This window comes from Pseudomonas oryzagri (assembly GCF_020831405.1).
Lineage (GTDB): Bacteria > Pseudomonadota > Gammaproteobacteria > Pseudomonadales > Pseudomonadaceae > Geopseudomonas > Geopseudomonas oryzagri.
This window is the reverse complement of sequence record NZ_JAJHPU010000042.1, coordinates 1-227,068: the sequence shown is the minus strand read 5'-3', so window position 1 is coordinate 227,068 and position 227,068 is coordinate 1. Positions and strand designations below refer to the sequence as shown.

At 67.6% G+C, this 227,068-nt stretch carries 194 protein-coding genes (1 of these 194 cut by a window edge); 90 read left to right on the top strand and 104 right to left on the bottom strand.

Annotated features, from left to right (window positions below; all coding sequences use genetic code 11):
• Together xdhB and xdhA are read right to left on the bottom strand one after the other, a co-directional pair.
• On the bottom strand, positions 1-1,822 hold the 5' portion of the coding sequence (xdhB, locus tag LMJ29_RS16050) for a xanthine dehydrogenase molybdopterin binding subunit (protein WP_229606531.1). It extends 524 nt beyond the left edge of the window; 1,822 of the gene's 2,346 nt are visible here — the first part of the coding sequence; it begins with the start codon at positions 1,820-1,822; the stop codon falls past the left edge of the window.
• On the bottom strand, positions 1,815-3,269 hold the full coding sequence (gene xdhA, locus LMJ29_RS16045; RefSeq protein ID WP_229606530.1) for a xanthine dehydrogenase small subunit: 1,455 nt from the start codon (positions 3,267-3,269) through the stop codon (positions 1,815-1,817). The genes xdhB and xdhA overlap by 8 nt, the downstream gene beginning before the upstream one ends.
• A 454-nt stretch (positions 3,270-3,723) precedes the next feature.
• Here xdhA and LMJ29_RS16040 point away from each other — a divergent pair, with 454 nt between their 5' ends.
• Positions 3,724-5,331 carry a diguanylate cyclase domain-containing protein gene (locus tag LMJ29_RS16040; protein WP_229606529.1) on the top strand — a complete coding sequence of 536 codons (1,608 nt, stop codon included), beginning with the start codon at positions 3,724-3,726 and terminating at the stop codon, positions 5,329-5,331.
• A gap of 660 nt (positions 5,332-5,991) precedes the next feature.
• On the top strand, positions 5,992-7,410 hold the full coding sequence (locus tag LMJ29_RS16035; protein ID WP_229606528.1) for an amino acid permease: 1,419 nt from the start codon (positions 5,992-5,994) through the stop codon (positions 7,408-7,410).
• Positions 7,411-8,535: 1,125 nt separating this feature from the next.
• Here the strand turns inward: LMJ29_RS16035 and LMJ29_RS16030 are convergent.
• Entirely contained in the window at positions 8,536-9,732 is a 1,197-nt protein-coding gene (locus tag LMJ29_RS16030; RefSeq protein WP_229606527.1) for an amino acid aminotransferase, read from the bottom strand.
• Between the two features lie 280 nt (positions 9,733-10,012).
• Between LMJ29_RS16030 and LMJ29_RS16025 the strand changes: the two genes are divergently transcribed.
• A complete protein-coding gene (locus LMJ29_RS16025; protein WP_229606526.1) occupies positions 10,013-11,572 on the top strand; it encodes a sigma-54-dependent transcriptional regulator in 1,560 nt (519 codons plus the stop codon).
• 42 nt (positions 11,573-11,614) lie between these two features.
• Here the strand turns inward: LMJ29_RS16025 and LMJ29_RS16020 are convergent, their stop codons facing one another.
• Together LMJ29_RS16020 and amaB are read right to left on the bottom strand one after the other, a co-directional pair.
• Entirely contained in the window at positions 11,615-12,388 is a 774-nt protein-coding gene (locus LMJ29_RS16020; RefSeq protein ID WP_229606525.1) for a bestrophin-like domain, read from the bottom strand.
• 262 nt (positions 12,389-12,650) lie between these two features.
• Complete coding sequence (gene amaB, locus LMJ29_RS16015) at positions 12,651-14,141, bottom strand: L-piperidine-6-carboxylate dehydrogenase (protein WP_319942228.1); 1,491 nt, start codon at positions 14,139-14,141, stop codon at positions 12,651-12,653.
• Positions 14,142-14,276: 135 nt separating this feature from the next.
• Between amaB and LMJ29_RS16010 the strand changes: the two genes are divergently transcribed.
• The 8 genes from LMJ29_RS16010 (at position 14,277) to LMJ29_RS15975 (ending at position 22,485) form a co-directional block, all read left to right on the top strand.
• Positions 14,277-15,167 (top strand): LysR family transcriptional regulator, encoded by an 891-nt coding sequence (locus LMJ29_RS16010; protein WP_229606524.1) that lies wholly within the window; start codon positions 14,277-14,279, stop codon positions 15,165-15,167.
• Positions 15,168-15,548: 381 nt separating this feature from the next.
• The gene (locus tag LMJ29_RS16005; protein ID WP_229606523.1) at positions 15,549-16,799 is read left to right on the top strand and encodes a 2-aminoadipate transaminase; all 1,251 of its coding nucleotides are present in this window, start codon (positions 15,549-15,551) and stop codon (positions 16,797-16,799) included.
• Positions 16,800-17,075: 276 nt separating this feature from the next.
• Positions 17,076-18,464, top strand: a complete 1,389-nt coding sequence (gene hglS, locus LMJ29_RS16000) for a 2-oxoadipate dioxygenase/decarboxylase HglS (protein WP_229606522.1) — start codon at positions 17,076-17,078, stop codon at positions 18,462-18,464.
• A 300-nt stretch (positions 18,465-18,764) separates the two neighbouring features.
• Complete coding sequence (locus LMJ29_RS15995) at positions 18,765-19,538, top strand: ABC transporter ATP-binding protein (protein WP_229606521.1); 774 nt, start codon at positions 18,765-18,767, stop codon at positions 19,536-19,538.
• A gap of 14 nt (positions 19,539-19,552) precedes the next feature.
• Positions 19,553-20,308: an ABC transporter substrate-binding protein gene (locus LMJ29_RS15990; RefSeq protein ID WP_229606520.1), complete on the top strand. Its 756-nt coding sequence runs from the start codon at positions 19,553-19,555 to the stop codon at positions 20,306-20,308.
• A gap of 51 nt (positions 20,309-20,359) precedes the next feature.
• Complete coding sequence (locus LMJ29_RS15985) at positions 20,360-21,055, top strand: ABC transporter permease (RefSeq protein ID WP_229606519.1); 696 nt, start codon at positions 20,360-20,362, stop codon at positions 21,053-21,055.
• Positions 21,052-21,741 (top strand): ABC transporter permease, encoded by a 690-nt coding sequence (locus LMJ29_RS15980; RefSeq protein WP_229606518.1) that lies wholly within the window; start codon positions 21,052-21,054, stop codon positions 21,739-21,741. The genes LMJ29_RS15985 and LMJ29_RS15980 overlap by 4 nt, the downstream gene beginning before the upstream one ends.
• 282 nt (positions 21,742-22,023) lie before the next feature.
• Positions 22,024-22,485 carry an Lrp/AsnC family transcriptional regulator gene (locus tag LMJ29_RS15975; protein ID WP_229606517.1) on the top strand — a complete coding sequence of 154 codons (462 nt, stop codon included), beginning with the start codon at positions 22,024-22,026 and terminating at the stop codon, positions 22,483-22,485.
• A gap of 27 nt (positions 22,486-22,512) precedes the next feature.
• Here LMJ29_RS15975 and LMJ29_RS15970 read toward each other — a convergent pair whose 3' ends face one another.
• Complete coding sequence (locus LMJ29_RS15970) at positions 22,513-23,649, bottom strand: glycerate kinase (protein ID WP_229606516.1); 1,137 nt, start codon at positions 23,647-23,649, stop codon at positions 22,513-22,515.
• 215 nt (positions 23,650-23,864) lie between these two features.
• Positions 23,865-24,806: a DMT family transporter gene (locus LMJ29_RS15965; protein WP_229606515.1), complete on the bottom strand. Its 942-nt coding sequence runs from the start codon at positions 24,804-24,806 to the stop codon at positions 23,865-23,867.
• A 99-nt stretch (positions 24,807-24,905) separates the two neighbouring features.
• On the opposite strand from LMJ29_RS15965, the gene LMJ29_RS15960 reads away from it, so the two are divergent.
• Entirely contained in the window at positions 24,906-25,790 is an 885-nt protein-coding gene (locus LMJ29_RS15960) for a LysR family transcriptional regulator (RefSeq protein WP_229606514.1), read from the top strand.
• 118 nt (positions 25,791-25,908) lie between these two features.
• Here the strand turns inward: LMJ29_RS15960 and LMJ29_RS15955 are convergent, their stop codons facing one another.
• The 5 genes from LMJ29_RS15955 to LMJ29_RS15935 form a co-directional block, all read right to left on the bottom strand.
• A complete protein-coding gene (locus LMJ29_RS15955; protein WP_229606513.1) occupies positions 25,909-26,466 on the bottom strand; it encodes a DUF922 domain-containing protein in 558 nt (185 codons plus the stop codon).
• A gap of 256 nt (positions 26,467-26,722) precedes the next feature.
• Positions 26,723-27,505 (bottom strand): enoyl-ACP reductase FabI, encoded by a 783-nt coding sequence (gene fabI / locus LMJ29_RS15950; protein WP_229606512.1) that lies wholly within the window; start codon positions 27,503-27,505, stop codon positions 26,723-26,725.
• Between the two features lie 19 nt (positions 27,506-27,524).
• Positions 27,525-28,703 (bottom strand): acetate/propionate family kinase, encoded by a 1,179-nt coding sequence (locus LMJ29_RS15945; RefSeq protein ID WP_229606511.1) that lies wholly within the window; start codon positions 28,701-28,703, stop codon positions 27,525-27,527.
• A gap of 4 nt (positions 28,704-28,707) precedes the next feature.
• On the bottom strand, positions 28,708-29,661 hold the full coding sequence (locus LMJ29_RS15940; RefSeq protein WP_229606510.1) for a phosphate acetyltransferase: 954 nt from the start codon (positions 29,659-29,661) through the stop codon (positions 28,708-28,710).
• Positions 29,645-32,014 carry a DUF3141 domain-containing protein gene (locus LMJ29_RS15935; RefSeq protein WP_229606509.1) on the bottom strand — a complete coding sequence of 790 codons (2,370 nt, stop codon included), beginning with the start codon at positions 32,012-32,014 and terminating at the stop codon, positions 29,645-29,647. The genes LMJ29_RS15940 and LMJ29_RS15935 overlap by 17 nt, the downstream gene beginning before the upstream one ends.
• 269 nt (positions 32,015-32,283) lie before the next feature.
• Between LMJ29_RS15935 and LMJ29_RS15930 the strand changes: the two genes are divergently transcribed.
• Positions 32,284-32,463 carry a hypothetical protein gene (locus tag LMJ29_RS15930; protein ID WP_229606508.1) on the top strand — a complete coding sequence of 60 codons (180 nt, stop codon included), beginning with the start codon at positions 32,284-32,286 and terminating at the stop codon, positions 32,461-32,463.
• Positions 32,464-32,920: 457 nt separating this feature from the next.
• On the opposite strand, the gene LMJ29_RS15925 is transcribed toward LMJ29_RS15930, so the two are convergent.
• From LMJ29_RS15925 to LMJ29_RS15905, 5 genes are all read right to left on the bottom strand, one after another.
• A complete protein-coding gene (locus tag LMJ29_RS15925) occupies positions 32,921-34,603 on the bottom strand; it encodes a thiamine pyrophosphate-binding protein (protein WP_229606507.1) in 1,683 nt (560 codons plus the stop codon).
• A gap of 55 nt (positions 34,604-34,658) precedes the next feature.
• Complete coding sequence (alr, locus tag LMJ29_RS15920; RefSeq protein WP_229606506.1) at positions 34,659-35,906, bottom strand: alanine racemase; 1,248 nt, start codon at positions 35,904-35,906, stop codon at positions 34,659-34,661.
• A 148-nt stretch (positions 35,907-36,054) separates the two neighbouring features.
• Complete coding sequence (locus tag LMJ29_RS15915; protein ID WP_229606505.1) at positions 36,055-37,152, bottom strand: saccharopine dehydrogenase family protein; 1,098 nt, start codon at positions 37,150-37,152, stop codon at positions 36,055-36,057.
• Positions 37,153-37,473: 321 nt separating this feature from the next.
• Positions 37,474-37,827 (bottom strand): YkgJ family cysteine cluster protein, encoded by a 354-nt coding sequence (locus LMJ29_RS15910; RefSeq protein ID WP_229606504.1) that lies wholly within the window; start codon positions 37,825-37,827, stop codon positions 37,474-37,476.
• A 77-nt stretch (positions 37,828-37,904) separates the two neighbouring features.
• A complete protein-coding gene (locus LMJ29_RS15905; protein WP_229606503.1) occupies positions 37,905-38,288 on the bottom strand; it encodes a VOC family protein in 384 nt (127 codons plus the stop codon).
• 227 nt (positions 38,289-38,515) lie between these two features.
• On the opposite strand from LMJ29_RS15905, the gene LMJ29_RS15900 reads away from it, so the two are divergent.
• From LMJ29_RS15900 to katG, 4 genes are all read left to right on the top strand, one after another.
• Positions 38,516-39,181: an ABC transporter ATP-binding protein gene (locus LMJ29_RS15900; RefSeq protein WP_229606502.1), complete on the top strand. Its 666-nt coding sequence runs from the start codon at positions 38,516-38,518 to the stop codon at positions 39,179-39,181.
• The gene (locus LMJ29_RS15895; protein ID WP_229606501.1) at positions 39,181-41,658 is read left to right on the top strand and encodes an FtsX-like permease family protein; all 2,478 of its coding nucleotides are present in this window, start codon (positions 39,181-39,183) and stop codon (positions 41,656-41,658) included. Before LMJ29_RS15900 ends, LMJ29_RS15895 begins: the two co-directional genes overlap by 1 nt.
• Positions 41,648-42,718 carry a lipocalin-like domain-containing protein gene (locus LMJ29_RS15890; RefSeq protein ID WP_229606500.1) on the top strand — a complete coding sequence of 357 codons (1,071 nt, stop codon included), beginning with the start codon at positions 41,648-41,650 and terminating at the stop codon, positions 42,716-42,718. Before LMJ29_RS15895 ends, LMJ29_RS15890 begins: the two co-directional genes overlap by 11 nt.
• 220 nt (positions 42,719-42,938) lie before the next feature.
• Positions 42,939-45,152: a catalase/peroxidase HPI gene (gene katG, locus LMJ29_RS15885; protein ID WP_229606499.1), complete on the top strand. Its 2,214-nt coding sequence runs from the start codon at positions 42,939-42,941 to the stop codon at positions 45,150-45,152.
• Positions 45,153-45,416: 264 nt separating this feature from the next.
• Here katG and LMJ29_RS15880 read toward each other — a convergent pair whose 3' ends face one another.
• On the bottom strand, positions 45,417-49,007 hold the full coding sequence (locus tag LMJ29_RS15880; protein ID WP_229606498.1) for an indolepyruvate ferredoxin oxidoreductase family protein: 3,591 nt from the start codon (positions 49,005-49,007) through the stop codon (positions 45,417-45,419).
• Positions 49,008-49,144: 137 nt separating this feature from the next.
• Here LMJ29_RS15880 and LMJ29_RS15875 point away from each other — a divergent pair, with 137 nt between their 5' ends.
• Complete coding sequence (locus tag LMJ29_RS15875) at positions 49,145-49,600, top strand: Lrp/AsnC family transcriptional regulator (RefSeq protein ID WP_229606497.1); 456 nt, start codon at positions 49,145-49,147, stop codon at positions 49,598-49,600.
• A 12-nt stretch (positions 49,601-49,612) separates the two neighbouring features.
• On the opposite strand, the gene LMJ29_RS15870 is transcribed toward LMJ29_RS15875, so the two are convergent.
• Positions 49,613-50,761 (bottom strand): hypothetical protein, encoded by a 1,149-nt coding sequence (locus LMJ29_RS15870; protein WP_229606496.1) that lies wholly within the window; start codon positions 50,759-50,761, stop codon positions 49,613-49,615.
• A gap of 305 nt (positions 50,762-51,066) precedes the next feature.
• The gene (locus tag LMJ29_RS15865; protein ID WP_229606495.1) at positions 51,067-51,771 is read right to left on the bottom strand and encodes an OmpA family protein; all 705 of its coding nucleotides are present in this window, start codon (positions 51,769-51,771) and stop codon (positions 51,067-51,069) included.
• 292 nt (positions 51,772-52,063) lie between these two features.
• Between LMJ29_RS15865 and LMJ29_RS15860 the strand changes: the two genes are divergently transcribed.
• The gene (locus LMJ29_RS15860; protein WP_229606494.1) at positions 52,064-53,008 is read left to right on the top strand and encodes a pirin family protein; all 945 of its coding nucleotides are present in this window, start codon (positions 52,064-52,066) and stop codon (positions 53,006-53,008) included.
• A 10-nt stretch (positions 53,009-53,018) separates the two neighbouring features.
• On the opposite strand, the gene LMJ29_RS15855 is transcribed toward LMJ29_RS15860, so the two are convergent.
• From LMJ29_RS15855 to LMJ29_RS15845, 3 genes are all read right to left on the bottom strand, one after another.
• Complete coding sequence (locus tag LMJ29_RS15855; RefSeq protein WP_229606493.1) at positions 53,019-54,197, bottom strand: acetyl-CoA C-acetyltransferase; 1,179 nt, start codon at positions 54,195-54,197, stop codon at positions 53,019-53,021.
• A gap of 145 nt (positions 54,198-54,342) precedes the next feature.
• On the bottom strand, positions 54,343-55,002 hold the full coding sequence (locus LMJ29_RS15850) for a CoA transferase subunit B (protein ID WP_229606492.1): 660 nt from the start codon (positions 55,000-55,002) through the stop codon (positions 54,343-54,345).
• A gap of 69 nt (positions 55,003-55,071) precedes the next feature.
• Entirely contained in the window at positions 55,072-55,770 is a 699-nt protein-coding gene (locus LMJ29_RS15845) for a CoA transferase subunit A (protein WP_229606491.1), read from the bottom strand.
• 249 nt (positions 55,771-56,019) lie between these two features.
• On the opposite strand from LMJ29_RS15845, the gene LMJ29_RS15840 reads away from it, so the two are divergent.
• Positions 56,020-56,931 (top strand): LysR family transcriptional regulator, encoded by a 912-nt coding sequence (locus LMJ29_RS15840; RefSeq protein ID WP_229606490.1) that lies wholly within the window; start codon positions 56,020-56,022, stop codon positions 56,929-56,931.
• 355 nt (positions 56,932-57,286) lie between these two features.
• Here the strand turns inward: LMJ29_RS15840 and fahA are convergent, their stop codons facing one another.
• The 3 genes from fahA to LMJ29_RS15825 form a co-directional block, all read right to left on the bottom strand.
• On the bottom strand, positions 57,287-58,591 hold the full coding sequence (fahA, locus tag LMJ29_RS15835) for a fumarylacetoacetase (protein ID WP_229606489.1): 1,305 nt from the start codon (positions 58,589-58,591) through the stop codon (positions 57,287-57,289).
• Between the two features lie 3 nt (positions 58,592-58,594).
• Positions 58,595-59,899 carry a homogentisate 1,2-dioxygenase gene (gene hmgA / locus LMJ29_RS15830; protein WP_229606636.1) on the bottom strand — a complete coding sequence of 435 codons (1,305 nt, stop codon included), beginning with the start codon at positions 59,897-59,899 and terminating at the stop codon, positions 58,595-58,597.
• A 227-nt stretch (positions 59,900-60,126) separates the two neighbouring features.
• Positions 60,127-60,678: a VOC family protein gene (locus tag LMJ29_RS15825; RefSeq protein ID WP_229606488.1), complete on the bottom strand. Its 552-nt coding sequence runs from the start codon at positions 60,676-60,678 to the stop codon at positions 60,127-60,129.
• Between the two features lie 165 nt (positions 60,679-60,843).
• On the opposite strand from LMJ29_RS15825, the gene LMJ29_RS15820 reads away from it, so the two are divergent.
• The 3 genes from LMJ29_RS15820 (at position 60,844) to chrA (ending at position 64,008) form a co-directional block, all read left to right on the top strand.
• Positions 60,844-61,620 (top strand): IclR family transcriptional regulator, encoded by a 777-nt coding sequence (locus LMJ29_RS15820; protein ID WP_229606487.1) that lies wholly within the window; start codon positions 60,844-60,846, stop codon positions 61,618-61,620.
• Between the two features lie 88 nt (positions 61,621-61,708).
• Entirely contained in the window at positions 61,709-62,647 is a 939-nt protein-coding gene (locus LMJ29_RS15815; RefSeq protein ID WP_229606486.1) for a chromate resistance protein ChrB domain-containing protein, read from the top strand.
• Complete coding sequence (chrA, locus tag LMJ29_RS15810; RefSeq protein WP_229606485.1) at positions 62,644-64,008, top strand: chromate efflux transporter; 1,365 nt, start codon at positions 62,644-62,646, stop codon at positions 64,006-64,008. The genes LMJ29_RS15815 and chrA overlap by 4 nt, the downstream gene beginning before the upstream one ends.
• 136 nt (positions 64,009-64,144) lie before the next feature.
• Here chrA and hppD read toward each other — a convergent pair whose 3' ends face one another.
• From hppD to LMJ29_RS15755, 11 genes are all read right to left on the bottom strand, one after another.
• Positions 64,145-65,221, bottom strand: a complete 1,077-nt coding sequence (hppD, locus tag LMJ29_RS15805; protein WP_229606484.1) for a 4-hydroxyphenylpyruvate dioxygenase — start codon at positions 65,219-65,221, stop codon at positions 64,145-64,147.
• 152 nt (positions 65,222-65,373) lie between these two features.
• Positions 65,374-66,006, bottom strand: coding sequence for a maleylacetoacetate isomerase (maiA, locus tag LMJ29_RS15800; RefSeq protein WP_229606483.1), 633 nt, complete (start codon positions 66,004-66,006; stop codon positions 65,374-65,376).
• 109 nt (positions 66,007-66,115) lie between these two features.
• Positions 66,116-67,402, bottom strand: coding sequence for an OprD family porin (locus LMJ29_RS15795; protein ID WP_229606482.1), 1,287 nt, complete (start codon positions 67,400-67,402; stop codon positions 66,116-66,118).
• A 96-nt stretch (positions 67,403-67,498) separates the two neighbouring features.
• The gene (locus LMJ29_RS15790) at positions 67,499-68,821 is read right to left on the bottom strand and encodes an MFS transporter (RefSeq protein ID WP_229606481.1); all 1,323 of its coding nucleotides are present in this window, start codon (positions 68,819-68,821) and stop codon (positions 67,499-67,501) included.
• A gap of 103 nt (positions 68,822-68,924) precedes the next feature.
• On the bottom strand, positions 68,925-69,449 hold the full coding sequence (locus LMJ29_RS15785) for a gamma carbonic anhydrase family protein (protein ID WP_229606480.1): 525 nt from the start codon (positions 69,447-69,449) through the stop codon (positions 68,925-68,927).
• 56 nt (positions 69,450-69,505) lie between these two features.
• The gene (locus LMJ29_RS15780; RefSeq protein ID WP_229606479.1) at positions 69,506-70,690 is read right to left on the bottom strand and encodes a CaiB/BaiF CoA transferase family protein; all 1,185 of its coding nucleotides are present in this window, start codon (positions 70,688-70,690) and stop codon (positions 69,506-69,508) included.
• A 17-nt stretch (positions 70,691-70,707) separates the two neighbouring features.
• On the bottom strand, positions 70,708-71,652 hold the full coding sequence (locus tag LMJ29_RS15775; RefSeq protein ID WP_229606478.1) for a hydroxymethylglutaryl-CoA lyase: 945 nt from the start codon (positions 71,650-71,652) through the stop codon (positions 70,708-70,710).
• Positions 71,653-71,766: 114 nt separating this feature from the next.
• Positions 71,767-72,678, bottom strand: a complete 912-nt coding sequence (locus tag LMJ29_RS15770; RefSeq protein ID WP_229606477.1) for a LysR substrate-binding domain-containing protein — start codon at positions 72,676-72,678, stop codon at positions 71,767-71,769.
• Between the two features lie 124 nt (positions 72,679-72,802).
• The gene (locus tag LMJ29_RS15765; RefSeq protein ID WP_229606476.1) at positions 72,803-73,609 is read right to left on the bottom strand and encodes an ABC transporter permease; all 807 of its coding nucleotides are present in this window, start codon (positions 73,607-73,609) and stop codon (positions 72,803-72,805) included.
• Positions 73,599-74,540, bottom strand: coding sequence for an ABC transporter permease (locus tag LMJ29_RS15760; RefSeq protein WP_229606475.1), 942 nt, complete (start codon positions 74,538-74,540; stop codon positions 73,599-73,601). Before LMJ29_RS15760 ends, LMJ29_RS15765 begins: the two co-directional genes overlap by 11 nt.
• Before the next feature lies 1 nt (position 74,541).
• Complete coding sequence (locus tag LMJ29_RS15755) at positions 74,542-75,573, bottom strand: ABC transporter ATP-binding protein (RefSeq protein ID WP_229606474.1); 1,032 nt, start codon at positions 75,571-75,573, stop codon at positions 74,542-74,544.
• Positions 75,574-76,137: 564 nt separating this feature from the next.
• Between LMJ29_RS15755 and galU the strand changes: the two genes are divergently transcribed.
• Complete coding sequence (gene galU / locus LMJ29_RS15750) at positions 76,138-76,977, top strand: UTP--glucose-1-phosphate uridylyltransferase GalU (protein WP_229606473.1); 840 nt, start codon at positions 76,138-76,140, stop codon at positions 76,975-76,977.
• A 202-nt stretch (positions 76,978-77,179) separates the two neighbouring features.
• On the opposite strand, the gene LMJ29_RS15745 is transcribed toward galU, so the two are convergent.
• The 3 genes from LMJ29_RS15745 to LMJ29_RS15735 all read right to left on the bottom strand — a co-directional run bounded on the left by LMJ29_RS15745 (position 77,180) and on the right by LMJ29_RS15735 (position 81,783).
• Positions 77,180-77,602 carry a VOC family protein gene (locus tag LMJ29_RS15745; RefSeq protein WP_229606472.1) on the bottom strand — a complete coding sequence of 141 codons (423 nt, stop codon included), beginning with the start codon at positions 77,600-77,602 and terminating at the stop codon, positions 77,180-77,182.
• Positions 77,603-77,878: 276 nt separating this feature from the next.
• On the bottom strand, positions 77,879-80,401 hold the full coding sequence (locus tag LMJ29_RS15740) for a non-ribosomal peptide synthetase (protein WP_229606471.1): 2,523 nt from the start codon (positions 80,399-80,401) through the stop codon (positions 77,879-77,881).
• A 1,151-nt stretch (positions 80,402-81,552) separates the two neighbouring features.
• Positions 81,553-81,783, bottom strand: coding sequence for a hypothetical protein (locus LMJ29_RS15735; RefSeq protein ID WP_229606470.1), 231 nt, complete (start codon positions 81,781-81,783; stop codon positions 81,553-81,555).
• Positions 81,784-81,935: 152 nt separating this feature from the next.
• Here LMJ29_RS15735 and gorA point away from each other — a divergent pair, with 152 nt between their 5' ends.
• Positions 81,936-83,294 (top strand): glutathione-disulfide reductase, encoded by a 1,359-nt coding sequence (gene gorA, locus LMJ29_RS15730; protein WP_229606469.1) that lies wholly within the window; start codon positions 81,936-81,938, stop codon positions 83,292-83,294.
• 61 nt (positions 83,295-83,355) lie between these two features.
• Here gorA and LMJ29_RS15725 read toward each other — a convergent pair whose 3' ends face one another.
• Entirely contained in the window at positions 83,356-83,862 is a 507-nt protein-coding gene (locus LMJ29_RS15725; RefSeq protein WP_229606468.1) for a copper chaperone PCu(A)C, read from the bottom strand.
• 342 nt (positions 83,863-84,204) lie between these two features.
• Here LMJ29_RS15725 and folE point away from each other — a divergent pair, with 342 nt between their 5' ends.
• Genes folE through LMJ29_RS15710 form a run of 3 tightly spaced genes read left to right on the top strand, consistent with a single transcriptional unit; the run spans position 84,205 to position 85,825 of the window.
• A complete protein-coding gene (gene folE / locus LMJ29_RS15720) occupies positions 84,205-84,765 on the top strand; it encodes a GTP cyclohydrolase I FolE (RefSeq protein WP_229606467.1) in 561 nt (186 codons plus the stop codon).
• Position 84,766: 1 nt separating this feature from the next.
• Complete coding sequence (locus tag LMJ29_RS15715) at positions 84,767-85,288, top strand: chalcone isomerase family protein (RefSeq protein ID WP_229606466.1); 522 nt, start codon at positions 84,767-84,769, stop codon at positions 85,286-85,288.
• 9 nt (positions 85,289-85,297) lie between these two features.
• Entirely contained in the window at positions 85,298-85,825 is a 528-nt protein-coding gene (locus LMJ29_RS15710) for a DUF3833 domain-containing protein (protein WP_229606465.1), read from the top strand.
• 120 nt (positions 85,826-85,945) lie between these two features.
• Here the strand turns inward: LMJ29_RS15710 and LMJ29_RS15705 are convergent, their stop codons facing one another.
• The 11 genes from LMJ29_RS15705 to LMJ29_RS15655 all read right to left on the bottom strand — a co-directional run bounded on the left by LMJ29_RS15705 (position 85,946) and on the right by LMJ29_RS15655 (position 95,254).
• Complete coding sequence (locus LMJ29_RS15705) at positions 85,946-86,443, bottom strand: DUF2878 domain-containing protein (RefSeq protein WP_229606464.1); 498 nt, start codon at positions 86,441-86,443, stop codon at positions 85,946-85,948.
• A 1-nt stretch (position 86,444) separates the two neighbouring features.
• Complete coding sequence (locus LMJ29_RS15700; RefSeq protein WP_229606463.1) at positions 86,445-87,719, bottom strand: SAM-dependent methyltransferase; 1,275 nt, start codon at positions 87,717-87,719, stop codon at positions 86,445-86,447.
• Positions 87,706-88,497, bottom strand: a complete 792-nt coding sequence (locus LMJ29_RS15695) for a DUF1365 domain-containing protein (protein ID WP_229606462.1) — start codon at positions 88,495-88,497, stop codon at positions 87,706-87,708. The genes LMJ29_RS15700 and LMJ29_RS15695 overlap by 14 nt, the downstream gene beginning before the upstream one ends.
• A complete protein-coding gene (locus LMJ29_RS15690) occupies positions 88,494-89,741 on the bottom strand; it encodes an NAD(P)/FAD-dependent oxidoreductase (RefSeq protein ID WP_229606461.1) in 1,248 nt (415 codons plus the stop codon). Before LMJ29_RS15690 ends, LMJ29_RS15695 begins: the two co-directional genes overlap by 4 nt.
• On the bottom strand, positions 89,738-90,499 hold the full coding sequence (locus LMJ29_RS15685) for an SDR family NAD(P)-dependent oxidoreductase (RefSeq protein WP_229606460.1): 762 nt from the start codon (positions 90,497-90,499) through the stop codon (positions 89,738-89,740). Before LMJ29_RS15685 ends, LMJ29_RS15690 begins: the two co-directional genes overlap by 4 nt.
• Positions 90,496-90,921 carry a nuclear transport factor 2 family protein gene (locus LMJ29_RS15680; protein WP_229606459.1) on the bottom strand — a complete coding sequence of 142 codons (426 nt, stop codon included), beginning with the start codon at positions 90,919-90,921 and terminating at the stop codon, positions 90,496-90,498. Before LMJ29_RS15680 ends, LMJ29_RS15685 begins: the two co-directional genes overlap by 4 nt.
• Positions 90,914-92,365 carry a deoxyribodipyrimidine photo-lyase gene (gene phrB / locus LMJ29_RS15675; protein WP_229606458.1) on the bottom strand — a complete coding sequence of 484 codons (1,452 nt, stop codon included), beginning with the start codon at positions 92,363-92,365 and terminating at the stop codon, positions 90,914-90,916. Before phrB ends, LMJ29_RS15680 begins: the two co-directional genes overlap by 8 nt.
• Positions 92,340-93,296 carry a MerR family transcriptional regulator gene (locus LMJ29_RS15670; protein WP_229606457.1) on the bottom strand — a complete coding sequence of 319 codons (957 nt, stop codon included), beginning with the start codon at positions 93,294-93,296 and terminating at the stop codon, positions 92,340-92,342. Before LMJ29_RS15670 ends, phrB begins: the two co-directional genes overlap by 26 nt.
• A gap of 2 nt (positions 93,297-93,298) precedes the next feature.
• Positions 93,299-94,258, bottom strand: a complete 960-nt coding sequence (locus LMJ29_RS15665; protein WP_229606456.1) for a YbgA family protein — start codon at positions 94,256-94,258, stop codon at positions 93,299-93,301.
• A gap of 121 nt (positions 94,259-94,379) precedes the next feature.
• Positions 94,380-94,631: a TIGR02450 family Trp-rich protein gene (locus LMJ29_RS15660; protein WP_229606455.1), complete on the bottom strand. Its 252-nt coding sequence runs from the start codon at positions 94,629-94,631 to the stop codon at positions 94,380-94,382.
• 170 nt (positions 94,632-94,801) lie between these two features.
• Complete coding sequence (locus LMJ29_RS15655; RefSeq protein ID WP_229606454.1) at positions 94,802-95,254, bottom strand: PAS domain-containing protein; 453 nt, start codon at positions 95,252-95,254, stop codon at positions 94,802-94,804.
• 169 nt (positions 95,255-95,423) lie between these two features.
• Between LMJ29_RS15655 and LMJ29_RS15650 the strand changes: the two genes are divergently transcribed.
• Positions 95,424-96,368 (top strand): MerR family transcriptional regulator, encoded by a 945-nt coding sequence (locus LMJ29_RS15650; protein WP_229606453.1) that lies wholly within the window; start codon positions 95,424-95,426, stop codon positions 96,366-96,368.
• A gap of 12 nt (positions 96,369-96,380) precedes the next feature.
• Here LMJ29_RS15650 and LMJ29_RS15645 read toward each other — a convergent pair whose 3' ends face one another.
• A complete protein-coding gene (locus LMJ29_RS15645; RefSeq protein ID WP_229606452.1) occupies positions 96,381-97,358 on the bottom strand; it encodes a site-specific integrase in 978 nt (325 codons plus the stop codon).
• Positions 97,359-97,911: 553 nt separating this feature from the next.
• Here LMJ29_RS15645 and LMJ29_RS15640 point away from each other — a divergent pair.
• Positions 97,912-98,376 (top strand): hemerythrin domain-containing protein, encoded by a 465-nt coding sequence (locus LMJ29_RS15640; protein ID WP_229606451.1) that lies wholly within the window; start codon positions 97,912-97,914, stop codon positions 98,374-98,376.
• Positions 98,377-98,533: 157 nt separating this feature from the next.
• Here LMJ29_RS15640 and LMJ29_RS15635 read toward each other — a convergent pair whose 3' ends face one another.
• Genes LMJ29_RS15635 through LMJ29_RS15625 form a run of 3 tightly spaced genes read right to left on the bottom strand, consistent with a single transcriptional unit; the run spans position 98,534 to position 100,007 of the window.
• Positions 98,534-98,977 (bottom strand): DUF421 domain-containing protein, encoded by a 444-nt coding sequence (locus LMJ29_RS15635; protein WP_229606450.1) that lies wholly within the window; start codon positions 98,975-98,977, stop codon positions 98,534-98,536.
• Between the two features lie 9 nt (positions 98,978-98,986).
• Positions 98,987-99,493, bottom strand: a complete 507-nt coding sequence (locus LMJ29_RS15630; protein WP_229606449.1) for a hypothetical protein — start codon at positions 99,491-99,493, stop codon at positions 98,987-98,989.
• A 10-nt stretch (positions 99,494-99,503) separates the two neighbouring features.
• Positions 99,504-100,007, bottom strand: a complete 504-nt coding sequence (locus LMJ29_RS15625) for a CinA family protein (protein WP_229606448.1) — start codon at positions 100,005-100,007, stop codon at positions 99,504-99,506.
• A gap of 178 nt (positions 100,008-100,185) precedes the next feature.
• Here LMJ29_RS15625 and LMJ29_RS15620 point away from each other — a divergent pair, with 178 nt between their 5' ends.
• Entirely contained in the window at positions 100,186-100,419 is a 234-nt protein-coding gene (locus tag LMJ29_RS15620; RefSeq protein ID WP_229606447.1) for a PLD nuclease N-terminal domain-containing protein, read from the top strand.
• A 214-nt stretch (positions 100,420-100,633) separates the two neighbouring features.
• Here the strand turns inward: LMJ29_RS15620 and LMJ29_RS15615 are convergent, their stop codons facing one another.
• From LMJ29_RS15615 to LMJ29_RS15605, 3 genes are all read right to left on the bottom strand, one after another.
• Positions 100,634-102,577, bottom strand: coding sequence for a DEAD/DEAH box helicase (locus LMJ29_RS15615; RefSeq protein ID WP_229606635.1), 1,944 nt, complete (start codon positions 102,575-102,577; stop codon positions 100,634-100,636).
• A 26-nt stretch (positions 102,578-102,603) separates the two neighbouring features.
• Positions 102,604-103,692 (bottom strand): DNA-binding protein, encoded by a 1,089-nt coding sequence (locus tag LMJ29_RS15610; RefSeq protein WP_229606446.1) that lies wholly within the window; start codon positions 103,690-103,692, stop codon positions 102,604-102,606.
• 341 nt (positions 103,693-104,033) lie between these two features.
• Positions 104,034-104,951, bottom strand: a complete 918-nt coding sequence (locus LMJ29_RS15605; protein WP_229606445.1) for a LysR family transcriptional regulator — start codon at positions 104,949-104,951, stop codon at positions 104,034-104,036.
• Between the two features lie 101 nt (positions 104,952-105,052).
• Between LMJ29_RS15605 and LMJ29_RS15600 the strand changes: the two genes are divergently transcribed.
• Together LMJ29_RS15600 and LMJ29_RS15595 are read left to right on the top strand one after the other, a co-directional pair.
• Positions 105,053-105,973, top strand: coding sequence for a carbon-nitrogen hydrolase family protein (locus tag LMJ29_RS15600; RefSeq protein WP_229606444.1), 921 nt, complete (start codon positions 105,053-105,055; stop codon positions 105,971-105,973).
• Positions 105,974-106,117: 144 nt separating this feature from the next.
• Positions 106,118-107,038 carry a LysR family transcriptional regulator gene (locus LMJ29_RS15595; RefSeq protein WP_229606443.1) on the top strand — a complete coding sequence of 307 codons (921 nt, stop codon included), beginning with the start codon at positions 106,118-106,120 and terminating at the stop codon, positions 107,036-107,038.
• 117 nt (positions 107,039-107,155) lie between these two features.
• Here the strand turns inward: LMJ29_RS15595 and LMJ29_RS15590 are convergent, their stop codons facing one another.
• From LMJ29_RS15590 to ccoG, 12 genes are all read right to left on the bottom strand, one after another.
• Positions 107,156-109,285, bottom strand: coding sequence for a TonB-dependent receptor (locus LMJ29_RS15590; RefSeq protein WP_229606442.1), 2,130 nt, complete (start codon positions 109,283-109,285; stop codon positions 107,156-107,158).
• Between the two features lie 250 nt (positions 109,286-109,535).
• Positions 109,536-110,720 (bottom strand): type III PLP-dependent enzyme, encoded by a 1,185-nt coding sequence (locus LMJ29_RS15585; protein ID WP_229606441.1) that lies wholly within the window; start codon positions 110,718-110,720, stop codon positions 109,536-109,538.
• Positions 110,717-112,540 carry an IucA/IucC family protein gene (locus tag LMJ29_RS15580; protein WP_229606440.1) on the bottom strand — a complete coding sequence of 608 codons (1,824 nt, stop codon included), beginning with the start codon at positions 112,538-112,540 and terminating at the stop codon, positions 110,717-110,719. Before LMJ29_RS15580 ends, LMJ29_RS15585 begins: the two co-directional genes overlap by 4 nt.
• Complete coding sequence (locus tag LMJ29_RS15575; protein ID WP_229606439.1) at positions 112,537-113,682, bottom strand: MFS transporter; 1,146 nt, start codon at positions 113,680-113,682, stop codon at positions 112,537-112,539. Before LMJ29_RS15575 ends, LMJ29_RS15580 begins: the two co-directional genes overlap by 4 nt.
• Positions 113,667-115,469: an IucA/IucC family protein gene (locus LMJ29_RS15570; RefSeq protein ID WP_229606438.1), complete on the bottom strand. Its 1,803-nt coding sequence runs from the start codon at positions 115,467-115,469 to the stop codon at positions 113,667-113,669. The genes LMJ29_RS15575 and LMJ29_RS15570 overlap by 16 nt, the downstream gene beginning before the upstream one ends.
• A complete protein-coding gene (locus tag LMJ29_RS15565) occupies positions 115,466-116,665 on the bottom strand; it encodes an ATP-grasp domain-containing protein (RefSeq protein WP_229606437.1) in 1,200 nt (399 codons plus the stop codon). Before LMJ29_RS15565 ends, LMJ29_RS15570 begins: the two co-directional genes overlap by 4 nt.
• Positions 116,666-116,767: 102 nt before the next feature.
• Entirely contained in the window at positions 116,768-117,538 is a 771-nt protein-coding gene (locus tag LMJ29_RS15560) for an HpcH/HpaI aldolase family protein (protein ID WP_229606436.1), read from the bottom strand.
• Positions 117,539-117,984: 446 nt separating this feature from the next.
• Positions 117,985-118,194, bottom strand: a complete 210-nt coding sequence (locus LMJ29_RS15555; RefSeq protein WP_229606435.1) for a hypothetical protein — start codon at positions 118,192-118,194, stop codon at positions 117,985-117,987.
• 87 nt (positions 118,195-118,281) lie between these two features.
• Positions 118,282-118,515: a cbb3-type cytochrome c oxidase subunit 3 gene (locus LMJ29_RS15550; protein ID WP_229606434.1), complete on the bottom strand. Its 234-nt coding sequence runs from the start codon at positions 118,513-118,515 to the stop codon at positions 118,282-118,284.
• Between the two features lie 51 nt (positions 118,516-118,566).
• A complete protein-coding gene (ccoN, locus tag LMJ29_RS15545) occupies positions 118,567-119,994 on the bottom strand; it encodes a cytochrome-c oxidase, cbb3-type subunit I (protein WP_229606433.1) in 1,428 nt (475 codons plus the stop codon).
• A 118-nt stretch (positions 119,995-120,112) separates the two neighbouring features.
• The gene (mapR, locus tag LMJ29_RS15540) at positions 120,113-121,522 is read right to left on the bottom strand and encodes a GntR family transcriptional regulator MpaR (RefSeq protein WP_229606634.1); all 1,410 of its coding nucleotides are present in this window, start codon (positions 121,520-121,522) and stop codon (positions 120,113-120,115) included.
• Positions 121,523-121,746: 224 nt separating this feature from the next.
• Positions 121,747-123,159, bottom strand: a complete 1,413-nt coding sequence (gene ccoG / locus LMJ29_RS15535; protein WP_229606432.1) for a cytochrome c oxidase accessory protein CcoG — start codon at positions 123,157-123,159, stop codon at positions 121,747-121,749.
• 305 nt (positions 123,160-123,464) lie between these two features.
• On the opposite strand from ccoG, the gene LMJ29_RS15530 reads away from it, so the two are divergent.
• The 5 genes from LMJ29_RS15530 (at position 123,465) to LMJ29_RS15510 (ending at position 127,803) form a co-directional block, all read left to right on the top strand.
• Positions 123,465-124,391, top strand: coding sequence for a D-2-hydroxyacid dehydrogenase (locus LMJ29_RS15530; protein ID WP_229606431.1), 927 nt, complete (start codon positions 123,465-123,467; stop codon positions 124,389-124,391).
• 153 nt (positions 124,392-124,544) lie between these two features.
• On the top strand, positions 124,545-126,215 hold the full coding sequence (locus LMJ29_RS15525; RefSeq protein ID WP_229606430.1) for a nitrite/sulfite reductase: 1,671 nt from the start codon (positions 124,545-124,547) through the stop codon (positions 126,213-126,215).
• Positions 126,212-126,742 carry a DUF934 domain-containing protein gene (locus LMJ29_RS15520; RefSeq protein WP_229606429.1) on the top strand — a complete coding sequence of 177 codons (531 nt, stop codon included), beginning with the start codon at positions 126,212-126,214 and terminating at the stop codon, positions 126,740-126,742. The genes LMJ29_RS15525 and LMJ29_RS15520 overlap by 4 nt, the downstream gene beginning before the upstream one ends.
• A 3-nt stretch (positions 126,743-126,745) precedes the next feature.
• The gene (locus tag LMJ29_RS15515; protein ID WP_229606428.1) at positions 126,746-127,108 is read left to right on the top strand and encodes a CidA/LrgA family protein; all 363 of its coding nucleotides are present in this window, start codon (positions 126,746-126,748) and stop codon (positions 127,106-127,108) included.
• Positions 127,105-127,803, top strand: coding sequence for an LrgB family protein (locus LMJ29_RS15510; RefSeq protein WP_229606427.1), 699 nt, complete (start codon positions 127,105-127,107; stop codon positions 127,801-127,803). Before LMJ29_RS15515 ends, LMJ29_RS15510 begins: the two co-directional genes overlap by 4 nt.
• A gap of 75 nt (positions 127,804-127,878) precedes the next feature.
• Here LMJ29_RS15510 and LMJ29_RS15505 read toward each other — a convergent pair whose 3' ends face one another.
• Positions 127,879-129,318 carry a methylenetetrahydrofolate reductase C-terminal domain-containing protein gene (locus LMJ29_RS15505; RefSeq protein ID WP_229606426.1) on the bottom strand — a complete coding sequence of 480 codons (1,440 nt, stop codon included), beginning with the start codon at positions 129,316-129,318 and terminating at the stop codon, positions 127,879-127,881.
• Positions 129,319-129,489: 171 nt separating this feature from the next.
• Positions 129,490-130,389: a LysR substrate-binding domain-containing protein gene (locus LMJ29_RS15500; protein WP_229606425.1), complete on the bottom strand. Its 900-nt coding sequence runs from the start codon at positions 130,387-130,389 to the stop codon at positions 129,490-129,492.
• Between the two features lie 105 nt (positions 130,390-130,494).
• Here LMJ29_RS15500 and LMJ29_RS15495 point away from each other — a divergent pair, with 105 nt between their 5' ends.
• The 8 genes from LMJ29_RS15495 (at position 130,495) to LMJ29_RS15460 (ending at position 140,389) form a co-directional block, all read left to right on the top strand.
• The gene (locus LMJ29_RS15495; protein ID WP_229606424.1) at positions 130,495-131,004 is read left to right on the top strand and encodes an SRPBCC family protein; all 510 of its coding nucleotides are present in this window, start codon (positions 130,495-130,497) and stop codon (positions 131,002-131,004) included.
• A gap of 107 nt (positions 131,005-131,111) precedes the next feature.
• Positions 131,112-132,002, top strand: coding sequence for a LysR substrate-binding domain-containing protein (locus tag LMJ29_RS15490; RefSeq protein WP_229606423.1), 891 nt, complete (start codon positions 131,112-131,114; stop codon positions 132,000-132,002).
• 150 nt (positions 132,003-132,152) lie between these two features.
• A complete protein-coding gene (acnA, locus tag LMJ29_RS15485; protein ID WP_377655597.1) occupies positions 132,153-134,804 on the top strand; it encodes an aconitate hydratase AcnA in 2,652 nt (883 codons plus the stop codon).
• Positions 134,805-135,047: 243 nt separating this feature from the next.
• Positions 135,048-136,100 carry a lactonase family protein gene (locus LMJ29_RS15480; RefSeq protein ID WP_229606633.1) on the top strand — a complete coding sequence of 351 codons (1,053 nt, stop codon included), beginning with the start codon at positions 135,048-135,050 and terminating at the stop codon, positions 136,098-136,100.
• Positions 136,101-136,156: 56 nt separating this feature from the next.
• Positions 136,157-137,482: an MFS transporter gene (locus tag LMJ29_RS15475; RefSeq protein ID WP_229606421.1), complete on the top strand. Its 1,326-nt coding sequence runs from the start codon at positions 136,157-136,159 to the stop codon at positions 137,480-137,482.
• A gap of 150 nt (positions 137,483-137,632) precedes the next feature.
• Positions 137,633-138,886, top strand: coding sequence for an OprD family porin (locus tag LMJ29_RS15470; RefSeq protein WP_229606420.1), 1,254 nt, complete (start codon positions 137,633-137,635; stop codon positions 138,884-138,886).
• Between the two features lie 21 nt (positions 138,887-138,907).
• On the top strand, positions 138,908-139,642 hold the full coding sequence (locus LMJ29_RS15465) for a transporter substrate-binding domain-containing protein (RefSeq protein ID WP_229606419.1): 735 nt from the start codon (positions 138,908-138,910) through the stop codon (positions 139,640-139,642).
• 303 nt (positions 139,643-139,945) lie between these two features.
• Positions 139,946-140,389 carry a MarR family winged helix-turn-helix transcriptional regulator gene (locus LMJ29_RS15460; RefSeq protein ID WP_229606418.1) on the top strand — a complete coding sequence of 148 codons (444 nt, stop codon included), beginning with the start codon at positions 139,946-139,948 and terminating at the stop codon, positions 140,387-140,389.
• Positions 140,390-140,398: 9 nt separating this feature from the next.
• Here LMJ29_RS15460 and LMJ29_RS15455 read toward each other — a convergent pair whose 3' ends face one another.
• The 5 genes from LMJ29_RS15455 to galB all read right to left on the bottom strand — a co-directional run bounded on the left by LMJ29_RS15455 (position 140,399) and on the right by galB (position 144,930).
• Complete coding sequence (locus tag LMJ29_RS15455) at positions 140,399-141,427, bottom strand: zinc-binding dehydrogenase (RefSeq protein ID WP_229606417.1); 1,029 nt, start codon at positions 141,425-141,427, stop codon at positions 140,399-140,401.
• A complete protein-coding gene (locus LMJ29_RS15450) occupies positions 141,424-142,164 on the bottom strand; it encodes a siderophore-interacting protein (RefSeq protein ID WP_229606416.1) in 741 nt (246 codons plus the stop codon). Before LMJ29_RS15450 ends, LMJ29_RS15455 begins: the two co-directional genes overlap by 4 nt.
• 230 nt (positions 142,165-142,394) lie before the next feature.
• Positions 142,395-143,477, bottom strand: coding sequence for a 4-oxalomesaconate tautomerase (locus LMJ29_RS15445; RefSeq protein WP_229606415.1), 1,083 nt, complete (start codon positions 143,475-143,477; stop codon positions 142,395-142,397).
• Between the two features lie 2 nt (positions 143,478-143,479).
• Positions 143,480-144,196: a 4-carboxy-4-hydroxy-2-oxoadipate aldolase/oxaloacetate decarboxylase gene (locus tag LMJ29_RS15440; protein WP_229606414.1), complete on the bottom strand. Its 717-nt coding sequence runs from the start codon at positions 144,194-144,196 to the stop codon at positions 143,480-143,482.
• The gene (galB, locus tag LMJ29_RS15435) at positions 144,193-144,930 is read right to left on the bottom strand and encodes a 4-oxalmesaconate hydratase (protein ID WP_229606413.1); all 738 of its coding nucleotides are present in this window, start codon (positions 144,928-144,930) and stop codon (positions 144,193-144,195) included. The genes LMJ29_RS15440 and galB overlap by 4 nt, the downstream gene beginning before the upstream one ends.
• Positions 144,931-145,091: 161 nt before the next feature.
• On the opposite strand from galB, the gene LMJ29_RS15430 reads away from it, so the two are divergent.
• From LMJ29_RS15430 to LMJ29_RS15415, 4 genes are all read left to right on the top strand, one after another.
• Entirely contained in the window at positions 145,092-146,294 is a 1,203-nt protein-coding gene (locus tag LMJ29_RS15430; protein ID WP_229606412.1) for a LysR family transcriptional regulator, read from the top strand.
• A 277-nt stretch (positions 146,295-146,571) separates the two neighbouring features.
• Positions 146,572-147,030 carry a hypothetical protein gene (locus LMJ29_RS15425; protein ID WP_229606411.1) on the top strand — a complete coding sequence of 153 codons (459 nt, stop codon included), beginning with the start codon at positions 146,572-146,574 and terminating at the stop codon, positions 147,028-147,030.
• Between the two features lie 100 nt (positions 147,031-147,130).
• Positions 147,131-147,883 (top strand): HNH endonuclease, encoded by a 753-nt coding sequence (locus LMJ29_RS15420; protein WP_229606410.1) that lies wholly within the window; start codon positions 147,131-147,133, stop codon positions 147,881-147,883.
• An 838-nt stretch (positions 147,884-148,721) separates the two neighbouring features.
• Positions 148,722-149,180 carry a hypothetical protein gene (locus LMJ29_RS15415; protein ID WP_229606409.1) on the top strand — a complete coding sequence of 153 codons (459 nt, stop codon included), beginning with the start codon at positions 148,722-148,724 and terminating at the stop codon, positions 149,178-149,180.
• A 186-nt stretch (positions 149,181-149,366) separates the two neighbouring features.
• On the opposite strand, the gene LMJ29_RS15410 is transcribed toward LMJ29_RS15415, so the two are convergent.
• The 4 genes from LMJ29_RS15410 to LMJ29_RS15395 all read right to left on the bottom strand — a co-directional run bounded on the left by LMJ29_RS15410 (position 149,367) and on the right by LMJ29_RS15395 (position 154,456).
• Positions 149,367-150,623: an OprD family porin gene (locus tag LMJ29_RS15410; protein ID WP_229606408.1), complete on the bottom strand. Its 1,257-nt coding sequence runs from the start codon at positions 150,621-150,623 to the stop codon at positions 149,367-149,369.
• A gap of 122 nt (positions 150,624-150,745) precedes the next feature.
• Complete coding sequence (locus LMJ29_RS15405; RefSeq protein WP_229606407.1) at positions 150,746-152,023, bottom strand: gallate dioxygenase; 1,278 nt, start codon at positions 152,021-152,023, stop codon at positions 150,746-150,748.
• Between the two features lie 25 nt (positions 152,024-152,048).
• Positions 152,049-153,389 (bottom strand): MFS transporter, encoded by a 1,341-nt coding sequence (locus LMJ29_RS15400; protein WP_229606406.1) that lies wholly within the window; start codon positions 153,387-153,389, stop codon positions 152,049-152,051.
• A 377-nt stretch (positions 153,390-153,766) separates the two neighbouring features.
• A complete protein-coding gene (locus LMJ29_RS15395) occupies positions 153,767-154,456 on the bottom strand; it encodes a hypothetical protein (RefSeq protein ID WP_229606405.1) in 690 nt (229 codons plus the stop codon).
• A gap of 284 nt (positions 154,457-154,740) precedes the next feature.
• Between LMJ29_RS15395 and LMJ29_RS15390 the strand changes: the two genes are divergently transcribed.
• Positions 154,741-154,902: a hypothetical protein gene (locus LMJ29_RS15390; RefSeq protein ID WP_229606404.1), complete on the top strand. Its 162-nt coding sequence runs from the start codon at positions 154,741-154,743 to the stop codon at positions 154,900-154,902.
• 154 nt (positions 154,903-155,056) lie between these two features.
• On the opposite strand, the gene LMJ29_RS15385 is transcribed toward LMJ29_RS15390, so the two are convergent.
• The 6 genes from LMJ29_RS15385 to LMJ29_RS15360 all read right to left on the bottom strand — a co-directional run bounded on the left by LMJ29_RS15385 (position 155,057) and on the right by LMJ29_RS15360 (position 161,409).
• Positions 155,057-156,382, bottom strand: a complete 1,326-nt coding sequence (locus LMJ29_RS15385; RefSeq protein ID WP_229606403.1) for a spinster family MFS transporter — start codon at positions 156,380-156,382, stop codon at positions 155,057-155,059.
• A 169-nt stretch (positions 156,383-156,551) separates the two neighbouring features.
• Positions 156,552-157,583: a 4-hydroxy-2-oxovalerate aldolase gene (gene dmpG / locus LMJ29_RS15380; RefSeq protein WP_229606402.1), complete on the bottom strand. Its 1,032-nt coding sequence runs from the start codon at positions 157,581-157,583 to the stop codon at positions 156,552-156,554.
• Between the two features lie 10 nt (positions 157,584-157,593).
• Complete coding sequence (locus LMJ29_RS15375) at positions 157,594-158,514, bottom strand: acetaldehyde dehydrogenase (acetylating) (RefSeq protein ID WP_229606401.1); 921 nt, start codon at positions 158,512-158,514, stop codon at positions 157,594-157,596.
• Between the two features lie 25 nt (positions 158,515-158,539).
• Positions 158,540-159,331, bottom strand: a complete 792-nt coding sequence (locus LMJ29_RS15370) for a fumarylacetoacetate hydrolase family protein (protein ID WP_229606400.1) — start codon at positions 159,329-159,331, stop codon at positions 158,540-158,542.
• A 195-nt stretch (positions 159,332-159,526) separates the two neighbouring features.
• On the bottom strand, positions 159,527-160,300 hold the full coding sequence (locus LMJ29_RS15365) for a glucose 1-dehydrogenase (RefSeq protein WP_229606399.1): 774 nt from the start codon (positions 160,298-160,300) through the stop codon (positions 159,527-159,529).
• Between the two features lie 128 nt (positions 160,301-160,428).
• Positions 160,429-161,409: a flavin reductase family protein gene (locus tag LMJ29_RS15360; RefSeq protein WP_229606398.1), complete on the bottom strand. Its 981-nt coding sequence runs from the start codon at positions 161,407-161,409 to the stop codon at positions 160,429-160,431.
• 159 nt (positions 161,410-161,568) lie between these two features.
• On the opposite strand from LMJ29_RS15360, the gene LMJ29_RS15355 reads away from it, so the two are divergent.
• The 3 genes from LMJ29_RS15355 to LMJ29_RS15345 all read left to right on the top strand — a co-directional run bounded on the left by LMJ29_RS15355 (position 161,569) and on the right by LMJ29_RS15345 (position 164,331).
• Complete coding sequence (locus tag LMJ29_RS15355; protein WP_229606397.1) at positions 161,569-163,002, top strand: aldehyde dehydrogenase family protein; 1,434 nt, start codon at positions 161,569-161,571, stop codon at positions 163,000-163,002.
• A gap of 412 nt (positions 163,003-163,414) precedes the next feature.
• Positions 163,415-163,684, top strand: a complete 270-nt coding sequence (locus tag LMJ29_RS15350) for a hypothetical protein (protein WP_229606396.1) — start codon at positions 163,415-163,417, stop codon at positions 163,682-163,684.
• Positions 163,685-163,689: 5 nt separating this feature from the next.
• Complete coding sequence (locus LMJ29_RS15345) at positions 163,690-164,331, top strand: GIY-YIG nuclease family protein (protein ID WP_229606395.1); 642 nt, start codon at positions 163,690-163,692, stop codon at positions 164,329-164,331.
• Positions 164,332-164,608: 277 nt separating this feature from the next.
• On the opposite strand, the gene LMJ29_RS15340 is transcribed toward LMJ29_RS15345, so the two are convergent.
• From LMJ29_RS15340 to LMJ29_RS15330, 3 genes are all read right to left on the bottom strand, one after another.
• Positions 164,609-164,812: a hypothetical protein gene (locus LMJ29_RS15340; RefSeq protein ID WP_229606394.1), complete on the bottom strand. Its 204-nt coding sequence runs from the start codon at positions 164,810-164,812 to the stop codon at positions 164,609-164,611.
• A 216-nt stretch (positions 164,813-165,028) separates the two neighbouring features.
• Positions 165,029-165,760, bottom strand: a complete 732-nt coding sequence (locus tag LMJ29_RS15335) for a TrmH family RNA methyltransferase (protein WP_229606393.1) — start codon at positions 165,758-165,760, stop codon at positions 165,029-165,031.
• Positions 165,761-165,771: 11 nt separating this feature from the next.
• Entirely contained in the window at positions 165,772-167,394 is a 1,623-nt protein-coding gene (locus LMJ29_RS15330) for an NAD(P)/FAD-dependent oxidoreductase (RefSeq protein WP_229606392.1), read from the bottom strand.
• A 219-nt stretch (positions 167,395-167,613) separates the two neighbouring features.
• Here LMJ29_RS15330 and rlmE point away from each other — a divergent pair, with 219 nt between their 5' ends.
• From rlmE to LMJ29_RS15295, 7 genes are all read left to right on the top strand, one after another.
• Positions 167,614-168,234: a 23S rRNA (uridine(2552)-2'-O)-methyltransferase RlmE gene (gene rlmE / locus LMJ29_RS15325; protein ID WP_229606391.1), complete on the top strand. Its 621-nt coding sequence runs from the start codon at positions 167,614-167,616 to the stop codon at positions 168,232-168,234.
• A 270-nt stretch (positions 168,235-168,504) separates the two neighbouring features.
• Positions 168,505-169,692, top strand: a complete 1,188-nt coding sequence (locus tag LMJ29_RS15320; RefSeq protein WP_229606390.1) for an acyl-CoA dehydrogenase family protein — start codon at positions 168,505-168,507, stop codon at positions 169,690-169,692.
• A 33-nt stretch (positions 169,693-169,725) separates the two neighbouring features.
• Positions 169,726-171,432 carry an FAD-dependent oxidoreductase gene (locus LMJ29_RS15315; protein ID WP_229606389.1) on the top strand — a complete coding sequence of 569 codons (1,707 nt, stop codon included), beginning with the start codon at positions 169,726-169,728 and terminating at the stop codon, positions 171,430-171,432.
• 11 nt (positions 171,433-171,443) lie between these two features.
• The gene (locus tag LMJ29_RS15310; protein ID WP_229606388.1) at positions 171,444-173,147 is read left to right on the top strand and encodes an FAD-binding protein; all 1,704 of its coding nucleotides are present in this window, start codon (positions 171,444-171,446) and stop codon (positions 173,145-173,147) included.
• An 18-nt stretch (positions 173,148-173,165) separates the two neighbouring features.
• The gene (locus tag LMJ29_RS15305; RefSeq protein WP_229606387.1) at positions 173,166-173,924 is read left to right on the top strand and encodes an SDR family oxidoreductase; all 759 of its coding nucleotides are present in this window, start codon (positions 173,166-173,168) and stop codon (positions 173,922-173,924) included.
• Positions 173,925-173,926: 2 nt separating this feature from the next.
• Positions 173,927-174,955 (top strand): ferredoxin--NADP reductase, encoded by a 1,029-nt coding sequence (locus tag LMJ29_RS15300; protein WP_229606386.1) that lies wholly within the window; start codon positions 173,927-173,929, stop codon positions 174,953-174,955.
• A gap of 16 nt (positions 174,956-174,971) precedes the next feature.
• A complete protein-coding gene (locus LMJ29_RS15295) occupies positions 174,972-176,573 on the top strand; it encodes a FadD3 family acyl-CoA ligase (RefSeq protein WP_229606385.1) in 1,602 nt (533 codons plus the stop codon).
• A gap of 126 nt (positions 176,574-176,699) precedes the next feature.
• On the opposite strand, the gene LMJ29_RS15290 is transcribed toward LMJ29_RS15295, so the two are convergent.
• Entirely contained in the window at positions 176,700-178,223 is a 1,524-nt protein-coding gene (locus LMJ29_RS15290) for a hypothetical protein (RefSeq protein ID WP_229606384.1), read from the bottom strand.
• Between the two features lie 174 nt (positions 178,224-178,397).
• On the bottom strand, positions 178,398-179,348 hold the full coding sequence (locus tag LMJ29_RS15285) for a DMT family transporter (RefSeq protein ID WP_229606383.1): 951 nt from the start codon (positions 179,346-179,348) through the stop codon (positions 178,398-178,400).
• A gap of 87 nt (positions 179,349-179,435) precedes the next feature.
• Between LMJ29_RS15285 and LMJ29_RS15280 the strand changes: the two genes are divergently transcribed.
• The gene (locus LMJ29_RS15280) at positions 179,436-180,305 is read left to right on the top strand and encodes a LysR family transcriptional regulator (RefSeq protein WP_229606382.1); all 870 of its coding nucleotides are present in this window, start codon (positions 179,436-179,438) and stop codon (positions 180,303-180,305) included.
• Positions 180,306-180,610: 305 nt separating this feature from the next.
• On the opposite strand, the gene LMJ29_RS15275 is transcribed toward LMJ29_RS15280, so the two are convergent.
• The 6 genes from LMJ29_RS15275 to LMJ29_RS15250 form a co-directional block, all read right to left on the bottom strand.
• Positions 180,611-180,952: a DUF2790 domain-containing protein gene (locus tag LMJ29_RS15275; RefSeq protein WP_229606381.1), complete on the bottom strand. Its 342-nt coding sequence runs from the start codon at positions 180,950-180,952 to the stop codon at positions 180,611-180,613.
• A 359-nt stretch (positions 180,953-181,311) separates the two neighbouring features.
• The gene (locus LMJ29_RS15270) at positions 181,312-181,605 is read right to left on the bottom strand and encodes a hypothetical protein (RefSeq protein ID WP_229606380.1); all 294 of its coding nucleotides are present in this window, start codon (positions 181,603-181,605) and stop codon (positions 181,312-181,314) included.
• 218 nt (positions 181,606-181,823) lie between these two features.
• Entirely contained in the window at positions 181,824-183,089 is a 1,266-nt protein-coding gene (locus tag LMJ29_RS15265) for an AI-2E family transporter (RefSeq protein WP_229606379.1), read from the bottom strand.
• A 208-nt stretch (positions 183,090-183,297) separates the two neighbouring features.
• Positions 183,298-183,858, bottom strand: coding sequence for a lipid-binding SYLF domain-containing protein (locus LMJ29_RS15260; protein WP_229606378.1), 561 nt, complete (start codon positions 183,856-183,858; stop codon positions 183,298-183,300).
• Positions 183,859-183,961: 103 nt separating this feature from the next.
• Positions 183,962-184,108, bottom strand: a complete 147-nt coding sequence (locus LMJ29_RS15255; protein ID WP_229606377.1) for a lmo0937 family membrane protein — start codon at positions 184,106-184,108, stop codon at positions 183,962-183,964.
• Positions 184,109-184,410: 302 nt separating this feature from the next.
• Entirely contained in the window at positions 184,411-184,569 is a 159-nt protein-coding gene (locus LMJ29_RS15250; protein WP_229606376.1) for a DUF3309 family protein, read from the bottom strand.
• A gap of 482 nt (positions 184,570-185,051) precedes the next feature.
• Between LMJ29_RS15250 and LMJ29_RS15245 the strand changes: the two genes are divergently transcribed.
• From LMJ29_RS15245 to LMJ29_RS15190, 12 genes are all read left to right on the top strand, one after another.
• The gene (locus LMJ29_RS15245) at positions 185,052-186,905 is read left to right on the top strand and encodes a DUF262 domain-containing protein (protein ID WP_229606375.1); all 1,854 of its coding nucleotides are present in this window, start codon (positions 185,052-185,054) and stop codon (positions 186,903-186,905) included.
• Between the two features lie 331 nt (positions 186,906-187,236).
• The gene (locus tag LMJ29_RS15240) at positions 187,237-188,604 is read left to right on the top strand and encodes a TRM11 family methyltransferase (RefSeq protein ID WP_229606374.1); all 1,368 of its coding nucleotides are present in this window, start codon (positions 187,237-187,239) and stop codon (positions 188,602-188,604) included.
• Between the two features lie 6 nt (positions 188,605-188,610).
• Complete coding sequence (locus tag LMJ29_RS15235) at positions 188,611-189,570, top strand: phosphoribosyltransferase-like protein (protein WP_229606373.1); 960 nt, start codon at positions 188,611-188,613, stop codon at positions 189,568-189,570.
• Positions 189,571-189,582: 12 nt separating this feature from the next.
• Complete coding sequence (locus LMJ29_RS15230) at positions 189,583-191,592, top strand: ORC-CDC6 family AAA ATPase (protein WP_229606372.1); 2,010 nt, start codon at positions 189,583-189,585, stop codon at positions 191,590-191,592.
• Positions 191,589-192,548, top strand: coding sequence for a hypothetical protein (locus LMJ29_RS15225; RefSeq protein WP_229606371.1), 960 nt, complete (start codon positions 191,589-191,591; stop codon positions 192,546-192,548). Before LMJ29_RS15230 ends, LMJ29_RS15225 begins: the two co-directional genes overlap by 4 nt.
• A gap of 517 nt (positions 192,549-193,065) precedes the next feature.
• Positions 193,066-194,265 (top strand): acyl-CoA dehydrogenase family protein, encoded by a 1,200-nt coding sequence (locus tag LMJ29_RS15220; protein WP_229606370.1) that lies wholly within the window; start codon positions 193,066-193,068, stop codon positions 194,263-194,265.
• Between the two features lie 17 nt (positions 194,266-194,282).
• The gene (locus LMJ29_RS15215) at positions 194,283-195,359 is read left to right on the top strand and encodes a Rieske 2Fe-2S domain-containing protein (RefSeq protein ID WP_229606369.1); all 1,077 of its coding nucleotides are present in this window, start codon (positions 194,283-194,285) and stop codon (positions 195,357-195,359) included.
• 154 nt (positions 195,360-195,513) lie between these two features.
• Positions 195,514-196,416: a VOC family protein gene (locus tag LMJ29_RS15210; RefSeq protein WP_229606368.1), complete on the top strand. Its 903-nt coding sequence runs from the start codon at positions 195,514-195,516 to the stop codon at positions 196,414-196,416.
• Between the two features lie 325 nt (positions 196,417-196,741).
• Entirely contained in the window at positions 196,742-198,391 is a 1,650-nt protein-coding gene (locus LMJ29_RS15205; RefSeq protein ID WP_229606367.1) for a DUF1302 domain-containing protein, read from the top strand.
• Positions 198,392-198,411: 20 nt separating this feature from the next.
• Positions 198,412-199,785, top strand: a complete 1,374-nt coding sequence (locus tag LMJ29_RS15200; RefSeq protein WP_229606366.1) for a DUF1329 domain-containing protein — start codon at positions 198,412-198,414, stop codon at positions 199,783-199,785.
• Positions 199,785-200,948 carry a helix-turn-helix transcriptional regulator gene (locus LMJ29_RS15195; RefSeq protein ID WP_229606365.1) on the top strand — a complete coding sequence of 388 codons (1,164 nt, stop codon included), beginning with the start codon at positions 199,785-199,787 and terminating at the stop codon, positions 200,946-200,948. The genes LMJ29_RS15200 and LMJ29_RS15195 overlap by 1 nt, the downstream gene beginning before the upstream one ends.
• Before the next feature lie 135 nt (positions 200,949-201,083).
• Positions 201,084-202,529, top strand: coding sequence for a SulP family inorganic anion transporter (locus LMJ29_RS15190; RefSeq protein WP_229606364.1), 1,446 nt, complete (start codon positions 201,084-201,086; stop codon positions 202,527-202,529).
• A 136-nt stretch (positions 202,530-202,665) separates the two neighbouring features.
• On the opposite strand, the gene LMJ29_RS15185 is transcribed toward LMJ29_RS15190, so the two are convergent.
• Positions 202,666-203,790 carry a nickel/cobalt efflux protein RcnA gene (locus LMJ29_RS15185; protein WP_229606363.1) on the bottom strand — a complete coding sequence of 375 codons (1,125 nt, stop codon included), beginning with the start codon at positions 203,788-203,790 and terminating at the stop codon, positions 202,666-202,668.
• Between the two features lie 100 nt (positions 203,791-203,890).
• Between LMJ29_RS15185 and LMJ29_RS15180 the strand changes: the two genes are divergently transcribed.
• The 4 genes from LMJ29_RS15180 to LMJ29_RS15165 all read left to right on the top strand — a co-directional run bounded on the left by LMJ29_RS15180 (position 203,891) and on the right by LMJ29_RS15165 (position 206,278).
• Positions 203,891-204,160 carry a metal/formaldehyde-sensitive transcriptional repressor gene (locus tag LMJ29_RS15180; RefSeq protein ID WP_229606362.1) on the top strand — a complete coding sequence of 90 codons (270 nt, stop codon included), beginning with the start codon at positions 203,891-203,893 and terminating at the stop codon, positions 204,158-204,160.
• A 154-nt stretch (positions 204,161-204,314) separates the two neighbouring features.
• Positions 204,315-205,115 carry an AraC family transcriptional regulator gene (locus LMJ29_RS15175; RefSeq protein WP_229606361.1) on the top strand — a complete coding sequence of 267 codons (801 nt, stop codon included), beginning with the start codon at positions 204,315-204,317 and terminating at the stop codon, positions 205,113-205,115.
• A gap of 135 nt (positions 205,116-205,250) precedes the next feature.
• Entirely contained in the window at positions 205,251-205,970 is a 720-nt protein-coding gene (locus LMJ29_RS15170) for an AzlC family ABC transporter permease (protein ID WP_229606360.1), read from the top strand.
• On the top strand, positions 205,967-206,278 hold the full coding sequence (locus LMJ29_RS15165) for a hypothetical protein (RefSeq protein WP_229606359.1): 312 nt from the start codon (positions 205,967-205,969) through the stop codon (positions 206,276-206,278). The genes LMJ29_RS15170 and LMJ29_RS15165 overlap by 4 nt, the downstream gene beginning before the upstream one ends.
• Before the next feature lie 9 nt (positions 206,279-206,287).
• On the opposite strand, the gene LMJ29_RS15160 is transcribed toward LMJ29_RS15165, so the two are convergent.
• The 4 genes from LMJ29_RS15160 to LMJ29_RS15145 all read right to left on the bottom strand — a co-directional run bounded on the left by LMJ29_RS15160 (position 206,288) and on the right by LMJ29_RS15145 (position 212,166).
• Positions 206,288-207,430, bottom strand: coding sequence for a Fic family protein (locus LMJ29_RS15160; RefSeq protein WP_229606358.1), 1,143 nt, complete (start codon positions 207,428-207,430; stop codon positions 206,288-206,290).
• Positions 207,431-207,964: 534 nt separating this feature from the next.
• Positions 207,965-209,281, bottom strand: coding sequence for an FMN-binding glutamate synthase family protein (locus tag LMJ29_RS15155; RefSeq protein ID WP_229606357.1), 1,317 nt, complete (start codon positions 209,279-209,281; stop codon positions 207,965-207,967).
• 12 nt (positions 209,282-209,293) lie between these two features.
• On the bottom strand, positions 209,294-211,006 hold the full coding sequence (locus tag LMJ29_RS15150) for a c-type cytochrome (protein WP_229606356.1): 1,713 nt from the start codon (positions 211,004-211,006) through the stop codon (positions 209,294-209,296).
• Between the two features lie 374 nt (positions 211,007-211,380).
• Complete coding sequence (locus tag LMJ29_RS15145) at positions 211,381-212,166, bottom strand: enoyl-CoA hydratase (RefSeq protein ID WP_229606355.1); 786 nt, start codon at positions 212,164-212,166, stop codon at positions 211,381-211,383.
• Positions 212,167-212,305: 139 nt separating this feature from the next.
• Between LMJ29_RS15145 and LMJ29_RS15140 the strand changes: the two genes are divergently transcribed.
• The 12 genes from LMJ29_RS15140 to LMJ29_RS15085 all read left to right on the top strand — a co-directional run bounded on the left by LMJ29_RS15140 (position 212,306) and on the right by LMJ29_RS15085 (position 226,607).
• A complete protein-coding gene (locus LMJ29_RS15140; RefSeq protein WP_229606354.1) occupies positions 212,306-213,088 on the top strand; it encodes an SDR family oxidoreductase in 783 nt (260 codons plus the stop codon).
• A 74-nt stretch (positions 213,089-213,162) separates the two neighbouring features.
• Positions 213,163-214,122, top strand: a complete 960-nt coding sequence (locus LMJ29_RS15135; RefSeq protein WP_377655666.1) for a bifunctional MaoC family dehydratase N-terminal/OB-fold nucleic acid binding domain-containing protein — start codon at positions 213,163-213,165, stop codon at positions 214,120-214,122.
• Positions 214,123-214,132: 10 nt separating this feature from the next.
• Positions 214,133-215,266: an acyl-CoA dehydrogenase family protein gene (locus LMJ29_RS15130; RefSeq protein WP_229606352.1), complete on the top strand. Its 1,134-nt coding sequence runs from the start codon at positions 214,133-214,135 to the stop codon at positions 215,264-215,266.
• Positions 215,238-215,657, top strand: a complete 420-nt coding sequence (locus tag LMJ29_RS15125) for a MaoC family dehydratase (RefSeq protein ID WP_229606351.1) — start codon at positions 215,238-215,240, stop codon at positions 215,655-215,657. The genes LMJ29_RS15130 and LMJ29_RS15125 overlap by 29 nt, the downstream gene beginning before the upstream one ends.
• A 19-nt stretch (positions 215,658-215,676) precedes the next feature.
• Positions 215,677-216,852 carry a lipid-transfer protein gene (locus LMJ29_RS15120; protein ID WP_229606350.1) on the top strand — a complete coding sequence of 392 codons (1,176 nt, stop codon included), beginning with the start codon at positions 215,677-215,679 and terminating at the stop codon, positions 216,850-216,852.
• A 10-nt stretch (positions 216,853-216,862) separates the two neighbouring features.
• Entirely contained in the window at positions 216,863-218,029 is a 1,167-nt protein-coding gene (locus tag LMJ29_RS15115; protein ID WP_229606349.1) for an acyl-CoA dehydrogenase family protein, read from the top strand.
• Between the two features lie 209 nt (positions 218,030-218,238).
• Positions 218,239-219,429: an acyl-CoA dehydrogenase family protein gene (locus tag LMJ29_RS15110; protein WP_229606348.1), complete on the top strand. Its 1,191-nt coding sequence runs from the start codon at positions 218,239-218,241 to the stop codon at positions 219,427-219,429.
• Between the two features lie 10 nt (positions 219,430-219,439).
• Positions 219,440-220,594: an acyl-CoA dehydrogenase family protein gene (locus tag LMJ29_RS15105; protein ID WP_229606347.1), complete on the top strand. Its 1,155-nt coding sequence runs from the start codon at positions 219,440-219,442 to the stop codon at positions 220,592-220,594.
• Positions 220,595-220,609: 15 nt separating this feature from the next.
• A complete protein-coding gene (locus LMJ29_RS15100; protein WP_229606346.1) occupies positions 220,610-222,298 on the top strand; it encodes a class I adenylate-forming enzyme family protein in 1,689 nt (562 codons plus the stop codon).
• Between the two features lie 220 nt (positions 222,299-222,518).
• Positions 222,519-223,895, top strand: a complete 1,377-nt coding sequence (locus LMJ29_RS15095) for a DUF1329 domain-containing protein (protein ID WP_264758923.1) — start codon at positions 222,519-222,521, stop codon at positions 223,893-223,895.
• 141 nt (positions 223,896-224,036) lie between these two features.
• Positions 224,037-224,828: an SDR family NAD(P)-dependent oxidoreductase gene (locus tag LMJ29_RS15090; RefSeq protein WP_229606344.1), complete on the top strand. Its 792-nt coding sequence runs from the start codon at positions 224,037-224,039 to the stop codon at positions 224,826-224,828.
• A 195-nt stretch (positions 224,829-225,023) separates the two neighbouring features.
• On the top strand, positions 225,024-226,607 hold the full coding sequence (locus LMJ29_RS15085; protein ID WP_229606343.1) for an amidase: 1,584 nt from the start codon (positions 225,024-225,026) through the stop codon (positions 226,605-226,607).
• The last annotated feature ends 461 nt before the right edge of the window (positions 226,608-227,068 follow it).

Sequence of the window (227,068 nt, the reverse complement as noted above, 5' to 3'; positions counted from 1 at the left end):
GGATCTTCGGCGTGCGGTAGTAGCCGGTGGCCGACAGCGACACCTGGCCCAGGTGGGCGGCTTCGGCCAGCTCGGCGAAGCCGATGTCCTGCTCGCCGATGCGCACCCGGCCGGCGGCGAACTCGATGGCCTCCTCGGGCACCTGCCAGTGCCTTGCGGCGAACTCCACCAGGCGCTGGCGGATGGTCAGCGCCGCGGCCTGGGCGGCCTTGCCGTTGAGGTCGGCGCCGCTGGAGGCGGCGGTGGGCGAGGTGTTGGGCACCTTGGCGGTGTTGGTGGCGCTGATCTGGATGCGCTCGATCTCGACCTGGAACACCTCGGCGACCACCTGGGCGACCTTGGTGTTGAGACCCTGGCCCATCTCGGTGCCGCCGTGGTTGAGGTGCAGGCTGCCGTCGGTATAGACGTGCAGCAGCGCGCCGGCCTGGTTGAGGAAGCTGGAGGTGAAGCTGATGCCGAACTTCACCGGGGTCAGCGCCAAGCCCTTCTTCAGCACCGGGCTGGCGGCGTTGAAGGCGCGGATCGCGCTGCGGCGCCCGGCGTACTCGCAGCTCGCCTCCAGTTCGGCGGTCAATTCGGCGAGCAGGTTGTGCTCGACGGTCTGGTGGTAGTGGGTGACGTTGCGCGCGTCGCCGCCATAGTAGTTGCGCTTGCGCACCGCCAGCGGGTCGAGGCCCAGGTGGCGGGCGATGCGCTCCATGATCTCCTCGATGATCAGCATCCCTTGCGGGCCGCCGAAGCCGCGAAAGGCGGTGTTGGAGGCTCGGTTGGTCCTGCAGCGATGGCCGGTGACATGCGCATCGCCGAGGTAGTAGGCGTTGTCGGCGTGGAACATGGCGCGGTCGACGATGGCGTTGGACAGGTCCGGCGAGTAGCCGCAGTCAGCGGCAAGTTCGAGGCGGACGCCGTGCAGGCGGCCGTCGCCGTCGAAGCCGACGTCGTAGTCGTAGAGGAACGGATGGCGCTTGCCGGTCATCAGCATGTCTTCGCGGCGCGGCAGGCGCATCTTGGTCGGTCGGCCGGTGAGCCGGGCGATCACCGCGCACAGGCAGGCCGGGCCGGCGGCCTGGGTCTCCTTGCCGCCGAAGCCGCCGCCCATGCGCCGGGTGTCGACCTCGACCTTGTGCATCGCCACGCCGAGCACCCCGGCGACCAGTTTCTGGATCTCGGTGGGGTTCTGCGTCGAGCTGTAGACCAGCATGCCGCCGTCCTCGCCGGGCAGCACCGCGCACACCTGGGTTTCCAGGTAGAAGTGCTCCTGGCCGCCGCAACGCAGCCGGCCGCTCAGGCGGTGCGGCGCATTGGCCAGCGCCGCCTCGGCGTCGCCACGCTGCTGGCGATGGCTGGGGGTGACGAACTGCTGGCGGCGCAGGGCCTCCTCGACGTCCAGCAGCGGTTCCAGATCCTCGTAGTCGATGACCGCCAGGGCGGCCGCCTCGCGCGCCGCGTCCAGGCTGTCGGCGGCCACCGCCAGTACCGGCTGGCCCACGTACTGGACCACGCCTTCGGCGAGCAGCGGATCGCCCGGCAGCACCGGACCGATGTCCAGCTCGCCGGGCACGTCGGCGCTGGTGATGACGATGGCCACGCCGGGCACCGAATAGCAGGGCGTGGTGTCGATGCGCAGGATGCGTGCGTGCGGGCGGTCGGCGAGGCGCGCATAGACGTGCAGCTGGTTGGGGAACTCCAGGCGGTCGTCGACGTACTGCGCCGCGCCGGTGACGTGGCGGGTCGCGCTCTCGTGCGGCACGCGCTGGCCGACGCCGGTCTGCAGGGCGGAGCGGAATTCGCCTGGCGGGCTGAAGTCGCGGGGGTCAGACATGGTCGGTCACCCGGGTCGGCAGGTCGGGCTGGCTCAGTTCGAGCCAGGTCTTGCGCAGCAGGTTCTGCGCCACGCGCAGGCGGTAGGCGCGGCTGGCGCGCAGGTCGTCGAGCGGCGAAAAGTCCTGCTCCAGCGCGCTCGCGGCGCGCTCCACGGCGCTTTCGGCCCACGGACGACCGATCAGCGCCTGCTCGCACTGGCTGGCGCGTTTGGGAATGGCCGCCATGCCGCCGAAGGCGATGCGCGCCTCGCGTACCAGGCCGCCGTCGAGGTGCAGGTGGACGGCGGCGCACACCGCGGAGATGTCGTCGTCCAGGCGCTTGGTCACCTTGAAGGCGCGGAAGTGGTGGCCCGGCTGCGGGCGCGGCACCAGGATGCGCTCGATGAACTCGCCGGGTTGCAGCGCGGTGACCCGGTAGTCGAGGAAGAAGTCCTCCAGCGGCAGCAGGCGCTGGCGGGCGCCCTGGCGCAGCAGCAGGCTGGCGCCGAGGGCGAGCAGCAGGGGGGCGCCGTCGCCGATCGGCGAGGCGTTGCCGAGGTTGCCGCCCAGCGTCGCCTGGTTGCGGATCTGCGTGGCGGCGAAGCGGGCGAGCAGGGCGCCGAAGTCCGGGTAGTCGGCGGCCAGCACAGGCGCGCAGTCGGTCAGCGGCACCGCTGCGCCGATATCGAGGGTGGCCTCTTCGATCCGCATGGTCTGCAGCTCCGCGACCTGGCCGAGCTGGATCAGCAGCGGCAGGCGGCGGTGCTGCTGGGTGATCTCCAGCGCCAGGTCGGTGCCGCCGGCCAGCAGCCGCGCCTGCGGGTTGGCGGCGTACAGGTCGGCCAGTTCGGCGAGGTCGCGCGGCAGCAGGCAGCGCGCGGCGCCGTCGTCCAGCTGCGGCGCATCCTGCGCGGCGATGGCCGCGAGCTGGGCGAGGATTTCCGTTTCGCGGGCGGCGAACGAGTCCGCCTGCGCCTGGCCGAGCGCCTGCTCGGCGGCGGCGAGGATCGGCCGGTAGCCGGTGCAGCGGCACAGATTGCCGGAGAGCGCCGCGCAGGCTTCTTCGCGGTCGAAGCCGGCGGCGTTTTTGGACAGGGCGAACAGCGACATGACGAAGCCCGGCGTGCAGAAGCCGCACTGCGAGCCGTGGCAGTCGACCATCGCCTGCTGCACCGAGTGCAGGTGGTCGCCCTGCTGCAGGTCCTCGACGGTCAGCAGCTGCTTGCCGTGCAGGCTGGAAAGCAGGGCGATGCAGGCGTTGATGGCGCGATAGCGCAGGCGCTCGGCGCCGGTTTCGTCCACCAGGCGCTCGCCGACCACCACGGTGCAGGCGCCGCAGTCGCCCGAGGCGCAGCCTTCCTTGCTGCCGGTGCGCCCGCGCCGCTCGCGCAGCCAGCGCAGCACGGTGAGGTTCGGGTCGAGCCGCTCGATGCGGCACGGCTCGCGGTTGAGCAGGAACTGGATCAAGCACGCCTCCCCAGGCTCTTGTCATGGCCGGGCGGGATGTCCCGGCGGGAATGGGCCTTTTCCCTACTTTCGCTCGAAGTTGGTTGTCTGTCAGGTATTTGCTGCGTGCGGCGCCTGATAAATGATCGCAGGCCTGCTGGCGGGCGAAGGAGCAGCTGCTGCCGGAATCGCGCGCATTGGCATGGCAGCGGGGCTTCGAGACGGTCGGATGTCACCCGCCACGACCAGCGCCGCGAGAATCAGGGGTCGGCGGGCTGGGCCGGCGCCGAGACCGCGACACTTCGTCCTTGTTGAATAGGGAGGAAAACCATAATAATTTTCTGAAAATAGGAATTGCGACACAGTAAGTCGCAGGAATAAGCCCGACCGCCTGCCTCGACAGGAAGCCATGGCCAGCTGCGACCCGACCAGGGTCGTCGCTTGAGCGTCATCGGGATGCAACGCGGGGCTGTGTATGGCGTTTGAACCAAGAAGCTATAGGGTCAGGCTGCTGCTGGTGGGGGCCCTCGGGGCTCTGGTGGCGTTTTCCGCCTACCGCTACGGCATGGATATGGAGCGCAAGCTGCGGGCGAGCGAGTTCGAGCGGCTGACCCACGTCCAGTCCCAGCATGTGCAGCGCCTGCTCGAGCATTCCACCCAACTGCTGCGGGCCTATCGCGGTTTCTTCCTGGCCAGCGGCACGGTCGACCGCCAGCAGTTCGAGCGCTTTTCCCGCGAGGTACTGGGCAACTATCCCGAGGCGTTCGCCATCCACTGGGCTCCGCGGGTCGCCGAGCCCGACCGCGCCCGCTTCGAGCGCGACATCGCCGCCTTCCAGGCGAAGCCGCTGGGCATCTTCGACGCCCACGCCCCTACCGGTAACCAGTTGCGGGCGCCGCCGCGCGGGGTGTACTACCCGATCCGCTATTCCGAGCCACTGGAGCGCAACCGCGGGGTCATCGGCCTGGATACCCTCGAGCGGCCCTACAGCCAGGACGTCACCCGCGCCGCGGCGCAGGTCGGCGACCAGCGGATCACCTCGGTGTTCCCGCTGATCCAGGACCCGGACGGCCCGCTGGCAGTGGCGGTCTACCAGCCGGTCTACCGGATGGACGCGCCGCTGGTCACCACCGTGCAGCGCTGGGAAGCGCTCGACGGCTACCTGATCCTGCTGCTGCGCCCCAGCCTGCTGCTCGGCGAGATGTCCTTCGGCGACGCCCGCGTCGACGCGCGGCTCTACGAGATGCAGGGGGAAACGGCGGTGCCCATCTACCCGCGCGACGCCAGCCTGCAGCCGCCGTCCGCGGGTATCGTCCAGCACGTCCTCGAGGTCCCCGGGCGCAAGTGGGTCGTCGAGTTCGTCGTCGAGCAGCCGGGCGGCGGTCCGGCCACCAGTATCCAGCCGTTGTTGCTGATGCTCTCGCTGCTGTCGTTCACCGCCATGCTGCTGTTCTACCTGGCGCGCTCCCAGCGCAGTGCCGTGGCCCTGAGGAGGGCCAACGGCGAGCTGGTCGTGCGCCAGAAGGAGCTCGACGGCTTGGCCCACTACGATGCCCTGACCGGACTGCCCAACCGGCTGCTGCTGCGCGAGCGGATGAGGCTGGCGCTGGCCGGCCGGCACCGCCTGGGCGGCCAGCTGGCGGTCTGCGTCATCGACCTGGACGGCTTCAAGTACGTCAACGACCACTTCGGCCACCAGGCCGGCGACCAGGTGCTGCGGGTGGTGGCGCGGCGCATCCTGGCGTTGTTGCGTTCGAGCGATACGGTGGCGCGCCTCGGCGGCGACGAGTTCGTGGTGCTGCTGGTCGGCACCGACGGCAAGACCGGCCTGGAGGAGGTGACGGGGCGGCTGGTCCAGGGCATCGGCCAACCGATCGAGCTGAACGCTGGCGGTCAGATAGTCGCCGTGTCCGCCAGCATCGGCGTCGCCCTGGCCGACGGGACCAGCAGCGTCGACAGCCTGATCCGCGAGGCGGATAGCGCCATGTACGACGCCAAGGCCGCCGGCAAGGGCTGTTACCGGATCTTCGGCCAGGGCCAGGGCCAGGCGCAGAAGCCGGTCGCGGAGCGTCTGCCGGAGTAGGGCGGCTTGCCGCCTTGCCTCTGCCCGAAGCCCGTCGCTGGATGGCGCCGGGAGCTGCCGTCCTTCCCCCGCAGCCGCCGGCGTGCGCCGATTCGCTGCCCTGCGGCCATTCGCGCGTAACAAAAACGTTACGGGCCGGGCGCGGGAATCCCGCCTATCCGTGCCTCATGGCGCCCTGTAACGAAAACCTGCCACTTGTAGCTGTCGCGGAGGGCGCCAGCTGCCGCCGCGATGGCTTGTCCCCGCGCGGCGTACAGGGTGATATGCCTCCCACCCAGGCCCCTTGGCCATACAAAAACAAAGTGGAGGCGCCATGCACGCGCTCACCCTGATCCAGCAACACCCCCTCATCCCGGGCGACGATTTCCCCTTCGTCGCCTTCTGCGCAGGGCGCACGGGCGACTCCCCACCCCGTCGCGCCACCACTTCCGGGCGCATCGCCCCCTGACTCTCCCCACACCAGGCCGCGTGCCGATTGTGACCCCGAGGCGTCGAAGCGCATCTCGAAGGGTTCGAGCACGGCCGATTCCGAGGTCGACCCGGAGGTGCAGCCCAATCCGTCGTGATCCGAACCTGAGGTGTATCCGCCTTGCCCATGCCGCCGCGCTATCCGCGAAGCGGTTCCATTTGTCACAGACAACAAAACAAAGGTGACGCAAGATGAGTGACAGCCTGCACTCCGGCGAACTCAAGCGCGGTCTGAAGAACCGCCACATCCAGCTGATCGCCCTCGGTGGCGCCATCGGCACCGGCCTGTTCCTCGGCTCCGCCGGGGTGATGCAGTCGGCCGGCCCCTCGATGATCCTCGGCTACGCCATCGCCGGCTTCATCGCCTTCCTGATCATGCGCCAGCTCGGCGAGATGATCGTCCACGAGCCGGTCGCCGGTTCCTTCAGCCACTTCGCCCACAAGTACTGGGGCGGTTTCGCCGGCTTCCTGTCGGGCTGGAACTGCTGGGTGCTGTACATCCTGGTCGGCATGGCGGAACTCACCGCGGTTGGCAAGTACATCAACTTCTGGTGGCCGGACGTGCCGACCTGGGCCACCGCCGCGGTGTTCTTCCTGGTGGTCAACGCCATCAACCTGACCAACGTGAAGCTGTTCGGCGAGGCCGAGTTCTGGTTCGCGATGATCAAGGTGGTGGCGATCATCGGCATGATCGTCCTCGGCTGCTACCTGCTGTTCAGCGGCGCCGGCGGCGAGCAGGCCACCGTGGCCAACCTGTGGAGCCATGGCGGCTTCTTCCCCAACGGCGTGAGTGGCCTGGTGATGGCGATGGCCTTCATCATGTTCTCCTTCGGCGGCCTGGAAATGCTCGGCTTCACCGCGGCCGAGGCGGAGAACCCCAAGCAGGTGATCCCCAAGGCGATCAACCAGGTGATCTACCGCATCCTGATCTTCTATGTCGGCGCGCTGGTCATCCTGCTCTCGCTGAGCCCGTGGGACGCCCTGCTGGCGAGCATCAACAGCGCCGGCGACCCGTACAGCGGCAGCCCGTTCGTGAAGATCTTCGCGCTGATCGGCAGCGACGCCGCCGCCCACCTGCTGAACTTCGTGGTGCTGACCGCCGCGCTGTCGGTGTACAACAGCGGCACCTACTGCAACGGCCGCATGCTGCTGGGCCTGGCCGAGCAGGGCGATGCGCCCAAGGCGCTGGCCAAGGTGGACAAGCGTGGCGTGCCGGTGCGTGCCCTGCTGGTCTCCGCGCTGGTGACCTTCCTCGCCGTGGTGGTCAACTACGTGGTTCCGCAGAACGCCCTGGAGCTGCTGATGTCGTTGGTGGTCGCCGCCCTGGTGATCAACTGGGCGATGATCAGCTACTCGCACCTGAAGTTCCGCCAGCAGATGAATCGCGACGGCGTGACCAGCAGCTTCCGCGCCCTGTGGTCGCCGCTGAGCAACTACCTGTGCCTGGCCTTCGTGCTGTTCATCCTCGGCGTGATGGTGCTGATCCCGGGCATCCAGGTGTCGGTCTACGCCATCCCGGTGTGGCTGCTGGTGATGTGGGGCTGCTACCGCCTCAAGCTGTCCAGCCAGGCTGCCGAGGCGCGCAGCGCCGCCGGCTACACCGCAGGCTGATAGGCCAGCGTGCCGGGTCCGCCCCGGCAGATATCGAGAAACCCGGCTTCGGCCGGGTTTTTTCGTTTTTGCGTCGGGTGTTTCTATTGGCGGCCAGCCGGGATATTGCACCGATTTCCCGGCTGCGCTGTTGGAGGGCTGGGAGAGGCCGAAGGGCGGGGTATCGGGGGAGGGCTGGAAGGGGCGGCGGTGCGTAACCGCGCACGATGCTGTTACCGCGCCAGCCGGGCGTAACGGCCGCTGGGGCGCCCGGTAACGGAAAAATGCCTTTTGCGCCGCTTCGTGCCGTGGTGTATATCAGTAAGTCATTGAATTAAAAGGAATTTTAAAAGTTGGCACGCCACCTGCTATATCTAGCGCACAACAAAAACAAGAACACTGCATCACAGAATAAAAACAAGACGTAACGACTCCAACACAACAAAAACAACAGGGTGGAGGCGCAGCAAACCGATTCTTTTGGAGAGGAGTTGCCCGACTGCGGCATCCCCGACCGGACCGAGAACCATAAAACTGCCTCGAGGCAGCGGCCAGCACCGGTTGAACCCGTCAGGGTAGCGGCAATATCAGCGTCCAAAGGAATCCGTTTGTTCTTGATGTCCCGTCCTGGGACTGCCACCGGGCCTCAGGCCCGGACAGGCTGCCAACAAGAACAACAGGCCTGTCAGCACAACAAGAACAACAAAACGAGCACGACCGATTCGAAGGGGGAGCCAATGGCTCCCCCTTGTGCTTTCTGGCCTCCGGCATTCCGGTGGCCGTCATATCGGCATCGGCGCTCCGATGGCCAGCGCTCGGCTTTCCCGCATTCACCACCCTGCGCCCCGGGCGCGCACAGGCCGCTGCGGCTTGCCCCTCCTGTCGATCCGCGTCGATTCTCCCTCTCTCTATTTGAGCCCTCCTTGGCCCTGTGGAGCTCGTCGTGGCCATAGTGCCGGGCAGGCGGTGTCCGGGTCTTTCCCGCTGCGCCTGCGGGTTGTCTGGAAACGACGGCAGCCGGGCGGGCAGCCGGGTTCCGGTGCTGGCCTGGCGAGATGGGATGGGAAGTGCGTTGGGAAGTGCGTGGGGACGGCGCGGTGGCGCCGAGGGGAAGGCGGGGCGCCGGCTGGCGCCCCGCGGGGAGGGTCAGTCGCAGACCCGGGCGATGGCGGCGGCCAGGTCGCCGAGGCGGCGGTCGGTGAGGCCGGCGATATTGGCGCGGCCGCGGCCGACCATGTACACGCTGGACTCCTCGCGCAGGCGACGCACCTGCTCGATGGAGAGGCCGGTATAGGAGAACATGCCGCGCTGGCGGGCGATGTGGGCGAAGCGTTCGGCGAGTCCGAACGGTTGCAGGGCCTCGACCAGACCGTGGCGCAGCTGCAGGATGCGCACGCGCATCTGCTCCAGCTCCGTCAGCCACTGGGCGCGCAGGGTAGCGTCGCCGAGCACGGTGGCGACCACCGCGGCGCCGTGCGAGGGCGGCGTCGACCACAGGTTGCGGGCCAGCGAGGACAGCTGGCTGCGCACGTCGAGCAGCTTGTCGTGGCTGTCGGCGCAGACGATCAGCGCGCCGGTGCGTTCGCGGTACAGGCCGAAGTTCTTCGAGCAGGAGCTGGTGACCAGCAGCTCGGGCAGCTCGGCGGCGAACAGGCGTACCGCCCAGGCGTCCTCGTCGAGGCCGTCGCCGAAGCCCTGGTAGGCGCAGTCGATCAGCGGCAGCAGCTCGCGGCGGCGGACGATCTCCAGCACCTTGCGCCAGTCGTCCTGGCCCAGGTCGAAGCCGGTCGGGTTGTGGCAGCAGGCGTGCAGCAGCACCACGTCGCCAACCGGAATCTTCTCCAGGGCGGCGAGCATGGCGTCGACGTCGAGGCGGTTGTCGGCGCCGACGTAGGGGTAGTGTTCAACCGCGAGGCCGGCCTCGGCGAAGATGCTCTCGTGGATCGGCCAGGTCGGATCGCTCAGCCAGATGCCGCGACCGGGCAGGCAGTGGCTGAGGAAGTCGGCGGCCAGACGCAGGGCGCCGGTGCCGCCGGGGGTCTGGGTGGCGCCGGCACGCTGGCCGGCGAGCAGCGGCGAGTCGTTGCCGAGCACCAGCGCCAGCAGCTGCTGGCCGAACTCGGGGTCGCCGTGGCCGTTGCTGTAGATCTTGGTGGTCTCGCTGGACACCAGGCGCTGCTCGGCCTGCTTCACCGCCTGCATGATCGGCGTGTGGCCGGCGTCGTCCTTGTAGACGCCGACGCCCAGGTCGAGGCGGGCCGGGTTGGGATCGCGGCGGTAGGCCTCCATCAGGCCGAGAATCGGATCATCGGGCACGCGGGCGACGGATTGGAAATGACGCATTGACGTTCCTCTGCACGGGCGGCCGGCGCCGGGCGCGGCCGGTTCTTGGAGTTATGGAGCGTCATGGATACCGCAGTCCGGAGCGGACCGGGGCGGAACTCGCCGCCTCCCGTGCCGGCGTGGCGAGCGAATTCGTAAGAATTTCGTTACGAATGGCGCTTTTTAGGCTGTTTCATGCAGCTTGCCGGGCTTTTTTTGCGCTCTCCTGTCACATATTCTTGACGACAGAATGCGCCTGCGGCGCTCCCGACCCGACGACAAACACAATACGGGCTTCCCAATGCGCCTCAAGGTCCTTTGCCAGAACCGCGTCGGCATCCTGCGCGACATCCTCAACCTGCTGGTCGACTACGGCGTCAACGTCGCCCGCGGCGAGGTGGGCGGCGAGCAGGGCAACGCCATCTTTCTGCTCTGCCCCAACCTGATCAACCTGCAGTTCCAGTCGCTGCGGCCCAAGCTGGAAACCATTTCCGGCGTATTCAATGTGCAGCGCGTCGGCCTGATGCCCAGCGAGCGGCGCGCCCTGGAGCTCAACGCGCTGCTCGGCGCCCTGGAGTTCCCGGTGCTGTCGGTGGACATGGCCGGGCAGATCGTCGCCGCCAACCGCGCCGCCGCCCAGCTGCTCGGCGTGCGCGTCGACGAGGTGCCGGGCATCGCCCTGTCGCGCTACGCCGAGGACTTCGACCTGCCGGCGCTGGTACGCGCCAGCAAGGCGCGCATCAATGGCCTGCGGGTCAAGGTCAAGGGCGACGTGTTCCTCGCCGACATCGCCCCGTTGCAGTCCGAGGGCGAGGAGAGCGAGGCGCTGGCCGGGGCGGTGCTCACCCTGCAGCGCGCCGATCGCATCGGCGAGCACATCTACAACGTGCGCCGTCAGGAGCTGCGCGGCTTCGACAGCATCTTCCAGAGTTCCAAGGTGCTCGCCGCGGTGGTACGCGAGGCGCGGCGCATGGCGCCGCTGGATGCGCCGCTGTTGATCGAGGGCGAGACCGGTACCGGCAAGGAGCTGCTGGCGCGCGCCTGCCACCTGGCCAGCCCGCGCGGCAAGGCGCCGTTCATGGCGCTCAACTGTGCCGGCCTGCCGGAGTCGATGGCCGAGACCGAGCTGTTCGGCTACGGTCCCGGCGCCTTCGAGGGCGCCCGCCCGGACGGCAAGCTGGGCCTGCTGGAACTCACCGCCGGCGGCACCCTGTTCCTCGACGGCGTCGGCGAGATGAGTCCGCGCCTGCAGGGTAAGCTGCTGCGCTTCCTGCAGGACGGCGGCTTCCGCCGGGTGGGCAGCGACGAGGAGGTCTACCTCGACGTGCGGGTGATCTGCTCGACCCAGCAGGACCTCTCCGAGCTGTGCGCGCGCGGCGAGTTCCGCCGCGACCTTTACCACCGCCTAAACGTGCTGTCGCTGCACATTCCGCCGCTGCGCGAGTGCCTGGACGGCCTCGACGCGCTGGCCGCGCACTTCATCGACCAGGCCAGCCGGCAGATCGGCTGCCCGCTGCCGCAGCTCGCCCCGCGCGCCCTGGAGCGCCTGCGCCACTATCAATGGCCGGGCAACGTACGCCAGCTGGAGAATGTGCTGTTCCAGGCGGTGTCGCTGTCCGACGGCAAGCTGGTCAAGCCCGAGCACATCCGCCTGCCCGACTACGACGCCGCGCAGCCGCTGGGGGCCTTCAGCCTGGACGGCGGCCTCGACGATATCGTCGGCCGCTTCGAGAAGGCGGTGCTGGAAAGCCTGTACCGCGACCATCCGAGCAGCCGCCTGCTCGGCAAGCGCCTGGGGGTGTCGCACACCACCATCGCCAACAAGCTGCGCCAGTACGGCGTCGGCGCGGAGAAGGGCTAGGCCGGGGGCGGCATTCTCGGCGTCAGCGCCGGAGCCGGGAACTCACTGCATGCTTTCCAGCAGCTCGACCAGCAGCAGATCCGCGCTATCGACGCGGATGAAGCCCAGGCGCGGGAACTCGATGTCGATGATCACGAACACGGTCGCCGAGATCACCAGGGAAAACGCGACGACATGCGGCCAGTGCCGGCGCCTGCTTTTCGCCATGCTGGTGCCGGCCAGGAAGGCGGTCGCCAGGCCAAGGGCGAAGATCATGGCGTAGATGATCGTCGGTGGGTGGAAACGGGACGCCGCCAGGCGGGTGGTGGTGATGTCGATCATTTCGTTGAGGGCGGACAGCACCAGCGTATAGACCGCCGGATTGGCCGTGCGCTGCGCCCCGGCCAGCGCCTGCCGCCAGATTTGCGTCTGCAGTTCCAGGCTGTGCCGGTACTCGGCCATGGCCGCCTCCAGACCCTGGTCGATGTTGCGGTAGGTGGCGAGGCGCGACTCCACGTAACTGCGGAACAATGGGCGCAGGCTGGCCTGGGTTTCCGCTGGCAGGAGGTCGACGCGCAGATAGGCGGTGCCGATGGCGTTGGCTTCGGTGACAATCATTTCGCGGCGGTGATCGAAGCGCGAGGCGGCGCCCGAGAAAATGAACGCCAGCAACAGGCCGAACAGGCCATACACCGCGGCATCCAGCGCGCCCACGCCGGCGTCGCCTTCCTCGTCGGCGCGCTTGTCGATCCGCAGCGCGGTGCGCCGGCCGAGCGTCATGGCGCAGGGCATGCCGATCAGCAGTGCCGCGGCCAGGTAGAACGCGAGTTCGGGCATGTTTCCCCCCGGTGTCGCAGCCTTGCGGATGGGGGACCAGGCTGCTCCTGAAGGAAGTATAGGCAGGCTTTTTTAGTCCTCGCGGGGCTAACTCATTCGCCACTGCGGCCCTTTCAGGCGAATGAATTCGTCCCTGCGGGAGGGACAGCCGGGAGGTGGGCTTGAGGTGGTTGCGCTGATGATTTCTGGCTGTGGAACGCAGGGACGGCATCGCCGCGCCATGCGGGGACCATGGCGCGGCGATGCCGGTTACAACCCGTTATTAGTCGAACACGATGCCCTGGGCGAGCGGCAGCTCGCGCGAGTAGTTCACGGTGTTGGTCTGCCGGCGCATGTAGGCCTTCCAGGAATCGGAGCCCGACTCGCGACCGCCGCCGGTTTCCTTCTCGCCACCGAAGGCGCCGCCGATCTCCGCGCCGCTCGGGCCGATGTTCACGTTGGCGATGCCGCAGTCGCTGCCGGCCGCGCTCTGGAAGGCTTCCGCCTCCCGCACGTCGGTGGTGAAGATGCACGAGGACAGGCCCTGCGGCACCTCGTTGTTCAGGCGCAGCGCCTCATCGAAGTCGCGGTAGCTGAGTACGTAGAGGATCGGTGCGAAGGTTTCGTGGCGCACCACCTCGCTCTGCGCCGGCATCTCCACCAGCGCCGGGGCGACGTAGTAGGCGTTCGGGTACTGCTCGGCTAGCTGGCGCTCGCCGCCGAACACCTGGCCGCCCTCGTCGCGCGCTCTGACCAGCGCGTTCTGCATGGCCTCGAAGGCCTGCCGGTCGATCAGCGGGCCGACCAGGTTGCCCTGCAGCGGGTTGCCGATACGCACCTTGGCGTAAGCGGCCTTCAGGCGCGCGACGATCTCGTCCTTGACCGACTCGTGGGCGATGAGGCGGCGCAGGGTGGTGCAGCGCTGGCCGGCGGTGCCGACGGCGCTGAACAGGATGGCGCGCACCGCCATGTCCAGATCGGCGCTGGGGGTGAGGATCATCGCGTTGTTGCCGCCCAGTTCGAGGATGCAGCGGCCGAAGCGCGCGGCGACACGCGGGGCGACCTCGCGGCCCATGCGGGTGCTGCCGGTGGCGCTGACCAGCACCACGCGCGGGTCGGCCACCAGCGCTTCGCCGGCGTCGCGGTCGCCGACGATCAGCTGGCTGAGGCCGGCCGGGGCGTCGCCGAAGGCCTTCAGCGCCTTGTCGAACAGCGCCTGGCAGGCGAGGGCGGTCAGCGGAGTCTTCTCCGACGGCTTCCACAGCACGGCGTTGCCGCACACCAGCGCCAGGGTGGCGTTCCACGCCCATACGGCGACCGGGAAGTTGAAGGCGCTGATCACGCCGACCACGCCCAGCGGGTGCCAGGACTCGCGCATATGGTGGCCGGGACGCTCGGAGGCGATGGTCAGGCCGTACAGCTGGCGCGACAGGCCGACGGCGAAGTCGCAGATGTCGATCATTTCCTGCACTTCGCCCAGGCCTTCCTGGGTGATCTTGCCGGCTTCCCAGGACACCAGCTCGGCCAGATCGGCCTTGTGCTCGCGCAGCACCTCGCCGAACAGGCGCACCAGCTCGCCGCGGCGCGGCGCCGGCACGCTGCGCCAGGTCTCGAAGGCGGCCTGGGCGGCGGCGATCTTCGCCGGCACGCTGCCGGCCGGCTCGAGCGTCACGGCACCGATGCGGCTGCCGTCGATGGGGCTGTGGATGACGTGGCTGCCCTGGTTGGCGGCCTCGGCGCTGACGCCCAGGCGGCTGAGAAGATGCTCGACCATGTGTGTCTCCTGTCGCAGGATTGTTGGAATTTGGCCTCCCGGTCAGTATCGATCCGCTTCTTGCGGGCTCACAAGCGAGCGTTTTTCGTCTTATCATTCCTTAAATTCATGGTTTGCCCCTTCGCCGAGAGTTTCATGTCCAAACGTCTGATGCCGTCCATGACCGCGCTGCAGTGCTTCGAAGCGGTCGCGCGCCACCTGAGCTTCACCCGCGCCGCCGAGGAGCTGCACCTGACGCAGAGCGCGGTGAGCAAGCAGGTCGCCCAGCTCGAGGACATGCTCCAGCACCTGCTGTTTCGCCGCATCCGCCGCCGCCTGCAGCTCACCCCGGCCGGCGAGCTGTACCTGGCCGAGGTCGACAAGATCCTCAACCAGGTGGCGATGTCCACCAACTACATCCTTTCCTACGGCGGCAACACCGAGGTGCTCAAGGTGGCCACCCAGCCGACCTTCGGCGCGCGCTGGCTGATCCCCCACCTCAAGGGTTTCGGCAAGGCCAACCCGAACATCCACCTCGACCTGCACAACGTGCTGGAGCCGTTCGACCTGCTGCAGGGCAAGGCCGACGTGGTGTTCTTCTACGGCCAGGGCACCTGGCCGGGCGCCGAGTGCATCGAGCTGTTCGGCGAGGCGATGGTGCCGGTGTGCGCGCCGGACCTGTTCGCCGACGGCATCGTCAGCGCCGAACAGCTCGGCGAGCAGGTGCTGATGCAGTGCGTGTCGCGCCCGGAGGCGTGGCACGACTGGTTCGAGAGCCTCGGCCTGCAAACCAGCCACAGCTACCACGGCCCGCGCTTCGAGACCTTCTACATGTGCATCCGCGCCGCCCAGGCCGGCTGCGGCGTCGCCTTGGTGCCGCGCTTCCTGGTCGAGGACGAACTCACCGACGGCAAGCTGGTGGTCGCCTGGAACCACGAGCTGCCGAGCGGTGGCAAGCACTTCATGGCCTACGCCGAGCACGCCGCCGAGGTGCCGAAGATCCGCGCCTTCGTTAAGTGGATTCGCGGGCAGGTCGACGCGGGGTAGGGTGGCCGCCCGCCCTACCGTATCGAGGGGGTAGGGTGGACAACTCGCGCAGCGATTGTCCGCCGCCGGCCACGGGGACTGGTGGACAAGGGGACCCCGGCGTGACTCTCAGGGCAACCGAATGAAGCCGATTTTCCGGTCTGTAGGGGCGAATTCATTCGCCTTGACGGGATATGTGGGCGAATGAATTCGCCCCTACAGCGATTGTCCACCGTCGGCCGCGAGGGCTGGTGGACAAGGCTGCGCCGCTGTCCACCCTACGAGTAATTCCCCGCTTGCAGGAAAAAAAGGAATGGCACGGCGATTTTTTTTCGTTTGCCGCCCGCCGGCCCTTGCCGATTTCATGGTGCGCACCCTGAATCCTTCGCGGAGTAGCGCGCCATGTCAGCGACCCACGTCAGCCAATCCCTTGCCATCGTCCACCCGATCAGCCTCAGCCACGGTCGCAACGCCGAGGTCTGGGACACCGCCGGCAAGCGCTACATCGACTTCGTCGGCGGCATCGGCGTGCTCAACCTCGGCCACTGCCACCCGCGCATCGTCGAAGCGGTACGCGAGCAGGCCGGGCGGCTGACCCACTCGGCGTTCAACGCCATTCCCCATGATGGCTACGGCCAGTTGCTGGAGGCGCTGGCGCGCTTCGTACCGGTGTCCTATCACCTCTCCGGGATGCTCACCAACAGCGGCGCCGAGGCCACCGAGAACGCCCTGAAGGTGGTCCGCGCCGCCACCGGGCGCAGCGCGGTGATCGCCTTCGACGGCGGCTTCCACGGCCGTACCCTGGCTGCGCTCAACCTCAACGGCAAGGTTGCCCCCTACAAGCAGAAGGTCGGCGCGCTACCCGGCCCGGTCTACCACCTGCCGTACCCCAGCGTCGATAACGGCGTCAGCGTGGAGACCGCGCGCGCCGCCATGGAACGCCTGTTCAGCGTGGAGATCGACGTCGCCGAAGTCGGCTGCGTGATCCTCGAGGCGGTGCAGGGCGAGGGCGGCTTCCAGGCCCTCGACGCGGGGTTTGCCCAGTACCTGCGGCGCTTCTGCGACGAGCACGGCATCGTCCTGATCGTCGACGAGATCCAATCCGGCTTCGGCCGCACCGGCCAGCGCTTCGCCTTCTCGCGCTTAGGGATAGAGCCGGACCTGCTGCTGCTCGGCAAGAGCATCGCCGGCGGCCTGCCGCTCGGCGCGCTGGTCGGTCGCGCGCAGTTGCTCGACGCGCTGCCCAAGGGCGGCCTCGGCGGCACCTACTCGGGCAACCCGCTGGCCTGCGCGGCGGCGCTGGCCACCCTGGAGCTGATGAGCGACGCCAACCTGGCGACCTGGGGCGAGCGCCAGGAGCAGTGCATCCTGCGCCACTTCCGCGCCTGGCAGGACAGCGAGCTGGCTCCGACACTGGCGCGCCTGACTGGCGTCGGCGCCATGCGCGGCATCGAGCTGCGCAGCGCCGACGGCGGCCCAGGCAGCGAGCGCCTCGCCCGCCTGCTGGCCAACGCCCGCGAGGCCGGTCTGCTGCTGATGCCCAGCGGCAAGTACCGCCACATTGTCCGCCTGCTGGCGCCGCTGACCGCCGAGGAGGCAATCCTCGAGGAAGGCATGGAGATCTTCCGCCGCACCCTGCAGGCGAGCCTCTAAGCCCGCACCTTGCCTATCGGCCACCGCGGCGCCGATCCGCGCGCGGCGCGACGGTCTGGGCGAATGGCTACGGATTCCAGTGCGGAATGAATTCAAGAAAATTGGTCGTTTGAGCGGAGGATCAGTCCTCAACAGAATGATCTCGTCGGGTGCGCCATGCGCACCGCAAGTCCAGCGGCTGCCTTGGCCGTTGCCGTCTCCAGCCAAGCGCCATACGCGTCAGGGGAGTACCGGCGATGCGCTAGGCGCGCAGCAGATCCTCAGGAGTGCAGTGCGATGAACCAGAATGCCTTTGTCAGCCCGGACGCGATCCGCGCGCGTTTCTCCCTGGCCATGTCCGCCATGTACCAGAGCGAGGTGCCGCTGTACGGCGAGCTGCTCGATCTGGTCGGTCGGGTCAACCGCGAGGTACTGGCCGCCGATCCCGACGTGGCCGAAACGCTTCGCGCGAACGGTGAGCTGCAACGCCTGGCCGAGGAGCGCCACGGCGCCATCCGCCTGGGCAGCGCCGACGAGCTGGCGACCATGGCGCGGCTGTTCGCGGTGATGGGCATGCAGCCGGTGGCCTACTACGACCTGGCCTGCGCCGGCGTGCCGGTGCACGCCACCGCGTTTCGCGCAATCGACGAGGCTTCTCTCGCGCACAGCCCGTTCCGCGTGTTCACCTCGCTGCTGCGCCTTGAGCTGATCGACGACCCGGCGCTGCGCGCGCAGGCGGCGCAGATCCTCGCCGGCCGGCAGATCTTCACCCGCCAGGCGCTGCTGCTGATCGAGCAGTGCGAGCGCGCCGGCGGGCTGAGCGAGGAGCAGGCCGGCCTGTTCATCCGCGAGGCGTTGCAGACCTTCCGCTGGCAGCGCCAGGCGCGGGTCAGCGCCGCGGTCTATCAGCAGCTGCATGAGCAGCACCGGCTGATCGCCGACGTGGTGGCCTTCCCCAATCCGCACATCAACCACCTGACTCCCTGCACCCTGGATATCGACGCGGTGCAGGCGGCGATGCCGGCGCGCGGCATGGCGGCCAAGGAGCTGGTGGAAGGCCCGCCGGCGCGGCGCTGCCCGATCCTGCTGCGGCAGACCAGCTTCAAGGCGCTCGACGAGGCGGTGCAATTCGCCTGCGGCACGCCGGGCTCGCACAGCGCGCGCTTCGGCGAGATCGAACAGCGCGGCGCCGCGCTGACCGCCCGCGGCCGCGCGCTCTACGACCGCCTGCTCGCCGCCACCCGCGAGCGCTGCCAGGACGTACCGGCGGCGGACTACCAAGAGGCCTACGCCGAGGCACTGGCCGCCTGCTTCGCCGACTTCCCGGACGACTACGACCAGCTGCGCCGCGAGGATCTGGTGTTCGGCCGCTACCGGGTCACCGGGGAGGGCCACGCCGCGCAGCGTGAAGGCCGCCTGGCCGGGGACCGCGAGGCGCTGCTCAAGGCTGGCCAACTGCACTGGGAGCCGCAGCGCTACGAGGACTTCCTGCCGGTCAGCGCGGCGGGCATCTTCCAGTCCAACCTGGGCGGCAACACCCGCGCCGCCTACGACCAGAGCGCCAACCGCGCCGAGTTCGAGCGTGCCCTCGGCCGCCCGGTACTCGACGAGCTGGTGCTCTATGCGCAGGTGCAGAATGTCTCGCTGGAGGCCTGTGCGCGGGAGTTGGGTTTGCCGCTGGTATAAGCATCATCGCTCGCCATTCGCTGCGTCGTGGCATGACGTCGCCTCTAGCCTGGCCGCGCCGGTAGCGCAATCACCGGCCCGCTCGCGCCTTCCTCATCGCCGTGTTCCCCGCTCCCCGGTCGCTCCGTGCGCCGGGGATTTTTTCGTTCCGGGAGTGCCAAAGTTCAGTAGTTTTCGGAATGAAAAGCGTCGTTCTTTTCGTTTGAGCGGCGTGCGCGGAGTTGCTTTCATCGGAGCAACCAAAGCCATCGCGCCGGTCATCAGCGCCGGACGCGAGACAAGAACAACAAAGGTGTAGCCATGCAAGCATCCGCCCCCGCCCTGGAAATCCGCGACCTGCACAAGCGCTACGGCGATCTGGAGGTGCTCAAGGGCGTCTCGCTGACCGCCTGCGACGGCGACGTGATTTCCATCCTCGGCTCCTCCGGCTCCGGCAAGTCCACCTTCCTGCGCTGCATCAACCTCTTGGAAAACCCCTGCAAGGGCGAGATCCACGTCGCCGGCGAGCAGCTCAAGCTGAAGACCGCCCGCGAAGGGCATCTGGTCGCCGCCGATCCCAAGCAGATCAATCGCCTGCGCAGCGAGCTGGGCTTCGTGTTCCAGAACTTCAACCTGTGGCCGCACATGAGCATCCTCGACAACGTGATCGAGGCGCCGCGCCGCGTGCTCGGCCTGTCGAAGGCCGAGGCCGTCGAGCGCGCCGAGGCGCTGCTCGCCAAGGTCGGCATCGCCGCCAAGCGCCACTGCTACCCGAGCCAGCTGTCCGGCGGCCAGCAGCAGCGCGCCGCCATCGCCCGCACCCTGTGCATGGAACCCAAGGTCATCCTGTTCGACGAGCCGACCTCGGCCCTCGATCCGGAGATGGTCCAGGAAGTGCTCAACGTGATCCGCGCGCTGGCCGAGGAGGGCCGCACCATGCTGCTGGTCACCCACGAGATGAAGTTCGCCCGCCAGGTTTCCAGCGAGGTGGTGTTCCTCCACCAGGGGCGCGTCGAGGAGCAGGGCACCCCGCAGCAGGTTTTCGACAACCCGCAGTCCGCGCGTTGCCAGCAGTTCATGTCCAGCAATCACTGATCGGAGCGCTACCCATGAATAACTACAAGAAAGTGCTGCTCGTCGCCGCCGGCGTTCTCGGCCTGCTCGGCCAGGCGGTCGCCGCCGACAAGCTCAAGGTCGGTACCGAAGGCGCCTATCCGCCCTTCAACCTGGTCGACGCCCGCGGCAACGTCGGCGGCTTCGACGTGGAGATCGCCGAGGCGCTGTGCGCGAAGATGCAGGCCGAGTGCGAAGTGGTCACCTCCGACTGGGACGGCATCATTCCGGCGCTGAATGCGCGCAAATTCGACTTCATCGCCGCTTCCATGTCGATCACCGACGAGCGCAAGCAGGCGGTGGCCTTCACCGATCCGTACTACACCAACAAGCTGCAGTTCATCGCGCCCAAGTCGGCGGCCTTCAAGACCGACGAGAGCAGCCTGAAGGGCAAGGTGATCGGTGCGCAGCGCGCCACTATCGCCGGCACCTGGCTGGAGGACCACCTCGGCGACGTGGTCGAGGTGAAGCTCTACGACACCCAGGAAAACGCCTATCTCGATCTGGCCGCCGGCCGCGTCGACGGTGTGCTGGCCGATAAGCTGGTCAACTGGGAATGGCTGAAGAGCGAGCCGGGCAAGGACTTCGAGTTCAAGGGCGAGCCGGTGTACGACAACGACCGCATCGGCATCGCCCTGCGCAAGGACGATGCCGAGCTGCGCGGCAAGCTCAACGAGGCCCTCAAGGCCATCGTCGCCGACGGCACCTACCAGCGCATCAACGACAAGTACTTCCCGTTCAGCATCTACTGACGGACGGCGCCCGGCTGCGGCCGGGCGCACCTGCGGGCGAGAGGGACTCCTATGATTTTCGATTTGCACGGTTTCGGGCCCGCCCTGCTGGCGGGCACCTGGATCACCATCAAGCTGGCGCTGTGCTCGCTGGCCGTAGGCCTGGTGCTGGGCCTGGCCGGCGCGCTGGCCAAGACCTCCAAATACGGCGCGCTGCAGTGGCTCGGCTCGGGCTACTCGACCCTGGTGCGCGGCGTGCCCGAGCTGCTCTGGGTGCTGCTGATCTACTTCGGCAGCGTCAACCTGATGCGCGCGCTGGCCGACGCCCTCGGCATGCAGAGCCTGGAACTCAGCCCGTTCGCCGCCGGTGTGCTGGCGCTCGGTCTGTGCTTCGGCGCCTACGCCACCGAGGTATTTCGCGGCGCCATCCTGGCGATTCCCAGGGGCCAGTGCGAGGCCGGCCAGGCGCTCGGCCTGCGCCCCTTCGCCATCCTCTGGCGGCTGATCCTGCCGCAGATGTGGCGCATTGCCCTGCCGGGACTCGGCAACCTGTTCATGATCCTGATGAAGGACACTGCGCTGATCTCGGTGATCGGTCTGGAGGAGATCATGCGCCACTCGCAGATCGCGGTGACCGCCAGCAAGCAGCCGTTCACCTTCTACCTGATCGCCGCCTGCATCTACCTGAGCCTGACCATCGTCGCCATGAGCAGCCTGGCGCTGCTGGAGAAGCGCGCCGCGCGTGGTTTCCGGAGGGCCTACGCATGAACTGGGAACTGATGATCAAGTGGACGCCGCGCCTGCTCGAAGGCGCCTGGCTGACCCTGGAACTGGTGGGCATCGCCGTGCTGGCCGGTCTGCTGCTGGCCATCCCGCTGGGGCTGGCGCGCAGCTCGCGGCACGCCTGGGTGCGCGCGCTGCCCTACGGCTACATCTTCTTCTTCCGCGGCACGCCGCTGCTGGTACAGCTGTTCCTGGTCTACTACGGCATGGCGCAGTTCGAGGCGATTCGTCAGAGCGCGCTGTGGCCGGTACTGCGCGATCCCTACTGGTGCGCGGTGATCACCATGACCCTGCACACCGCAGCCTATATCGCCGAGATCCTGCGCGGCGCCATCCAGGCCATCCCGCCGGGCGAGATCGAGGCGGCACGCGCGTTGGGCATGTCGCGCTGGCAGACCCTACTGCACATCGTCATGCCACGCGCCGCGCGCATCGCCCTGCCGGCCTACAGCAACGAGGTGATCCTGATGCTCAAGGCCAGCGCGCTGGCCAGCACCATCACCCTGCTGGAACTGACCGGCATGTCGCGCACCATCATTGCCCGCACCTACCAGCCGGTGGAGATCTTCCTGATGGCCGGGGTGTTCTACCTGGTCGCGTCCTACCTGCTGGTGCGCCTGTTCCGCCTGCTGGAGCAGCGCCTGCGGGTGGAGCTGTGCCAGGGGCGCTGAGTTGAGTGTGTGGTGCTTGGCATCGTCAGCCTCGAGCCGGCGCGATGCCCTTGCCCGGTCGCCGCGAGGCGGCCGGGTTTTTCTGCCTGGCAGGGGCCGGCGCGCAGGGCGGTCCGCCCACGCGGCGGTCGTCCTGTGGGGGCGAATTTATTCGCCAAGATGCCTCGCAAAGGCGAATAAATTCGCCCCTACAGTGGATTGCCATGACCGCGACCCCGGCGACCGCAAGCCGGCCGGGCCGTTTGTTAAGATGCTTTCCTTCCCATTTCCGATGATGTATCGATGGCCGAACTCACCAATATCCACCTCGACGATATCGATCGTCAGCTGATCGCCGCCCTGCAGGTCGACGCGCGCGAGAGCGCCGCGATGCTCGCCCGCCGGCTCGGCATCGCACGCACCACGGTGATCTCGCGCATCGCCCGCCTGGAGAAGAGCAAGGTCATCACCGGCTACGGCGTGCGGCTCGGCCAGCGCGTGCTGGAGGGCGGGCTGCAGGCCTACGTCGGCATCACCCTGCAGCCGCGCTCGGGCAAGGAAGTGCTGCGCCGGCTGAGCAACATGCCCGAGGTGCAGCAGCTGTGCACGGTGAGCGGCGAGTTCGACTTCGTCGCCTGGCTGCGCGCCGACACCCCCGAGCAGCTCGACCAGCTGCTCGACGACATCTGCGCCGTGGAGGGGGTGGAGAAGACCACCACCTCGATCATCCTGTCCTGCAAGATCGACCGCGGCGGGCGCCTGTAGCTCCGCCGTTCGCTGTTCGCGCCGTATTCAGCCCTTCGCCAGCTGCCAGAGCCGGGCGATGTCGGCCGCGCGCTGGTGCAGCAGGTAGGGGGCGTCGGCAATGGCGTTGGCCAGGCTGACCGGCCCCGGCACCACGCTGAAGGCGACGTCGATGCCATGGGCGTAGAGCCTCTGGTAGCCCTCGCCGAGCATGCCGGCCAAGGCCACCACCGGCACGCCGTGGCGCTTGGCGATGGCCGCCACGCCCAGCGGTGTCTTGCCGTGCAGGGTCTGGATGTCGAGCCGCCCCTCGCCGGTAATCACCAGATCGGCGCCCGCTATCGCCTCCTCCAGACCGCCGAGTTCGGCGACCAGTTCGATGCCGGGCCGGAAGGTCGCGCCAAGGATGCTGCGCGCCGCGAAGCCGATGCCGCCGGCCGCGCCACAGCCGGGCAGGTCGCGGTCGTCGCGGCCCAGGGTTTGCGCGCAGACGTCGGCGAAGCGGGCGAGGGCGGCGTCGAGCTGGAGCACCTGCGCGGCGCTGGCGCCCTTCTGCGGGCCGAACACATGGGAGGCGCCGCGCGACCCGCACAGCGGATTGTCGACGTCGCAGGCCACTTCGAAGTCGACCGCCTGCAGGCGCGGATCTAGGCCGGAAAGATCGATGCGCGCCAGTTGCGCCAGCGCCGCGCCGCCGGGCGCCAAGGGGCGGCCCTGGGCATCCTCGAAGCGCGCACCCAAGGCGCGCAGCATGCCGCAGCCGGCGTCGTTGGTGGCGCTGCCGCCAAAGCCGAGGATGATGCGCGTGGCGCCGGCATCCAGCGCGGCGCGGATCAGCTCGCCGGTGCCATGGGTACAGGCGACCAGCACATCGCGGTAGATCTCCGGCACCAGATGCAGGCCGCTGGCGGCGGCCATCTCGATTACCGCGCTGTGGCTTTCCTCGATCCAGCCCCAGCCGGCCGCCACCGGCTCGCCGAGTGGGTCGCGCACGATGGTCTCGCGATACTCGCCACCGGTCGCGGCGATCAGCGCGGTCAGCGTGCCTTCGCCGCCGTCGGCCATCGGCCGGCACAGCAGCTCGGCCTCTGGCCACACCTCGCGCAGTCCGCCGGCGATGGCCGCGGCCACCTGGGTGGCGGACAGGCTTTCCTTGAACGAATCGGGAGCGATGACGACTTTCATGGCGGGCCTCTCTCGAACGACGGATGCGCACGGGCGTTGTCTCATTCTGACTGCCTGGCGCCGCGCGCGCATCGCCGAAACGACCAAAGCGGCCGTTGCCCTGCGCACGCAGACGCAGCAGTTGTGCGATCCATGCCGCGGTGCGGTGATCATCCCAGAGTAGCCCGACAGCCCTTGGGGGCCGGCTGCTGCTCGGGGCCGCGCACTTCAGGCGGTCATTGCGCCGGTTTCGCCGCCGCTTGCCGGGAGGGCTTGAGGCGGGTTACGCCCAGCAGCACCAGCCCCAGGCCGATCAGCTGATAGAAGGATATCGGCTCGTGCAGCACGGCCCAGGAGGCGGCGATGGTCAGCACCGGGCCCAGGTTGCCGATGGCGGCGGTGTGCGCGGCGCCCAGACGCTGAATGGCCAGCGCCATCCAGTAGATCGGCAGGGCCGTGGAGAACATCGCCATGAGCGCGGCGTACAGCCAGATCGAGCCGGGCAGGCTGGTCAGTTGCGCCGCATTGCCGGTCGCCCCGTAGTGCGCCAGCACCAGCAGCGAGGAGGCCCCGCCGGCGAGCCCGGCCAGACGCATGGAGCCCAGACGCTTCACCATGACGCCCGTGCCGCAGTAGTAGAGGGCGTAGGTAACTGCGCTGGCGAACACCCAGGCCGCGCCCTGGACGACCTGCGCGCCGCCACCCTCGATGCCGAGGTCGGACACGAAGGCGATGCCCAGGCCGAGATAGCACACCCCCATGGCCAGCAACGTGCGCCGGCTCGGCCGCTCCCGCGAGGCTATTGCCTGGAACAGCAGGACCAGGGTCGGATAGCAGAACAGGATCAGCCGCTCCAGCCCGGCGCTGATGTACGCCAGGCCGTAGAAGTCGAACAGGCTGGAGAGGTAATAGCCGAACATGCCGAGCAGCAGGATGCGCAGCAGGTCCGCGCCGCCGAGAGGCGCATCCCCCTCGCCGCGACTCAGCCACAGCAGCCAGACGAACAGGGGCAGGGCGAGCCCCATGCGCAGCGCCAGCAGGGTGACGGCATCGACCGGGCCGGCCGCGTAGGCGAGCTTGACGAAGATGGCTTTGAGACTGAAACCGGCCGCGGCGAGCACCGCGTAGAAGCGACCGTCGCTCAGGCAGCGCTGATAGAGAAGGGGAAGGGCGTTCATGGGAGTCCGGTCGAGTGCGTGGAGTCCTTATTCTGAAGAGAACACCTGTGCGCTAGAATCGCATTTTCTCGAATGGAGCCTTCTCCAAAGGAGAAAGCCATGCACTTCGATATCACCGACCTCCGCCTGCTTGCCGCCATTGCGGCCACCGGCAGCCTGAGCAAGGCGGCCGCCAGCTTTCCGGTGGCGGTTTCCGCGGCCAGCACCCGGCTGCGGCTGTTCGAGCAGCGCTGCGGCCTGAGCCTGTTCACCCGCAAGGCCGACGGCATGACCCTCACGCCAGCGGGCCGGCTGGTGCTGGAAAGAGCCCGCGGTGTGCTCAATGCGGCGGAGCAGCTCAAGCAGACGCTGCGCGAGCTGGCCGGGGAGGACCGCATCGTCCTGCGGCTGTCCGCCACGACGGTGGCGAACAGCACCTTCCTGCCGTCCGCGCTTGGCCCCTTCCTGGCCGACTACCCGGAGATAGACCTGCAACTGGTGGAGCAGAAGAGCAGCGAGGTCCTGCAGGCCGTGCAGTCGGGCGAGTGCGACATCGGCGTGTACGACGGCAATCTGCCGACCGGCGGCCTGATCTCGCTGCCCTTTCGCAACGACAAGCTGGTCCTCCTGGTGCCCCGGCGCCACCCGCTGGCCGGGCGCCCGCTGACCCACCTGCGCGACGCCCTCGGTCACCCTTTCGTCTGCCTGCCCGTGGAAAGGGCGATGCAGCGCTTCATCGAGGACATGGCCATGAAGTACGTCATGCCGCTGAAGATCAGGGTGCGCGCTCCAAGTTTCGATGCGATCGCTCAGCTGGTGGCACAGCGTGTCGGCATTGCAATGCTTCCCGAGGCGGCCGCGTGGCGTTTCGTCCAGGAGCTGCCGGTCGACATCGTGGTTCTCGAGGATGCCTGGGCGACCCGCGAGCTGCGCCTCTGCATCCAGGGGTGGGAGACGCTGTCGCCGCACGCCCGCCAGTTGGTCACCTTTCTGTCCAGCCACTGAATGGACCGCCTGGCTCCCATCCGCCCGGTGACCTGGCGTTCGGACGACCCCGGCAGGGCGAGGGGGCAAAGCAGTATCGGGGCCATGGGCGCCGAAGTTTGACCGAGCGGACAGGCCACTAACGAATCCGGGTATCCAGCCATGCCCCCTGCGTGCGGCCGTGGTCGGTGACGATGTCCAGCTGGCGGTCGCGCTCGTCCAGCATGCGGATGTACGCCTCGATGGCGGCGCGCACGCGAGGGCGCGCCTCATGGCATGGCCCGCTGAGCTGCATGCCGGCCAGCCAGCGCTGCGTGGCTTTGGCCGACTCCTTGCCGCTTTGCACGTGCTGGTACTCGTGCGCCCGCAGCGCCGTGAGGTAGCGCAGCCATTCGGCCACCACCGCCCGGGTGCGGGTGCCGGGCACCAGCCGGGGGAGGGTGACCACGGCGTCGACCTTCACGGCAGCATTGCGCAGGACACAGCCGGTCCGCGCCGGGACCAGCCGGTAGGTCGTCTGGTAGGTCACCTGCGTGTTGCCACCGAAGGCGCTCTGTCCATTGCGCACCGGGGTTCGCTCGGCGATGGAGCGGTGGATGTCGTCGATGGTCCGTCCGTACACCAGGTAGTACTGCTCGCGAACCGTCGAGGTGACCGGCTGCGCAGCCTGGGCCAGTGGAGCCAATGTCAGCAACAACAGGAGCCAATGCACCAGTCCTCCCCGCCGTCCCGTGCGATCCGTGCGGCGGCGCCGGTCTGTTTCCGGGTTCATCTGCAAGAGGATAGTGCGCCGGGCGCCGTCGGTAATGCTGGCACCGGCTTTCGGGCGACGTCCGGCCGAAGTCGGGATACACGGTCGTCGCAGTGCGCGAGGTCGTGGGGCGTTCGTTGCTTCATCCGCGAAAGCGGACGCCCAGCGGGCGCCGGCTTTCCCGGCAGGCGGCCTGCGCCGCTCAGCCCATGATGTTCACCCCGCCGTCCACGTACAGCGTTTCGCCGGACAGCCGCCGCGCGTAGGGGGTGGCCAGCCAGGCGCAGGTGAAGCCGACGTCCATGATGTCCACCAGTTCGCCCAGCGGCGCGCGCTGCGCCGCCTCGTTGAGCAGCAGGTCGAAGTCCTTGAGGCCGGAGGCGGCGCGGGTCTTCAGCGGTCCGGGGGAGATGGCGTGAACGCGGATGCCCTTGGGGCCGAGCTCGTAGGCCAGATAACGGCAGGAGGCCTCCAGCGCGGCCTTCACCGGGCCCATCAGGTTGTAGTTGGGCACCACCTTGTTGGCGCCGTAGTAGCTCATCGCGAACATCGTGCCGCCGTTGTGCATCAGCGGCACCGCCAAGCGCGCCATGCGCACGAAGGAGTGGCAGGAGATGTCCATGGCCAGGCCGAAGCCCTCTGCCGAGGAGTCGAGCAGGCCGCCCTGCAGGTCCTCCTTGGGCGCCCAGGCGATGGAGTGGACGAGGATGTCCAGTCGCCCCCATTGCCGTTCGATCTCGGCGAACACCGCTTCCAGCTGGCCGGGTTGGGTGACGTCCAGCGGCATGAAGATCGGTGCGTTCAGCTCGCGGGCCAGCGGCTCGACGTAGCTGCGCGCCTTGTCGTTGGCATAGGTGATGGCCACCTCGGCGCCCAGTTCGGCGAACGCCTTGGCGCAGCCGTAGGCGATCGAGTGCTCGTTGGCCACGCCGACCACCAGGGCTTTGGCGCCCTTGAGGGGCGGGCGGGGGATTTCCAGAGTCATGTCCTTATTCCTTTGGTTTTCAGGTGGGCGAAAGCGTCCGCCGGGTATGGCGGGCGATCATCAGTTCTTCGTCGGTGGGGATCACCCAGACCGAAACCGCGCTGCCGGGCGTGCTGATCCGCGGCCCGCCCGCGGCATTGGCGGCGGGGTCGAGTTCGACGCCCAGCCAGGCGGCGGCGCGGCAGACCCGCTCGCGGATCGGCAGCGCATGCTCGCCGATGCCGGCGGTGAATACCAGCGCGTCCAGCCCGCCGAGCGCCGCGGCCAGCGAGCCGATCTCGCGGCCGATGCGGTAGACGAACAATTCCACCGCCAGGACGGCGCGCGGCGAATCGCTGGCCAGCAGCTCGCGCATGTCGCTGGAGAGGCCCGACACGCCGAGCAGGCCGGATTCCTTGTAGAGCAGGCGCTCGATGGCGCGGGCGTCCATCTGCAGCTCGTCGAGCAGGTAGAGGATCACCCCCGGATCGAGGCTGCCGCAGCGGGTGCCCATCGGCAGGCCGTCCAGTGCGGTGAAGCCTGTGGTGCCGGCCACGCTGCGCCCGCCGTCCATGGCGCACAGGCTGGCGCCGTTGCCGAGGTGGGCGACCACCACCCGACCACGCGCCGCCACGGGGTCCAGCTGCGGCAGCACGCTGGCGATGTACTCGTAGGACAGGCCGTGGAAGCCGTAGCGGCGCACGCCGCGCGCGGTGATGGCGGTCGGCAGGGCGAACAGCTGGGCCAGCTCCGGCTGCCGGCGATGGAAGGCAGTGTCGAAGCACGCGACCTGCGGCAGTTGCGGCGCCCGCTCGGCGATGGCGCGGATCGCCGCCAGGTTGTGCGGCTGGTGCAGCGGCGCCAGCGGGCTGAAGCGGGCCAGGCGGTCGAGGGTGGCGGCGTCCACCCGCACCGGCGCGGAGAACTCTTCGCCGCCGTGCACCACCCGATGGCCCACGGCGACCAGCTCGAAGCGCTTGTGCAGGCTGCGCAGGAACTCGACCAGATGCAGGGCCGCGCCGCTCTGCTCGAGCGGCTCGTTCCAGCGCTGTTCGGCGAGCAGAGTGCCCTGCTCGTCGCGGGCGATGAAGTGCGGCGTGCCGCGGATGTCCTCTATCTGGCCGTGCAGGCGCAGTTCCGGATCGCCCGCACCGTCGGCGTACAGGGAGAACTTGAGGCTGGACGAGCCGGCGTTGAGGACGAGGATGACCTTCTCCATCGGCTCACCCCGCTGCCCCGGCGTTCTTATCGTACGCGGCCCGGACCACCAGGGTCGCCACGGCGCAGGAGGCCAGGCGGGTGGTCAGCGAGTCGGCGCGGCTGGTCAGGATGATCGGCACCCGCGCGCCCAGCACGATGCCGGCGGCATCGGCGCCGGCGAGGAAGGTCAGGCTCTTGGCCAGCATGTTGCCGGCCTCCAGGTCCGGCACCACCAGCACGTTGGCGCGGCCGGCCACCGGCGAGTCGATCTTCTTGATCCGCGCCGCCTCGGGGTCGATGGCGTTGTCCAGGGCCAGCGGGCCGTCGAGGATGGCGCCGGTGATCTGCCCGCGGTCGGCCATCTTGCACAGCGCGGCGGCCTCCACCGTGGAGGGCACCGCGGGGTTGATGGTTTCCATCGCCGAGAGGATCGCCACCCGCACGTCGCGGTCCTCCTCGCCGATCAGCAGGGCGTGGGCCAGGTCGATGGCGTTCTGCACGATATCGCGCTTCTCGGCCAGGTTCGGCGCGATGTTCACCGCGGCGTCGCTGATGATCAGCGCCTGGGGATGCTCCGGGACATCCATCACGAAGCAGTGGCTGACCCGCCGCGCGGTGCGCAGGCCGGTTTCCCGACGGACTACCGCGCCCATCAGCTCGTCGGTGTGCAGGCTGCCCTTCATCAACGCCTCGGCCTTGGCCTGGCGCACCAGCTCCACGGCGCGGGCGGCGGCGGTTTCGCTGTCCGCCGCTTCCTCGATCGGCAGGCCGCCGATGTCGATCCCGTGGCGGGCGGCCAGCGCTTCGAGGGTCTGCCGCGGGCCGACCAGGATCGGCGCGATCAGGCCATGGCGCGCGGCATCCACCACGCCCTGCAGGGAACTCTGGTCGCAGGGCCAGGCCACCGCCGTGGGAGTCGGCGGCAGGCTGGCGCACAGCTCGATCAGCCGCTGATATTTTTCATGCCTGGCGGTCATGGTGATGCTCCGTCTTCGCTGCGTTGCTCCACCCCTTGGCGCGGCGGCTGGCGGCGCGCTGGCGGGGCGCGGGCTTGCCACCCAGTACGCCACGCAGGCGCTCCAGCATGGCGAGCTGTTCGGCGCTCGGCCCGGTCTGCTGGACGCGCGGGTCCTGCAGCAGACGGCCGAACAGTCCCAGCAGCCGCTCGCGGTCGGCGGGATCGGCGAGCAACTCGGGCAGGGTGGCGATGGCCTGCTCGCGCTCGTAGTGGACGACGATGTCCTGTACGCCACGGACGCGCCGCCAGTCCTCGAGCGCCAGCTGGGGCAGCAGGTCGGCATAGTCGGTGGCGATTTCGTGGCGGGTGACCAGCAGCGACAGCGGCAGATCGTCGCCGCGTTCGAGCAGGGCCGCCACCCGCGCGAAGGCCTCGCTGTAGCCGCCTTCGCCGATGGCGGCGAGCGCTTCCTTGACCAGAGGCAGCTCGCGCGGCTCTGTCGATCCGGCTTGCTGCTGCGTTTGCGCGCGGTCGGCCAGGTACAGGGCGAGCCCGCTGCCGTAGATCTGGAAGAACAGCGCTTCGCCGCTGGCGTCGCGCAGCGCCCGGTAGTAGTCGAGGGCGGCGCTGATCGTCGCCGCGCCGAACCTTTCCAGGCGCCAGGGCAGGCTGTCGGTCTCCGGCTTGGCCCGCTGCGCCTTGATGGCGGCGGCGGTCGGCCCCAGCCACCACAGCCAGGGATTGCGGTCGGAGCATCCCCAGTGCTGTACGCGCAGCGGATGCAACTCGCGCAGCAGTTCGGCGGAGAAGTCGTTGCTCAGCGCGCGCACCCACGGCTGGACGAACATCTCGTAGGCGCGCTGGTTGAACTCGGACAGTGCAGCCACCGCCTCGAAGGGCTTTTCGTCGGCGCGCTGGAAGCGGTTGAGGCGCGCGACCACCTCTTCCAGGCGTTTTTCATGGAATTCCACCTCGTATTCGATGCCGTCGTCGCTGCGCCGCTCGATGATCTCCATGCCGTACAGGCCCGGCGGCAGCAGCTCGATGTGCTGCAGCACCGAGACGATCTGCGTGTGTTCGCGGCGCGCCACCTTGCCGGACACGAAGATGCCCAGGTGGCCGATGTCCTCGTGCAGCAGGCCGACGATCACCTGGCCGCGCGCCTTGATCTCGTCGGTGCTGGCGTAGACGTCGGCGACCCAGTTGAAGGCCTGTTGCGGCGGGGTGATGTTGTCGCCCAGCGAGGCGAACAGCACGATCGGCGCGCGGATCTCCCGCAGGTCGAAGGGCGCGCCGCCGGAGTCGCCGGTTTCGCCCGACCACAGGCGGTTGCCGACGAACAGGTTGCGGGTGATCCACTCGATCTCCTCGCGGTTCATCAGGAAGTAGCCGCCCCACCAGCGCTCGAACTCCAGGAAGCGCGGCGGCTCGCTGTCGACGTGCGAGTACAGGTGGTAGTACTTGTCCCAGAAGGTGTTGGCGGGATTGAGGTTCTCGAAGTTCTGCACCAGCCAGGCGCCGTCGAACACTCCGTTGCCCAGGTCGGCGGCGAACGAGGCCGGCCAGGTGCCGCCGAGCAGACCGCCGGAATAGCGCATCGGGTTGTCGCCTTCGCCTTCCTGCCAGGCGCCGCCCCAGTAGGACATGGGCGCGCCGTTGATCACCACCGGGCCGGCCACCTCGGGCGCCGTGGCGGTGACCATCATCGCCGCCCAGCCGCCCTGGCAGTTGCCCACCACCACCGGCTTGTGGCTGTCCGGGTGCAGCTCGCGCACCTGGCGCAGGAACTGCTGCTCGGCGGCGCACACGTCGAGCAGGGTCTGCCCCGGTTCGGGATGGGGGAAGAACACCACGAAGTACACCGGATGGCCGGCGCGCAGGGCGACGCCGACCTGCGAGTCGTCCTTGAATCCGCCGATGCCCGGGCCGTGCCCGGCGCGCGGATCGATGATCAGGTAGGGGCGGCGCTTGGGATCGACCTTGACCCCGGCCGGCGGCACGATGCGCAGCAGTGCGTAGTTGACCGGACGCTCGAAGCTGCGCCCGTCGAGCACCGTCTCGTAGTCGAAGTGCAACAGCGGCGGCTGGCCCTGCTGCACGTGCTCCAGGTAGTCGTTGCCGCGCTGGCGCAGGGTGTCCCAGAACAGGATGCTGCGCTCGGCGACGTCCATCCCGTAGCGAAACCACGCGGTGCACAACTCCCAGGGATTGCCTGTCCTTGCGGCCGGAGCGGCCAGCTCCGCCTGGAACGCCTCGTTCATCCGTGTCTTGAGATTCTCCTGGGCGATGGCCCTGCGCTTGCTGAAAACCTTGCCGGTCTTGGCGGCGATCTCCTGGCTGCGTCCGAGTCTCGTGGCGATGTCCCGATCCATATCCCTGCCCTGTGGTGTGGGTTCGAAAACTGAAGCCTAGACGCTCTCCCGGCATGGGCTAGGCCACTGGTCGGCAAGGTCCGATGCAGAGCGCTTGTGGCATCGGAGGGGAACGCAAAGGGAAGCCTTCCGCCCACGCGCAGGAAATCGCGGCGCAGTGGCGTGGTGGCATGTGTTTTTTGGCTTTTTCGGTGGTCCTATGGTTAGGCGTTGCAGTTTGTATTGGCTGTACGCTTCTTTAACCACAATCGGATGGGAGTCGACAGATCATGCCCTACAAAACGATTAGCGACCTTCCAGAGGCGCAGGTGAAGAAATATACCTCACACCAGAAAAAGGCCTTTCTAGAGGCGTTCAATAGCGCATACGACCAGTACGATCACGATGAGAGCAAGGCTTTCGCGGTAGCTCATCACGCTGCTCAGCAGGCGAGCAAGAAGGCTAAGTAGCCGTGATTATTCCCAGATCGGATTAGCCAAGGTTTCAGGTCGATAACCAAGGAATATTGGCGGCCAAGGCTCGTTTTCAATGGCGTTCAGCGCACAGGCTTGGGTCCGATCCCGAGAAGTGAATTTTTAACTTGGTTCGCTATGCGCTTGGCGAAGTTCAATGCTTTTTTGTTATATGGATTAAAGGGGACCTCTTCAAAACCAAAGAATTAAGGGGAAGTTCTGTAGCTTTTCAGGCGACCTCGTTCCCTCAGTTCGGTACGTCCTGATTATTCAGTGGTTAATTCTATTCAATATCGCTATTAGGTAATTCGGGTAGAAGAATTGCGCGGCATCGATTATTTCAAGGGAGGCCTTGTTTAGCCGCAGGAGTCGCCTGCTCCTGAAGTTCGCTATCCGTGAAAACCGATTTCCCACTGTGAAAAAACGGGCGGCCCCAGGGCCGCCCGTTCTGCTCTCAGCTTCCCCGCAACGCCTGTTCGCGAATCTGGTCGAGGCTTTGCCGCGGGGTCAGGGCCTGCGGGTCGACGCGGATTTCCAGCAGCGCCGCCTTGCCGGCTGCGCAGGCGCGAGTGAAGGCGCCGGGGAAGTCGGCGGTGTGCTCGACCACCTCGGCGTACAGGCCGTAGGCGCGCGCCAGGGCGGCGAAGTCCGGGTTGTGCAGCTCGGTGCCGCTGACCCGGCCGGGGTAGTGGCGCTCCTGGTGCATGCGGATGGTGCCGTACATGCCGTTGTTGACCACGATGAAGATTGCCCGCGCGTCGTGCTGCACGGCGGTGGCCAGCTCCTGGCCGTTCATCATGAAGCAGCCGTCGCCGGCGAAGCCGATCACCGTGCGCTCGGGCGCCGCCAGCGCGGCGGCCACCGCCGCCGGTACGCCGTAGCCCATCGAGCCGTTGGTGGGCGCCAGCTGGGTGCGGAAGGCGGGGTACTGGTAGAAGCGGTGCAGCCACACCGCGTAGTTGCCGGCGCCGTTGCAGAGGATGCTGTCCTCGGGCAGGTGCTCGCGCAGCCAGGCCATGACCTCGCCCATCTGCACCGGGCCGGGCGAAGGCGGGCAGTCGAGGTTGGCGCGGTAGTGCTGGTTGAGGCGGGCGATCCAGTCAGCGTGGCGCTGCGGCTCCACGGCGGGCAGCGCGGCGGCCTGGGCGGCGAAGGCGGCCGGGCTGCTGGCGATGGCCAGCGCCGGCTGGTAGACGCGGCCGAGCTCTTCCAGCCCGGCGTGCACATGGATCAGCGTCTGCCGCGGGGTGGGGATGTCGAGCAGGCTGTAGCCGCTGCTGCTCACCTCGCCGAGACGGCTGCCGACCACCAGCAGCAGGTCGGCCTGCTGCACCGCCTCGCGCAGCTCGACGCTGGCGGCCAGGCCCAGGTCGCCGGCGTACTGCAGGTGGCGGTTGTCGAACAGGTCCTGGCGGCGGAACGACAGGGCCACCGGCAGGCGCTGGCGCTCGGCGAAGGCGCGCATGTCGGCCACCGCCGGGGCGTTCCAGCCGCCGCCGCCGAGCACCAGCAGCGGGCGGCGGGCCTGTGCCAGCAACGTCTGCATGGCCTGCAGCTGGGCCGGCGCCGGATGGCTGTCGATGCGCCGGCTGGGCAGGGCGTCCGCGACCTCGACCACGTCGGTGAGCATATCCTCGGGTAGCACCACCACCACCGGGCCGGGTCGACCGCTGATGGCGCGCTGGAAGGCCTGGGCGAGCAGTTCCGGCAGGCGGCGGGCGTCGTCGATCTGCACCACCGCCTTGGCCAGCGGGGCGAACATCTGCCGGTAGTCGACCTCCTGGAAGGCCTCGCGGCCCAGCTGGTCGCGCGCCACCTGGCCGATGAACAGCAACATCGGCGTGGAGTCTTGGAAGGCGGTGTGCACGCCGACCGAGGCGTTGGTGGCGCCGGGGCCGCGGGTGACGAAGCAGATGCCCGGCTGGCCGGTCAGCTTGGCGTGCGCCTCGGCCATGTAGGCGGCGCCGCCCTCCTGGCGGCACACCACCAGGTCGATGCGCTCGCGGGCGTCGTGCAGGGCGTCGAGCACCGCCAGGTAGCTTTCGCCGGGCACGCAGAAGGCGCGCTGCACGCCGTTGAGCAGCAGGGCATCGACCAGGATCTGGCCGCCGGTGCGGGGTTTGATAACGGAATTCACAGGTCACTCCTTCACAAACGAAACGGGCGCCGGTGAGGCGCCCGCGAGTGGGTGGTTACTGCGCCGCCGTTTCCGGCTTGAGGAATTTCGGGTTGGAGTTGCCCCACACCGTGTAGAGGTCGGCGAGCAGGGCGCCGTTGAACTCCTCCAGTTCGGCCTGGGCGATTTCCGCCTCGCCCTGCTTGCCGAACAGCACCACCTCGGCGCCGGGGTGCACGTCGGGGATCTCGGTGACGTCGACCATCAGGGTGTTCATCGACACCTTGCCGACCACCGGCGCGCGATGGCCGTTGATCAGCACCGCGGCCTTGTTGGTGAACAGGCGGCGGTAGCCGTCCGAGTAGCCCACCGAGATGTTGGCCAGCCGCGAATCGCGGGTGAGGGTGTAGGTGCCGTCGTAGCCGACCTTGTTGCCGGCCGGGTACTCGTTGACCGAGGCGACCCGCGACTTGAAGTTCATCACCCGCCGGTACTCGGTGTGGCTGGGCACGGTGTCGCCGTACAGGGCGCCGCCCGGACGGACCATGTCCAGATGCGCCTCCGGCACCTCCAGGGTGGTGAAGGAGTTGGCGCAGTGCAGCAGCAGCTTGCTGCGGTCCAGCTTGGCGTGCTCGATCACCCAGGCGGACTCCTCCTTGAACGTCTCCAGCCCCTTGAGCACTTCGGCGCGGTCCTCGACCGGGAAGTGGGTCATGATCCCGGCGACCTGCAGGCCCGGCATATGGACGATGTCGACGGCGGCCAGCTTGCCTTCGGCGGTGTGCATCTCCAGGCCGTTGCGGCTCATGCCGGCGGAGTTGAGGCCCAGGTGGATGCGTACGGTCTTGTGCTCGGTCTGCGCCAATTGGGAGACCTTCTCGGCGAACTCCAGGTCGCCGACCAGCTCCTCCATGTCGTACTGCAGGGCGTTCTGCACTTCGCCCAGGGTGGCGGTGCGCACGCGCATCAGCCGGCCCGTGAAGCCGTTTTCGCGGGCGATGCGCGCTTCTTCGTTGCTGGCGACGCCGATGCAGGGAATGCCGCTGGCGATCACCGAGGGCATCAAGAGGTCCATGCCGTGGCCGTAGGCGTCGGCCTTCATCACCGCGCAGATCTGCGTCTTGGCGCCGACCTGCTTCTGCAGCGTGGCGATGTTGTGCTCGAAGGCGAGCTTGTCGATTTCGATCCAGGCGTTGGCGGACTGCGCCGTGGCACTGGCGGCATCGGCGGCGTCGCCGGCGTTGATCAGGGTGGGAGCGGCCTGGCCGTGGCCGGCCAGCAGGGCGAGGGTCACCGCGGCGGCGAGGGTGCTGCGCTTGAACATCCTTGAATCTCCTTGGCGTTGTTCTTGTAGGAGCGGCACGTGCTGGGAGGGAGCAGGGGACGCCGGGCGCCGCCTGCGGGTAAAGCGATGGAAGGGGACGAGGTCGCCTGCCCGCGAATGCGGGCAGGCGCTCAGGCGCGCAGCCCGATCAGGCCGCTTCGCGGGCCTCGGCGGCGGTTTCCTCGTAGGCCTTGCCGAAGCGGTTGGCGAGGAAGTCGTCGAGGGCCACCTGCTCCTGGCTGATGAAGCCGGATTGTGGCAGGCGCTTGGCGCGGAACAGGTCCAGCGCGGCGCAGATGCCGGCGGCGGTGGTGATCTGGATGGCGCTGGTCAGGCGGCCGCCGCGCACGTCGGCGAAGATCTTGCGGCTGAACACTTCCTGCACCAGCTTGCCGTCCTTGAGGCCATTGACGGTGACGAACACCAGCACCACGTCCTGCATGGTGCTCGGCACGGCGCCGCGCAGGATGTCCTTGAGCTTGTCCTGGTTGCCGGCCAGGCGCAGGTCCTCGAGGAGGAATTTCATCAGGTCGCGGTGGCCCGGGTAGCGCACGGTCTTGTAGTCCAGGGTCTCGACCTTGCCGCTCAGCGTGTCGCACAGGGTGCCCAGGCCGCCGGAGGTGTTGAAGGCCTCGTACTCGACGCCGTCGAGGGAGAAGTGCTCCAGGCCTTCCAGCGGCTGAACCAGTTGCAGGCGGCCGTTGCGGATCGCCTCGCACGGATGGCAGTACTCGTTGACCAGGCCGTCGACGCTCCAGGTCAGGTTGTACTTCAGCGAGTTGGTGGGGAATTCCGGCAGCGCGCCGACGCGCATCTTCACTTCGCGCACGCTGTCGAAGCGGGCGGCCAGCGAGTGGGCGGCGATGCCGATGAAACCGGGGGCCAGGCCGCACTGCGGCATGAACGCGGTCTTGCTGTCCTTGGCCAGCTCCATGATGGTCTTGGTGGCGTGCACGTCTTCGGTCAGGTCGAAGTAGTGGGTGCCGGTGTTCTTGGCCGCCTTGGCCACGCCGATGGCCATGTGGTACGGCAGGGCGTTGAGTACGGCGTCCTGGCCGGCCATGGCCTTCTCCAGGGCGGCGCTGTCGGCCGAGTCCAGCTCCAGGGTGGCGATACCCAGTTCGGCGATGGCGCTCAGGGAATTGCGATCGCGATCGGCCACTACCACCTTGTAGTCGCCGGTGTTGGTCAGCAGTTGAGCGATGGTGTAGCCGATGTGGCCGGCGCCAAGCAGGAGTACGTTCATTGTTGTTGTCTCCGGGTTACTGGTTTGGACGGGAGCCAGTCTAGGAGGGGCGTCTGTTCGTCGATAAGACATGAAGTGCAGCATTTCGATGAGTCGATGGGATGATTCGACGAACCGGACGAGCAATGTGACGTAACGACCCGGAGTGGACGATTTTCCCTGCGTCGAGGGGCGACTGCGCCGGGGCGGAGGCGGATTGCCTGCGGGCGCTCGAGATCGCCGGCGACCGGGACGGCGATCATGGGGCGGCGATATGGGATGGCGCCGAAGGGGAGCGAGCGCGGCGCTGCGCGCGTCGACTCCGGGCCCGTTGCGGACCCGCTAGACCAGTACCTGGCGGGTGGTGGCGATCAGTTCATGCACCAGCTGTTCGACGTGAGGCTCCGTCGGCACCTCGGGCCCGCGCCCGCGCGGGCAGGGCAGGCTCGCCGTGGTGCCGAACAGACGACAGATCAGCGGGCGCTGGTCGTACACCTCGCAGCCCTGCGGGCCAAGGTGCACGCAGTTCCACTCGGCCAGCGCCGCGTCATGCTCGGCGTCGCTTTTCACCGGCAGCCGCGACATTTCCTCGGACGAGGCGGTGACCGGCCCGCAGCAGTCGTGGCAGCCGGGCACGCAGGCGAAAGCCGGGATCTGCCGGCGCAGGTGGTCGATCTTTCGGCTGGTGCAGCTCATCGGACGGTCTCTCGGAAAGTCGCCGGCAGTTTACCCCGCCATGCGCCCAGGCGCGCCGGGCGTCGGATCGGAGGGCGCTATTCCAGGCTGCCGTAGGGCCGGGTGATGACTTCGAGCAGATGGCCGTCGGGGTCTTCGAAATACAGGCCGCGCCCCCCAAAGTGGCGGTTGATCTCGCCTGGATAATGCTGGGCGGGATCGGCCCAGTGCTGCAGGCTGCGGCCTTGCAGGCGGGCGCACACCTGATCGAACTCGTCGTCGTCGATCAGGAAGGCATAGTGTTGCCGGGTGATCTCGCCGCTCCGCTCGTAGAAATCGAGCGACACACCGTTGGCGAGCTGGACGACCAGCATCGGCCCGAAAGGGGCAGGGCCGGGCAGGCCGAGCATTTCGGTGAGGAAGGCCGACGACTTCTGCTTGTCGCGACACCAGACGATGGTGTGGTTCAGTTGCACGCTCATGTCGGGTCCTCCCCGTCGCATCCACCACTACCCTGGATTCTCGGCCAGTCGGTCCGGCCTGTGAAGTCGAGGCCGCGCATGGCCGGACCGGCGATATGCCGCGCCTGAATACGCTCGGGCCAGCGGCAGCGTTGGATCGGCCGGCTGGCGCGGCGGCCGCTCGCCATGACCTTTTGCCCCGGCCGGCCCCGCTATCCTTCTCTCACCGGCGTGGGAGAGGCCCGCACATGCTGATCGTCGACAACGTCTGCAAGTCGTTCGCCACCGCCCAGGGCCGCCTGGCGGTGCTGCGCGGCGTCGATCTGCAGCTGCCGGCGGGCGAGAGCCTGGCGCTGATGGGCGAGTCCGGCAGCGGCAAGAGCACGTTGCTGCATCTGATCGCCGGGCTGGAGACGGTCGACAGCGGGCGCATCCTGGTCGATGATGTGCCGCTGCAGGGGCGCCGCGAGGCGGAGCTGGCGCGCTGGCGGCGCGAGGGCATCGGCCTGGTGTTCCAGCAGTACAACCTGATCGGCAGCCTCGACGTGGCGGCCAACCTGGCCTTCCAGGCGCGCTTGGCCGGGCGTCACGATCCGGCCTGGGTGGACTACCTGGCCGCGCGCCTGGAGCTGGCGCCCTTGCTCGCCCGCTATCCCGAACAGCTCTCCGGCGGCCAGCAGCAGCGCGTGGCCATCGGCCGGGCGCTGGCGCCCCGGCCGCCGCTGCTGCTGGCCGACGAGCCGACCGGCAACCTCGACGAAGCCGGCGGCGAGCGGGTACTCGACCTGTTGCTGGAGCTGGTGGGCGAGGCGGGCAGCAGCCTGCTGATGGTCACCCATAGCGCGCGTCTGGCCGCGCGGCTGGCGCGTACCCTGTACCTGCGCCAGGGCCGCGTGCAGGCGGTGGAGGCCTGATGGACATGCTGCGCCTCGGCCTGCTGGCGCTGCTCGGTCATTGGCGGCGCCACCGCCTGCAGCTGTTCGCCATCCTCACCGGATTGTGGCTGGCCACCACCCTGTGGACCGGGGTGCAGGCGCTCAACGGCCAGGCGCGTGCCGACTACGCCCGCGCCCAGGCACTGCTCGCGGGATCGGCGCAGGCCCAGCTGGCGCCGCGCCGCGGCGAGCGTTTCGACCAGGCCATCTACCTGCAGCTGCGCCGCGCGGGCTGGCCGGTATCGCCGCTGCTCGAAGGGCGCCTGTACTTCGCCGGCGCCGAGCCGCTCAGCGTGCGGCTGCTCGGCATCGAACCCTTGACCCTGCCGGCGGGCAGCGCGCTGGCCGGGCAGCCGGTCGCCGCCTTCGACCTGCGCGCCTTCCTCGGCCCGCCGGGGCAGGCGTGGATCGCCCCGGATACCCTGCAACGCCTCGGCCTGCGCGCCGGCGAAGCGGCGCTCACCCGCGATGGCCAGCGCCTGCCGCCGCTGCAGGTGCATGCGCAGCTGGCGCCCGGGGTGATCGTCCTCGATATCGGCTACGCCCAGACACTGCTGCAGGCGCCGGGACAGCTGTCGCGCCTGCTGCTGCCGGCGGATTTCGCCGCCCGCGCACCGGCGCTGCCGGCCGGGCTGGCGCCACTGCTGCAGTTGCAGCCGCCCAGCGCCGGCGACGACCTGCAGCGCCTGACCGACAGCTTCCACCTCAACCTCACCGCCCTCGGCTGGCTGGCCTTCGTGGTCGGCCTGTTCATCGCCCATGCCGCCATCGGCCTGGCCCTGGAGCAGCGCCGTGGCCTGCTGCGCACCCTGCGCGCCTGCGGGGTGAGCCTGCGCGGGCTGATGGTCGCGCTCACCGTCGAGCTGGGCCTGTTCGCCCTGATCGGCGGTCTGGCCGGGGTGGTGTGCGGCTACCTGCTGGCCAGCCTGCTGCTGGCCGACGTCGCCGCCAGTCTGCGCGGCCTGTACGGTGCGGAAGTCTCCGGGCAACTGAGCCTGGCGCCGAGCGGGTGGCTGCTCGGTCTTGCCATCGGCCTGGGCGGCGCGCTGATCGCCGGCGCCGGCAGCCTGTGGCGCGCCGCCCGCCTGCCGCTGCTGGCGCTGGCCCAACCGCAGGCCTGGCGCCTGGCGCAGAGCCGCTGGCTGCGTCGCCAGGGACTGCTGGCCGCAGCGCTCCTGCTGCTCGCCGCACTCTGCTGGCGCTTCGGCGCCAGCCTGTTCGCCGCCCTGGCGATGCTCGCCGCGCTGCTGTTGGCGGCGGCCCTGATGCTGCCGGTGCTGCTCGACGGCGCGCTGGCCCGGCTGGTCGGCTATTGCCGGGGCGCGCTGAGCGAATGGTTCGTGGCCGACAGCCGCCAGCAGCTGCCGGCGCTGTCACTGGCGTTGATGGCGCTGCTGCTGGCGCTGGCCGCCAGCGTCGGCGTCGGCAGCATGACCGAGGGCTTTCGGCGGACCTTCGTCGGCTGGCTCGACCAGCGCCTGGCCGCCGACCTCTACCTGATGCCGCGCGACACCGCGCAGGGGCTGGCGATCGCCGCCTCGCTGGAGGGCCGCGCGGGCGTGGAGGCGGTGCTGCCGAGCTGGCGCGTCGAGCTGCGCCTGCAAGGCTGGCCGGTGCAGCTGCAGGGCGTCGTCGACCAGCCCCTGCAGCGCCGGTACTGGCCGCTGCTCGAGCAGCGCGCCGACGCCTGGGCGCAACTGGCCGCGGGGCAGGGCGCGATGCTCAGCGAGCAACTGGCGCGTCGCCTCAAGGTCGGCCTGGGCGACCGCGTCTCGCTGCCGGCCGACGACGGCGAGCAGGGCCTGACGGTGGTCGGGGTGTACGCCGACTACGGCAACCCGCGCGGCCACGTGCTGGCGGGCGCCGACTGGCTGCGCCAGCACTGGCGCGCGGCGCGGCTTACCAATATCGCCCTGCGCCTGGTGGAGGGGCAGGTCCAGCCGCTCAGTGAGCAGCTCGAACAGCGCTATGGCGCGCAGGGCCTGCGGCTGACCGAGCAGGCCACGCTCAAGCGCTGGTCGACCGAAGTGTTCGAGCGCACCTTCGCCGCCACCGCCGCGCTCAACGCCCTGACCCTCGCGGTGGCCGGCGTGGCGCTGTTCATCAGCCTGCTGACCCTCGGCCACAGCCGCCTCGGCCAGCTGGCGCCGCTGTGGGCGCTGGGTGTCGGCCGCGTGAAGCTGGCCTGGCTGAGCCTCGGCCAAACCCTGCTGCTGGCCGGCCTCACCGTAACGCTGGCGATGCCGCTGGGCGTGCTGCTGGCCTGGTGCCTGGTGGCGGTGGTCAACGTGCAGGCCTTCGGCTGGCGTCTGCCCCTGCACGTGTTCCCCGGCCAGCTGCTGCAGCTGGGCCTGCTCGGCCTGCTCACCAGCCTGCTCGCCGCCGCCGGGCCGCTGTGGCAACTGGCGCGGCGCCAGCCCGCCGAACTGCTCAGGCAATTCGCCGATGAACGCTAGGCATATGCTGCTGGCCGCGGCCCTGCTGCTCGCCGCCTGCGAACAGCCCGCCGAGCCGCCCCAGGGCTTCGCCGGCCTCGGCGAGCAGGCCGCCGGCTTCGCGCCGGTCGAACGCGGCCGGCCGCTGCAATTTCCCGCCGATCACGGCGCCCATCCCGGATTCCGTATCGAATGGTGGTACGTCACCGCCAACCTGCGCGACGTCGAGGGGCGCGACTGGGGCGTGCAATGGACGCTGTTTCGCAGCGCGCTGCGTGCGGGACCGGATGCGCCCGACTGGAGCAGCCCGGACCTGTGGATGGGCCACGCCGCGCTGACGGGCCCGTTCGGCCATCAGTCGGGCGAAACCCTGGCGCGCGGCGGCATCGGCCAGGCCGGCGTCGAGGCGCAGCCGTTCCGCGCCTGGATCGACGACTGGGCGCTGCGCAGCACGGGCGGTAAGGGAATCCAGCATCTGCAGATGCAGGCCGCCGGCAAGGATTTTCGCTACCGCCTGCAACTGGACAGCGACGGCCCGCTGGTGCTGCACGGCGAGCGGGGCTACAGCGAGAAGTCCGGGCGCGGGCAGGCCTCCTGGTATTACAGCCAGCCGTTCTACCGCGTCGCCGGCGAGATCGAGCACGCCGGCCAGCGCCATGCGGTCAGCGGCCTGGCCTGGCTGGACCGCGAGTGGAGCAGCCAGCCGCTGGCCGCCGATCAGCAGGGGTGGGACTGGTTTTCCCTGCACCTGGACGGCGGTGCCAAGCTGATGCTGTTCCGGGTTCGCCAGGCCGACGGTCAGCACTACCAGGCCGGCACCTGGATCGCCGCCGACGGCCGCAGCGTGGCGCTGCGCGGCGCGCAGATCCGTCTCGACGAACTGGCCTGGACCCGCCAGGCCAACGGCCGCCGGGTGCCGACCCGCTGGCGCGTGCGGGTCGCCGAGCACGGCCTGGACGTGCAGGCCGCCGCCATCGAGCCGCACGCCTGGATGGCCACGCGGTACTCCTACTGGGAGGGCCCGGTGCGTCTGATCGGCAGCCCGGGCGGGCGGGGCTATCTGGAAATGACTGGCTATTGAGAGGCGGCGGCGGGACGACCCTCGAACGCTTCGCACCGAGCTATCGCGGGGCTCAGGGCTGCGCGGCGAGGCACTTCCCGAAGCGGCGCGGGCCGTGCGGGCATGGGCCGCCATTGCCTGACTACTATCAATCCCATGCCCAATTTCTATTGGATGGGCCGCGAGGCGAAATCCAAGCTGGGATAAAGAGGTTGTCTGAAAACAACAACAGGAGATAACCATGGGAAACGAAGCGAAGTGCCCGTTCGCGGGTAGCGAGGGCCAGCGGAAAACCACCAGAGGCAGGACCAACGCGGACTGGTGGCCCAATCAGCTGAACCTGAAGATCCTCCATCAGCACACGCCGCTGTCCAGCCCGATGGACGCCGGCTTCAACTACGCCGAGGAATTCCGGAGCCTGGATCTGGACGCGGTCATCAAGGACCTGCATGCCCTGATGACCGACTCGCAGGACTGGTGGCCGGCCGACTACGGCCACTATGGGCCGCTGTTCGTGCGCATGACCTGGCATGGCGCCGGCACCTATCGCATCGGCGACGGTCGCGGCGGCGCCGGCCAGGGCGCGCAGCGCTTCGCCCCGCTCAATAGCTGGCCGGACAACGCGGGCCTCGACAAGGCGCGCCGCCTGCTCTGGCCGATCAAGCAGAAATACGGCCGGAAGATTTCCTGGGCCGACCTGATGGCACTGGCCGGCAACGTCGCGCTGGATTCGATGGGGCTGAAGACCTACGGATTCGGCGGCGGCCGCGAGGACATCTGGGAACCGGGCGAGGACACCTACTGGGGTCCGGAGAGCACCTGGCTGGGCGACGAGCGCTACCGCGGCGACCGCGAGCTCGACAAACCCTTCGCCGCCGTGCAGATGGGCCTGATCTACGTGAACCCCGAAGGCCCCAACGGCAATCCGGACCCGCTCGCCGCGGCGCGGGATATCCGCGAAACCTTTGCGCGCATGGCGATGAACGACGAGGAGACCGTGGCGCTGATCGCTGGCGGACATGCCTTCGGCAAGGCCCACGGCGCCGCCGACCCGCGCCAGTACGTCGGCCCCGAGCCCGAGGGGGGCGAGATCGAGGCGCAGGGTTTCGGCTGGCTCTGTACCTACGGCAGCGGCAAGGGCTGCGATGTGGTCACCAGCGGCCTGGAAGGCGCCTGGACCACCAATCCCACCCGCTGGGACAACAACTATCTGGAAAATCTGTTCGGCTACGAGTGGGAACTCACCCGGAGTCCCGCCGGCGCCCAGCAGTGGCGACCCACCGGCAACATCGGCGCGGACACCGTGCCCGATGCCCACGATCCCGCCAAGCGTCATGCGCCGATGATGCTCACCACCGACCTCGCCCTGCGCGCGGACCCCGTTTACGAGAAGATCGCCCGGCATTTCCTGGCCAACCCGCAGGAGCTGGCCGACGCCTTCGCCAAGGCCTGGTACAAGCTGATCCACCGCGACATGGGACCGCTGGCGCGTCACCTCGGCCCGCTGGTGCCCAAGCAGCCGTTCCTCTGGCAGGACCCGATTCCCGAGGTGGATCATCCGCTGATCGACGAGCAGGACATCGGCGCGCTGAAGGCCAGGCTCCTCGCCTGCGGCCTGAGCATCCGGCAACTGGTCGGCACGGCCTGGGCATCGGCGTCGACCTTCCGCGGCAGCGACAAGCGCGGCGGGGCGAACGGCGCGCGCATCCGCCTGGCGCCGCAGAAGGACTGGGAGGTCAACCAGCCGGCCGAGCTGGCCAAGGTCCTGGAGAAGCTGGAGGGCATCCAGGAGGAGTTCAACGCCGCGCAGGTGAGCGGCAAGAAGGTCTCGCTGGCCGATCTGATCGTGCTGGGCGGCTGCGCCGCCGTCGAGCAAGCGGCGCGCAAGGCCGGCCACGATGTGAAGGTGCCCTTCATCCCCGGACGCATGGACACCACCCAGGAACTGACCGATGTGGAGTCGTTCGCCGTGCTGGAACCCGTCGCCGACGGCTTCCGCAACTACGTGCAGAAGGATTTCGCGCAGTGGTCGGCCGAGCTGCTGGTGGACAAGGCCAACCTGCTGACCCTCACCGCGCCGGAGATGACCGTGCTGGTCGGCGGCCTGCGCGTCCTCAATATCAACGTCGGCCAGTCCCCGCACGGCGTGTTCACCCAGCGGCCGGAAACGCTGAGCAACGACTTCTTCGTCAACCTGCTGGACATGAGCACCCAGTGGCAGAAGTCGACCAGCACCGAAGGCGTGCTGGAGGGACGCGACCGGGCCACCGGCGCGCTCAAGTGGACGGGCACCGTGGTCGATCTGGTGTTCGGCTCCAACGCCCAGCTGCGCGCGCTCGCCGAAGCCTACGCGTGCAACGACTCGGGGCAGGCGTTCGTGTGTGACTTCGTGGCGGCCTGGAACAAGGTGATGAACCTGGATCGCTTCGACCTGACGCGATTCAGCAAGTCCTGACAGGCCGCGAGTCGGCAACCCAGCACCGCCTCGGAATCATTCCGGGGCGGTTTCCTTTCAGGATGTCGGTGGTCATCCCGGTTAGCGTTGGCTCCGGGCGCAATCGCAGGGGCGGATTGCCGGCGCGGGTGTCCTGGCGAGGCGCCGGGCAGTTTCGCCTCGGCGAAGTGAGCCGGCGCAGGCAAAAAAAACCGCCCGTACCTTGCGGTACGGACGGCCAAGATCGGGTAACGCCTCCGAAAACCCGATCAGCTCACAACATGCTCATGCTACTTCTGCATTCTTGGCCGGCTGGATGTGCACCACCTGCACCGGCACCGCCTCGACCTTCGCCTGCGGCTTGGCGTAGCGCTGCGGGGCGAAGTCGTGCAGCAGGCGCGCCTCGCGGGCCTGGACGCGCTCGACGTTGGCCAGCTTGACGTGGCCGTAGCCGCGGATCTCGTCGGCCAGCGCGGCGATGCGCACGGCGGCGTCGAGGTTGTCGGCATTCAGCTGCGGCAGCAGCTCGCGGATGCGCGCGGCGTACTCCTCGATCAGCCGACGCTCCATGCGCCGCTCCTCGGTCATGCCGAACACATCCAGCGCGCTGCCGCGCAGGGCCTTGGCCTTGGCCAGCAGCGGGAACACCTTCGCCAGCCACGGGCCGATGGTGATCTTGCGGGCGCGACCGTCCTTGCCCGGACGCGCCAGCAGCGGCGGGGCCATGTGGAATTCCAGGCTGAAGTCGCCCTCGAACTGCGCCTCCAGCTGCTGCTGGAACGCCGGATCGCTGTACAGGCGGGCCACCTCGTATTCGTCCTTGTAGGCCATCAACTTGGCGTAGCCACGCGCCACCACCGGGCTCAGGCGCAGCTTGGCCTGCGGGCCGAGCAGGGCGCGTTCGGCCTTCGCCACCTCGTCGACCAGTTGGCGGAAGCGGCGGGCGTAGGCGGCGTTCTGGTATTCGGTGAGCAGCTGCTCGCGGTGGGCGACCAGTTCGTCGAAGTCCTCGATCAGGCGGAATTCCTCCACCTCGGCGCTGCGGCTGAGCAGCTGGCGCAGGCCCTGCGGGTTGGCGCGGGCCAGGCGGCCGAGGCCGAAGGCAGCCAGGTTCATCGGCACGGCGACGCCGTTCAGCTCGATGGCGCGCTGCAGCGATTCCAGGCTCAGCGGGATCAGCCCGGCCTGCCAGGCGTAGCCCATCAGCAGGATGTTGGCGCCGATGCTGTCGCCCAGGGCGCGCTGGGCCAGGCTCTGCGCGTCGCACAGGTCGAGGCCGGCTTCGCCCACGGCGTGGCGGATCTTCTCCAGCAGGCCTTCGGTCTGCAGGTTGGCGTCCGGGTTGCGCACGAACTCGGCGGTGGGCAGCACGTGGCGGTTGGCGATCACCTTGGTGCGGCCGTGCTTGACGCTCTGCAGGGCGTCGGCGGAGGCGGCCACCACCAGGTCGCAGGCGAGCAGGGCGTCGGCCTGCTGGGTGTCGATGCGCACCTGGTTGAGGCGCTCGGGCACGTCGGCCAGGCGCACGAAGGACAGCACGGCGCCGCCTTTCTGGGCGAAGCCCATGAAGTCGAGCACGCTGGCCGACTTGAACTCCAGGTGGGCGGCCATGCTGATCAGCGCGCCGACGGTGACCACGCCGGTGCCGCCGACGCCGGTGACCAAGAGGTCGTAGGGCGCGTTCCACACGTGGGCAGCCGGACGCGGCAGGTTGTTCAGCAGCTCGGCCAGGGCGCGCTGGCCGGCCTCGCCCTGCAGGGCGCCGACGCCCTTGCGCACGCGGCCGCCCTTGACCGAGACGAAGCTGGGGCAGAAGCCGTTGACGCAGGAGTAGTCCTTGTTGCACGACGACTGGTCGAGCTGGCGCTTGCGGCCCAGTTCGGTCTCCAGCGGCACCAGCGACAGGCAGTTGGAAGCCACGCCGCAGTCGCCGCAGCCCTCGCAGACCGCCTGGTTGATGAACAGGCGACGGTCCGGGTCGGGGAACTCGCCCTTCTTGCGGCGGCGACGCTTCTCGGCGGCGCAGGTCTGTTCGTAGATCAGCACGGTGACGCCGGCGGTCTCGCGCAGCTCGCGCTGGATCTTGTCGAGGTCCTCGCGCGGGTGGAAGGCGGTGCTGGCCGGGAAGCGGCCGCGCTGGCTGTCGTACTTGGCGATGTCGTCGCTGAGCACCACGACCTTGCGCGCGCCCTCGGCGGTGACCTGCTGGGCGATGGCATCGACGGTGATGGTGCCGTCCACCGGCTGGCCGCCGGTCATCGCCACCGCGTCGTTGAACAGGATCTTGTAGGTGATGGTGGCCTTGGCGGCGATCGACTGGCGGATCGCCAGGTAGCCGGAGTGGTAGTAGGTGCCGTCGCCGAGGTTCTGGAACACGTGCGGCACCTGGGTGAAGCGCGAGTGCGCGGCCCAGTCGACGCCTTCGCCGCCCATCTGAATCAGGCCGGTGGTGTCGCGGTCCATCCAGTTGGCCATGAAGTGGCAGCCGATGCCGGCCAGCGCACGCGAGCCTTCCGGCACCTTGGTGGAGCTGTTGTGCGGGCAGCCGGAGCAGAAGTAGGGCGAGCGACGCACGGCGTCGGCGAGGTTGCTCAGCTGCGACGGCGCGGTGAAGTCGCGGACCAGGTGGCGGCGGTCGAGATCGGCGGTCTGGCGGGCCAGCCAGTCGGCCAGCACCGGCATGATGCGCGACGGGCGCAGCTCGCCGAGCGCGGAGAGCAGCGGCTTGCCGGCGGCGTCCTGCTTGCCGAGCAGGCGCGGGCGCAGCTCGCTCGGCTGGTTGTAGAGCAGCTCGCGCAGCTGGCGCTCGATCACCGGCGCCTTCTCCTCGATCACCAGCACCTCGTCGAGGCCGCGGACGAAGTCGAGGGCGCGGTTCGGCTCGATGGGGAAGGACAGGCCGATCTTGTAGACGCGGATGCCGGCGCGGGCCAGGTCGTCAAGGGAGATGTCCAGGCGGCGCAGGCACTCGAGGAAGTCGAGGTGGGCCTTGCCGCAGGTGACGATGCCGAAGCGCGCCTGGTCGCAGGACACGATGGTCTTGTCGATGCTGTTGGCCTTGGCGAAGGCGCGCACGGCGTCGAGCTTGTCGGCCTGACGGGCTTCCAGTTGCAGCGAGGGCAGGTCCGGCCAGCGGTAGTGCAGGCCGCCGGCCGGCGGGGTGTAGTCAACCGGCGCTTCGAAGCGGGTCTGGATGCGGTCGAGATCGACGGTCGAGCCGCTTTCCACCACCTCGGAGAGGGCGGTGAAGCCGACCCAGGCGCCGGAGAAGCGCGACAGCGCCCAGCCGTACAGGCCGAACTCCAGGTATTCGGCGATGGTCGCCGGGGAAACGGTGGGCACGCTCCAGGCCTGGAAGGCCAGGTCGCTCTGGTGCGGCATGGAGGAGGACACGCAGCCGTGGTCGTCGCCGGCGACGATCAGCACGCCGCCGTTGGGCGAGGAGCCGTAGGCGTGGCCGTGCTTGAGGGCATCGCCGGCGCGGTCGACGCCCGGGCCCTTGCCGTACCAGTAGGCGAACACGCCGTCGACGGTGCGCGCAGGATCCGACTCGACCTGCTGGGTGCCGAGCACCGCGGTGCCGCCGAGTTCTTCGTTGATCGCGGGGAGGAATTCGATCTGGTTGTCGGCCAAGAGGCGCTTGGCCTTCCACAGGGCCTGGTCGACCATGCCCAGCGGCGAGCCGCGATAGCCGCTGATGAAGCCGGCGCTATTGAGGCCGCGCGCACGGTCGAGGGCGCGCTGCATCAGCGGCAGGCGGACCAGCGCCTGGGTGCCGGTGAGGAAGATCTGGCCGCTGGTGGCTTCGAGGCTGTCGCTCAGACGGTAGTCGCTGCGCAGCTGCACGGTGCTGGCGCGCTCGGTCGCATGGGTCATTGTTGTTGTCCTGCGGGAGGTATTGTTCTGTGGCGAATAGTGTTCCCCAGCGCAGGCGGTTTTTTGTTTCTCTTTTTCCCTTGTGGACGGTAGATTTGAGGATGAATTGCTATTCAAAAGCCTGATCGGAGAATGAAATGCTCGACAAGTTCGCCCGCCAGCTGCTTCGCGAGTTGCAGCGCGACGCCCGGCAGACCATGCAGCAGCTCGCCGAAAAGGTCGGCCTGTCGACCACGCCCTGCTGGCGGCGCATCAAGGAGCTGGAGGAGGAGGGGGCGATCCGCCGGTACACGGTGCTGGTGGATCGCGAGAAGGTCGGCCTGCAGAACTGCGTGTTCGCCGAGGTGGCGCTGAGCCGCCACGCGGGCGACGTGACCGCCGAGTTCGAGGCGGCGGTGGCCGCCACCCCGGAGATCGTCGCCTGCTACGCCACCACCGGCAAGGCCGACTACCTGATCAAGGTGGTCACCAGCGACATCAAGGCCTACGACGAGGTGTTGCAGCAGCGCATCTTCCGCCTGCCCGGCGTAGCCAGCGTGCACACCAGCGTGGTGCTGCGCGAGGTGAAGGACGAGGTGAGCCTGCCGCTGTAGCGGCGGCAGGGGCTACCAGGTCCGCTCGGGGGGGGCGTCGATGCTGCTGCCGTAGCGCAGCAGGCGTCCCTCCGGCACCGCGATGTCGGGCGCAGAGGGTTCGGCCTGGGCCGGTTGCGCCACGTTGTCGAACAGATGGCCCTCGACCTGGCCGGACAGGTGGCGGACCCCGGCCAGCACTCCGCGGTCGCGGTTGTTCAGCCAGTCCTGCCACTTCTGGTCGAAGGCGGTGTCCAGGTTCTTGCGCAGCATCTGCTCCACTTCCGGCCGCTCCTTCTCGCGCAGCATGGCGCTCAGGCCCGCCGTGCCCAGGGAGATCATCATCCCGGCCGCCTTGCCGACCGCCGTCGCGACCGCGCCGGCGACCCCGCTGGTGGTGCGTTCGTTGATCAGGCTTTTGCTGGTGCGGCGTGCCACCGACGACAGGCCGGGATCCTCCGCCCAGTCGCCCGGCCGCCCCGGCATGGCGCCGATGGAGGCCATCAGGCTCAGATAGGCCGGCTGCTGGTCGATCGGTTCGGCGTGCACCAGCTGGTAGAGCGAGGCGCTGTGCTCGGGGGACGTGGCCATCTTGATGGCGGAGATCTGCTGCAGGCGCTGGTCGAACTGGTCCAGGGGCACGCCGTAGCGCGGTGGAATCGCCTGGATGCGGTCGCGCAGCTGGCGGACGTAGAGCAGCGTCGTCTGGCCCATGATCCAGTCGGGGTTGATCTCCTTGGCGACGGGGTCGAGCACGCGCTCCTGGTATTGCTCGCGCAGGTAGAGGGCCAGGCGATTGACCACCGCGTCCTTCTCGCCGTTGGCGTTGAGCTGGTACCAGGTCACCTTCATGCCCATCCATTGGCGGGTCCAGTAGCTGGAGAACCAGGGGATGAACTCCGTCTCGGTGCGCTGGTAGACCAGGGTCCGCCAGCGGTTCATGCGCTCGCGGGCGTAATCCGAGGCTTCCTCGGCGGCGTTCTGCGAGGCGGCGAAGATATCGCGGTCGACCAGCCGCCAGGTGCTCGCGGAGACCACCACCTCAGGGGGAGGCGGCGGAGCGGGGCGGGGCTTGCTGGCGCAGCCGGCCAGGGCCAGCAGCAGGATGGCGATCAGGACGCCCAGACCCGCCAAGGCCGGGCGGCCACGCCGACCTGGCGTCCAGGGTGCAACTGCGCGCATGACAGTGTGCATAGGGATACGACCGCCCCGTAGACCGCAATCGGCTGCGTCTTCCCTCACCCCAAACTGCATGCGGAGCCTGTGCAGTTCTGCCGGCCTCTCCAGTGGAGCGTGCCGTACGCTCGGTTATGGATCGAGTGTATGCCTCCCCAGTGGGCGTCAAAAGCCTGGGGGCGGATGATGGGGCGTCCGTTGGTCGGCAGAAAGTCGCGATAGGGGATACGGGGCTGCGGGAAGAGGGGCGGAAAAGAGGCGGACCTCCCGGAGCGATGCGTGGGCGCAGGCTCCGGAAGGTCCGCGAGGGGTTACGGCTGGGCTTCGACTGCCGCTTCGACGCGGCGGTTGATGGCGCGGCCTTCCGCGGTGGCGTTGTCGGCCACCGGGCGGCTTTCGCCGTAGCCCACGGCATCGACCCGGTCGCCAGCCACGCCGTACTCGTTGACCAGCACCTCGCGCACGGCCTTGGCACGCCGCTCGGACAGCCGCTGGTTATAGGCGTCGGTGCCCACGGAGTCGGTGTGGCCTTCGACGGTGGTGGTGGTCCTCGGATACTCGTTCATGAAGTCGGCGACGGCCTTGATGTCGGCCTTGCTGCCTTCCTTGACCACGGCCTTGTCGAAGTCGAACTTGACGTCCAGTTCCACGCGTACCGGGGCGGGAGCTTCGGTCATCGGCTGGGGTTCGGGGGCGGGCGCCACCGGTGCCGGCAGCGGGCAGCCGTGCTCGTCCACCGCGGTGCCCCTGGGCGTTTTCGGGCAGTCGTCCTCCTTGTTCACCACGCCGTCGCCGTCGGCATCGCCGTGCACCCAGCAGTAGGCCGCGCCGGTGAGGGCGCCGATGCCCAGGCCGCCGGCGGCCCATTCGGCGCTTTCGATGGCGCCCAGGCCCGCGCCGATGACACCGCCAACCCCCGCGCAGGGCGGCCAGTCGCTCTGAACCAGACTGGCGCAGCCCGACAGCAGGCCGCTGACCAGAACCAGGGGTACCGCAGTCCTCACTATTGTTCTCATTCTTGGCTCTCCTCGATTGATCGGGCGCGTCGCTCTGCCGGCACTCGATAGATGGCAAAGCAATGTCAAAAAGTGTTGCACCGGAAATTACGTTGTCAAAAGGACGGACACTTTTATGTATAAAAAATGATGCATGTCATGCCGGAAGCGCCGGTTCGAAAGCCGCGCCTGTCTCCTCGGGATGGGGCGGCGCCCTGGGCGTTTGGCGAGAAAGCGCGGAACGCTTCCCCCGCCTGGGACACAGGCAAGTAAGCTGGATGTATCTCGGCCCGACCCTTGGAGGGAACGCACCATGAGTACCCATGAGTCCACCAGCCAGCTGTCCTCGTCCCTCGATTGCCCGCTGCTGCACGGCGAGCGTTTGATCCAGCGTGTCGAGGCGCGGCAGGCGCAGATCGGCGGCAGCATCGCGGTCAACCGCCTGCTGCCGTCGCGGCAGCGCCGGATGATCGGCGCCTGGTGCTTCCTCGACCATGCCGGCCCGGCGCGTTTCGAACCGGGGCAGGGCATGCACGTCGGCCCGCACCCGCATATCGGCCTGCAGACCTTCACCTGGATGATCGAGGGCGAGGTGCTGCACCACGACAGCCTGGGCTCGGAACAGGTGATCCGTCCCGGCCAGGTCAACCTGATGACCGCCGGACGCGGCATCAGCCACAGCGAGGTGTGCCTGGACGACCAGCGCGTGCTGCACGCGGCGCAGCTGTGGATCGCCCTGCCGGCCGCCGACAGCGAGTGCGCCCCGGCCTTCGAGCACTACCCGGATTTGCCGCGCTGGACGCGCGACGGTTGCGACTTCACCCTGCTGGCGGGCAGCTTCGAAGGGCACACGGCGCCGGCGCGACTGTATTCGCCGCTGCTCGGCGTCGAGCTGCTCAGCCCGGCCGGCAGCCGCCTGGACGTGCCGCTGGAGACGGAGTTCGAGTACGGCATCCTGCCGCTGGAAGGCGAGGTGCACGTCGGTGCCGAGACGTTCGCGGCCGACCAGCTGGCCTACCTGGGCCGCGGCCGCGATCGCCTGCATCTGGATTTGGCGCCGGGCAGCCGCGCGCTGCTGCTCGGCGGCGAGCCGTTCGGCGAGGAGATCCTGATCTGGTGGAACTTCGTCGGCCACAGCAAGGCGCAGATCGCCCAGGCGCAACGCGACTGGGAAGCCGGCAGCCCGCGCTTCGGCGGCGTGCCGAGCTACGACGGCGCCCCGCTGGTGGCGCCGCCGTTGCCGTGGCGGGAGGTCTGAGCCGGGGCGATCAGCGTTCGATGGCCAGCGCCACGCCCTGACCGCCGCCGATGCACAGGGTCGCCAGACCCTTGCGGGCGTCGCGGCGGATCATCTCGTGCAGCAGGCTGACCAGGATGCGGCAGCCGGAGGCGCCGATCGGGTGGCCGAGGGCGATGGCACCGCCGTTGACGTTGACCTTCTCGGTATCCCAGCCCAGTTCCTGGCCGACCGCCAGGGCCTGGGCGGCGAACGCCTCGTTGGCCTCGATCAGGTCGAGCTGCTCCAGCGACCAGCCGGCCTTGGCCAGGCAGCGGCGGGTGGCTGACACCGGGCCGATGCCCATGATCGCCGGATCGACGCCGGCGCTGGCGTAGGCGGCCACCCGCGCCAGTACCGGAAGACCGAGGCTGGCGGCCTTCTCCGCGCTCATCAACAGCACCGCGGCGGCGCCGTCGTTGAGGGTCGAGGCGTTGCCGGCGGTGACGCTGCCATCCTTCCTGAACGCCGGCTTCAGCTTGCCCAGCGCATCGGCGCTGGTGCCTTGGCGCGGTTGTTCGTCGGTGACGAAGGCCAGCGGCTCGCCCTTGCGCTGGGGGATCAGGATCGGGGTGATCTCGTCGCTGAAGCGCCCGGCCTCGATGGCCGCGCAGGCCTTCTGCTGCGAGGCGGCGGCGAAGGCGTCCTGCGCCTCGCGGCCGATGCCGTACTTCTCCACCAGATTCTCGGCGGTGATGCCCATGTGGTAGTCGTGGAAGGCGTCCCACAGGCCGTCGTGAATCATGCTGTCGACCAGCTGGGCGTGGCCCATGCGCAGGCCGGTGCGCGCCTTGGGCAGCACGTAGGGGGCGAGGCTCATGTTCTCCATGCCGCCGGCGATCACCACCTCGGCGTCGCCGCAGCGGATCGCCTGGGCGGCCAGGTGCAGGGCCTTGAGGCCGGAGCCGCAGACCTTGTTGAGGGTCAGCGCCGGCACGCCATGCGGCAGGCCGGCCTGGATGGCGGCCTGGCGGGCGGGGTTCTGGCCGGAGCCGGCGGTGAGCACCTGACCGAGGATCACCTCGTCGACGCTGGCCGGGTCGAGGCCGGTCTTCTCCAGCAGGGTGCGGATCACGGCGGCGCCCAGTTCGGGGGCGGGAATATTGGCCAGCGCGCCCTGGAAGGCGCCGATGGCGGTACGGGTGGCGGCGACGATGACGACTTCGTGCATGGAGTCTTCTCTTGTTTTAATTGAGGGCTGGGTTGGCGGACGAGGGGGCGTCAGGGCTGCTGTCGCTGCGCCGCCTGCGCGCTGGATGGTGGGAAATCGCTGCGCGAATTTCCCACCCTACGCCGGTTCGGAGCCTGCGCAGGCTTCAGGCGAACTGCATTTCCGGGACATGCTCCGGGACGATCAGCTTGCCGGCGGTCTTGGCGACGATCTCCTCGACGCTCACCCCCGGCGCGCGCTCCTTGAGCACGAAGGCGCCGTCCTCGATCTCCAGCCAGGCGAGGTCGGTCAGCACCTTGCGGATGCAGCCGGCGCCGGTCAGCGGCAGGCTGCAGAACGGCAGCAGCTTGGATTCGCCGTCCTTGGAGGCGTGGGTCATCACCACGATGATGTTGTCCGCGCCGGCCACCAGGTCCATGGCGCCGCCCATGCCCTTGACCAGCTTGCCGGGGATCATCCACGAGGCGATGTTGCCTTGGACGTCCACCTCGAAGGCGCCGAGCACGGTGAGGTCGACGTGGCCGCCACGGATCATGGCGAAAGATTGCGCCGAGTCGAAGATCGCCGCGCCGCGGCGCGCGGTGACCGTCTGCTTGCCGGCGTTGATCATGTCGGCGTCCAGCTCGGCCTCGGTGGGGAAGGCGCCCATGCCGAGCAGGCCGTTTTCCGATTGCAGCATCACGTCCATGCCCTCGGGCACGTAGTTGGCCACCAGGGTCGGGATGCCGATGCCGAGGTTGACGTAGTAGCCGTCCTTCAGCTCGCGCGCCACGCGCTGAGCCATTTGTTCGCGGGTAAGTGCCATCGCAGGTCTCTTCTTGTCAGGTAATCGCGGAAGCGGCCACGCCCTTCGCGGGGCGCAGCGGCGAGGGGATCAGCCGCGCACGGTGCGCTTTTCGATGCGCTTCTCGAAGCTGCCCTGGATGATCCGGTCGACGTAGATGCCGGGGGTGTGGATCTGGCTGGGCTCCAGTTCGCCGGGTTCGACGATTTCCTCCACCTCGACCACGGTGATGCGGCCGGCGGTGGCGACGATGGGGTTGAAGTTCTGCGCGGTATGGCGGTAGACCACATTGCCGAAGTGGTCGGCCTTCCAGCCCTTGACGATGGCGAAGTCGCCGGTGATCGCTTCCTCGAGGATGTAGTGGCGGCCCTTGATCTGCCGGGTTTCCTTGCCCTCGGCGACCTGGGTGCCGTAGCCGGTGGCGGTGAAGAAGGCCGGAATACCGGCACCGCCGGCGCGCAGCCGTTCGGCCAGGGTGCCCTGCGGGGTCAGCTCGACCTCCAGCTCGCCGTTCAGCAGCTGCTGCTCGAACAAAGCGTTCTCGCCGACGTAGGAGGCGATCATCTTGCGGATCTGCCGATCCTCCAGCAGCACGCCGAGGCCGAAGCCGTCCACGCCGCAGTTGTTGGAAACCACGGTCAGGCCCCTGGTGCCGCGCCGGCGGATTTCCGCGATCAGGTTCTCCGGGATGCCGCACAGGCCGAAGCCGCCGGACAGGATGGTCATGTCGTCGGTCAGCCCGGCGAGGGCCTCCTCGTAGCTGCCTACTCGTTTGTCGAGTCCACTCATGCTGGTTCGCCTCTTGTATTTGTCGATCCGGCAGACCGGCTGCCGGGAAATGCCAGGGCAACGCATGAAGCCTGTAGGGGCGAATTCATTCGCCTGGGGGGCCCGCTTGGCGAATGAATTCGCCCCTACAGCGGACAGGCGTTGAAGCCGTTCATGCGCTTGCCCTGTGGCACGTGGCGGAGAGCTTCACCGCTGGGTGGTGATTTGTTAAGTTTGTTTTTCAATCCGATTAATCAAAAAAACAAATCAATGACCGTCAAGCAACTGCGCGCCTTCCTCGCCGTGGCCCGCAGCCTGAGCTTCGCCCAGGCCTGCGAGCACCTGCATCTGTCCCAGCCGGCGCTGAGCCTGGCGATCAAGAACCTGGAGGATTCGCTCGGCGGGCCGCTGCTGGTGCGCACCACGCGCAGCGTCAGCCTGACCCCGGAAGGCGAGACGCTCCTGCCGCTGGCCCAGCGCCTGCTGGCCGACTGGGACAACACCGAGGAGCTGCTGCGCCAGCACTTCACCCTGCAGCTGGGCCAGGTGTCGATTGCCGCCATGCCGTCCTTCGCCGCCAACCAGTTGCCCGCTGCGCTGAAGGTGTTCCGCGACCGCCATCCGCGGGTCAATGTCGCCGTGCACGACGTGATCAACGAACAGGTGCTGGAGATGGTGCGCAACCACCGGGTCGAGCTGGGCATCGGCTTCGAGCCGGAGCCGTCCGACAGCCTGGAATTCACCCCGTTGTGCACCGACCGCTTCGTCGCCGTCGTGCCGGCGGATTCGCCGCTGGCCGGGCAGGCGCAGGTGCGCTGGGCGGAGCTTTTGCAGATGGACTTCATCGCCTTGCAGCGGCCGTCGGCGGTGCGCCTGCTGCTGGAGCAGAGCCTGGCCCGCGAGGGCCGCACGCTCTCGGTCGCCTTCGAGAGCCATCAGCTGGTGACGGTGGGGCGGATGGTGGCCTGCGGGCTGGGGGCGAGCGCGGTGCCGTCGCTGTGCATCCGCCAGATGCAGGAATTGGGCGCGTGCTGCGTGGCGCTGGTCGAGCCGAGCGTCGAACGGCGCATCGGCCTGGTCAGTCACGCCGAGCGCAAGCTGTCGAGCGCGGCGCAGGCGCTGCGCACGGTGGTCATGGAGGTTTCGCGGACGGTCATCACCGAGCTGGCGCCGCGGCCCTGATGGCCGCTGGGGCTACCCTTGCCCGAGCCTGCGGCCTTGGGCGGGACATGGTGGGCAGGGGGGAGAGGCGGGGCCCGGCAAACGGCCGGGCCGGCCTGAATAAAAAAGCGCGGAGTCCACCGCGCAATGGCTGGAGGACAGCGTGCTGCCCTCAACCGTGGAGAAGGGAATTGCATTGCGCCGCCCACCCTAGGGAGATGACCGGTAGCGGGCAATCAAAAAACGACCGCTGGTAGTTCTCGCGCGGTTTGCCCGGCGACTGGCGGACGGCCGGTAGTCGCGCGTCGTGCGCTCAGCGGGGAGCGGAGGGTTGGCAGCCCCCTCTCCCGCAGCAGGGAGAGGGGGCTGGCGCGGTTCAACGCGCCGGCAGCAGCACGCCGCGGCACTCGCCGAAGCCGATGGCGGGCAGGCCCTCGCGGCGGCAGCGGGCGCGCAGGATCACCTCGTCGCCATCTTCGAGGAAGGTGCGCGTCTCGCCGTTGGCCAGGGTCAGCGGCTGCTTGCCGCCGAAGGTGCTCTCCAGCAGGCTGCCGAACTGGCTGGGTTCCGGGCCGGACAGGGTGCCGGAGCCGAACAGGTCGCCCGGCTGCAGCTTGCAGCCGCCGACGCTGTGGTGGGCGACCATCTGCGCCACGGTCCAGTACATGTGCCGGGTATTGCTGAGCGCCAGGCGTTGCGGCTCCTGGCCCTGCTCGCGCATGGCGGCGGTGAGCAGCAGCACTTCCAGTTCGATGTCGAAGGCGCCGCTCGCCTGGTCCTGCTCATCGAGAAGGTACGGCAGCGGCTGCGGGTCGCCGGCCGGGCGCGCCGGCTGGGCGAGGCGGAAGGGCGCCAGCGCCTCGGGCATCACCACCCAGGGCGACACCGTGGTGGCGAAGTTCTTGGCCAGGAACGGGCCGAGCGGCTGGTATTCCCAGGCCTGCACGTCGCGCGCCGACCAGTCGTTGAGCAGGCAGAAGCCGGCGACGTGCGCGCCGGCCGCGTCGATGGCGATGGCCTCGCCCATCTCGTTGCCCTGGCCGATCCAGATGCCCAGTTCCAGCTCGTAGTCCAGGCGCTTGCTGGGGCCGAAGCTCGGCGCTTCCTGGCCCGGCGGCAGGGTCTGGCCGAGCGGGCGGCGCACCGGCGTGCCGGAGACGCACACGGTGGAGGCGCGGCCGTGGTAGCCGATCGGCACGTGCTTGTAATTGGGCAGCAGCGGGTTGTCCGGGCGGAACAGCTTGCCGACGTTGTTGGCGTGGTGGATGCCCACGTAGAAGTCGGTGTAGTCGCCGACCCGCGCCGGCAGGTGCAGCTGGCAGTCGTACATCGACGGCAGCAGGGCCTTGCCGAGGGCCTTCATGCGCTCCTGCGCGGCGCTGCCTTCGACCAGCAGCTCGCTGAGCGCGGCGCGCAGGGCGCGGCGGGCCGGGCCGCCCAGGGCGAAGAAGGCATTGAGATTGTCGCCGCTGGCGGCCTCGGCGGCGGTCTTCGCTTCGCCCTCGAACAGGCCCGCCTCGCAGGCGACCTTGAGGTCGAGGATGCGCTCGCCGATGGCGACGCCGCCGCGCGGCGCCTGGCCCTGCGGGCTGAAGATACCCAGCGGCAGGTTCTGCAGCGGGAAGTCGGCGTGGCCGTTGGCCGAGACGATCCAGCTGTTACGGTTGGCTGCGTTGCTCATCGATCAGTTTCCCTCCGGGGTGAATTTCTTGCTCAGGCCGGCCCAGCAGGCGTCGTAGTCGCGCTGCAGTTGTGGGCATTGCAGGGCGAATTGGCTCGGACGCAGCACCTGGCCGCTCTCGAACATGAAGGCCATGGTGTCGTCGATCTTGTGCGGCTTGAGCTGCGCGGCGATGGCCTGGGTGGTGGTGGCCTCGTCCGGGCCGTGGGCGCTCATGCAGTTGTGCAGCGAGGCGCCGCCGGGGACGAAGCCCTCGGCCTTGGCGTCGTAGACGCCGTGGATCAGGCCCATGAACTCGTTCATCAGGTTGCGGTGGAACCACGGCGGGCGGAAGGTGTTCTCGGCCACCATCCAGCGCGGCGGGAAGATCACGAAGTCGACGTTGGCCTTGCCGGGCGTGTCGCTCGGCGCGGTCAGCACGGTGAAGATCGACGGGTCCGGGTGGTCGAAGCTGACCGTGCCGATCACGTTGAAGCGGCGCAGGTCGTACTTGTAGGGCACGTTGTTGCCGTGCCAGGCGACCACGTCGAGCGGCGAGTGGTCCAGCTCGGTGGCCCACAGCTCGCCGCAGAACTTCTGCACCAGTGTGGTCGGCGCGTCGCTGTCCTCGTAGCGGGCGACCGGGGCCAGGAAGTCGCGCGGGTTGGCCAGGCCGTTGCTGCCGATGGGGCCGAGGTCGGGCAGGCGCAGCGCGCAGCCGTGGTTCTCGCAGACGTAGCCGCGCGCCGAGTCGTCGAGCAGCTCGACGCGGAACTTCATGCCACGCGGGATCACCCCGATCTCCAGCGGCGCGACCTCGAGCAGGCCCAGTTCGGTGGCGATGCGCAGGCGCCCGGCCTGCGGGACGATCAAGAGCTCGCCGTCGGCGTCGAAGAACACCCGCTGCATCGAGGCGCTGGCCGCGTACAGGTAGATGCTGATGCCGCTGGTGGCTTCGCCCGGGGCGTTGGCGGCGAGGGCGACCAGACCGTCGACGAAGTCGGTCGGCGCCTGCGGGATCTCCAGCGGGCTCCAGCGCAAGCGGTTGGGGTTGACCGGGCCGAGTACATTGCCGGCGATCTGCCGCTCCAGGCGCACGAAGCTGCCATGCGCGGCGGACGGGCGGATGCGGTACAGCCAGGTGCGCCGCGCCTCGCTGCGCGCCACGGTGAAGGCGGTGCCGGACAGCAGTTCGCTGTACAGCCCGTAGGGCACCTTCTGCGGCGAATTCTGGCCGACCGGCAGGGCGCCGGGCAGCGCCTCGCTGGCGAATTCGTTGCCGAAGCCCGACTGGTAGCTCAGGGCCTCGCTGGGTTGCTGGTTGCGCATAGGCATCTCGAATGCTTTTTGTTATTTGCGTAAATTAATTTCAATAAGCGTAATGACGTGCCGTAAAGGGCGTCAAGCGCACGCCAATCCCTGTAGGGGCGAATTCATTCGCCTAGCAGGCCAAAGGCCTGCGCCTTTGAAGGCTGGGGGTGCTGCGCACCCCTTGGCGAATAAATTCGCCCCTACAGGCCGCGAGATTGGCTTCGGCATCGGCCGCCGCGACTGCCTTACCGGAACATCTCCTTGTAGCTGCCGTCGTGCATCCACGCGGCGTGCTTGGGCGCGCGCTTGGTCTGCGCCCACTCCTCAAGCATGGCCCACTTCACCTCATCCAGCGCCGCGAGCATCTTCGGCGAGCCGGTGTTGGCCGCCAGCTCCAGGCGGTGGCCGTTGGGATCGAAGAAGTAGATCGACTGGAACAGCGCATGGTCGGTCGGGCCGATCACCTTGATGCCGGCCGCCTGCAGGCGCGCCTTGGCGGCCAGCAGCACCTCCATGGATTCCACCTGCAGGGCCAGGTGCTGGGTCCACACCGGGGTGTTCGGGTCGCGGCCCATCTCCGGCTGGGTGGGCAGCTCGAAGAAGGCCAGCACGTTGCCCATGCCGGCATCCAGGAAGATGTGCATGTACGGATCGGCCTCGCCGGTCGACGGCACGGCGTCCTCGGCGATCGACAGCACCAGCTTCATGCCCAGGTGCTGCTCGTACCAGCGGGCGGTTTCCAGCGCGTCCTTGCAGCGATAGGCCACGTGGTGGATTTTCTGCACGATCGGGTTCATGACGGTCTCCTTGCTTGAGATGGCTGCGGGCTCGCCGGTTCGGAAGAGGGACCGCTGACGGGCGCGCATTTTGTTATTCGTAATCAATTTACGCAAAACGTAACTCGCGTCTCCGAGAGCGTCAAGCGTAGAATTCGCCATCCATCGCCACGCACAGGAAGGACCATGACAAGCGAAACCGCGCGCGCGGAGGCTCCGCGCCGGCAGAAGGTGCAGTCCGCCGAGGTCGGCACCGACATCCTCAAGGGCCTGGCCGAACTGGCGCCGGCCACCTCGCTGTCGCGCCTGGCCGAGCACGTCGGCATGCCGGCGAGCAAGGTGCACCGCTACCTGCAGGCGCTGATCGCCAGCGGTTTCGCCGAGCAGGACGAGACCACCGGCCACTACGGCCTGGGCCGCGAGGCGCTGTTCGTCGGCTTGGCCGCCATCGGCCGCCTGGACGTCGGCAAGGTGGCGCTGCCGCGTCTGGTCGAGCTGCGCGATGCGCTCAACGAGACCTGCTTCCTCGCCGTGTGGGGCAACAAGGGGCCGACCGTGGTGCATGTCGAGCAGGCGGTGCGCGCGGTGACCGTGGTCACCCAGATGGGCTCGGTGCTGCCGCTTTTGGGCTCGTCCACCGGCCTGGTGTTCGACGCCTTCCTGCCGGCGGTGGAGACCGCCGCCCTGCAGGCCGAAGCGCTGGCCGAGCCGGGCGCTCCGGATGCCGCCGAGCTGGAAGCGCTGCGCGCGCAGATCCGCGCGCGCGGCCTGCACCACGTGCACGGGCTGCTGATGTCGGGCGTCAACGCGCTGTCAGCGCCGCTGTTCGGCGCCGGCGGCAAGCTGGTCGGGGTGGTGACCGTGGTCGGCACCGCGCCGGGCTTCGCCGCCGATCCGCAGGGCGCCCAGGCCGAGCGCCTGCTGCAGGTCGCCCGGGAAATCAGCGCGCGGATGGGCGGTTAAGACCGCCTGCCGTAAAGCACCGCTTGCAGACGAAGAGGCGAATGCCCACTATGTAGAGGTCATATCAACTTTGAGTTGATCTCTACATATGAAGCTTCTGGCTCTGATCCTTTCCCTGCCCACCGAGAACGCCACCGTTCGGCAACGGGCCTGGCGCGCGCTCAAGGCCAGCGGCGCGGCCGTGCTGCGCGACGGCGTCTACCTGATGCCCGAACGCGAGGACTGCCGCGCCACCCTGGAGGGCCTGGCGGGCGTGGTTCGCGAGGGTGGCGGCACCGCCCACGTGCTGCGCGTCGAGGAGCCGGCTGGCGCCGACTTCGCCGCGCTGTTCGATCGCAGCGACGACTACGCGGCCCTGCTGGCCGATGTCGCGCAGGCGCGCGAGGCGCTGGCGGCCGGCAATGTACAGGACGTCCTGCGCCAGGCGCGCAAGCTGCGCAAGGCCTTCGCCGGCCTGGTCGAGATCGATTTCTTCCACGGCGAGGCGCAGCGGCAGACCGACAGCGTCCTCCACGACCTGGAGCTGAACTGCGCACGCATCCTCTCGCCCGACGAGCCGCGCGCCATGGCGGCAGAGATTGCCAGGCTTTGCCCGTCCGACTATCGGGGCCGCAGCTGGGCGACGCGGCGCCGTCCCTGGGTGGATCGCCTGGCCAGCGCCTGGCTGATCCGCCGCTTCATCGATCCGCAGGCGCGCATCCTCTGGCTGGCCAGCCCCGCCGACTGCCCGGCCGAGGCGCTGGGCTTCGATTTCGATGGCGCGACCTTCAGCCATGTCGGCAACCGCGTCACCTTCGAGGTGCTGGCGGCCAGCTTCGGCCTGGAGCAGCCGGCTGTCGAGCGCCTGGGTCGCCTGGTCCACTACCTCGACGTCGGCGGGGTGCAGCCGCCCGAGGCCAGCGGCATCGAGAGCGTGCTGGCCGGCCTGCGCGCCACCCTCGACGACGACGATTCCCTGCTGACCGCCGCCTGCGCCGTATTCGACGGCCTGCTGGCCAGCTTCGACAAAGGAGTACCCGCGACATGACCCAGTCCCTGACCGAGGAGGCCGCGAGCGCGGCACTCCCGCCGGCTCCCGTCGGCTTCTGGCAGGCCTTCGCCTTCTGGCTCAAGCTGGGCTTCATCAGCTTCGGCGGCCCGGCGGGGCAGATCGCCATCATGCACCAGGAGCTGGTGGAGCGCCGGCGGTGGATTTCCGAGCGGCGTTTCCTGCACGCGCTCAACTACTGCATGCTGCTGCCCGGCCCGGAGGCCCAGCAGCTGGCCACCTACATCGGCTGGCTGATGCACCGCACCTGGGGCGGCGTGGTGGCCGGCGGACTGTTCGTGCTGCCCTCGCTGTTCATCCTGATCGCGCTGTCGTGGATCTATCTCGCCTTCGGCGAGGTGCCGGTGGTGGTGGGATTGTTCTACGGCATCAAGCCGGCGGTGACCGCGATAGTGGTGCACGCGGCCCATCGCATCGGCTCGCGGGCGCTGAAGAACAACTGGTTGTGGGCGATAGCCGCGGCCTCCTTCGTGGCGATCTTCGCCCTCGAGGCGCCTTTCCCGCTGATCGTGCTGGGCGCGGCGTTGATCGGTTACTGGGGTGGTCGTATCGCCCCGGACAAGTTCCGCGCCGGTGGCGGACATGGCGCGGCCAAGCACTCCTTCGGCCCGGCGCTGATCGACGACGACACCCCGGCGCCTGCGCATGCGCGTTTCCGCTGGCCGCGCCTGGCCGTACTGCTGGCTGTGGGCGCGCTGCTGTGGAGCCTGCCGATGGGTCTGCTGACCGCCCTCTACGGCTGGCACGGCACCCTGACGCAGATGGGCTGGTTCTTCACCAAGGCGGCGCTGCTCACCTTCGGCGGCGCCTACGCGGTGCTGCCCTACGTCTACCAGGGCGCGGTGGGCCACTACGGCTGGCTGAGCCCGGCGCAGATGATCGACGGCCTGGCGCTGGGCGAAACCACGCCGGGGCCGCTGATCATGGTGGTGGCTTTCGTCGGCTTCGTCGGCGGCTACGTGCACCCGATGTTCGGCGCCGACCAGGCGTTCCTCGCCGGCGCGGTGGCCGCCAGCCTGGTCACCTGGTTCACCTTCCTGCCGTCGTTCCTGTTCATCCTGGCCGGCGGGCCGCTGGTCGAGTCGACCCACAACGAGCTGAAGTTCACCGCGCCGCTGACCGCCATCACCGCCGCGGTGGTGGGGGTGATCCTCAACCTCGCGCTGTTCTTCGGCTACCACGTGCTCTGGCCGCAGGGTTTTGCCGGCAGCTTCGACTGGCCTTCGGCGCTGATCGCCCTGGCCGCCGCGGTGGCGCTGTTCCGCTTCAAGCGCGGGGTCATCCAGGTGCTGCTGGGCTGTGCGCTGGTGGGGTTGGCGCTGCATCTGCTGCGCGGCTGAGGCGGCGGGCCGCAAAGAAAAACGGCAATCCGGACTCAAGCTGCCAGGCCGTCCGGATTGCCGTAGGAGAAATAGGGGGCACCGTGAGAGCCCTCTCCTGGAGCCCTCACCCGCGAGCGGGTGAGGGGAAGGGTGGTTACTCGGTGCTCAGCACGCCGCGGCGGATCTGGTCGCGCTCGATCGACTCGAACAGCGCCTTGAAGTTGCCCTCGCCGAAGCCGCTGTCGCCCTTGCGCTGGATGAACTCGAAGAACACCGGGCCGAGCAGGGTCTCCGAGAAGATCTGCAGCAGCAGGCGGCGCTCGCCGCCCTCGGAGGTGCCATCGAGCAGGATGCCGCGCGACTGCAGTTCCTCGACCGGCTCGCCGTGGTTCGGCAGGCGGGTTTCCAGCATCTCGTAGTAGGTCGCCGGCGGCGCGGTCATGAAGCGCATGCCCAGGCCCTTGAGGGCGTCCCAGGTCTTGATCAGGTCGTCGGTGAGGAAGGCCACGTGCTGGATGCCCTCGCCGTTGAACTGCATCAGGAACTCCTCGATCTGCCCGGCGCCCTTGGAGGATTCCTCGTTGAGCGGGATGCGGATCAGGCCGTCCGGCGCGGTCATCGCCTTGGAGGTCAGGCCGGTGTACTCGCCCTTGATGTCGAAGTAGCGGATCTCGCGGAAGTTGAACAGCTTCTCGTAGAAATCCGCCCAGTAGGCCATGCGCCCGCGGTAGACGTTGTGGGTGAGGTGGTCGATCAGCTTGAGGCCGGCGCCCTGCGGATGCCGGTCGACGCCTTCGATGAACTCGAAGTCGATGTCGTAGATCGAGTTGCCCTCGCCGTGGCGGTCGATCAGGTAGATCGGCGCGCCGCCGATGCCCTTGATCGCCGGCAGACGCAGCTCCATCGGCCCGGTAGGGATATCCACCGGCTGGGCGCCCAGCTCCAGGGCGCGGGCGTAGGCCTGGTGCGAGTTCTTGACCCGGAAGGCCATGCCGCAGGCCGACGGGCCGTGCTCGGCGGCGAAGTAGGAGGCGAGGCTTTTCGGCTCCTTGTTGAGGATCAGGTTGATGTCGCCCTGGCGGTACAGCTCGACGTTCTTCGAGCGATGGTTGGCGACCTTGGTGAAGCCCATCATGGCGAAGATGGGTTCCAGGGTGTTCGGCGTCGGGGCGGCGAATTCGATGAACTCGAAGCCCATCAGGCCCATGGGGTTTTCGAAAAGATCGGTCATCTCGGTATCTCGCGTGAATCTTGTTGTATTTGAGTTTGGCAGGTCAGCGGAACAACGCTGGCGCCGGCGGCGCGCAGGGCACGCCGCGGACGCTACGGGCGAGGAAATCGCCGATCAGCAACTTGAGGCCGAGGATTTTCATGGGTGTTGGCTCAGGCCGGCTTGTCGGCCTGGGCGTCCGGGTGGGCCTTGATGAAGGCCGGGTGTTCGAGGGCCAGGCGCTCGACGCGGGCGATGCGCGGGTAGGCCGACAGGTCGACGCTGAAGCGCCGTGCGGCGTACAGCTGGGGCAGCAGGTAGACGTCGGCCAGACCCGGCTCGCCGAAGCAGAAGCCCTCGTCGCCGATCAGCGCCTCGACGGCGCGCAGGCCCTCGCCGATCCAGTGGGCGATCCACCCCTGCACCTGTCCGTCGTCCAGGCCCAGGCCACGCAGGCGGTTGAGCACCGCGACGTTGTGCAGCGGATGGATGTCGCAGCCGATCAGCGCCGCCACGCCGCGCCGCTGGGCGCGTTCGACGGGATCGCTGGGCAGCAGCGGGAACTGCGGATAGATCTCCTCGAGGTATTCGATGATCGCCGGCGACTGGATCAGCAGCACGCTGTCGTCGGTGCGCAGTGCCGGCACGCGGCACTGCGGGTTGATGGAGCGGTAGGGCGGCTGCAGCTGCTCGGTGACGTTCGGTGCCAGGTTGATCGGAATGTGGCGGGCCTCCAGGCCCTTGAGCGCCAGGGCGATGCGTACGCGATAGGAGGCGGTGGAGCGGTAATAGGTGTAGAGGTCCATCGATGCGTGCTCGTAACTAATTGTTTTATGCGTAACGCAATTCCGTTTTGAGGAATTTGCGGGTTGAGAGCGGCGCTGTCAAGCGGAAAGGCGCCTCGCCGGTCTATGCTCAGAAATTGACCGTATAGCTCAGGATAGCCCGGTGCTCGTCGGCGCCGTCGGCGTAGTCCGAGCGGTTCGTCGCGTAGCGCCAGCGCAGGCCGAGGTTCTTCAGCGGGCCGCTCTGCACCACGTAGCCCAGGTCGGTCGCTCGTTCCCACTCGCTGCCTTGCTTGCCGCTGGCGCGCAGCTGCGTCGCCTCAATGGTGCGGATATTGGTCGGATCGACCTCGTCGCCCTTCACGTAGCGCAGGCTGAAGGTCAGCCCGGGCACGCCGACGGCGGCGAAGTCATAGTCGTAGCGGGCATGCCAGACGCGCTCGTTGGCCAGCGAGAAGGTGCTCACCTGCATCTCGCTGAACAGGTTGGTGTCGCTGCCGCCGACGTAGGCGTAGGCGGTGTCGCCGTCGGCCTTCTGGTAGCCGCCGCTGAAGGTGTGGCCCTTGATGCTGTAGCCGAAGTTGCTGCTGAAGGTGCGGTTGTCCACCTCGCCGACCAGCTCGCGGCCGCTCTCGCGGGCGGCGTAGTAGCGCAGCTCGGCGAAGGCCTTGCCGGCGCCGAGCGGGGTGGAGAACTTGAGGCCGGCGAAGTCGCGGCGGTAGAAGTCTTCCAGTTCGCTGTGGTGGTAGCTCACCAGCAGGTGGGGCAGCAGCTGGTAGTCCAGGCCGCCGAAGGTGTAGCTGTCACTGGTGACGCTGGTGGAGTAGCCGCCCAGCTGGCTCATGGTGGTCAGCTCCTCGGAGTCGGAGGAGTCGCGCTGCTTGACCTTGTCGACCCGGCCGAGGGTTACGGTCAGTCTGTCGATGTCCTTGGACACCAACTGGCCGCCGGTGAACACCTGCGGGAACAGCCGGCTACTGTTGGCGAACAGCAGCGGCAGGGTGGGGCTGAGGCCCCCGTACTGCAGCACGCTGTCGGCGAATCTGGCCTTGGTGGTGAGGGCCAGCTTCGCGTAGTCGTCCTCGGCGCGACCGTCCGAGCCGCGCGGCAGCAGGCCGGTGCCGGTGCGATCCGGGCTGGAGTCGAGCTTGACGCCGAGCATGCCGATGGCGTCCAGGCCGAAGCCTACCGGTCCCTCAGTGAAGCCCGACTGCAGGCGCAGGGTGAAGCCCTGGGCCCATTCCTCGCGCTTGGACTGGCGGGCGCCGGCGTCGCGGAAATCCCGGCTGAAATAGAAGTTCTTCAGCTCCAGGCTGCCCTTGCCGTCCTCGACGAAGGCGGCGAAGGCGCCCGGAGCCAGGACGCCCAGGCCGATGCCCAGCGACGTACCGATCAGATGATGAGGCTTTATTATCATTGTCTTGTCTCATGCACTTCAGGTGAAACCCCAACTTCGGGGCGAGCGATCCCCGGGGAGCCGGGCGGGCCGGCTCCCTGGCAGAGCGGCGTTGGATCAGGCGGGTTGCGGGTTGCGCACGTAGCGGGCGATCAGCCCGGCGCTGAGCAGCAGCAGGGGGGCGATGGACAGCATGCCCATCCAGGTCTGCCCGGTGAGGTCGTTGATGTAGCCAACCCATACCGGCGCCACCATGCCGCTGAGCTGGCCGAGCGAGTTGATCGCCGCGGTGCCGCTGGCGATGGCCAGGCCGCTGAAGGTCGACTGCGGGATGGTCCAGAACACCGGGATGGCGATGAACGAGCCGGCGGTGGCCAGTACCAGGGCGAGCATCATCACCAGCGAGTTGCCGGAGAACAGGCAGGCGAGGAAGTAGCCGGCGGCCGAGGCCAGCATGCAGGCGAGCAGCCAGGACTTGCGGTCGCCGCTGCGGTCGGAGCACCGGGTGACCAGTACCATGCCGATGCAGGCGACGACGTAGGGCAGCGAGGTCAGCACGCCGACCCAGGTCGGCTCCTTGATGCCGGACTGCTCGATCAGGTGCGGCATCCAGAAGTTCAGGCCGTAGGCGGCCAGCTTGATGCTGAAGTAGATCAGGGCGAACAGTGCCACTTCGCGAGTCAGCAGCACCTTCCACAGCGAGCCGTGGGCGGCGGCGGTGCGCTTGCTGCCGTCCTGTTCCAGGTTGCGCTGCAGGATGGCCTTCTCGTCGCTGCTCAGCCATCGGGCCGACTGGATGTCGCGGTCCAGCTTCCACAGCACGATCAGGCCAAGCAGTACGCAGGGCAGGCCGGAAAGCAGGAACAGCCAGTGCCAGCCGGCCAGGCCGAGGAAGCCGTTGAGCTTGTCGAGGATCAGCCCGGCGACCGGGGCGCCAACCGCGCCGGCCAGCGGCACGGCGAGGAACCATAGGCCGTTGATGCGCGCCAGGTACTTCTTGGGGAACCAGCAGGCCAGGTAGAACAGGATCGCCGGGCCGAAGCCGGCTTCCATCACGCCGATCAGAAAGCGCAGGAAGTACAGCGTGTACTGGGTGTAGGCGAACATCAGCGCGGCGGTGGCCAGGCCCCAGGAAATCATGATCCGGCAGATCCAGGCAGGAGCGCCGTACTTCTTCAGGCCGACGGCGCTGGGCACCTCGAACAGCACGTAGCCGATGAAGAACATGCTCGCCGCCAGGCCGTAGGCGGCGTCGCTGAGGCCCAGCTCGGCCTGCATCTGCGCCTTGGCGAAGCTGATGTTGATGCGGTCGAAATAGGAAAACAGGAAGCAGACGATGGCCAGCGGCACGATGCGCCAGGCCACGCGGCGGTAGAGGAGCAGCTCCTTGAGCTGCTCTTCGTTGTGGGTGACTCCTACTACACCTGTCATGGCGACCATGGTGTTGCTCCGTTGTTGTAATTGTTGGAGACATTCGCGCTCGTGGCGCTGTTTTATTTGCAACGCAAGCCGGGATGCCGCGGCAGGCGGCAGCCCGGATGGATCAGGCGATACGCACCAGCTTCTGTTTGTGTTTCTGCCCGCGCGCCACGTAGTCCGCGGCATTGCTGTGGAACTTGGCGATGGTCGCCTCATCCAGCTCGCGCAGTACCTTGGCCGGCGCGCCGACGATCAGCGAGTTGTCGGGGAACACCTTGCCTTCGGTGACGAGTGCGCCGGCGCCGACCAGGCAGTTGCGGCCGATCACCGCGCCGTTGAGGATCACCGCCTGGATGCCGATCAGCGAACCCTCGCCGATGCTGCAGCCGTGCAGCATGGCCTGGTGGCCGATGGTCACGCCGTCGCCGACCTGGAGCGGAAAGCCCGGGTCGGTGTGCAGCACCGCGCCTTCCTGCACGTTGCTGCCGGCGCCGATGTCGATCAGCTCGTTGTCGCCGCGCAGTACCGCCTGCGGCCAGACGCTGGCGCCCTCGCGCAGCACCACCTTGCCGATCACCGTGGCGTCCTCGGCCACGTAGGTGCTGGCGTGGATGTCCGGGCGCTGTTCGTCATATTGGTAGATAGCCATCGGGTAACTCCGCTGTTTCTGGTGAGGCCGGCAGGCTCGGCTGCCGGCCATGGGTTTCAGTCTTCGGTGCGCAGCACGCCGGCGTCGCGCAGCATGTCGATCTGTGCGGCGGAGAGGCCGGCCTGCGCCATTACTTCGCGGGTGTGCTGGCCGATGCGCGCGATCGGCCGGCGCGGCTGCAGGCGTTGGCCGTCGAGGGCCACCGGCAGCAGCGGCATGTCGGTGGTCGAGCCGTCCTCCAGCTCCAGCTTGACCATGCCGCCGCTCTCGATCAGGTGCGGGTCGTCGAACAGTTCCTCGGGCTTGCGGATCGGCGCGAAGGGGATGCCGTAGGCCTCCAGCTGCGGCGCCAGAGCCTTGGCGTCGAGGGTGGCGAACACCTCGCCGAGGTGGGCGAGCAGGCGCGGGCGCTGCAGCACGCGGTCGTTGTTGGTGGCCAGGGTCGGGTCGTCGAGCAGCGCCTGCTGGTCGAGCAGCCTGCACAGGGTGGTCCACTGGCCCTCGCCGGTGGCGGCGACGAACATCTGCTCGCCGTTGGCGAACTCGAACACGTCGTAGATCGCCCAGGCGCTGATGCGGTTGGGCATCGGCGCGGCCGGCTCGCCGGTGACCGCGTACTGCTGCATGTGCTGGGCGGCGAGCAGCACGCAGTTCTCGTACAGCGCGCTCTGCACTTCCTTGCCCAGGCCGGTGCGATTGCGCTCGTTGAGCGCGGCGAGCACGCCGATGGCGCCGAACATGCCGCCCATGATGTCGTTGACCGAGGTGCCGGCACGCAGCGGGCGGCCGACCGGGCCGGTCATGTAGGCCAGGCCGGCCATCATCTGCACCACCTCGTCGAGCGCCAGGCGCTTGTCGTAGGGGCCGTTGAGGAAACCCTTGTGCGAGGCGTAGACCAGCTTGGGGTTGCGTTGGCGCTGGGTCTCGTAGTCGAAGCCGAGGCCGTGCATACGCCCGGGCTTGAAGTTCTCGATGAACACGTCGGCACTGTCGAGCAGGGCCTGCACCGCCTCGCGGCCGGCGGGGGCGTCGAGGTCGACGGCGATGCATTTCTTGTTGCGGTTGAAGGTGCGGAAGAAGCCGGCGCCGGCGCCGAGCAGACGGCGGGTGCCGTCGCCACGGATCGGCTCGACCTTGATCACCTCGGCACCGAGGTCGCCGAGGATCATCCCGCAGGTCGGACCCATGACCATGTGGGAAATTTCGACGACACGGATTCCGTCGAGCGGAAGTTGCGACATTGGGGGTTGTCTCCGAGTTATGCGGCGGGGGTGACGGCCTGCAGGGCGGCCTGGCGGAAGTTCCTGGGCAGGCTGGCGCGGGCGATGTAGCCGTACAGCGGCTCGCCGGGCAGCGCCTGGACGAGCAGGGCGCGCGAGTCGATCAGCCGTTGCAAGTCGATGCCGGTGTCGTAGCCCATACTTTCCAGCATGAACACCAGGTCCTCGCTCACCGCATTGCCCGAGGCGCCGGGCGCGAACGGGCAGCCGCCGAGACCGGCCAGGGAGGAGTCCAGCTCGCGGATGCCGTGCTGCACGGCGACCAGGCAGTTGGCGAGCGCCAGGCCGCGGGTGTCGTGGAAGTGCGCGGCCCTGAGCCGGTCGCCGGCGATGGCGCGCACCGCCTCGAGGGTCGCGCCGACCTGGCCGGGAGTGGCATAGCCGGTGGTGTCGCCCAGCGATACGAAGTCGCAGCCGGTTTCCAGCACCTGGCGGGTCAGCGCGCACAGATCGGCCAGCGGCACCTCGCCCTGACGGGTGCAGCCGAAGGCTACCGACATGCCGGCCATCATCTGCACGTCGTGGCGCCCGCAGCTGCTGCGCAGCTCGCACATGCGGGCAAACTCCTCGACCATCTCCAGCGGCGTGCGGCGCACGTTGGCCAGGCTGTGGGCGGCGCTGACCGAGATGGGCGCGACGATGCGCTGGGCGCCGCTGGCCAGGGCGTTCTCGACACCGCGCAGATTGGGAGCGAGGACGGTGACGAACAGGTCGGGGTAGGTGAGGGCGTGGGCCACCACCGCGGCGGCGTCGGCCATCTGCGGCAGCAGCTTGGCGGGAACGAAGGAGGCGACCTCCATGTGGCGGACGCCGGCGGCGTAGGCCGCGTCGATCCACTTGCACTTGTCGGCGGTGGCCATGATGCGTTGCAGGCTCTGCAGGCCGTCGCGCATGCCCACTTCGTTGATCGTTATTCTTGTCATTGCGTGGCTCTCAGTCTGGATTGACCTGGGCCAAGACTAGGGAGCCGCCCCCGCAGCGAAAAGACGTATTTGGCGGGGCGATCCATCGTCAACCGCGATGGATCGGGAGTCGCTCTAGGCCGCGCTTCCCGCAGCGGGAAGGCGGGCCAGCAGGTGGTTGAGCAGGCGCTTGGCGGACAGCGACAGGGCTTCGGCATCGCGAACGCAGATGACGAACTCGCCCTCGGCCCAGTCGTCCTCCAGGGGGATGACGTGCAGGCCGAACAGCCCGGCGTAGCGCTCCACCGCCTCGCGCGGGAAGATGCCCATGGCCAGGCCGGCCTGGATCAGCCGATAGGCGGCATCGAAGGACGACACGTGGGTGCGCAGACGCAGCTCGTGGCCGCTTTCGGCGGCGGTGCGGCGCATGAAGGCGTTGAGGGTGGCGTAGGCGGACAGGCCCAGGTGGTCGTAGTCCAGGGTCTCGCGAAAGGCGATGCTGGTCCGTCCGGCCAGCGGGTGGCTGGCGTTGACCACCACCGCCTGGTGGTCGCGGCGGTAGGGGATGAATTCCAGGTCGCCGGTGGCCATCGACCGGCGGCAGATGCCGAGGTCGGCGTTGCCTTCGGCCACGCCGCGTACCACGTCAGCGCTGAAGCGCTCCTCGATGTCGACCTGGATGTTGGCGTTGGCCAGCATGAAGTCGGACAGCTCCTCGGGCAGGAACTCCATGATCGCCGACACGTTGGCGAGGATGCGCACGTGACCGCGCGCGCCCTCGGCGTATTCGCTCAGCTCGCCCTGCAGGCGCTCCATGCTGCGCATCAGCTGGCGGGCGTGGCGCAGCAGGGCCTGGCCCGCCGGGGTGGGCACCACGCCGAGTTTGCTGCGGAGCAGCAGCGGCGTGCCGAAGGCGGCCTCGATATCGGCAATGCGCTTGCTCACCGCCGAGGGGGCAATGAATTCGCGCTCGCTGGCGCGGGCGATGGCGCCTTCCTCGCAGACGGCGATGAACAGCCGCAGGGAGACGGGATCGATCTGCCACATGGGTCTGACTCTGGTTGCTGGGCCGGCCCGCGAGTCTACGGCAAGGCCACGCCAGGCGGGAAACACCTGGCAGGCGCCGGCGCTGGCGAAGTGTCGGGTTCCGCATCACTGGTTGCCAGGCGCGTCACTTGCCACTGCCGGCCACGCCTTCGCCGCCCTTGGTCAGGTAGTAGGCGATCAGGATCGGCAGCATGGTCGCCAGCATCACCAGCATGGCCACCACGTTGGTCACCGGCACATCGCGCGGTCGCGCGAGCTGGTTGAGCAGCCAGATCGGCAGGGTCTTTTCGTGGCCGGCGGTGAAGGTGGTGACGATGATCTCGTCGAACGACAGGGCGAAGGCCAGCATGCCGCCGGCCAGCAGCGCCGAGCTCAGGTTGGGCAGGATGATGTAGCGGAAGGTCTGCCAACCGTCGGCGCCGAGGTCCATGCTGGCCTCGATCAGGCTGTAGCTGGTGCGGCGGAAGCGGGCGATCACGTTGTTGTAGACGATCACCACGCAGAAGGTGGCGTGACCGACCACGATGGTGAACACCCCCGGCTCGATGCCGAGCTGCTTGAACGCGGCGAGCAGGGCCAGGCCGGTGATGATGCCGGGCAGCGCGATGGGCAGGATCAGCAGCAGCGAGACGCCTTCCTTGCCGAAGAAGTCTCGACGGTACAGCGCCGCCGCGGCCAGGGTGCCGAGGACCATGGCGATCAGGGTGGCCAGCGCCGCCACCTGCAACGACAGGCGGATCGCCTCCAGTACGTCCGGGCGGGCGAAGGTGACGGCGAACCAGCGCAGGGTGAAGCCCTGCGGCGGAAAGCTGAACGCGGCGTCCTCGGTGCTGAAGGCGTAGATCAGGATGATCAGGATCGGGAAGTGCAGGAACAGCAGGCCGCCCCACGCGGCGATCCGCAGTCCCCACGAGGCGCGCTCAGAGTGCATCGAAGGCCCCCAGTCGCTTGACGATGGACAGGTACACGGCGATCAGGGCGATCGGCACCAGGGTGAAGGCGGCGGCCATCGGCATGTTGCCGATCGCCCCCTGCTGGGCGTAGACCATGCTGCCGATGAAGTAGCCGGGCGGGCCGATCAGCTGCGGCACGATGAAGTCGCCGAGGGTCAGGCTGAAGGTGAAGATCGAGCCGGCGGCGATGCCGGGCACCGAGAGCGGCAGGACGACGGTGCGGAAGGTCTGCCACGGCGTGGCGCCGAGATCGGCCGAGGCCTGCAGCAACGAGGGCGGCAGGCGTTCGAGGGCGGCCTGGATCGGCAGGATCATGAACGGCAGCCAGATGTAGACGAATACCCCGAAACGCCCCAGGTGCGAGGTGGACAGGGTGCTGCCGCCCACGCCGGGAATGCCGAGGACGAACTGCAGCAGCGGCTGCAGGTGCAGCGCCTCGAGGAACCACTGGGCCACGCCGCCCTTGGCCAGCAGCAGGGTCCAGGCGTAGGCCTTGACGATGTAGCTGGCCCACATCGGCAGCATCACCGCGATATAGAAGAACGCCTTGGTCTTGCCGCTGGTGTAGCGCGCCATGTGGTAGGCGATGGGGAAGGCCAGCGCGGCGCTGGCGATGGTCACCGCGATGGCCATCGCCAGGGTGCGCAGGATGATGTCGAAGTTGGCCGGCTGGAACAGCGCCTTGAGGTTGGCCAGGGTCAGCTCGGGCGTCACCGCCATGGTGAAGTCGTCGAAGGTATAGAAGCTCTGCCACAACAGGCCGAGCAGCGAGCCGAGGTAGACCACGCCGAACCACAGCAGCGGCGGCACCAGCAGCAGCGCCAGGTACAGGTTGGGGCGGCGGTACAGCACATCGGCCAGCTGGCGCAGCGGGCTGACGGATTCCCGGGGCGCGGGGGCAGGGCGCATCTCAGAGACCCTCGCCCTGCAGCGGCACCATGGCGGCGCGCGGCCAGCGCGCGGTGACCCGCTCGCCGGTGCGGTGGGCCAGCGCCAGGGGCGCGCAGCGGTCGTTGGACTGGTAGACGGTGAAGCGCTGGCCGTTTTCCAGCTGCAGCTCGTAGCGGGTGGCGGCGCCGAGGAAATGGATGTCGTGCAGCAGGCCGTCGACCTCCACCTCGTCGGTCGCCAACGGCTCGCCGCCAGCCAGACGGATGTGCTCGGGGCGGATCGAGATGAGCGCCGCGCCACCGGCCATGCGCTGGGCCAGCTCGCCGCGCAGCACGTTGGAGGTGCCGACGAATTCGGCGACGAAGGCGTTGACCGGCCGCAGATAGAGGTTGTGCGGAGTGTCGACCTGTTCGATGCGCCCCTTGTTGAACACCGCCACCCGGTCCGACATCGACAGCGCCTCGCCCTGGTCGTGGGTGACGTAGATGAAGGTGATGCCCAGCTGGCGCTGCAGCTTCTTCAATTCGCTCTGCATCTGCTCGCGCAGCTTGAGGTCCAGGGCGCCGAGCGGCTCGTCGAGCAGCAGCACGCGTGGCCGGTTGATCAGCGCGCGGGCCAGCGCCACGCGCTGACGCTGGCCGCCGGAAAGTTGCGCCGGCTTGCGTCCCCCCAGGCCGGAGAGGGCGACCATCCCCAGCATCTCCTCGGCGCGTCCCAGCCGTTCGGCGCGGGCCACGCCCTTGACCTTGAGGCCGTAGGCGACGTTGTCCCGCACGCTCATGTGCGGGAACAGCGCGTAATCCTGGAACACCGTGTTGACGTCGCGCTGGTAGGGCGGCAGGCCGGCGGCCTCCACGCCCTGGATGCGCACGCTGCCGGCGCTCGGCTGTTCGAAGCCGGCGATCAGCCGCAGGCAGGTGGTCTTGCCCGAACCCGAAGGGCCGAGCAGGGAGAAGAATTCGCCGTCGGCGATGTCGATGGAGACCCGGTCGATGGCCTTGACCTCGCCATAGATGCGCGAGACCTCGGTGAACTGCACGGCGCTGGCCATACCCTGCCTCCGCACGCGGGCGCCCAGGCCCGCCCATGTTCGAGATGTAGTCCCGGCTCCAGCGGCGGGGGAGGGCTCCTCGCCATCATCGACTTGGGGGCGCTCGGAAGACGATCCGCGCGTCTCGATCTTGTCCTTGATCCTGGACCAGGCCGCCTCGGGCAGCGCGGGTCGACATCCTTCCCCTGGGGATCGGCGCCGGTTCACCGACTGCACGGTGGCTCGCGAATTTCAGCTTAGTTGCTGTTGCCAGCCCCGTTCGCGCTGCCAGGGCGCCGGCGCCGTCGGCACGCCATAGGGGTGGGCGGCGGGGGGGCGCAGGCGGAACGTGATTTTCAAATGCGGTATTTAACATAATGATTTGGAGGGGCAGCCTTAGACTACCACCCACCGCATAAATTCCCAAGTTGGACAGGTCGTGGAGGGAGGGGTGGAGCGGGGCGGCACAAACCGGCACAACCCGCTAAAACTATGCGTTGGAGAGGGTGACGCGCATTGTAAGGTGCTTGCGCCCTCATTAGACTTGCCGCCCCAGAACCCTCCTATCGCTAAGGCTTCTCTCAGATGATCAAGAAGTGCCTTTTCCCGGCTGCCGGCTACGGCACCCGGTTCCTGCCCGCAACCAAGGCCATGCCCAAGGAAATGCTGCCGGTGGTGAACAAGCCACTGATCCAGTACGCCGTCGAGGAGGCTCTGGATGCCGGTCTGAACGAGATCTCCATCGTCACCGGTCGCGGCAAGCGCGCCATCGAAGACCATTTCGACATCAGCTATGAACTCGAGCACCAGATCCGCGACACCGACAAGGAGAAGTACCTGGTCGGCATCCGTCGCCTGCTCGACGAGTGCACCTTCTCCTACACCCGCCAGATCGAGATGAAGGGCCTGGGCCACGCCATCCTCACCGGCCGCCCGCTGATCGGCGACGAGCCGTTCGCCGTGGTCCTGGCGGACGACCTGTGCCTGAACCTCGACGGCGATGCCGTGCTGGCGCAGATGGTCAAGCTGTACAAGCAGTTCCGCTGCTCCATCGTCGCCATCCAGGAAGTGCCGCGCGAGGAGACCAACAAGTACGGCGTGATCGCCGGCGAGATGATTCGCGAGGACATCTACCGGGTCAACGCGATGGTCGAGAAGCCCAAGCCGGAAGACGCGCCGTCCAACCTGGCGATCATCGGTCGCTACATCCTGACCCCGGACATCTTCGACCTGATCGAGCAGACCCCGCCCGGCAAGGGCGGCGAGATCCAGATCACCGACGCGCTGATGAAGCAGGCCCAGGAAGGCTGCGTGCTGGCCTACAAGTTCAAGGGCAAGCGTTTCGACTGCGGTGGCGCCGAAGGTTACGTCGAGGCCACCAACTTCTGCTTCGAGAACCTGTACAAGTCCGGCAAGGCCTACTGAGGCTGAGCTTTCGCGACGAGGCCGCCCACGGGCGGCCTCGTTGTTTCAGAGCCAGTTCACGTTCTGGCGAGCTAGAACCAGGCAGCCCAGCGAAACCGATTGATTCGCTTCGCTCACCCTGCGGGCCAGCCTGCGGCTGTTACTCCGCTTCGCTGCGTTTCAACGCCGCATGGCCGACGCGTAGCAGATCGTGAGCTGGCTCTCAGGGAATCGGCATCGCCTCCGAGCCAGGCCCCAGCGGCTGGCCGTAGCTGAACTCCACATAGTTGCCGGCCGGGTCGCGCAGGCCGCAGTAGTAGCCGACCGGGTAGGGCTCGTCGCGCGGCGCCCAGATCAGGCAGCCGGCCGCGGCGGCGCGGGTGGCGACGGCGTCCACCGCCGCGCGGCTATCCATGGCGAAGCCGAAGTGGCTGTAGTCGTCCATCGCCAGCTCGCGCGGGGCGCCGCCGGGCATGATGACGAAGATGAACTGGTGCTCCTTGCCCGGTTCCGCCATCCACACGATGCGCGAACCCTTGCCGGCGCGCTCGTGGATCACCCGCATGGCGCAGAAGTCCTGGTAGAAGGCGATGCAGGCGTCGAGGTCCGGCACGTGCAGCGCGATATGGGTGAGGGTGGTGGCCATCGCTGCTCCTCCCGCTGGCGCCTGGTGGTCCCGCCCGCGCGGACCGCGGGCACGGTTTCCCGGTCCCTCTCGCCGTGATCCCATGCGGGCCGGACCGGGCATCGCGGCACTGCGGGCCAACGGTGGTCCCGCTGCGCCGCTCTGCCAGTATGCAGCCTGGCGGCGCCGGGCGCCTGCCTGCCCCTCATCGACCCACCGACATTGCCGACGGCCTGCGAGGGCAGGTGGGGGCGAGCGAGCCCCGTCCGGGATCGCTGGCAAGGGAAGGGAAACCCTTCAGCGGCTGGCGGGACCCGCGTCACGGGCTTTCAGGTAGGCCTCCTGCCAGGTCCAGCAATCGACAAGGGCTTCGCCGGGACGAGGATTGGGCGACGCCGCCACCGGCTCGGCCTCGCCTGCCGCCAGCCGCTGCGCCGCCAGCGCCCGCTTGCCCAGGTCGAAGGAGTGCCCCTTGCGCTCGATCTGCTCCGCCGCCGCGCCCAGCAATCCGGGCCATACGCCCGCCCGGCGCTGGCCGCTCGACATGCGCGCCCGCTCGCGCTCCAGTCTGGCGCTGTCGAGCGCTTCGGCGAGCCGGCGCAACGCCTTGCGGTCGATCTTCCCGCTGTCCGTCAGGGGCAATCGGCGGCGCCAATGCAATGCCGACGGCAGCATATGGCGGGGCAGCGACTCGCCAAGCTGCCTCTGCAGCGCAGCGGCGTCGAGCGGCCGCTCGCCGGAGTAGAACGCCACCAGGTGCCTGCCGCGACCGGGCCGCTCGGCGACCACCACGGCACCGTCGCGGATGCCGGACAGGCCCGACAGCCGGTCCTCGATCTCGTCGAGCTCGACCCGGAAGCCGCCGATCCTGATCTGCGAGTCCAGGCGACCGAGGAGTTCGAGCTTCCCGTCGGGCAACCAGCGGCCGCAGTCGCCGCTGCGGTGCAGCCGCTGCCCGGGTTTGTGCGGATCGTCCAGGAAGTCGCGTTGGGTACGCTTGGGATCGTCGATATAGCCGCGGCCGACGCAGATTCCGGAGAACACGATCTCGCCGGGCGCGCCGAGCGGCACCGGCGACAGCTGCTCGTCGACGACGTAGACATGGGTATTGTTGACCGGTCGGCCGAGCGGCACGCGCTCATGGCGGGGCACGTCCTCCATCACCTCGTGATGGGTGTCGTGGGAGGTCCCGATCAGCCCATAGCCGTTCACCAGGCGGATGCCGGGCTGGACCGCGAACCAGCGCCGCGTCAGCTCCTTCTTGAGCGGTTCGCCGGTGACCGCCACCAGGCGCAGATCCGGCAGCTCGCGAGGATGTCGATCCAGCCAGGAGAGCACGGCGTCGAGGTAGGAGGGCACGACCTGCAGCACGTTAACCCGGCCTTCGACGAGGGTGTCGACGAAGCGCGGGACGTCGAGGATCGCCTCCTGCTCGATCAGCAGGGTCCGTCCGCCGACCAGCGGTGCGGAGAGCAGTTGCCACAGCGAGATGTCGAAGCTCTGCGGCGCCGTCTGGGCTACCACGCTGTCGCTGTCGATCTGCAGGTCGTCGATCTTGGCGAACAGCTGGTTGAGCATGCCCGCGTGCTCGCACATCGCGGCCTTGGGCTCGCCGGTCGAACCGGAGCTGAAGCAGATGTAGGCGAGCTGGTGGGGCGCGACCGCGATGTCGAGGTCGGTGGCGGCGAAGCCCCCCACCTCCAGGGCGTCGGTGAAGAGCCGCTGGATTCTCCGCCGGCCGAGGGTTCCGCCAAGTATCGCGCGGGTGCCGCGCTCCACCAGCGCCAGTCGGCAGCCGGCGCGGCCGAGGGTCCTCGCGATGCGGCGGGCGGGAAAGTGCGGCTCGATGGGCAGGTAGACGCCACCGGCCTTGAAGATGGCGAGCACCGCGCTCATCCACTCCAGATTGCGCCCGGCCACCACCGCGACGACGCCTTCGCGCTGCAGCCCGTGGGCCCGCAACATGCGCGCCAGCCGGTTGGCGCGGGCATTGAGCTGGCGATAGGTCAGCTGCCGCCCGCCGTGCATGGCGACAATGCGGTCCGGGTGCATGCGAACCTGCTCCTCGAACAGCTCGTGGACCCGTCGGTTCGGCAGCTGCCGCGCCGGCCCGGCGAGGCCATAGAGCTGCAAGCGCAGCTCCTGCGCGGAGAGCAGGCACTGGCCCGCGTGCTCGGCGTCCGGATCGGCGGCGATCAGCGCAAGGGCGTTGAGATGGTAGCCGGCGATCCGCGCGGCGCATTGCTCGTCGAGCACGTCGGTGCGGTAGCGCAGGCGCAGCACCAGGCGCTCGCCCTGCGCGAAGCCGACGCGCAGCACGATGCCGGCGGCCGGTGCGCCCGCGTCGTCCGGCAGCGGCTCGAACACGGTTTCGAACAGCGACGCGGCGAGGCCCAGCTCGCGGCCGAGGGCGTCGACCGGAAAGTCCCAGTGCGACTGCAATCTCGCCTCCGCGCGGGCGATGCTGCGCAGGGTATCGCGCCAGGCGCCGGGTTCGAGGTCGATATGCAGCGGCAAGGGCGCGCGGGCCCCCACGGCGTAGCCGAGGGTTACCGCGCGCTCGCCACAGAGCACGCCGAGCACCTTGGCGTGCGCGCTCAGCAGCAACGTGCCGAACGGCAGCGCGAGTTCCTCCGCCAGGTCGCGCAAGGCCGCCACCAGGGCATCGGGCACCACCGTTTCGTGCTCGGCGACGCCGGGCCGCGGGGTGCGGGTCCAGCGCGGCAGGGCGCCGAAGCTGCAGTCGAGCAGGACATCGCGCCAGAACTGCCGGCCGCGGGCAATGGCGATGTCACGTTCGTGGAATGTGCGTGTGTTCATTTCGGTTCTCCCTTGCCGGTTTCCCGCTCCAGCGCATCGCGAAGTCCCTATTGCCGGTCTGCTGCCCGGCGCGCTGGGGGGTGTGTCGGCCTTGCTGCCGCAGTCCGGACGCAGGATTGGCGCCGTGGGCTTTCGGGATGCCCTCTTCTTCGGCGCCAGCCGCGTTGTCGCCATGCAGGTCCCGGCGCTGCAGCCGGCGACGGACCGTCCGTGGGTCATGAACCGTTTCCGGCATGCCCCGCGGGCTTCGTGCCCGGCTCTCAGGACGACCGCGGCGATTTTCGCCCCGCTCCGCAAGGGCGGAACGATGCTCGAGGCGCTGCCGGGAATATCCGCTGGGTGCGGCGCTGCCGCGCTGGGCATGGAGTGCTCGCGTGGGGCACAGGCGCAGCTGGAAGGACTCGTGGAAGGCGGCCACGGCAGGGACGCAGCGCGGCGTCAGCGAGCGGGTGGCAACGGCGCGGTCCTTGATGCTGCAGGGCGGGGTGACACCTTCGCGCGGGGCGGAGAGCCGCGTGCTCTGCAGCGCGTGTGGCGTGGGGTGCGGGGTGGGGCGGGGTATTTTCAGGCGAGCGTCGCGAGGCGATGTCGATGGCGGTGTTCTGCCGATTGCTGAGTTGTTTTCTTCTACTTTTGCTTCCCTGTCCTTCGTGAGTAACCGGTTAGCTGATAAATGCATTATTGGACTCCTGGAGGAGTGTCCTGCACTGTAATTATCCAGCGTCTTGGGAAACGCTGAAGTTGAATCCTGTCTTTGACTGACCTCTTCCTGTAGTGAGAGCGATCGGCATATCAGTAATTCCTCCCTGAGCTGGGATGCCGATCTTCCAGCTCTCCTTGATAAATATATCTCCTATAGAAGATGACCGGCGCCGGCGGCCGGGGTTCCCGCCTCGCCGGGTGGTCCTGAAAGTGCCGGATCTGGACGGCCTGCCAATCTGTCGAAAGCCCTTCAGGTGAGAATCCGCCTTGTTTGAGAAGTGAACAGCGGCGTATTCCGTACCTGGGGGTGCAAGCGCGAAGCCGCCTGGAACGGGCGCCGCAGGCGCATGGGGTGGTAGTGGCGAACGTGCCGTTCCCTCGTAAAGCAGGGTGTCTGCCTTTTATCCGGCAGACGAAATGGCAGGAACTGGAGGCCATGACCAATTGGCTCAGCAAGAGAAAACGATATTAAAAAATATCGCTTCTTCGCGCTCGAATGAACTTGCAGGCGCGATTCGGTAGACCGCTTTCTTTTCCAGGATGACATCCATATTCCAATCGTCCGTTATAGGGTTGGCGTGAGCAGAGCGCGGAGCACGGGAGTCGAGGCGGCGATAAAGGGCGGCTTTTGATGAAATAAATGCCGCTGCAGATAAGATGGGTAAGGAAATAACGGCCACGGTCCGGTGTGCAGGCACGACCGACGTCGAGCCTCGGCGGAGGGATGCCGGACGTGGCCGAAACCGTGTTCTGGAGGGGCCGCCCCGGTAGCCGGCCATGACCCGGAATTGCCCGATCTCCGGTATGCTGCCCAGCCTGCAAGGAGGTAAACATGTCCTACGATTTCGATCTGTTCGTCATCGGCGCCGGCTCCGGCGGCGTGCGCGCCGCGCGCTTCGCCGCGGGCTTCGGCGCCAGGGTGGCGGTGGCCGAGAGCCGTTACCTGGGCGGCACCTGCGTGAACGTCGGCTGCGTGCCGAAGAAGCTGCTGGTCTACGGCGCGCACATCGCCGAGGAGTTCGAGCAGGCGCGCGGCTACGGCTGGTCGCTGGAAGGTGCGCGCTTCGACTGGCCGACCCTGATCGGCAACAAGACCCGCGAGATCCAGCGCCTCAACGGTATCTACCGCAATCTTTTGGTCAACAGCGGCGTGACCCTGCTGGAGGGCCACGCCTGCCTCGTCGGCGCCCACGAGGTGGAAGTGAACGGCCAGCGCTACAGCGCCGAACGCATCCTGATCGCCGTCGGCGGTTGGCCGCAGGTGCCGGACATTCCCGGCCGCGAGCTGGCGATCACCTCCAACGAGGCCTTCTACCTGGAGCAGTTGCCCAGGCGCATCCTCGTGGTCGGCGGCGGCTACATCGCCGTCGAGTTCGCCTCGATCTTCCACGGCCTGGGCGCGCAGACCAGCCTGCTGTACCGCGGCGAGCGCTTCCTGCGCGGTTTCGACGAGGCGGTGCGCACGCATCTGGAGGAGGAACTGCGCAAGAAGGGCATGGACCTGCAGTTCAACAGCGACATCGCCGCCATCGAGCGGCAGGACGACGGCAGCCTGCGCGCCACCCTGCGCGACGGTCGCGTGCTGGAAGCCGATTGCGTGTTCTACGCCACCGGCCGGCGGCCGATGCTCGACGGCCTGGGCCTGGCGAATGCCGGCGTGGCGCTGAACGAGCGCGGCTTCATCGCCGTCGACGACGAATACCGCACCAGCGTGCCGTCGATCCTCGCCATCGGCGACGTCATCGGCCGTCTGCAGCTCACGCCGGTGGCGCTGGCCGAGGGCATGGCGGTGGCGCGCCGGCTGTTCCGGCCGGAGGAGTACCGCCCGGTCGACTACACGCAGATCCCCACCGCGGTGTTCAGCCTGCCCAACATCTCCACCGTCGGCCTGACCGAGCAGCAGGCGCTGGAGCAGGGCCACAAGGTCAAGGTGTTCGAGAGCCGCTTCCGGCCGATGAAGCTGACCCTCACCGAGTCCCCCGAACGCACCCTGATGAAGCTGGTGGTGGACGCCGAGAGCGATCGCGTGCTCGGTTGCCATATGGTCGGCCCGGAGGCCGGGGAAATCATCCAGGGCCTGGCCGTGGCGCTCAAGGCCGGCGCCACCAAGGCGGTGTTCGACGAAACCCTCGGCATCCACCCGACCGCCGCCGAGGAGTTCGTCACCCTGCGCACGCCGCGCGCGGATTGAGTCTGCGCTGAAAACGACGAGGCCCACCGGAGCGGTGGGCCTCGTCGTTCGAGTTAGGGGGTCAGTGACCCTGATGGTCGCCGTGCTCCATCGGCATCTGATGGTCCATGCCCTGGCCCATGTGATGGCCGTCGGCGCCTTCCACCTTGACCTGCACCTCGACCTTGCCCGCCTTCTCGAATTCCAGGGTCAGCGGGAACTGCTCGCCGGCCTTGAGCGGCTGGCTGAGGCCGAACAGCATCACGTGGTTGCCGCCCGGCTGGAAGGCCACCTCGCTTTTGGCGGGGATCTCCACCGCGGCGACCCGCTGCATCTTCATCAGGCCGTTCTGATGCACGTGGGTGTGCAGTTCGGCCTTCTGCGCACGCGGCGTATTGGCGCCGAGCAGGCGGTCGGCGGCGGCGCCCGGGTTCTTCAGGGTGAAGTAGGCGGCACCGGCCGGAGCGTTGGGCGGCAGCTCGCGGGACCAGGGATGGTCGATGGTCAGGTCGCCGGCCTTGTAGTCGTGGGCGAAGCTCGGCAGCGCAAAGGCGAGCAGGGCGGCGAGGCTCAGGGTGCGGATCAGCATCGGGGTTCCTTGTGATGGCAGGGCCCAGGGGGCGAAGCCCGTGCACCATAGCACAGCGTACCGGCCGCCCAGCAGGCGACCCAGGCGCGCATAGCGTCACGGTTACGCCCTGCACGCAAAAATCTATACAAATATCGTCCGCGATGCCGTGTTGCGATTCGTGTGGACGGCATATTCGCTGGGATAATCAGACGGCATGGCGAATCTTGTATAATTTTATTGTACAGATTTTATGTTCTGGTATAGGTTTTAGCCAGGGTTCAGCTGGAGCGTCGTCGCAACTTGTCAGGTACCCGGTGACGCAACACTGAGCCCTGCCATTTCTCTGCGAGGGCCTGTGCGATGAACGACTACCTGTCCGATCACTACCGCGGCATCCTCGTCGGCCTCGGCGAAAACCTCGAGCGCGAGGGGCTGCTGAATACCCCCGAACGCGCCGCCAAGGCCATGCAGTACCTCTGCCGCGGCTACCAGCAGACCCTCGAGGAGATCGTCAACGGCGCGCTGTTCGCCTCCGACAACGACGAGATGGTGATCGTCCGCGACGTCGAGCTGTACTCGCTGTGCGAGCACCACCTGCTGCCCTTCATCGGCAAGGCCCACGTCGCCTACATCCCCACCGGCCAGGTACTCGGCCTGTCCAAGGTGGCGCGCATCGTCGACATGTACGCCCGCCGCCTGCAGATCCAGGAGAACCTCACCCGGCAGATCGCCGAGGCGATCCAGCGCGTCACCAACGCCGCCGGCGTGGCGGTGGTGATCGAGGCGCAGCACATGTGCATGATGATGCGCGGGGTGGAGAAGCAGAACTCGGTGATGAACACCTCGGTGATGCTCGGTGCCTTCCGCGAGAGCTGCAACACCCGCCACGAGTTCCTCCAGCTGATCGGCCGGCGACACTGACATGCCCGGGTTGCGGATCGCGCTGCTCGCGCTCTGCCTGCTCAGCGGCAGTGCACTGGGCAACTGGCGCGAGGCGCTGCCCGGGGCCCGCCTGGTCGGCGAGGGCGAGCTCAGCGTGTTCGGCTTCCGTCTGTACAGCGCGCGGCTGTGGAGCCCGGCCGCGCGCTTCGCCGCCGGCAGCCCGTTCGCCCTCGAACTGATCTACCACCGCGCGATCGGCCGCGAGCGACTGGTCGAGGTGAGCCTCGACGAGATCCGCCGTCTGCATGGCGACCGCTACGACGCGGCGCGGCTCGCCGGCTGGGCCGCGCAGATGCGCCGCGCCTTCGTCGACACCGCGCCGGGCTCGCGCATCACCGGCGTGTACCTGCCGGGCCTCGGCGCGCGCTTCTACGCCGGCGACCGCCTGCAGCACGAGGTGCGCGACGAGGAGTTCGCCCGCACCTTCTTCTCCATCTGGCTGGATGCCCGCACGCGCAACCCCGAGCTGCGCGCCAGGCTGCTGGGCGCCGCCGCACCCTGAGGACATTCCATGCTGAACAAACTCCTGCTGTCGCTCTGCGTCTGCCTCGGCGGCTGCAGCCAGATCGACGTCGAGCACTACCGCGACCAGCAGCCGCAACTCGACCTGCCCGGCTACTTCGACGGGCGGGTGGACGCCTGGGGCATGTTTCAGAAGCGTTCGGGCGAGGTGATCAAGCGTTTCCACGTGGTGATCAACGGCCGGCGCGAGGGCGACAGGCTGATCCTCGACGAGGACTTCACCTACAGCGACGGCACCAGGCAGAAGCGCGTGTGGACCCTGCGCCCCGACGGCCCCGGCCGCTGGCGGGGCACGGCCGCCGACGTGGTCGGCGAGGCGCGCGGCGAGGTGGCCGGCAACGCCCTGCGCTGGCGTTACGTGCTCAGCCTGCCGGTGGACGGCAAGGTCTACCAGGTCGACTTCGACGACTGGATGTACCTGCTCGACGAGCGCACCCTGGCCAACCGCTCGTTCATGACCAAGTTCGGCTTCGAGCTGGGCCAGGTCACCCTGTTCTTCCGCAAGGAAGCGCCCTGATGGACTTCTTTCCCGAAGGCTGCCGCGCCCTGGTGATCGGGTCGGCGCGGGTCGAGGCGCTGCGTGGCGATCCGCGCTGCGCGGCGGTGCTCGGCCGTCGCGCGGCTCGCTGGTGACCGCTCAGCGGGCGATTGCCAGACGCAGGCGCAGGCCGTGCAGCAGCGGCACCAGCAGCGCCCAGATCAACGCCAGCAGAAGCAGGCTCGGCCACAGGCCCAGCGGCAGGCCGACGCCGGCCAGGCGCGCGCCAAGCAGGTAGGTCAGCGGCCCGCCGAGGGCGCCGAGCAGGCTGCCCAGCCACCACGGCCGGGCGCTCCAGGCCAGGCTGTGGCCGAGAGTGGTGGCGAACAGCGCCCACAGCATTGCCAGCCACGGCGGCAGCACGCGGCCGTCGCCGGCGAAGTCCAATACCCCGAGATTGAGCAGCAGGCTGTCGAGGGCGCAGCCGGCGAGGGTCGCCGCACCGACCACCTTCAGCTCGCCGCGCCGGTGCTCGACCAGGGCGAAGTGGGCCAGCAGGCAGGCGCCGGCGACCGGCAGCAGCGCGGGCCGTTGCGCACCCAGCACGCAGGCGAACCAGCCGAGCTGGAACAGCGCCGCGTTGGCCAGCAGGCGCATGTCAGGCCTGCAGGCGACCGAGCAGCGGCGCCGGGCGGGCCGCCGGCTTGGCCAGCAGCAGCTGCACGGTGCCGATGCTGCGCTCGAGGAAGCCACCCTCGCAGTAGCACAGGTAGAACTCCCACAGGCGGAAGAACTGCTCGTCGTAGCCGAGCTGCTCGAGGAAGTGGCGGGCGCGGCGCAGGTTGTCGTGCCACAGGCGCAGGGTGCGCGCGTAGTGCTGGCCGAACTCCTCCATGTGCAGCAGGTTGAGGTCGGTGTCGCGGCCGACGATGTCGAGCATGCGGGCCACCGAGGGTAACGCGCCGCCGGGGAAGATGTAGCGCTGGATGAAGTCCACCGAGCGGCTGGCCTGCGCGTAGCGCTGGTCGCGGATGGTGATGGCCTGCAGCAGCATCAGGCCGTCGTCCTTGAGCAGGCGGGCGCACTGGCGGAAGTAGGTCGGCAGGAAGCGGTGGCCGACCGCCTCGACCATCTCGATCGACACCAGCTTGTCGTACCGGCCCTGCAGGTCGCGGTAGTCCTCGAGCAGCAGGGTGATGCGCTCCTGCAGGCCCTCTTCCTCGATCCGGCGGCGGGTGTAGGCGTACTGCTCGTGCGACAGGGTGGTGGTGGTCACCCGGCAGCCATAGTGGGTCGCCGCATAGAGCGCCATGCTGCCCCAGCCGCTGCCGATCTCCAGCAGGTGGTCGGTGGGCTGCAGGTCGAGCTTGCAGCAGATGCGTTCGAGCTTGTTGAGCTGGGCCCGCTCGAGGCTGTCGTCTTCGCGCTCGAACAGCGCCGCCGAGTACATCATGGTCGGGTCGAGGAACTGCTCGAACAGCGCGTTGCCGAGGTCGTAGTGGGCAGCGATGTTGCGCCGCGAGCCCTTGCGGGTGTTGCGGTTGAGCCAGTGCAGGCCCTGCAGCAGCGGCCGGCCGAGGCGGGCGAGGCCGCTGTCCATGGCGTCCAGCACGTCGAGGTTGGCGACGAACACGCGCACCACGGCGGTCAGGTCCGGGCTGCTCCAGTAGCCGTGGATATATGCCTCGCCGGCGCCGATCGAGCCGTTGCCGGCGACCATCGCCCAGGCCGCCGGGTCATGGATGTGGATCTCGCCGTGCGGCTCGCTGCCGTGCTGGCCGAAAGTGCGGCGCTCGCCATCCTCGCAGACGGTCAGCTGGCCGTGGCGCAGGCCGGCGAGCTGGCGCAGCACGGCACGCTTGAGCAGGCCGGCGCCCAGTCCGTTGCCGGCGAGCAGGCCAGGGGTGGCCGGGGAAAGGCTAGTGCTCTTCATGACTGGGCTCCGTTCGGGCGGTACGGTGCTCGCCGTCCGCGGGTTGATGGTCGAAGATCGGCACGCGCTTGAGCGCCAGGCGCAGCGCCTGCCAGTAGATGGCGGCGACGGTCTTGGCGGTCATCGCGGGGAAGGCCAGCAGGTGGCGGTGCAGGCTGCGGCGGTCGAGCTCGATACGGGTCAGGCCGAGCGCGGCCTCGAACAGCCTGGCGTCGCCCTGCCAGTCCTCCATGTGGATGCGCAGCTGCTCCTCCGGGACGGTGAAACGCATGCGGTACTCCAGATCGCGCGGCAGGAAGGGCGAGACGTGGAAGCCCTTGGCCACCCGGTGGCGCGACTCGCCCGTGGCGTCGACCGGCAGCACGTAGTGGTAGCGCTCCAGCCAGGGCGTGTTGCTGACCTCGCAGAGGATCGCGGCGAGACGATCGTCGGCCTCGAAGCAGTAGAAGAAGCTCGCCGGGTTGAAGGCCAGGCCCCAGCTGCGCGGCTGGGCGAGCAGGCAGATGCGGCCCTGCGGCACACGGCCGAGCGCCTCGCCGACGCGCAGGCGCACGGCGTCGGCCAGCGGCATGCCGGTGGCGGTGAACTGCGGCAGGAAGTCCGTCTCGCGCAGGGCGAACGGCGCCCAGCGCGAACGCCCGGCCAGCGGCGACAGGGCCAGCACCGCATCCAGCTCGGCGAGATCCAGGTAGAGCAGGCCGATGCGGTAGCGGAAGGCGTGGCCGCGCGGCAGGAAGCGCCGGTGGCCGACCCAGCCCTGATAGAGCGCGCTGTTCACAGGCGCTCCCCGAAGGCATCGGCCACGCGCAGCGCGCTGACCACGCCATCCTCGTGGAAGCCGTTGGCCCAGTAGGCGCCGCAGTAGAAGCTGTGCCGCCGGCCATACAGCTCGCGCCAGCGCGCCTGCGCGGCGATGCCGGCGAGGCTGTATTGCGGATGGGCGTAGTTGTAGCGGCCGAGGATCTTCGCCGGGTCGATGGCGGCGGTCTGGTTGAGGCTGACGCAGAAGGTCTTTGCTGCCTCGATGCCCTGCAGGATGTTCATGTTGTAGGTCACCGCCGCCGGCTGGCGGGCCGGGCCGCCGAGGCGGTAGTTCCAGCTCGCCCAGGCCAGCGGGCGTTGCGGCAGCAGGCGGGTGTCGGTGTGCAGCACCACGTCGTTGTCGGCGTAGCGCAGCGCGCCGAGGATCTGCCGCTCGGACGGCGTCGGCGCGGCAAGCAGCGCCAGCGCCTGGTCGCTGTGGCAGGCGAACACCACCTTGTCGAAGCGCTCGCGGCCGGCCGGGCTGAGCAGGGAGACGCCCTCGTCGTCGCGCTCGACCAGCCACACCGGGCAGTTGAGGCGGATGCGCTCGCGGAAGCTGGCGGTCAGCGGCGCCACGTAGGCGCGCGAGCCGCCTTCGATCACCCGCCACTGCGGGCGCTCGTTGACCGACAGCAGGCCGTGGTTCTTGAAGAAGCGCACGAAGAACTTCAGCGGGAAGTCGAGCATGTCCTCGAGCGACATCGACCAGATCGCCGCGCCCATCGGCACGATGTAGTGGTCGACGAAGCGTCGCCCGTAGCGACCGCGCGCCAGGTAGTCGCCGAGGGTGACATCGCCGCCGATGCGCTCCTCGGCCAGATCGCTCAGCGCCTCGCGGTTGAAGCGCAGGATGTCGCGCAACATGCCGAGGAAGCTCGGCGACAGCAGGTTGCGGCGCTGGGCGAACAGGCTGTTGAGGTTGTTGCCGTTGTATTCGCAGCCGCTGACTGGATCGTGCACCGAGAAGCTCATCTCGGCGGGCTGCGAGGCGACGCCGAGCTGCTCGAGCAGGCGGATGAAGTTGGGGTAGGTCCAGTCGTTGAAGACGATGAAGCCGGTATCGATGGCGTAGTCGCGGCCGTCCAGGCGTACGTCCACGGTATGGGTGTGCCCGCCGACCCAGTCGCTGGCCTCGAACAGGGTGATCTCGTGGCGACGGTGGAGCAGGTAGGCGCTGGTGAGGCCGGCGATGCCGCTGCCGATGATGGCGATCTTCATGGACGGTCTTCCGTGGTGGTGCGGGACATGCGCCGGCCGAGGGCCAGCTGCAGGCGGCGCGGCAGGTGGGCGAGCAGCAGCAGGATGGCGACGAAGGCGCCGGGGAAGGCGATCTCGAACGGCCGCCGCGGCAGGCGCTCGGCGATGTGGCGGGCGGCGCGCTGCACGGGCCAGCGCATGGGCATGGGGAAATCGTTGCGGCGGGTCAGCGGGGTGTCGACGAAGCCGGGGCTGACCAGGGTGACGGCGATGCCCTCGGCGGCCAGGTCGAGGCGCAGCGACTGGCACAGGTAGCGCAGTGCCGCCTTGGACGCGCCGTAGGCCTCGGCGCGCGGCAGCGGCAGGAAGGTCACCGAGCTGGCCACCGCCACCAGTTGCGGCTGGTGGCCACGGCGCAGCAGCGGCAGCGCCGCCTCGATGCAGTGGGCGGCGGAGAACAGGTTGGCGCGCACCACGCGCTCGACCATGGCCGCCTCGAAGGCGCGCGCGTCGAGGTATTCGCAGGTACCGGCGTTGAGGATGGCGCAGTCCAGCGCGCCCCAGGCCGCGGCGATGCGCTGGCCGATGGCGCGCACCTGGGCGGCGTCGCCGAGGTCGCCGGGCAGCACCAGCACCTGCTGCGGCCAGCGCGTGGCCAGGGCCTGCAGGGGCGTCTCGCGGCGCGCGCTGAGGGCCAGGTGGTGGCCCTGCTGGAGGAGGATTTCCGCCAGCGCGGCGCCGATGCCGCTGCTGGCCCCGGTCAGCCAGATGCGTTTCATGCCAGCCTCCGTTTCAGCCAGGCGATGGCGCCGCCCAGCACGGGCAGGTGTTCGTAGAGCAGGGCGCCGGCATCGAAGTAGTCGCGGTGGCGGTACACCCGCTCGTCGTGCCAGCGCAGGTGCGAGCAGCCGTCGACGCGGATCGGCGCGCCGCGGCGCAGGCGCGGGTGGCGGTAGCTCAGGGTCCAGCGCAGATAGCCCTCGCCGGCGCTGACCTGGTCGAAGCCATGGAAGTCGAAGCGCAGGTCCTGCACGTTGGCGTACATTTCGCCGAAGTAGTCCCGCAGGGCGGCGAGCCCGCGGATCTCGCGCAGCGGGTCGCGGAACACCACGTCGCCGGTGTAAAGCCTGTCGAGCCGCTGCAGCTGGTGCTTGTCCAGGCGGGCGAACTCGTCGGCGAAGCGGTGCAGGAAATCAGCCATGGGCGGCGGCCTGCGGCGCCAGGTCCTTGAACGCCTGCAGCGCCCGCTCGCGCGAGCGCGCTAGGTCGACGATCGGCGCCGGGTAGCGGGGGGCGCCGGAGCCGGACACCCCGAACAGACCGAGGGCGGCCGGGTTATGGATGTCGCGGCGGTCGAGGTGGGCCAGCTCGGGCAGCCAGCTGCGGATGAAGGCGCCGTCCGGGTCGAACCTCTCCGCCTGGCTGAGCGGGTTGAAGATGCGGAAGTAGGGCGCCGCATCGGTGCCGGTGGAGGCGCTCCACTGCCAGCCGCCATTGTTGGCGGCCAGATCGCCGTCGATCAGGTGGCGCATGAACCAGCGTTCGCCGTGGCGCCAGTCGATCAGCAGGTTCTTGGTGAGGAACATGGCGACGATCATGCGCAGGCGGTTGTGCATCCAGCCGGTGGCCAGCAACTGGCGCATCGCCGCATCGACGATGGGAATGCCGGTGCGGCCCTGCTGCCAGGCCTCGAGATCGGCGGGGGCGTCGCGCCAGGCCAGCGCCTCGGTGTCGACGCGGAAGGCGCGGCCGCGCGAGACACGCGGATAGCCGACCAGGATGTGCTTGTAGAACTCGCGCCACAGCAGCTCGCTGATCCAGCTCACCACGCCGGGATTGCCGTCGGCGAAGTCGCCGGCGTTGACGCCGAGCGCCGCGTGCAGGCACTGGCGCGGCGACAGCACGCCGGCGGCCAGATAGGGCGACAGCGCGCTGGTGCCGGGACGCGCCGGGAAGTCGCGCTCGTCCTTGTACCAGGGCAGGTGCTGGTCGGCGAAGTTGGCCAGCTGGCGGTGCGCGGCGGCTTCGCCGGCCAGCCACAGCTGGCGAAGGCTGTGGCTCGGCGTGGCGAAGCCGTCGATGACCGCGGGCACGGGATCGCCGGCGATCGAGAGCGGCGCCTGGATGCGCGGCAGCGTTTGCAGCGCCGGCAGCGACTGGGCCAGGCGCGCGTAGCAGCTCTTGCGGAACTGGCTGAACACCTGGAAGTAGCCGCCGCTCTGGGTCAGCACGCTGCCGGGGGCGAACAGCACCTGGTCGACGTGGTTGTGCCAGGCGATGCCGGCAGCATTCAGCGCCTGCGCCACCGCGCGGTCGCGGCGACTTTCGTGGATGCCGTACTCGTCGTTGACGTGCACGGCGCCGATGGCGTGCTGGCGGCACAGCTCGAGCAGCGTCGCCGGGGCGTCGTCCCAGCGCTCGGCGCGGCGCACCAGCAGCGGGATGTTCAGCGCGGCCAGGTCGTCCTTCAGCGCGGCCAGGTTGCGCAGCCAGAAGTCGACCTTGCACGGCGCGTCGTCGTGCTCGCGCCACTGGCCGGGGCTCAGCAGGTACACCGCCACCACCGGGCCTGCCGCGGCGGCCGCGCTCAGCGCGGTGTTGTCGCGTACCCGCAGGTCGTTACGGAGCCAGATCAATCGGCACATGGCGCACGTCTCCTTGCAGGCCGAGCAGACCGAGCCTGTGCAGGCACTGCTGGGCGTCGAGGGGGTCGAGGGTCAGGTACAGGTCGGCGATCGCCGCCAGTTCGTCGTGCTGACGTTGCACCGCCGGCCCGCACAGCAGGCACGGGCAGGCGACGCCCTGCAGCAGCCGGGCGAGTTCATCGCGCTGCAGCGGATCGCTGGCGTAGAGCAGCACGGCGCGCGGCTGCATGCGCTGCACGGCCAGCGCCAGCTGCGGCGCCGGCAGCGGCCAGTCGAGCACGCTGACCGGGCATTCGGCGCTGCCGACCAGCCAGGCACACAGCCACAGCGCGGGCTCCAGTGGGACCGAGGAGCCGTTGACCAGCAGCAGCGGCGCGCCGCCGAGCATGCGGTTGCTGTGGTACAGCCGCGCGCCGAGCTTGCTGCGCAGCCAGGAGAAGAAGAAGGTGCGTTCCAGCTCGGCGTTCGCCCGGCTGGCCCAGCGCCGCTGCAGATCGTCGAGCAGCGGCAGCAGCAGATGGCGGCACACGGTCGCCGGCGGATACAGCGCCACCGCCTGGTTGAACGCGTCGTCGAGGGTCCGCTCGCTCAGGCCGACGATGGCGCCCAGCAACTGCGCGCGGCGCGCGGTCCAGCCATGGTCGTCCGCGCCGCTCGGCACCTGCGCGTCGCTGAGCAGGCCGCGCACCTGGCCGACCGACACGCCGCGCTCCAGCCAGTCGAGGATCTGCCGCACCTGCGCCACCTGCGCCGGCGAGTAGAGGCGGTGGCCCTTGGCGGTGCGCTGCGGCACGATCAGGCCGTAGCGGCGCTCCCAGGCACGCAGGGTCACCGGGTTGACCCCGGTGCGCCGCGCCACCTCGCGGATCGGCAGCAGGCCGGCCAGCTCGTCTTGCGGCAGGTCGTCGTGGGGTTCGCCGTCGTCGTGCATGGTCAGATCGCGTTGCGCAGGCTGAGGGTTTCCGGATGCGGCTGCAGGTAGGTCTGCTGCGCGATGTAGCCGTGCGGATGGCGGCGGAAGTGGTGCTTGAGCAGGGTGATCGGTACCACCAGCGGCACGATGCCCTGGCGGTAGCTGTCGATCAGCTGCTGCAGCTCGCGGCGTTCCTCGCTGCCCAACGCGCGCTTGAGGTAGCCGCTCAGGTGCTGCAGGACGTTGCTGTGCGTGCCGCGGCTGGCCGGGCGGCGCAGCGCGGCCATGAACTGGCTGAAATAGCGCCGGGCAAGCTCATCCAGCGGCTGGGCGCCGAGATCGGCGACCAGGCGGCCGAGGGTGCGGTACGCCAGCGGGTCGCTGGCCATCAGCTGGTACTTGTAGCGGGCATGGAAGGCCACCAGCGCCTGGCGGCTCAGCCCGCCGGCGAGCAGGCGCTGCCATTCGGCGTAGGCGAACACCCGGGTGAGGAAGTTCTCGCGCAGAACCGGGTCGTTGAGCCGGCCGTCTTCCTCGACCGGCAGCTCGGGGCGGGCACGCATCAGCGCGGCGGCGAAGATGCCGCTGCCGCCGCCCGGCTGGCTGTAACCGTTCGCGGCGTAGACCTTGACCCGCTGCATGCCGCAGGACGGCGACTTCTGCATCAGCACGAAACCACTGATGTCGTCGAGATGGGCCGCCGTCCGCTGGCCGAAGCCGTCGAGGGCCTCGGTGACGTCCAGCTCGGGGTGGCGGCTGCCGACCGCGCGCGGGCTGGCGGGATCGCCGACCAGGCGGATGGTCTCGCGCGGCGTGCCGAGACCGATCGAAACCTCCGGGCAGACCGGCACGAAGTCGAAGTGGCGGGCGAGCACCTCGCTGCACAGCTGCGACTGCTTGTGGCCGCCGTTGAAACGCACGGGATCGCCGAGCAGGCAGGCGCTGATGCCGAGCTTGATGCGGGGGGACGGGCGGGTCATGGCGGCCTCCAACTTGTACGTCGCAAGATTTCTGTACAACCTTGCTACAGCATAAGTCGTTGCCGCCGGTGGTCAATAGGTTGTGTATAGATTTTGTATAGATATTTTCGGCGACGGCGCGTCAGTGCCAGCCCATCCGCCAGTGCGCGCCATTGCGCAGCTCGCGCCAGTCCAGGCGCTGGCTGCGGCCGCTGTATACCGCCTGCAGCTCGACCGCGAGCAGGTTGCCCGCGTCGTCCTCGAGCAGTTCGACGACCAGGAAGTGCTTTTCGCGATTGCGCGGCTGGCGGGCGGTCCATTTGGACAGCCGCAGCTTGCGCGGATTGAAGCGGTTGGGCGGGCAGTCCGCGGCGGATGGGTCGGTCGGGCTCATCGCGTGGCCTCGGCTGGAAACCTGTACAGGCTACGCCGGTCAGCGAAAACTGTACAAGACGGCGAGTCGGCGGCAGCGCGGAGCGCGCCGTCCAGGGGCGCGGGCGGGAAGTGCGGTTCGGGGAGGGGGAAGAGGGCGGCGCTGCAGCTCGCGCGGCAGCGCCCGGGCGGTCAGCCCTTGGCCTGCAGGCTGGCGAGCTGGCCCTTCAGCTCGGCGACCTCGGCTTCCAGTTCGCGCACGCGCTGCTGCGCCTCGACCTCGGCGCTGACGTCCTTCTGCAGGCCGATGAAGTAGGTGAGCTGGTCGGCCTCGTTGAACACCGGGGTGATCGACAGCTCGTTCCAGAACACGCTGCCGTCCTTGCGGTAGTTGCGGATGATCTGCCGGCAGGGGCGGTTGTGCGTCACCGCCTCGCGGATCGCCGCGAGGCCCGGCTGGTCACGGTCGCCGTTCTGGAGGAAGCGGCAGTCCTGGTAGAGGATGTCGTCGACGCTGTAACCGGTCAGGCGCTCGAAGGCCGGGTTGGCGTAGATCAGGATGTTGTCGTCGCCTTCCTGTTCCGCGACCACGATTCCGTCGTTGGAGGCTTCGATCACCAGTTGCAGCAGCTTGGCATTGATCATCTTGCGGACCCCGGGTGGTTTCAGCGCATCTTAATGCAACTGCGCCACGCTGGGGCAGCTCGCTTGTCTTTCCTGGCCGCGGCAGACCGGAGCTTGAAGCAGGCACGCCTTGCAAGGCCGAGCTCTGCGATACAATGGCGCCTCATTCAACCCCCTCGAGCCATTGCCCATGACCGAATTCACCGCCCCGTCCCCTGCCAGGGGCTTGCCTTCGGGGGAGGAGCTGTTTCCGATTCGCGAGGTGGTGCGTCTCACCGGCGTCAATCCGGTCACCCTGCGCGCCTGGGAGCGGCGCTATGGGCTGATCCAGCCGGTGCGCACCGAGGGTGGCCATCGCTTGTATTCGCAGAGCGACATCGAGGCGATCCGCAGCATCATCGCCTGGACCGAGCGCGGCGTGGCGGTGAGCAAGGTCGGCAGCCTGCTGGCCCGCAACCACGAGGACAAGGCCGCGCAGCCGGTCGAGGAAGGCGCTTGCGGCGCCGATTGGGGCGAATGGCAGGAGCTTCTGCGCGAGGCGGTCCGCCACTTCGACGAGCTGCGCCTCGAGCAGCTCTACGGCCAGGTGTTCTCCACCTACCCGCTGGCCGTGGTGTTCCAGGACATCCTCATGCCGTTGTGGCAGGAGCTGCAGCAGCCGAGCGGCTTCGGTCAGGCCAGCCAGGGGCTGTTCCTCGACGCCTTCCTGCGTGCCCGGGTGCTGCAGCGTCTGCAGTTTTCCCGGGCCGGGGCGCGCGACTGCGTGCTGGTGGCGGCGATTCCCGAGCAGTGCCGCGAGCTGGAGCTGCTGGTGGCGGCCCTGCTGCTCGGCGGCGACCGCAATCCGGTGCGGGTCCTGTGCCTCGGTCAGCCGCTGGAGGAGCTGTCGCTGGTCTGCCAGGAGGTCAGTCCCCAGGCGCTGGTGCTGTATTCCACCCAGGCGCCCAGCGCGGCACTGCTGCGCCAGCTCGCCCGCCTGGTGCTGACTCTCGAGTGCCCGCTGGCCCTGGCCGGCGAGGCCTCGGTGCTCGGCGAGGAGAGCCTGGCCGGCAGCGCCATCGCCTGCCTGGGCAACTCGGCGCGGCTCATGCCGCAGCGCCTGGCGCAATTCGTCGCCGGCCATCTGGATACCTGAGGCCGGCGCTCTTCACTGCCCGTCGCCGCGCGGCGCCGGCAGTCGCTCCGGGGCGGCGGCCGCCTCGACCGGCTTGAGCGCCAGTCCACCGAAGGAAACCACCGGGTCGATGTAGCGCAGCGCCGAGTTGGCGTCCTTCCAGCCCACGTAGCTCATCAGCGCCTTGAGATCCCAGCCGTTGCGCGTCGCCCAGGTGGCGAAGCCGCGGCGCAGGGAGTGGCTGGTGTAGGTCTCGGCGGCGATCCCGGCGCGGCCGAGAATCTGCCGCAGCAGGGCGATCAGGCTGTTGGCGTGCAGGCCGTCCTCGGCCAGGTTGCCCCAGCGGTCGACGCCCCGGAACACCGGGCCGTGGTCGAGGCCCGCGGCGCTCAACCAGTTCAGGTAGGCCTCGACCGGGCACAGGCGGGCCAGCGCCGGGGCCTGGTAGGTGGTGCCGCGATGTTCGCGGTCGCCCTTGGCATAGGGCAGGAACAGCGTCATGCCGCTGCCGGCCTCGGCGCGGATGTCCTCGACGCGCAGCCGGCACAGCTCGTCGCTGCGAAAGCCGCGCCAGAAGCCGATCAGCAGCAGCGCGGCATCGCGCCGGCAGCGCAGCAGGAGGCCGCGCTCGCCGCGCAGGGCGGCGTCCGTCGCCGTGCGCTCCAGCCAGTTCACCGCCTGTTCGAGGTCGCGCAGCTGCAGGGGCGCCGCCTGTTTGGCCTGCGCCGGGTGCAGGGCGCGGATGCCCTTGAGCACCTGGCGCACCGCCGGCGCCTTGGTCGGATCGGGGAAGCCCTGGCTGATGTGCCACTGCGCCAGCGCCGCCAGCCGCTGCTTGAGCGTGCTGTAGGCGAGCTGGTCGGCGTGGGCGGCCAGGTAGCGCAGGATGCTCTCGCTGCTCGCCGGCAGGAAGCCACCCCAGCTCACCTCGAAGTGCTCGATGGCCGACTGGTAGCTGCGCCGGGTGTTCTCCCGCGTGCCGGCTTCTATATAGCGCTCGACCTCATTCATTGCCCTGGTCTCACGGCCAATGTGCTCCGAACTGAAATTAAAAAGATCAACCTGACTGCTTTTTCTTCGCAAACAAAAGATCGTTGCCCAGTCGTCGAGATTCGCTGCTGAAAATCGCGCTATTTATTTCGCGATCTTTCCCGGCTCTGGCGAGTTGTGCATCGCCAGCCAGTAATCTTTCCTGAAAAGCAGAAGACAAAGGCGGTTGGGGATGCTTTTTATAACTTTTCCCGGGTTGGTCGCAAGGATTCTGCTACTTGTATCTGGCTGAATCGTAAGGCTGTAGCCCTCCTCATCGGCATTGCAGTCTCGATCCGAGGCCTTTCAGGCAATAATCACTGCCGCCGGTTTTTCTTCAGCGACGGCAGGGGCGTTATCTCGTTTCCTGCGCTGAATTCAGCATATAAAGGTCATTAACCTCTTATGATCGACCAATTCGACGAGTGGTCGCAGTTTGCTGTCGCCAGCCATCGCTCATATTGAACCATTGCCGGTGAGGGGGACCCAAACCATCGGGTATCTGTGTTTGTTTCATATACCGATGAGGCTCCAGATGAACGCCATCGACTTGTTGACCAAAGACCATGACATCGTGAAAGCACTGCTCGAAGAACTTTCCTCCACCACCGAGCGCGCGACGAAGAAGCGCACCGAGCTGCTCGCCCGCATCCACCATGAGCTGCAGATCCATACCGCCCTCGAGGAGCAGATTCTCTACCCGGCCCTCAAGCAGGCGGGTGGCAAGGAAGAGGAGAGGATGTACTACGAGGCCAAGGAGGAGCACCGCGCCGTCGATTCGCTCGTGTTGCCCGACCTGATGCATACCGAGCCCGGTACCGTGGAATTCGCCGGCCGGGTCAAGGTGCTGAAGGAGCTCATCGAGCACCATATCAAGGAGGAAGAGGGCGACCTTTTCCCCAGCGTGAAAAAGCTGCTTGGCAAGCAGGCGCTCGAAGAGATGGGGATGGCCATGCTGGCCCACAAGAAGACCTTCAAGGCCGCCCCGCACGCCGCCTGACGACCGTGTGCGGCCGGGCAAGCCGGCCGCACCTTCATCCCTCGCCGCAAGCGCCGCCCATGGGCGGCCCTCCGGCTACCCTGCCGTCCCCACTGGCATCAGTGCTTCAAAAAATCCTGGCCGACGGCAGCGCGGCGCACTGAGCGGCCGAGGCCGCTCATTCCTGAGTGATGATCGAGATCTTGCCGTTGCGCTCGACGATGGCGAACTTGATCTGCTCGACGCTCTCCACGCCTTGGCTGTTGCGCGCCGATTCGAGGATGTCCTCCTCGGTCAGCCGTGTCCGGCGCATGCGCTCCGGCAGGAAGCGGCCCTGCTCGACCACCAGGGTGGCGTGGCCGTCGACCAGCTTGGCCACGCGGGGGGAGTGGAGCTTGGCCAGCGACAGGCCTACGTCGAGCACGATCAGGGTGGCGATCACCACGATGGAGTTGATGAAGGAGAAATCCTCACCCAGCAAGGCCTGTTGCGTCGCTTCGGCGATGATCAGCAGGAGCACGAAATCGAAGGTGGTCAGGTCGCCCAGCGAGCGCCGGCCGGCGATGCGGAACACCACCATCATCATGAGGTACATGCATGTGGCGCGCAGGAAGGAGTCCATGGCCGCCTCCTAGGGATAAACGAAGATGGTAAAGCGCACGGCGCTGCCGGCCCCGGCGCTCACCGTGCCTTCCAGCGCGCCGACGTGCTCGCTGCGCAGCGTGAGGTACAGCGTGGCCGTGCCGCCTTCCGGGGCGCCCAGATTCAGCAGCAGGGCCTCGCCCTGGGACAGCGAGGTCAGAGGCTCGGGCTGCAGCGTCTCGATGCTCGCCTTGCGCAGCAGCGAGCCGCCCAGCAGCACGGTCAGCGGCTCGCCGGCCGTGCCCTGTACGTGGATGCGCAGGTCTTCCAGGGTGCCGCTGCGGCTCAGGCGCTGGTAATCCACCGTCACCCGGCCGTCCGCGCTCTGCACCGTCGCCTCGCTCAGCGGGCCGTTGCCGAACAGCCCGGTCAGGCCCAGCAGCGCGATCAGCAACAGCGCGCACCAGCCCACCCGTTCGAAGCGCCATACCCGGCGCTGCGCGGGCATGTCTTCCTCGACCGGATGATGGCGGGACGCCAGCTCGTCTTCGTCCATTGCAGCCTCCTCACGCGCGCTCGCCGCGCAGCCAGCGTTGGTGGTAGTGGGCCAGCTGCGACAGGCCGTACAGCGCCGCCTCGTGCATCACTTCCGAGCGGTCGCCGGAGAAGCGCTGGGTGCAGGTGAACACGGCGAGCGGCTCGCCGGCGAAGGCCCAGGCGAAACACACGGTGCCGGGCGGGACGCTGCCTTCCGGGCAGGGCCCGGCGACGCCGGTGGTGGCGATGGCGACGCTGGCCTGGCTGTCCTTGAGTGCGCCCTGGGCCATCTCGCGCGCCACCGCCTCGCTGGTCAGGCCGTGGCGCTCGATGGTCTGCGGGTCGACCCCCACGAGGCGTTCCTTGGCGCTCGGCGCGTACACCACATAGCCGCTTTCCAGCACCTCGCCGATGCCCGGCGCCTCTGCCACCAGGGCCACCATCGCACCTGCCGTGCACGACTCGGCGGTGGTCAGCAGCAGCTGGTGCTGCTTGAGATAGTCGAGGGCCGTTTCTACAGGATCCTGTGGCATGGGTGTCCCCTCGCCAGGCTGTTTTGCGGTAGACGCCCGCCGCGGCCAATTGGTTCAGCGCACCCGCCGACAGGCGCCGCCCATCAGGGCGGGGAAGCTGGCCTGAACTTTGCGACGAACCGCGGCCTCTTCTGTTTACCAGCCTTCGTGGTTGGCATCCTGGAAGAGGAGAAACGACATGAGTGATCCCTTCACGTATTTCTGGATCGCCGTAGCGGTGGTCATTCTGCTGGTCGACCTGTGGGCCATCGTCAGCGTGTTCCGCAGCGACAAGTCCGACGGCGTGAAAGTGCTGTGGTCGTTGCTGCTGGTACTGTTCCCCGTGGTCGGCCTGATCATCTGGGGGTTCGCCGGACCGCGCGGGATCAAGCCCGGCACCGGACCGACTTCACCCGAACACAGCAAGGGCTAGGCAGATATGAGGGCCGCAGGCCCATGAACCCGCCAGGCGGCGGACCGGCGGTGAGGCGGAGCAGGATGACCACGCCCACTGCCCGGAACCGCCAACGGTTATCGCCTCATCCTTCGGCCTGGCAGAAACAAGCGGGCCTGCCTGCCTTCCCCTCGCACCGCCGTCACGGCTTGCATAGGCGAACGACTTCATTCGCTCACGGAAGTTGCCTGGCTCACGACAGCAGCAGCGTCGCCCCCTGCGCCTTGCGGGTGAACCACAGCACCCGGCTCACCCCGCGGGTGATCGCCACGTACGCCAGGCGCAGGCTCTCGTCGCGCATGGCCTGGTCGTAGCTGTTGCGGAAGAACCCCGAACGCGCGTACAGCGCATTGCGCAGCGGGTGCGGCTCGGGCGGCAGGCAGTCGTCGACGATCACCGCCACCTCGGCCTGCAGGCCCTTGGCGCGGTGGATGGTCAGCGCCTGGACCGGCAGCTTGCGGCCCAGCTCGCGCTGCAGCGCCTGCAGCGGCTCGTTGCGCCGGCTCAGCAGCAGCACCGCGGTGCGCTCGACACTCTGCCGACCGGCAGCGTATTCGCACTGGGCGCGGATCTGCGCGAGCAGCTCGGCCTGCTGGCCGTTCAGGTCGAAACCGCTGATCACCCGCACGCCGTGGTCGCCCGGCTGGGTCGCGCGCTGCGCCTGGCTGCGCTTGTCCTGCTTGATCGCCACCCCGGCGAGCACCTTCTCGCCGTCGCGGATCACCGGCGCGACCGAGCGGTAGTTGGCGGTCAGGCCGAGCAGGGCGCTGGCCTTCGCCTTGCCCTTGCCGGGGAAGTGGCGATCGAAGTCCATGAACAGCTCCGGCGAACTGCCCCGCCAGCCGTAGATCGACTGCCAGTCGTCGCCGATGGCCATCAGGCTGACCGTCTCGCCGGCGCGCGCCAGGCGGCCGTGCACGGCCTGCAACCACTGGACGATCTGCGGCGAGATGTCCTGGAACTCGTCGATCAGCAGATGGCCGAGCGGCGCCAGGTCGGCCGCCGCGGCCCCGTCGCGCTCGCCGCCCAACTGCTCGGCGAGGCGCTGGAAGGCGCCGTTGAAGGTCGCCAGTCCCTGCTCGGCGAGCAGCGCCTGGAAGTGTTTCCAGAACGTCACCAGCGCGGCGACGAACTGGCGCTCGCGCTCGGGACAGTCGAGCGCGCCGGCCTCCAGGCGGTCGATGCGCAGGCCGATGCTCTCGATGAAGCCGGCCTGCTGGTAGAAGGCCTCGTACAGCGGCACGGCGGCGAACTCGCCGGCCAGGCGCACGGCGTCCAGCGGCGCGCGCCCGCGCTTGCCCTGCGGCGCCGGCTGGCCGAGCAGGGCATGCACCTGCGCGGCGAACTCGGCCTCGGCGGCATAGCAGGTCTGGTAAGCCTGCTTGAGCAGGCGCAGCTGGGCCGGCCGCAGGCGACCGCCCAGCGGAGTGTCCGGTTCGTCGGCGGCGGCGCTCTTGTCGTCCAGCTGCTCGAACCAGACCGGCGCGCCGAGCCGGCTGCGCGCCAGCTGCGCCATGGCCGAGTGGAAGGTGCGCACGCACTGACGCGCCTGCGCCGCGCCGAACGGGTATTGCCAGAAGGCCAGCACGCGCAGCAACTGCTCGCGCAGTTCGGCGCAGGAGGCGTTGGTGAAGGAGATCACCGTCAGCCGCTCGGCCGGAATGCCCAGGTGGCAGAGCATGAACACCACGCGCAGCACCAGAGTGGTCGACTTGCCGGAACCGGCGCCGGCGAAGATGCGCGTGGCCGGCTGGCGGGCGAGGATCATTTCCCACTGCTCGTCGGAGGGCGCGCGCAGCACGCCGGCGGCTACCGCACGCGCCACCTGCTCGCGCATCGCCGCGACCTGCGCGGCATCGATCTTCAGCGCCGCCGGGCCGTAGATGCCGGCGGCCTGGCGCTGCCCGGCAGGTGCCGGCGTTTTCGCGGAGGCTTTTTTCGCGGTCGCCGGCTTCTTCGTCCTTGCTGAGGCGGCCGCATTTGTCTTCGCCTTCGCCTTGGTCAGCGGCGCCGGCGCCGCCGACTGATGGAACAGGGCGCCCCGGCGCTCGTCGCGCAGGTAGGCGCTGGTGCGCGGGAAGCAGCGCGCCAGGGCGCTGGAGAGCAGCGTGCGGTAGTGGCGGAGGGCGGTCAGCAGGTCGCGCTGCTTGCCTTTCCCCCGGCTCATCGCGCGTCCTCGTTCGCCGCCTCGTCCGCCGTTGTCGCAGGCTCCGGCCCTTCGGCGGGCGGCGCCCCATTCTGCTCGGCGGCATGTGCCGGCTGGGCGAGACGCAGCTCGCTGAAGCGCGCGGCCATCTCGCTCAAGCCGGCCCGCAGGCTCTCGACCTGGCGACCCTGCGCCGCCAGCGCTTCGCCCAGGCGCGCCACCTCGGCCTGCGCGTCGACGCTGCGCGCCTGCAGCAGCTCGCGACCCGCCTCGCTCTGCGCCAGGCGCGCGGCCAGGGTGGCCAGCTCCTGCTCGCGCTGCTGCAATTCCTGCTCGCGGCGCTCAAGCGCCTCCTGCTGCCCGGCCATGTCCTTGCGCAGTTGCCGGCTCTCGGTGACGAAGCGCTCGTTGTCGCGGTTCAGGCGGGTCAGTTCGTCCTGCTTGACGATCAGGCTCTGCTGCAGCTGGCGACCTTCCATCTGCAACTGCTGGATCTGCGCCTCGTGGCGGCGCTGGTCCTGCTCGCGCTGCTCCTTGCTGGCCTGGCGGTAGTGCTCCAGAGCTTCGCGGGCGTGGCGGTGCTTGTCCTCCAGGGACAGCAGCTGGGCGTCGCGGTCGGCGACGCGCGCGGCGAGAGCGATTTCGGCCTGTTGCAGGCGGGCACCCTCGATGCGCGCCTGTTGCAGTTGTTCCTGCTCCAGACGGTACGCCTCGGCGGTCGCCTGCAGCTGCGCGGTGAGGCTCGCGCAGTCGCCTTCCAGCTCGCGGATACGCGCCTCGGCCTGCTGCAGGCGCTGCAGATAGCCGGCGCGCTCCTGCGCCAGCGCCTCGCGATCGGCGGCCACCGCGGCATGGGCTTCCTGCTGGAGGCGTTCGGCCACCTCAGTCACCAATTCGGCGATTTCCTGACTGAGGGAGACCTCCTGCTTCAGATTCGACTCCAGCCCGGACTGCTCGATCTCGCGCAGATAGCGGTGGATGGTGCTTTTGGAGCCGGTATTGCCCAGCTCGATACGTATCGCATCGATGCTCGGATGCTCGCCGCGGGCGAGGACCGCCTTGCGAGCCTTCATTACCAAAGCCTTGTTGATGCCACCGCGCGCCATGCTCGCTCCTACGATTTCGTACTGTATTACGTAGTACGATTGTACATGGCACTAAACCGCTTTAGAAGCGAGCATGCACGCGAAAAATAGACATTGGATAAACAGGAATTATCTTGTGTGAGGACATCCAAACGCCGGGCGAGCGTTGAAACCCGGTACGGCAAGGCCTGAGCACTGTTTGGATGGAGGGGAGGAAGAGGGAGGCGAGAAGGAGATGGGGGCGCAGGCCTTCCGGGCGCTACTCGAAGCCCGGCGCGCCAACGAGAAGCAACGTCGCGTGACCTGCCCTCCCTGGGCCGGACGTAAGCGCTGCGTCAGAGCCCGGAGCGCAACCAATGGCGCTAGCGGCCCTGGCCGAAACAGGCGGCGATGGCCTCGCGCACCCGCAGCACCGCCGGATCGACCTGGGCCACGGTGCGCCAGCCCAGCTCGATCGGATAGCGCGGCAGCGCCAGCGGGCAGGGCAGCATCGCCAGCCCGGCGAGCCGGGACACCGCTTCGGCGGCATGGCCGGGAATGGTCGCGATGGCGGCCGTGCCGCGCAGCAGATAGGGCAGGGCGGCGAAGTGGCTGGTCGAGGCGCAGACCGTGCGCGACAGCCCCAGGCTGGCCAGCGCCTCGTCGACGATGCCGATGAAGCCGCCCGAGGAAATCAGGATCTGCTCCCGGGCGACGAACTCTTCCACGCTCAGCGCCTGTTGCCCCGGCTGCAGGCTCGCGGCGTCCACCACGCAGCGGTAGTCGCCTTGGCCCAGCACCTGGCGGCTGAGCAGGCGCTCGTTGAAGCCGCCGGCGGTGATCGCCAGGTCGATGCGGCGCTCGCTCAACGCCTCGGCGACGATCTGGCTGTGGGTCTGGCGGAAGATCAGCCGCAGCCCCGGCGCCCGGGCGCGCAGCTCGTCGATCAGGCGGCGGCCGTAGGCGATCTCGAAGTCGTCCGACAGCCCCAGGGTGATCGCGCGCCCCGTGTAGTCGCCGGCGTGCGGATCGAGCAGCGCCAGGCTCTGGCGGCACTTGTTGAGGGCCTCGGCGATCAGGGGCTTGAGCTGGTCGGCCTTCAGGGTGGGGGCCAGGCCGCGCCCGGTGCGCACGAACAGCTGGTCGCCGTACACCTCGCGCAGGCGGCGCAGCGCCGCGCTCACCGCCGACTGGGTGACGCCCAGGCGCAGGGCCGCGCGGCTGGCGCTGGCCTCGTCGTGCAGGGCTTCGAAGACCTTGAGCAGGTTGAGATCGAGTTGGGCGATATTCATATGGCTCATATCGTTAAGTGGCAGGGGCGGCTTTATTCATGATTCGCCACGGTTCGACAATGTGCAACGTCAACGCACAACGTCCATGCCCAGCGAGGAGTACCGTCACCATGCCCAAGTCCATCGTCGCCGCCCTGCAGATCGGTTCGCTGCCCGCCGGCAAGGCCGCCACCCTCGAGCAGATCCTCTCCTACGAGGACGCCATCCGTGCATCCGGCGCCAGCCTGGTGGTACTGCCCGAGGCCCTGCTCGGCGGCTATCCCAAGGGCGAGCGCTTCGGCACCCAGCTGGGCTACCGCCTGCCGGAAGGCCGTGAAGCCTTCGCCCGTTACCACGAAAACGCCATCGACGTGCCCGGTGCGGAAACCGAGGCGCTGGCCGCGCTGTCGGCGCGCAGCGGCGCCAACCTGGTGGTCGGGGTGATCGAGCGCAGCGGCCACAGCCTGTACTGCACCGCGCTGTTCTTCGACCCACAGGACGGGCTGGTGGCCAAGCACCGCAAGCTGATGCCCACCGGCACCGAGCGGCTGATCTGGGCCAAGGGCGACGGTTCGACCCTGCCGGTGGTCGAGGGCCGGGCCGGCCGGTTGGGCGCGGCGATCTGCTGGGAGAACTACATGCCGCTGCTGCGCACCGCGATGTACGCCAAGGGCGTCGACATCTGGTGCGCGCCGACGGTCGACGAGCGCGACATGTGGCAGGCGACCATGCGCCATGTCGCCTGCGAGGGCCGCTGCTTCGTGGTCAGCGCCTGCCAGGTGCAGGACTCTCCAAACGCCCTGGGCCTGGAGGTCGAGGGCTGGCCGGCGGAGCGTCCGCTGATCAACGGCGGCAGCGTCATCGTCGGCCCGCTGGGCGAGGTGCTGGCCGGCCCGCTGCTCGGCGAGCGCGGCCTGCTGGTGGCGGAAATCGACACCGATGAGCTGGTGCGCGCCCGCTACGACTTCGACGTGGCGGGCCATTACGCGCGGCCGGACGTGTTCGAGCTGGTGGTGGATGAGCGCGCCAAGCCCGGGGTCAGGTTCATCTGAGTTCCGACGCGCGGGGCGAGCGCACCGCGAGCGCGCCCGCCCGGCCGAGCCGCGCCTTCGCGGGCAACTTGCGGGGCGGATGGCCGGGACCTAAAGTCGGCAAGAGTCGATCTTTCCTGTCCTGAGTTCGGAAGCCACTAAACAATGAGTACCCGCCGCAGCGATCCCCTGGCCCAGGTCAGCGACTTCGATATCCGCCTGCTCAAGCTGTTCCGCAGCGTGGTGGAGTGCGGCGGCTTCTCGGCGGCGGAAAGCGCGCTGGGTATCGGTCGCTCGGCGATCAGCCAGCAGATGAGCGACCTCGAGCAGCGCCTGGGCCTGCGGCTGTGCCAGCGCGGCCGCGGCGGTTTCGCGCTGACCGAGGAGGGCCGCGAGGTGTACCAGGCCAGCCTGCGCCTGCTGGCGTCGCTGGAGAGTTTCCGCGCCGAGGTCAACGGCCTGCATCGCCATCTGCGCGGCGAGCTGGACATCGGCCTGACCGACAACCTGGTCACCGTGCCGCACATGCGCGTCACCCACGCCCTGGCGCGCCTCAAGGAGCGTGGCCCCGAGGTGCGCATCCAGATCCGCATGACGCCGCCGAGCGAGGTGGAGCAGGGCGTGCTCGACGGTCGCCTGCACGTCGGCGTGGTGCCGCAGGCCGGCGCGCTGAGCGGGCTGGAGTACCACTTCCTGTACGAGGAGCGCTCGCAGCTGTACTGCGCGGTCGGTCATCCGCTGTACTACGTGGACGAGGCCGAACTGGACGACGAGCGTCTCAACGAACAGGACGCCATCGCGCCGACCTTCCGCCTGCCGGCCGAGGCGCGCGCCCACTACCAGGCGCTGCGCTGCACGGCGAGCGCCTCGGATCGCGAAGGCATGGCCTTCCTGATCCTCACCGGGCGCTACATCGGCTACCTGCCCGATCACTACGCCCGCCAGTGGGTGCAGGAAGGCCGCCTGCGCGCGCTCAAGCCGGCGTCGCGCTACTACGACATCAGCCTGGCCTGCGTCACCCGCAAGGGCCGCCGGCCGCACCTGGTGCTGGAGAGTTTCCTGGAGGCGCTGGGCGTGAGCGGCTGAAAGGCGCTGCGCCGCTGAAGAGGACAGGTTGCGAGACAGCCATCGTGGCCATAAAAAGAAACCCCCGCCGATGGCGGGGGTGTTCTTTTGCGGTAACGCCGATCCAGGGAGACTGGATCAGAAGCGGTAGTTCGCGCTCAGCTCCAGGGTGCGCGGCGCACCGGGGGTGATCAGGTCCACCGAGCCGTGGGCGGAGGCGTAGTACTCCTTGTCGAAGACGTTCTTCAGGCGCAGGGCCGCATCCCATTGCGGCTCGGCGTAGAACAGCGCCGCGTCGTAGGTGGTGTAGCTGGGCATCACCACCTTGTTGTCCAGGGAGGTGAAGCGCTCGTCCACGTAGTTGGCGCCTGCGCCCACACGCCAGCCCGGGTTCAGGGAGCGCACCACCCACAGGTTGGCGGTGTTGCGCGGGGTCAGGGTGGGGGTCTGGCCTTCGTTGGCTACGCCGTTGGTCTTGGCGGGAGACTCGGTGATCTCCGCGTCCAGGTAGGCGTAGCCGCCGTAGACCTGCCACTTGTCGGTGAGCTGGCCGCTGAAGGTGGCTTCGAAACCGTCGGTGCGCTGCTCGCCGGCCAGCACCGTCAGGTTGGTCGCCGGGTCGACGGCCTTGATGTTGGTGCGCTCGAGACGGAAGATCGCCGCGGTCACCGCCAGGCGGTTGTCCAGCAGGTCCCACTTGGCGCCCAGCTCGTAGTTGGTGGTCTCTTCCGGCTCCAGGTGCTCGGCGGCGGTGCTCAGGGCGAAGACTTCACCCGAGGGCTGGTAGCTGCGGCTGACGGAAACGTAGTAGGACTGCACCTGGTCCGGCTGGAACACCAGGCCCGCGCGCGGGCTCCAGGTCTTGTCGGTACGGTCGAGGTCGACGTTCTGCGTGCGCCTGTCGTCGTACTCCTGGCCGAAGATGTCGTAGCGCACGCCGAGCAGCGCCTTCCACTGGGAAGTCAGCTCGATCATGTCCTGCACGTAGAAGCCGGCGGTTTCCTGGTAGTTGGTGCCCTTGGAGGTCAGGGTGCTGGCATGCTCCGGAACCGCCACCAGGGCGTCGCGGTAGACCGGCACCTGGGCCACGTTGCTCTGGCTGAACACCCGCTGGTACTTGTCCTGGTAGCCCACTTCCACGCCGTAGAGCAGGTTGTGCTGCATGCCGGCCAGTTGCAGCTGCTGCTTCAGGTCGGTCTGGTTGAACAGGCCGTACTCGTCGCGCGCCACGTTGCCGCGGTTCAGCTTCACCAGCAGTTCGCCGTTGGACGCGGTGACGAAGCGGCTCGCGCTGCTGTCGGCCAGGGTGTTGTTGCGGTCCAGGTCGTAGCGGTAGTAGCGGGTGGCGTTGGTCAGGGTCAGATCGTCGTTGATCCGGTAGTCCAGGCTGGCGGTGAAGGAGAACACCTCGCTGCGGGCGTAGTCCTGGTCCTCGTCGCCGGAGCCGAAGCGCTTGTCGCTGTCGACATCCACCGGGCGGTCGCCACGGGCGGGGATGCCGAAGTCGATCAGGCGCTTGTCGTAGAGATAGGTGGCGCCGACGTTCAGCTCCAGGTCGTCGGTCAGACGGAAGTAGGCCGAGGGCGCGATGGCCTTGCGGTCGATGTAGCCATCGTCGCGGAAGGTGTCGCTGTCCTCGTAGGCGCCGGTGACCCGGAACGCCTGGTCGCCCTGCGGGTCGGCGCTGCCGGCGTCGAACTGGGTACGGCGCTTGCCTTCGCTGTCGAAGCTGACCCCCACTTCCTGCTTGGGAGCGAAGCTCGGCTTCTTGCTCACGCTGTTGATCAGGCCGCCGGACGAGCCACGGCCATACAGCACGGCCGCCGGGCCCTTGATCACCTCGACCCGCTCGATGTTGGAGAGATCGCGGAAGTACAGCGCGTCGTCGCGCATGCCGTCGATGAACTGGTCGCCGATGGCGCTGAAGCCGCGGATGGTGATCTGGTCGCGCTGGCCATCGCCGTTGGACAGACCGACGCCGGGCACGTTCTTCAGCACGTCCTCCATGGACTGGGCGCCCTGGTCCTTGATCACGCTCTCGGGCACCACGTTGACCGTCTGCGGGATGTCGCGCAGCGGTGCGTCGGTCTTCAGCGCGCTCTTGCTCTCGCTGGCCTTGTAGTTTTCCTGCTCATTGGCACCGGTAACGCTGGTGGCCGGAATTTCCAGGGCCGCCTGCGATTCCGCGTGCAGCGCGGGAGCGACGAGCAAACCGAGTAGCGACAGACAGGCAGGGCTGATGCGGGCCTGGCGGGTGGTCTTGTTCATGGGGGATAACACTCCTGATTGTTAGTACAGCCATCCACCCTGCTCCGAGACGAGCAACGGCGGGCCCGCTCGTGCGGGCGTCGCGTCGGTGGCGTTAGGGGCAGGCGAAGGCTTCGTCCGGCGCAAGGCCGGGGCGAAGGGGATGGCTTCCTTGTAATGCAATTCTTTTTCTAATGAGAATTGTTATCGATCCGTAAAGGAATTGTAAAGCCCTGATTGGATGAAACATTCGCCATCCCGTGGCGAGCGCTCACGCCTCCAGGAAGACCATCTGCGGCGGCTCGTGCATCAGGAATTGCTGGTGCGAGATGTTCCAGGCGTAGGCGCCGGCGAGGGTGAACACCAGGAGGTCGCCGACCGCCAGGGCGGCCACCGGCTGCTGGCGGGCCAGCACGTCCTTGGGCGTGCACAGCTGGCCGACCAGGGTCACCGGCTGGTTCTCCAGTTCCGCCGGTTGGCTGCCGCGCACCACCACGAAGGGATGGTCGTGGCCCTGCGCCGCCGGGGTGCGGAAGTGGTGGGTGCCGCCGCGCGCCACGGCGAAGTGCTGGCCGTGGTTGCGTTTGAGGTCCAGCACCTCCATCACGTAGTAGCCGCAGGCGGCGGTCAGGAAGCGGCCGATCTCGAAGCGGATGCGCGTGCCGGCCATGCCTTCCTCGGCGATCAGCGCGGCGAGCCCCGCGCAGAAACCCGGCCAGTCGAAGGAGGAGGCGTGGTCCCGGTAATCGATACCCATCCCCCCGCCGACGTTGAGCAGGGAGAGATCCAGGCCGTGGCGCGCGTTGAGCTGGCGGAAGCAGCGCAGGTAGCTGCGCATCAGCTGCAGATGGGCGGCGCCGTCGAGTTGGTGGGAGAGCATATGGAAGTGCAGGCCTTCCAGCTTCAGCCAGGGCTCGCCGGCGAGCAGCGCCAGGGCGACGTCCAGGGCTTCCTCGTCGAGGCCGAAGGGCGTCGGCTTGCCACCCATCACCAGGCGGCTGTCCGGCGCCTGGTCGAGCTTGAGGTTGAGCCGCAGCAGCACCGGGGCCGGGCGGCCGCAGGCCCTGGCGACGACCGCCAGGCGGCGGAGCTCGCCGAGGCTTTCCACATGGAAGGCGGCAACTCCGCAGTCCATGGCCGCGGCCAGCTCGCTGTCCAGCTTGCCAGGGCCGCCGAAGATCAGCGGCTTGTCGGGGTGGCACTGGTGCAGCCAGCGCAGCTCGCCGCCGGAGGCCGCCTCGAAGCCGTCGACCCAGGGCGCCAGGGTGCGCAGGATCGGCGCCTCGGGGTTGGCCTTGGCGGCGTAGAACAGCGCGCAACCGGCCGGCAACGCCGCGCGCAGGGCGCGGGCGTGGCGCGCCAGCGCCGGCAGGTCGTAGAGATAGGCGCACAGCGGCTCGCGGTGCTGTTGGCGCAGTTCGGCGATGGCCTCTTGAACGGCAACGGGCAGGCTCATTGGCAGGCTCCAGGGGCGGCGGCGCCCGCAGCGGTCAACGGATTGGGCAGGGCGGTGTAGCCGGCCTCGCGGTCGGCCTTCATCAAGAGGCGAGTCATGAAGTTCTCCTTGCTCGGCAGGGGCGCGCCGGCGCACAGCTCGCGCAATGCCGGCGGATCGCCGAGCGGCGTGCGCTGTGTCTCGAGGATGGCGGCGATCTCGCGCCACAGGCGTTTCTCCAGCGCCAGGTCGCCGCCGGCCAGATGGAACACCGCCTCGCCGAGGTTGTTGACCAGGGCGCAGTAGGCGACCCGCTTCCAGGCCTTGTCGGCGTCGTAGTGCAACGAGGCGCGGGTGCGCGTGTCGAGGTGGGCGAGGCGCTCGGCCGGCCAGTGTTCGGGGACCAGCTTGGTGCCCTCCAGGTCGCGGATCCACACGCGGCAGGGCAGGCCCTGTTGGTCGAAGCCGAGCAGGGTGTTCTGCAGGTGCGGTTCGAGCACCACGCCGTGGCGGAACAGGCAGAGCAGCGAGCCGCCCAGCAGCAGCCCGGCGTAGGCGCGCAGCCAGCGCACGGCAGCTTCGCCCGGGTCGACGCGAAGCTGCGCCGCGCACTGCGCGACCAGCGGCTGGCAGGCGCTGGCGCCGTCCAGGGTCCAGGTGAACAGCGCCATGGCGACCCGCGGCTGGTAGCGCGCGCGGCTGGCCGCGTCGAGGTTCTGCCGGTAGAGGATGCCGAAGCACTCGGTGACCTCGCGGGCTTCCTCCACGCTGCCGTAGGCGGACAGGTCCAGGGTGCTGGCGGCCGGCTCGGGCATCAGCGCAAAACCCGGCACGCTGGCGTCCAGCTCGCTCATCAGCGGGCCGAGCAGGCGGGTCAGCGCCACCGCGCTGTCCAGCTCGTACCAGGCGTTCTTGCGCACGCAGTTGGTCAGCCGCACGTGGATCGAGAACTTGAGGAAATGGCTCAGCTCGGGATGGTAGAGGGTGCGCACCGAAGAGGTCGGGTAGAGCGCCAGGCCCTGCGGGCCGAGGTATTCCAGAAGGCCCCGCTCGCGCACCCGCTGGACCAGCGGGTCGGCCAGCACCCGGGCGACTTCCCAGGGATGGCACGGATAGAGGTGCTCGGCGCCGGCGACCTGGGCCAGCAGGCCGCGCGGGTCGTCGCCCTGGTGGCGGATCAGCGCCGGATCGACGCGGAACCAGTGCAGCGGGAACTGCGCGCCGACTTCCGGCGAGCAGGCCAGCAGGTCGGCCTCGGAAACGCCGTCGCGGCTCTTGGGCGTCGGATGCAGGGCGTGGCCCCAGACCTGACCCTGCTCGGAATGCAGCAGGCTGTCTATGGGCTCAGGGCTGTCCATGGGCTCATGGCTGTCCATGGGCTCGGGGCTGCCGGAAAGCTCATGGTTGGAGGCGCGGGCGTGGCCGAGGAAGGTGCGGGTGATGCGCAGGCTGTTGTCGATCTGCTGCAGCAGTTCGGCGTGGCGTTCCGGACCGCTCAGCGGGGTGAGCAGCAGGCGGGCGAGGCTGCTGGCGTCCAGCGCCTGCCAGCCCTGGCCGTGGCCCTTGAACCAAGGCGCGCTGAGGAAGCGGCAGCGGCCGAGCACGCTGGTGCGGTCGGCGAGCAGCGCCAGGCGGCTGCCGTCGGCCAGGCGCACCTGCACGCGGCGGCCGGGCAACTGGCGCAGCCCCATGGGCAGGTCCTGGGCCTGGCAGTCGAGGCTGGCCTCGCCGCGTGGCAGGGCGTATTCGCGCAGGTAGCAGTTGAGCAGGCAATCGATGGCGTGGCGCTGGGCGGCGCCGTCGAGGGTGCGTTCTTGGGGCGTACGAATGGCGAGGGTCATGGAGCGGTTTCCGGCGAACGGGAAGCCAGGGGGTGAGCCATGGCCAGCGCGGCGAGCGCGGCCAGGCAGGCGATCAGGAACGGCATGGCGTTGCCATGGAGCTGGACGGCGAGGCCGGCGGCCAGGCCAGCGGCGCTGCCGGCCCACTTGCCGCTGGCGTCGAACCAGCCGAACAGGCGGCCGGCGCCGCCCGGGTTGCGGCGCTCGGCGAGGCAGCGGTGCAGGCCGACGAAGGCGAGCAGCATGCCCAGCCCGGCGAGCAGGCGCAGGGCGACCAGCAGCTCGGCGGGCGGGTGCAGGAACTGCAGCAGGTTGGCCAGCGCCAGCACCGCCAGGCCCACCGCCAGCAGCGGGCCGCCGCGGCGCTGCACCCAAGGCAGGGCGAGCAGGTAGACCAGGTGCGGCAGGCTGTAGAGCAGGCCGATCAGCGCGTCGTTGCTCATCCCCAGCGATTCGCCGTAGGGCACGAAGTAGGGGAAGGTCACCACCATGGCGAAGCTGAACAGGAACTGCACGGCGAGCAGGCGCAGCAGGTCCGCCGGCAGTTCGCCGCCCGCCGGCGGGCCATCCGCGCTGCGTACCTGCTCGCGCGGCGCGTCGGCCGGCAGCGGCAGCACCAGCAGGAAGGCGGCCAGCGGCAGCCAGACCAGGTAGCGATACATCTCGATACCGAGGCCCGCGCTGGCCAGCAGGCCGACCAGCACCGGCCCGCTGAGCATCGCCAGGCGCGCCGAGTACTGGGTCAGGTTGAGCGCCCGCGCCAGGCCTTCGCCTTTGAGCTGGGTCGCCAGATAGGCATTCGACGCCGCCATGGCGCCGCCGAAGGTGCCCTGGACGACCAGCGCGAAGGTGAATACCGCCAGGTTCGGGCTGAACCCGGCGAGCAGGAAGCCCGCCGCCAGGCCGGCATGCGCGCGCAGCAGCGACAGCCGGCAGCCATGGCGGTCGGCCAGGCGCCCCCACACGGGCGCCGCCAGCGCGGTGCACAGGGTCGGCAGCACGTAGAGCACGCCGATGCTCCAGGTCGGCGCCGGGGCGTCGAGGTCGGCGAGGATGCGCGGCAGGAACAATGGCGCACCCAGGGCGGTGAAGGCCGACAGGTAGTGGCCGAGCAGCACGCTGGCGGTCAGTCGGCGGGACATGGGCTCGCCTCCTGCAGGAAGTTCGCCGCGCTGTAGCCGTAGAACTTGTTGATGTCCGCCGCACCCGAGTGCGCCTTGCTGAACAGGCTGCCGGCGCTGAGCAGGTATTTCACCGGCAGGCGCGGGGCGTCGAGCAGGAAATGGCGCGCCTCGTCGACCGCCACGCCTTCGTTCTCCAGCGCGTCCAGAGCGGCGGCCAGGCGCTCGCGCAGCAGCGCATACAGGCTCGCGCGCCCGGCGAGGCCGGCCGCGGCCATCGCCTCCAGCGGGGCGATCATGTTCAGCTGCAGGGTGATGGTGCAGAACATCTCGGCCAGCGGCCGCGTGCCGTCGACGCGAATCCGCTCGTCGCGCAGCTCGGCGAGATGCGCGACCAGATCGGGACAGGCGCTGGCGAAGCGCGCCGGCCACAGGCGGGCGGCGTCGTTGTCCTTCATCAGCAGGCGCAGCGGCCGGCCGGCCTCGAACAGCAGCACGGCGTTCTGCTGGTTGGCCTCCAGGGCGATGCCGTAGACCAGCCACAGGCGCAGGTGCACGGCCAGCAGCAGGTCGACATACTCCTGCCACCAGGCCAGCAGGTCGCCGGCGTGGAAGCGCTCGGCCAGCGCCGCGACCAGCAGGCGTCCGTCGGGCAGGCGGCTGGCCAGGGCGGCGACCGGCACCGGGGTCGTCCGCTCCAGGCCGTCCGGGTAACGGCGCAGGATATAGGCCAGGTGGCGCGCGTCGGCGGCGTGGCCGCCGTGCTGCTCGTCGACGTGGATATAGCGCGCGCCGAGCTGACCGTCGCGCGCGGCCAGCGCCTGCAGCACGGTCTGGAACCAGTGGCCGTCGTGGATGGTGCTCGGCTTGATCAGCCGCAGGTTGCGCGCGCCGAGGGTGCGTACCAGCAGCGGCAGCTTGATATGCCAGCGCGGCGCCTCGACGCACAGCACGGTGCGCACCGAGAGGGTCGGCTCCACCTCCAGGGCGGCATGCGGCGCGCGCAGGCAGCCGGCCGGCAGGCCGTGGTGTTCCAGTTCCGGCCAGGTCAGCGGATGCACCGGCAGCAGCGCGTGGCTGATCTCCAGCGCGGCCGGCAGGCCGACTGCGGCGAAGCTCGGCCACAGCGCCGGCGGCGCGCTGGTCTGCTCGAGCAGCGCCCTGGGCACCGCCAGCCAGCGCAGGTGGAAGCGCGGCGCGAACTCGGGGGCGTAGCCCTGCAGGGCGGCGGCGTCGAAGCCGCTCTTGGCCCGCGCGGTGGGGTAGAAGGGATGGTCCAGGTAGCTGGCCAGACGGTCGATGCCGAGCAGGCGGCGGCCCCAGTCGGCTTCGTCGAGGATCGTCTCCAGCGCGCCGGCCTGCGCGGCGTAGGCCGCGCCGCACAGGCGGCGGTGCTCGACCGCGCAGTCGGCCTCCTCCATGTAGTCGGCGAACAGCGCCAGGCTTTCGCCGTCCAGGCCGCGCGCCAAATGTTCCAGCCAGCGGCGATAACCCTGTTCCAGCGCTACGTGCTCGCCTTGGCGGCGCAGCCAGCGGTCGCCGACCGCGCTCCACGCCTGCAGCGGGCCGCCGCCGCGCACCGGCAGCCACAGCTCGCCGCCGCCCAGGTGGTCGATGCACAGCCAGTCGGGCTCCGCCGGCTGCGGCCAGTGGGCGGCCAGTTCGGCCGGCAGCGTTGTCTGGCGCGCGCGGCTGAGCAGGCCGCGGATGTCCTCGCGCAGGCAGCAGTCGAGGATGCGCTGGCCGATGACCGCGCGGTCGTGGTCCTGGCCCTGGTCTTGGTGAAGGTCGAGGTCGTGGAGATTCATGCCAGCTCCCAGCGCAGGTCGCCGCGCACGGCCGCGAACTGTGCCTGCAGCGCCGCGTCGTCGGGGGCGATCAGGCGCAGCACGCCGAGGTAGTCCTTGTTCGAGTGACTGAGGCGGATCTCGTCGCCGACCTCGCGCAGCGCGCAGTAGTCGGTCCAGTAGCCGGCGTCCTCGGCGCTGAAGCTGGCGGTGGTTCCGCGCAGCTGGCCGCCATGCGGAGCCACCAGGTAGTGGACCAGCGCCGCCGCGCTACTGGGCTGCGTCTCGTCCAGCGGCTCGCCCAGGTGCAGGGCGAGGATGCGCGCGAACCAGCCCTGCGGCAGCAGGCGGTCGAGCAGGAACTCGCGGCCGTCGCCGATGCTGCGGTAGTTGATCTCGACCAGCACCGGGCCGTCGGCGGTGAGGATGAACTCGCTGTGGCAGACGCCGAAGTTGACGCCGAAGGCGGCCACCTGGGCCAGCGCGGCGCTGCGCGCGGCGCGGCTCAGCGGGCCGTTCCAGCGCGCCTCCAGCTCGACGAAGTGCGGTGGCGGCGAGAGGGTCACGTCGAAGCCGCCGATGGCCTGCAGGCTCTGGCCGTCGCCGAGGGTTTCCAGGGTGAACAGCGGGCCCTCCATATAGGCTTCGAGCAGCAGCGCGCGGTTCGGCTGGCGTTGCCAGAAGGCCGCGCAATAGTCGGCCAGTTCGGCGGCGCTGCGGCACAGCTGCACGTCCAGGCTGGCGACGCCCTCGCGCGGCTTGGCCACCAGTGGGAAGGGCGCGTCGACGGGCAGCGCCGCGCCGGGCGTCAGGACCTGGAACCAGGGGCCGGGCAGGCCGAGGCGCTGCAGGCGCTCGCGCATCTCCGCCTTGTTCTTCGCCGCATGGCAGATCCGCCAGTCCTTGCCGGGGCAGGCGAAGGCTTCCGCCACCAGGGCGCAGCTGGTTTGCAGGTGGTCGCTGTTGGAAAACACCGCGCGCGGACGCTGGCCGTGGGCGTGCAGCAGTTCGATCACCGCCAGCGGGTTGAACACGTCGCACTCGAGGATCTCCAGGCCGTCGACCGCGATCTGCGCGTCGGCGAGGTGGCGCCAGTGCTCCTGGGCGTGGTCGGTGAGGATCAGCAGCGGCTGTCCGCTCTGCCGGGCGGCGGGCAGGAAGCCTTCGCAGACGGCATGGGTGGCGACGTGACTGAGGATGACGAGGGGCCTTTGCATGGGTTTCTCCTGGGCAATGGCGGGCCGACGGCAAGGCGGATGCGTTTGCCGGGGCAGGGGTAACGGAGGTGGGGCGGTATTCGGAGGCTAGGCGGACGCCCTTCAGCCCTCGACGGCGAAGTCGCGGCGCCGCGCCTTCAGGGCGTTGAGCAGCAGGCCGCGGTCCTCGCCGGCGAGAAAGGCGCGTACGCCGCGCTCGCGCCAGTGGCGAAGCTGCTCGGGCGTGCGCGGATTGGCGCAGAACGGCACCCCGGCCGCGCTGCAGGCGGCGGCGACCTGCTGCAGCGCTTCCCAGACCTGCGGATGCAGCGGATCGGCGCCGAGGCCCAGATCCAGCGCGAGGTCGAGGGCGCCTTCGAGGACCATGGCGATGCCGGGCAGGGCGAGGATCTCGGGCAGGGCGGCGATGCCGGCGGTGCTCTCGATCATCGGCACCAGGCGCGGCTCGACGTTGGCGAGATTGATGTAGTCGGCAAGGCCGAGGGCGCCGAAGCCGGTGCAGCGCCCGCCGCTGATGCCGCGTCGGCCCAGTGGCGGGAAGCAGGCGGCGGCCAGGGCCTGCTCGACCTGTGCGGCGCTTTCCACCCGCGGCAGGACGATCGCCTCGACCCCGGCATCCAGCGCCCGGCCGATCAGCTTGGCGTCGACCTCCGGCACGCGCAGCCAGGCCGCGATGCCGGCGGCCTCGCAGGCGCGCAGGCAGTGCATCAGCTCCTCGCCGGAGCGCAGCAGATGTTCGAGGTCGAGGATCACGAAGTGGTAGCCGGCGGCGGCGATCATCTCGCACAGCAGCGGCGATGGCACCGAGTTGAGCAGGCCGCAGACCGGCTGGCCGCGGTGCAGGCGCGCAAGGACAGGGGAGGGGCGCAGCATAGTAGATCCTTTACTAATTATTGGCTAATGAGAATTATTATCGTCATTGTGCCGCGCTGTAAAGCCCAGCCTTGTAGGGAAAGTGACAGGGTTGGCAGGTGGCGCTGGGCCGGGGGGCAAGCCGCGGGGAACGAGCGCTTCAGGTGGCCGCCCGTGCGTAGCCAGGGGACATGGCGCGGCGCGGCCAGAAGGGCGGATGGACGTAGAGGCGCGCGGGAGAGCGTCCCAGCGCAGGCCAGGCCGCAAGGGCGAGACAGCAGAAGCGGGTGCAGCGGGCCGCAGGAGGACGGCGCGCCAGACAGGGTCAGGCGGCGACTACGCCGGGCAGCGGCAGGTCGCGCAGGGGAAGCGCGTGCCCGCCACCAAGCGGGCCGGCGATCCGGCGGGTTCCGGCTGAACCGCGCGGAGTCCGTCGCGGCGGGCAGGGCGCCCGCCGGACGAGGGCGTTACGGTGCGCCGAACTGGATGCTGACCGACGACAGGGTATTGATCAGATACCAGCCGACCGCCGAGGTGGCCGCCACGGCCACGCCGCCGAGCCAGATGCCCAGGGCGATCTCGAAGGCCAGGCGCCGCTCGCGGCGCGGTGCCGCCGCGGCGCTGGGCCGGTAGTCGTCATAGTCGTCGTAGTCGTTTTCGTCTCGAATTGCTCGCATGGCCGCTCATTGCTGGGTGGTTCATTCGGCCGCGGACGGTAGACGCTTTCCCCGCCCGTTGCAATCCCCACTCGGCGCGTCGGGCTTTCAGGCCGCCAGGCTCTGCCAGTCCGCGCACCGCCCCTGACAGGTGCCCGGGCAGGCGCAGCCGGTGCGGCTCCTGCCGGTGGCCTGCTCCATGCGCCGCGCCACCTCCGGGTCGTCGGCGAACGGCAGCATGGTCGCCTCGTCGAGGTTGCGCTGGCTCCTACCGGACAGGCAGAGCTGCACCGCGATGAAGAACAGGGTCACGCAGGCCAGCGGCCAGAGTTCGTGGGTCATGGTGTATCTCCACAAATAAAAAGGCCCGGCGTGGGGACGCCGGGCGAAAGGTCATGCGCACTGCGCATGAGCCTGAGAGACGGCGGGGCCGGCCACGCGCACGGTGCGCCAGGTGTTGTAGGCCATCAGCAGCATGCCGGTGAGGAAGAAGGCACCGCCGATCAGGCGCACGATAAAGCCCGGGTGGCTGGCTTCGAGGGCCTCGACGAACGAGTAGGTCAGCGTGCCGTCCACGTTGGTGGCCCGCCACATCAGGCCCTGCATGATGCCGTTGACCCACATCGAGGCGATGTACAGCACCGTGCCGATGGTCGCCAGCCAGAAGTGCAGATTGATCAGCGCGACGCTGTGCATCTGCGCGCGGCCGAACACCCTGGGGATCAGGTGGTAGAGCGAGCCGAAGGTGATCATCGCCACCCAACCCAGCGCCCCGGCGTGCACGTGGCCGATGGTCCAGTCGGTGTAGTGGGACAGGGCGTTGACCGTCTTGATCGCCATCATCGGCCCCTCGAAGGTGGACATACCGTAGAAGGCCAGCGACACCACTAAAAAGCGCAGGATCGGGTCGGTGCGCAACTTATGCCAGGAGCCCGACAGCGTCATCATGCCGTTGATCATGCCGCCCCAGCTCGGCGCCAGCAGGATGATCGACATCACCATGCCGAGGGTCTGCGCCCAGTCGGGCAGCGCGGTGTAGTGCAGGTGGTGCGGGCCGGCCCAGATGTACAGGGTGATCAGCGCCCAGAAGTGCACGATCGACAGCCGGTAGGAATACACCGGGCGGCCGGACTGCTTGGGCACGAAGTAGTACATCATCCCCAGGAAGCCCGTGGTCAGGAAGAAGCCCACCGCGTTGTGGCCGTACCACCACTGCACCATGGCGTCGGTCGCGCCGCTGTACAGCGAGTAGGACTTGAACCAGCCGACCGGGATGGACAGGTGGTTGACGATGTGCAGCATCGCCGTGGCGAGGATGAAGGCGCCGAAGAACCAGTTGCCGACATAGATGTGCTTGGTCTGGCGCTTCATCACGGTGCCGAAGAACACCACCGCGTAGGCGACCCAGACGATGGCCATCACCACCGCGCCGGTGAACTCGATCTCGGCGTACTCCTTGGTGGTGGTGTAGCCCAGCGGCAGGCTGACCAGCATGATGGCGATCACCGCCTGCCAGCCCCAGAAGGTGAAGGCGATCAGCGGACCGCCGAACAGACGGGTCTGGCAGGTGCGCTGTACCGTGTAGTAGGAGGTGGCGAACAGCCCGCAGCCGCCGAAGGCGAAGATCACCAGGCTGGTGTGCAGCGGGCGCAGGCGGCCGAAGCTGGTCCATTCGAGGTCGAAGTTGAGGGCGGGCCAGACCAGCTGCGAGGCGATGAACACCCCCATGGCCATGCCGACGACGCCCCAGACCACGGTCATCACAGCGAACTGGCGCACCGCCCGGTAGTCGTACGCCTGTTCGGAAATCGTTGTGCTCATGTCGAAACCTTTCTGCTGACAGGGTGCTTGGCGGCCGCGGCGCAAGGCGCGGCACGTTGCACACTTTAGAAGTCGGGTTCGCTGCAAAACAGACTCAGATCGGCGCGATTAAACCGGATCAGAACGAGGCGAGGATGCGTCCGAGCACTTCCATGGCGCGCTCGCTCTGCGCGTCCCACGGATGGCCGTAGTTGAGCCGCGCGCAGTTGCCGAAGCGCCGGGTGGCCGAGAAGATCGGACCCGGCGCCAGGCTGATGCCCTGGGCCAGGGCCAGCTGGAACAGCTTGAGCGAGTCGACCTGCTCGGGGAATTCGAACCACAGGAAATAGCCGCCGCTCGGCCGGGTCACCCGCGTGCTGGCCGGGAAGTGCCGCGCCGCCGAGGCGAGCATCGACGCCTGCTGGCTCTCCAGCGCATGGCGCAGCTTGCGCAGGTGGCGGTCGAAGCCGCCGTGCTGCAGGTAGTCGGCGATGGCCGCCTGCGCCGGCACCGACGGCGAGATGGTGGTCATCAGCTTGAGCCGGCGGATCTGCTCGGCATAGCGCCCGCCGGCCACCCAGCCGACCCGGTAGCCCGGCGCCAGGCACTTGGCGAACGAGCCGCAGTGCATCACCAGGCCCTCGCGGTCGAAGCTCTTCACCGGCTTGGGCGGCTGGCTGCCGAAGTACAGCTCGGCGTACACGTCGTCCTCGATCAGCGGCACCTGGTGGCGCTGCAGCAGCGCGTAGAGGGCGCGCTTCTTGTCGTCGTCCATGCTCGCGCCGAGCGGGTTCTGCAGGCTGCTCATGAACCAGCAGGCCTTGATCGGCAGGCGCGCCAGGCTGTCCTCCAGACTGGCGAGATCGATGCCCTCGCGCGGGTGCACGGGAATCTCCACCGCCTTGAGCTCCAGCCGTTCCAGTACCTGCAGGGTGGCGTAGAAGGCCGGCGCCTCGATGGCCACCAGATCGCCGGGGCGGGTCACGCACTGCAGGCACAGGTTGAGCGCCTCCATGGCGCCGGTGCTGATCACCAGCTCCTCCAGCGGCAGCATCACGCCGCTGACCATGTAGCGCAGGGCGATCTGCCGGCGCAGGTCGGCGTTGCCCTCGGTCATGTCGGCGATCACCGCGTGCGGCGACAGCTCGCGCACGCCGTGGGCCATGGAGCGCGCCAGGCGGGCGAGGGGGAACAGGTCGGGACTGGGGAAGGCCGAGCCGAACGGCACGGTGTTGGGGTCCTTGAGCGAACCGAGCACCGAGAACACCAGCTCGCTGACGTCGACCGCGCTTGTCTGCGCCTCGCGGGCGCTGATCCCCGGCTCGGACAGCGGGTGGCGGGCCAGTTCGCGGACGAAGTAGCCCGAACGCGCCCGCGCCAGGATCAGGCCGCGGCTTTCCAGCAGGTAGTAGGCCTGGAACACGGTCGACGGACTGACCCCGTAGGTGCGGCTGGCGTGCCGCACCGAGGGCACCTTCTGGCCGGGGGCGAGCACGCCGGTGCGGATCAGCTCGGCGATCTCGTCGGCGAATTTCTCGTAGCGCTTCATCTTGTCCGGGTTCACCAGTGCCGGGATCGAGGCGTGAGAGTCTACCGAGTTGCTAGCGTTCATGGGATCGGCTCCGGGAACCCGAGTTGTACGGGCGAATGCATTGGCCCTGGCGCATCCCTGTAGGGGCGAATTCATTCGCCATGGGCCGCAACGCGGCCCCGATGTTGCCAAAGGCAGGCCGATGGCCTGCTTGGCGAATGAATTCGCCCCTACCGAGAGCCTCAGCGATGGCGCGGCGAGACGAAGGTGCTCTTGGCGGTGACGCGCACCTCGGACTCATCCAGGTCGGCCACCGCGAAGCGCAGCGTGGTGGCGCTGTCCGGGGCGTGCTCGGCGGTCAGCGCCACGCTCACCGCGACGTCGAGGATCTCGCCGGGGGCCAGCTGCAGCTCCTCGGCGCCCTGCAGCACGAAGGGGCCGGGCTCGACCAGCGTCACGGCGTAGCGGTGCGGCTGCTGGGTCTTGTTGATCACCTTGAGGCGGTAGATGTTCTCGATCTGCCCCGCGCTGTTCTCGCGGAACAGGCCGCGGTCCTTGGTCACGTCCAGCGACACCAGCGGGCGCGCGCTCAGGGCCCAGCCGAAGGCACCGAACATCAGCAGCAGCGCCGCCGCGTAGCCGACCAGACGCGGGCGCAGCCAGCGGGTCCGCTCGCCGGCCAGCTCGCGCTCGGAGGTGTAGCGCACCAGGCCGCGGGCGTAGCCCATCTTGTCCATGATGCTGTCGCAGGCGTCGACGCAGGCGCCGCAGCCGATGCATTCCAGCTGCAGGCCGTCGCGGATGTCGATGCCGGTCGGGCAGACCTGCACGCACAGGGTGCAGTCGATGCAGTCGCCGAGGCCGGCGGCCTTGTGGTCGATCTCCTTCTTGCGCGGGCCGCGGCTTTCGCCACGCGCGCTGTCGTAGGAGACGATCAGGGTATCGGCGTCGAACATCACGCTCTGGAAGCGCGAGTAGGGGCACATGTCGCGGCACACCTTCTCGCGCAGCCAGCCGGCGTTGACGTAGGTGGCGGCGCTGAAGAAGAACACCCAGAAGGCGCTGCCGGCGTCCAGCTGCAGGGTGAACAGGTCGTGCACCAGCGCGCGGATCGGCGTGAAGTAGCCGACGAAGGCCAGCGCGGTGACCAGGCTGACCGCCAGCCACAGGCCGTGCTTGGCGCCGCGGCGGGCGAGCTTTTCCGCCGACCAGGGCGCGGCGTCGAGCTTGATGCGCTGGTTGCGGTCGCCCTCGGTGACCTTCTCCGCCCACATGAAGATCCACGTCCACACGCTCTGCGGGCAGGTGTAGCCGCACCACACGCGGCCGGCGGCCACGGTGATGGCGAAGAGGCCGAAGGCGCAGATGATCAAGAGCGCCGAGAGCAGGATGAAGTCCTGCGGCCAGAAGGTGGCGCCGAAGATGTAGAACTTGCGCCCGGCCAGGTCCCAGAGCACCGCCTGGCGGTCGCCCCAGTTCAGCCAGGCGGTGCCGAAGAACAGCAGGAACAGCGCGCCGGCGCCGGCCAGGCGCAGGTTGCGGAACAGCCCGGTGAAGCTGCGGGTGTGAATGGCGCCGCCGGCTTGCGCGGGTGTCAGGCGCGTCGGTCGCGGCTCGATCGTCTCGACGATCTTCGCGGGAATGCGTTCGCTCATGGTGGGGGCTCCATCGGCCTACAAAAGATGGGGCCAATGATCCGCGCAGCGCTGCAGCGGAAACAGACTCAGATCCGTCGATAAAAAGCGGATCAGATGGGGCGGGTAGCACGGATAGACCAGGACAACCCCCGGCCTGTAGGGGCGAATTCATTCGCCAAGATGCCCCGCCAAGGCGAATAAATTCGCCCCTGCAACGGATTCCCTTCCTGCGCTGGCCCTGGCGGATGGCGGGCGGAGACTGCCGGCGGCGGGCGAGCCGCGTATATTCGCGCTCTTCAGCCACGACCACAGGACGATCCGCGATGGGCCCCATTCTGCTCGCCGACTCCCGCAACGCCGAGCTGCGCGCCGCCCTCCAGGCGCTGCGGCCCGATCTCGAATTCGTCGAGGAGTCCGCCGGCGCCGAGGCGCTGCGCCGCTGCGCGATCTGGCTGGGCGAGCCGGACCAGGCCGAGCGCCTGCTGCGCGGCGGCCTGCGGCCGCAGTGGCTGCAGTCGACCTGGGCGGGCTTCAAGCCGCTGCTGGCGGCGGACCTGCCCCGCGACTATCGGCTGAGCCGCGCCGTCGGCGTGTTCGGCCAGCCGATCGCCGAGTACCTGCTCGCCCATATGCTGGAGCGCGAGCAGCAGCTGCGCAGCCGCCGGGACAACCAGGCGCGCCGGCAGTGGGATGCGCGCATTCCCGGCTCGCTGTGCGGGCGTCGGGTGCTGATCGTGGGCGCCGGCGAGATCGGCCGCGAGGTGGCCCGCCTGCTCGCGCCGTTCGGCATGCGCCTGACCGGGGTCGCCCAACGCCCGCGGCCACTCGAACATTTCGAGCGGGTGGTCGGTCTCGACGGCCTGCACGAGGCCGCCGGCGCGGCCGACTATATCGTCAATATCCTGCCCGACACCGCGGGCACCGACGGCATCTACGACGACGCCTTCTTCGCCGCGCTCGATCCGGCGGCGCTGTTCCTCAACGTCGGGCGCGGCAATGCCGTGGTCGACGACGCGCTGGTCCGCGCGCTGCGCGAGGGACGGCTGGCCGGCGCGGTGCTCGACGTGTTCCGCGAGGAGCCGCTGTCGGCGGGACATCCGTTCTGGGACGCGCCGAATCTCACGGTAACCGGGCATATCGCCGGTCCCTTGGTGCCCGCCGCGGTGGCCCGCCTGTTCGTCGCCAACCTCGCACGCTTCGAGGCCGGCGAGGCGCTGCTCGGCGAGGTCGAGTTCGCCAGCGCCTATTGAGGCCGCAGGTGGCGCGCCGCAGCCGCTGAGCGGCGCATCTGATACGGTTTTTTCCGCCCGATCTGCCGCTGTTTTCGTCCGCCTCGTCCCGGCATAGTCGCCGCCAGATTGCCCGCCGCCGCGATGGCGCGGGCCGGCTGGACGAGGTGGCCCATGTACCAATACGACGAATACGACCGCGCCCTGGTGCTCGAGCGCGTCGCGCAGTTCCGCGACCAGATCGAGCGGCGCCTGAACGACGAACTCAGCGAGGAGGAGTTCCTGCCGCTGCGCCTGCAGAACGGCCTGTACCTGCAGAAGCACGCCTACATGCTGCGCGTAGCCATCCCCTACGGCACGCTGTCCAGCGAGCAGATGCGCACCCTGGCGCATATCGCCCGCCACTACGACCGCGACTACGGCCACTTCACCACCCGGCAGAACATCCAGTTCAACTGGATCGAGCTGGAGCAGGTCGGCGACATCCTCGAACGCCTGGCCGAGGTGGAGATGCACGCCATCCAGACCTCCGGCAACTGCGTGCGCAACATCACCACCGAGGCCTTCGCCGGCGTGGCCGCCGACGAGTTGCTCGACCCGCGGCCGCTGGCCGAGATCCTTCGCCAGTGGTCGACGGTCAACCCGGAATTCCTCTACCTGCCGCGCAAGTTCAAGATCGCCATCTGCTCGGCCGAGCAGGACCGCGCGGCGATCATGATGCACGACATCGGCCTGTACCTTTACCGCGACGAAGCCGGCGAGCTGCTGCTGCGGGTGATGGTCGGCGGCGGCCTCGGGCGCACGCCGATCCTCGCCCAGCAGGTGCGCGAGGCGCTGCCCTGGCGCCACCTGCTGTCCTACGTCGAGGCCATCCTGCGGGTGTTCAACCGCCACGGCCGGCGCGACAACAAGTACAAGGCGCGGATCAAGATCCTGGTCAAGGCGCTCGGCGTCGAAGCCTTCGCCCGCGAGGTGGAGGAGGAGTGGCAGCACATCAAGGACGGCCCGGCCGAGCTGACCGAGGCGGAATACCAGCGCGTCGCCGCGTTCTTCGCGCCGCCGGCCTACGCCGTGCTGGACGACACCGACCTCGGCTACGGCAGCGCGCTGGCCCGCAACCCGGCGTTCGCCCGCTGGGTGGAGCGCAACGTCCAGGCGCACAAGGTGCCGGGCTACGCCTCGGTGGTGCTGTCCACCAAGCCGGGCCCGGCGGCGCCGCCGGGCGATGTGACCTCGGCACAGATGGAAGGCATCGCCGAGCTGGCCGAGCGCTACGGCTTCGGCGAGATCCGCATCGCCCACGAGCAGAACGTGGTGCTGCCCGACGTGCGCAAGAGCGACCTGCACGCCCTCTGGCAGCGCGCCGGCGAGCTGGGCCTGGCCGCGCCGAACGTCGGTCTGCTCACCGACATCATCGCCTGTCCGGGCGGCGACTACTGCTCGCTGGCCAACGCCAAGTCGATCCCCATCGCCCAGGCCATCCAGCAGCGCTTCGCGGACCTCGACCACCTGCACGACCTGGGCGAGCTGAGCCTGAACATCTCCGGCTGCATGAACGCCTGCGCGCACCACCACCTGGGCAACATCGGCATCCTCGGCGTCGACAAGAACGGCAGCGAGTGGTACCAGGTCACCATCGGCGGCGCCCAGGGCAAGGCCGCCGCGCTGGGCAAGGTGATCGGCCCGTCGTTCGACGCCGCGCAGATTCCCGAGGTGATCGAGCGCCTGGTCGACACCTTCCTCGCCTACCGCGAGGGCGACGAACCCTTCGTCGACACCGTGCAGCGCATCGGCCTGGAGCCGTTCAAGGAACGGGTCTACCGCCAGGCGGAGGTGCCGGCATGAACAACCTGATCAAGCTGGGCGAAGGCGGCGCGCGCATCGTCGCCGACGATCCGTGGAGCTGGGTGCGCGAAGCGGCGGAGCCGCTGCCGGACGGCCCGCTGCTGCTGCCGCTGGCGCTGTGGCGCGCAAGGCAGAGCGCGGAAGTACTGGCCGGGCGCGCCGATACCCGCGATGGCGTCTGGCTGGCTCCCGACGACGAGCCGGAGGAACTGGCGCCCTGGCTGGCGGGCCTGCCGCTGATCGCCCTGGAATTCCCCAGCTTTCGCGACGGCCGCGCCTACAGCCAGGCCTACCTGCTGCGCACCCGGCTGGGCTGGCAGGGCGAGCTGCGCGCGGTCGGCGACGTGCTGCGCGACCAGCTCAGCCACATGCGCCAGTGCGGCTTCGACGCCTTCGCGGTGCGCGAGGACAAGCCGGCGCTGGATGCGCTCAAGGGCCTGACCGGCATCAGCGTGCTGTACGGACGCTCGGTGCTGGAGCCGCGACCGCTGTTCCGCCGGCGGATCGGCGTGGACGAGGAGGAGTAGGGCGTGAGCGTGCGCGGCCTGCTCCTGCTGCTGGTGTTCCAGCTGGCCGGCACCGCTCTGAGCCTCTGGCTGTTGCCGGCGCTGCCCGGGGCGATCCTCGGCATGCTGCTGGCCCTGGCCTGGCTGGGCATCGACGGGCGCGGCAGCGAGGCGCTGCGCCAGAGCGCCGGCACCTTGCTCCGGTATCTGCCGCTGCTGCTGGTGCCGCCGGCGGTGGGCATCATGGTGCAGTGGCAGCGGATCGCCGCCGATTTCTGGGCCATTGCCGCCGCGCTGGTGCTCTCGCTGCTGGTCGCCATCCCGCTGACCGGCGCGCTGATGCAGTGGCTGGTCCGCCGCCAGCTCGGCCAGGGAGAGCAGTCATGACGGCCATCTGGACGGCTATCGTCGGCCATCCGCTGTTCGTCCTCGGCCTGACCCTGCTGGCCTACCAGCTGGCCCTGGAGCTGTACCAGCGCAGCCGCTGGCTGCTGGCCCAGCCGGTGCTGGTGGCGACCCTGCTGCTGGTCGGCGCACTGTGGACCTGCGGCATCGGCTACCCGCGCTATCGCCAGGAGTCGAGCATGCTCTGGCTGCTGCTCGGCCCGGCCACCGTGGCGCTGGCGGTGCCGCTGCAGCAGAACCTGCCGCGCATCCGCCAGCTGTTCTGGCCGGTGAGCATCGCCCTGCTAGTCGGTGGAACGGTCACCGTTGTCCTGACCCTCGGCCTCGCGGCCCTGCTGGGCGCCGACCGGCAGATGCTGATGAGCCTGGCGCCCAAGTCGGTGACCTCGCCCATCGCCATCACCCTGGCCGAGCAGATGGGCGGAATTCCCGCGCTGACGGCGGTATTCGTGATGATCACCGGCGTTCTCGGCGCGGTGCTGGGCCCGCTGCTGCTCGACCGCGCCGGTGTGACCAGCCCGGCCGCCCGCGGGCTGAGTCTGGGGCTGTCGGCGCATGCGATCGGCACCGCCCAGGCCCTGCAGGAGGATCACGAAGCCGGGGGGTTCGCCGCCCTGGCGATGAGCCTGGCCGGGGCGGCCACGGCGATTCTGTTGCCGATGCTGATGGGGATTTGAGCGGGGATTGGCCTGCATAAACCGGCCCGTCCTGCCCCGCGAGAACGCGCTCCGCTCATTCAGCGCCTGTTTATTTCACCGCGACGAGTCGAACCAGCTAGGCCACGAACTCCGGTGGCGACTGTCTTCCTCGATGCACGGAATCAGCCGCTCGGTCAGCACGGCGGTCTGGTGCACCGCCTGGGCGGTGCGGTACTTGACGCTGTGGATGCATTCGCGATCGCCAAACTCGCAGCGGTTGAGCGAAGTGCCGCCGCAGGGGCCGTTGGCCAGGCCCTTGGGGCAGGTTTCCGGGCAGATGTAGAGGGTGTCTTCCAGGCGGCAGCGCCCGCAGGTGTCGCAGCCCACCAGCGGCCTTTTCACGCCGCGCTCCAGGCCGTGCAGCAGGCGGGCGCCCAGGGGCGTCGACCACAACGGCTGCTGCACGGTCCTGGCAAACGCCCGGCTCAGCCAGTGGGTGCGGTTGAACAGCAAGGAATGAGCGCCGGACAGCAGCTGGTAGCGCAGCTTCTCCTTGGGCGAGGCGGTGACGCTCGCCTCGCCCAGCCGCCAGTTCGCTTCGGGCGGGTGGAAGGTCACCGCGGGCAGCCCAGGCATCCGCCAGCAGGCCTCCCAGGCGGGAGCCCATTCTTCCAGGCAGTGGATGCGCGATTGCCAGTCGTCGATCGTCTGCTCCAGGGTCAGCAACTGCTTCACGTCATGAATGCCGGACAGGTGAATCCCGGCGTACCCCATCAGGCGCAGGCCGATGATCTGCAGGGCGAGCCTGTCGAGGCTGCGCGCTTGGGCGTGAGCCTTGGAGACGGCGGCCTCGGCTTCGAGCAGAGCGAGCATGGAGGGAGTGACCACGATGCCCGCAACCCGCTGGAAGATTCGCGCGCGGCCCAGGGTCAGGGCCATGACGCAGGCGAGCAGGGGCTTGGGCGAACGCTGGCGGCTCATCCACTGGATGGCTTCGTGGTGCTTGCCGGCGTCGTAGCCCAGTTGCAGGGACAGGAAGTCCGCGCCGGCGGCGAGCTTCTTCGCGGCCTTGAAGTACTGCGCGCCACCTTCTTCCTCGCGGTACTTGAACGGATGCATCCCGGCGCCGAGCAGCCAGTCCGGGCGTGCCTGGCGGACCATCTGCAGGGCGGCCACCGACTCCAGGTAGCGCACCGGGCGCTGACCGGGCTCGTGGCCCGGCAGGCGGTCGCCGGTGAGCAGCAGGAGCTGGTCGAGGCCGGCGGCGTCCATCTGTTGCAGCTGGGCCAGCAGGTCGTGGCGTTCGCGATCCTTGCCGGAGAAGTGCAGCAGTGCGGGAGGCGGGCGCTGGAAACTGGCGAAGGCCTCCAGCGGCGACATCTCGAAGGGGCTGCCAACGCGGTCGGCGATGGCCACGGTCATCGGCCAGCCGCACAGCTGCGAGCGGGCCATGAGTTCCTCGATGCCGGAGAAGCGCTCGCTGGAGGAATGGGGGACGAACTCCATGACGCAGACGAAGGTTTTCTCGTGCAGCGCCTTTTTCAGCAGGCTCATGGCAGTGGTCATCCCATTGGATCGTGATGACATTGTGGGGAGAAAGCGGGCGTGGGCAGATGCCTGATAGCGCAGGGGAATGTTTTGAAAGAGACATTCCGGGTGGGCGCGGCGCTCGGTCCGGGCGTGCGGTGCTCGGTTCCGCGAGCGGATCGGGGCGCCCAAGCTGGGTCAGGGCAGGGCGTTGCAGGTCGCGAACAGCAGCGCCCTGGCCCAGCGCTGGGCCGGATCGTGGTGGGTGCGTTCGTGCCAGGCGGCGATCTTGCTGAAGCCGGGGATCGCCAGCGGCGGCTCGACCTGCTGCAGCCCCTCGGCGTTCGTTAGCAGCCGCCTGGGCACCACGGCGATCAGGTCGCTGCTGCGCAGCACCTCGAGCAGCACCAGGAAGCTGGTCACCGACAGGCATACCCGCCGCTCGCGGCCCAGCTGCGCCAGCGCACTGTCGGTCACGCCGCGAAAGCCGCCGCCCGAATAGGAAACGATGGCGTGGTCCAGCGCGCAGAAGCGCTCCAGGGTCAACGCAGCGGCGGCGGGATGTCCCGCGCGCAGCACGCACACGTACTGCTCGTCGTACAGGTGCCGCGCATGCAGGCCCTCGTGGGCGATGTCGGGGGTGAGGATCGCCAGGTCCAGTTCGCCAGCCTCCAGTTGCCCGGTCACCCGTTCGTCCTCCACCGGTCGCACCGCCAGGCGGATGCCCGGGGCCTGCTCGCGCAGTGCGGCCAGGAACGGCACCACGATGCTGCGCTGGGCGTAGTCGGTGGCGGCGATGGACAGGGTCAGGCTGGCGGTGCGCGGATCGAAGGTCTCCGGCTGCAGCAGCGCCTCGATCTCGCCGAGCACCCGCTTGACCGGCAGGGCCAGCGCCAGGGCGCGCGGGGTCGGCACCATGCCGCGCTGGGCGCGGACGAACAGCGGATCGTCGAAGCTATCGCGCAGGCGGGTGAGCATGCCGCTCACCGCCGGCTGGGTCAGCGCCAGGCGCGCCGCCGCGCGGGTCACGCTTCCCTCGTCGAGCAGCGCGTCGAGGGTCTTCAGCAGGTTGAGGTCGAGGCTTCTGATATCGCGCATGCTTATGCGTTTCCTAAGAAAACCTGATTGGCCTTATGGATTCTGCCTCTCGACAATGGCCCGGTCAAAACGCAGCGACGGCTGCCAACCTGCCGAGGAATCCCCATGCACGCAATCATCTGGCCCGCCGGTTACCTGCCGGGCACCACCGAAAACTTCGTCTCCAACGAGATCATCGTGGCCGGCCTGAGCGCCGCCGAGCTGTGGCCGTGGCTCAGCATCGCCCCGCGCTGGCCGAGCTACTACGCCAACTCGGCGAACGTGCGCTTCCACGACGGCAAGGGGCCCGAACTGGAGGAGGGCGTGCGTTTCTACTTCGAGACCTTCGGCTTCCCGGTGCAGGCGCAGGTCGTCGAATACCTGCCACCGGCCGGCGACCAGCCGGGGCGGGTGGCCTGGCACGGCTGGGCGGGCGCGGGAGAAACCCGCCTCGACGTGCACCACGCCTGGCTGCTCGAAGACCTGCCGGGCGGCCGCGTGCGCGTGCTGACCCAGGAAACCCAGAAGGGCAAGCCCGCCGCGGAGCTGGCCAAGGCCAGGCCCAATCCGATGATCAACGGGCACCAGGACTGGCTGGAGGGGTTGGTCGAAGCGGCGCGCCGGGCGCGTGGCTGAGCGAAAAGCGTGCGGGCTTCCTGGCGCCTTATGCCGCCCTTGGAAGACTCCACTGGCCGGCGTCACAATGAGGCCTCGCCCCTGACGCTGACCTACCGGAGCCGCCCTTGCGTTACGACCTGACCAGCCTGGACCTGTTCATCGCCGTGGCCGACGAGCGCAACCTGACCCGCGCGGCGCGGCTCAGGCATCTCGCCGTATCGGCGGTGAGCAAGCGCATCAGCGAGCTGGAAGAGCAGGTCGGTTCGCCCCTGCTGGTCCGCTATGCGCGCGGCGTGGAGCTGACGCCCGCCGGCCAGTCGCTGCTGTTCTATGCCCGCCAGGTGCGCCAGACCCTGCAGAGCCTGGACAACGAACTGAGCGAATTCGCCAGCGGCATCAAGGGGCATATCCGCATCCACGCCATCACCTCGGCGCTGTCGCAGTTCCTGCCGCAGGACATCACCCGCTTCGCCGCCCTCTACCCGCAGATCCGTTTCGACGTCGAGGAACGGGTGGGCTCTGCCGTGGTGCGGGCGGTGGCCGACGGCCGGGCCGACATCGGCATCATCGCCGCGCAGACCGCCGCGCAGGGGCTGGAGACGCTGCCCTACCGCACCGACGAGCTGACGGTGGTGGTGCCCGCCGCGCATCCGCTGGCCGCCAGCAAGAGCCTGAAGATGAGCCAGGTGCTCGAGCACGAACTGGTGGGACCGCACCTGGAGAGTTCGGTGCACAGCCTGCTGACCCAGGCCGCCGAAGCGCTCGGGGTGCCGTTGAAGCTGCGCATCCGCATCAGCAGCTTCGACTGCATGTGCCGCATGGTCTCGGCCGGCATGGGCCTGGCCGTGCTGCCGCGCAGCGTGGTCCGCCAGTACCAGCGCAGCCACCAGCTCAAGGCCGTGACCCTGGCCGAGCCCTGGGCCGAGCGCTCGTTGCTGCTCATATTCCGCAAGTACGACGCCGCCTCGCCGACCCTGCGCACCTTCATCGACAGCCTGCGCAGCCCCAGCGCCTGAGCCGCCTAGCGTTCTCAATTGGAGAACGCTGCCTTGGCGAGACTTCAATTTTCCCCGGCCATGCCCGCTCGTAGTATCGGTTCAACGACGAGATAACCCAGAGCGTTCTCGTTGCGATAACAAGCCGAACCAATCGTGAGCGAGCCTGCCGTGGATCAATTCAGCCAGTTGTCCGTCGACGACACCACCTACGCCATCGTCGACCTGTACAAGATTCTCCCTCCGGAGCAGCTGCGCCGCCTGCCGTATTCCATCCGCCTGCTGCTGGAAAACGTCGCCCGCTGCTCGCCGGAGGCCCTGGCGCCGGTGCTGGCCCGCGCCACCGGCCAGGGGCCGGATTGCGAGGTGCCCTTCAAGCCCAACCGGCTGATGTTCCACGACACCACCTGCCTGCCCGCACTGGCGGACTTCGCCGGCATGCGCGACCTGGTGGCCGAGCTGGGCGGCGATCCGCAGCGGATGAACCCGCTGATCCCGGCGGTGCTGACCATCGACCATTCGGTGATCGTCGAGCGCTATGGCGACGCCGAGGCGGTCGAAGCCAACCTGGACATCGATTTCCGTCGCAACGGCGAGCGCTATCGCTTCATCAAGTGGGCGCAGCAGAGCCTGGACAATTTCCAGGTGATTCCGCCGGGTACCGGGATCATCCACCAGATGAACATGGAGGCGCTGGCCCGGGTGGTCTGGGAGAGCCCCGGTGCCGCCGGACAGCCCATCCTGCATCCCGACGACATGGTGGCCACCGACAGCCACACGCCGATGATCAACGGCATCGGCGTGCTCGCCTGGGGCGTAGGCGGCCTGGAAGGGCAGGCGGCGATGCTCGGCGAGCCGGTGCCGATCAGCTTCCCGCAGGTCATCGGCATTCGCGTGCGCAACGCCCTGCGCCCCGGGGTGACCGCCACCGACCTGGCCCTGCACGTGGCGCAGCTGCTGCGCCAGCGCGCGGTGGTCGGCAAGTTCGTCGAATTCACCGGCCCGGGGCTGGCCAGCCTCGGCTGGGCGGCGCGCGGCACGGTGGCCAACATGGCGCCGGAATACGGTGCGACCGTGGTGTTCTTCCCGTTCGATGCACAGACCCTGGACTACCTCAAGCTCAGCGGCCGCAGCGCCGAGCAGTGCCACAAGGTCGAGGCATACATGCACGCCCAGCCGTTCTGGCGCCGCGAGGACGAGGCGGAGCCGGACTTCGACGAGCTGATCGAGCTCGATCTGGCCGGCATCGAGCCCAGCCTGGCCGGGCCCCACCAGCCGCACCAGCGCCGCGCACTCGCCGAGGTGCCGGCCTCGTTCCGCGAGGAGGTGCTCGGTGGCGGTCGTCCGCTGGGCGAGGAACGCTTCTTCGAGCCGTCGTTCGGCGAGCCCATCACCCACGGCAGCGTGGTCATCTCCGCCATCACCAGCTGCACCAACACGGCGAATCCCCAGCTGATGCTGCAGGCCGGCCTGCTGGCCCGCAAGGCGCGCGCCCTGGGGCTGCGCGCCAAACCCTGGGTGAAGACCTCGCTGTCGCCGGGCTCGCGGGTGGTGGCCGACTACCTGGAGGCGGCCGGGCTGCTCGACGACTTTGCGGCGCTGGGCTTCCACCTCGCCGGTTTCGGCTGCATGACCTGCATCGGCAACTCCGGGCAGCTGGAGTCCCACGTGGAAGCCTTCGCCGAGCGCGGCCTGAAGGGCGTGGCGGTGCTTTCCGGCAATCGCAACTTCGAGGGCCGGGTCAATCCCAAGGTGCCGGCCGGCTACCTGGCCTCGCCGGCGCTCTGCGTCGCCTACGCCATCGCCGGGCGCATCGACATCGACCTGCTTCACGAGCCGCTCGGCACCGACCGCGACGGCAACCCGGTGACCCTGGCGCAGCTGATGCCCGGCGACGCGGAGGTCGCCGCCCTGGAGCGCGCGGTGGTGCGTCCCGAGTTCTTCCAGCAGCGCCTGGCGACCGTCTGGGACGGCACCCACCACTGGCAGGCGCTGTCCGCCACCGGCAGCGTGCGCTTCCCGTGGGCGGCCGAGTCGACCTACCTGCGCCGGCCCCGCTACCTCAGCGAGGTGGCGGCCGCGGCGCCGGACAGCCTGGCGATCCGCGACGCCAAGGCGTTTCTGGTGCTCGGCGACAACGTCACCACCGACCACATCTCGCCGGCCGGGGCGATTCCCGCCGACAGCCTGGCCGGCCGCTGGCTGCTGGAACGCGGCGAAGACCCACGCGACCTCAACCAGTACTCGACCCGGCGCAGCAACCACGAAGTCATGCTGCGCGGCGCCTTCACCAACCGCGCGGTGAAGAACCGCCTGCTCGGCGAACACGCCGGCGTGGGCGCCTGGGCCTGGGATGCCGAGCACCGCGAAGCGTTGCCGGTGTACGAGGCGGCGCAGAGCCACGCGGCCCGCCATACGCCGCTGGTGGTGTTCGCCGGGATCAACTACGGCGCCGGCTCCAGCCGCGACTGGGCGGCCAAGGCGCAGGCGCTGCTCGGCGTGAGGGCGGTAGTGGCGCGCAGCTTCGAGCGCATCCATCGCAGCAACCTGATCGGCATGGGCATCGTGCCGCTGCTGTTCGGTGCCGGCCAGGGCAGCGAGGCGCTGGGCTTGACCGGCGACGAACTGCTGGACTTCTGCGGGCTGGATGCGCTGCGGGTCGGCGACAACCCGATCGAGCTGCGCATCCGCCGCGCGGACGGCAGCCAGCGGAGCGTCGAGCTGTCCCTGCGCCTGGATTCCTCGCAGGAAATCCACTACCTGCGCCACGGCGGCGTGCTGCCCTACGTGGTGCGCAAGGTGGTCGGGCGCGCCGCCCGGTGACGGAATGACCCGGGCGCCAGGACCTGGCGCCCGCTTTGCCTGACGACAAGAACAAGAAGGAAAGCCCTCATGCACGACGACGACCCGCATCGCCCGGACCCGGCGCCAACCGCCGGCGGCAGCCGCCGCCAGGTGCTCAAACAGCTCGCCGGCGCGGCCGGCCTCACCCTGCTCGGCAGCCTGCTGCCGCCCGGCGCCGGCCTGGTGCAGGCATCCCCATCCGAACCGCGGAGAACCCATCCCATGTACGCCTATGTAGGTTCGCGCACCACGCGCGAGCGAAATGCCCGTGGCCAGGGCATCAGCGTCTACCAGCTCGACCAGACGCGCGGCAGCCTGGAGCCGGTCCAGGTGGTGAAGGATCTGGTCAACCCGTCCTTCCTGGCCCTGAATCGCGCCGGCGACCGCCTATATTGCGTGCACGGCGACCGCAGCGAAGTCAGCGCCTTCACGGTGGACAAGGCCAGCGGCAGGCTGGAGTTCCTCAACCGGCAGAGCTGCGAGGGCAAGAACCCGGTGCACCTGGCCCTGGACCCGACTGAGCGCTTTCTGGTGGTGTCCAACCACATCAGCGGCACCCTGGCGGTCATGCAGGTCGAGGCGGACGGTGCCCTGGGCGGCGTGGTGCAGCTGGTCGGGCTCGAAGGGCAGCCCGGGCCGCACCGGGTGGAGCAGCCGTTCGCCAAGCCGCATTTCAATCCGTTCGACGCCAGCGGCACCTTCGTGCTGGTGCCGGACAAAGGCCTGGATCGCGTGTTCAGCTTCCGCTTCGCCAACGGTCGGCTGCACCCGGCCGCGCAGCCCTCGGTAGCGGCCCGGGAAGGGTCGGGACCGCGCCATCTGGCGCTGCATCCGAAGGCGCCGTTCGCCTACGCGGTGAACGAGCTGGATTCCAGCGTCACCACCTACCGCTTCGATGCCGGCTCGGGCGCACTGCAGCCGCTGCAGATACTGCCGTCGCTGCCGGCGTCCTGGACCGGCAACAGCCGGGCCGCGGAAATCGAGGTCGATCGCAGCGGTCGCTTCCTGTACGCCTCCAACCGTGGCTACGACAGCGTGGCGGTGTTCGCCATCGACCCGGCATCCGGTCTGCTCAGCCCGCAGGAGTTCGTGCCGAGCGGCGGCAAGACCCCGCGCTTCTTCACCCTGACGCCCAACGGTCGGTTTCTGTTTGCGCTCAACGAGGACAGCGACAGCATAGTGGCATTCGCCGTCGACGAGCGTAGCGGCGGGCTGCGCCGCACAGGCTTCTCCATCGCCACGGGAAGCCCCGTGTGCATGGTGTTCAGTGCCTGAACCCGGTTTTACCGAACACGCGCAAGCCGGCGCCTCCGGCCCCCAACGAGGTCATCATGAATAACAACAATACCGCCGACCAACCGGCGATCATCCGCAAGGTCACCCTGCGGATCATTCCCTTCGTCTTCCTGCTCTACATCGTCTCCTACCTGGACCGCGCCAACATCGGCTACGCCGCCCTGCAGATGAACAAGGAGCTGGCCCTGACCAGCGAGGCCTTCGGCTTCATCTCGGGGATCTTCTTCATCGGCTACTTCCTGTTCGAAGTGCCGAGCAACGTGATGCTCAACAAGTACGGCGCGCGGGTATGGATCGCCCGCATCCTGGTGACCTGGGGCCTGCTCGCCGCGGCCACGGCCTTCGCCGAGAACGCCACCCAGCTCTACGTGCTGCGCTTTTTGCTGGGCGTGGCGGAGGCGGGCTTTTTCCCGGGCATCATCGTCTACCTGACCTACTGGTTCCGCTCCAAGGAGCTGGCCACCACGGTGGCGCTGTTCACCGCGGCCATCCCGGTCAGCTACATCATCGGCGCGCCGCTCAGCACCTGGATCATGGACAACGTCGCCTGGCTCGGCTGGAGCGGCTGGCGCTGGATGCTGTTCCTGGAAGGCATTCCGGCGGTGCTGCTGGGGATCGCCTGCTTCTGCTACCTGACCGACCGCCCGGAGCAGGCCAAGTGGCTGAAGCCGGAGGAGAAAGCGTGGCTGATCGCCGAACTGGAGCAGGACCGGCAGAGCCGCAAGAACGTCCGCCACCTGAACGTGCTGCAGACCATGGCCAACCCCAAGGTGCTCTACCTGGCCGTCATCTACTTCATCTACCAGTGCGGCAGCCTGGGGATCGGCTACTGGATGCCGCAGATCATCAAGGGCTTCTCGGAGAACCTGAGCCATACCCAGATCGGTCTGATTGCCATGCTGCCCTACATCGTGGCGACCGTGGCCATGGTCATCTGGTCGCGCAGATCCGACCGCCGCGGCGAGCGCAAGCTGCACTCGGCCATTCCGCTGTGCTTCGCCGCCCTCGGCCTGCTCGGCGCCGGCACCCTGCAGGATCCGGTCGTGGCCATGGCGATGATCTGCCTGTCGTTGTCCGGCCTGTACGCCTTCAAGTCGCCGTTCTGGGCACTGCCGACGCTGTTCCTCAGCCGCTCCACCGCTGCGGTGTCGATCGCCGTGATCAACTCCATCGGCAACCTCGGCGGCTTCGTCGGCCCCTCGCTGGTCGGCCTGGTCAAGGGGCAGAGCCAGAGCGCGGCGACCGGCCTGCTGTTCCTCAGCTCGCTGCTGGTGGTGGCGTTCCTGATGACCCTGTTCATGCGCCTCAACCACCCCGAGGCGGCCAACTCCGCCGCCGTGGCCGGTCGCCAGACCGGCTGACCCTGACAAGCGGCCCGCACCCGGGCCGCCTGTACCTGCCGTAGCCACCCGCCACGGCAGGGACTTTTCAACGCAGCACTTCCCGCCTCGCGGGCTCGAGCGGCGCTAGCGAACCTTCGCCGCTCTCTTTTCCATCGCCTGGAGTTTCAGATGTACAACAAGAACAAACTGCCCAAGGCCCTTTTCGCCATCCTCCCTGCGCTGGCGGTCGGCACCACCCAGGCCGAAGGCTTCCTCGCAGACAGCAAGGCCAACCTGCAACTGCAGAACTACTACTTCAACCGCGACTTCCGCGAGGCGAGCGGCCAGTCGAAGCGCGAGGAGTGGGCGCAGGGCTTCATCCTCGACTGGCGCTCGGGCTACACGCCGGGTGCCGTCGGTTTCGGCGTGGACGCCATGGCCATGCTCGGCGTGAAGCTGGATTCCGGCAAGGGCCGGGCCGGCTCCGGCCTGCTGCCGGTCCACGACGACGGTGAAGCCGCCGACGAGTTCAGCCGCTTGGGCGCGACCTTCAAAGCCCGCGCGGGCGACAGCGAGCTGCGCTACGGCACCCTGGTGCCCAAGCTGCCCACCGTCCAGGCCAATACCGGGCGCATCCTGCCGCAGACCTTCGAGGGCGGCCTGCTCAGTGTCAGGGAGATCGACGGGCTGACGCTCACCCTGGCGCGCCTGGACCAGGTGACCGAGCGCGACTCCACGGACCGCACTGACCTCAGCCTGAACAACAAGAACCGGCGTTTCGCCGCCACGGCCGAGGGCGATGACTTCCGCATCGCCGGGGCCGATCTGAAGCTGCCGCGCGACCTGCTGTTCAGCTACCAGTACGGGCAACTCCGGGACGTCTACGACCAGCACTTCGTCGGCCTCGGCCACAGCCTTGCCTTGGGCGCCGGCAAGCTGAAGAGCGACCTTCGCTATTCCCGCAGTGGCGAGGCGGGCTCCGCCCGCGGCGGGCGCATCGATAGCGACGCCTTCGGCGCCCTGTTCACCTACAGCCTGGCCGGGCATGCCCTGGGCCTGGGCTGGCAGAAGCTGGCGGGCGACACCTCGATGCCGTATCTCAACGGCACCGACCCCTACCTGGTGAACTACATCCAGATCAACGACTTCGCCGAACCCGGCGAACGCTCGTGGCAACTGCGCTACGACTACGACTTCACTGCCCTCGGCGTTCCCGGCCTGACCTTCATGAGCCGCTACGTGCGGGGCGACCACGCCGAGGCCGCCACCCAGGCCGGCGAAGGCCGCGAGTGGGAGCGCAACACCGACCTGCAGTACGTGATCCAGGGCGGCCCCCTCAAGAGCCTCGCCATTCGCTGGCGCAACGCGAGCTACCGCTCCAGCTTCGCCCGCGACGCCGACGAGAATCGCCTGATCCTCACCTACAGCCTTCCGCTCCGTTAACCCAGCAAGCAGGAGAACAGCATGACAGCAATCGACAAGGCGGTAATCGCCGATCTGGCGCCCACCGGCGTACTGCGCGCCGCGATCAACTTCGGCAACCCCGTCCTCGCCCAGCGCGGCCCGCAAGGCGAGCCGCAGGGCGTCTCGGTGGCGCTGGCCAGGGCGCTGGCCGCAGAGCTGGGCGTGGAGCTGCAGATGAACACCTTCGATGCCGCCGGCAAGGTGTTCGCCGCCCTGGAGGAGGATGTCTGGGACATCGCCTTCCTGGCCATCGAGCCGGTGCGCGAAGCGCAGATCGCCTTCAGCGCGCCCTACGTGATCATCGAGGGCACCTATCTGGTGAAGGCCGCAGCGCCCTGGCGCAGCGTCGCGGAGCTGGACCGGCCCGGCTTGCGTATCGCAGTGGGGCAGGGGGCGGCCTACGACCTGTTCCTGTCTCGCTCGCTGGCCCACGCCAGCCTGGAGCGCGCTGCCACCTCCGGGGGGGCGGTGGACCTGTTCATCGAGCGGGAGCTGGATGCCGCGGCCGGCGTGCGCCAGCCGCTGGCCAGGGTGGCCGCCGCCGATCCGCGCTATCGGGTGCTGGACGATGCCTTCACGGACATCCGCCAGGCGATGGCGGTGCCCAAGGGCCGCAGTGCCGGTGCTGCATACGTGCGGGCGTTCGTCGAGCGGCAGAAGGCGTCGGGGCTGGTGGCGGAAGCGCTGCGCCAGTCCGGCCAGGCCGATGTCGCGGTCGCGCCTGCGCAAGCCTGATTCCACCTGATCGCCGCCCGGCGAGGAGTACTGCGATGAACAAGCTTCCGATCATGGTTGCCGTGGCGGCGGCCCTTGCAGTCCTGTGGCTGTTGCGGCCGCGCGGCCAGCGGGACAGGGGGCAGCTCCCGGGCAGCTGGGGAGACGAACACCTGCACGTTCCGGCACGGCGCAGGTAAATCCGCGCAGGGTGGGTTCGGGGATCGGCCGGGTCGCGGCTCCGGCCCCCTTGCGGCTGTACACCCGGGTCATGCATGTTGATAATGTCAACAATATCCGCGATATAGCCGACAATATCTCCAAATGGCCACCTCCCTTGCCGAAGACGTCTTCGAGTCGATCCATTCCGTGATGCACCGCTATCGCGCCCAGCAGTACCGCGAGCTGCGCGATGGACCCAGCGATCTGACCCACATGGAGCACAAGGTGCTCGGCTTCTTTGCCAGGCATCCGCAGGCCACGCAGAGCGATCTGGTCGAGCATTCCGGGCGGGACAAGGCGCAGCTGGCGCGGCTGATCCGCGGTCTGCGCGACAAGGGTCTGCTCGACGGCCAGTCCGATCCCGCCGACCGCCGCAGCATCCGCCTGCAGCTGACCGCCGCCGGCGAGGCCATGCACCAGTCCCTCGCGGCGCGCGGGCAGCGCCTGTCGGCGGTGGCCGTGGCGGGACTGAGCGAGGAGGAGTGCCACCAGCTGCTCGCGCTGTTGGATCGGATCGACCACAACCTGCAGCCCGAGACACCGTAGCGCCAGGCGCTAGACCCGAATCAGCGCCTTGCCGGAGAACTGCCGGTGCTGCAAGGCCAGCAGCCGCTGCGGCAACTCGGCGAATTCGCCGACGAGCGCGGCCTCCGCTTGCAGGCGGCCTTCGGCCAGCGCCCGCAGCAGCGCTTCTCCGGCATCGGTCAGCCGCTGCCAGGCGGCGCGGTCGCCGAAGCGGTGCAGGGCGCCCAGGGCCACTTCGTGCAGCGACAGGGCGCGCCCGAAAGGGGCGTCGGGCCAGCGGGCAACGCGCCCCTGGATGCACACCAGATGACCGTTGGCGAGCACGGCCGGGGCCAGGCGCTCGGCATGGGCGGCGCTGACGCAGTCGATCACCGCGTGGAAGCGCGCCGGCCCCCAGTCCGCCCAGTTTTCCGACTCGGCCAACGGCCCGCCCAGCCATTCGCTGGCGCCCAGCGCGTACAGGCGCTCACGGTGCCGGGCATGGCACATCACGCTGACGACAAAGCCGCGCGCCGCCGCCAGTTGTACCAGATAGTGCCCCACCGAGCCGCCGGCACCGCTGATCAGCAGCTCATCGCCGGGTAGGGCGGACACCTTCTCCAGCGCCTGCCAGGCAGTCAGGGCCGGGCAGGGGAAGGCCGCCGCGGTGGCGAAATCCAGCGCCGCCGGCAGGCGGATCAATACCTCGGCGGCCAGCGGCGTGTATTGGGCGAAACTGCCCGGCCGCTCGAGGCTCTGGTGGTACGCCACGCGCCGGCCAAGCCAGTCGGCGGACACCCCCTCGCCAACCGCCACCACCGTTCCGGCACCGTCCAGGCCCGGCACCTTGCCCGGCCGGCCGCTCATGAACTGGCCAGCGAGCAGCTTCCAGTCCACCGGATTGAGGCCGATCACCGCGTTGCGCACCAGCACCTGGCCCGCTTCCAGCGCCGGCCGCGCGACCGTCTCCAGGACCAGGCCGCAGGGCGCCGCACTGCCGCGCCACACCCAGGCCCGATAAGCGTCAGGCAACGCCTCGGCTGGCGTGCAGTCGGCGCGGCAGGCAGCCGGGCAACTCATTCGCCCAGCTCCTCGTGGAAGCCCGCGGCGCCGTGGCGCCAGTAGGCGGCGACGCGCATCGCCTGCTTGGGATGGCCCTTGCCCTCGACCAGCAGCGCGCGGATGCGCTTCATGGCCGCAGCTTCGCCGGCGGCCCAGGCGAAGCCTTCGCCTTCGGGCAGCTCCAGGGCCTCGACGGCGGCAACCAGTTGCTCCGCGTCGTCCAGCCAGCTCAGCTCCACCTGCGCGCGGCTGTCGAAGTGGCGACGTCCGGCGGGATCGGCCATCTCCACCAGCACCAGGGCGCGGCTGCCGGCCGGCAGTTCTTCCAGGCGCCGGGCGATGGCCGGCAGGGCGCTGGCGTCGCCGACCAGCAGGTGCCAGTCGTAGTCGAGCGGCACGATCATCGAGCCGCGCGGGCCGGCGATCACCGCCGACTGGCCGACCTTCGCCTGGCTGGCCCAGTCGCTGGCCAGACCCTCGCCATGCAGGGCGAACTCGATGGTCAGCTCGCGCTTGTGCACGTCGAAACGGCGCGGCGTGTAGTCGCGGCGTACCTGCTCGCCGGCCGGGCTGTCGAAGATGAACTTGATGTGATCGTCGAAGCCGGCGCTGTGGAAGTCGGCCAGTGCCTCGCCGCTGAAGGTGATGCTGGCGAAGCTCTCGCCCAGCGACTCGATACGGCTGACCTGCACCGGGCGCGAGCGCAGCTCGTGGCGGACGCGCTGCACGCGGCGTTGTACTTGGAGGGAATCCATGGATGCTCTCTATATAGTTGATAGTGTCAACTACATTAAGAAGAATTGGTTGATGCTGTCAACCAATTTGCTGCCGACGCCGGCATCGCCCGACGAGGCTACCGTGCAGGCCGCCGCCAGCCCTGCAGCGCGGCGGCCACTGCCGCAGGAGCCGGCTCGCTGGCGATGTTCCCGGGGCAACCAGGAATCGCCGGCAAGCCGGCTCCGGCAGGGCGGGTATAGGAGGGCGCTCAGGCGAGGCCGGCCCACACCGCGGCCGGCACGCACACCTGGCCGTCGAACAGCAGGCGCGCGGTGCGCATCAGGCCGCAGCCGGCCGGCGCGCCGTCCTGCAGGCGCAGCTCGACGGTGAATTCGCCGCTGGGATGTTCCACCGACAGGCGCTGCAGCTCGCCGCCCGGCACGCGGGCGACGGGCGCGGCCACCGAGCCCTCGACCAGGCAGGCGGTCGCCGCGCTGACCGCGCCGAACACGCCGATCGAGGCGTGGCAGCGGTGCGGGATGAAGCTGCGGGTGGCGATGGCTCCGCCGGAACGAGCAGGAGCGATCAGGCACATCTTCGGCACGTTGCGCTGGGCGACGTCGCCGAGGTTCATGCGCGGCCCGGCCTGCAGGCGGATCGACTCCAGGCGCGCCTTCAGCTCGACGTCGGCGTCCAGTTCCTCGCGGCTCTCGTAGCCGCTGCGGCCCAGGTCCTCGGCGCGCAGCAGGACCACCGGCATGCCGTTGTCGATGCAGGTGACCTCGACGCCGTCGAAGGTATCGCGGGCATTGCCGGTGGGCAGCAGGGCGCCGCAGCTGGAGCCGGCCACGTCCTGGAAGTCGACCACCAGCGGCGCCGCGCTGCCGGGCACGCCGTCGATACGCGCATCGCCGTCGTAGGCCACCCGGCCGTCCGGCGTCGGCACGCGGGCGACGGCAATCTGCCCGGTGTTCTCCATATAGATGCGCACCGGCGTGAACGCACCGCACGGCTCGACCAGGCCGCGCTCGATGGCGAACGGGCCGACCCCGGCGAGGATGTTGCCGCAGTTCTGTCCGTAGTCGACGCGCGGCTCGTCCACCAGCACCTGGGCGAACAGGTAGTCGACGTCGGCGTCGGCGCGCTGCGACGGCCGCACGATGGCCACCTTGCTGGTCAGCGGGTCGGCGCCACCGAGGCCGTCGATCTGCCGGCGGTCCGGCGAGCCCATCGCGGCGAGCAGTACGCGGTCGCGCAGCGCGGGATCGGCGGGCAGGTCGTCGGCGAGGAAGTAGGCGCCCTTGGAGGTGCCGCCGCGCATCAGCAGGCAGGGGATGCGGGTCTGGCTCATGCTCAGCCCTCCAGCTCTTCCAGGCTGTCGACGTAGCGCAGGCCCTTCTCGGCCAGGCGCGGGCGCATGGCGTAGAGGTCCAGGCCCAGCTCGCCGCTGGCCAGGCGCAGGCGTTTCTGCTCCTCCAGTTCGGCGCGCTGGCGGCTGGCGGCGAGCACCTCGGCGGCTTCGCCACGGCGCACGATCACCACGCCGTCGTCGTCGGCCACCACCACGTCGCCGGCGTTGACCAGCTGGCCGCCACACAGCAGCGGCAGGTTGACCGAGCCGAGCACCTCCTTGACCGTGCCCTGGGCGTTGATCGCCCGCGACCACACTGCAAAGCCCATATCGCGCAGGGTCTGGCTGTCGCGCACGCCGGCGTCGATCACCAGGCCGCGCACGCCGCGCGCCTGCAGCGAGGTGGCCAGCAGGTCGCCGAAGTAGCCGTCGCTGCACGGCGAGCTGGGCGCCACCACCAGGATGTCGCCGGGGCGGCACTGCTCGACGGCGACGTGGAACATCCAGTTGTCGCCGGGGGCGACCAGCACGGTGACGGCGCTGCCGCTGATCGCGGTGCCCTGCTGGATCGGCCGCAGCGCGCAGTCGAGCAGGCCCTTGCGGCCCTGCGCCTCATGGATGGTGGCGACGCCGCAGCGGCCCAGCTCGTCGATCACCTCGCCCTCGGCGCGCGGGATGTTGCGCACCACGATGCCCTTCCTGCCGATCAGGCTGCTCATGCCAGGTTCTCCGTGACGCGCGGGAAGACGCTCTGGAAGCCTTCCGCGTAGACGATGTTGCGGCTGGAGGTGATGCCGACGTTGCGCTTGGCCTGCACGCCGCGCTGCAGGGCGACGCGGGTGTAGTACTCCCAGAGGTGTTCCTGGCCGGCCATGCACTGGATGGCGGCGTACTTCCTGTCCCACACCTCGGTGATGTCCAGGAAGGTGTCCGGGCGCCACTCGCACTGCTCGGGCTGGTGCGGCTCGAAGGCGTATACCGGCGGCGCGCCGACGATCTTCTCGCCCGGCTTGTAGCCCTCGGCCTGGGCGATGATGCGGGCCTCCTGGGTCAGGTTCATGGCCAGCGGGTGGTCGTAGTTGTAGGGATCCTTCAGCGAGTGGCTGAGGACGAACTGCGGCTGCACGCGGCGGAACACGTCGGCCAGGCGGAAGAGGGTGTCGGTATCGGCGCGCATCGGGTAGTCGCCGATGTCGAAGAACTCGACGCTGGCGCCGAGGATCTCGGCGGCGGCCTGGGCCTCGGTACGGCGCGCGGCCTTGACCTTGGCCTCGCTCATCTCGCCCTTGCGCCACAGCTTGGCGGACTCGCCGCGCTCGCCGAACGACAGGCAGACGATGTGCACGGCGTAGCCCTGGGCGGCGTGCAGGGCGATGGCGCCACCGGCGCGCCAGACGAAATCGGCGGAATGGGCGCTGACCACCAGCGCGGTCTTGGGGGATGCCTGGATCATTGCGGGTTTTCCTCCTGCGTTATGGCCAGGCAAGCATGTCACCCGCGATTGCAGAAGCAGTAATGCGTTCAGCTGCTTCAGGTATGCGTTTTACTTATTGTCACGCAGGAAAGCGGGTGGCATGGTGGGGGCCGATCCGTGCTTTGCGAGGCGCCCTTCCCATGCTGGACAGCGAACTGCCCAACCTCATGCAGGTGCGCGCCTTCGTCCGCGTCGCCGACCACGGCAGCGTGTCGAAGGCATCGGCGGCGCTGTTCCGCGCCCAGTCGGTGGTGACCCGGGCGATCTCCGACCTCGAGGCGCGCCTGGCGGTGCCGCTGTTCGAGCGGCACGCCAACGGCATGCGCCTGACCGAGCAGGGCAGCCGGGTGCTGCCGCGCGCGCGGCGGGTGCTGGCCGAGCTGGACAGCGTGCCGCGCCTGCTCGGCCAGGCCGCCGGCCACGCGGCCGAGCCGCTCTACCTGTTCCAGGCGCGCCGCCTGCAGGTGTTCGTCAAGCTCTGCGAAACCCGCCACATGCAGACGGTGGCCAGCCTGTTCGGCCTCACCCAGCCGGCGGTCAGCGCCGCCCTCAAGGTGCTCGAAAGCGGCAGCGGCCACGCGCTGTTCGAGCGCACGCCGCGCGGCCTGCAGCCCAGCCGCGCGAGTCTCGACATCCAGTTCCCAATCCGCCGCGCGCTCAACGAGCTGCGCCACATCGAGGCCGACCTTGCCGCCATGCGCGGCGCCGTGGAGGGCGTGGTGCGCGTCGGCGCGCTGCCGCTGGGGCGCACGCGCATCCTGCCCGAAGCCATCGTGCGGCTGACCGCCGCCCACCCCGGCGTGCGGGTGGCCACCGACGAGAGTCCCTTCGACCTGCTGGCCACCGAGCTGCGCGCCGGCGATCTGGACTTCGTGTTCGGCGCCCTGCGCGGCGCCCAGTACGCCAGCGACCTGCACGGCGAGGCGCTGCTCACCGAGGAGATGGTCCTGCTGGCCCGCCGCGGCCATCCGCTGCTGGCCGCCGCGCTCGGCCCCGCGGAACTCGCCGATGCCCGCTGGGTGCTGCCCCGCGCCGGCTCGCCGGCCCGCCAGCAGCTGGACGCCTGCTTCGCCGACTTCGGCATGCCGGCGCCCAACCCGGTGGTGGAAAGCGGCGACCTGGCGATCATCCGCGGCCTGCTGCTGCGCTCGGACATGCTGGCGGCGGTATCGGCGCACCAGCTGGAGCGGGAAATCGCCTCCGGCGAGCTGTGCGTGCTGCCGCTGCAACTCAAGCAGACCACCCGCGCCATCGGCCTGACCTATCGCAGCGCCTGCCTGCACTCGCCGGCGGCGCAAGCGCTGATGGAAACGATCCGTCTGGTGATTCGCGAACAGGCTTAGCTGGGCACAGTCTGAGCAGATTGAGCAGAGAGTGGTTAAGCAGACCTCCGGCGAAACACGGCTTTCCGTGGCATGGACAAGCCTGCGGCCGCTCGGTTAGTTTCGGGCTATCCGCTCGCGCAATGGAGCGAACGGCAAGGGCTTGCCAACCCGACTGACAGCGAGAAGCTGGAAGCGGCATCTGGAGAGGATGCGCCGGGTTTGACGAGGGAGTGTTGTACATCAGTTGGTGCGTTTGCTTGCACCATTTGGTGGTTAATAATAGTTAGGTGTAATCGTGGAAATCGCCAGCTTCGTAGAGAGCGCATATAAATTATTCGAAGCTTTCAGCAAACCGTTGCTCGCTACCGATATAAACCATTGCGAGGAGTGCCGAGATCACAATGATGAAGTTAACGGCGCAAGCAGAAGAGATCTTTCCCCTGAGCAAATTGGCACTGTATGCTGGGGGATTTCATCATTTCTTACCCCAGATGCCATGGGGTACTACATTCCTAGGCTTATAGAGCTAGCCGTTACAGGCCAAAAAGACAAAGATGGCACTCCATACATGTGCTTATTCATAAACCAAATTGGCTTAAATTCTGACTCCAAGCAGTTTTCGCTTTTTTCCAAAGAACAGCGGCAGGTCGTCCGCAACAGCTTGGTAATTCTCAAATCTCATCACATAAAAACGCTAGCCGAGCATTATTGGGATGATGGCGTGGAAGCCGCAATTAATCAGTGGAACACCTAGTGATGCGATCAACTGCCACTCATTTCGGTCGGCGGACGTCCGAAATCTGCGCCTTTGGACATCCGTTAGCTTAATCTTTATGTGAATTCAGATCACCTTCATGGCTAAGCAGAAGAACTTATACGCAAATGACAAGTGGTTTGAGTTCTCTAGGCGAGTGCGGCTGAGGGATGGCAATAAGTGTTTAAAATGCCATGGCTCACCTCCCGGCGTGGTACTTCAAGTTCACCATGAATTATATATGCCCAATAAAAATCCTTGGGAATACGCTCTAAGCGACTGCACAACACTGTGCAAAGGATGTCATGCGCGAGAGCATGGTCACGTAGAGCCAAATAGTGGCTGGCTCTTGATATCTATTGATGATTTAGGGGGTCTGATCGGCACTTGCGAACGAGTAGGGTGTGGCAAAGGAATAAGGTACGAGCATCTCACTTATCACCCGGGGTGGGGATACAAAAAAGTCGGTAGCACATGCATTGAGCATCTAACCCAAAAAGATAAGAATCTTAGCGAAAAGATTCTGGCTTGCTATGAAAATATCAGCTCGTTTGTTCACGGCTCAATTTGGCATAAAGGAAAAACAAAATCAGACAAGCCCTACGTAGGTGCACAGCACGGTCATGATTTAATTCGTATCTATGGCCAGGATGGCGGGTATGCATTTCAGGTTGCACTGAAGGAGAAAGGGCGAAAGTTTCATCACTTCAAGGATGTAGTGCGCGCTCCTAAGAAAACCTTGGATGAAGTTAAAGAGCTGGCATACATTACACTAAAGGGGTTAACCACTGAGGATGAGGAAGAAAAATCCATGCTCAGAAGCTTGTATAGAAGCATTAAGCAAACCACATAGCAGTTGGTTCAAATCATTCGCTTTTCTCACTCGGAGCGGGCTAAGGCCCGCCCCTTGCCCAAACGTAAGAGCTCCACTTGATAATATGAAATGACCAGAACCTATGATTGGAATCCTATGCCCCACCAAGTGGATGTTAAATGTCCGACTTGCGGAGAGCGCGCCGTTTTCGAGTTTGCAGAAATAGTCCGGATTTCAAAGAAAGAAGATGTTGAATTCTTTCAGAAGTCCAAGCAGTTTGAATACGGTCGATTTCAAGACTCATGCGGCCATTACTGGCATGCGGCGATCTATTTCGCCGGGCTTCATGGCTCACCAGAAAGGGCGTTGAGCAATTTGCCAGAAGGATATGCGCCAGCCAATTGGCAACATTCAAGATATATTAGCAGAAGTCATGGCTGCGACTTGGGGTCGGTGTCGTGCAGACAATGTGGAAAGCGGGTTATTCATAATTTACGATGGCCAGAGGATGCCTATTATTCAATACCCTACAAGGGGAAAGAGCTTTGGGCATTCAATCGCGAATCTGTAATTGAGCTGCGAGACTACATTGAAAGCAAGGCTCGCAACATATCCAAGCATCGTTGGAGGAGCTTTCTTCTTCATGTGCCCTCTGTATTCAAGAACCACAAGGCGCGCGGGGAGCTCACGAGGCTTATTAATAGACTAATTCAAGGCGCGTGAAGCGCTGGCTAGAGGTTCAAGTCGTCCGCTTCGCTCACTGGGGCGAGCCAAATTCCGCCGCTTAATAAAAATGTTGGGCTCTATGAGAAATATAGTTTCGGCATCGCTGATTTTTTGCACTCTGACCAGTTATTGCTTCACCCATGAGGATACAATGCTTAGTCTCGAAAGTAACGGGGCGATCGCTGGCCTGCCAGAACAGTATTCTCCAGCGAGTTTAGATATAAAATTTTCCGCTGAGGCCGGGGGCTCAGCAGAAGGAATTCGAATAAATATTGCGGGAAATGAATTAACCATCCCCCGGTGTGTTGTGAAATTGATTAAAACAACCAATTCGTCCGACATATCGCTATCTGCCTCTTGGTATCACAGTTCTTCTTCGCTTCCTCATTATATGAACATCGAGTTTTACGATCCTGGATACAACCCGGAGAAGTGGGCAAATTCCGGATACTCAATATTGCTCAGCCTTGCTAGCGCCAAAGTCATTAATATAGAGTATTCACAAGTTAATCCGGATGAAAGTAGCTCTCAGCACCTGTCGGTAGACTTATCCAGCCTTTGCCAAGAAAAAGAACTTGCGGATTTTCTAGATGGCGCACCAACATCGTAGGTGCCGCCTAACAAACGTATATGGACTTTCCTCACAATCGGTGAGCAGTGCCTTGCCAACTCTCCCCTCAGTGCAATTGCATTCGTATCTCCAGCCTTCGCTGCGCCAATCCAGACAAAAAAAGCCCGTCACATGGACGGGCAGAAGTCGGCCGGTGCTGCTTCCGGCCGGCAGGGCACAGCCCCCTCAGAGCAGGTTGAGCGGGTAGTTGACGATCAGGCGGTTCTCGTCGAAGTCGGTGCCGTTGTTGGCCCAGCTCTTGCGGATATTGGAGTTGCGCCACTTCACGTTGAGGCTCTTCAGCGGGCCGGACTGCACGGTGTAGGCCAGCTCGGTCTCGCGCACCCACTCCTTGCCGTCCTCGGTGACCGCGTTGTGCACGTTGTCGCCGCTGATGTAGCGGGTGGAGAAGGTCAGCCCCGGGAAGCCCCAGCCGACCAGGTTGTAGTCGTAGCGCAGCTGCCAGGAGCGCTCCTCGGCGTTGTCGAAGCTGGAGTTGTAGCTGTCGTTGGCCAGGGTGCCGCCGCTGGTGCCGTTGACGCGCAGCCAGGCGTCGTCGCCGCTGAGCTTCTGCAGGCCGACGTAGAAGCCGTGGTTGCCGGTCTTGGCCGAGAACATCCCCGAGGCGGCCTTGTTGTCCAGGTCGCCCGCCAGCGCGTCGCCGTTTTCCTTGCCGATGAAATAGCCGAGGTTGGCGCCCAGGGTCCAGGCGCCGACCGGCTGGGTGTGCACCAGGTTGTAGTACTGCTGCTGGTAGAGGTCTTCGAGCTCGGCGTACCAGGCGCCGAGCATCGTGCGCTTGTCGTTGAAGGTGTATTCGCCGGCGGCGAAGTTGAAGCGGTCGGAGGTGAAGGCCGGGCGGCCGAAGATCGTCATGTCCTCCATGCTGGCGTCGTTGCGCGGGCTGTTCTGGCGGAACTGGCCGGCGTAAAGGGTCAGGCCGTCGATTTCCTTGGAGGTGAGCTGGCCGCCCTGGAAGGTCTGCGGCAGGGAGCGGCCGTCGTCGGAGCGCAGGATCGGCAGCACCGGCATCCACTCGCCGACCTTCAGTTCGGTGTTGGAGAACCTGGCCTTGCCGGCCACCGCCAGGCGGCCGTAGTCGTCGGCCGGGCTGCCGTCGTCGTGCACCGGCAGCAGCTGGGTGTTGGTGGTGCCCTTGCCGCCGTCGAGCTTGACCGAATACAGACCCAGCACATCGGCGCCGAAGCCCACCGGACCTTCGGTGTAGCCCGAGCGGGCGTCGAGGATAAAGCTTTGCGTCCACTCCTCGGCGCGGCTCTGCGCTGAGCTGTCTGCATGACGGAAGTCGCGCCCCAGGTAGAAGTTGCGCAGGTTCAGGGTGGCGCTGGCGTCGTCGAAGAAATCCGCGGCCTGGGCGCCCAACGGCAGGCTGGCGGCGATGGCCAGGGCGCCGGGCAGCGGACGGGTGAAGACGGCTTTCATTGTTGTTGTTCTCCAATTCTTGAGCGAAGCATCCCCCGCCGGCCTGGGGCCGGAGTATCTGCAGGGCAGGGGATGCGGATGGTGCGAGGGTGTGGACCCACCGGGGCGGCAGGCCCAGCGCTTCAGCGCGCGGACTTGTCGGCGTCGGATTTGCCCGCCACGGAATAGACCACCTGCTGGTTGCGGGTCTTCATGAACTCTTCGAGGCTCTGGCCGCGCATCGCCGCGTAGATGTGCAGGTTGGAGACGCCGAGCACCGCGCCGAGCTTCTCCAGCATGAAGAAGATCGCCCCGTAGTGGAGCAGGCCGCGCCAGTCGCGGCGGCGCAGCAGGTTGCGCTCCTCCTCGCTGAGACCGGCCTCCTCGTAGAGCGCCTCGGGCGCTTCCAGGAAGCGTGCCCGCCAGGCCGGCTCGATCATCCGATGGAGGAACTTGTTCAGCCGGTAGCCCTTGGCGCTGCGCTCCAGGGTGAAGGGGTAGGTGCCCTCCAGCTTCTCGGCACCGGCCAGTTGATGGTTGATGTGCTCGCGGTGGCGGGCGTGCACGTCGGCGGGCACTTCCTGCGCCTGGTTCTCCAGCAGCAGGGTGGCGATGCCGGTCATCGACGGCAGGTAGTAGCCGTGGTGCAGCTTCTTCACGGTGCCGGACAGCGCGCCGCGCATGATCAGCCACATGATCACCTCGGCGCCCTCCATGCCGCCCAGGCTGGCGTAGTCGGCCAGGGTCAGCTCGGTGAGGCGCACCGGATCGTTGACCAGCAGGTCGACGAACTGGGCGTCCCACTCCGGGTTGTTGAAGCCGCAGCGCTCGCCGTGCACCTGGTGGGACAGCCCGCCGGTGGCGACGATGGCCACCTTGAGGTCCTCCGGGTAGCTCTCGATGGCGCGGCGCAGCGCCTGGCCCAGCTTGTAGCAGCGGGCGGCGCTGGGCACCGGGAACTGCAGCACGCCGACCTGCAGCGGCACGATCTCCAGCGGCCACTGGCCCTCGTGCGGCAGCAGCGCCGACATCGGCGAGAAGAAGCCGTGGTCCAGTGGCTTGTCGCGGAAGAAGCTCATGTCGAACTCGTCGGCCACCAGGCTTGCACCGATGTGCCGGGCCAGCGCCGCATGGCCGCCGATCGGCGGCAGGTCGCGCGGGTTGCCGCCCTCGTCGGCGACCTCGTAGCGCTCGTCCACGCCCAGCGAGAAGGCGCCGTAGTGGTCGAAGAAGAACGAGGTCACGTGGTCGTTGAAGACGTAGAACAGCACGTCGGGCTGCTGCTCCTCGAGCCAGGCGCGGATCGGCTCGAAGCTCTGGAAGATCGGCGCCCAGGCGGCGTCGTCCTGCTTGTCGTGATCGACGGCGAAACCGATGGTCGGGGTGTGCGAGACGGCCAGGCCGCCAATGATTCGTGCCATGTCGTTGTTGTCCTTGTTCGAGGTATCAGTGCGCCATCATGGTTTGACCGGCACGGCGGATGGCATGGCCGTTGGTCAGGATCGCCAGGGCCGCCACGAAGGCCGGCAGGCCGAGGATGGTGAACAGCACGGGCAGGCTCAGCCCCAGGCTGAGGATGGTGCCGCCGATCAGCGAGCCGAAGATGGCGCCGAAGCGGCCGATGCCCAGCATCCAGCTCACCCCGGTGGCGCGCGACTCGGTCGGATAGTAGCCCGGCGCGAAGGCGTTCAGGCCGGTCTGCGCGCCGCTCATGCAGAAGCCCGCGGCGATCACGCCTACCGCCAGCATGCTCGAATCCAGGCTGAAGGCGCCGAGCAGCAGCATGCAGCAGCCGCCCAGGGCGTAGGAGGTGGCGATCACCCGGTTGGGATTGCGCCGGTCCATGACCCAGCCGACCGCGATGGCGCCGACGGTGCCGCCGATCTGGAACAGGCCGGTGATGGTGGCGGCGCGTTCGATGGGCAGGCCGGATTCGCGCAGCAGGGTCGGCATCCAGCCCATGGTCAGGTAGATCACCAGGAGGCCCATGAAGTAGGTCACCCACAGCGCCAGGGTGCCCAGGCGATAGCGTTCGAGGAACAGGGTGCGAACCGGCGTCTTGCCCTGGACTGGCGCCTCGCTGACCACGAAGCGGGTCGAGGCCGAGAAGGTGCCGGCGCCCAGCTTGTTGAGTTCGGCGGCGATCTGCGCGGCCGGGGCGTTGCGCGCCGCCAGGAAGCGCGCCGACTCGGGCAGCAGCATCCACAGGAACGGCAGCAGGATCAGCGGCAGGATGCCGCCGGCGAGCAGCACCGACTGCCAGCCGTAGTGGGGGATCAGCCAGGCGGCGAGGAAACCGCCGCCGCCGGAGCCGAGGTTGAAGCCGGTGAACATGAGGGTGATCAGCAGCGAGCGCTGGCGCTCGGGCAGGTACTCGGAGAGCAGCGTCGTGCAGTTGGGCAGCGCCGCACCGAGGGCGATGCCGATCAGCAGGCGCAGGATGGCCAGCTCATAGGGCGAGCGGGCGAACGCACAGCCGAGGCTGATCAGGCTGAACGCGGTGACCGCGCCGAGCAGGACCTTCTTGCGGCCGTAGCGGTCGGCGTAGGGGCCGGCGACCAGCGCGCCGATGGCCAGGCCGACCATGCCCGCGCTCATCACCGGGCCGAATGCGGCCTTGGACAGTCCCCACTCCTGCATCAGCGAGGGGGCGATGAAGCCCATCACCGCCACATCGAAGCCATCGAACAATACGATCAGGAAGCACAGCCCCAGGATCAGCGCCTGGAAGCTGGTGATCGGCTGCTTGTCGATCCACTCTTTGACATCGACAGTTTGATTACTCATCTGCATCACCTTTTGTTTTTTTAATGGTGAGAATCCCTGCCGGCTTCGCAATCGTTGATGGCTGGCAGGAACCACCTGACCTCCGGGCGGCATTTGGCCTGGCGGCAGGAGCGGACTCTAAGGCCGAAAGGCCCTGCGCGGCGTCTGGGAAATCCTTAAGGGGGTATCGGTTTTTTTTATCGAGGCGATGAGGTGGGGTGGCGCGTGGGCCGGCGGGGCACGTGCCGGGCGGCTGGCGAGAGGCGCGGGTATCGTCATCGCGCCGAGGCGACGGGGGTGGTGGGAGACTGGCGGAGCGGGGGAAGGGTGGTCGGCTTGCGTGGGGAACGGCCAGCCGGAGTCCGGGCAGGCGCGCCTGCCCGGTGCTGCAGGGTGACTTACTGGGCGGCCTTGCGCCCCTCGCCACGGGCCAGCAGATCGAGCGTTTCCACGCCCTTGCCCAGGTACAGGCTGGCGCTGCGCGCGACTACCGCCTGCTCGCTGGCCTTCAGGCGCTGGCGAATGAAACTGTAGTTTCGCCACACTTCCTTCAACTGGTCGCCGGCGTCCGGAAGTTGCTCTTCCAGGCTCTTGTGGGTCGCGCCGATGCGCTGGTCGATCTCGTTGAAGCTGTTCTCGTGGACTTCGAACGAATAGATGCCGGTGCGGCTGAAGGCCTGGCTCTCGTAGAGCAGCAGCATGCGGCCGAGATCCAGGCTCAGTTGGTGCAGGTTGGCCACCGCGCCCGCTTGTCCGCTGGTCTTGCGATATTCCTCGGCGGCCAGCCTGTCCAGATCGCCCTGCACGCGCAGCACGGGATTGAGCCACATGCTGTACTCGACCCGGTTATTCTCCGGCTGCTTCTCCAGCTCGCCGATCACCGACTTCATCTCGCGCAGCGTGGTGGTCAGCTCGGTCTTGTCCTGCAGCGCCGCGGTGAGCGCGTCGAGTTCGGCGAGGTTCTGCCGATAGGCCTCGCGCGACGCGGGGTAGAACGCTCCCGCCGGGTCCTGGTTGTTGTAGTAGACGAGCAGATTCGAGCAGAGCAGGAAGCCCTGGGTGCGAATCTCGTGCAGGCGTTGCGCCAAGGCTGAATCCGCTCTTGCCGGGGCGGAAAGAATAAACAAGACCAATGCCAGAATTATCCCGTTCTTCATAGTTGTTATCCGTGGGTGCCAATTGGTATTCGTGCGCAGTTGTTTATCGCCGGATTTCGCCAATACCGAATAAGTGCCGACGCCAGCCCGGCGAAGTCCGTATTAGAGCCCCGCGCTTATTGACCTGGCATAGTCTGGATGGACGATGAACGTGGCGGTGGCGGCAATAGAATCGAACCCAGATACAGCGACTCCACCTGCTGGAAGGGTTCGCGATGAAAATAGAAAAACAAACGATATTGCTGCTGCTGTTATTCACCGGGATGCTCGCCATGATGGTTTTCGTGGCGGTGCACGATCCCTACGCCGAGCGGTCTCGCAACGAACTCATGAACCTGATGCTGCCCTTCGTGAACGGCCTGCCGTTCTTCAACTGAATTCACCACGGGCAAGCGATTGCCCACCCTAGCGCTGAGCGACTCGCGGCATTCCTTAACCGGGTGCCGCATTTTTTTTGCCCGAATTTCCGCTCCGTCAACTCGGCACTGGCGCGCAGCCGGGCGGTATACGCCGCCGGCTGCGCGCCAGCAGTCAGCTTTGGCTGACCGGTTGCAACGCCGGCACGCCGGCGCCGGTCCGCGACAGTCCGTACACCCGTACCAATAGCAGTACCGGCACCAGCACCGTCAGGCTGCAGGCCAGCAGCGCGTAGCGCAGCGATTCGGCGCCGAAGGCGGGCTGCAGCAGGTCGCTGAGCATGCCGGTGGCCAGCGGGCCGAGACCGACGCCGAGGATGGTGGACAGCATGGTCTGCATGGCCATCGCCGTGCCGCGGCGGTCGGCGGCGACCAGATGGGTGATCAGGGTGTAGGAGGGCGCCACCCACCAGACGCTGAAGAAGCAGGCCAGCGCGCACCAGAGCATCGCTGTCGGCACCGCCAGCGCGCCGAACTGCGCCAGGGTGGCGGCCGGCCACAGCAGGTAGGCGGCCAGCGCCAGAGCGCCGATCAGGTTGCCGAGCAGCGGAATGCCGATCAGCCACAGGCGATTGCGCTGCGCCAGGCGGTCGGTCAGCCAGCCGCTGCACAGGGTGCCGATGCCGGACACGCCGCCGGCGACCAGCCCGGCGAGCAGCCCGGCCTGCTGCAGGGTCAGGCCGTGGGAGCGCACCAGGAAGCTGGCGTTCCACATGGCGAAGGCGTAGCCGCTCAGCGTGGAGAAGCCGCCGGCGATCAGCATCCAGCGCAACGCCGGCTCGCGCCACAACTCCAGCGCCGTGTGCAGCAGACCCTGCGGCGCGGTCGGCGCATGGGACAGCTCCCACTGGCCGCGCGCGGGCTCGCGCACGCTCACCGCCAGCAGCGCGGCGATCAGCAGGCCGGGCAGGCCGATGAGGATGAAGGTCGTGCGCCAGCCGTGGGTTTCCACCAGCCAGGCGCCGACCGACAGGCCCAGCAGCGCGGCGAAGGTCGGCGCAGCGGTGAAGCAGCTGATGGCGAACGAGCGGCGGTGTGGCGGGTAGAGGTCGGCGATCAGCGAGAAGGCGGTCGGCGTCGCCGGCGCCTCGGCGGTGGCCACCGCCATGCGCGCCAGCACCAGCATTAGGAAGCCGCCGGCCAGCCCGCAGGCCATGGTCGCCAGCGCCCACAGCAGGCAGGAGACGGCGAGCAGACGGGTGCGCGGCAGGCGGTCGGCCAGGCGTCCGGCCGGCAGGCCGAGCACCGCGTAGACGGCGGCGAAGGCGAGGCCGGAGATCAGCCCCATGGCGCTGTCGCTGGCGCCGAATTCGCGCTTGATCGGCTCGATCATCACCGCGAGGATCTGGCGGCCGACGAAGTTGTCGGCGTACATCAAGGCCAGCAGGAACAGCAGGCCGTGGCTGCTCCACAGGCCGGGGGAAGGGGTGGCGCGGGCCATGGCGGCCTCCTTGCAGAGGGCCGGCCCGGCGGTCGGGCGGCTCGCGGTGCCGTCACGGCGCCCGGCCGGTCCGGTCGGGGGATGGCCAGGCCGCGTACTACCATCCGCGCGGCCGGGCCGGATACCACTGAACCGTCCTGGCGCCATGGCGGCGTCAGGACGGCAACGCTCAGACCAGCAGGCCGCGGGCGCGGGCCATGGTCATCGCGGTGTCCTCGATCATGTCCTCCTGGCCGCCGACCATGCCGCGGCGACCCATCTCGACGAGGATCTCGCGGGCCGACACGCCGTACTTCTTCTCGGCGCGCTTGGCGAACAGCAGGAACGAGCCGTACACCCCGGCGTAGCCCATGGTCAGGGCGTCGCGGTCGCTGCGGATCGGGAAGTCCATGATCGGCACCACCAGGTCCTCGGCGACGTCCTGGATGCCGAACACGCTGACGCCGGTCTCGATGCCCATGCGGTCGCACACCGCGACGAGGATCTCCATCGGCGTGTTGCCGGCCCCGGCGCCGAGGCCGGCGCAGGCGGCGTCGATGCGGGTGGCGCCGGCGCCGATGGCGGCGATGGAGTTCGACACGCCCATCGACAGGTTGTGGTGGCCGTGGAAGCCGATCTCGGTGGCCGGGTCGAGCACTTCGCGCAGCGCGGCGATCCGCGCGGCCACGTCGTCGGGCAGCAGGTAGCCGGCCGAGTCGGTGATGTACACGCAGTTGGCGCCGAAGCTCTCCATCAGCTTGCCCTGCTTGGCCAGGCCTTCGGGGCTGTTCATGTGGGCCATCATCAGGAAGCCGACGGTGTCCATGCCGAGCTTGCGGGCGATGCTGATGTGCTGCTCGGAGACGTCCGCCTCGGTGCAGTGGGTGGCCACGCGGATGGTGGAGACGCCCAGCTCGTGGGCCATGCGCAGGTGGTCGACGGTGCCGATGCCCGGCAGCAGCAGGGCGGAGACCTTGGCCTGCTTCATCAGCGGGATCACCGCCGACAGGTATTCCTCGTCGCTGTGCGCCGGGAAGCCGTAGTTCACCGAGCGCCCGCCCAGGCCATCGCCGTGGGTCACCTCGATCAGCGGCACGCCGGCGGCGTCCAGCCCGCTGGCGATGTCCTTCATCTGCTGGAGGCTGATCTGGTGACGCTTGGGGTGCATGCCGTCGCGCAGGCACATATCGTGGACGGTGATTTTCTTGCCGCGAAGATCCATGGTCGGCTCCTTAGGCGAGGGCGGGTTGCGGGGCGAGGGTCAGTTCGCCGCTGAGGATTTCCTCGGCGAACATCTCGGCGGTGCGCGCGGCGGCGGCGGTCATGATGTCGAGGTTGCCGGCGTACTTGGGCAGGTAGTCGCCCAGGCCCTCCACCTCCATGAAGATCGACACGCGGTTGCCGTCGAACACCGGGCCGTTGACCAGCTTGTAGCCGGGCACGTACTGCTGGACCTGCTCGATCATCGCCAGGATGGCGGCGGTGATCGCTTCGCGGTCCGGCTCGGACTCGGTCAGGCAGTGCACGGTATCGCGCATGATCAGCGGCGGCTCGGCCGGGTTGATGACGATGATCGCCTTGCCCTGTTTGGCGCCGCCGACTTTCTCGATGGCGCCGGCGGTGGTGCGGGTGAATTCGTCGATGTTCTTGCGGGTGCCCGGGCCCACCGACTTGGAGGCGGCGGTGGCGACGATCTCGGCGTACTCCACCGGCTGCACGCTGGACACCGCGGCCACCAGCGGGATGGTCGCCTGGCCGCCGCAGGTGACCATGTTGACGTTCATCGCGCCGGCCTTGAGGTTCTGCTTGAGGTTGACCGGCGGCACGCAGTAGGGGCCGATGGCGGCCGGGGTCAGGTCGATCATCAGCACGCCCAGCTCGTTGAGCTTGCGGCTGTTCTCGGCGTGCACGTAGGCCGAGGTGGCGTCGAAGGCGATCTGGATATTGTCTTCCAGCACATGCTTGAGCAGGCCGTCGACGCCGTCGCTGGTGGTCTTCAGGCCCATCTCGCGGGCGCGGGCCAGGCCTTCGGAGGTGGCGTCGATGCCGACCATCCACACCGGCTCCAGCACCGGGCTGCGCTTGAGCTTGTAGAGCAGGTCGGTGCCGATATTGCCCGGCCCGATCAGGGCACATCTGATCTTCTTGGTCATGGTTTCGCTCTCGAAAAAGGGGGCGTCAGGGCACGAAGCGCAGCGAGGCTTCGCCCAGGCCGCTGAGGGAGAGATGGATGCTGTCGCCGGCGGTCACCGGCACCAGCGGGGCGAGGGCGCCGGAGAGGATCACCTCGCCCTTGCGGAACGGGATGCCCAGCTCGCCCAGGGTGTTGGCCAACCAGGCCACCGCCGCGCAGGGATGGCCCTGCACCGCGCTGCCCAGGCCGCTGCCGGCCGGTTGGCCGTTCTTGGTCATCTCCAGGCGCACGGCGGCGAGGTCCAGGCTGCGCGGGTCGATACGCTGCTCGCCCAGGGCGAACACGCCACAGGAGGCGTTGTCGGCCACGGTGTCCTGGATGCGGATCTTCCAGTCGTGGATGCGCGAGTCGACGATCTCGAAGCAGGGCACCACCCAGGCGGTGGCGGCCAGCACGTCCTCGGCGGTGATGCCGGGGCCGACCAGGTCCTCGGCGAGGATGAAGGCGATCTCGCCCTCGGCGCGCGGCTGGATCAGGCGGTGCTCGGTGAGGCTGACGTCGCTGCCGTCGGCCACCTGCATGCGGTCGGTGAGGAAGCCGAAGTCCGGCTGGTGGACGTTGAGCATGTCCTGCACGGCCTTGCTGGTGACGCCGATCTTCTTGCCGATCACCTGCTCGCCCTGCTGCTCGCGCTGGGCGAGGAACCGCACCGAGATGCGGTAGGCGTCGTCCAGGGTGATGTCCGGGTGGCGCGCGGTGAGCGGCGCCAGGGTGCGCTGGTCGCGCAGGGCGGCGAACAGCTCGTCGCCGAGGGTGTCGATCAGGGATTCATTCATGCGAGTGCCTTTCCTGTGGGGCGGATTCGTCCACCGTGGCGGTTTTCTTGGCGAATGAATTCGCCCCTACAGCGGATGGTTCTATTGGCCGATTCGTTCATGCGCACGCCTTTCCTGTAGGGGCGAATTCATTCGCCTTGGCAGGGGCTCCAGGCGAATAAATTCGCCCCTACAGGCACGCGTTGGCCTCGGGCTTCAACCCGGCCAGACGCTGTTCTCGGCGCCGCCGTCGACCTCGAGAATCTTGCCGGTCACCCAGCGCGATGCCGGGCTGGCCAGGTACAGGGCGGCGCAGGCGATGTCCTCGACCTCGCCGAGGCTGCCCAGCGGGGTGCCGGTTTCCATCGCCACGCGCATCGCGGCGGGCATCACTCGGTTGAGCGCGTCGGTGAGGATCGGCCCGGGGGCGATGCCGTTGACCCGCACCTGGGGCGCGAAGTCCTGGGCGAGCAGGCGGGTCAGCTGGGTCAGCGCCGCCTTGGCGGTGCCGTAGGCGCTGAACTGGCGCTGGGCATAGCGCGCCGCGCCGGAGGTGATGTTGATGACGTTGCCGCCGCCGGCCTCGCGCATGTGCGGCACGCACAGCTGGGTGAGGTGGTAGGCGGAGGTGACGTTGAAGCGCAGGATCTCGTCCAGGCTCTCCGGCGTCAGCGTCAGCGGGTCGTTGGGGCCGGCGCCGCCGGCGTTGTTGACCAGGTGGGTGATGCGGCCGAACTTCTCGCGGGCGGCGGCCACCAGCGCCTCGCGCTGCGCGGCGTCGGTGACGTCGCAGGTCAGCGCCAGGGCGTTGCGGCCGAGGGCGCGGATCTCGTCGGCCACGCCTTCCACGTCGCCCAGGGTGCGCGCCGCGCAGACCACGTCGGCGCCGGCCTCGGCGTAGGCCAGGGCGATGGCGCGGCCGATGCCGCGGCCGCCGCCGGTGATCACGGCGACGCTGCCGTCGAGGTTGAAGCGCTGCAGTATGTTCATGCCGTATCTCCTTGTTTTTCTTAGCCTCTACGGGCGAATTCATTCGCCGTGAGCCGCCACGCGGCCCCAGGGGCGCCAAGGGCAGGCCGGTGGCCTGCCTGGCGAATTAATTCGCCCCTACAAAAACTTCAGCGGGCGCCCCACAGGTCGGGCAGGCCGGGATCGGTGGCGGCTACGAGGCGCTTGAGCAGCACCTTGAGCGCCATGGCGTCGGCGGCGTCCAGCTTGTCGGCGACCGTGCTCTCGACGGCCTTGGCCAGGGCGATCTCGTGCAGCGAGCGCTCGCGGCCGGCGGCGGTCATCAGGTAGCGGCGGGTGCCGTCGCTGTCCTGCTCGCAGGCGATCAGGTCGCTGCGCTCGAGGTCGGCCAGCGTCTGCGGGGTCACCCGGTGGCCGGTGTAGCCGACAAAGGCGTTGATCTCGTCGAGGGTCAGGTTGTCGCGGATGCACAGCACCGAGAGGATGAAGAACACGTGCTCGTCGAGGCTCTGCGCGGCCAGCAGGCGGCGCAGGGTGTCGAGCATCTGGTAGTGGGCGCGGCCGAGCAGGTAGCCGAGCAGGTCCTCGGTGTAGCTGCACTCCGGCGGCGGCGTAGCGCCCAGGCGCAGCTCCTGGCGCGGCTTGCGCGCGGCCAGCGCGTACTGGCCGCTCTGGAAGGCCAGCGGCGGGCGGGCGCTGCTGTCGAAGGCGAGCACCTCGCCGACGAAGATCACATGGTCGCCGCCCTCGTACTGGAAGGCGGTGCGGCACTGGAAGCGCGCGGTGCAGTCGGGCAGCAGCGGCGCCGGGCCGATGCCTTCGTCCAGCTCGATGCCGGCGAACTTGTCGCTGCCCTGGGTGGCGAAGCGCCCGGACAGCGGCTCCTGCTCGGCGGACAGCACATGCACGTTCCAGTGCTTGCCTTCGCTGAACGCCGGCAGGCTGCGCGCGCTCTTGGCCAGGCTCCACAGCACCAGCGGCGGGTTGAGCGACACCGAGTTGAAGCTGTTGGCGGTGATGCCGACCGCTTCGCCCTCGGCGGTGCGGGTGGTGATGATGGTCACCCCGGTGGTGAAGGTGCCCAGGGCGGCACGAAAGGCTTGCGGGTCGAAGGTAGCCGGAGCGCTCATGCTCTGCCTCGCTGGAGTCTGGGGATGATGTGGCGAGTATTCGCAACGCAGGCAAGGCGTGGCATCGTCTCTATGGACGAGGCGTCGGAAAGGCGGCCCTCGCCACTATCGCCGCAGGGCGCCGCACCGGCCGCCGCCGCAAGGATTCGAGGAGGTTCGATGAGTTCCGCAATTACATCCGTCGAGGGGTTGGCCGCGCTGCTCGCGGCGCAGAAGTCCGCCTTCAATGTCGAGGGTGCGGTGGACGCCGCCGAGCGCCGCCGGCGCATCCAGCAGGTGATCGACCTGCTGGTGGCCTGGCACAAGCCGCTGGCGGCGGCGATGGCCGAGGACTTCGGCAATCGCCCGGCGGGCTTCTCGCTGATGAACGACGTGCTCGGCTCGCTGGCCTCGCTCAAGCACGCCCGCGACCACCTGGAAGAATGGATGCAGCCGCAGGAGCGCCAGCCGTTCCCGCCCTACGACCAGCTCGGCGCCAAGGCGCGGGTGCTCTACCAGCCCAAGGGATCGGTGGCCATCGTCGGCACCTGGAACGCGCCGCTGTTCACCCTGCTCAGCCCGCTGGCCTACGTGCTGGCCGCCGGCAACCGGGCGATCCTCAAGCCTTCGGAAATCGCCCCGCGCACCGCCGCGGTGCTGGTCGCCGCCTGCGCCGAGCATCTCGATCCGCTCTTGGTCGGCGTGGCCGTGGGCGGTGCGGAGATGGCCGAGGCGGTGACCCGCCAAGCGTTCGACCATCTGGTGTTCACCGGCAGCACCGCCATCGGCAAGGTGGTGATGCGCAACGCCGCCGACAACCTGGTGCCGGTGACCCTGGAGCTGGGCGGCAAGTCGCCGACCATCGTCTCACGCAGCGCCGATCTGGCCACCGCCGCCTTCCGCATCGCCGCGGCCAAGGCCAGCAACGGCGGCCAGCTGTGCGTCAACCCGGACCTGGTATTTGTTCCGCGCGAACAGACCGAGGCCTTCCTCGCCGAGCTGAAGGGCGCCTACGCCAGCCTGTTCCCGCAGGTGCAGGGCAACCCGGACGTGGTGGCGGTGGTCAACGAGCGCCATCTGGCGCGGGTCGAGGGCCTGGTCGAGGACGCCATCGCCGCCGGCGTGCGCGTCGAGTCGTTGCCCGAGGCTTCGGCGGCTAATCCCGACGACCGCCGCCGGCCCCTGCGCGTGGTGGTCGACCCGCCGGCCGGCTGCCGCATCCAGCAGGAGGAGATCTTCGGCCCGGCCATGGTGCTGCTGCCCTACGACACCATCGACGCCGTGCTCGCCGACATCAACGGTCGCGACCGGCCGCTGGCGCTGTACTGGTTCGGCAGCGACGAGGCCGAGAAGCAACGGGTGCTGGAAAACACCCTGTCCGGCGGGGTGACCATCAACGACGCGATGATGCACGCCGCCATGCAGGACGCCCCGTTCGGCGGCATCGGCGCCTCCGGCATGGGCCACTACCACGGCCGCGAGGGCTTCCTCGAATTCAGCCACGCGCGCACCGTGTTCGAGGCCGGCAGCTACGACCCACGCCGCGAGTGGGGGCTGTTACCGCCCTATGGCGAGCATTTCCTGGCGGCGATGGAGGCGCAGGTTACCCCGTAGAGCGCGCAGTCGTAGGGTGGAAAACGACCGTAGGTCTTTTCCACCACTTGCGGGTGTCGCGGTGGAAGATCGCTGCGCGAGTCTTCCACCCTACGGGGCTTCCTGGCCGCCATGGAGTCGCAGGTCACTCCTTGGCGCGTAGAGGCGAGGGTCAGTTTGAGGCCCTCGTGAGTGATAGCTGAGGTGGCGGTCTGAATATCCGGGGCGGTGAGTGGCTCGCGGCGGCAATTGGCCAGGTGCCGTCATTCATCTTTCGAATGAGATAAAACCAGGCTTTATGGGGGCAACGGCCACTCAAACCATAAACAAGTGCACGTATAGCAAACTGGGTAATCAACCAAGAGCGGTACATCGAAAATTACTATGCCAACGGGTAGTATGACCTTCCATCTGTTTTGCAAGGAGACCCGCTATGACACGCCATTGGTCTAAAGACCCCTACTGGACGGAGGCTGCCGACCGCTTCTACGAGCTTCGCGAAGAAGGAGTGAAGCAGCTCGTCATTGACCTCGATGCTATCGACAAGACGCTCTACCATGGGGATGGCCCAGCTTACCGGGCGCTCGAGGCCATGTTGTCGGTGCATGAGCATGAAGGCATGGATGGATTCCGCGGAGCTCCTCGAATTGTCTTGGCACTGCTGCAAATACTCAGCGAGCAAGGCCGCAACTCTAAGGAATAAACTCCATGCCCAAACTCATCTACGTGCTGAAAAACGAGGCCATGCCCGGCCTTGTGAAAATCGGACTCACCACTGATAGCGTCGAATCCCGCATTTCCAATCTAAGTTCCAGTACTGGAGTACCACTACCGTTCGAATGCCACTTTGCCGCTGAGATACCGGAGGAGGTCAATCTGATCAAGCTGGAGAAGACACTCCACCAGCTATTCGCCGAGCACCGCATTAACCCAAAGCGAGAATTCTTCAAGGTGGAGCCAGAGAAGGTCGTGCTGGCACTAAGCATCGGCACCTTCAAGGAAGTCACCCCAGGCAAAGCCGACATCGACCCCGTCGAGGTGCAAGCCATGGAAAAAGCGAAGGAACAGCGTCGGTCGCGTATCAACCTTGCTGCGCTCGGCATCAAAGCTGGCGACACCTTGATTCTAGCTCGGGATGAGGCCATCACGGCAACAGTGCTCGATGGCGGTAAGGTCAGCTTCAAGGGCGAGATCATGAGCCTGTCAGGCGCCGCCCTGAAGGCCCTCCAGGACATGGGATACAAATCGACTTCGGTCAGCGGTTCCGACTATTGGATGTTCGATGGCGAGTTGCTGGACGAGCGCAGAGTTCGGCTCGAAGCGAAGCAATTCGAAGAGCAACCTACCTAACTAGTAGGGTCTCCGCCATCGCTAACTGACGCTATCAATCAGCCGAGCGTCTGCAAAGGCCAAGTTGTCGAGTTTAGGCTTCCGGCAGCTTCAGCGGCCCGATAGTCGTTTGGGTGATAGATTTCCGGAGTCGTCGAATGGCGGATACTGGCCAATTTCAGTTAGTCGCCATGGGACGTGTGGCGGGGGGGCGAACTTCGACATCATCCGGCAAGCTAGGAGGGATTTATTCGCAGCCGAAGTCCCTGGCAGCGATGCGGCCGTGGACTTGCTGGTTTTACTCCACGATCTGGATGGTCTGGGGTGTCCGTGCTCGGGCCGTACATGCGCAGAATGATATAAGCGTATTTCTCCGGAATCGGCAGGTAGCTGGGGTTGTTGGCGTCGCTTTGGCGGCCAGTTCGATGCTGTAAATGCCGTCCTTGCCCGGCGTCAGGGTGCGGTCACCGCGGCTGCGGCGGTTGATCGCGTTGTGCGCCATCAGGCGCTTTCCGGAGGCATACACCGTGAACGACCAGAACTCGCTGATCTGGGCTCTCAACCGCGGAGCGACCGGTTCTGTGGGAATGGAAAGAGGCTGCCGGCGCGCTGCAGCAGCTACAGGGGCCGGCCAGTTGCGTCCTTCGCTGGGCTGGAGGGTGGCGTGGCGCGGCAGGACGGTTGGACCCGGCCCCCCGCGCCATGCGTTCCGAACCCGTCAGCGGCTCAACTCATACGCACACATGTTGACCGTGGTGGCCAGGTTCAGCGATTCGATGCTGCCGCAGCCGGCAATCGTGAAGGGCTGGGCATGCAGGGCGGTCAGCTGTTCGCGGGGTACGCCGCGGGCTTCGTTGCCGAACAGGTAGCAATCGAAGTTCTTGAAACTGGCCGCCTGCACGCGCTCGCCCTGCATATCCAGGCAGGCGATGCGGGCGAAGCGGGTGCGCAGCGAGTCCAGCTCCACATCCAGCTCCAGCGGCGTATGGAAGATGGCGCCCATGCTGGCGCGCACGACCTTGGGGTTGTACGGATCGACGCTGCCGGGGCTGAGCAGGCAGCGGAAATTGCCGAACCAGGCCAGGGTGCGCAGGATGGTGCCGAGATTGCCGGGGTCCTGGATTTCGTGCAGGTAGATGGCGCGCTCGTGCCCTGCGGGAGCGGCAAGCGGCGCGGCAGTTTCCGGCATCGGCACCACGGCAAGAATGCCTTGCGGGGTCTTGGTGTCGGCGATCTGCGCCATCTGCCGTTCGCTGATCAGGTGGGTCCTGAACGGGCTTTGCCACTGCAGGTAAGCGTCGGTCACGTACAGCTGGCTGCTCAGCAGCCGCGGGTCGTGGACCGCGGCTTTCTGCAGCTCCAGCAGCAGGTGCTCGCCCTCCACCAGAAAATGCCCGAACTCGGCCCGGTACTTTTTCTGGTGCAGTTTCTTGATGTCGTCGAGTTTCATCGGGGCGTCGCTCAGTTGCTCGGCGCAGCGGCCAGCATCGACTTGGCCACTGCTTCGGCGACCTTGATGCCATCCACGCCCGCCGACAGGATGCCGCCGGCATAGCCGGCACCTTCGCCGGCCGGGAACAGGCCACGCAGGTTGAGGCTCTGCAGGGTCTCCGGGTCGCGGGTGATGCGCACCGGCGACGAGGTGCGGGTTTCGATGCCGGTGAGTACCGCATCGTTGCGGTCGAAGCCGCGAATCTGCTTGCCGAACACCGGCAGCGCCTCGCGGATGGCCTCGATCGCGTAGTCCGGCAGCGAGGGCGCCAGATCGCCCAGGCGCACGCCGGGCTTGTAGGAGGGCTCGACCTCGCCGAACTCGCTCGACGGCACGCCGCGGATGAAGTCGCCGACCAGTTGCGCGGGCGCGCAGTAGTCGCTGCCGCCCAGTACGTAGGCACGCGACTCCAGGCGCTCCTGGAACTCCACGCCAGCCAGCGGGCCGCCGGGGAAGTCCTGCTCCGGGTTGATGCCGACGACGATGCCGGCGTTGGCGTTGCGCTCGTTGCGCGAGTACTGGCTCATGCCGTTGGTCACCACGCGCTCCGGCTCGGAGGTGGCGGCCACCACGGTGCCGCCCGGGCACATGCAGAAGCTGTACACCGCGCGGCCATTCTTGGCCTGGTGCACCAGCTTGTAGTCGGCGGCGCCCAGTTCCGGGTGGCCGGCGTACTTGCCCAGGCGCGCCTGGTCGATCATCGATTGCGGGTGTTCGATACGGAAGCCCACGGCGAACGGCTTGGCCTCGATGAACACGCCCTGGCGGTGCAGCATGCGGAAGGTGTCGCGCGAGCTGTGGCCCAGCGCCAGCACCACATGGCGGCTGCGCAGGGTTTCGCCGCTCTCCAGCACCACGCCCTCGAGCTGGCCGTCGTCGATCAGCAGGTCGGTCACCTTGCTTTCGAAGCGCACCTCGCCACCCAGGGCGATGATCTCCTCGCGCATGGTGGAGACCACGCCGGTGAGGCGGAAGGTGCCGATGTGCGGCTTGCTGACGTACATGATCTCTTCCGGCGCGCCGGCGCGGACGAACTCGTGCATCACCTTGCGGCCGTAGAACTTGGGATCCTTGATCTGGCTGTAGAGCTTGCCGTCGGAGAACAGGCCGGCCCCGCCCTCGCCGAACTGCACGTTGGATTCCGGGGTCAGGGTTTTCTTGCGCCACAGCGCCCAGGTGTCCTTGGTGCGCCGGCGCACATCCTTGCCGCGCTCCAGCACGATGGGCTTGAAGCCCATCTGCGCCAGCAGCAATGCGGCGAACAGGCCACAGGGACCAAAGCCCACCACCAGCGGCCGCTCGCTCAGGTCGGCCGGGGCCTGGCCCACGGGGTAGTAGCCGGTGTCCGGGGCCGGGCGGATGTTCCTGTCGTCGGCCAGGCGCGCGAGGATCGACGCCTCGTCGCGGGCCTCCAGGTCGATGATGTAGATGAACAGGATGACGCTGTTCTTCTTGCGGGCATCGTAGCTGCGCTTGAACACGCTGAAGTTCAGCAGGTCGGCGTCGCGGATGTTCAGGCGCTTGACGATGGCCGCGCGCAGCTCCTCGGGGGAGTGGTCGAGGGGCAGGGACAGTTCGTTGATGCGAATCATGGCGGTAATCCTGGCCGGTGACTCCGGCAAAGGAAGCAAGGGGGAGGGGAAAGGCGCGGATTGTAGCCGCTGCGGCCCCCTCTGTCAGGCCGCCCCGGCAGGGGCGAGGCGCGCGGATTTAGCCTGCTCAGCCCTATCGGCGTATACTTGCCGCCATTTTGCGACCCGAGGCCTCCTGCGTCGGCCGCTCCTCATTTGATTTTCGTGGTTGGCTCCATCATGAAACGCTCCAAAAGCAGCAGCCGCTGGCTGAACGAACACGTCAACGATCCCTACGTCAAAATGGCGCAGAAGGATGGCTATCGCTCGCGCGCGGCCTACAAGCTGCTCGAGCTGAACGAGAAGGACAAGCTGATCCGCCCCGGCATGCTGCTCATGGACCTGGGTTCCGCGCCCGGTGGCTGGTCGCAGGTGGCGGGCCGTCTGGTGGGCCATCAGGGCCGCGTGCTGGCCAGCGACATCCTGCCAATGGACTCGCTGGAAAACGTCGATTTCATCCAGGGCGACTTTTCCGACGACAAGGTGTTCCAGCAGATCCTCGACAAGCTCGATGGCCGGCAGCCCGACCTGATCATCTCCGACATGGCTCCCAACATCAGCGGGGTCGCCGCTGCCGATCAGGCCTCCTCGATGTACCTGGCCGACCTCGTCCTCGACATGGTCCGCCAGGTGCTCAAGCCCAACGGCAACTTCGCGATCAAGATCTTCCAGGGCGAAGGCTCGGACGAATATCTGAAGGATGTGCGCAGCTCGTTCGAAAAGGTCGTGGTCCGCAAGCCCGATGCCTCCCGCTCGCGCTCGCGCGAGGTGTATTTCGTGGCCAAGGGCTTTAAAGGCTAAGCCAGCCGCGGCGCTGCTCCTGCAAAGCCGGCGAGCCTCCACCTTCGAGGCGGCTCGCCTCGCAGGTATCGCCTGACGCGTCCTCCCCGCTACATCGCCGCCGACACCCCATCGCCCGCATCCCAAGGCCCGGCCCCAGCGCCGGGCCTTTTGCCGTCTGCCGCCTGCGTGTTCCTGCCTAGTCCGGTTTGACGATGAGCGCAGCCGGGCCGCGCCGGATCATCGAGTCATGAGCAGATTCGCTCGACGAGATCGATGGAGGAGTTGGCGATGCATGACATGCGAGTGAAGACCGCGGAAGAGATCGAGCTGATCGCTCGTGCCCGTCGCCTGGTTCCGGTCCTGCGCGAGCGGGCCGAGCAGGCCGACCGCGACGGCAAGGTGCCCGACGAGACCGTTCGCGAGATGCAGGAGGCCGGCCTGTTCCGCGCCCTGCAGCCGAAGAAGTGGGGCGGCTTCGAGGTCGATCCGCGGACCTTCTTCGAGATCCAGATGACGCTGGCCGAAGGCTGCATGTCCACCGCCTGGATCTACGGCGTGATGGGCGTGCACCCCTGGCAGCTGGCCCGCTACCCGGTCGAAGCCCAGCAGGACGTGTGGGGCGAGGACACCTCGACGCTGATCTCCTCCACCTACATGCCGGTGGCCAAGGTCACCCCGGTCGAAGGCGGCTACCGCATCAGCGGGCGCTGGGGCTTCTCCAGCGGCAGCGAGCACTGCCAGTGGGGCCTGCTCGGCGGCATCCTGCCGCCCAGCGGCGACCTGCCGGCGGAGCACGGCACCTTCCTGGTACCGCGCAGCGACTACCGCATCGAGAAGAACTGGGACGTGCTGGGCCTGCGCGGCACCGGCAGCCACGACATCGTGATCGAGGACGCCTTCGTCCCCGCCCACCGCGTGCAGCGCACCAACAATTCCAGCCTGGCGGCCACTCCGGGCCGCGAGGTCAACACCAACCCGATCTACGCGCTGCCCTTCGCCCAGGTGTTCACCCGCGCGGTGTCCAGCTCGTGCATCGGCGCCCTGCAGGGTGCGATCAACCAGTTCAGCGACAACGCCAAGCAGCACATCGGCAAGCACGGCGCCAAGACCGCCGAGGACCCGGTGGCGCAGACCGCGGCGGCCGAGGCGATCATGACCGTCGACGCCCTCAAGCTGGTCCTGGAGCGCAACTTCGCCCACATGCTGGAGCTGGCCGAGAAGGGCGAGATCCCCGACACCGAGACCCGGCTGCTGTACCGCTACCAGTCGGCCTACGTCACCAACATCTGCGCCGAGCGCGTCAGCGACCTGCTGCGCTCGATGGCCGCCTCCGGCCTGTACAACACCAACCCGGTGGCGCGCACCTTCCGCGACCTGCACCAGGCGCGCGGGCACATCTCCAACAACGTGGCCGCCTACGGGCGCAGCTACGGCGCGGTGCAGCTCGGCCTGCCCAACCCCGATCCGTACGTCTGACTCCCAGCGATCCCGGCACAGGACACCACAACAATGACAACACAGGTTCAGCCACAGGCCGCCTACGACGTGATCGTCGTCGGCTCCGGCGCGGGCGCGATGTCGGCGGCGGTGGTCGCCGCCGACCAGGGACTTTCCGTGCTGGTCGTCGAGAAGAGCGACAAGTACGGCGGCACCTCGGCGATCTCCGGCGGCGGCATCTGGATTCCCAACAACCACTACTTCGCCGACATGGGCGGCAAGGACAGCTTCGAAAAGGCGCTGACCTACCTGAAGGCCTCGACCGCCGGCAAGATCGACGAGGAGCGCCTGCGCGCCTACCTCGAATACGCGCCGCGGATGATCCACTACCTCGAGACGCGCAGCCGCGTGCGCTACGCGGTGGCCGAGAAGTACCCGGACTACTACCAGCACCTGCCCGGCTCGCTGCCCGGCGGGCGTAGCCTGGACCCCGAGCTGTTCGACACCAGCCTGCTCGGCGACGAATACGACAACATGCGCAAGCCGTCGCCCACCACCCTGCTGATGGGCTGCATCGCCTGGACCGCGCGCCACGCGCACAAGGCGATGTCCCGCGAGTTCGGCTGGCGGCTGATGATTCTCGGCCTGATCGCGCGCTACAAGCTCGACTTCAAGTGGCGGCGCAAGACCAGGATGGACCGCCGCGCCGCCCTCGGCGCCTCGCTGGTCGCCGCGCTGCGCCGCTCGCTGATGGATCGCAACGTGCCGCTGTGGCTGAACACCGACTTTCGCACCCTGCTGGTCGAGAACGGCCGGGTGACCGGCATCCGCGCCCTGCGCGACGGCCAGATGGTCACCATCCAGGCGCGCCGCGGGGTGATCTTCGGCAGCGGCGGCTTCGAGCAGAACCAGGCGCTGCGCGACAAGTACCTGCCGCAGCCGACCCAGGTCGGCTGGAGCGCCACGCCGCCGGGCAACAACACTGGCGCCGCGCTGGAGGCCGCCCAGGCCATCGGCGCCGCCACCGACCTGATGGACTGGGCCTGGTGGGCGCCGACCATCAAGGTGCCGGGCGAGGAGAAGCCGCGCGGCATCTTCGCCGAGCGCGCCTTCCCCGGCGCCATCGTGGTCAACGGCCACGGCAAGCGCTTCGTCAACGAGGCGGCGCCGTACCTGGAGTTCGTCGACGCCATGTACCGCGAGCACCAGAAGGACGGCAAGAGCATCCCGGCCTGGGTGATCTTCGACGCCCACTACCGCTTCAACTACGCCATGGGCCCGCTGATGCCGGCCCAGGTGGCGCCCGACAGCCGCCTGCGCAAGGAGTGGCTGAACACCGTGTACTGGAAGGCCGACACCCTGGCCGAGCTGGCCAAGCAGATCGGCGTCGACCCGGCGGGCCTGGAGGCCACCGCGCAGCGCATGAACGACTACGCGCGCACCGGCATCGACGTCGACTTCGGTCGCGGCGGCAACGTGTTCGACCGTTACTACGGCGACAGCAACGTCAAGCCCAACCCGTGCCTGGCGCCGCTGGCCAAGGGGCCGTTCTACGCCATGCGCCTGGACGCCGGCGACATCGGCACCAAGGGCGGCCTGCTGACCAACGCCAGCGCGCAGGTGCTGCACGAGAATGGCCAGCCGATCCCCGGCCTGTACGCCATCGGCAACACCTCGTCCTCGGTGATGGGCACCAGCTACCCCGGTGCCGGCGGCACCCTCGGCCCGGCGATGACCTTCGGCTACATCGCCGCCCGGCACATCGCCGCCAACAGCTGAGGAGATCGGTCATGGCGCACGATGAGATTTCCACCTGCACCGACATCCAGCTGCCGCTGCAGGTGGCCGACGCCGCCAGCCTGGCCTGGGCCGAGCGCTGCGACGTGCTGGTGATCGGCTGGGGCGCGGCCGGCGCCTGCGCGGCGCTGGAGGCGCGCGCCCAGGGCGCCGCCGTGCTGGTCGCCGACCGCTTCACCGGCGGCGGCGCCAGCGCCAAGAGCGGCGGCGTGGTGTACGCCGGCGGCGGCACCCGCCAGCAGCGCGACGCCGGCTACGCCGACACGCCCGAGGCGATGTTCGACTACCTCAGGCACGAGACCCAGGGCGTGATCGGCGACGCCACCCTGCGCCGCTTCTGCGAAAACAGCGTGGCCAACCTGGAATGGCTGGAAGGCCACGGCGCCCGCTACGAGCACAGCATGCCGCCGGGCGGCGGCAAGACCTCGTATCCGCCGGACGGCTACTTCCTCTACTACTCGGGCAACGAGATGGTGCCCTCGCACCGTGGCGTGCACGCGCCGGCGCCGCGCGGCCACCGCACGGTCGGCAAGGGCCAGTGCGGCGCGGTGCTCTATGGCCACCTCCAGCAGGCCTGCCTGAAGGCCGGCGTGCGCGCGCTGACCCAGTCCGCCGCGCGCCGCCTGGTGCTGGACGCCCGCGGCCAGGTGATCGGCGCCGAGCTGTGGTGCCTGCCGCCGGGCAGCCCGGCGGCCAGGGAACACGCCAAGCTGGCGGCGCGCGCCGAGCGCCTGCAGAACTTCGCCCCGGCCTACTGCGACGGTCTGCGCCGCAAGCTGGCGCGCATCGAGCAGCAGCACGCCCGGCCGCAGCTGGTGCAGGCCCGCCGCGGGGTGATCCTCAGCACCGGCGGCTTCATCTTCAACCGGGCGATGATCGGCGAGCACGCGCCCAAGTACCGCAGAAACTTCAAGGTCGGCGCCACCGGCTGCGACGGCAGCGGCCTGCGCCTGGGCCTCTCGGCCGGCGCGGCCAGCGACCGCCTGCAGCAGGTCTCGCCGTGGCGCTTTATCAACCCGCCGCTGTGCTGGCCGAAGGGCATCGTGGTCAACACCGCGGGGCAGCGCTTCGTCAACGAGGAAGTCTACGGCGGCACCCTCGGCTATCCGCTGTGCGAGGAGCAGGGCGGCAAGGCCTGGCTGGTGCTCGACGCGCGCCTGCGCCGCCAGGCCATCAAGCAGGCGCTGTTCGGCGGCTACTGGTGGTTCCAGAGCGTGCCGGCGCTGGCGCTGATGCTCCTCAAGGTGCGCAAGGGCCGCACCGCTCGCGAGCTGGCGGGCGCCACCGGCATGCAGCCGGCGCTGCTCGAAGAGTCGCTGCGCGCCTACAACGCCGCCGCGCGCGGCACCGCGGCGGACGCCTTCGGCAAGTCGGAAGGCAGCCGCCAGGTGCTCGACCAGGGGCCGTTCTACGCCTGCGACATCTCGGTAACCAATCCGGTGTTCCCGCTCGGCGCGCTGACCCTGGGCGGTCTCAAGGTCGACGAGGACAACGGCGCGGTGCTCGACGGCCAGGGCCGGGCGATTGCCGGCCTGTACGCCGCCGGCCGCACCGCCATCGGTATTCCCTCGCATCTCTATATCAGCGGTCTGTCGCTGGCCGACTGCGTGTTCTCCGGCCGCCGCGCCGGGCAAGCGGCCGCCCACGCCGGCCGCGCCACCACCACCCAGGCAGCGCCGGCCGGCGCGCTCGACTGAAACCAGCAGGAGACGAACATGACAGGACGGGTACAGGACAAGATCGCCCTGGTCACCGGCGGCGCCAGCGGCATCGGCCGCGCCATCGTGCAGGCGCTGGTGGGCGAGGGCGCCAAGGTGCTGATCGCCGACATCAATGCCGACGCCGGCCACGCGCTGGCCGACGAACTCGGTAGCGCGGCCAGCTTCATCCGCCACGACGCCAGCAGCGAAGCCGGCTGGGACGAGGTCGCCGCCACCGTGCGCGAGCGCTACGGCCGCCTCGACGTGCTGGTCAACAACGCCGGCATCCTGCTCAAGGGCTCCATCGAGGAAACCAGCCTGGCCGACTGGCACAAGCTGCTGCGCGTCAATTCCGACAGCGCCTTCCTCGGCTGCCGCATGGGCGTGGAGCTGATGAAGGACCACGGCGGCTCGATCGTCAACGTGTCGTCCATCGCCGCCCTGGCCGGCAAGGACGACTACGCCGCCTACTGCGCCTCCAAGGGCGCGGTGGCCGCCCTCAACCGCGCGGTGGCGGCGCACTGCCGCCGGCAGAAGTACCGCATCCGCTGCAACTCGCTGCACCCCGACGGCGTGCTGACGCCGATGACCGTCGCCAGCTACCCGCCGGGCATCGACCCGCAGCAGTTCACCATCGACCGCGACCCGATGAACCGCATGTGCCTGCCCGAGGACGTCGCCTCCGCCGCCCTGTACCTGGCCAGCGACGAGTCGCGCGCCATCAACGGCATGGAACTGCGCATCGACAGCGGCCAGTTCGTCATGAGTATCTAGCTATGAACAGTCCCCAATACATCTCCCTGCGCGTGGCGCAGGTCATCGAGGAAACCGCCGACGCCCGCTCGCTGGTGTTCGAGGTGCCGGCCGAGTTGGCCGGCCAATTCACCTACAAGCCGGGGCAGTTCCTCACCCTGCGCATTCCCTTTGAGGGCAGCTGGCTGCCGCGCTGCTACTCGCTGTCCAGTACGCCGCTGCTGGACGAGCCGCTGCGCGTCACCGTCAAGCGCGTCAGGGACGGCCGCGCCTCCAACTGGCTGTGCGACGTGCCCAAGGCCGGCGACGCCATCGAGGTGATGGCCCCGGCCGGGGTGTTCGTGCCGCGCAGCCTGGACGGCGACTTCCTGCTGTTCGGCGGCGGCAGCGGAGTCACCCCGGTGCTGTCGATCCTCCGCTCGGTGCTGCACGCAGGTCAGGGGCGCGTGCTGCTGATCTACGCCAACCGCGACGAGGCCTCGGTGATCTTCCGCGACGAGCTGAAGGCACTGGCGAGCGCCTACCCGCGCCGTCTGCAGGTGATCCACTGGCTGGACTCGGTGCAGGGCATCCCCGCCGTCGAGCAGCTCGCCGAACTGGCGCGGCCGTTCAAGCACGGCGAAGCCTTCATCTGCGGCCCCGGCCCGTTCATGGACGCCGCGGTGGCCGCGCTGCACAGCCTCGAAGTGCCCAATGCCAAGGTCCACGTCGAGCGCTTCGTCTCGCTGCCCGGCGAGGGCGAGCAGGGCGAGGCGGTGGTCAGCGAGGCGGCGGTGGCCGCGCGCCTGGAGGTGCGCCTCGACGGCGCCGAGCATGCCCTCGACTGCGCGCCTGGCGAGACGCTGCTCGACGCGATGCGCCGCGCTGGCGTGCGCGCGCCGCACTCCTGCCTGGTCGGCGCCTGCGCCTCGTGCATGTGCACGGTGGAGCAGGGCGAAGTCGAGTTGCTGCGCAACGAGGCGCTCGATGCGCAGGAGCTGAACGAAGGCTGGACGCTGGCCTGCCAGGCCGTCGCCACCAGCGCGCACGTGCGCGTGCGCTTCCCCGATTGAGACACGGAAGGCCGAGATGACCGATATTCCGCTGACCACCGCGGCCGCCGAGGGCGTGCCGCCGACCATTCCCGCCCTGGTGTTCGCTGCCGCGCGCCGCCACGCCGGGATCTGCGCCCTGGCCGACGGCGAGGTGCGCATCGACTACGCCGAGCTGCCCGAGCGGGTGCTCGCGGTGACCCGCGCGCTGATCGCCGAGGGCATCCAGCCCGGCGACCGCGTCGCCGTGTGGGGCCCGAACCGCTACGACTGGATCCTCGCCGCGCTGGGCCTGCACTGCGCCGGCGCCACCCTGGTGCCGATCAACACGCGCATGAAGGGCAACGAGGCCGCCGACATCCTCGAACGCAGCGGCACCCGCCTGCTGTTCTGCGTCGGCCAGTTCCTCGGCGTCGACTATCCGGCGATGCTCGAACCCCACCGCCCGGACTGCCTGGAGCGCGTGGTGGTGCTGCCCTGCGAGGCGCCCTCGGCGCATGGCGACCTCGGCTGGGAAGGCTTCCTCGCCGCCGGCGAGGCGGTCGATATGGACGAGGCCCGCGCGCGCGCCCTGACCGTGCGCCCGGACGATCTCTCCGATCTGCTGTTCACCTCCGGCACCACCGGCAAGCCCAAGGGCGTGATGAGCGCCCACGGCCAGAACGTGCGCGCCTTCGCCGAATACGTGCAGGTCATCGGCCTGCGTCCCGGCGACCGCTACCTGATCGTCAACCCGTTCTTCCACGCCTTCGGCTACAAGGCCGGCTGGCTGACCTGCCTGCTCGGCGGCGCGACCATCCTGCCGCACCCGGTGTTCGACGCCGAGGCGGTGTTCCAGCGCATCGAGTGCGACCAGATCACCGTGCTTCCCGGCCCGCCGACCCTGTACCTGTCGATGCTCGCCCACCCCAAGCTGGCAGAAAGCGACCTGTCCAGCCTGCGCATCGCCGTCACCGGCGCGGCGACCATCCCGCCGGTGCTGGTCGAGCGCATGCGCCGCGAACTGGGCTTCGAGGTGGTCACCACCGCCTACGGGCTGACCGAGTGCGGGGGCCTCGCGACCATCTGCGACCCGGCCGACGACGCCGAGACCGTGGCCACCACCTGCGGCCGCGCGCTGCCCGGCACCGAGGTGCGCATCGTCGACGAAGGCAACCGTCCGCTGCCGCCGGGCGAGGCGGGCGAGGTGTGCCTGCGCGGCTTCCACGTCATGCAGGGCTACTTCGAGAACCCGCAGGCCACCGCCGAGACCATCGACCTTGAGGGCTGGCTGCACACCGGCGACGTCGGCACGCTGGATGCGCGCGGCTACCTGCGCATCACCGACCGCCTCAAGGACATGTTCATCGTCGGCGGCTTCAACTGCTACCCGGCGGAGATCGAGGCCGGCCTGCTCGAACACCCGGCCATCGCCCAGGTCGCGGTGATCGGCGTGCCCGACGAGCGCATGGGCGAGGTCGGCTGCGCCTGCGTGGTGCTGCGCCCCGGCCACGCCCTCGACGAACCCGACCTGATCGCCTGGTCGCGGCAGCGCATGGCCAACTACAAGGTGCCGCGCCTGGTGCGCTTCTTTGACGCGCTGCCGGTGAATGCGTCGAACAAGGTGGTGAAGGGGGAGTTGCGGGCGGCGGTGGGGTGAGGATTGACCGGGGCCAGTGGGCTGGCCCGGGCCTTTCGTGGTGATCGCCGTGTCACCGTCCCGAGCAATCCCTGTAGGGGCGAATTCATTCGCCAGCGCGGCCCCGTCAGGCGAATGAATTCGCCCCTACAGGCGGGGAGCCTGCATTACCTCCGCGGGGCCCGCTTCATCAGCGGAGGCGGACAGCGCGGTCGCCGATTGGCCGATGCTGCCCAGCGCCTTGCCGATCTCCGTCCATTGCATTGCCGAGTCCCTCACGCGAATCCCTGCACGCTTGTCGATGGCGGCTGCAGCCTCCATTCGCAAGAGGGTGTCGTAGGCGGAAAGAATGCGCAGGCTGGCACAGTGGAAGTCGTGCAGTTTGCCGCACAGCTCGGCTGCCAGTGCTTCCGCGCGGATGATCTCCTTGTGCCGCGTCGGTGGGATCGACGCGATCAGTCCATCCAGACGCTCGGACACCTTATGGGCTCGCGCAGTGTCGCCCATCGTCAGCAGCTCCTCGGCCAGATCGGTGAGGGCGGCGATGTCATAATCCGAAATGGCGTGTTGCGGCGCTCCCAGGTATGGGGCCAGCGCCGCATCGTAGGTCTTCAGTGCTTCCGGCAGGTTGCCGCGTTCCCGTTCGACCCGGCCGATTCCTGTCAGACCTCGTGCCCGACTGCGCCAGTCCCATTCGGGCATTTCGGCCAAGAAGCGCCGCGCGGTCGGCAGATCCTTGCGTTCAATCGCCTCCATGGTGATGGCCCATATCGTGCTGGTGCGATGGTCGACATACAGGTTGGCATTGAACCCCGAGATCATCTGCATCGCCCTGGCGTAGTCGCCGGTACGGGCCGCCTGCTTGGCGTAGGCGGGTGCCAGCCTGTCCGGGTCGCCGAACTTGCGGGCCAGGTCGAGTTCCCCTGTTTCGATGGCGGTTTCGCCGAGCGCCTGCAGGGCGACGTTCTGCATGCCCGAATCGATGCTCCGCGCTACCTTAAAACCCTGCACCAGCGCCGCGCGGGCCGCTTGCGCGTTGCCGCTGCGTCGCTGCAACTGGCTTAGGGCGCGGTAGGTGAATGCGGCCTGGAAGGCATCGGGCATTTTCCCGATGCGCTCGGCCAGCGGTTCGGTGAACCACGGCTTGATCGGCAGGTCCTCCTTCTCATCGAAGGTCTCGACCAGCCTGCGATACTCGCCGGGGTTGGCGTCGGCCAGTTGCAACGCCTGCTCATAGACGCGCCGGGCCTCCGTCTCGTTGCCCAGCTGCAGGTAGCGGGCACTAATCAGCGGCAGCTCCAAGGGCGGTGAGGCCGAAAGCCAGGCAGCCTCCTCAGCCCGCTTTAGCAGGGCCATCCGCTCCTCGGCCGCCATGTCCGGAGCCTGTCTGCCGATCTCGATAAAGGCCCAGTCCCGGAAGGTGGGCTCCAGGCGCATCGCTGCCTCGATGGCTTCAGTTGCAAAACCGACCTGCGCTCGCGAACGGGGTAGCTCGAGGGCCTTGGGGTCGGCGTTTTCCGCCTTGCTGAAGGCCGCCAGCGCGGCCTCCCGCCACTGCCCGCGCGCCACCAGCTCGTCGATGCCGGGTGTTTGCGCCAGTGCGTCGCCGCACATGAAAGCCATGAACATGCCCGCCAAGAGCAGCCAGGCACTTTTCTGTTGTCTCTTCAAGATGGAAGTCCTTTTCATCTCATCGTGGGCGTCGCGGCCTGTCAGCCGCGATGGTAAAGGCATTTTGCATCTTCGCAGTACGGGGCATTGCTGGTGTGATCACGAGGTAGGCAGTCCGCTCGTGATTTCCACCGCCAACATCACCATGCAGTTCGGCGCCAAGCGGTTACCCCGTCATCGCCTCGGCCCCCGCTCGGTCACCCCGATGGCCACCACCATGATCGCGATGCCCGCCAGTTGCAGGCTGCCCAGGCTCTGGCCGTAGAACAGCCAGTCGATGAGCAGCGCCACCGCCGGGTAGAGGAACTGGAGTACCGCGATGCGGTCGGTACTCAGCCGCGCCATGCCGGCGTAGAGCAGGGCGTAGACCAGCCCGGTGTGGAGCAGCCCCAGGCCCGATAGCCACGCCCACGCTGCGCCCCATTCCGGCCAACCCTGGCTCAGCGGCCAGGCCAGCAGGGCCAGGCTGCCGACCGCGCATTGCCACCAGGCCAGGATGCCTGCCGGCAGGTGCCGCAGGCGTCGGGCGATCACGGTGACGCAGGCCGTGGAGAAGGCGCCGACCAGGCACAAAACGACGCCCAGCCAGTAGTCTGCCGGGAAGGCCGCGTCGCCGCCGAATGGCGCGAGCTGCTCCAGTATCCCGGTCGCCAGCAGCAGGCCGACCATGGCCACCAGCACCGAGGCGATGCGCCGCTTGGCAATCGGTTCCTTCAGGTAGCAGGCGCCCAGGAGCAGCACCCACAGCGGCTGGACATGGAACAGCACGGTCGCCACCCCCGCGGAGGTGCGTTCGATGGCGGCGAAGAACAGCACCCAGCCCAGCACCATCAGAGCGCCGGCGGCCAGCACCGAGATGGCGGTGGCCCTGCTCAGGCGCAGCAGGCCCAGTTGCCCGCGCAGCATCGCCCACAGCGTCAGGCCGAGCAGGCCGAAGGCGCAGCGAAACCAGGTGGTGGTCAGCGGGTCGGCGGCGGCTTCCTGGACGAAGATGCCGATGGTGCCGAGGAGCAGACTGCCCAGGGCGAAGGGCAGCGTCCCGCTCAGTCGGGTCCGCTTGCCATTGAAATTGTCGAGGCCGGAATCGACGGTCGTTGGTGCCGGCAGCTGCTGATGCGTAGTCATGGCGCGATGGTGCGGCTGGATCGTCGGCACGAAAAGCGCATAATCCATCTGGCTTGTATTTGATTATCGAATGGATGGCCGCCGCCGATGACCCCTCGCGATCTGCAGATGGACTGGCTCAAATGCTTCGTCGCCGTGGTCGACGCCGGCTCGCTGTCGAGTGCGGCCGGCGAGGTGCATCGCTCGCAGTCGGCGGTGAGCATGCAGCTCAAGAAGCTCGAAGCGGCCCTCGGCCGCCAGCTTTTGGTGCGCGGCCCGCGCCATCTGGAGCTGACCGCCGACGGCCAGACCCTGCTGGGCTACGCGCGGCGCATGCTCGATCTGCACGGCGAAGCCCAGGCCGCCTTCCACGGCGAGGAACTCACCGGCCGCGTGCGCCTCGGGGTGCCCGACGACTATGCCGCCAAGTACCTGACCCCGGTGCTCAAGCGCTTTGCCCCGCGCCACGGCGCAGTGGAGATCGAGCTGGACTGCGAGCAGTCGACCTCGCTGATTCCGCGTGTGACGCGCGGCGATCTGGACCTGGCGCTGGTTTCCCGCGACCACCCGCGGCGCGGCACCCTGCTGTTCCACGAACCGCTGGTGTGGGTCGGCTCGGCGCAGTTCGAGTTATGGCGGCGCGATCCGCTGCCGATTGCCGTCTACGAGGACACCAGCATGGCGCGGCGCAGCGCCATCAACGCGCTGGCCCTGCAGGGGCGCCGCTACAAGGTGGTCTACAATAGCTCCAGCCTGGCTGGACAGATCGCCGCGGTGGAAAGCGGCCTGGCGGTGGCGGTGGCGACCCAGTGCAGCGTCCCCGAACACCTGCAGATCCTCGGCAGCGAGCACGGCCTCGGGCCGCTGGAGCCCATGGAAGTGGCGGTGTACCGGAGCCGGGCCTCGCAAGGCTCGCCGGCCGTGGACAGCCTCTACAGCCTGCTGATCAAGACGCTCAGGCTGGCGGGGCAGGCCTGAGCCCAAGGCCGCTCGCTCCCGGTCGGGGAGCGGCGAACTCGAGTCGAGTGCCCGATCGCACCAGCGCATGGCCAACTACAAGGTCCCACTCCTGATGTGCTTCTTCGACGCGCTGCCAGTGAATGCGTCGAACCAGGTGGCGAAGTGAGCGTTGCGGGTGGCAGTTGCCTGACTCACACGCCAACGATCCATGCGGCCGCGGCGGCACCGGTCGTTGCTTTGCTTTCACTGCTCACACCGCTCAGTTGCAGTCTTTCAGGGTGAGAGACGACCCGGAGCAGGCCATGCAATCTGTGTACGGACTATCAGTTGGTGCAGCCGGAAGTCTCCGGGTACAGGTAGACAAGTCCGTGCTTCTCGCCCTTGGAGTCCTCGTAGGTCAGCGCCGCGGGAACGACTCCGCAGAAGGTCTTTGCCTTTTCGGGAAGGAAGTACTCGACCTTGATCACCTTGGAGATGTCCAACGGCATTCCGTACTGATACTGCTTGAACTCCGGCGTCTGCACGTCCTTGACCCCATGAACCACAACCATCGGGGGTGGGGGCGCGGGTTCGGTTTCGGCGATGGCCAGGGACGCAACGGACACGGCTGTAATCACGGCGAGGGCACAGCACAGTTGCAATGGACGGCTATGCAGCAGGTTCATGAGATGCTTCCTCGAACAAACTCTCGGGCTCCATCATGACTGTTCGATGCAGGGCAATGGCTTTGCTACAAGCGTTGGATAACCCCACATAAGTTCCGTCAATCGTAACGGTAGCAGGCTGAACTGGCCCTGCTTTCCTAGCCGCCGCCATTCGTCCGCTTCCGGCGCGCCTTGCCGGGCCATATCGCTAATTGCCTGAGCGGTGGGGCTGTCAACTCGAGTTGGGCTGAGCACGTTCCCAAACCAGGCGCCGCTCCTCGCCATAGCGGGTTATGGCGAGAAGAGACGACGCCGTTTCGGCCCATGGGCGCCGAAATTGACTGACTGAAGCTGATTAACCGAACCAACCAGACAGGTCACTAAACGTAGGGTTGCCCCTTGAATCCACGCGGCAGTCGCTGGAGTCCGGGCATCTCGGTGAGTCTCTGCAGCCAGGCGGCGCGCCACTGGTAGCCGCCGTGAGCGCCCTTGCCGGCTGTCCGTGCTCGGCGCGCGGCGTTGCGCTCGGTTCGGCGAGCCTCCTTGAATGCCTCGGTGTCGCGGCAGTTGCGGCATTTCACTCGTCCGGTTTCCGTGGTGGAGAGGAGCGTGCCGCTCTGGCGGCCGCAGGCGAGATGCCCGTCGACCATGTAGTGGGTAACGTAAGTCGCCATCTATGGATCTCCTGCGCACAGGGTGCGCGATCGGACGAGCATCGGGGCCGGGCCCGGCGCACCTCATGGTTGGACATGCCGTCTCCCTGGCTGCAACAGCGTTTCCCTGCAGCTGAAACCCTGGCGGGCATTGCTCGTTAGACCACGCCCGGCGCGCGAGCTCGCACTTCCGCCATCCATTTCCCGCACAACCGTCCCGCCGGGGCCAGCAGGGGCGATCAACTCTTCGGATCGGCATCGGTATCGGCAGGGGGCGGCGTAGGCGGAGGCGGCTTCGCAGCGGCGCCGCTTTCCTTGCTTTGCTGTTCGGCGGCGATTTCCACGGCGATGGCAGCGGCCTGCTCGGCGGGCTTGCCTTCGGCCCGGCGCTCGTACTCCGCCTCGCTGCGCTTGTCGAGAATCTTGGCCTTCACATCCGAGAGCATCTCCTGCTTGCCCGGCAACTCGACTCGCAGTTCCTGGACGAGCATCAGCAGCGTCGCCGCGAGGGGGAGGGAAAGCAGTGCGCCGAGGATGCCCGACAGCACCGCCCCCGCCAGAATCGAGAAGAAGATCACCGACGGCGGCAGACGCAGCGCCCGCCCGTACACCTGGGGAACGAGGACATGGCCCTCGAATTGCTCGTAAGCGAGCGTCAGCACCAGCACCAGCATCATGACCTCGATGCCCTGGGTGGCCGCTGCCGCCACTACCGCGATCATCGACAGGATGCTGCCGATGTAGGGCAGCACGTCGGCAATGCCGGCAAACAGGGCGAGGGCCACCGCGTTGGGAACCCCGCAGGCGGTCAACAGCAGGAACACGAAGAGGGCCATGCAGCACGAGACGATCACCTGCCCGCGGATGTAACCGCCGACGATGGTCTCCAGGCCGAGCATGATCCGTGACAACCGCACGTGGTGGGACATGGGGACCAGCAGAAACAGACCGCCGCGCACGCGATCCCGGTCGAGCATGATGTACAGGGCGAGGAATACCGAGCTCAGGATATACGCCAGGACCGCCACGGCATCGCTGGCCAGCTCCAGCGCATTGGAGACACCCAGCCTCGCCACGTCGGAGACACGCAGGGCGCGGACCCTGTCCGCCAAGGGGATGCTCAGCTGGAGGTCCTCCAGCCAGTCCGCCAGGCGCGCGCGCAGCAGAGGCGCCTCATCGAGCAGATTGGTCGTCTGTTCGATCACGGCGGGAATCGTCAGGGTGATGAACAGCACGGCAGCCACCATCAGCCCGGCGAACACGATGGCGATGCCCAGGTTCCGGGGCAGGCCGCGTGCTTCCAGCCAGCGCACCGACGGGCTCACGGTGCCGACGATGCTCAGGGCCGCCACCAGCACCAGCACGACGGGCATGGCGCGGATCAGCAGCCACAGGCCGAAGATGGTCACGATCAGAACAATGAGCGTGCGGGGCGAAAACTCGATGCGAATCGCTCGGCGCCGGTCATCCTCTGGAGGACGCTCATCGGTTCCGCGAGTTGACACGGGGTCGCCTCCATTGCTGCGGGGCCATTCGGGGCATCGACCGGGGCATCCCCTCCGATGCCGGGCCGAGACCTCAAGAACGGCCAGTGGCATATGCCGCTCGCCGTGCCCCCACCGCACCCGACAGCCAGGGGATGGGGGCTGCAGCTCGATATTCCCCAGCCGGGACGCTCAAGGCTTCCAGGGTTGAGCGGCCCCGGGCTGTTTTTCAGCGATTGATCAGGGAAATCTTGGTGCCCTCGATGCTGACACCGGCCATCAATCCCTGCTGGTCGAACACGTAGGCATAGGCGTCGTCCTTGGCCGAGGTGGTCGACAGGTTCTTGGAGACCCCTTCGTCCACCACGACCACGGTGGGGCCTACGCCGAGCTCCCAACCCTTGGTCTTGTGCACGTAGTCCACGGCCTTGTCGGTCATCAGGAACAAGGCGTAGGCGTAGGATTGGGCGCCCGCCTGCAGACCCCAGGAGCCGGTCACGGAGTTGTAGTAACTGTGCACCTTGTCGCCATGGAACATCACGCCCTCACCATAGGCCCCCCCGAATACCAGGCCAGCCTTGACCATTTTCGGGAATACGATGATTGCCTTGGCGCTTTTCGACAGGGTTTGGGCAGAGGGGTTGGTCTTGTAGAGGATTTGCAACGCCTGGCGGGCATCGGCATCCAGTTCGTCGGAAGTTGCAGCGCTGGCACTGTTCAGCAAACTTGCTGACGCCAGTGCTACCGTCGCGAAGATGATCGCGAGAAAGAGTCGCAGTGACTGGGTCATTTTCATTCTCCGATAGAGAGATGGTCCGCATGTAACGAGCTGCGGTAGCAGCCCGCACATGCAACGAGCAAGGCAGCAACCTGCTAAAGAGCAGCTGCCCGCATCACGGCCGGCGGCCTTGGATGAACTGGACCAGGACCATCACGATGGCCACTACCAGCAAGATGTGGATGAAGCCGCCCATGGTGTAGGTCGAAACCAGGCCCAGCAGCCACAGGACAAGCAAGATAATCGCGATCGTCATGAGCATGTTTGTACCTCCGATGATCGTCAGGCAGTCATCTGCCTGTCCCCAGATTTAACGTAGCCGCCAGTCAGGGTCTGTTCGGTAGCAAACATAAGCGCGGCCGATGGCGGCGCCCGCACCCTTCCTTGCTGCGCCGAACGGGCCAACCGGCCGGCCTCGTCGCCACGCGGTCGCCTCCCGGATGCCAGCTTTTCAAGGTGCAGGGCGGCCGCCTCGCGAACAGGCACCCCTGCCGCTCGAGAGTCCGGGAACCTCCTGCATCGCCTTGCGCCGAGGTCGGGAGGCGACCGCGTGACAGGCGAGCGCTATATGGTGCCCATCACCACCAGGATGATGACGATGAGCAGCACCAGCCCCACGCCACCCACGGGGTAGTAGCCCCAGGAGCGGCTGTGCGGCCAGGTCGGCAGGACGCCGAGCAGCATCAGGATCAGGAGGATTATCAGGACGGTACCCAGGCTCATGGCATTTCTCCACGGAGTCGTCAGGGACAGGTGCGCCGCAGCGGGGGACGGTCGCGCTCGGCTGGCGGCACGGCTACAGAATGGACATATCTCCCGGCCGGCTCTGTTCGTCAGCACACACAAGGCGCCGGGATCGCGCGCAGGATGCGGCTTTCGCATGGCTTCACAATTCAGCGGGGGCGCCCAGACGCGCCCGCGCACGAACGGCCCGCCAGGGTTCGCGGAGGCACGAGGGCGACCGGTGCCCGCGTGCCACGTTGCGGTGGCACGCGTAATGCACGTCATGGAAGGATATGTATGATCCGAACCAGCCGGCTGTGGATGCCGGTGGTACTGGAGCTGCACGGGTGCCGGTGGGTGGTCGAAGGCGCCACAGGCTTCGCTCCACTGCTTTGCTCGCACGTCCGATGTTTGCCGAACCTTGGCTCGGGGCCGTCCGGAGCCGAACCGCACTTCCCGAAATCTTCTGCAGGAACCTGTTCATGGAAGCCAACAGCCGTCCCCTGATGCGCATTTTCGAGCCCACCGTGTCCTACCAGATCCCACTGTTCCAGCGCCCCTACGTGTGGCGGCGCGAGGACAACTGGCAGCCGCTGTGGGATGACCTGGAGCGCCTGCTCGGCCTGGCGCTGGCCGGCCAGCGGCTGCGCCCGCACTTCCTCGGCGCGGTGGTGCTCGAACAGGTGTACGACGCCACCGGCTGGGTGCAGCGCCGCCAGGTCATCGACGGCCAGCAACGCTTCACCACCCTGCAGCTGCTGCTGATCGCCCTGCGCGACCTGTGCCGCAGCCAGGGCAGCGAGCGTTACTGCGAGCGCTTCGACTCGCTGGTTTCCAACCGCGCCGCGCTGGTCGACAAGGCGGAGGACATCCGCAAGCTGCTGCCGACCAACTTCGACCGCCAGGCCTATGCCCGGGTACACGAGGCCGGCAGCCCCGACGCGCTGCTGGCGCAGCTTGAGGAGGAGGGCGAGGCCGTCGACCCGGAGCAGGGCATCCTCGGCGCCTACCTGTATTTCCACGAACAGTTCGCCGACTGGCTGGCGCAACCGCTCGCGGAGCGCGGCTACCGGGAGCGGGAGAACCGCCTCGAGGCGCTCTGGGCGGTGGCGCAGAAGGGCCTGCAGCTGGTGGTGATCGAACTGGGCGAGCACGACGAGGCTCAGGTGATCTTCGAAACCCTCAACGCCCGCGGCACCCAGCTGCTGCCGGCCGACCTGATCAAGAACCTGCTGTTCCGCCGCGCCCAGGACGAGGGCGACGACATCGACCTGCTGTACCGCACCTACTGGGCGCAGTTCGACGGCGAGTTCTGGCGCGAGGAAACCCGCCAGGGCCGCGACAGCCGGCCGCGCATCGATATCTTCATCCGCCATTTCCTGACCCTGGCCATGCGCCACGACATCCGCTTCGTACACCTGTTCGAGGAATACAAGCAGTACGTGCAGTACACCGATGATTGGCGCTCGTGCCTGATCGGCGAGGCCACCAGCGCGCGCGAACACCTGGCGCTGCTCGCCGAGTACGCCGAGCACTTCCGCGAATTCGCCAGCCCGGCGCCGGGCTCGCACCTGGCGCGCTTTCTCAAGCGCCTGGAAGCGGTCGACACCTCGACCCTCCACCCGCTGCTGCTGCTGCTGTGCAGCCAGCACCTGCGCCCGCAGCAGGAGGACGAGTTCGAGGCGATCCTCGACGTGCTGGAGTCGTTCCTGTTCCGCCGCATGATCTGCGGGCTGACCAGCAAGAACTACAGCCGCCTGTTCCTCGACCTGATCCGCCATCTGGAGAACCAGGGCAGCATCACCGCCCGCGCGGTCGAGCATTTCCTGCTGGCCAGCGAAGGCGAGGGCGCGCGCTTCCCGACCGACGCCGAACTCAAGCGCGCGATCCTCGACCAACCGCTGTACCAGTGGTGGCCGCAGTACCGGGTGCGTACCGTGCTGGAAGCCCTCGACGCCGCCCTCGGCAATGCCGCAAGCGAGGCGGACAGCCCGCTGGCCATCGAACACATCCTGCCGCAGAAGTGGGACGACCACTGGCCGGTGCCCAAAGCCCTGCACAAGAACCCGCAAGGCAAGCAGGCCTTCATCGAACAACGCGACCGCCTCAAGCACACCCTGGGCAACCTGACCCTGATCGCCGGCAGCCTCAACCCGGCGCTGTCGCGCTCGCCGTGGGAAGTGAAGAAGGCGGAGCTGCTCAAGTGCAGCCAGCCGGGGCTGAGCCGGGAGCTGCATGCGGTGGAGGACTGGGCGGAGCGGGAGATTCTGGCCAGGGGGGAAGTGTTGGCGGAGGTGGCTTGTGGGGTTTGGCGGTATCCGGTGGGGGAAGCGTGAGTAGGTAAGGCTGATCGCTTGGCCCCGTCAGTGCAGGGCCAACCGCAAAGCGACCATGTTGACGGGGTTCCTCAAAATGCGGCCGGCGACTGTAGCTTTTCTAGGAGGATGGGGCTCAGTAGCTTCGAGCCACCGTTCTATGCTTCCGGTCTTGCTCCTCTCCCTGGCAAGGGAACGAGAGCCTTGGCCCTCGAAGACGAGAGGGCATTTGAGTGCAATAAAGTCTATGGACAGGTAAACTCACGACCTAGCTGATTTGGGTTTCAGTTGATATTGACCGGGAAAAAGACGTACTAAATCGATGCCAAACCAAACGAAAAATTCGTCCTCAATGTCGCTTCCTGATGTAGTAGCTCCCCGGTCCGTAAATGGCATTGACACTTCTCTTCTATATAGCGAGCTCAAAGCACAGTTCAGACGATCTGGCGAGCCTGTGGAGGTTAGCTTTCGCCAGTTGGTTAAGTGGGTGACTTTAGGTGACCAATTTACGCACCAACTACATCCATATCCGGCCAAATTGCTCCCGCATATAGCAAACTTCTTTATTCGAGCCAAGGCTGCAAGAGGGGATAGTGGTATTGTCTTAGATCCTTTCTGTGGGTCGGGGACAGTAGCGCTTGAAGCTTCATTGGCAGGCCTTGTCCCACTTGTGGCAGACGCAAACCCATTTGCGCTGCTTTTGACAAAAGTTAAAACTCATCCCTATGATGTTGATGGGTTGCGAAAAGAGCTAAAACTCCTTGCATTAAAGTGCAGGCGCTATAGAAAAGCGCCAGAAGTCGATATTATAAATCCGCAGATTTGGTATAAAAAAGAGCACAAAGAAAAACTCGATGTAATTGCTCGCGCTATCTCGGAGATAGACAATCTGGATCAAAAGGATTTTTTTAGATTAGCCTTTTCCGTTGTTGCAAAAAAGGTCAGTTACTCTGATCCGGCTGTTAGTGTTCCAGTTAGGCTCAAGCAGAAAGAGAGTCTAAGCAAAGAGGCGAACGCTCGAGTGCAGAGCCGTCTCGATTGGATTGAGTCATTGAACGTGGTGAATGAGTTTGTGTCAACCTGCGAGCAAAACATCCAAAGAGTAGCCGAAGCAAATAGTTTCTTTCCGGGTCGCAAACAAGCCATTCAGGTCGGAGATGATGTTAGAAATCTTTCCGATAACTTGTTGTGCAAGTTAAAGCCTTCTTTGATACTGACTTCTCCTCCATACGGTAGCGCCCAAAAGTACGTCAGAGCCTCAAGTCTTTCCCTGAACTGGCTTGGCTTGGCGAAGCCTAGCGATCTATCGATGCTTGAGGGGCGATCCATTGGACGCGAGCATCTGCCCCAGTGGAGGGAAAAGAGCGGTAATAGCTACGAGCTAGGCGGGCGTTACGAATCCATACTGAGTAAGATCCGAAGTGTTAATCCTCTAAGGGAAAGGATAACAAGGCAATATCTTCTCGATATGCAGAATGCCGTAGTGGAAATGCATAATACTCTGTCAGCGGATGGTCATATTGTTTTTGTGGTAGGAAACAACACGGTATGTGGTGAGGTTTTGTGTAACGATGAATTCTTGATTGATGCGTGTCTTGCTCACGGAATGAAGTTAGAGTTAAGTCTTATTGATCACATAAAATCAAGAGGACTTATGACTAAAAGGAATCAGACGGCATCTGTTATCTCTAGGGAGGCAGTGCTCGTTTTTAAGAAGTAGGTGGATATGGCAATAGATCTTTTGGAAGATAAGATTGCAACTCTCACGCAGCATGCTTGGGACGAAGAGGTCCGTTGGCCACATATAGAGGCTTGGCTGGATAACTTTGCAGGAGAGGTTCTAACTAAAGATTTAGAGCGTAAGTACGCGCTCTTTGCCCTTACTCGATTTATGTACTTTAGCCGGCGAATGGTTCGGGAGATGTTGCGCTCACTCTATCGAGATCATTTTAAAGCTCCAATGATTCAGAGGATAAGAAGGAATTTCAAGGGCACGAGGGATGGCGACTTTCTCCAGCGTCAGTTTTTACACGAGCTGAGTGCCACGAGATTCTTAGGTGTTGGCAATCCATCCGAAAGCGGTGCTCACCTATTGTATTTTTTTCGGCAAGTGAATTATCTGAGAAAAGACTTATTTGTTGATTTTTCGTCCGCATTTGAGGCGCGCAGTGTGCGAGGAAAGCCGGGGATTACGGTCGGCTATGCTCCAAGAGAGCCTGGCGTCCACCGGTTTGTGTTTTTTGACGATCTAGTTGGATCTGGAACTCAAGCGAGTCAGTATTTAACCCGTCAGCTAAGAAAAATCCGCAGCATTAACAGTGGGCTAGATATTAGATTTATGTCCCTTTTCGCGACTGCCAAGGGGCTGGAAAAATTAAATCATCCATCGTTATTTGATGGCAAGGCTATGAGCCTTTTCGAGTTGGATGATACATTTGAAGCTTTTAATATAAATTCTAGGTATTTTTCTTATCCGCCGCCTTGGTTCGACAAAGTGGAAATGGAGAGGGTCGCCACTCATTATGGCAACAAGCTCTGGTTTCCGCATGGATTAGGATATAAAAACGGCCAATTGCTGCTTGGGTTTTCTCATAATACCCCTGACAATACGTTGCCAATTTTCTGGTACGATGGGGTTAATCCATCTTGGTCGCCGGTATTCGTTCGATACCAAAAAATGTATTAGAGAGCGTTTATTATGGTTGATAAAGCTAATCCATTCTCGCTAGTGCGAGCCTCTGACATTACGGATGCTCAAATAAACTCACTGTGGGTTGAGCTAGGTGCAGCGATAATAAATGCTGTAATGGAGCCCACCTCTCCAATCTCAAAATACATATTAGGGGGAAAGGGCACGGGAAAAACCCATTTACTTCGATATCACTCATACCAGGTTGCCAGGCTGCGGAGGCCTAACTTGAGTGGTGTCGACTCTGTTAAAGAGATGGGATATCTGGCTGTTTTCTTGAGGGCGACAGCACTTGATTCGGCGAGATTCGAAATGCCAGGGGAGCCCCCCGTCAAGTGGCAAACTCTATTTGGGGTCTATTTGGAGTTAAAGCTGACAGAGCTGGTTCTTGATGCATTGTCAGAGATAAAGAAGACGTCGCCGGATGTGTTTTTTGACGAGATCTCTTTTTTGCGCTGTTTAAACGAGTCAGTGGGCAACCCGGGCGTGACTCAATGTCAGTCTATAGAAGAGTTAAGAGCCTGGATTGAGGGGGAGCGTAGGTCTATTGATCAAGCGGTAAATAATGCGGCGTTCTCGGGGGCGCTTGACATACGCGCACCTTTTGGAGTTGGCGCTCTGTGTCTGCCTCTTAAGCGAGCAATGTGTGCGTTAAGTGACGACTTCAAGGATATCCCTTTAATATACATGCTTGACGAGATCGAGAATTTCTCAACTTCTCAGCAAGTTGTAGTGAATTCGCTTATTAGGTATGGCGAAGGTTTGGCTACTTTCAGGGTTAGTGGGCGGCTCTATGCAAGACGTACAACAGTAACTATAGGGGGCGAGGAAAACCGCGAGGGTTCTGAGTTTAAGACCGTTCGTCTGGATGATATGCTGACGAAAAATATAAAATTTGGCCAGTTTGCGCGGAAGTTTGTTCAAAATAGATTGGGATTTGGGCGTCGTGTTGGGAGAAATATAGGACAGTTTGAGCCAAGTAATTGCTTGCAGGAAATTGACTCTTCAGACTTTTATGAGGCTTCTTTTTCGAAAGTTGGAATTGATCCAACTGATAGGGTGTTCATTAAGAATTTCGAGGACATGCTCAAGTCTTATTTCATTCTTCAAAAGTGGGATATTGGGCTGGTATCTGAGATTGTGGATTTGCTGGTTTCCGGTCATCCACTAATTCTGCAGAAGTTAAATATTTTGCTTTTCTGCAAAAAATTTAAAGCCGCAGTCGCTCCTCTTGAAATGGCGAAGGAGATATCGCGGCAGGCAAAAGAATTCGTTCTACGAGCGCCAAGAGGTAAAAGTGGCTATGCCAATGCATATGGGCACTATAAGCTTGATCTGTTTGCCCAGTTATGCCGCGAGTCCAAGAAATCGCTAGGGGTTCCCTATGCAGGATTTGACACTTTTATTGGTATGGCATGCGGAAATCCAAGAAATCTTTTGATTTCGCTCGGGCGCATCTATGAAATATCGGCATTCAAAGAATTGGACTTTGTAAGCGGGCCGCCGGCCGATATCGCCCTTCAAACAACTGCTGCTGCAGAAGCTGCTAGATTCATGTTTGAAAGAGATACCAATTACGGTGCACCTTCAGACGTTGCAAGAAGGGCAATCGAGAGGCTTGCCTCTCTGCTGCGTACTGCGCGGTTCGCTGTAAAAATTCCCGAAGTGTCTCCGCTGACAGTTAGCTTTTCGGATGAGGATTTGAATTCGGAGTCCAGAAAAGCGTTGGATTTGGCTTTAAAGTATTCTTTTTTGTTTGAAGTTGACGAGGGAAGACCTGATAGGAATAGTGATCGGGTAAACCGAAAAGTACAACTGAATCCCATGCTTTCTCCGCGTTGGCAACTTCCGATAGCTAGGCGCGGGGACATAAGCCTTAGCTCAGAGTTGGTGAACTCGATTTTCGATGGTGAGAAGGTTGCGGAGTTTGAAGTCCTTCTCCGGGGGCTTGCTAACAAATGGAATAATCCATTCTTTCAGTCCAATTTTTCAAGTCAGCAAAAAGATCTTTTCTCATGATTGATTATTCGATTTTTTATCGTCGATCAATAAGCGCTGGCAGGATAAAAAAAGAGCTAGCGGCTTTTGACGTATTTATATCAGCGTACAACTCTAGCGACAGGGTTATTAGAGTTTTTCAAGATGTGGTTGCAGGGCAGAAATTTTGGGTGCTGCACCCCGAATATCGTTATGCACCCTTGGATGAGCCTCATGGCGCTCCTTTAATCAGACCTTGCGACCTCGACGAGGTGGCTCAGGTTAACAATATAGTAAATGCTCTCGGCGGAAGTGTTGCTCTTGGTGGGTTGTCGCTATGTATAGATACCACCGGATTCATGCGGCACGTGTTGGTTTTTCTTGTAGCGAAGCTTGCACACAGTGGTGTGCAGCGAGTTACTTTTTTGTATTCTGAACCAGTTTCATATGTCCAGCAAGAAGACACCCCCTTTAGTACAACTACTACGGGCCGAGTTCGCCCTGTAAGGGGGATGTCGCTTGTGAATGCCTCCAACGACAAGGATCATCTTATTCTTGGTGTCGGCTATGATCATAAGCTTATTTCGGAAGTTGTAAACAATAAAGACGACGCTGAGGTTTATCCGGTTTTTGGCTTCCCATCTCTTGGGCCAGATATGTACCAACAGAGTGCTCTTCGTGCGTCGGAAAGTGGGGATGTTGCGCTTAGTAGCAAGTGGGTTAGTAATCGAAATTTTGCTCCAGCAAATGATCCTTTTGCTACAGCTGAAGCGATTAGAGATATTGTCTTGAGGATTGATTTTAAATATGGGTCCCCAAACATTTATTTGGCACCCCTCTCTACCAAAGCTCAAACTCTAGGATTTGCACTTTACTGGCAGCTCGAGGGGCGTCAAAGAGGAGGCGTCTCTCTTTTGACGCCCGAATGCACAACTTATTCAAGAGAGACAAGTCTTGGAATAAAAAGGCTCTGGGCGTATGAAGTGGAGTTTTTTTGATTTTTTATAATTAGCCCATGCTCAGATCGAGCGACTATCGTCGCCGGTATACGGTGCGAGACAAGGTGCGAGCGGTTCTGCTCGATTACCTCGAGCTTTCACAAATCCGTCAGTGACGGTACTTGACCCTGAATTGGATTAGCCCGGTATGGTTTGAAAAAACTATCCGGGCTTAACTGGGTGTCCGTGAATTTTGGGGAAGTTCGTGGCTTGTCCAAGAGAACGGGCTTGTCGAGCGCTCGCCAAAAGCAGCTGGACGCCACTACCTACAATCTACAATCCGAACATCCTACCTTGGCGTGGTGCCCGCGACCCCGCGCCGTTATAGCCATCTACCACGCGCTGCGGCTATCCACCCTTCAGCAATTGCTCCAGATCAACAAAACCCCCACTACCCGCGCGGCTACTCCATTCGGATGATGTCGCCCCCCGGCCCCCGACAAAGAATCCAGCCCGTGTCACACAAGGCGAGCCGCCGCTGAATGCTGGGCGGTTCGCGACTTCTTCCCGCACGACCATGGGTGAGTCGATGGAGCAAACAACAAGAATTTCCCCCGAGGAGCTGGTTGCCCGCGCCCGGGCGCTGGTGCCGCTGCTGGCCGAGCGTGCCGCGCAGGCCGAGGCCGAGCTAAAGGTGGCCGATGACGTGATCGCCGCGCTGCAGGAGGCGCAGTTGTTCCGCGTCATGCAGCCCAAGCGCCACGGCGGCTTCGAGTACGGGCCCAAGGTGTTCGCCGAGATCCAGCAGACGCTGGCCGAGGGCTGCATGTCCACGGCCTGGATGTACGGGGTGGTGGCGGTGCATCCGTGGCAGCTGGCGCTGTTCCCCGAGCAGGCGCAGCAGGAGGTATGGGGCGAGGATGCCTCGACGCTGATCGCCTCGACCTACATGCCGGTGGCCAAGGTCACGGAAGTGGAGGGCGGCTATCGCATCAGCGGGCGCTGGGGCTTCTCCACCGGCTGCGAGCACTGCGAGTGGGTGTTCCTCGGCGGCAACCTGACGCCGGGCGTGGGCAAGGGCAACAGCTACCGGACCTTCCTGGTGCCGCAGAGCGATTTTCGTATCGAGCGCAACTGGGACGTGATCGGCCTGCGCGGCACCGGCAGCCACGACATCGTGGTCGAGGACGCCTTCGTGCCGTTCCACCGCGCCCACGCCACCCAGCAGCACGACGACGCGGCCAACCCCGGCCGCGAGCTGAACAGTGCGCCGCTGTACCGGGTGCCGTTCGCGCAGATGTTCATCCCAGCGGTATCCAACGCCTGCATCGGCGGCCTGGCGGCGGCCATCCAGCACTTCAAGGACTACGCCAGGCAGGGCATCAGCAAGAACGTCGGCATGCGCACGGTGGACGATCCCAACGCGCAGCTGGCCTACGCCCGCGCGGTGGTGGCCCACGAGCAGATGGTGGAGAACCGCAAGCGCCACTACGACGTGCAGATGGCCTGGGCCGAGCGCGGCGAGGCGGCGCCGGTCAACGAGCGGCTGCGCCAGCGCTACCAGCTCGCCCAGGTGGCCAACGAGTGCGCCCACCACATCAACGAGCTGCTGCGCTGCTGCGGCGCCACCGGCACCTACCGCAGCAATCCGCTGACGCGAATCTTCCTCGACGTGTTCACCGGCCGCGCGCACATCGCCAACAACGTCGACCTGTTCGGCCGCGCCTTCGGCTTCATCGCCCTGACCGACCAGACCACCACCGACAGCTTCCTCTGAGCCCTGGAGACCCGACCATGTCCATGAATCGCGCAAAGATCATCGCCGACCCGATCCCCGAGCGTTACGCCCGCGGCTGGCACTGCCTGGGCTCGGCCCTCAAGTACAAGGACGGCAAGCCGCACACGGTGAACGCCTTCGGCTACCGCCTGGTGGTGTTCCAGACCTCCGACGGCGCGCTGCAGGTGCTCGACGCCTGGTGCCCGCACATGGGCGGCGACCTCAGCCACGGCCGCCTGGAGGGCGACAACGTGGTCTGCCCGTTCCACGGCTGGCAGTTCGATCGCGAAGGCAAGGCGGTGAGCATTCCCTATTGCAAGCGCGTGCCGCCGAAGGCGCGGGTGGGGCGCTGGGCCACCGCCGAGCTGAACGAGGCACTGTTCATCTGGCACGACCCGGACGGCAACCCGCCGCTCGACGGCCAGGAGATCCCGCGCCTGGAAGAGCTGTACTCGCCGGAGTACAGCCAGATGCACTGGGCGGAGTGGGTGATCAACGCCAACAGCCGCGAGCTGGTGGACAACATCGTCGACATGGGGCACTTCGACGAGACGCACCAGTCGCCGTCGCTGTTCTTCGCCAACCTGTTCGAGGGCCACAAGGCCACCCAGGTGCAGATCTCCGGCTCGCGGATCATGAGCGAGGGCGAGCCGGTGGTGACCTACGCCACCTACTACGGGCCGGGCGTGCTGCTGGTGTCGCTGAAGGGGCCGTACAAGGGCCACTACATGGAGACCATCTACATCGTCGGTAACACCGCCATCGACCACAACAGCTTCACCCTGCACTTCGGCGTGGCCACCAGGAACATCCCGGGCCTGAGCAAGGCGGAGAACCAGCAGCTGATCGCCGAGTGGACCGAGCTGCAGTGCGTCGCCCTGGGTACCGACGTGGCTATCTGGGACAACAAGGTGCGCATCGGCAACCCGATGCTGTGCGAGAGCGACGGGCCGATCTACCACGCGCGCAAGTGGTACGACCAGTTCTTCCAGCCGATCAACGAGGCGTCCGAGGAGTCGACCCGTCGCTACGAGCACGAGATCGACATGGACTACATCGGCGTGAAGCCGGAACTGCGCCACCTGCGCGGCTGATCAGCCAAGGCAGCGCAGGGTTCTTCTGTAGGGGCGAATTTATTCGCCATGGGCCGCAGCGCGGCCCCCGATGTTGCCAAGGGCAGGCCGCTGGCCTGCTTGGCGAATGAATTCGCCCCTACAGGGAGTCCCGCGCCGCGATTAGGAGAATCCGATGATGGACATTCGTGGACTGGCCTACGTGGTGGCGAGCAGCCGCGACCTGGCCGCCTGGCGCCGGCAGGCCGAGCAGGTGCTGGGCATGATGGTGGAGGAGGGGCCGCTGGGCGACCTCTATATCAAGATGGACGAGCGGCCGTTCCGGCTGTTCGTCTCCAGCGGACCGGCCGACCGCTACGTGGCGAGCGGCTGGGAGCTGGCGGGCGAGGAAGCCTTCGAGCAGGCCTGCGCGGAACTGGAGCGCGCCGGCGTGCCGTTCGAGCGCGGCTGCGCCGAGCTATGCGCGGTGCGCCGGGTCAACGGCCTGGCCAGCCTGCGCGACCCGTCCGGCAACCTGCACGAGCTGGTGTGGGGCGTGCGCTCGGACTTTCGCCGCTTCGTCTCGCCGGCCGGTGTGCCGGGTTTCGTCACCGGCGAGCTGGGGATGGGGCACACGGTGCTGCCGGCACCGAACTTCGCGGAAACCTGGGCGTTCCTGCGCGATGTAATGGGCTTCGGGCTGTCCGACATCCACCGCTTCCAACCGGCGCCGGACGCCCCGGCCATCCCCATCTACTTCCTGCACTGCGGCAATGGCCGTCACCACAGCCTGGCGCTGTTCGGCGGGCCGGTGCCCAGCGGCTGCGTGCACCTGATGGTGGAGGTGGAGAACCTGGTGGAGGTCGGCCGCGCCCACGACCGCATGCAGCGCGCGGGCGTGAAGCTGATGGCCACCCTCGGCCAGCACGTCAACGACCGCATGACTTCCTTCTATATGGACACGCCTTCGGGCTTCGCCATCGAGTACGGCTTCGGCGGCCTGGTCCTCGACTGGTCGCGGCACAGCGTCTATGAGGCGAGCGAGGTGAGCGTGTGGGGGCATGACTTCGGCGTGGGATTCAACGCACCGGAGCGGTAAGGCCCGGTCGCCAAGACCGCGGGCGGCTGGCAACGGGCCGGCAATCCCGCTTCGGCGGGAATCCGGCAAGGCGTGGCACCCGGGCTCCCGCCTGCGCGGGCGCGTTTTGGTCGCTACCGCACGCGCAACACCCCCGGACGTGCTGCCAGCCCATCACGCCCGGATCTCCCTCAAATGGATGATGTGTCATCCCCCCGACCCTTCCCACACTGGACTCGTCCACGGCGCGCCGGCTTTACGCGCGCCGCGGGCTGAGGACCTGCCCGCGTGGCGTATGCCTGAGCGCGGGCCTGCAATGCCAGAACAACAAAAATCAGGAGGCAGAATGCCCAAGGCAGCAAGAAAGGATTGCCGGCGCGCCGGCCAGCGCGAGTTGCTGGCTCTGGCCGTGGCGTTGGCCAGCGGAACGGTGCAGGCGTTGCCGACCGTCGAGCTGGGCGAGTCGACCACCCTCGAGTCGTCGCTGACGGTCAACTACACCGCCTCGATGCGCGCCGAGAAGGCCGACGACGAGTACCTCGCCGATCTCAACTACGACGACGGCACACGCAACTTCGACCGCGGCGCGCTGATCACCAACCGCGTCAGCCTGTTCGGCGAGATGTTGCTGCGCCACGACAACCTCGGCGCCATGCTGCGTGCCAGCCACTTCTACGATGCGGCCTATCGCGACAGCAACGACAACGACTCGCCGGAAACCGTCAACAAGATCGGCGCGCACGACCACTTCATCGAGAAGACCCGCGAGCGCAGCGGCGGCGAGTTCCGCCTGCTGGACGCCTTCGTGTTCGGCAACTGGGACCTGGACGGCCACTACCTGTCGGCCAAGGCCGGCCGCCACCTGGTGGCCTGGGGCGAGAGCCTGTTCTGGCCGAACATCAGCCAGGGCCAGGCGCCGGTGGACGCCACCAAGTTCAACGTGCCGGGCACCGAGGCCAAGGACGCCTACCTGCCGGTCGGCCAGGTGTCGGCGTCCTTCTCGCTGACCGACGACCTGACCCTGATCGGCTTCTGGCAGTACGAGTGGGAGGAAACCCTGCTCAACCCGGTGGGCGACTACTTCGGTAGCGACTACTTCGGCCCCGGCGCGCAGTTCTACCGCCTGGCGCCAGGGGTGATCGGCAACCTGCCGGACCAGACCTTCCGCGTGGCCAACTTCGCCGGCGAGGTGGAGCCGGGCGACGACGGCCAGTGGGGCTTGGGCCTGCGCTACCGGCTGGGTCAGGACACCGAGGTTGGCCTCTATCACTATCGCTATCACGACCGGGTGGCGGCGCTGTTCTTCGACTTCACCGGCGACACCCAGTACTCCTCGCTCAAAGACGTCGGCCGCGGCACCGGGGCGGGCAACGCGCCGGCCTATCAGCTCGGCTACTTCGACGACATCGCCCTCACCGGCGTGAGCCTGAGCACCAAGCTGGGCGATGCGGTGCAGATCGGCAGCGACCTCAGCTACCGCGAGGATGCCGCCGTGTACCTGTCCAACGGCGCGCCGACCCGCGGCAACCTGATCCAGGGCAACCTCAACGCCGTCTACATCATCGGCCCGAGCGCGCTGGCCCACCAGACCACGCTGATGGGCGAGGTGGTGCACCAGCGCATCGACAGCGTCGAGGACCTGGTGGTGACCGGGGGCCTGCCGGGGCAGAACGGCACCTTCGACGACTACGAGTACGACGGCCAGACCCGCGGCAGCACGCTGGTCGGCGTCGGCGCGATGTTCGACTACCCGAGCCTGTTCAGCGGGTGGGACCTGACCACCAAGGTGTTCTGGAACCAGAACGTGTCCGGCAGCGCCTACTCGGGCCTGGGCCGCGACGAGCGACGCATCACCGTGGGCGGCGACTTCAAGTACCTGGGCAACTTCCAGGTCGGCCTGACCTACGTCGGCTATCTCGGCTCGGCGGACATCGCCAACGGCCGCACCCTCGCCGATCGCGACTACGTGTCGCTGAACGCCAAGTACACCTACTAAGAAAAAATGGGGACGGAACCATGAAGCACACGAAACTCGCCAGTGCGCTCGCCTGCGGCGCGCTGCTGCTGGCCGCCGGCCAGGCGCTGGCCAAGGCCACGGCCGATGAGCTGGCCAAGCTGGGCAGCACCTACACCTGCATGGGCGCCGAGCGCGCCGGCAACGCCGACGGCAGCATTCCCGAATATTCCGGCAAGTGGCTGGGCGTGCCGCCGGGGGTGAACTTCGCCGGCACCGGCAGCCATCCGGTGGACGCCTATCCGGACGACAAGCCGCTGTTCACCATCACCGCGCAGAATCTGGCGCAGTACGCCGACCGCCTGAGCGCCGGGCAGAAGGAGCTGTTCCGCCTCTACCCGGACACCTTCCAGATGCCGGTCTACCCGAGCCGCCGCGACTTCCGCTACAGCGATGAGGTGTGCGCATCGATCCGCGACAACGCCGCCAGCGCCACCCTGGTCAACGACGGCATGGGCGTGGAGGCGATCACCGGCGCACCGCCGTTCCCGTTCCCCAAGTCGGGGCTGGAGCTGCTGTGGAACACCATCCTGCCGGCGCGCGCGCACACCGAGGAGGCCACCTACGACAACGCCTTCGTGCAGCGCGACGGCAAGATCAACTGGGGACGGGTCAAGTCCAACTACCTGGCGCCGGCCAACGACCTGACCCACCGCGGCAAGACCGAGGGCGTGGCGAGCTACTACCTCAACGAAACGCTGCTGCCGCTGCGCGACAAGGGCGAGCTGAACACCGGTCTGGACTTCTTCAACTACGCCAAGGACCCGCGGCAGAGCTGGCGCTACGATCCGGGCACCCGCCGCGTGCGGCAGAGCCCAGGCTACGGCTATGACATGTCCTTCCCGGGCACCGGCGGTTCGGTGACGGTCGACGAGATCCGCCTGTTCAACGGCGGCCCGGACCGCTTCGAGTGGACCATCGTCGGCAAGAAGGAAATGTACATCCCCTACAACGCCTACCGCCTGCACTCGGAGAAGGTCGGTTATGACGAGCTGATCAAGCCCGGCCACGCCAATCCGCAGTTCATGCGCTACGAGCTGCACCGCGTCTGGGTGGTGGAAGGCAAGCTCAAGGAGAACTACCGCCACCTGTACGGCAAGCGCGTGCTGTACATCGACGAGGACACCTGGCACGCCGTGCTCGCCGACAACTACGACACCCGCGGCAGCATCTGGCGCACCTCGATGGTCAACTACTACTACGCCTACGAGATGAACGCCTGGCAGGCCGGCGTCGGCCTCTACCACGACCTGCTGGAGAACACCTATCTGGCGCTGAACCTGATCAACGAGCAGCCCAAGGGCTACAAGCTGAACGCCTCGAACTTCCGCCCGGCGATGTTCGGACCGGAGGCGGCCCGCCGGGGAGGGCTGTGATGGAAGGGGCAGGGGGCGCGTGCGCCCCTTGCCTCGCCGCGGCCACCAGCTATGCCGAGCTGCAGGGGCTGATCGGCCTGGTCTACGACGGCCTGCTCGAGGACAAGCCGTGGAATGGCCTGCTCGATGCCCTGCGCCGGCAGTTCGGTGCCAACTACGTGTCGCTGACCATCCGCCTGCCCAGCGCCGAGGATCGCGGCCTGGTGGTGTTCGTCGGCGAGGCGCGGCCGCACATCCACGCCATCTACAGCAGCTCGCTGTATACGGTCGATCCGTTCGTCAATCTGCCGCGCGACACCGTGGTGATGCTCGAGGAGCTGATCGACGAGCGCGAGTGGCTCGATAGCGTGATCTACCGCGACTTCCTCGAACCGCTGCAGGTGCGCTACATGATGGGCGCCGACATCCGCAGCGACGACGGTCGCGAGCGCGAGTTCCGCCTGCGCGTGAGCCGCCCGCCGCAAGGCAGGCCGTTCAGCGAGACGGAGCGGGCGCTATGCGGCCTGCTGCTGCCGCACCTCAAGCGCGCGCTGCGCCTGTACGCCCACCTCGACCGGGTGGAGAGCGCCTGTCGGCTGTACGTGGGCACCCTGGAGCGCATGGGCATCGGCTCGATCCTGCTCGACGAGGACGGCGCCATCTGCCGGCTCAACAAGGTCGCCGAGGACATCCTCGCCGCCGGCGACAGCCTGCAATTGCACAACGGCCTGCTCGAAGCCATCTCGCCGCGCGACGACCGCCGCCTGTGGCGGCTGATCCGCCAGGCGACCGCCGGACGGCGCGGCATGGGCCTGGTGGAAGCCATCGCCCTGGACCGCGGCGGCCAGCGCGGCAGCCTCAGCGTGCTGGTGCGCAGCATCCCGCTGACCGTCAGCGCCGAAGCCGGCCGCGCGGCCGCCGTCGAGCTGATCCTGCGCGACAGCGCCCACCCGGCGCTGCCCTCCGAACCGCTGCTGCGCCAGCTCTACCAGCTCACCCCGGCCGAGGCCTCGCTGGCCGTGCTGCTCGGCGAAGGCCTGACCCTGGAGGAAAGCGCCAGCCGCCTGGGCATCAGCCGCAACACGGCGCGCACCCACCTGCGCGCCGTGTTCGCCAAGACTGGCGTGAAGCGCCAGACCGCGCTGGTGCAGCTGCTGCTGTGCAGCGTGGTGGCGCTGGATTGAGGGGCGCCGCCACGCTGCCCGGTTGAGCGGGAGGGGAACGCCGAGGCTGGCCGGAGAAGGGTCGATTCCGTAACATCCGCAGCCTTTTTCCCACTCCCCGGGGCTGGTTTCGCCGGCCCGGATCGCAGGAACACCATGAAACCAGCCCGTCTGCGCGCCGATGTCCTGGCCGGACTCACCACCTCTTTCGCCCTGGTGCCCGAGTGCATCGCCTTCGCCCTGGTGGCCCACCTCAACCCGCTGATGGGCCTGTACGGCGCCTTCATCATCTGCACCCTGACCGCCCTGTTCGGCGGCCGGCCGGGCATGGTGTCCGGCGCCGCCGGCTCGATGGCCGTGGTGATAGTCGCGCTGGTGGTGCAGCACGGTGCGCAGTACCTGCTCGCCACCGTGCTGCTGGGCGGGCTGCTGATGATCGCCTTCGGCCTGCTGCGCCTGGGCAAGCTGGTGCGCATGGTGCCGCATCCGGTGATGCTCGGCTTCGTCAACGGCCTGGCGATCGTCATCGCGCTGTCCCAGCAGGAGCACTTCAAGGCCGGCGAGGGCTGGCTGACCGGCGCGCCGCTGTACCTGATGCTGGGACTGGTGGCGATCACCATGGCCATCGTCTACCTGCTGCCGCGCCTGACCCGCGCGGTGCCGCCGGCGCTGGTGGCGATCCTGAGTGTCGGCCTGGCGGTCTGGCTGCTCGACCTGCCGACCCGCACCCTGGGCGATATGGCGAACATCGCCGGCGGTTTGCCCGTGTTCGCCCTGCCGGACATCCCCTGGAACCTGGAGACGCTGGCCATCGTCGCGCCTTACGCGGTGCTGATGGCGCTGGTCGGCCTGCTGGAGACCCTGCTGACCCTCAACCTCACCGACGAGATCACCGAGAGCCGCGGCTACCCCGACCGCGAGTGCACGGCGCTGGGCGCGGCCAACGTGGTGTCCGGGCTGTTCGGCGGCATGGGCGGCTGCGCAATGATCGGCCAGACCATGATCAACCTCGGCTCCGGCGGGCGCGGCCGGCTTTCCGGCGTGGTCGCCGGGGTGATGGTGCTGCTGTTCGTGCTGTTCCTCTCGCCGCTGATCGAGCGCATCCCGCTCGCCGCGCTGGTCGGCGTGATGTTCGTGGTGGCGCAGCAGACCTTCGCCTGGGCTTCGCTGCGCGTGCTCGACAAGGTGCCGCTGAACGATGCCCTGGTGATCCTCGCGGTGACCATCGTCACCGTGTTCACCGACCTGGCCACCGCCGTGCTGTGCGGCATCGTCATCGCCGCGCTCAACTTCGCCTGGCAGCAGGCCCGCGAGCTGTACGCCGATAGCCATCTGGAAGCCGACGGCAGCAAGCTCTACCGCCTGCACGGCACGCTGTTCTTCGCCTCCACCACAGCCTTCCTCAACCAGTTCGACGCCGCCAACGACCCGGCCGAGGTGGTGCTCGACTGCCGCCACCTGAGCTTCGTCGACTACTCGGCCATCGCCGCGCTGAAGACCCTGCGCGAGCGCTACGCCAAGGCCGGCAAGCACCTGCGCGTGCTGCACCTGTCCGAGCGCTGCAAGCAGTTGCTCAAGCGCGCTGGCGTGCATCAGGGGTGAGATAGGAGAAGAAGGGCGCGCGGGAAAGTTTCGGCATCCGCTGCAACACCGCGCGCCGCCCGCTGCGCACGGTGTTGGCCAGGATCGGAGTAAAGCGCCCGGTGACGCTGGATCGAGGGGGCGCAAGGCCCCCGGATCACATCAGCCCTTGCAGGCCTTCGTATGCCACGTACAGCCCGACCAGCGTGATCAGCGCGCCGGAGAAGTAGGGCGCGCGGCGGGCGAACTCGCCAAAGCCGTTCCAGCGCCGGGAAACATGCTTGATGCTCAGCGCGGCCAAGGCCCCGGACGCCACCATGGTCAGCGCCAGGCCAATGCTGAAGCTCAGCACCAGCGTGGCGCCGAGCGCGACCTGCTTGAGCTGCAGGCACAGCAGCAGGACAGTGATCGAGGCCGGGCAGGGGATCAGCCCGCCGGTCAGGCCGAACAGCACGATCTGCCCCGTGGTCACCTGCCGGTTGGCGAAGCGCCGGCGAATGTCGTTGGCGTGGGCGAGTTCGTGCGGGTCCTGATAGCCGGGCGCGGAAACATCCAGCCCCGCGTAATCCGGGATCGCGTGGTGATGGTGGTCGTGCTCGACGAACTCCACGTCGTAGTCGTGACTGTGGTGGGCGTGGCCGAGGCGCAGGCGGGCGACGAAGGAGTGGGGCTCGGGAATTTCCTGCACGGATTCCAGGAAGCCCTCGCGCTGGGCAAAGTCGAACGCCTGGCGGCTGCCGTCCGCGCGCTCGGTTTCGAGGGCGACCTGCCCGGCAGTCCACGCATGGCCGTGTTTGCTCTCCCGGAACAGCCGGAAGCGCGGCGGCACGCCGTCCTCGAACACCTGCAGACGCACCGTGCCGTGGCCGGTATCGATAAGCTTGTCTTCGTCGTGCGAGTGATCGTGGTCGTGATGATGGTGGTCATGGGCGTGGCCGGCGCACTGATTGCGCCAGGTCCGCCACAGCATCCAGACGGCCACCGCGACGATGAGCACACCGGAGGCGAGCTGGAAGTACGGCTCGGTGGTCTCGGCGTCCCAGTTGCGGCCGAAGTACAGCCCGGCCATCGCCACCGCCCACACCACCGCGGTATGCGAGAGGGTGGCCGACAGGCCGAGCAGCACGGCTTGCGTCAGCGTGCCGCGAATGGCGACGATGAAGGCGGCCATCATGGTCTTGGAATGGCCAGGCTCGAGACCATGCAAGGCTCCCAGTAGAATGGCGCTGGGAATGAACAGCCAGGCATTGCCTTGCTGCAACAGGGAAGCGAAGTCGGTCATGGCGGGCTCGGAAAGGGTTTTCTAGCGGCGCCATGATACTGCCCTACAGTATAAATATACTACCCACCAGTATGGCGTGGGACACACAGGAAGTTGCTACATGCACATAACAAGAGACAAGGCGAAGCTGCTGACCCGGGTCCGGCGCATCCAGGGCCAGGCCGCCGCGCTGGAAAAGCAACTCGACCAGGGTGGTGACTGCAGCGCCGTATTGCAGCAGATCGCGGCGATTCGCGGCGCGGTGAACGGCTTGATGGCCGCGGTCATCGAGGGCCACCTCATCGAGCACGTGGTGCAGGAGCCCGAACTGGAACAGCGCCAGCAGGACATGGACGTGGTGCTGCAGGTCATCAAGTCCTATCTGAAATAGCGGGAGGTAGAGGGGCGGTCCCGGCCCTGGGATGCCGCCCACCGGGCGATGCGTCGCCTGTAGGGGCGAATTCATTCGCCAATCACCGGACCAGGGGCCGCCCGACGGCCGCCGTATCCCGGCTTTTGCCCATGCAACACGAGGTCAAGGAAAGATGAGCGTCAGGGATTGGGCGGTACGCGCGCCGCAATCGACCCGGCTGGAGCGCATGGAAGCCTATTTCGGCGGCCATGGCTTCGCCCCGCACCGGCACGACACCTACGCCATCGGCCGCACGCTGGCCGGCGTGCACTGCTTCCGCTATCGCAACGCGATGCGCCACAGCCTGCCGGGCGGCACCATCGTCCTGCACCCGGACGAACTGCACGACGGCGAGGCGGGCACCGATGAGGGCTTTCGCTACCGCATCGCCTACCTCGAACCGGCCTTGCTGCAACACGCCCTCGGCGGCAAGCCGCTGCCGTTCGTGGCCGACGGCATCTCCCGCGACCCGCGCCTGTACGCGGCCACGCAAACGCTCATGCAGGGCATGGACTGCCGGATCGATCCGCTCGAAGAGGACGATGCCATCTTCGATCTGGCGCAGGCGCTGGCGGCGGTCGCCGGGGCCCGCCGCGGGCGTCGGGCGCTGGATTATCCGGCCGCCGAACGAGCCCGCGAATACATCCACAGCGCGCTGGATCGCACCCTCACCCTCGATGAGCTGGAGCAGGCCAGCGGCCGCGAGCGCTGGAGCCTGTCGCGGGATTTCCGCGCCCTCTACGGCACCAGCCCCTATCGCTACCTGACCCTGCGCCGCCTGGAGCGGGTACGCGCGCAGATCGTCGCCGGCCGGCCGCTCATCGAGGCGGCGTTGAACGCCGGTTTCGCCGACCAGAGCCACATGACCCACCATTTCACCCGTGCTTACGGCATCCCGCCGGCGCGCTGGTTGCGGCTGCTGCAGCGCGACTGACCCGGCGCAGCAAGCTGCACGATCCTGCAAGACCGCGCCGCGCCATCTCCTCCAGACTCGCCCCCTCAAAACGCTCACCGCTGCGCGCCCGCGCAGCGACCGGCCGACTTCGAATCCGACTGCGAGGGATACCCGATGAACATCGTCATGGTGCAGCCGCACGGCATCCTGCGCCGCGTGGCCCCGGCGGCGCTGGCGATAGTGCCGGTCAGCCTGCTGTTCGGCGTGCTGGCCGCGCGCGCCGACTGGTCGCCTCTGGAGGTGCTGGCCATCGGCCTGCTGGGCTTTTCCGGCAGCGGCCAGTTCGCCCTGCTGCCGCTGGCCGAATCCGGCGCGGGCTTTGCGACCATGCTGCTGGTCACCGCCTCGATCAACAGCCGCTACCTGCCGATCGCCTATGCCTCGGCCACCCGCCTGCCGACGCCAGCCGGCCAGCGCGTCTGCCTCGCGCACATGCTCGGCGACGAGGCCTACGCCATGGAGCGCCCGCACGACAGCGGCGCCAGCCTGTGGGCGATCCGCACCAGTCTCTTCGTCGCCTGGGTACTGGCCGGCCTGCTCGGCGCACTGCTCGGTCACCTCGTCCCGGCCGCCTGGCTGGGCCGCGAGGTGAACCTGGGCTACCCGGCCAGCGTGGTGCTGATGTACCTGTCGGCCGCGCAGCTGCGCGCGCGGCTCTGGTTGCAGGTGCGGGGTCGGGGTCGGGGGCGGGGTCGGGGTCGGGGAAGGGTGCTGGCCGCCTCCGCCTTGTGCGCAGGACTATCCTTGCTGCTCATCCACCTGCTGGGCCCGGTGTACTTCTGGATTCCCGGCATAGGGCTGGCCAGCCTGATCCTGTGGCGGGCGGGGCTATGAGCGACCCGGTCCAGACCGCCATCGCCGCGCTGTTCTGCACCAGCTGCCTGGTGCGCATCCTGCCGGCGTTCGTCCCGCTGCGGATCGGCCCGCGGCAACGGCGTTATCTCGAGCGCCTGCTGCCGGCGGCGGTGTTCGTCAACTTTGCGGTTTATCTCGTCTACAGCGAGGCGCTGCGCGAGCCGGTCGCGGCGCTGGCGTCCTTGGCGGTGGTTGCCGGCATGGCCTGTTTCGACCGGCTGGGGGTGCTCGCTACGGCGGTTCTGGGGACGGCGATCTACTTCGGGCTGGTCCGCGGACTGGGCTGAGGCCGCGCTCTACAGCGCATCGGGCCAGGCGACCTGGTAGCGCGTACTGCGCCCACCGCCCGGCAGGCGAACCAGGCAGCCCTTGGCGAGCAGGTCGGCCAGATGGCGGGTGGCGGTGGCCTTGGAGACCTTGGCGACGGCCTGGTACTGGGCGGCGCTGATGCCGTCCGCGAAGCCGCGTTCGCCGCCGTCGAGCAGACGGTTGAGCACCTTGATCTGCTCGGCGGACAGCGCCTGCCCGCGGTGCCGCTGCCAGAAACGCGCCTTGGCCAGTACCCGCTCGATGCGCGCCAGCGCCTGCTGCAGGCTGGTCAGCAGGGTGTACAGGAACCATTCGAGCCAGGCGGTGACGTCCAGCCCGTCCTTCTGGCTGTTTTCCAGGATGCGGTAATAACCCCGGCGGTCGTCGAGGATGCTCGCCGCCATGGCGTAGAAACGGATGGACTGGCGCTCGCCCTGGGCCAGCGCCAGATCGGTGATGGCGCGGGTCAGGCGACCGTTGCCGTCGTCGAAGGGGTGCAGGGTGACGAACCAGAAGTGGGCGAGGCCGGCGCGCAGCAGCGGGTCGAGGGCGGCATCGCTACGACTGGCGGCGAACCAGTCGAGGAAGGCCGCCAACTGCTGCTCCAGCCCATCGCGCGGCGGCGCCTCGAAATGCACGGTGGGACGGTCGAGACGGCCGGACACCACCTGCATCGGTTCCTCGCCGCGCAGGGCGCCGACACGGATGCGTCGTGGCAGCAGGTCGAGTTCCTGCTCGGGGAACAGCAGCGCGTGCCAGTGCAACAGGCGCTCCAACGTCAGCGGCTGCTCGAACTGTTGGGTGGCGTCCAGCATCAGCTCGGCCAGCCCCTCGCTGCGCGGACTGACGCGGGCCTGCGCCTCGGCTTCCAGGCCCAGGCGGCGGGCCAGCGAGGAGCGCACCGAACCGACGTTGAGCTGTTCGCCCTCGATGGCCGAGGAGGTGACGATATTCTGCAGCAGGGCATCCAGCTCGCTCTGCGCGCCGAACTCGCCACCGACGGCGCCAGCCATGCCGAGCAGCCGGCCCTGGGCCTGCGTGCAGTCGCGCAACAGGGGCGCCAGGCGTTCGGCCTGCCAGCGGAAATGCGGCCAGTCGGGCTGCTGCCAGATCCAGCGGGTTTGTTCCATCGTCTGCCTGCCCGTGGGTGATGAGCCGAATAGAGACTTTATTCGGCTCATTGGGTGAGCCGATTATGGCGACTATTCGGCTCAGGGGCCAGCCGAGGTGCTTGCCCGAGCGCCGTGCAAAGGCGAATGAATTCGCCCCTACAGGTATGAGCTGGCCATACGAACGCCTTCATTCCCCACAGGGCAATGTGCCACCTGTAAGGGTGAATCCCTTCGTCGAGTAGGCGACGTGCTGCCTGTAGGGGCGAATCCCTTCGCCGACGAGGCGACGTACTGCCTGTAGGGGCGAATTTATTCGCCGACGGAGCGGCGTGCTGGCTGAGCGGGCGAATCCCTTCGCCCACCCGAACCCATTTGCCCACTCGGAAGGTGGGTTTCAGCATCCATCGAAGCGCGGCTTGCGCCTGCCGGTGAATGCCTGCATCCCTCCCTTCCGATGGTGCGATGCGCTGGCTACCGCCCAGCCCGGCGAAGTCCCAACACCGGGGCAGGGCGGCGGATCTCAGCGCCGGTCGGCTTCCCGCGCCGATCCGCTCAAGGCGCGCCGACCCCGGCATAACGGATGCCGGCCAGGCTGGCCATTTCCGTTTTCCAGGTAGAAAGGTCGGCCGGCGAGAAGTCCCGCAAGGCAGGGTGCCCGCAAGCCCGCGCCATGATCTCCATCAGGTGCACGCTGCCGGTGAAGAACATCGCCAGGTCGCGCGCCCGGGCCTCGACGTCGAGCTTGTTGACCAGGTGCTGGGTTTGCGTGGCGATGCCGGCCGGGCAGTCGCCGGAGCCGCAGATGCGCGCGCCGATGCAGCCGATCGCCTGCAGGACGCTGTTGGACAGCGCGATGCCGTCGGCGCCCAGGGCCAGCGCCTTGATGAAGTCGGCCGGCGTGCGCAGACCGCCGGTGACGATCAGGGTCACCCCGTCCCGGGCGCCCTTGCGGTAGCCGGCGCCGTCGAGGAACCTGCGTGCCCGGGCCAGCGCGGCGATGGTCGGCACCGAGATGTGGTCGCGGAAGATCGCCGGCGCGGCGCCGGTGCTGCCACCGCGACCATCGAGGACGATGTAGTCGGCCCCGGCCTCGAGGGCGAAGCCCAGGTCTTCCTCGATGTGGTTGGCGCTGATCTTGAAGCCGACCGGAATGCCGCCCATCGCGCTGCGGATGTCGTTGGCAAAAGCGGCGAAGTCGCGGGGCGTGTGGAAGTCGGCGAAGGTGGACGGCGAGATCGCATCCTGGCCGGCCGGAATGTTGCGCGCCCGGGCGATTTCCTCGGTGACCTTGCCGGCCGGCAGATGGCCGCCGGTGCCGGTCTTGGCCGCCTGGCCGCCCTTGAAGTGGAAGGCCTTGACCCGGCCCTTGAAGCGCTCGGCGAACTGGGCGAGGTCGGTGTCCTTCTTCAGGCCGTTGCGCGCGCTGCCCAGCTCGAAGATGTAGCGCGAGTTGAGATCGAGCTCGTCCTCGAGAATGCCGCCTTCGCCCGAGCAGATCGCCGTATCGGCCAGGTCGGCCCCCTTGGCCAGCGCCATCTTGGCGTTGCGCGACAGCGCGCCATAACTCATGTCGCTGACCAGCAGGGGAATGTCCAGCGCCAGCGGCTGGCGGGCGCGCGGGCCGATCACCAGCCCGGTGTCCACCTGCGCGCCGTCCGCCAGGGGTTTGGTGTGGAACTGGGCGGTGAGGATCTGGATGTCGTTCCACCTGGGCAGGGTGTCCTTGGGAACGCCCATGGCGACCATCGGGCCGTGGTGGGTGGCGTTGGGTTGGGCGAGCAGCTGCCGACCGAGTTCGATGGTCTGCAGGATGTCGATCCGGGTGTTTTCGATGCTGGCGGCGATGCTCTTTTCCAGTTCTGCGTTCATGGCGATGTCCTTTTATTTGCTGCGCAGGTAAGCGGCCAGGATGTCCAGGGTCGAGCCGGGCAGTTGCCCGCTGGGCGGCATCGGATAGGTCGGCTCGTTCAGGCGGGCGATGATCCGCTCGGCCACCGCCGCCTTGCGGAAGTCCGTTTCGGTCTGCAGCAGCGGCTCGGCCATGCCGGGGGCATGGCAATAGCTGCAGCGCTCCTGCAGATACTGGAGCGGCTCTTCCTGCACCCGCGCCACTGTCCAGTGGCGATCCCACTGGCAGGTTTGCGGATCCAGGCCGCAGTCGTCGATTTTCAGCAGGGCCTGCTGGTAGCGCTCCAGCGACTGTTTGGCCCGCGACTCGTTCTCTTCCTTGGCCGATGCGCTGTCGACCTTGATCGGCAGGATCGCTTCGTGGGCGATCTTGTTGTCGTGGTAGCTGTAGCTGCGCTGGCTCGCCGAGACGTTCGACAGGTACAGCCGGGTGCGCCACAGCTCGTCGCCGGCCGGCTTGAAGGCGCCGTCCAGGCGCTTGTGCAGGGAGAACAGCGAGTTGATGAAGGTGCTGGCGTACACCGCGTTGCCGATTTCGTGGCACTGCGTGCAGGCCTGCACTTCCTGGCCGACCAGGCGCTTGGGATCGTTCCAGGGCGTGGTCATCAGTTCCTTGTAGTAGCCGTCGCTCTTGTCGGCATCGCTCATCGACAGCAGGAACTTGTTGAGTTCGCTGCTCGGATCGAACGGCGACACCACCGAATAGAGCATCCCCGGCTGGCGCTTGGGCTTGAGCACCCGGCACTGGTATTTGAGCCTTTCCTTGCCGGCGTATTCCTTGGCCAGATGCGTTTCGCAGGCTTGGGTGCTGGAGAAGCTGATGCTGCAGTTGTCGCCGCCGCCGTTCACCAGGCAGACAGGCTCGTTGAAGGGATAGCGCACGAAGGGGCCGGCGGAGTGGCAACCGGTGCAGCCGCCCAGGGTCGGCACCGACCAGTGGACCACCATCCTTTCATCAAACTTCGCGAAGCCCGGCGCGGGCAGCTTGTCGCCGGCGATCAGCGGGATGTCCGCCTCGGTACGGGTGGTTTCGACCGTCTTGCCGTCCTCGGTCACCCGGACCTTCCACTCGCCCTTGATCTTCAGGGTTTCCGTCGGCTGGCCGGCGAAGAAGCAGGTCTTGCCGGTGCTGCGGTTGTAGCCGATCAGGCCGAGTTCGTTGTAGTGCTGGTCCTGGCCGGGGAAGTTGCTGTTCTTGCGGCACATGTAGACCCAGTCGACCACTTGACCGCCCTTGGTCTGGCCGGTCAGGTGCTTGACGCGGTTGCCGGGGACGCAGCCGGCATTGCGCATGTCGCGGAAGATTCCGCTGGGCTTGTCGCAGGAGGTGATGTCGTCGAACAGCTGGGTGTCCGGATTGTGGGTGAGCTGGCCGGTTTCGAGGTTGCGGAACCGGGGGACGCTCGCCGGCAGATCCGCGCCGACCTCGACCACGCTGCCATCGCTCAGCGTGCGCTGGGTGGGAATGAGCACCGCATCCGGGCAGTTGACGGTTTCCTGGGGAAACGGCCCCAGTTCCGCTTCGCAGGCTTCGAAGTATTCCTTGTTGATGGCGACTCTGACCGCGGACGGTGCGGCCACCGGGGTCATTTCCGGCTCGTCGATGGTGGCCGGTTGCGCCACTAAGGCGACAGGGCTGAGCAACAGCGGCAGGAGAATTAGCCTGGATAATATTTTTGTATGCATATCGACCTCCTTGTAGATGAAGTGGCTTGAATCGACCCCTTCCGCACGGCATCCGCCCGCACCACCACGGACCCAGAGGCCACGGGAGAGGTGCGAGACGAAAAATAGACTGCAGAGGATCTGGTCGAATCCAATTACCTGGAGACCGAAAGCATCCATGCCGGGCGGGTGAATCGGCTCGAACAGCCGGTTCGCGAAGCGAGCGGGCGATATTTACAGGAGTGGGCGCGGAGAGTCGAGCGGCGGCCGAAGGTCTGTGATCCGGTGCAAGGGCGAATGAGTGCGCCCCTACCGTGCCGGTGTATCGCCCCAACTCCCTGTAGGGGCAATTTTTTCGCCAAGATTCCCGGCAAGGCGAATGAATCCGCCAGGCCTCAACGCCCCTCGAAGCGCGGCTTGCGCTTGTCGATGAACGCCTGCATGCCTTCCTTCTGGTCGCGCGAGGCGAACAGCAGGGCGTTGGCCTTGCGCTCCAGGGCGAGGCCCGCCTCCAGCGAGGCGTCCATGCCGGCGAGGATCACCTCCTTGATCTGCTCGGCGGCCAGCGGCGGCATGGCGGCGATGTCGCGGGCCATCTCCAGGGCGCGCTCCTGCACCTCGGCGTCGTCGACCAGTTCGCTGACCAGCCCGGCGACCCACGCTTCCTCGGCGCTGATCGGCGCGCCGGTGAGCGCCATGCGCATCGCCTTGGCCTTGCCCACCGCGCGCACCAGGCGCTGGGTGCCGCCGATGCCGGGCATGATGCCGATGCGGATTTCCGGCTGGCAGAACTTGGCGCCGCGCCCGGCGACGATGATGTCGGCGTGCATCGCCAGTTCGCAGCCGCCGCCGTAGGCGTAGCCGCACACCGCGGCGATCACCGGCTTGGGGCAGTGCTGGATCGGCGCCCAGACCCGCTCGGTATGCCGCTGGTAGATGTCGATGGGACCGACCCCGGCCATGCTGGTGATGTCGCCGCCGGCGGCGAACACCTTGTCGCCGCCGGTCAGCACGATGCAGCGCACCGCAGGATCCTCGCCCAGCTCGGCGAAGTGGCGGGAGAGCAGCGCCTGCAGCTCCAGGCTCAGGGCGTTGGTGGCCTGCGGGCGGTTCAGGCGCAGGCGCGCGACCCCTTCGGCGGGGAAGTCGAGAAGCACGGGGAGGAGGTTGTCGGCGGCCATGCGCGACCTCTCTATAAGGCAGGAGGGATGGCCGCATTGTTCGCAGGTACGCCGCCCTCACTCATCGTCCATTTGAACGACGAGTTCGGCGAAGGCCAGTCCCTAGAGTGAAGCCATGCAGCCATGAAAGGAGCCTGCAATGGCCACTCAGAACCTCGATTTCACCGGCAAGGTGGTGCTGGTCACCGGCGGTACCAAGGGCATCGGCGCCAGTATCGCGCAGAGCTTTCTCGCCGCTGGCGCCCGCGTGCTGGTGTGCGGTCGCAACGCCCCGGAGACATTGCCGCAAGCCGACGGCCGCCAGGCCGAATTCCTCGCCGCCGACGTGCGCGACGCCGACTCGCTGGCCACCCTGTTCGCGGTGATCGAGGAGCGCTGCGGGCGTCTCGACGTGCTGGTCAACAACGCCGGCGGCAGTCCGCACGTGCTGGCCGCCGAGGCTTCGCCGCGCTACCACGAGGGCATCATTCGCCTCAACCTGATCGCCCCGCTCAACGTCGCCCAGCACGCCAACCGGCTGATGCAGCGCCAGGAGCAGGGCGGGGTGATCGTGTTCATCGGCAGCATCAGCGCCCTGCGTCCCTCGCCGGGCACCGCCGCCTACGGCGCGGCCAAGGCCGGCGTGCTGGCGCTGGTGACCTCGCTGGCGGTGGAGTGGGCGCCGAAGGTGCGCGTGGTCACCGTCAGCCCGGGCCTGGTGCGCACCGAGCAGGCGCACCTGCACTACGGCGACGAGGCGGGCATCGCCGCGGTCGCCGCCACCATCCCGGCCGGGCGCATGGCCAGCCCCGAGGACATCGGCAACGCCTGCCTGTACATCGCCTCGCCGCTGGCCGGTTACGCCAGCGGCTGCAACCTCCTGCTGCACGGGGGCGGGGAAAGTCCCGCCTTCCTCGCCGCAGCCAATTCCGCCCATCAATGACCGAAGCCGGCGCGCCCGCCGCGCGGCGGGGCGCCCTCAACTCCGAGGAGAACATCTTGGCCGAACAAGAATTCATGCCCGCCGTGCGGGCCATGGTGGGGCGCGAGTACGGTCGCGTCTACGCCTGGGACGCGGTCAACGCGCCGATGATCCGCCAGTGGTGCGAGGTCATGGGCATCGACAACCCGCTGTACCTCGACGCCGACTATGCCGCCAGCAGCGAGCACGGCGGCCTGGTCGCACCGCCGGCCATGCTGCAGGCCTGGTGCCTGGAAGGCCTGCACATGAACAACTATGCGCCGGGCTCCACCGACGAGAACCCCTACGAGGTGCTCAAGCTGCTCGAAGCCAACGGCTTCGCCTCGGTGGTGGCGGTCAACTCGGACCTGAGCTTCGACCGTTACGTGAAACTCGGCGAGAAGCTCTACTACACCACCCGCCTGGACGCGGTGGGTGACGAGAAGACCACCGCGCTGGGCACCGGCTACTTCGTCACCCTGAAGATGAGCTTCTTCTCCGAGAAGCCCGAAGGCGACGAGCAGGTCGGCCAGCTGCTGTTCCGCGTGTTCAAGTTCCGCCCGGCCAACCCGGTCAAGCCGGCCGCCGAGGGCGACAGCGCCCCCGCCGTGCCGAAATTCAAGCGGCCCAAGCCCGGCATCAGCGACGACACCCGCTTCTTCTGGGAAGGCTGCGCCGAGGGCAAGCTGCTGATCCAGCGCTGCACCGCCTGCAACACCCTGCGCCATCCGCCGGCGCCGGTGTGTTCCAGCTGCCATTCCTTCGACTGGGACAGCGTGCAGTCCTCCGGCAAGGGCACGATCTATTCCTTCGTGGTCATGCACTACCCGGAAGTGCCGCCATTCGACTACCCGAACCCGATCGGCCTGATCGAGCTGGAGGAGGGCGTGCGCCTGACCGCCGGCCTGGTCGGCGTCAAGCGCGACGAGCTGGCCATCGGCCAGGCCGTGCAGGTCGAGTTCCACACCTTCGACGACGAACTGATCCTGCCGCTGTTCCGGCCGGTGGCGCAGTGAGGAGCGGACCATGGACTTCGAACTGAACGAGGAACAGCGCGCCATCGCCGAGATGGCCGGCAGCCTGTTCGCCGACTACTGCACGGACGACCGCCTGCGCGCCTTCGACGGCGCCGGCGAGCCGTTCATGGCCGGCCTGTGGCAGAGCTGCGTGGAGACCGGCCTGCACGCCCTGGCCATCCCCGAGGACTTCGGCGGCAGCGGCCTGGGCATGACCGAGCTGATGCTGGTGCTGGAAGCCCAGGGCCGCGCGCTCGGCCAGGTGCCGCTGTGGCGCCACCAGCTGGCCGCCGCGACCCTGGCCAGATTCGCCGCAGGCAGCAGCGCCGAAACCGTGCAGGCCGCCGCCGAGAGCCAGCGCCTGCTGACCCTGGCGCTGGACGGCCTGGCCAACGCCCGTGGCATCGCGCTGCACGCCAGCGAAGTCGAAGGCGGCTGGCGACTGGACGGCACGGTGAGCGCCGTGCCGCTGGGCGCCAACGTCTGCCAGGCGCTGCTGTTGGCCAACGTATGCGGCGCGCCGCGCCTGCTGCTGGTCGACCTGCGCGTCGCCGGCATCGCCAAGACGGCGGGGGTGTTCGCCCAGGGCGAGGCGGTCGCCGACCTGCGCTTCGATGCCGTGGTGGTGCCGAGCGACGCGCTGCTGCCGGTCGCCGCGCTGGACTGGCTGGAAAGCCGCGCCATCGCCGCGTTGGCCGCCCTGCAGCTGGGCGTTTCCGCCGAGCAGATCCGCCGCACCGTGGAGTACGTCAACGAGCGCCGCCAGTTCGACCGCGCCATCGGCAGCTTCCAGGCGGTGCAGATGAGCATGGCCGACGCGCACATCGCCGTCGAAGCGCTGCGCTCGGCGCTCTGGCAGCTGGTCTGGCGTCTCGACGCCGGCCTGCCGGCGACCTCCGAGGCGCTGGCCACCAAATACCTCGCCTGCGAGGCCGGCCACCTGGTCGGCCACAAGGCGCAACACGTGCACGGCGGCATCGGCGTCGACCTGACCTACCCGATCCACCGCTACCTCTACTGGAGCCGCGCCCTGGGCATCACCCTCGGCGGCAGCGCCGCGACCCTCGAGCGCCTCGGCGACTGGCTGGCCAACAACGACAAGCTGGGATGGAAATATGACCTCGAAGAAAACCAAGGCATTTGACGAAGTGCTCCCCGGCCAGGCGCTACCGGAGCTGGCGATCCCGATCACCGTGCAGTTGATCACCGCCGGCGCCATCGCCACCCGCGACTACTTCCCCGGCCACCACGACAAGGACGCCGCGCGCGAGCTGGGCTCGCCGCACGTGTTCATGAACATCCTCACCACCAGCGGCCTGGCGCAGCGCTACGTGGAGGAGTGGGCCGGCCCCGCGGCGCGCTTCGCCGACCTCAAGATCAAGCTGGGCGCGCCCAACTATCCGGGCGACACCATGACCTTCACCGGCGAGGTGAGCGGTCGCGACGAGGCCAGCCGCACCGTGCAGGTGACGCTGAAGGGCAAGAACTCCATGGGCAACCACGTGACCGGCACGGCCACGCTGGTGCTGCCGTAAGGCGCAGGAGAGACAGGATATGACCAGCAATTCGATTTCCGGACGCGCGGCCATCGTCGGCCTCGGCGCGACCGAATTCTCCAAGAACTCCGGGCGCACCGAGCTGCGCCTGGCCATGGAAGCCACCCTGGGCGCGCTGGCCGACGCCGGCATCGACCCGTCCGAGGTGGAGGGCTTCAGCTCCTACACCATGGACAACGTGCCCGAGTACGAGGTGGCGCGCCTGCTCGGCTGCAAGAACGTCAAGTTCTTCTCGCAGATCCCCCACGGCGGCGGCGGCGCCTGCGCGCCGCTGATGCACGCGGCGATGGCCGTGGCCACCGGCGTGGCCAAGGTGGTGGTGGTGTACCGGGCGATGAACGAGCGCTCCTGGTACCGCTTCGGCAAGCCGCACGACTTCGGCGGCGCGCCGATCTTCGACGCGGTCAACTACGGCTGGTACATGCCGCACGGCTTCCACACCCCGGCGGCCTGGGTCGGCATGTTCGCCCAGCGCTACATGCACACCTACGGTGCCACCAGCGAGGACTTCGGCCGCGTCGCCGTGGCGGTGCGCGACTTCGCCGCCACCAACCCGGCGGCATTCTTCTACGGCAAGCCGATCACCCTCGAGGAGCACCAGGCCTCGCGCTGGATCTGCGAGCCGCTGCACCTGCTCGACTGCTGCCAGGAGTCCGACGGCGCGGTGGCCATGGTCATCACCTCGGCCGAGCGCGCCCGCGACCTCAAGCAGAAGCCGGTGATCATCAAGGGCGCCTCGCAGGGCATCGCCGAAGGCCAGCAGAGCATGACCTCGTTCTACCGCCAGGACATCACCGGTCTGCCGGAGATGGGCGTGGTGGCCCGCGAGCTGTACGCGCAGTCCGGCCTCGGCCCGCAGGACCTGCAGACCGCGGTGATCTACGACCACTTCACCCCGTTCGTGCTGCCGCAGCTGGAGGAGTTCGGCTTCTGCAAGCGCGGCGAGGCCAAGGACTTCATCCGCGACGGCCTGCATGCCCGCAGCGGCAGCCTGCCGATCAACACCCACGGCGGCCAGCTCGGCGAGGCCTACATCCACGGCATGAACGGCGTGGCCGAGGGCGTGCGCCAGGTGCGCGGCACCTCGGTCAACCAGGTGGCCGGCGCGCAGAACGTGCTGGTCACCGCCGGCACCGGCGTGCCCACCAGTGGCCTGATCCTGGGCGCGGCCTGAGGAGCGCAACATGTTCGTCGACCTGACTCCCGAGCAACACGCCCTGCGCCTCAAGGTGCGGGACTACTTCCAGAACCTGATGACCCCGGAGCTGCGCAGCGAGCTGCGCGGCAAGGAAGGCGGCGACCTGTACCGCCAGACCATCCGCCAGATGGGCCGCGACGGCTGGCTGGCGGTCGGCTGGCCGAAGGCGCACGGCGGCCAGGGCTACGCGGCCACCGAGCAGCTGATCTTCTTCGAGGAAGCCAACATCGCCGGCGCGCCGCTGCCCTTCGTCACCATCAGCACGGTGGGACCGGCGCTGATGGAGCACGGCAGCGCGGCGCAGAAGGAGAAGTTCCTGCCCGGCATCGCCGCCGGCGAGATCATCTTCGCCATCGGCTACTCCGAGCCGGACGCCGGTTCCGACCTGGCCATGCTGAAGACCACCGCGCGCCCGGAGGGCGACCATTTCGTGGTCAACGGCAACAAATTGTGGACCTCCGGCGCCGAGGCGGCCGACTACATCTGGCTGGCCGCGCGCACCGACCCGGAGCGCCCGCGCCACAAGGGCGTGTCGATCCTGATCCTCGACACCAAGCTGCCGGGCTTCTCGACCACGGTGATCCCGACCTGCAGCAACCCGACCGCAGCCACCTACTACGACAACGTGAAAGTGCCGGCCGACATGCTGGTGGGCGAGCTGAACGGCGGTTGGAAGCTGATCACCGCCCAGCTCAACCACGAGCGCCTGGGCCTGGGCTCCTGGTCGGACAAGGTCGCCGGGCTGTTCCGCCGCGTCTACCTGTGGGCCAGGAGCGCCGACGAGCAGGGTCGCCGCGCGGTCGACCACGGCTGGGTACGCAGCGCGCTGGCCGAGTGCTACGCGCGTCTGGAAGCCATGCGGCTGATCAACTTCCGCATCGCCGCCGACCTCGAACGCGGGCAGATGGGGCCGGCGCTGGCCTCGACCACCAAGGTCTACGGCTCCGAGTCGGCCATCGAGATCCTCCGTCGGCTGTCGGAGATCGTCGGTGCCAACGGCCTGATCCGCGAAGGCTCGGCGGCCTCCCTGCTGCACGGTGAGCTGGACTACGAAGTGCGCGCCTCGGTGACCCTCACCTTCGGCGGCGGCACCAACGAGATCCAGCGCGAGCTGATCGCCCAGTTCGGCCTGGGCATGCCGCGCGCCCGCTGAGGGCAGGCGCACGGGCAATTGCATGACGGGCTTCCGGGCCCGATCCACTGTAGGGGCGAATGAATTCGCCCCTACAGGTCGGCAAATGGGCCCCATGCGAATGCCCGAGTGCACTGCCCGGAGATACCTCCCGTGGCGAACTCCGTTACATTGCCCGTCGGGGGCCGCCTTGCGACAGCCCCCGACGTACGACAGAAGGACAACAAGAGATGAGCGCAATCGACGATTTCCGCCAGGAAACGCGGGCCTGGCTCGAAGCCAACTGCCCGCTCTCGCTGCGCACGCCGACGCCCGAGGGCGAGCTGGTGTGGGGCGGCAGCAAGGTCGAATTCCCCGGCGAAGACCAGCGCCTGTGGTTCGAGCGCATGCGCGACAAGGGCTGGTTCTGCCCGGACTGGCCGGTCGAGTACGGCGGCGGCGGGCTGTCGCCCGAGCAGGTCGCGGTGCTGGAAAGCGAGCTGCGCCGCCTCAAGTGCCGGCCGGCGCAGATCAACCTGGGGATCTGGATGCTCGGCCCGGTGCTGCTCGAATTCGGCAGCGAAGAGCAGAAGCGCGCGCTGCTCACGCCCATGGCGCGCGGCGAGATCCGCTGGTGCCAGGGCTTCTCCGAGCCCAACGCCGGCTCGGACCTCGCCAGCCTGAAGACCAGCGCCCGCGACGAGGGCGACCACTTCGTGGTCAACGGCACCAAGATCTGGACCTCCTACGGCGACAAGTCCGACTGGATGTACGCGCTGGTGCGCACCGATCCGCACGCGCCCAAGCACCTGGGCATCAGCCTGATCGTGCTGGACATGCGCTCGCCCGGCATCAGCGTCAGCCCGATCGACCTGATCAGCGGCAAGTCGGCGTTCTGCCAGGTGTTCTTCGACAACGTCAAGGTGCCCAAGAGCCAGCTGATCGGCCCGCTCAACGGCGGCTGGACGCTGGGCAAGAGCCTGCTGCAGCACGAGCGCAAGGCCATGTCCAAGTTCGGCGAGACCAGCCTGCCGAACCACTTTCACCTGCTGCCGCTGGTCGAGCGCTACCTGCCCGAGCCGCGCAGCGTCGCCGACCAGGCCCTGCGCGCCCGCGCGCTGGCCTGTGCGATGGACGAGCACGCCTACGCCCTCACCGTGCAGCGCATGGGCGAGGAGGCGCGCAGCGGCCAGGACATTTCCGGGCTGATGGCGATCATGAAGCTGGTGCACAGCGAGCAGGATCGCGACAAGTTCGAGATCCTCCTCGACGCCCTCGGCTATCACGCCCTGGGCTGGGAAGGCGACGCCTTCAGCGGCGAGGAGCTGGCGATCACCAAGGCCTGGCTGAACGGATTCGCCCTGACCATCGCCGGCGGCGCCTCCGAGGTGCAGCTCAATGTCATCGCCAAGCGGGTCCTCGGCCTGCCGGACGCCAAGTGAGGAACACGCCATGAGCCTGATTTTCAACCAAGAACAACGGCTGCTGGCCGACACCGCGCGCGAGTTCCTCGCCGCGCGCAGCCCGGTGGCCGCGCAGCGCCGCCTGCGCGACGAAGGCGCGCCGCTCGGCTTCGACGCCGCCCTGTGGGGCGAAATCGTCGGCCTGGGCTGGAGCGCCATCCCGTTCCCCGAGGATTTCGGCGGCCTGGACTTCGGCTGCCAGAGCCTCGGCCCGCTGTTCGAGCAGATCGGCCGCAACCTTAGCGCCAGCCCGCTGCTGTCCAGCGTGGTGCTGGCCGGCTCGCTGCTGCAGCTGGCCGGCAGTGCCGCGCAGCAGGAGCGCTGGCTGCCGGCGCTGATCGGAGGCGACAAGCGCCTGGCCCTGGCTATCGACGAAGGCGGCCGCCACGACCCGCTGGCCACCGAGCTGCACGCCGAGCGCTGCGAGAGCGGCTGGCGGCTGTCCGGCGCCAAGCTGTTCGTGGTCGACGGCGTGCAGGCCGATGGCTACCTGGTGGTGGCGCGCACCGCCGGCCAGAAGGGCGAGGCCGCCGGTCTCAGCCTGCTGCTGGTCGAGGCCGGCACGCCGGGGCTCACCGTGCGCCCGGCGGCGCTGATCGACTCGCGCAACTGCGCGCGCCTGCAGTTCGATGGCGTGCTGGTTGGCGCGGATGCGCTGGTCGGCGAGGCCGATGGCGCGCTGGCCGTGCTGGAAACCGCGCTGGATCGCGGCCGCGTGTGCCTGGCCAGTGAGCTGCTCGGCGCCGCCGAGACGCTGTTCGCCACCACCCTCGACTACCTGAAGACCCGCGTGCAGTTCGACGCGCCCATCGGCTCGTTCCAGGCCCTGCAGCACCGCGCCGCGCGCCTGTACGTCGAGCTGGCGCTGGCGCGCAGCGCGGTGATGGCCGGTCTCGCCGCGCTCGACGACGCCAGCCTGTCCGCCGCCGAGCGTGCCCGTCTGGCCAGCCTGGCCAAGTGGAAGGCCGGTCAGGCCGCCGACAAGGTGAGCAACGAGGCGGTGCAGATGCACGGCGGCATCGGCGTCACCGACGAGCTGGACGTCGGCCTGTACCTCAAGCGCATCCGCGTCGCCCAGGCCTGCCTGGGCGATGCCGACTACCACTGCCAGCGCTATGGCGTGCTGCTCAGCACCAAGGCCTGAGAACGGGAGACTGTCATGACCGTGGAAAACTGGCAGGGCGCCTGGCGGCAACTGATCGGCCCCGGCTCGCCCTACGAGGTAACCAGCGCCGGTGACGGCGGCCCGCGTGCCTTCCGCAACGCGCAGCCGGACCTGCTCACCGCGCTGAACGCCGGGCGCGCGCACGGCGAGCGCGAGTTCGTGGTCTGGGAGGCAGAGCGGCTGACCTTCGCCGAGTTCTTCGCCCAGGTCGACCGCCTGGCCGCGCAGCTGCGCAGCCGCTTCGGCGTGCACAAGGGCGACCGGGTGGCCATCGCCATGCGCAACCAGCCGGCCTGGCTGGTGTCCTTCGTCGCCGCGGTGGCCAGCGGCGCCATCGTGGTGCCGCTGAACAGCTGGGGCCAGCGCGAGGAGCTGCTGCACGGCCTGGAGGACAGCGGCGCATGCGTGCTGTTGTGCGACGCGCAGCGCCTGGCGCTGCTCGCCGATGACCTCGCGCCGCTCGACCTGCAGGCCATCGCGGTCGACGCGGGGGAGCAGGGCGCGCGGGTGCACGACTACGCCGCGCTGCTCGCCGAGGACGTGGCGCCGCTGCCGCCGCTGGCGTTCCAGGCCGGCGACCCGCTGCTGATCCTCTACACCTCCGGCACCACCAGCAAGCCCAAGGGCGTGCTGTCCACCCACGGCGCGGTGTGCCAGGCGCTGGCCGCCTTCGAGTTCCAGGGCGCCTTCGCCGCCATGAGTTCGCCGACGCGCATCCGCGCGCTGCTGGACAGCGGCTTCGCGCCGACCTCGCTGATGGCGGTGCCGCTGTTCCACGTCAGCGGCCTGCACGCGCAGTTCCTGCTGGCCCTGCGCAGCGGTCGGCGCCTGGTACTGATGTACAAGTGGGACGCCGAACGGGCCATCGACCTGATCGAGCGCGAGCGCTGCACCCAGTTCAGCGGCTCGCCGGCGATGATGCAGCAGCTCCTGGCCGCGCCGCGCTTCGCCAGCCCAGCCACCGCCAGCCTGTTCGGCCTGGGACTGGGCGGCGCGGCGGCGACGCCGGGCCTCTTGGCGACCCTCACCGAGATCAAGCCGAGCCTGATCGGCGGCAGCGGCTACGGCATGACCGAAACCAACGGCGTGGCCGCGGCCATCGGTGGCGACCAGTTCGTCTACAAGCCGGCCTGCGTCGGCTGGCCACTGCCGATCGTCGAGGTGCGCATCGGCGATGCGCCCGATGCGCCGCCGGCGCCCGGCGTGGAAGGGCAGATCTGGCTGCGCTCGCCGACCCTGATGAGCGGCTACTGGGACCAGCCCGACGCGACCGCCGAGGCGTTGCACGATGGTTGGCTGGCCACCGGCGACGTCGGCTGCGTGGACGAGGAGGGCTTCCTGCGCATCACCGACCGCCTCAAGGACCTGATCAACCGCGGCGGCGAGAAGATCGCCGCCGCCGAGGTCGAGGCCTGCGCCAGCGGCCTGGACGGGGTGATCGAGGCGGCGGCCTTCGCCGTGCCGGACGAGCGCATGGGCGAGGCGGTGGCGCTGGTGGCGCGGGTACGCGAGGGCAGCGGGGTGGACGAGGTGACGCTGCACGCGCACCTGGCCGCGCACCTGGCGGCCTTCAAGGTCCCCGAGCACCTGCAGGTACAACACGCAGAGCTGCCGCGCAACGCGTCCGGCAAGCTGCTCAAGCGCGAACTGCGCGAGGACTTCGTGCGCCGCTTCCTGGCCTAGAACTGCCGTTTTAGACGCGTTCCCCATAGCGCCCGCACCCGAGCTTCCCCGGAAGTCTCGGGTGCGGGCGTTGGCGTTTTTCCGTCGCCGCAACAGCGCACGCGAACTCCCGACGGACGCGATTTTTTCTAGTCCTGACGGACGATGAGTTGGAGAAGCCCCATTGGGAAACATGGGCCACGGCTCGATTGCCGGACCACCCCATCGGAGACCTACAACAATGAACAGAAAAGGTGTTGTGCTAGCGGTAGCGCTGGCGATCAATGCAGGCCTGATCGCCAGCGCCCATGCCAAGGTAAGCCCCGAGGAGGCTGCCAAACTCGGCAAGGAGCTCACCTGCACCGGTGCCGAGCGTGCGGGCAACGCGGACGGCAGCATCCCCCCCTTCACCGGCAAGTATCTGGGCGAGGTGCCCGGCTGGAACCACGTGAAGTACTCCGGCAGCCAGCCGGTCGATCCCTATGCCAACGAGAAGCCGGTGCTGGTGATCACCGCGCAGAACATGGCGCAGTACGCCGAGCGCCTGAGCGAAGGCCAGAAGGCGCTGTTCAAGCGCTATCCGGAAACCTACAAGATCAACGTCTACCCGGGGCACCGCGATTACCGCTACCCGGACTACGTCTGCGAGCGCGCGAAGAAGAACGCGCTGACCGCCGAGATCGAGAACGACGGCATGGGCGTCAAGGGCCTCGGCCAGGTGCCGTTCCCGATCCCCAAGAGCGCCATGGAAGTGCTGTGGAACCACCAGCTGCCGGTGCGCGCCTTCACCGAGGACAACATCCGCGACATCGCCAGCGTGCTGCCCAACGGCAAGATCGCCTGGGGCCGCACCTGGCAGCGCAACCTGTCGCAGGCCAACGATCCCAAGGTCGAGCCGGACACCGCCACCGGCATGCAGGCGATGAGCTGGAACACCACCCTCTCGCCGCAGCGTGAGAAGGGCACCATGAACATCGCCCACGAGCCCTACAACTTCGTCACCAGCGACCGCCAGGCCTGGACCTACAACCCGGGCACCCGCCGCGTACGCCAGCTGCCGGGCTACGGCTTCGACCAGCCGATGATCGGCACCAACGGCACCATGATCATCGACGAGGACCGCCTGTTCAACGGCTCCCCCGAGCGCTACAACTGGAAGCTGCTGGGCAAGCGCGAGATGTACGTGCCCGCCAACACCTTCAAGGCCAACAGCGGCGCGATCAAGTACGCCGACATCCTCACCCCCAACCACCCCAATCCCGATGTCATGCGCCACGAGCTGCGCCGCGTCTGGGTGCTGGAGGCGACCATCAAGGAAGGCTTCCGCCACCTGTACAGCAAGCGCGTGATGTTCGTCGACGAGGACACCTGGAACGCGGTGATGGCGGACAACTACGACTCCCGCGGCGAGCTGTGGAAGTTCGCCTTCATCAACTACTACTACCACCCGGACATGAGCGCCTGGCAGGCCGGCTCGTCCTTCTACCACGACCTCAACTCCGGCCAGTACGTCGGCTACACCCTGACCAACGAGTCCAAGCGCGGGCCGATCCTCAACGAGGGCAAGTTCGTCCCCACCATGTACACGGCCGACGCCATCCGCGCCCAGGGCCGCTGAGGCTCAACGAGTCGCTCCGTTTGGCCGCTCGCCCTCGGGCGGGCGGCTCTTTTTTGTCGAGAATCGCCACGAAGGGTCCGCAGGACTGCCGCGCTTTCCGGCGGACTTTTCGTACGTGCCGTCATCACGAAGGAGAGAGGGATGGGCAAGCTGCAGGACAAGGTCGCCATCGTCACCGGCGCCGGCATGGGCATCGGTCGCGGCATCGCCGGGGCGCTGGCGCGCGAAGGCGCCAAGGTGCTGGTGGCGGAAATCGACGAGCAGGCCGGCGCCGAAACCGTGGCCTGGCTGCGCGACACCTGGGGCGTCGACGCCGCCTTCCAGCCCGTCGACGTGACCGACAAACAGCAGGTGCAGGCCATGGTCGCCGCCGCCGTCGAACGCTTCGGCCGCCTGGACATCCTGGTCAACAATGCCTGGCGCGGCTCGGGCTTCGCGCGCCTGGAGACGCTCAGCGACGAGCGCCTGCGCGGCGCCTTCGACATGGCGGTGATGGCCGCCTTCTGGGCCATGCAGGCGGCACTGCCGGAGTTCAGGAAGGTCGGCGGCGGGCGCATCATCAACCTGTGCTCGCTCAACGGCGTCAACGCCCACCTCTATACGGCCGACTACAACGCCGCCAAGGAGGCCCTGCGCACCCTGACCCGCAGCGCCGCCCGCGAATGGGCCGCCGAGCAGGTGTGCTGCAATGTGATCTGTCCCGGCGCGGTCAGCGAGGCCTATCGCAAGTTCGCGGCCGCCAATCCGGACAACGCCACAGCCATCGCCGCCACCAACCCGATGGGCCGGGTCGGCGATCCGCTCGACGACATCGGCCCGGTGGCCGCCTTCCTGGCCAGCGACGACGCCCGCTACCTGACCGGCAACACCCTGTACGTCGACGGCGGCGCGCATATCAACGGCGTGGCCTGGGCGCCACAACTGAAAGACTGACCGCGCAATCCATTCGCCCTGGCGGAGTATTTTGGGCGAATCGATTTGCGCGAACGACGATGAACTGCGGGGCGCTGTAGGGGCGAATTCATTCGCCTGACAGGGCCGCGCTGGCGAATGAACTCACCGCGCCGATGCCTTGCGTCGCGGCCCCGGCAACCGAGCTAAACACAATTATTAGAAGAGGCGAGAATCATGGAAAAGGCGGGTGGCCCGCAGGGGCATCAACAGATCGAGGCTGGCGACGGACTGCAACTGCAGCGCCGGCAACTGCTCAAGGCCGGCGCGATCCTCGCCGGCGCCAGTCTATTGCCGCGTTTCGGCTTCGCCGCCAGCGGGCTGTCGCAGGGCGAGTACCTCGAACTGGACGCCACGGCGATGGCCGAGCAGGTGCGCCGCGGCGCGATCAGTCCCGAGGAGCTGCTGGCCGCCGCGCTGGCGCGCTGCGATGCGGTCAACCCCAAGGTCAATGCCGTGATCATGCGCCACGACGACTACGCCCGGCGCCTGCTCGCCGCGCGCAGCGGCCAGGGGCTGGCCCGCGAGGGCGCGCTGGCCGGCGTACCTTTCCTGCTCAAGGACCTCAATACCTACCTGGCCGGCACCTCGACCACCAACGGTTCGCGCTTCTTCAAGGACGCCGCGCCCGCGCCACACACCAGCACCCTGGCGGCCCGCTACGAAGCGGCCGGCGCGGTGACCTTCGGCAAGACCGCGGTACCCGAGTTCGGCCTCACCACCACCACCGAATCGCTGCTCTGGGGGCAGACCCGCAACCCCTGGAACCTGGCGCACAGCGTCGGCGGCTCCTCGGGTGGCGCGGCCGCCGCGGTGGCCGCCGGCATCGTTCCGGCCGCCCATGCCACCGACGGCGGCGGCTCGATCCGCATCCCGGCGTCCTACTGCGGCGTGTTCGGCATGAAGCCCAGTCGTTACCGCACGCCCAGCGGCCCGGGGCGTTTCGAAGGCTGGTTCGGCGCCAGTGTCGCCCACGTGGTATCGCGCAGCGTGCGCGACTCGGCGCTGCTGCTCGACGTCGGCCAGGGCCACGAGCCGGGCAGTCCCTACTGGCTGCCGCCACTGGAGCGGCCCTTCGTCGACGAGGTCGGCCGCGATCCGGGCAAGCTGCGCGTGGCGCTGCTCGACCAGTCGCTGACCGGCGTGGCGCTGGACGCCGACGTTCGCCGGGTGCTCGACGAGACGGTCAAGCTGCTGCTGTCGCTCGGCCACGAGATCGAGCAGATCCCGCTGCCGGTGCAGCCGCAGCAGGTGTTCGGCGCCCACGGCGCGGTCACCGGCACGGCCCTGCTGAGCTCCATCCGCGACCGCGAGCAACTGCTCGGCCGGGCGGCCGGCGAGGCCGACCTGGAAAAGGTCACCCACAAGGTGATCGAGCGCGCCCGGACCGTGACCGGCGAGGGCCTGTACCGCGCCCGCCGCTCGTTCGAGGAGATCAGCCTGGCGATGGAGACGCTGTTCGAGCGTTTCGATGTGATCCTCTCGCCGGTTACCGCCACGCTGACGCCCGAACTGGGCAGGCTCAGCCTCGACCAGCCGTACGAGAGCTACGCTCAGGCCGCCATGGGCAGCGCCGCCTTTACCGTGGTCGCCAACGTCAGCGGCCAACCGGCCATGTCGGTGCCATCCGGCTGGAGCGCGAGCGGCCTGCCGGTGGGCATGATGTTCACCGCGCGGCTGGGCGGGGAGGGGCTGTTGTATCGGCTGGCCGGCCAGCTGGAGCGCGAGCGGCCGTGGCAGGGGAGAAGGGCGGCGATCTGAGGATCGCTGCTGCCAGCGCCGCCCGGCCATGGGCGACGCTTTGCGCGCCCTTGTGGCGCGCCTGCTTTCGGGGGCTGCCTGAAATTTCTATGTTCCAGTGTTGACAATGGCCGGAATGGCTGTATTATTCGCGGCCCTGCTTAGCCGTGGTTGTTCACCGGCAAAGCATAAGCGATTGATTTTGAAGATAAATTTTCTGAAATCAACGCTTGACGAAACGAAAAGCCGCTGTAGAATGCGCGGCCTCGGTTGAGACTCAGCGACAAGCTGAGTTGGCGATCGAAACGCTCTTTAACAAGTTGAATCAAGCAATTCGTGTGGGTGCTTGTGAGGCAAGACTGAGGATCGCAAGATTATCAGCATCACAAGCAACACTCGTGAATTCGAGAGTTTTTTTGCGATTGCTGAGCCAAGTTTAGGGTTTTCTCAAAACCCGATCAGTATTGAACTGAAGAGTTTGA

Excerpts from the sequence above, each read along its gene's own strand:
- LMJ29_RS16040 (WP_229606529.1), top strand. The coding sequence starts at position 3,724 with ATGGCGTTTGAACCAAGAAGCTATAGGGTCAGGCTGCTGCTGGTGGGG.
- LMJ29_RS16035 (WP_229606528.1), top strand. The coding sequence starts at position 5,992 with ATGAGTGACAGCCTGCACTCCGGCGAACTCAAGCGCGGTCTGAAGAAC.
- LMJ29_RS16030 (WP_229606527.1), bottom strand. The coding sequence starts at position 9,732 with ATGCGTCATTTCCAATCCGTCGCCCGCGTGCCCGATGATCCGATTCTC.
- LMJ29_RS16025 (WP_229606526.1), top strand. The coding sequence starts at position 10,013 with ATGCGCCTCAAGGTCCTTTGCCAGAACCGCGTCGGCATCCTGCGCGAC.
- LMJ29_RS16020 (WP_229606525.1), bottom strand. The coding sequence starts at position 12,388 with ATGCCCGAACTCGCGTTCTACCTGGCCGCGGCACTGCTGATCGGCATG.
- amaB (WP_319942228.1), bottom strand. The coding sequence starts at position 14,141 with ATGGTCGAGCATCTTCTCAGCCGCCTGGGCGTCAGCGCCGAGGCCGCC.
- LMJ29_RS16010 (WP_229606524.1), top strand. The coding sequence starts at position 14,277 with ATGTCCAAACGTCTGATGCCGTCCATGACCGCGCTGCAGTGCTTCGAA.
- LMJ29_RS16005 (WP_229606523.1), top strand. The coding sequence starts at position 15,549 with ATGTCAGCGACCCACGTCAGCCAATCCCTTGCCATCGTCCACCCGATC.
- hglS (WP_229606522.1), top strand. The coding sequence starts at position 17,076 with ATGAACCAGAATGCCTTTGTCAGCCCGGACGCGATCCGCGCGCGTTTC.
- LMJ29_RS15995 (WP_229606521.1), top strand. The coding sequence starts at position 18,765 with ATGCAAGCATCCGCCCCCGCCCTGGAAATCCGCGACCTGCACAAGCGC.
- LMJ29_RS15990 (WP_229606520.1), top strand. The coding sequence starts at position 19,553 with ATGAATAACTACAAGAAAGTGCTGCTCGTCGCCGCCGGCGTTCTCGGC.
- LMJ29_RS15985 (WP_229606519.1), top strand. The coding sequence starts at position 20,360 with ATGATTTTCGATTTGCACGGTTTCGGGCCCGCCCTGCTGGCGGGCACC.
- LMJ29_RS15980 (WP_229606518.1), top strand. The coding sequence starts at position 21,052 with ATGAACTGGGAACTGATGATCAAGTGGACGCCGCGCCTGCTCGAAGGC.
- LMJ29_RS15975 (WP_229606517.1), top strand. The coding sequence starts at position 22,024 with ATGGCCGAACTCACCAATATCCACCTCGACGATATCGATCGTCAGCTG.
- LMJ29_RS15970 (WP_229606516.1), bottom strand. The coding sequence starts at position 23,649 with ATGAAAGTCGTCATCGCTCCCGATTCGTTCAAGGAAAGCCTGTCCGCC.
- LMJ29_RS15965 (WP_229606515.1), bottom strand. The coding sequence starts at position 24,806 with ATGAACGCCCTTCCCCTTCTCTATCAGCGCTGCCTGAGCGACGGTCGC.
- LMJ29_RS15960 (WP_229606514.1), top strand. The coding sequence starts at position 24,906 with ATGCACTTCGATATCACCGACCTCCGCCTGCTTGCCGCCATTGCGGCC.
- fabI (WP_229606512.1), bottom strand. The coding sequence starts at position 27,505 with ATGACTCTGGAAATCCCCCGCCCGCCCCTCAAGGGCGCCAAAGCCCTG.
- LMJ29_RS15945 (WP_229606511.1), bottom strand. The coding sequence starts at position 28,703 with ATGGAGAAGGTCATCCTCGTCCTCAACGCCGGCTCGTCCAGCCTCAAG.
- LMJ29_RS15940 (WP_229606510.1), bottom strand. The coding sequence starts at position 29,661 with ATGACCGCCAGGCATGAAAAATATCAGCGGCTGATCGAGCTGTGCGCC.
- LMJ29_RS15935 (WP_229606509.1), bottom strand. The coding sequence starts at position 32,014 with ATGGATCGGGACATCGCCACGAGACTCGGACGCAGCCAGGAGATCGCC.
- LMJ29_RS15930 (WP_229606508.1), top strand. The coding sequence starts at position 32,284 with ATGCCCTACAAAACGATTAGCGACCTTCCAGAGGCGCAGGTGAAGAAA.
- alr (WP_229606506.1), bottom strand. The coding sequence starts at position 35,906 with ATGTTCAAGCGCAGCACCCTCGCCGCCGCGGTGACCCTCGCCCTGCTG.
- LMJ29_RS15915 (WP_229606505.1), bottom strand. The coding sequence starts at position 37,152 with ATGAACGTACTCCTGCTTGGCGCCGGCCACATCGGCTACACCATCGCT.
- LMJ29_RS15910 (WP_229606504.1), bottom strand. The coding sequence starts at position 37,827 with ATGAGCTGCACCAGCCGAAAGATCGACCACCTGCGCCGGCAGATCCCG.
- LMJ29_RS15905 (WP_229606503.1), bottom strand. The coding sequence starts at position 38,288 with ATGAGCGTGCAACTGAACCACACCATCGTCTGGTGTCGCGACAAGCAG.
- LMJ29_RS15900 (WP_229606502.1), top strand. The coding sequence starts at position 38,516 with ATGCTGATCGTCGACAACGTCTGCAAGTCGTTCGCCACCGCCCAGGGC.
- LMJ29_RS15895 (WP_229606501.1), top strand. The coding sequence starts at position 39,181 with ATGGACATGCTGCGCCTCGGCCTGCTGGCGCTGCTCGGTCATTGGCGG.
- LMJ29_RS15890 (WP_229606500.1), top strand. The coding sequence starts at position 41,648 with ATGAACGCTAGGCATATGCTGCTGGCCGCGGCCCTGCTGCTCGCCGCC.
- katG (WP_229606499.1), top strand. The coding sequence starts at position 42,939 with ATGGGAAACGAAGCGAAGTGCCCGTTCGCGGGTAGCGAGGGCCAGCGG.
- LMJ29_RS15880 (WP_229606498.1), bottom strand. The coding sequence starts at position 49,007 with ATGACCCATGCGACCGAGCGCGCCAGCACCGTGCAGCTGCGCAGCGAC.
- LMJ29_RS15875 (WP_229606497.1), top strand. The coding sequence starts at position 49,145 with ATGCTCGACAAGTTCGCCCGCCAGCTGCTTCGCGAGTTGCAGCGCGAC.
- LMJ29_RS15870 (WP_229606496.1), bottom strand. The coding sequence starts at position 50,761 with ATGCGCGCAGTTGCACCCTGGACGCCAGGTCGGCGTGGCCGCCCGGCC.
- LMJ29_RS15865 (WP_229606495.1), bottom strand. The coding sequence starts at position 51,771 with ATGAGAACAATAGTGAGGACTGCGGTACCCCTGGTTCTGGTCAGCGGC.
- LMJ29_RS15860 (WP_229606494.1), top strand. The coding sequence starts at position 52,064 with ATGAGTACCCATGAGTCCACCAGCCAGCTGTCCTCGTCCCTCGATTGC.
- LMJ29_RS15855 (WP_229606493.1), bottom strand. The coding sequence starts at position 54,197 with ATGCACGAAGTCGTCATCGTCGCCGCCACCCGTACCGCCATCGGCGCC.
- LMJ29_RS15850 (WP_229606492.1), bottom strand. The coding sequence starts at position 55,002 with ATGGCACTTACCCGCGAACAAATGGCTCAGCGCGTGGCGCGCGAGCTG.
- LMJ29_RS15845 (WP_229606491.1), bottom strand. The coding sequence starts at position 55,770 with ATGAGTGGACTCGACAAACGAGTAGGCAGCTACGAGGAGGCCCTCGCC.
- LMJ29_RS15840 (WP_229606490.1), top strand. The coding sequence starts at position 56,020 with ATGACCGTCAAGCAACTGCGCGCCTTCCTCGCCGTGGCCCGCAGCCTG.
- fahA (WP_229606489.1), bottom strand. The coding sequence starts at position 58,591 with ATGAGCAACGCAGCCAACCGTAACAGCTGGATCGTCTCGGCCAACGGC.
- hmgA (WP_229606636.1), bottom strand. The coding sequence starts at position 59,899 with ATGCGCAACCAGCAACCCAGCGAGGCCCTGAGCTACCAGTCGGGCTTC.
- LMJ29_RS15825 (WP_229606488.1), bottom strand. The coding sequence starts at position 60,678 with ATGAACCCGATCGTGCAGAAAATCCACCACGTGGCCTATCGCTGCAAG.
- LMJ29_RS15820 (WP_229606487.1), top strand. The coding sequence starts at position 60,844 with ATGACAAGCGAAACCGCGCGCGCGGAGGCTCCGCGCCGGCAGAAGGTG.
- LMJ29_RS15815 (WP_229606486.1), top strand. The coding sequence starts at position 61,709 with ATGAAGCTTCTGGCTCTGATCCTTTCCCTGCCCACCGAGAACGCCACC.
- chrA (WP_229606485.1), top strand. The coding sequence starts at position 62,644 with ATGACCCAGTCCCTGACCGAGGAGGCCGCGAGCGCGGCACTCCCGCCG.
- hppD (WP_229606484.1), bottom strand. The coding sequence starts at position 65,221 with ATGACCGATCTTTTCGAAAACCCCATGGGCCTGATGGGCTTCGAGTTC.
- maiA (WP_229606483.1), bottom strand. The coding sequence starts at position 66,006 with ATGGACCTCTACACCTATTACCGCTCCACCGCCTCCTATCGCGTACGC.
- LMJ29_RS15795 (WP_229606482.1), bottom strand. The coding sequence starts at position 67,402 with ATGATAATAAAGCCTCATCATCTGATCGGTACGTCGCTGGGCATCGGC.
- LMJ29_RS15790 (WP_229606481.1), bottom strand. The coding sequence starts at position 68,821 with ATGGTCGCCATGACAGGTGTAGTAGGAGTCACCCACAACGAAGAGCAG.
- LMJ29_RS15785 (WP_229606480.1), bottom strand. The coding sequence starts at position 69,449 with ATGGCTATCTACCAATATGACGAACAGCGCCCGGACATCCACGCCAGC.
- LMJ29_RS15780 (WP_229606479.1), bottom strand. The coding sequence starts at position 70,690 with ATGTCGCAACTTCCGCTCGACGGAATCCGTGTCGTCGAAATTTCCCAC.
- LMJ29_RS15775 (WP_229606478.1), bottom strand. The coding sequence starts at position 71,652 with ATGACAAGAATAACGATCAACGAAGTGGGCATGCGCGACGGCCTGCAG.
- LMJ29_RS15770 (WP_229606477.1), bottom strand. The coding sequence starts at position 72,678 with ATGTGGCAGATCGATCCCGTCTCCCTGCGGCTGTTCATCGCCGTCTGC.
- LMJ29_RS15765 (WP_229606476.1), bottom strand. The coding sequence starts at position 73,609 with ATGCACTCTGAGCGCGCCTCGTGGGGACTGCGGATCGCCGCGTGGGGC.
- LMJ29_RS15760 (WP_229606475.1), bottom strand. The coding sequence starts at position 74,540 with ATGCGCCCTGCCCCCGCGCCCCGGGAATCCGTCAGCCCGCTGCGCCAG.
- LMJ29_RS15755 (WP_229606474.1), bottom strand. The coding sequence starts at position 75,573 with ATGGCCAGCGCCGTGCAGTTCACCGAGGTCTCGCGCATCTATGGCGAG.
- galU (WP_229606473.1), top strand. The coding sequence starts at position 76,138 with ATGATCAAGAAGTGCCTTTTCCCGGCTGCCGGCTACGGCACCCGGTTC.
- LMJ29_RS15745 (WP_229606472.1), bottom strand. The coding sequence starts at position 77,602 with ATGGCCACCACCCTCACCCATATCGCGCTGCACGTGCCGGACCTCGAC.
- LMJ29_RS15740 (WP_229606471.1), bottom strand. The coding sequence starts at position 80,401 with ATGAACACACGCACATTCCACGAACGTGACATCGCCATTGCCCGCGGC.
- gorA (WP_229606469.1), top strand. The coding sequence starts at position 81,936 with ATGTCCTACGATTTCGATCTGTTCGTCATCGGCGCCGGCTCCGGCGGC.
- LMJ29_RS15725 (WP_229606468.1), bottom strand. The coding sequence starts at position 83,862 with ATGCTGATCCGCACCCTGAGCCTCGCCGCCCTGCTCGCCTTTGCGCTG.
- folE (WP_229606467.1), top strand. The coding sequence starts at position 84,205 with ATGAACGACTACCTGTCCGATCACTACCGCGGCATCCTCGTCGGCCTC.
- LMJ29_RS15715 (WP_229606466.1), top strand. The coding sequence starts at position 84,767 with ATGCCCGGGTTGCGGATCGCGCTGCTCGCGCTCTGCCTGCTCAGCGGC.
- LMJ29_RS15710 (WP_229606465.1), top strand. The coding sequence starts at position 85,298 with ATGCTGAACAAACTCCTGCTGTCGCTCTGCGTCTGCCTCGGCGGCTGC.
- LMJ29_RS15705 (WP_229606464.1), bottom strand. The coding sequence starts at position 86,443 with ATGCGCCTGCTGGCCAACGCGGCGCTGTTCCAGCTCGGCTGGTTCGCC.
- LMJ29_RS15700 (WP_229606463.1), bottom strand. The coding sequence starts at position 87,719 with ATGAAGAGCACTAGCCTTTCCCCGGCCACCCCTGGCCTGCTCGCCGGC.
- LMJ29_RS15690 (WP_229606461.1), bottom strand. The coding sequence starts at position 89,741 with ATGAAGATCGCCATCATCGGCAGCGGCATCGCCGGCCTCACCAGCGCC.
- LMJ29_RS15685 (WP_229606460.1), bottom strand. The coding sequence starts at position 90,499 with ATGAAACGCATCTGGCTGACCGGGGCCAGCAGCGGCATCGGCGCCGCG.
- LMJ29_RS15680 (WP_229606459.1), bottom strand. The coding sequence starts at position 90,921 with ATGGCTGATTTCCTGCACCGCTTCGCCGACGAGTTCGCCCGCCTGGAC.
- phrB (WP_229606458.1), bottom strand. The coding sequence starts at position 92,365 with ATGTGCCGATTGATCTGGCTCCGTAACGACCTGCGGGTACGCGACAAC.
- LMJ29_RS15670 (WP_229606457.1), bottom strand. The coding sequence starts at position 93,296 with ATGCACGACGACGGCGAACCCCACGACGACCTGCCGCAAGACGAGCTG.
- LMJ29_RS15665 (WP_229606456.1), bottom strand. The coding sequence starts at position 94,258 with ATGACCCGCCCGTCCCCCCGCATCAAGCTCGGCATCAGCGCCTGCCTG.
- LMJ29_RS15660 (WP_229606455.1), bottom strand. The coding sequence starts at position 94,631 with ATGAGCCCGACCGACCCATCCGCCGCGGACTGCCCGCCCAACCGCTTC.
- LMJ29_RS15655 (WP_229606454.1), bottom strand. The coding sequence starts at position 95,254 with ATGATCAATGCCAAGCTGCTGCAACTGGTGATCGAAGCCTCCAACGAC.
- LMJ29_RS15650 (WP_229606453.1), top strand. The coding sequence starts at position 95,424 with ATGACCGAATTCACCGCCCCGTCCCCTGCCAGGGGCTTGCCTTCGGGG.
- LMJ29_RS15645 (WP_229606452.1), bottom strand. The coding sequence starts at position 97,358 with ATGAATGAGGTCGAGCGCTATATAGAAGCCGGCACGCGGGAGAACACC.
- LMJ29_RS15640 (WP_229606451.1), top strand. The coding sequence starts at position 97,912 with ATGAACGCCATCGACTTGTTGACCAAAGACCATGACATCGTGAAAGCA.
- LMJ29_RS15635 (WP_229606450.1), bottom strand. The coding sequence starts at position 98,977 with ATGGACTCCTTCCTGCGCGCCACATGCATGTACCTCATGATGATGGTG.
- LMJ29_RS15630 (WP_229606449.1), bottom strand. The coding sequence starts at position 99,493 with ATGGACGAAGACGAGCTGGCGTCCCGCCATCATCCGGTCGAGGAAGAC.
- LMJ29_RS15625 (WP_229606448.1), bottom strand. The coding sequence starts at position 100,007 with ATGCCACAGGATCCTGTAGAAACGGCCCTCGACTATCTCAAGCAGCAC.
- LMJ29_RS15620 (WP_229606447.1), top strand. The coding sequence starts at position 100,186 with ATGAGTGATCCCTTCACGTATTTCTGGATCGCCGTAGCGGTGGTCATT.
- LMJ29_RS15610 (WP_229606446.1), bottom strand. The coding sequence starts at position 103,692 with ATGGCGCGCGGTGGCATCAACAAGGCTTTGGTAATGAAGGCTCGCAAG.
- LMJ29_RS15605 (WP_229606445.1), bottom strand. The coding sequence starts at position 104,951 with ATGAGCCATATGAATATCGCCCAACTCGATCTCAACCTGCTCAAGGTC.
- LMJ29_RS15600 (WP_229606444.1), top strand. The coding sequence starts at position 105,053 with ATGCCCAAGTCCATCGTCGCCGCCCTGCAGATCGGTTCGCTGCCCGCC.
- LMJ29_RS15595 (WP_229606443.1), top strand. The coding sequence starts at position 106,118 with ATGAGTACCCGCCGCAGCGATCCCCTGGCCCAGGTCAGCGACTTCGAT.
- LMJ29_RS15590 (WP_229606442.1), bottom strand. The coding sequence starts at position 109,285 with ATGAACAAGACCACCCGCCAGGCCCGCATCAGCCCTGCCTGTCTGTCG.
- LMJ29_RS15585 (WP_229606441.1), bottom strand. The coding sequence starts at position 110,720 with ATGAGCCTGCCCGTTGCCGTTCAAGAGGCCATCGCCGAACTGCGCCAA.
- LMJ29_RS15580 (WP_229606440.1), bottom strand. The coding sequence starts at position 112,540 with ATGACCCTCGCCATTCGTACGCCCCAAGAACGCACCCTCGACGGCGCC.
- LMJ29_RS15575 (WP_229606439.1), bottom strand. The coding sequence starts at position 113,682 with ATGTCCCGCCGACTGACCGCCAGCGTGCTGCTCGGCCACTACCTGTCG.
- LMJ29_RS15570 (WP_229606438.1), bottom strand. The coding sequence starts at position 115,469 with ATGAATCTCCACGACCTCGACCTTCACCAAGACCAGGGCCAGGACCAC.
- LMJ29_RS15565 (WP_229606437.1), bottom strand. The coding sequence starts at position 116,665 with ATGCAAAGGCCCCTCGTCATCCTCAGTCACGTCGCCACCCATGCCGTC.
- LMJ29_RS15560 (WP_229606436.1), bottom strand. The coding sequence starts at position 117,538 with ATGCTGCGCCCCTCCCCTGTCCTTGCGCGCCTGCACCGCGGCCAGCCG.
- LMJ29_RS15555 (WP_229606435.1), bottom strand. The coding sequence starts at position 118,194 with ATGCGAGCAATTCGAGACGAAAACGACTACGACGACTATGACGACTAC.
- LMJ29_RS15550 (WP_229606434.1), bottom strand. The coding sequence starts at position 118,515 with ATGACCCACGAACTCTGGCCGCTGGCCTGCGTGACCCTGTTCTTCATC.
- ccoN (WP_229606433.1), bottom strand. The coding sequence starts at position 119,994 with ATGAGCACAACGATTTCCGAACAGGCGTACGACTACCGGGCGGTGCGC.
- mapR (WP_229606634.1), bottom strand. The coding sequence starts at position 121,522 with ATGAAGCGCTACGAGAAATTCGCCGACGAGATCGCCGAGCTGATCCGC.
- ccoG (WP_229606432.1), bottom strand. The coding sequence starts at position 123,159 with ATGAGCGAACGCATTCCCGCGAAGATCGTCGAGACGATCGAGCCGCGA.
- LMJ29_RS15530 (WP_229606431.1), top strand. The coding sequence starts at position 123,465 with ATGGGCCCCATTCTGCTCGCCGACTCCCGCAACGCCGAGCTGCGCGCC.
- LMJ29_RS15525 (WP_229606430.1), top strand. The coding sequence starts at position 124,545 with ATGTACCAATACGACGAATACGACCGCGCCCTGGTGCTCGAGCGCGTC.
- LMJ29_RS15520 (WP_229606429.1), top strand. The coding sequence starts at position 126,212 with ATGAACAACCTGATCAAGCTGGGCGAAGGCGGCGCGCGCATCGTCGCC.
- LMJ29_RS15510 (WP_229606427.1), top strand. The coding sequence starts at position 127,105 with ATGACGGCCATCTGGACGGCTATCGTCGGCCATCCGCTGTTCGTCCTC.
- LMJ29_RS15505 (WP_229606426.1), bottom strand. The coding sequence starts at position 129,318 with ATGAGCCTGCTGAAAAAGGCGCTGCACGAGAAAACCTTCGTCTGCGTC.
- LMJ29_RS15500 (WP_229606425.1), bottom strand. The coding sequence starts at position 130,389 with ATGCGCGATATCAGAAGCCTCGACCTCAACCTGCTGAAGACCCTCGAC.
- LMJ29_RS15495 (WP_229606424.1), top strand. The coding sequence starts at position 130,495 with ATGCACGCAATCATCTGGCCCGCCGGTTACCTGCCGGGCACCACCGAA.
- LMJ29_RS15480 (WP_229606633.1), top strand. The coding sequence starts at position 135,048 with ATGTACGCCTATGTAGGTTCGCGCACCACGCGCGAGCGAAATGCCCGT.
- LMJ29_RS15475 (WP_229606421.1), top strand. The coding sequence starts at position 136,157 with ATGAATAACAACAATACCGCCGACCAACCGGCGATCATCCGCAAGGTC.
- LMJ29_RS15470 (WP_229606420.1), top strand. The coding sequence starts at position 137,633 with ATGTACAACAAGAACAAACTGCCCAAGGCCCTTTTCGCCATCCTCCCT.
- LMJ29_RS15465 (WP_229606419.1), top strand. The coding sequence starts at position 138,908 with ATGACAGCAATCGACAAGGCGGTAATCGCCGATCTGGCGCCCACCGGC.
- LMJ29_RS15460 (WP_229606418.1), top strand. The coding sequence starts at position 139,946 with ATGGCCACCTCCCTTGCCGAAGACGTCTTCGAGTCGATCCATTCCGTG.
- LMJ29_RS15455 (WP_229606417.1), bottom strand. The coding sequence starts at position 141,427 with ATGAGTTGCCCGGCTGCCTGCCGCGCCGACTGCACGCCAGCCGAGGCG.
- LMJ29_RS15450 (WP_229606416.1), bottom strand. The coding sequence starts at position 142,164 with ATGGATTCCCTCCAAGTACAACGCCGCGTGCAGCGCGTCCGCCACGAG.
- LMJ29_RS15445 (WP_229606415.1), bottom strand. The coding sequence starts at position 143,477 with ATGAGCCAGACCCGCATCCCCTGCCTGCTGATGCGCGGCGGCACCTCC.
- LMJ29_RS15440 (WP_229606414.1), bottom strand. The coding sequence starts at position 144,196 with ATGAGCAGCCTGATCGGCAGGAAGGGCATCGTGGTGCGCAACATCCCG.
- galB (WP_229606413.1), bottom strand. The coding sequence starts at position 144,930 with ATGATCCAGGCATCCCCCAAGACCGCGCTGGTGGTCAGCGCCCATTCC.
- LMJ29_RS15430 (WP_229606412.1), top strand. The coding sequence starts at position 145,092 with ATGCTGGACAGCGAACTGCCCAACCTCATGCAGGTGCGCGCCTTCGTC.
- LMJ29_RS15420 (WP_229606410.1), top strand. The coding sequence starts at position 147,131 with ATGGCTAAGCAGAAGAACTTATACGCAAATGACAAGTGGTTTGAGTTC.
- LMJ29_RS15415 (WP_229606409.1), top strand. The coding sequence starts at position 148,722 with ATGCTTAGTCTCGAAAGTAACGGGGCGATCGCTGGCCTGCCAGAACAG.
- LMJ29_RS15410 (WP_229606408.1), bottom strand. The coding sequence starts at position 150,623 with ATGAAAGCCGTCTTCACCCGTCCGCTGCCCGGCGCCCTGGCCATCGCC.
- LMJ29_RS15405 (WP_229606407.1), bottom strand. The coding sequence starts at position 152,023 with ATGGCACGAATCATTGGCGGCCTGGCCGTCTCGCACACCCCGACCATC.
- LMJ29_RS15400 (WP_229606406.1), bottom strand. The coding sequence starts at position 153,389 with ATGAGTAATCAAACTGTCGATGTCAAAGAGTGGATCGACAAGCAGCCG.
- LMJ29_RS15390 (WP_229606404.1), top strand. The coding sequence starts at position 154,741 with ATGAAAATAGAAAAACAAACGATATTGCTGCTGCTGTTATTCACCGGG.
- LMJ29_RS15385 (WP_229606403.1), bottom strand. The coding sequence starts at position 156,382 with ATGGCCCGCGCCACCCCTTCCCCCGGCCTGTGGAGCAGCCACGGCCTG.
- dmpG (WP_229606402.1), bottom strand. The coding sequence starts at position 157,583 with ATGGATCTTCGCGGCAAGAAAATCACCGTCCACGATATGTGCCTGCGC.
- LMJ29_RS15375 (WP_229606401.1), bottom strand. The coding sequence starts at position 158,514 with ATGACCAAGAAGATCAGATGTGCCCTGATCGGGCCGGGCAATATCGGC.
- LMJ29_RS15370 (WP_229606400.1), bottom strand. The coding sequence starts at position 159,331 with ATGAATGAATCCCTGATCGACACCCTCGGCGACGAGCTGTTCGCCGCC.
- LMJ29_RS15365 (WP_229606399.1), bottom strand. The coding sequence starts at position 160,300 with ATGAACATACTGCAGCGCTTCAACCTCGACGGCAGCGTCGCCGTGATC.
- LMJ29_RS15360 (WP_229606398.1), bottom strand. The coding sequence starts at position 161,409 with ATGAGCGCTCCGGCTACCTTCGACCCGCAAGCCTTTCGTGCCGCCCTG.
- LMJ29_RS15355 (WP_229606397.1), top strand. The coding sequence starts at position 161,569 with ATGAGTTCCGCAATTACATCCGTCGAGGGGTTGGCCGCGCTGCTCGCG.
- LMJ29_RS15350 (WP_229606396.1), top strand. The coding sequence starts at position 163,415 with ATGACACGCCATTGGTCTAAAGACCCCTACTGGACGGAGGCTGCCGAC.
- LMJ29_RS15345 (WP_229606395.1), top strand. The coding sequence starts at position 163,690 with ATGCCCAAACTCATCTACGTGCTGAAAAACGAGGCCATGCCCGGCCTT.
- LMJ29_RS15340 (WP_229606394.1), bottom strand. The coding sequence starts at position 164,812 with ATGGCGCACAACGCGATCAACCGCCGCAGCCGCGGTGACCGCACCCTG.
- LMJ29_RS15335 (WP_229606393.1), bottom strand. The coding sequence starts at position 165,760 with ATGAAACTCGACGACATCAAGAAACTGCACCAGAAAAAGTACCGGGCC.
- LMJ29_RS15330 (WP_229606392.1), bottom strand. The coding sequence starts at position 167,394 with ATGATTCGCATCAACGAACTGTCCCTGCCCCTCGACCACTCCCCCGAG.
- rlmE (WP_229606391.1), top strand. The coding sequence starts at position 167,614 with ATGAAACGCTCCAAAAGCAGCAGCCGCTGGCTGAACGAACACGTCAAC.
- LMJ29_RS15320 (WP_229606390.1), top strand. The coding sequence starts at position 168,505 with ATGCATGACATGCGAGTGAAGACCGCGGAAGAGATCGAGCTGATCGCT.
- LMJ29_RS15315 (WP_229606389.1), top strand. The coding sequence starts at position 169,726 with ATGACAACACAGGTTCAGCCACAGGCCGCCTACGACGTGATCGTCGTC.
- LMJ29_RS15310 (WP_229606388.1), top strand. The coding sequence starts at position 171,444 with ATGGCGCACGATGAGATTTCCACCTGCACCGACATCCAGCTGCCGCTG.
- LMJ29_RS15305 (WP_229606387.1), top strand. The coding sequence starts at position 173,166 with ATGACAGGACGGGTACAGGACAAGATCGCCCTGGTCACCGGCGGCGCC.
- LMJ29_RS15300 (WP_229606386.1), top strand. The coding sequence starts at position 173,927 with ATGAACAGTCCCCAATACATCTCCCTGCGCGTGGCGCAGGTCATCGAG.
- LMJ29_RS15295 (WP_229606385.1), top strand. The coding sequence starts at position 174,972 with ATGACCGATATTCCGCTGACCACCGCGGCCGCCGAGGGCGTGCCGCCG.
- LMJ29_RS15285 (WP_229606383.1), bottom strand. The coding sequence starts at position 179,348 with ATGACTACGCATCAGCAGCTGCCGGCACCAACGACCGTCGATTCCGGC.
- LMJ29_RS15280 (WP_229606382.1), top strand. The coding sequence starts at position 179,436 with ATGACCCCTCGCGATCTGCAGATGGACTGGCTCAAATGCTTCGTCGCC.
- LMJ29_RS15275 (WP_229606381.1), bottom strand. The coding sequence starts at position 180,952 with ATGAACCTGCTGCATAGCCGTCCATTGCAACTGTGCTGTGCCCTCGCC.
- LMJ29_RS15270 (WP_229606380.1), bottom strand. The coding sequence starts at position 181,605 with ATGGCGACTTACGTTACCCACTACATGGTCGACGGGCATCTCGCCTGC.
- LMJ29_RS15260 (WP_229606378.1), bottom strand. The coding sequence starts at position 183,858 with ATGACCCAGTCACTGCGACTCTTTCTCGCGATCATCTTCGCGACGGTA.
- LMJ29_RS15255 (WP_229606377.1), bottom strand. The coding sequence starts at position 184,108 with ATGCTCATGACGATCGCGATTATCTTGCTTGTCCTGTGGCTGCTGGGC.
- LMJ29_RS15250 (WP_229606376.1), bottom strand. The coding sequence starts at position 184,569 with ATGAGCCTGGGTACCGTCCTGATAATCCTCCTGATCCTGATGCTGCTC.
- LMJ29_RS15245 (WP_229606375.1), top strand. The coding sequence starts at position 185,052 with ATGGAAGCCAACAGCCGTCCCCTGATGCGCATTTTCGAGCCCACCGTG.
- LMJ29_RS15240 (WP_229606374.1), top strand. The coding sequence starts at position 187,237 with ATGTCGCTTCCTGATGTAGTAGCTCCCCGGTCCGTAAATGGCATTGAC.
- LMJ29_RS15235 (WP_229606373.1), top strand. The coding sequence starts at position 188,611 with ATGGCAATAGATCTTTTGGAAGATAAGATTGCAACTCTCACGCAGCAT.
- LMJ29_RS15230 (WP_229606372.1), top strand. The coding sequence starts at position 189,583 with ATGGTTGATAAAGCTAATCCATTCTCGCTAGTGCGAGCCTCTGACATT.
- LMJ29_RS15225 (WP_229606371.1), top strand. The coding sequence starts at position 191,589 with ATGATTGATTATTCGATTTTTTATCGTCGATCAATAAGCGCTGGCAGG.
- LMJ29_RS15220 (WP_229606370.1), top strand. The coding sequence starts at position 193,066 with ATGGGTGAGTCGATGGAGCAAACAACAAGAATTTCCCCCGAGGAGCTG.
- LMJ29_RS15215 (WP_229606369.1), top strand. The coding sequence starts at position 194,283 with ATGTCCATGAATCGCGCAAAGATCATCGCCGACCCGATCCCCGAGCGT.
- LMJ29_RS15210 (WP_229606368.1), top strand. The coding sequence starts at position 195,514 with ATGATGGACATTCGTGGACTGGCCTACGTGGTGGCGAGCAGCCGCGAC.
- LMJ29_RS15205 (WP_229606367.1), top strand. The coding sequence starts at position 196,742 with ATGCCCAAGGCAGCAAGAAAGGATTGCCGGCGCGCCGGCCAGCGCGAG.
- LMJ29_RS15200 (WP_229606366.1), top strand. The coding sequence starts at position 198,412 with ATGAAGCACACGAAACTCGCCAGTGCGCTCGCCTGCGGCGCGCTGCTG.
- LMJ29_RS15195 (WP_229606365.1), top strand. The coding sequence starts at position 199,785 with ATGGAAGGGGCAGGGGGCGCGTGCGCCCCTTGCCTCGCCGCGGCCACC.
- LMJ29_RS15190 (WP_229606364.1), top strand. The coding sequence starts at position 201,084 with ATGAAACCAGCCCGTCTGCGCGCCGATGTCCTGGCCGGACTCACCACC.
- LMJ29_RS15185 (WP_229606363.1), bottom strand. The coding sequence starts at position 203,790 with ATGACCGACTTCGCTTCCCTGTTGCAGCAAGGCAATGCCTGGCTGTTC.
- LMJ29_RS15180 (WP_229606362.1), top strand. The coding sequence starts at position 203,891 with ATGCACATAACAAGAGACAAGGCGAAGCTGCTGACCCGGGTCCGGCGC.
- LMJ29_RS15175 (WP_229606361.1), top strand. The coding sequence starts at position 204,315 with ATGAGCGTCAGGGATTGGGCGGTACGCGCGCCGCAATCGACCCGGCTG.
- LMJ29_RS15170 (WP_229606360.1), top strand. The coding sequence starts at position 205,251 with ATGAACATCGTCATGGTGCAGCCGCACGGCATCCTGCGCCGCGTGGCC.
- LMJ29_RS15165 (WP_229606359.1), top strand. The coding sequence starts at position 205,967 with ATGAGCGACCCGGTCCAGACCGCCATCGCCGCGCTGTTCTGCACCAGC.
- LMJ29_RS15160 (WP_229606358.1), bottom strand. The coding sequence starts at position 207,430 with ATGGAACAAACCCGCTGGATCTGGCAGCAGCCCGACTGGCCGCATTTC.
- LMJ29_RS15155 (WP_229606357.1), bottom strand. The coding sequence starts at position 209,281 with ATGAACGCAGAACTGGAAAAGAGCATCGCCGCCAGCATCGAAAACACC.
- LMJ29_RS15150 (WP_229606356.1), bottom strand. The coding sequence starts at position 211,006 with ATGCATACAAAAATATTATCCAGGCTAATTCTCCTGCCGCTGTTGCTC.
- LMJ29_RS15145 (WP_229606355.1), bottom strand. The coding sequence starts at position 212,166 with ATGGCCGCCGACAACCTCCTCCCCGTGCTTCTCGACTTCCCCGCCGAA.
- LMJ29_RS15140 (WP_229606354.1), top strand. The coding sequence starts at position 212,306 with ATGGCCACTCAGAACCTCGATTTCACCGGCAAGGTGGTGCTGGTCACC.
- LMJ29_RS15135 (WP_377655666.1), top strand. The coding sequence starts at position 213,163 with ATGCCCGCCGTGCGGGCCATGGTGGGGCGCGAGTACGGTCGCGTCTAC.
- LMJ29_RS15130 (WP_229606352.1), top strand. The coding sequence starts at position 214,133 with ATGGACTTCGAACTGAACGAGGAACAGCGCGCCATCGCCGAGATGGCC.
- LMJ29_RS15125 (WP_229606351.1), top strand. The coding sequence starts at position 215,238 with ATGACCTCGAAGAAAACCAAGGCATTTGACGAAGTGCTCCCCGGCCAG.
- LMJ29_RS15120 (WP_229606350.1), top strand. The coding sequence starts at position 215,677 with ATGACCAGCAATTCGATTTCCGGACGCGCGGCCATCGTCGGCCTCGGC.
- LMJ29_RS15115 (WP_229606349.1), top strand. The coding sequence starts at position 216,863 with ATGTTCGTCGACCTGACTCCCGAGCAACACGCCCTGCGCCTCAAGGTG.
- LMJ29_RS15110 (WP_229606348.1), top strand. The coding sequence starts at position 218,239 with ATGAGCGCAATCGACGATTTCCGCCAGGAAACGCGGGCCTGGCTCGAA.
- LMJ29_RS15105 (WP_229606347.1), top strand. The coding sequence starts at position 219,440 with ATGAGCCTGATTTTCAACCAAGAACAACGGCTGCTGGCCGACACCGCG.
- LMJ29_RS15100 (WP_229606346.1), top strand. The coding sequence starts at position 220,610 with ATGACCGTGGAAAACTGGCAGGGCGCCTGGCGGCAACTGATCGGCCCC.
- LMJ29_RS15095 (WP_264758923.1), top strand. The coding sequence starts at position 222,519 with ATGAACAGAAAAGGTGTTGTGCTAGCGGTAGCGCTGGCGATCAATGCA.
- LMJ29_RS15090 (WP_229606344.1), top strand. The coding sequence starts at position 224,037 with ATGGGCAAGCTGCAGGACAAGGTCGCCATCGTCACCGGCGCCGGCATG.
- LMJ29_RS15085 (WP_229606343.1), top strand. The coding sequence starts at position 225,024 with ATGGAAAAGGCGGGTGGCCCGCAGGGGCATCAACAGATCGAGGCTGGC.